This is a genomic window from Paenibacillus sp. RC67, assembly GCF_030020805.1.
GTDB lineage: Bacteria > Bacillota > Bacilli > Paenibacillales > NBRC-103111 > Paenibacillus_S.
Genome location: NZ_CP125098.1, coordinates 6,686,147 through 6,916,832, shown reverse-complemented (window position 1 = coordinate 6,916,832; position 230,686 = coordinate 6,686,147). Strand labels below are relative to the sequence as shown.

At 46.7% G+C, this 230,686-nt stretch carries 206 protein-coding genes, 4 pseudogenes and 1 riboswitch (1 of these 211 only partly in view); of the genes and pseudogenes, 174 read left to right on the top strand and 36 right to left on the bottom strand.

Going from position 1 to position 230,686, the window contains the following annotated elements; genetic code table 11:
• The first annotated feature begins 332 nt into the window (after window positions 1-332).
• From QMA13_RS31330 to QMA13_RS31300, 7 genes are all read left to right on the top strand, one after another.
• Entirely contained in the window at window positions 333-3,596 is a 3,264-nt protein-coding gene (locus tag QMA13_RS31330) for a hypothetical protein (RefSeq protein WP_282937551.1), read from the top strand.
• A gap of 209 nt (window positions 3,597-3,805) precedes the next feature.
• Window positions 3,806-4,609, top strand: a complete 804-nt coding sequence (locus QMA13_RS31325) for an alpha/beta fold hydrolase (RefSeq protein ID WP_282937550.1) — start codon at window positions 3,806-3,808, stop codon at window positions 4,607-4,609.
• Window positions 4,610-4,645: 36 nt separating this feature from the next.
• Window positions 4,646-5,626: a sensor domain-containing diguanylate cyclase gene (locus tag QMA13_RS31320; protein WP_282937549.1), complete on the top strand. Its 981-nt coding sequence runs from the start codon at window positions 4,646-4,648 to the stop codon at window positions 5,624-5,626.
• Window positions 5,627-5,784: 158 nt separating this feature from the next.
• A complete protein-coding gene (locus QMA13_RS31315; protein WP_282937548.1) occupies window positions 5,785-6,402 on the top strand; it encodes a hypothetical protein in 618 nt (205 codons plus the stop codon).
• A gap of 161 nt (window positions 6,403-6,563) precedes the next feature.
• Entirely contained in the window at window positions 6,564-8,414 is a 1,851-nt protein-coding gene (locus QMA13_RS31310) for a cyclic nucleotide-binding domain-containing protein (protein WP_282937547.1), read from the top strand.
• A 335-nt stretch (window positions 8,415-8,749) separates the two neighbouring features.
• Window positions 8,750-9,325, top strand: a complete 576-nt coding sequence (locus QMA13_RS31305; RefSeq protein WP_282937546.1) for a sigma-70 family RNA polymerase sigma factor — start codon at window positions 8,750-8,752, stop codon at window positions 9,323-9,325.
• A complete protein-coding gene (locus tag QMA13_RS31300) occupies window positions 9,315-10,370 on the top strand; it encodes a hypothetical protein (protein ID WP_282937545.1) in 1,056 nt (351 codons plus the stop codon). Before QMA13_RS31305 ends, QMA13_RS31300 begins: the two co-directional genes overlap by 11 nt.
• A gap of 30 nt (window positions 10,371-10,400) precedes the next feature.
• Here the strand turns inward: QMA13_RS31300 and QMA13_RS31295 are convergent, their stop codons facing one another.
• Window positions 10,401-10,511 (bottom strand): hypothetical protein, encoded by a 111-nt coding sequence (locus QMA13_RS31295; protein WP_282937544.1) that lies wholly within the window; start codon window positions 10,509-10,511, stop codon window positions 10,401-10,403.
• 194 nt (window positions 10,512-10,705) lie between these two features.
• On the opposite strand from QMA13_RS31295, the gene QMA13_RS31290 reads away from it, so the two are divergent.
• Together QMA13_RS31290 and QMA13_RS31285 are read left to right on the top strand one after the other, a co-directional pair.
• Window positions 10,706-11,029, top strand: a complete 324-nt coding sequence (locus QMA13_RS31290) for an ArsR/SmtB family transcription factor (RefSeq protein ID WP_282937543.1) — start codon at window positions 10,706-10,708, stop codon at window positions 11,027-11,029.
• A 96-nt stretch (window positions 11,030-11,125) separates the two neighbouring features.
• Window positions 11,126-12,127, top strand: a complete 1,002-nt coding sequence (locus QMA13_RS31285) for an NADP-dependent oxidoreductase (protein ID WP_282937542.1) — start codon at window positions 11,126-11,128, stop codon at window positions 12,125-12,127.
• A 363-nt stretch (window positions 12,128-12,490) separates the two neighbouring features.
• Here the strand turns inward: QMA13_RS31285 and QMA13_RS31280 are convergent, their stop codons facing one another.
• The 3 genes from QMA13_RS31280 to QMA13_RS31270 all read right to left on the bottom strand — a co-directional run bounded on the left by QMA13_RS31280 (window position 12,491) and on the right by QMA13_RS31270 (window position 15,319).
• Complete coding sequence (locus QMA13_RS31280) at window positions 12,491-13,459, bottom strand: Ldh family oxidoreductase (RefSeq protein ID WP_282937541.1); 969 nt, start codon at window positions 13,457-13,459, stop codon at window positions 12,491-12,493.
• A 146-nt stretch (window positions 13,460-13,605) separates the two neighbouring features.
• On the bottom strand, window positions 13,606-14,283 hold the full coding sequence (locus QMA13_RS31275) for an ABC transporter ATP-binding protein (RefSeq protein ID WP_282937540.1): 678 nt from the start codon (window positions 14,281-14,283) through the stop codon (window positions 13,606-13,608).
• Between the two features lies 1 nt (window position 14,284).
• On the bottom strand, window positions 14,285-15,319 hold the full coding sequence (locus QMA13_RS31270) for an ABC transporter permease (RefSeq protein ID WP_282937539.1): 1,035 nt from the start codon (window positions 15,317-15,319) through the stop codon (window positions 14,285-14,287).
• A gap of 225 nt (window positions 15,320-15,544) precedes the next feature.
• Here QMA13_RS31270 and QMA13_RS31265 point away from each other — a divergent pair, with 225 nt between their 5' ends.
• From QMA13_RS31265 to QMA13_RS31230, 9 genes and pseudogenes are all read left to right on the top strand, one after another.
• Window positions 15,545-15,787, top strand: coding sequence for a hypothetical protein (locus tag QMA13_RS31265; RefSeq protein ID WP_282937538.1), 243 nt, complete (start codon window positions 15,545-15,547; stop codon window positions 15,785-15,787).
• 104 nt (window positions 15,788-15,891) lie between these two features.
• Window positions 15,892-16,062, top strand: a complete 171-nt coding sequence (locus QMA13_RS31260) for a DUF2798 domain-containing protein (protein WP_349254242.1) — start codon at window positions 15,892-15,894, stop codon at window positions 16,060-16,062.
• A 248-nt stretch (window positions 16,063-16,310) separates the two neighbouring features.
• A pseudogene (locus tag QMA13_RS36755) lies at window positions 16,311-16,454 on the top strand (RCC1 repeat- and reductase domain-containing protein); the annotation flags it as partial.
• A 19-nt stretch (window positions 16,455-16,473) separates the two neighbouring features.
• Window positions 16,474-16,587: pseudogene (locus QMA13_RS36750) on the top strand (RCC1 repeat- and reductase domain-containing protein); the annotation flags it as partial.
• 21 nt (window positions 16,588-16,608) lie between these two features.
• On the top strand, window positions 16,609-16,926 hold the full coding sequence (locus QMA13_RS31250; protein WP_282937536.1) for an RCC1 domain-containing protein: 318 nt from the start codon (window positions 16,609-16,611) through the stop codon (window positions 16,924-16,926).
• Between the two features lie 354 nt (window positions 16,927-17,280).
• On the top strand, window positions 17,281-17,628 hold the full coding sequence (locus QMA13_RS31245; RefSeq protein ID WP_282937535.1) for a VOC family protein: 348 nt from the start codon (window positions 17,281-17,283) through the stop codon (window positions 17,626-17,628).
• 195 nt (window positions 17,629-17,823) lie between these two features.
• Entirely contained in the window at window positions 17,824-18,216 is a 393-nt protein-coding gene (locus QMA13_RS31240) for a hypothetical protein (RefSeq protein ID WP_282937534.1), read from the top strand.
• 612 nt (window positions 18,217-18,828) lie between these two features.
• Window positions 18,829-19,071: a hypothetical protein gene (locus QMA13_RS31235; RefSeq protein ID WP_282937533.1), complete on the top strand. Its 243-nt coding sequence runs from the start codon at window positions 18,829-18,831 to the stop codon at window positions 19,069-19,071.
• Window positions 19,072-19,334: 263 nt separating this feature from the next.
• A complete protein-coding gene (locus tag QMA13_RS31230; RefSeq protein ID WP_282937532.1) occupies window positions 19,335-20,225 on the top strand; it encodes a LysR family transcriptional regulator in 891 nt (296 codons plus the stop codon).
• Between the two features lie 8 nt (window positions 20,226-20,233).
• Here the strand turns inward: QMA13_RS31230 and QMA13_RS31225 are convergent, their stop codons facing one another.
• Window positions 20,234-21,223 (bottom strand): aldo/keto reductase family protein, encoded by a 990-nt coding sequence (locus QMA13_RS31225; protein ID WP_282937531.1) that lies wholly within the window; start codon window positions 21,221-21,223, stop codon window positions 20,234-20,236.
• 325 nt (window positions 21,224-21,548) lie between these two features.
• Here QMA13_RS31225 and QMA13_RS31220 point away from each other — a divergent pair, with 325 nt between their 5' ends.
• The 3 genes from QMA13_RS31220 to aspA all read left to right on the top strand — a co-directional run bounded on the left by QMA13_RS31220 (window position 21,549) and on the right by aspA (window position 25,278).
• Entirely contained in the window at window positions 21,549-22,091 is a 543-nt protein-coding gene (locus tag QMA13_RS31220) for a dihydrofolate reductase family protein (RefSeq protein WP_282937530.1), read from the top strand.
• A gap of 304 nt (window positions 22,092-22,395) precedes the next feature.
• On the top strand, window positions 22,396-23,700 hold the full coding sequence (locus QMA13_RS31215) for an amidohydrolase (RefSeq protein WP_282937529.1): 1,305 nt from the start codon (window positions 22,396-22,398) through the stop codon (window positions 23,698-23,700).
• A 168-nt stretch (window positions 23,701-23,868) separates the two neighbouring features.
• Window positions 23,869-25,278 (top strand): aspartate ammonia-lyase, encoded by a 1,410-nt coding sequence (aspA, locus tag QMA13_RS31210; RefSeq protein WP_481858258.1) that lies wholly within the window; start codon window positions 23,869-23,871, stop codon window positions 25,276-25,278.
• 37 nt (window positions 25,279-25,315) lie between these two features.
• Here the strand turns inward: aspA and QMA13_RS31205 are convergent, their stop codons facing one another.
• Window positions 25,316-26,626: a helix-turn-helix domain-containing protein gene (locus QMA13_RS31205; protein WP_282937528.1), complete on the bottom strand. Its 1,311-nt coding sequence runs from the start codon at window positions 26,624-26,626 to the stop codon at window positions 25,316-25,318.
• 185 nt (window positions 26,627-26,811) lie between these two features.
• Between QMA13_RS31205 and QMA13_RS31200 the strand changes: the two genes are divergently transcribed.
• The 7 genes from QMA13_RS31200 to QMA13_RS31170 all read left to right on the top strand — a co-directional run bounded on the left by QMA13_RS31200 (window position 26,812) and on the right by QMA13_RS31170 (window position 35,610).
• Complete coding sequence (locus tag QMA13_RS31200) at window positions 26,812-28,161, top strand: M20/M25/M40 family metallo-hydrolase (protein WP_282937527.1); 1,350 nt, start codon at window positions 26,812-26,814, stop codon at window positions 28,159-28,161.
• Window positions 28,162-28,191: 30 nt separating this feature from the next.
• The gene (locus QMA13_RS31195; protein ID WP_282937526.1) at window positions 28,192-29,730 is read left to right on the top strand and encodes an ABC transporter substrate-binding protein; all 1,539 of its coding nucleotides are present in this window, start codon (window positions 28,192-28,194) and stop codon (window positions 29,728-29,730) included.
• 146 nt (window positions 29,731-29,876) lie between these two features.
• Complete coding sequence (locus tag QMA13_RS31190) at window positions 29,877-30,794, top strand: ABC transporter permease (RefSeq protein ID WP_282937525.1); 918 nt, start codon at window positions 29,877-29,879, stop codon at window positions 30,792-30,794.
• 19 nt (window positions 30,795-30,813) lie between these two features.
• Window positions 30,814-31,740, top strand: a complete 927-nt coding sequence (locus QMA13_RS31185) for an ABC transporter permease (RefSeq protein WP_282937524.1) — start codon at window positions 30,814-30,816, stop codon at window positions 31,738-31,740.
• Between the two features lie 23 nt (window positions 31,741-31,763).
• The gene (locus tag QMA13_RS31180; RefSeq protein ID WP_481858060.1) at window positions 31,764-32,738 is read left to right on the top strand and encodes an ABC transporter ATP-binding protein; all 975 of its coding nucleotides are present in this window, start codon (window positions 31,764-31,766) and stop codon (window positions 32,736-32,738) included.
• A 6-nt stretch (window positions 32,739-32,744) separates the two neighbouring features.
• Window positions 32,745-33,722 carry an ABC transporter ATP-binding protein gene (locus QMA13_RS31175; protein WP_282937522.1) on the top strand — a complete coding sequence of 326 codons (978 nt, stop codon included), beginning with the start codon at window positions 32,745-32,747 and terminating at the stop codon, window positions 33,720-33,722.
• A 61-nt stretch (window positions 33,723-33,783) separates the two neighbouring features.
• Complete coding sequence (locus tag QMA13_RS31170) at window positions 33,784-35,610, top strand: S9 family peptidase (protein WP_282937521.1); 1,827 nt, start codon at window positions 33,784-33,786, stop codon at window positions 35,608-35,610.
• A 76-nt stretch (window positions 35,611-35,686) separates the two neighbouring features.
• On the opposite strand, the gene QMA13_RS31165 is transcribed toward QMA13_RS31170, so the two are convergent.
• The 4 genes from QMA13_RS31165 to QMA13_RS31150 form a co-directional block, all read right to left on the bottom strand.
• The gene (locus tag QMA13_RS31165; RefSeq protein ID WP_282937520.1) at window positions 35,687-36,637 is read right to left on the bottom strand and encodes an aldo/keto reductase; all 951 of its coding nucleotides are present in this window, start codon (window positions 36,635-36,637) and stop codon (window positions 35,687-35,689) included.
• A 24-nt stretch (window positions 36,638-36,661) separates the two neighbouring features.
• Window positions 36,662-37,777, bottom strand: a complete 1,116-nt coding sequence (locus QMA13_RS31160; protein ID WP_282937519.1) for a Gfo/Idh/MocA family protein — start codon at window positions 37,775-37,777, stop codon at window positions 36,662-36,664.
• A gap of 50 nt (window positions 37,778-37,827) precedes the next feature.
• On the bottom strand, window positions 37,828-38,148 hold the full coding sequence (locus tag QMA13_RS31155; RefSeq protein ID WP_481858059.1) for an NIPSNAP family protein: 321 nt from the start codon (window positions 38,146-38,148) through the stop codon (window positions 37,828-37,830).
• 391 nt (window positions 38,149-38,539) lie between these two features.
• A complete protein-coding gene (locus tag QMA13_RS31150) occupies window positions 38,540-39,802 on the bottom strand; it encodes an MFS transporter (RefSeq protein WP_282937517.1) in 1,263 nt (420 codons plus the stop codon).
• A 216-nt stretch (window positions 39,803-40,018) separates the two neighbouring features.
• Here QMA13_RS31150 and QMA13_RS31145 point away from each other — a divergent pair, with 216 nt between their 5' ends.
• Entirely contained in the window at window positions 40,019-40,921 is a 903-nt protein-coding gene (locus tag QMA13_RS31145; protein WP_282937516.1) for a LysR family transcriptional regulator, read from the top strand.
• Window positions 40,922-41,061: 140 nt separating this feature from the next.
• On the opposite strand, the gene QMA13_RS31140 is transcribed toward QMA13_RS31145, so the two are convergent.
• Window positions 41,062-41,901, bottom strand: coding sequence for an AraC family transcriptional regulator (locus QMA13_RS31140; RefSeq protein ID WP_282937515.1), 840 nt, complete (start codon window positions 41,899-41,901; stop codon window positions 41,062-41,064).
• 255 nt (window positions 41,902-42,156) lie between these two features.
• Between QMA13_RS31140 and QMA13_RS31135 the strand changes: the two genes are divergently transcribed.
• From QMA13_RS31135 to QMA13_RS30985, 31 genes are all read left to right on the top strand, one after another.
• A complete protein-coding gene (locus QMA13_RS31135; protein ID WP_282937514.1) occupies window positions 42,157-43,437 on the top strand; it encodes an ABC transporter substrate-binding protein in 1,281 nt (426 codons plus the stop codon).
• Between the two features lie 19 nt (window positions 43,438-43,456).
• Window positions 43,457-44,338, top strand: coding sequence for a sugar phosphate isomerase/epimerase family protein (locus QMA13_RS31130; protein ID WP_282937513.1), 882 nt, complete (start codon window positions 43,457-43,459; stop codon window positions 44,336-44,338).
• Entirely contained in the window at window positions 44,335-45,144 is an 810-nt protein-coding gene (locus QMA13_RS31125; protein ID WP_282937512.1) for an HAD family hydrolase, read from the top strand. Before QMA13_RS31130 ends, QMA13_RS31125 begins: the two co-directional genes overlap by 4 nt.
• A gap of 46 nt (window positions 45,145-45,190) precedes the next feature.
• Entirely contained in the window at window positions 45,191-47,008 is a 1,818-nt protein-coding gene (locus tag QMA13_RS31120; RefSeq protein WP_282937511.1) for a glycosyl hydrolase family 28-related protein, read from the top strand.
• Window positions 47,009-47,192: 184 nt separating this feature from the next.
• Window positions 47,193-47,720 carry a hypothetical protein gene (locus tag QMA13_RS31115; protein WP_282937510.1) on the top strand — a complete coding sequence of 176 codons (528 nt, stop codon included), beginning with the start codon at window positions 47,193-47,195 and terminating at the stop codon, window positions 47,718-47,720.
• Between the two features lie 39 nt (window positions 47,721-47,759).
• The gene (locus QMA13_RS31110; RefSeq protein WP_282937509.1) at window positions 47,760-48,266 is read left to right on the top strand and encodes a GNAT family N-acetyltransferase; all 507 of its coding nucleotides are present in this window, start codon (window positions 47,760-47,762) and stop codon (window positions 48,264-48,266) included.
• 99 nt (window positions 48,267-48,365) lie between these two features.
• Entirely contained in the window at window positions 48,366-48,494 is a 129-nt protein-coding gene (locus QMA13_RS31105; protein ID WP_282937508.1) for a hypothetical protein, read from the top strand.
• A gap of 588 nt (window positions 48,495-49,082) precedes the next feature.
• Entirely contained in the window at window positions 49,083-50,075 is a 993-nt protein-coding gene (locus QMA13_RS31100) for a beta-ketoacyl-ACP synthase III (protein ID WP_282937507.1), read from the top strand.
• Window positions 50,065-51,333 (top strand): ATP-grasp domain-containing protein, encoded by a 1,269-nt coding sequence (locus QMA13_RS31095; protein WP_282937506.1) that lies wholly within the window; start codon window positions 50,065-50,067, stop codon window positions 51,331-51,333. Before QMA13_RS31100 ends, QMA13_RS31095 begins: the two co-directional genes overlap by 11 nt.
• Window positions 51,330-52,322: an NAD-dependent epimerase/dehydratase family protein gene (locus QMA13_RS31090; RefSeq protein WP_282937505.1), complete on the top strand. Its 993-nt coding sequence runs from the start codon at window positions 51,330-51,332 to the stop codon at window positions 52,320-52,322. Before QMA13_RS31095 ends, QMA13_RS31090 begins: the two co-directional genes overlap by 4 nt.
• Window positions 52,315-53,166: an MBL fold metallo-hydrolase gene (locus QMA13_RS31085; RefSeq protein WP_282937504.1), complete on the top strand. Its 852-nt coding sequence runs from the start codon at window positions 52,315-52,317 to the stop codon at window positions 53,164-53,166. The genes QMA13_RS31090 and QMA13_RS31085 overlap by 8 nt, the downstream gene beginning before the upstream one ends.
• The gene (locus QMA13_RS31080) at window positions 53,163-54,548 is read left to right on the top strand and encodes a F390 synthetase-related protein (protein WP_349254186.1); all 1,386 of its coding nucleotides are present in this window, start codon (window positions 53,163-53,165) and stop codon (window positions 54,546-54,548) included. Before QMA13_RS31085 ends, QMA13_RS31080 begins: the two co-directional genes overlap by 4 nt.
• Window positions 54,511-55,395, top strand: a complete 885-nt coding sequence (locus QMA13_RS31075; protein ID WP_282937503.1) for an SDR family oxidoreductase — start codon at window positions 54,511-54,513, stop codon at window positions 55,393-55,395. The genes QMA13_RS31080 and QMA13_RS31075 overlap by 38 nt, the downstream gene beginning before the upstream one ends.
• A gap of 650 nt (window positions 55,396-56,045) precedes the next feature.
• Window positions 56,046-58,403, top strand: coding sequence for a helix-turn-helix domain-containing protein (locus tag QMA13_RS31070; RefSeq protein WP_282937502.1), 2,358 nt, complete (start codon window positions 56,046-56,048; stop codon window positions 58,401-58,403).
• A gap of 287 nt (window positions 58,404-58,690) precedes the next feature.
• The gene (locus QMA13_RS31065; RefSeq protein WP_282937501.1) at window positions 58,691-60,319 is read left to right on the top strand and encodes an extracellular solute-binding protein; all 1,629 of its coding nucleotides are present in this window, start codon (window positions 58,691-58,693) and stop codon (window positions 60,317-60,319) included.
• Between the two features lie 71 nt (window positions 60,320-60,390).
• Window positions 60,391-61,353, top strand: coding sequence for an ABC transporter permease (locus tag QMA13_RS31060; protein WP_481858058.1), 963 nt, complete (start codon window positions 60,391-60,393; stop codon window positions 61,351-61,353).
• A 69-nt stretch (window positions 61,354-61,422) separates the two neighbouring features.
• Entirely contained in the window at window positions 61,423-62,301 is an 879-nt protein-coding gene (locus QMA13_RS31055; protein ID WP_282937500.1) for a carbohydrate ABC transporter permease, read from the top strand.
• Window positions 62,302-63,207: 906 nt separating this feature from the next.
• Window positions 63,208-64,323 carry a slipin family protein gene (locus QMA13_RS31050; protein WP_282937499.1) on the top strand — a complete coding sequence of 372 codons (1,116 nt, stop codon included), beginning with the start codon at window positions 63,208-63,210 and terminating at the stop codon, window positions 64,321-64,323.
• Between the two features lie 4 nt (window positions 64,324-64,327).
• A complete protein-coding gene (locus QMA13_RS31045; RefSeq protein WP_282943710.1) occupies window positions 64,328-64,474 on the top strand; it encodes a hypothetical protein in 147 nt (48 codons plus the stop codon).
• A 247-nt stretch (window positions 64,475-64,721) separates the two neighbouring features.
• Window positions 64,722-65,888 (top strand): serine hydrolase domain-containing protein, encoded by a 1,167-nt coding sequence (locus tag QMA13_RS31040; protein ID WP_282937498.1) that lies wholly within the window; start codon window positions 64,722-64,724, stop codon window positions 65,886-65,888.
• 163 nt (window positions 65,889-66,051) lie between these two features.
• Window positions 66,052-66,408, top strand: a complete 357-nt coding sequence (locus QMA13_RS31035; protein WP_282937497.1) for a DUF3870 domain-containing protein — start codon at window positions 66,052-66,054, stop codon at window positions 66,406-66,408.
• A 123-nt stretch (window positions 66,409-66,531) separates the two neighbouring features.
• Window positions 66,532-67,356, top strand: a complete 825-nt coding sequence (locus QMA13_RS31030) for a M55 family metallopeptidase (RefSeq protein WP_282937496.1) — start codon at window positions 66,532-66,534, stop codon at window positions 67,354-67,356.
• Window positions 67,357-67,371: 15 nt separating this feature from the next.
• Window positions 67,372-68,304 (top strand): ABC transporter permease, encoded by a 933-nt coding sequence (locus QMA13_RS31025; RefSeq protein ID WP_282937495.1) that lies wholly within the window; start codon window positions 67,372-67,374, stop codon window positions 68,302-68,304.
• A 2-nt stretch (window positions 68,305-68,306) separates the two neighbouring features.
• Window positions 68,307-69,224: an ABC transporter permease gene (locus QMA13_RS31020; RefSeq protein WP_282937494.1), complete on the top strand. Its 918-nt coding sequence runs from the start codon at window positions 68,307-68,309 to the stop codon at window positions 69,222-69,224.
• A 5-nt stretch (window positions 69,225-69,229) separates the two neighbouring features.
• The gene (locus QMA13_RS31015; RefSeq protein WP_282937493.1) at window positions 69,230-70,267 is read left to right on the top strand and encodes an ABC transporter ATP-binding protein; all 1,038 of its coding nucleotides are present in this window, start codon (window positions 69,230-69,232) and stop codon (window positions 70,265-70,267) included.
• Between the two features lie 60 nt (window positions 70,268-70,327).
• Window positions 70,328-71,962: a peptide ABC transporter substrate-binding protein gene (locus tag QMA13_RS31010; RefSeq protein WP_282937492.1), complete on the top strand. Its 1,635-nt coding sequence runs from the start codon at window positions 70,328-70,330 to the stop codon at window positions 71,960-71,962.
• Window positions 71,963-72,264: 302 nt separating this feature from the next.
• Complete coding sequence (locus QMA13_RS31005; RefSeq protein ID WP_282937491.1) at window positions 72,265-73,194, top strand: S66 peptidase family protein; 930 nt, start codon at window positions 72,265-72,267, stop codon at window positions 73,192-73,194.
• A 13-nt stretch (window positions 73,195-73,207) separates the two neighbouring features.
• Window positions 73,208-74,311, top strand: a complete 1,104-nt coding sequence (locus QMA13_RS31000; RefSeq protein ID WP_282937490.1) for a dipeptide epimerase — start codon at window positions 73,208-73,210, stop codon at window positions 74,309-74,311.
• Window positions 74,308-75,234 (top strand): C40 family peptidase, encoded by a 927-nt coding sequence (locus QMA13_RS30995; protein WP_349254185.1) that lies wholly within the window; start codon window positions 74,308-74,310, stop codon window positions 75,232-75,234. Before QMA13_RS31000 ends, QMA13_RS30995 begins: the two co-directional genes overlap by 4 nt.
• A gap of 310 nt (window positions 75,235-75,544) precedes the next feature.
• Window positions 75,545-76,981, top strand: a complete 1,437-nt coding sequence (locus QMA13_RS30990) for a stalk domain-containing protein (protein WP_282937489.1) — start codon at window positions 75,545-75,547, stop codon at window positions 76,979-76,981.
• Window positions 76,982-77,103: 122 nt separating this feature from the next.
• A complete protein-coding gene (locus tag QMA13_RS30985) occupies window positions 77,104-77,397 on the top strand; it encodes a hypothetical protein (RefSeq protein ID WP_282937488.1) in 294 nt (97 codons plus the stop codon).
• A 99-nt stretch (window positions 77,398-77,496) separates the two neighbouring features.
• On the opposite strand, the gene QMA13_RS30980 is transcribed toward QMA13_RS30985, so the two are convergent.
• Window positions 77,497-79,257, bottom strand: a complete 1,761-nt coding sequence (locus QMA13_RS30980) for a sigma-54-dependent Fis family transcriptional regulator (protein ID WP_349254184.1) — start codon at window positions 79,255-79,257, stop codon at window positions 77,497-77,499.
• Between the two features lie 229 nt (window positions 79,258-79,486).
• On the opposite strand from QMA13_RS30980, the gene adh reads away from it, so the two are divergent.
• From adh to QMA13_RS30940, 8 genes are all read left to right on the top strand, one after another.
• Entirely contained in the window at window positions 79,487-81,007 is a 1,521-nt protein-coding gene (gene adh, locus QMA13_RS30975) for an aldehyde dehydrogenase (RefSeq protein ID WP_282937487.1), read from the top strand.
• A 12-nt stretch (window positions 81,008-81,019) separates the two neighbouring features.
• Window positions 81,020-81,388, top strand: coding sequence for a DUF779 domain-containing protein (locus QMA13_RS30970; RefSeq protein WP_282937486.1), 369 nt, complete (start codon window positions 81,020-81,022; stop codon window positions 81,386-81,388).
• Between the two features lie 209 nt (window positions 81,389-81,597).
• Window positions 81,598-82,554, top strand: coding sequence for a 3'-5' exoribonuclease YhaM family protein (locus QMA13_RS30965; RefSeq protein WP_282937485.1), 957 nt, complete (start codon window positions 81,598-81,600; stop codon window positions 82,552-82,554).
• A gap of 491 nt (window positions 82,555-83,045) precedes the next feature.
• Window positions 83,046-84,017: an ABC transporter permease gene (locus QMA13_RS30960; protein WP_282937484.1), complete on the top strand. Its 972-nt coding sequence runs from the start codon at window positions 83,046-83,048 to the stop codon at window positions 84,015-84,017.
• A gap of 6 nt (window positions 84,018-84,023) precedes the next feature.
• Window positions 84,024-84,902, top strand: a complete 879-nt coding sequence (locus QMA13_RS30955; protein WP_282937483.1) for a carbohydrate ABC transporter permease — start codon at window positions 84,024-84,026, stop codon at window positions 84,900-84,902.
• A gap of 27 nt (window positions 84,903-84,929) precedes the next feature.
• Window positions 84,930-86,471, top strand: coding sequence for an extracellular solute-binding protein (locus QMA13_RS30950; RefSeq protein ID WP_282937482.1), 1,542 nt, complete (start codon window positions 84,930-84,932; stop codon window positions 86,469-86,471).
• Between the two features lie 119 nt (window positions 86,472-86,590).
• Window positions 86,591-88,957, top strand: coding sequence for an AraC family transcriptional regulator (locus tag QMA13_RS30945; RefSeq protein ID WP_282937481.1), 2,367 nt, complete (start codon window positions 86,591-86,593; stop codon window positions 88,955-88,957).
• 246 nt (window positions 88,958-89,203) lie between these two features.
• Complete coding sequence (locus QMA13_RS30940; protein ID WP_282937480.1) at window positions 89,204-95,449, top strand: right-handed parallel beta-helix repeat-containing protein; 6,246 nt, start codon at window positions 89,204-89,206, stop codon at window positions 95,447-95,449.
• An 83-nt stretch (window positions 95,450-95,532) separates the two neighbouring features.
• On the opposite strand, the gene QMA13_RS30935 is transcribed toward QMA13_RS30940, so the two are convergent.
• The 4 genes from QMA13_RS30935 to QMA13_RS30920 all read right to left on the bottom strand — a co-directional run bounded on the left by QMA13_RS30935 (window position 95,533) and on the right by QMA13_RS30920 (window position 99,626).
• A complete protein-coding gene (locus tag QMA13_RS30935) occupies window positions 95,533-95,850 on the bottom strand; it encodes a hypothetical protein (RefSeq protein WP_282937479.1) in 318 nt (105 codons plus the stop codon).
• Window positions 95,851-95,990: 140 nt separating this feature from the next.
• Window positions 95,991-97,385: a hypothetical protein gene (locus QMA13_RS30930; RefSeq protein WP_282937478.1), complete on the bottom strand. Its 1,395-nt coding sequence runs from the start codon at window positions 97,383-97,385 to the stop codon at window positions 95,991-95,993.
• The gene (locus QMA13_RS30925; RefSeq protein ID WP_282937477.1) at window positions 97,369-98,748 is read right to left on the bottom strand and encodes a right-handed parallel beta-helix repeat-containing protein; all 1,380 of its coding nucleotides are present in this window, start codon (window positions 98,746-98,748) and stop codon (window positions 97,369-97,371) included. The genes QMA13_RS30930 and QMA13_RS30925 overlap by 17 nt, the downstream gene beginning before the upstream one ends.
• Before the next feature lie 41 nt (window positions 98,749-98,789).
• Window positions 98,790-99,626, bottom strand: a complete 837-nt coding sequence (locus QMA13_RS30920; protein WP_282937476.1) for a fibronectin type III domain-containing protein — start codon at window positions 99,624-99,626, stop codon at window positions 98,790-98,792.
• Between the two features lie 334 nt (window positions 99,627-99,960).
• Here QMA13_RS30920 and QMA13_RS30915 point away from each other — a divergent pair, with 334 nt between their 5' ends.
• The 35 genes and pseudogenes from QMA13_RS30915 to QMA13_RS36745 all read left to right on the top strand — a co-directional run bounded on the left by QMA13_RS30915 (window position 99,961) and on the right by QMA13_RS36745 (window position 136,968).
• Window positions 99,961-100,731: a YveK family protein gene (locus tag QMA13_RS30915; RefSeq protein WP_282937475.1), complete on the top strand. Its 771-nt coding sequence runs from the start codon at window positions 99,961-99,963 to the stop codon at window positions 100,729-100,731.
• Entirely contained in the window at window positions 100,712-101,380 is a 669-nt protein-coding gene (locus QMA13_RS30910) for a CpsD/CapB family tyrosine-protein kinase (RefSeq protein WP_282937474.1), read from the top strand. Before QMA13_RS30915 ends, QMA13_RS30910 begins: the two co-directional genes overlap by 20 nt.
• 48 nt (window positions 101,381-101,428) lie before the next feature.
• Window positions 101,429-102,721, top strand: coding sequence for an efflux RND transporter periplasmic adaptor subunit (locus tag QMA13_RS30905; RefSeq protein WP_282937473.1), 1,293 nt, complete (start codon window positions 101,429-101,431; stop codon window positions 102,719-102,721).
• A gap of 26 nt (window positions 102,722-102,747) precedes the next feature.
• Entirely contained in the window at window positions 102,748-104,460 is a 1,713-nt protein-coding gene (locus QMA13_RS30900) for a hypothetical protein (protein WP_282937472.1), read from the top strand.
• A 212-nt stretch (window positions 104,461-104,672) separates the two neighbouring features.
• Entirely contained in the window at window positions 104,673-106,613 is a 1,941-nt protein-coding gene (locus QMA13_RS30895) for an asparagine synthase-related protein (protein ID WP_282937471.1), read from the top strand.
• Window positions 106,614-106,628: 15 nt separating this feature from the next.
• On the top strand, window positions 106,629-106,784 hold the full coding sequence (locus QMA13_RS30890) for a paeninodin family lasso peptide (RefSeq protein ID WP_282937470.1): 156 nt from the start codon (window positions 106,629-106,631) through the stop codon (window positions 106,782-106,784).
• Window positions 106,785-106,919: 135 nt separating this feature from the next.
• Window positions 106,920-107,858, top strand: a complete 939-nt coding sequence (locus QMA13_RS30885; protein ID WP_282937469.1) for a phosphoenolpyruvate carboxykinase (ATP) — start codon at window positions 106,920-106,922, stop codon at window positions 107,856-107,858.
• Complete coding sequence (locus QMA13_RS30880) at window positions 107,855-108,154, top strand: lasso peptide biosynthesis PqqD family chaperone (protein ID WP_282937468.1); 300 nt, start codon at window positions 107,855-107,857, stop codon at window positions 108,152-108,154. The genes QMA13_RS30885 and QMA13_RS30880 overlap by 4 nt, the downstream gene beginning before the upstream one ends.
• Window positions 108,142-108,606 (top strand): lasso peptide biosynthesis B2 protein, encoded by a 465-nt coding sequence (locus QMA13_RS30875; protein ID WP_282937467.1) that lies wholly within the window; start codon window positions 108,142-108,144, stop codon window positions 108,604-108,606. The genes QMA13_RS30880 and QMA13_RS30875 overlap by 13 nt, the downstream gene beginning before the upstream one ends.
• A 10-nt stretch (window positions 108,607-108,616) precedes the next feature.
• The gene (locus QMA13_RS30870; RefSeq protein WP_282943654.1) at window positions 108,617-109,801 is read left to right on the top strand and encodes a nucleotidyltransferase domain-containing protein; all 1,185 of its coding nucleotides are present in this window, start codon (window positions 108,617-108,619) and stop codon (window positions 109,799-109,801) included.
• 11 nt (window positions 109,802-109,812) lie between these two features.
• The gene (locus tag QMA13_RS30865) at window positions 109,813-111,627 is read left to right on the top strand and encodes an ABC transporter ATP-binding protein (protein ID WP_282937466.1); all 1,815 of its coding nucleotides are present in this window, start codon (window positions 109,813-109,815) and stop codon (window positions 111,625-111,627) included.
• A gap of 166 nt (window positions 111,628-111,793) precedes the next feature.
• Entirely contained in the window at window positions 111,794-112,543 is a 750-nt protein-coding gene (locus QMA13_RS30860) for a glycosyltransferase family 32 protein (protein ID WP_282943653.1), read from the top strand.
• A gap of 9 nt (window positions 112,544-112,552) precedes the next feature.
• Window positions 112,553-113,746 carry a glycosyltransferase gene (locus QMA13_RS30855; protein ID WP_282937465.1) on the top strand — a complete coding sequence of 398 codons (1,194 nt, stop codon included), beginning with the start codon at window positions 112,553-112,555 and terminating at the stop codon, window positions 113,744-113,746.
• Between the two features lie 45 nt (window positions 113,747-113,791).
• Window positions 113,792-114,826, top strand: a complete 1,035-nt coding sequence (locus tag QMA13_RS30850; RefSeq protein WP_282937464.1) for a glycosyltransferase family 2 protein — start codon at window positions 113,792-113,794, stop codon at window positions 114,824-114,826.
• A 44-nt stretch (window positions 114,827-114,870) separates the two neighbouring features.
• Window positions 114,871-116,030 (top strand): annotated as a pseudogene (locus tag QMA13_RS30845) (polysaccharide pyruvyl transferase family protein).
• A gap of 17 nt (window positions 116,031-116,047) precedes the next feature.
• Entirely contained in the window at window positions 116,048-117,244 is a 1,197-nt protein-coding gene (locus QMA13_RS30840) for a glycosyltransferase (protein ID WP_282937463.1), read from the top strand.
• Window positions 117,245-117,272: 28 nt separating this feature from the next.
• A complete protein-coding gene (locus QMA13_RS30835; protein ID WP_282937462.1) occupies window positions 117,273-118,430 on the top strand; it encodes a glycosyltransferase in 1,158 nt (385 codons plus the stop codon).
• A gap of 18 nt (window positions 118,431-118,448) precedes the next feature.
• Window positions 118,449-119,636, top strand: a complete 1,188-nt coding sequence (locus QMA13_RS30830) for a glycoside hydrolase family 88 protein (RefSeq protein WP_282937461.1) — start codon at window positions 118,449-118,451, stop codon at window positions 119,634-119,636.
• Window positions 119,637-119,726: 90 nt separating this feature from the next.
• Window positions 119,727-121,289, top strand: coding sequence for a lipopolysaccharide biosynthesis protein (locus QMA13_RS30825; protein ID WP_282937460.1), 1,563 nt, complete (start codon window positions 119,727-119,729; stop codon window positions 121,287-121,289).
• 530 nt (window positions 121,290-121,819) lie between these two features.
• Window positions 121,820-123,649, top strand: a complete 1,830-nt coding sequence (locus tag QMA13_RS30820; RefSeq protein WP_282937459.1) for a polysaccharide biosynthesis protein — start codon at window positions 121,820-121,822, stop codon at window positions 123,647-123,649.
• Window positions 123,650-123,667: 18 nt separating this feature from the next.
• Entirely contained in the window at window positions 123,668-124,543 is an 876-nt protein-coding gene (gene galU, locus QMA13_RS30815) for a UTP--glucose-1-phosphate uridylyltransferase GalU (RefSeq protein WP_282937458.1), read from the top strand.
• A 38-nt stretch (window positions 124,544-124,581) separates the two neighbouring features.
• Window positions 124,582-125,718, top strand: a complete 1,137-nt coding sequence (locus tag QMA13_RS30810; protein ID WP_481858257.1) for a glycosyltransferase family 4 protein — start codon at window positions 124,582-124,584, stop codon at window positions 125,716-125,718.
• Window positions 125,681-126,748, top strand: a complete 1,068-nt coding sequence (locus QMA13_RS30805) for a glycosyltransferase (protein ID WP_282937456.1) — start codon at window positions 125,681-125,683, stop codon at window positions 126,746-126,748. The genes QMA13_RS30810 and QMA13_RS30805 overlap by 38 nt, the downstream gene beginning before the upstream one ends.
• A gap of 12 nt (window positions 126,749-126,760) precedes the next feature.
• A complete protein-coding gene (locus QMA13_RS30800) occupies window positions 126,761-127,882 on the top strand; it encodes a glycosyltransferase family 1 protein (protein ID WP_282937455.1) in 1,122 nt (373 codons plus the stop codon).
• 17 nt (window positions 127,883-127,899) lie between these two features.
• Window positions 127,900-128,799: a glycosyltransferase family A protein gene (locus QMA13_RS30795; RefSeq protein ID WP_282937454.1), complete on the top strand. Its 900-nt coding sequence runs from the start codon at window positions 127,900-127,902 to the stop codon at window positions 128,797-128,799.
• Window positions 128,800-128,837: 38 nt separating this feature from the next.
• Window positions 128,838-129,905, top strand: coding sequence for an EpsG family protein (locus QMA13_RS30790; RefSeq protein WP_282937453.1), 1,068 nt, complete (start codon window positions 128,838-128,840; stop codon window positions 129,903-129,905).
• 27 nt (window positions 129,906-129,932) lie between these two features.
• Window positions 129,933-131,069: a glycosyltransferase family 1 protein gene (locus QMA13_RS30785; RefSeq protein ID WP_282937452.1), complete on the top strand. Its 1,137-nt coding sequence runs from the start codon at window positions 129,933-129,935 to the stop codon at window positions 131,067-131,069.
• Window positions 131,070-131,092: 23 nt separating this feature from the next.
• A complete protein-coding gene (gene galE, locus QMA13_RS30780) occupies window positions 131,093-132,211 on the top strand; it encodes a UDP-glucose 4-epimerase GalE (RefSeq protein WP_282937451.1) in 1,119 nt (372 codons plus the stop codon).
• Between the two features lie 2 nt (window positions 132,212-132,213).
• Window positions 132,214-132,360 carry a YwzD family small protein gene (locus QMA13_RS30775; RefSeq protein ID WP_282937450.1) on the top strand — a complete coding sequence of 49 codons (147 nt, stop codon included), beginning with the start codon at window positions 132,214-132,216 and terminating at the stop codon, window positions 132,358-132,360.
• A 43-nt stretch (window positions 132,361-132,403) separates the two neighbouring features.
• Window positions 132,404-133,324 (top strand): glucosamine inositolphosphorylceramide transferase family protein, encoded by a 921-nt coding sequence (locus QMA13_RS30770; RefSeq protein WP_282937449.1) that lies wholly within the window; start codon window positions 132,404-132,406, stop codon window positions 133,322-133,324.
• 22 nt (window positions 133,325-133,346) lie between these two features.
• Window positions 133,347-133,943 (top strand): sugar transferase, encoded by a 597-nt coding sequence (locus QMA13_RS30765; protein WP_282937448.1) that lies wholly within the window; start codon window positions 133,347-133,349, stop codon window positions 133,941-133,943.
• A 17-nt stretch (window positions 133,944-133,960) separates the two neighbouring features.
• Entirely contained in the window at window positions 133,961-134,644 is a 684-nt protein-coding gene (locus QMA13_RS30760; RefSeq protein ID WP_282937447.1) for an acetyltransferase, read from the top strand.
• The gene (locus QMA13_RS30755) at window positions 134,631-135,821 is read left to right on the top strand and encodes a DegT/DnrJ/EryC1/StrS family aminotransferase (RefSeq protein WP_282937446.1); all 1,191 of its coding nucleotides are present in this window, start codon (window positions 134,631-134,633) and stop codon (window positions 135,819-135,821) included. Before QMA13_RS30760 ends, QMA13_RS30755 begins: the two co-directional genes overlap by 14 nt.
• Before the next feature lie 626 nt (window positions 135,822-136,447).
• Window positions 136,448-136,789, top strand: a complete 342-nt coding sequence (locus QMA13_RS30750; RefSeq protein WP_282937445.1) for a helix-turn-helix domain-containing protein — start codon at window positions 136,448-136,450, stop codon at window positions 136,787-136,789.
• 50 nt (window positions 136,790-136,839) lie between these two features.
• Complete coding sequence (locus QMA13_RS36745; RefSeq protein ID WP_481858056.1) at window positions 136,840-136,968, top strand: VanZ family protein; 129 nt, start codon at window positions 136,840-136,842, stop codon at window positions 136,966-136,968.
• Between the two features lie 125 nt (window positions 136,969-137,093).
• Here QMA13_RS36745 and QMA13_RS30745 read toward each other — a convergent pair whose 3' ends face one another.
• The 3 genes from QMA13_RS30745 to QMA13_RS30735 all read right to left on the bottom strand — a co-directional run bounded on the left by QMA13_RS30745 (window position 137,094) and on the right by QMA13_RS30735 (window position 139,060).
• A complete protein-coding gene (locus QMA13_RS30745) occupies window positions 137,094-137,300 on the bottom strand; it encodes an anti-repressor SinI family protein (RefSeq protein ID WP_282937444.1) in 207 nt (68 codons plus the stop codon).
• Between the two features lie 225 nt (window positions 137,301-137,525).
• On the bottom strand, window positions 137,526-138,368 hold the full coding sequence (locus tag QMA13_RS30740) for a 1,4-dihydroxy-6-naphtoate synthase (RefSeq protein WP_282937443.1): 843 nt from the start codon (window positions 138,366-138,368) through the stop codon (window positions 137,526-137,528).
• The gene (locus tag QMA13_RS30735; RefSeq protein WP_282937442.1) at window positions 138,365-139,060 is read right to left on the bottom strand and encodes a futalosine hydrolase; all 696 of its coding nucleotides are present in this window, start codon (window positions 139,058-139,060) and stop codon (window positions 138,365-138,367) included. The genes QMA13_RS30740 and QMA13_RS30735 overlap by 4 nt, the downstream gene beginning before the upstream one ends.
• Window positions 139,061-139,265: 205 nt before the next feature.
• Between QMA13_RS30735 and QMA13_RS30730 the strand changes: the two genes are divergently transcribed.
• A complete protein-coding gene (locus QMA13_RS30730) occupies window positions 139,266-140,015 on the top strand; it encodes an NAD-dependent protein deacylase (protein WP_282937441.1) in 750 nt (249 codons plus the stop codon).
• A gap of 1 nt (window position 140,016) precedes the next feature.
• Window positions 140,017-140,904, top strand: a complete 888-nt coding sequence (locus tag QMA13_RS36480) for an HD domain-containing protein (protein WP_349254183.1) — start codon at window positions 140,017-140,019, stop codon at window positions 140,902-140,904.
• A gap of 77 nt (window positions 140,905-140,981) precedes the next feature.
• On the opposite strand, the gene QMA13_RS30720 is transcribed toward QMA13_RS36480, so the two are convergent.
• Window positions 140,982-141,809, bottom strand: coding sequence for a WYL domain-containing protein (locus QMA13_RS30720; protein ID WP_282937440.1), 828 nt, complete (start codon window positions 141,807-141,809; stop codon window positions 140,982-140,984).
• Window positions 141,796-143,109 (bottom strand): helix-turn-helix transcriptional regulator, encoded by a 1,314-nt coding sequence (locus QMA13_RS30715; RefSeq protein WP_282937439.1) that lies wholly within the window; start codon window positions 143,107-143,109, stop codon window positions 141,796-141,798. Before QMA13_RS30715 ends, QMA13_RS30720 begins: the two co-directional genes overlap by 14 nt.
• Window positions 143,110-143,321: 212 nt before the next feature.
• Here QMA13_RS30715 and QMA13_RS30710 point away from each other — a divergent pair, with 212 nt between their 5' ends.
• The 7 genes from QMA13_RS30710 (at window position 143,322) to QMA13_RS30680 (ending at window position 150,440) form a co-directional block, all read left to right on the top strand.
• Window positions 143,322-144,119, top strand: coding sequence for a nucleotidyltransferase domain-containing protein (locus tag QMA13_RS30710; protein WP_282937438.1), 798 nt, complete (start codon window positions 143,322-143,324; stop codon window positions 144,117-144,119).
• Window positions 144,120-144,574: 455 nt separating this feature from the next.
• A complete protein-coding gene (locus tag QMA13_RS30705) occupies window positions 144,575-146,023 on the top strand; it encodes a polysaccharide lyase 6 family protein (RefSeq protein WP_282937437.1) in 1,449 nt (482 codons plus the stop codon).
• A gap of 319 nt (window positions 146,024-146,342) precedes the next feature.
• Window positions 146,343-146,915, top strand: coding sequence for an RNA 2'-phosphotransferase (locus tag QMA13_RS30700; protein ID WP_282937436.1), 573 nt, complete (start codon window positions 146,343-146,345; stop codon window positions 146,913-146,915).
• On the top strand, window positions 146,915-147,706 hold the full coding sequence (locus QMA13_RS30695) for a TatD family hydrolase (RefSeq protein ID WP_282937435.1): 792 nt from the start codon (window positions 146,915-146,917) through the stop codon (window positions 147,704-147,706). The genes QMA13_RS30700 and QMA13_RS30695 overlap by 1 nt, the downstream gene beginning before the upstream one ends.
• A 136-nt stretch (window positions 147,707-147,842) precedes the next feature.
• Window positions 147,843-149,075 (top strand): aminopeptidase, encoded by a 1,233-nt coding sequence (locus tag QMA13_RS30690; RefSeq protein ID WP_282937434.1) that lies wholly within the window; start codon window positions 147,843-147,845, stop codon window positions 149,073-149,075.
• Window positions 149,076-149,156: 81 nt separating this feature from the next.
• Entirely contained in the window at window positions 149,157-149,630 is a 474-nt protein-coding gene (ybaK, locus tag QMA13_RS30685) for a Cys-tRNA(Pro) deacylase (protein ID WP_282937433.1), read from the top strand.
• 249 nt (window positions 149,631-149,879) lie between these two features.
• Window positions 149,880-150,440 carry a pyridoxamine 5'-phosphate oxidase family protein gene (locus tag QMA13_RS30680; RefSeq protein ID WP_282937432.1) on the top strand — a complete coding sequence of 187 codons (561 nt, stop codon included), beginning with the start codon at window positions 149,880-149,882 and terminating at the stop codon, window positions 150,438-150,440.
• Window positions 150,441-150,837: 397 nt separating this feature from the next.
• On the opposite strand, the gene sda is transcribed toward QMA13_RS30680, so the two are convergent.
• Window positions 150,838-151,020: a sporulation histidine kinase inhibitor Sda gene (sda, locus tag QMA13_RS30675; protein WP_282937431.1), complete on the bottom strand. Its 183-nt coding sequence runs from the start codon at window positions 151,018-151,020 to the stop codon at window positions 150,838-150,840.
• A 35-nt stretch (window positions 151,021-151,055) separates the two neighbouring features.
• On the opposite strand from sda, the gene QMA13_RS30670 reads away from it, so the two are divergent.
• The 7 genes from QMA13_RS30670 to QMA13_RS30640 all read left to right on the top strand — a co-directional run bounded on the left by QMA13_RS30670 (window position 151,056) and on the right by QMA13_RS30640 (window position 158,819).
• The gene (locus QMA13_RS30670) at window positions 151,056-151,220 is read left to right on the top strand and encodes a hypothetical protein (RefSeq protein ID WP_282937430.1); all 165 of its coding nucleotides are present in this window, start codon (window positions 151,056-151,058) and stop codon (window positions 151,218-151,220) included.
• Window positions 151,221-151,583: 363 nt separating this feature from the next.
• Window positions 151,584-153,398 carry a sensor histidine kinase gene (locus QMA13_RS30665; protein WP_282937429.1) on the top strand — a complete coding sequence of 605 codons (1,815 nt, stop codon included), beginning with the start codon at window positions 151,584-151,586 and terminating at the stop codon, window positions 153,396-153,398.
• Window positions 153,395-154,045 carry a response regulator transcription factor gene (locus tag QMA13_RS30660; RefSeq protein ID WP_282937428.1) on the top strand — a complete coding sequence of 217 codons (651 nt, stop codon included), beginning with the start codon at window positions 153,395-153,397 and terminating at the stop codon, window positions 154,043-154,045. The genes QMA13_RS30665 and QMA13_RS30660 overlap by 4 nt, the downstream gene beginning before the upstream one ends.
• A 59-nt stretch (window positions 154,046-154,104) precedes the next feature.
• The gene (locus QMA13_RS30655) at window positions 154,105-154,986 is read left to right on the top strand and encodes a polyprenyl synthetase family protein (protein WP_282937427.1); all 882 of its coding nucleotides are present in this window, start codon (window positions 154,105-154,107) and stop codon (window positions 154,984-154,986) included.
• Between the two features lie 83 nt (window positions 154,987-155,069).
• A complete protein-coding gene (locus QMA13_RS30650) occupies window positions 155,070-155,903 on the top strand; it encodes a glycerophosphodiester phosphodiesterase (RefSeq protein WP_349254182.1) in 834 nt (277 codons plus the stop codon).
• Window positions 155,904-156,040: 137 nt separating this feature from the next.
• A complete protein-coding gene (locus tag QMA13_RS30645; RefSeq protein ID WP_282943651.1) occupies window positions 156,041-156,382 on the top strand; it encodes a DUF1904 family protein in 342 nt (113 codons plus the stop codon).
• A gap of 214 nt (window positions 156,383-156,596) precedes the next feature.
• Window positions 156,597-158,819, top strand: a complete 2,223-nt coding sequence (locus QMA13_RS30640; RefSeq protein ID WP_282937426.1) for an RCC1 domain-containing protein — start codon at window positions 156,597-156,599, stop codon at window positions 158,817-158,819.
• 75 nt (window positions 158,820-158,894) lie between these two features.
• Here the strand turns inward: QMA13_RS30640 and QMA13_RS30635 are convergent, their stop codons facing one another.
• Together QMA13_RS30635 and QMA13_RS30630 are read right to left on the bottom strand one after the other, a co-directional pair.
• Complete coding sequence (locus tag QMA13_RS30635) at window positions 158,895-160,052, bottom strand: HEAT repeat domain-containing protein (RefSeq protein WP_282937425.1); 1,158 nt, start codon at window positions 160,050-160,052, stop codon at window positions 158,895-158,897.
• A 204-nt stretch (window positions 160,053-160,256) separates the two neighbouring features.
• The gene (locus tag QMA13_RS30630; protein WP_282937424.1) at window positions 160,257-160,880 is read right to left on the bottom strand and encodes a DUF1796 family putative cysteine peptidase; all 624 of its coding nucleotides are present in this window, start codon (window positions 160,878-160,880) and stop codon (window positions 160,257-160,259) included.
• A gap of 341 nt (window positions 160,881-161,221) precedes the next feature.
• Between QMA13_RS30630 and QMA13_RS30625 the strand changes: the two genes are divergently transcribed.
• The 3 genes from QMA13_RS30625 to QMA13_RS30615 all read left to right on the top strand — a co-directional run bounded on the left by QMA13_RS30625 (window position 161,222) and on the right by QMA13_RS30615 (window position 162,378).
• Window positions 161,222-161,695 carry an MEKHLA domain-containing protein gene (locus tag QMA13_RS30625; RefSeq protein ID WP_282937423.1) on the top strand — a complete coding sequence of 158 codons (474 nt, stop codon included), beginning with the start codon at window positions 161,222-161,224 and terminating at the stop codon, window positions 161,693-161,695.
• 79 nt (window positions 161,696-161,774) lie between these two features.
• Window positions 161,775-161,918 (top strand): hypothetical protein, encoded by a 144-nt coding sequence (locus QMA13_RS30620; protein ID WP_282937422.1) that lies wholly within the window; start codon window positions 161,775-161,777, stop codon window positions 161,916-161,918.
• A gap of 67 nt (window positions 161,919-161,985) precedes the next feature.
• Window positions 161,986-162,378 (top strand): cytochrome-c oxidase, encoded by a 393-nt coding sequence (locus tag QMA13_RS30615; RefSeq protein WP_282937421.1) that lies wholly within the window; start codon window positions 161,986-161,988, stop codon window positions 162,376-162,378.
• A gap of 82 nt (window positions 162,379-162,460) precedes the next feature.
• Here the strand turns inward: QMA13_RS30615 and QMA13_RS30610 are convergent, their stop codons facing one another.
• A complete protein-coding gene (locus QMA13_RS30610; RefSeq protein ID WP_282937420.1) occupies window positions 162,461-162,832 on the bottom strand; it encodes a hypothetical protein in 372 nt (123 codons plus the stop codon).
• 224 nt (window positions 162,833-163,056) lie between these two features.
• Here QMA13_RS30610 and QMA13_RS30605 point away from each other — a divergent pair, with 224 nt between their 5' ends.
• The 12 genes and pseudogenes from QMA13_RS30605 (at window position 163,057) to QMA13_RS30550 (ending at window position 182,394) form a co-directional block, all read left to right on the top strand.
• Window positions 163,057-164,700: a response regulator transcription factor gene (locus QMA13_RS30605; RefSeq protein WP_282937419.1), complete on the top strand. Its 1,644-nt coding sequence runs from the start codon at window positions 163,057-163,059 to the stop codon at window positions 164,698-164,700.
• 17 nt (window positions 164,701-164,717) lie between these two features.
• Entirely contained in the window at window positions 164,718-166,502 is a 1,785-nt protein-coding gene (locus QMA13_RS30600) for a sensor histidine kinase (RefSeq protein ID WP_282937418.1), read from the top strand.
• 23 nt (window positions 166,503-166,525) lie between these two features.
• Complete coding sequence (locus QMA13_RS30595) at window positions 166,526-167,473, top strand: substrate-binding domain-containing protein (protein WP_282937417.1); 948 nt, start codon at window positions 166,526-166,528, stop codon at window positions 167,471-167,473.
• 154 nt (window positions 167,474-167,627) lie between these two features.
• Window positions 167,628-170,729 (top strand): efflux RND transporter permease subunit, encoded by a 3,102-nt coding sequence (locus tag QMA13_RS30590; RefSeq protein ID WP_282937416.1) that lies wholly within the window; start codon window positions 167,628-167,630, stop codon window positions 170,727-170,729.
• Between the two features lie 271 nt (window positions 170,730-171,000).
• Window positions 171,001-172,063: pseudogene (locus tag QMA13_RS30585) on the top strand (galactose ABC transporter substrate-binding protein).
• A gap of 131 nt (window positions 172,064-172,194) precedes the next feature.
• Complete coding sequence (locus tag QMA13_RS30580; RefSeq protein ID WP_282937415.1) at window positions 172,195-173,712, top strand: sugar ABC transporter ATP-binding protein; 1,518 nt, start codon at window positions 172,195-172,197, stop codon at window positions 173,710-173,712.
• Between the two features lie 51 nt (window positions 173,713-173,763).
• Window positions 173,764-174,774, top strand: a complete 1,011-nt coding sequence (gene mglC / locus QMA13_RS30575; RefSeq protein ID WP_282937414.1) for a galactose/methyl galactoside ABC transporter permease MglC — start codon at window positions 173,764-173,766, stop codon at window positions 174,772-174,774.
• 234 nt (window positions 174,775-175,008) lie between these two features.
• Entirely contained in the window at window positions 175,009-175,956 is a 948-nt protein-coding gene (locus QMA13_RS30570; RefSeq protein ID WP_282943650.1) for a TRM11 family SAM-dependent methyltransferase, read from the top strand.
• A gap of 278 nt (window positions 175,957-176,234) precedes the next feature.
• The gene (locus QMA13_RS30565; protein WP_282937413.1) at window positions 176,235-177,011 is read left to right on the top strand and encodes a TspO/MBR family protein; all 777 of its coding nucleotides are present in this window, start codon (window positions 176,235-176,237) and stop codon (window positions 177,009-177,011) included.
• A gap of 210 nt (window positions 177,012-177,221) precedes the next feature.
• On the top strand, window positions 177,222-179,177 hold the full coding sequence (locus QMA13_RS30560; RefSeq protein ID WP_282937412.1) for a dihydroorotate dehydrogenase: 1,956 nt from the start codon (window positions 177,222-177,224) through the stop codon (window positions 179,175-179,177).
• A gap of 398 nt (window positions 179,178-179,575) precedes the next feature.
• On the top strand, window positions 179,576-181,012 hold the full coding sequence (locus QMA13_RS30555; protein ID WP_282937411.1) for an RtcB family protein: 1,437 nt from the start codon (window positions 179,576-179,578) through the stop codon (window positions 181,010-181,012).
• A 2-nt stretch (window positions 181,013-181,014) separates the two neighbouring features.
• Window positions 181,015-182,394: an ATP-binding protein gene (locus QMA13_RS30550; RefSeq protein WP_282937410.1), complete on the top strand. Its 1,380-nt coding sequence runs from the start codon at window positions 181,015-181,017 to the stop codon at window positions 182,392-182,394.
• A gap of 163 nt (window positions 182,395-182,557) precedes the next feature.
• On the opposite strand, the gene nfsA is transcribed toward QMA13_RS30550, so the two are convergent.
• Window positions 182,558-183,292: an oxygen-insensitive NADPH nitroreductase gene (gene nfsA, locus QMA13_RS30545; protein WP_282937409.1), complete on the bottom strand. Its 735-nt coding sequence runs from the start codon at window positions 183,290-183,292 to the stop codon at window positions 182,558-182,560.
• A gap of 413 nt (window positions 183,293-183,705) precedes the next feature.
• On the opposite strand from nfsA, the gene QMA13_RS30540 reads away from it, so the two are divergent.
• The gene (locus QMA13_RS30540; RefSeq protein WP_282937408.1) at window positions 183,706-183,837 is read left to right on the top strand and encodes a hypothetical protein; all 132 of its coding nucleotides are present in this window, start codon (window positions 183,706-183,708) and stop codon (window positions 183,835-183,837) included.
• Window positions 183,838-183,903: 66 nt separating this feature from the next.
• Entirely contained in the window at window positions 183,904-184,215 is a 312-nt protein-coding gene (locus QMA13_RS30535) for a DUF2325 domain-containing protein (protein ID WP_282937407.1), read from the top strand.
• 91 nt (window positions 184,216-184,306) lie between these two features.
• Here the strand turns inward: QMA13_RS30535 and QMA13_RS30530 are convergent, their stop codons facing one another.
• Entirely contained in the window at window positions 184,307-185,644 is a 1,338-nt protein-coding gene (locus tag QMA13_RS30530) for an alginate lyase family protein (protein WP_282937406.1), read from the bottom strand.
• Between the two features lie 301 nt (window positions 185,645-185,945).
• On the opposite strand from QMA13_RS30530, the gene QMA13_RS30525 reads away from it, so the two are divergent.
• Window positions 185,946-187,103: an asparaginase gene (locus tag QMA13_RS30525; protein WP_282943649.1), complete on the top strand. Its 1,158-nt coding sequence runs from the start codon at window positions 185,946-185,948 to the stop codon at window positions 187,101-187,103.
• Between the two features lie 91 nt (window positions 187,104-187,194).
• Here QMA13_RS30525 and QMA13_RS30520 read toward each other — a convergent pair whose 3' ends face one another.
• Window positions 187,195-187,569 (bottom strand): helix-turn-helix domain-containing protein, encoded by a 375-nt coding sequence (locus QMA13_RS30520; RefSeq protein ID WP_282937405.1) that lies wholly within the window; start codon window positions 187,567-187,569, stop codon window positions 187,195-187,197.
• Window positions 187,570-187,853: 284 nt separating this feature from the next.
• Between QMA13_RS30520 and QMA13_RS30515 the strand changes: the two genes are divergently transcribed.
• Window positions 187,854-188,303 carry a hypothetical protein gene (locus tag QMA13_RS30515; protein ID WP_282937404.1) on the top strand — a complete coding sequence of 150 codons (450 nt, stop codon included), beginning with the start codon at window positions 187,854-187,856 and terminating at the stop codon, window positions 188,301-188,303.
• A gap of 138 nt (window positions 188,304-188,441) precedes the next feature.
• On the opposite strand, the gene QMA13_RS30510 is transcribed toward QMA13_RS30515, so the two are convergent.
• A complete protein-coding gene (locus tag QMA13_RS30510) occupies window positions 188,442-189,206 on the bottom strand; it encodes a metallophosphoesterase (RefSeq protein WP_282937403.1) in 765 nt (254 codons plus the stop codon).
• 278 nt (window positions 189,207-189,484) lie between these two features.
• On the opposite strand from QMA13_RS30510, the gene QMA13_RS30505 reads away from it, so the two are divergent.
• The 3 genes from QMA13_RS30505 to QMA13_RS30495 all read left to right on the top strand — a co-directional run bounded on the left by QMA13_RS30505 (window position 189,485) and on the right by QMA13_RS30495 (window position 191,488).
• Window positions 189,485-189,631 carry a hypothetical protein gene (locus tag QMA13_RS30505; protein ID WP_282937402.1) on the top strand — a complete coding sequence of 49 codons (147 nt, stop codon included), beginning with the start codon at window positions 189,485-189,487 and terminating at the stop codon, window positions 189,629-189,631.
• Between the two features lie 402 nt (window positions 189,632-190,033).
• Entirely contained in the window at window positions 190,034-191,062 is a 1,029-nt protein-coding gene (locus QMA13_RS30500) for an NAD-dependent epimerase/dehydratase family protein (protein WP_282937401.1), read from the top strand.
• A gap of 231 nt (window positions 191,063-191,293) precedes the next feature.
• On the top strand, window positions 191,294-191,488 hold the full coding sequence (locus QMA13_RS30495) for a hypothetical protein (RefSeq protein WP_282937400.1): 195 nt from the start codon (window positions 191,294-191,296) through the stop codon (window positions 191,486-191,488).
• A gap of 24 nt (window positions 191,489-191,512) precedes the next feature.
• Here QMA13_RS30495 and QMA13_RS30490 read toward each other — a convergent pair whose 3' ends face one another.
• Window positions 191,513-191,881, bottom strand: coding sequence for a helix-turn-helix domain-containing protein (locus tag QMA13_RS30490; RefSeq protein ID WP_282937399.1), 369 nt, complete (start codon window positions 191,879-191,881; stop codon window positions 191,513-191,515).
• 244 nt (window positions 191,882-192,125) lie between these two features.
• A riboswitch (cobalamin riboswitch) is annotated at window positions 192,126-192,350 on the top strand.
• A gap of 235 nt (window positions 192,351-192,585) precedes the next feature.
• Here QMA13_RS30490 and cobJ point away from each other — a divergent pair.
• The 21 genes from cobJ (at window position 192,586) to QMA13_RS30385 (ending at window position 212,405) form a co-directional block, all read left to right on the top strand.
• Window positions 192,586-194,376 (top strand): precorrin-3B C(17)-methyltransferase, encoded by a 1,791-nt coding sequence (cobJ, locus tag QMA13_RS30485; RefSeq protein WP_282937398.1) that lies wholly within the window; start codon window positions 192,586-192,588, stop codon window positions 194,374-194,376.
• 29 nt (window positions 194,377-194,405) lie between these two features.
• Window positions 194,406-195,470: a sirohydrochlorin chelatase gene (locus QMA13_RS30480; protein WP_282943648.1), complete on the top strand. Its 1,065-nt coding sequence runs from the start codon at window positions 194,406-194,408 to the stop codon at window positions 195,468-195,470.
• Window positions 195,471-195,506: 36 nt separating this feature from the next.
• On the top strand, window positions 195,507-196,280 hold the full coding sequence (cobK, locus tag QMA13_RS30475; protein WP_282937397.1) for a precorrin-6A reductase: 774 nt from the start codon (window positions 195,507-195,509) through the stop codon (window positions 196,278-196,280).
• A 5-nt stretch (window positions 196,281-196,285) separates the two neighbouring features.
• Window positions 196,286-196,936 (top strand): precorrin-8X methylmutase, encoded by a 651-nt coding sequence (locus QMA13_RS30470; RefSeq protein ID WP_282937396.1) that lies wholly within the window; start codon window positions 196,286-196,288, stop codon window positions 196,934-196,936.
• 13 nt (window positions 196,937-196,949) lie between these two features.
• The gene (locus QMA13_RS30465) at window positions 196,950-198,065 is read left to right on the top strand and encodes a cobalt-precorrin-5B (C(1))-methyltransferase (RefSeq protein WP_481858054.1); all 1,116 of its coding nucleotides are present in this window, start codon (window positions 196,950-196,952) and stop codon (window positions 198,063-198,065) included.
• A gap of 74 nt (window positions 198,066-198,139) precedes the next feature.
• On the top strand, window positions 198,140-199,414 hold the full coding sequence (gene cbiE, locus QMA13_RS30460) for a precorrin-6y C5,15-methyltransferase (decarboxylating) subunit CbiE (RefSeq protein ID WP_282937395.1): 1,275 nt from the start codon (window positions 198,140-198,142) through the stop codon (window positions 199,412-199,414).
• Window positions 199,407-200,117: a precorrin-2 C(20)-methyltransferase gene (gene cobI, locus QMA13_RS30455; RefSeq protein WP_282937394.1), complete on the top strand. Its 711-nt coding sequence runs from the start codon at window positions 199,407-199,409 to the stop codon at window positions 200,115-200,117. The genes cbiE and cobI overlap by 8 nt, the downstream gene beginning before the upstream one ends.
• On the top strand, window positions 200,117-200,893 hold the full coding sequence (gene cobM, locus QMA13_RS30450; protein ID WP_282937393.1) for a precorrin-4 C(11)-methyltransferase: 777 nt from the start codon (window positions 200,117-200,119) through the stop codon (window positions 200,891-200,893). Before cobI ends, cobM begins: the two co-directional genes overlap by 1 nt.
• Window positions 200,890-202,044, top strand: coding sequence for a cobalt-precorrin 5A hydrolase (locus QMA13_RS30445; RefSeq protein ID WP_282937392.1), 1,155 nt, complete (start codon window positions 200,890-200,892; stop codon window positions 202,042-202,044). The genes cobM and QMA13_RS30445 overlap by 4 nt, the downstream gene beginning before the upstream one ends.
• Window positions 202,034-203,440, top strand: coding sequence for a cobyrinic acid a,c-diamide synthase CobB (locus tag QMA13_RS30440; protein ID WP_282937391.1), 1,407 nt, complete (start codon window positions 202,034-202,036; stop codon window positions 203,438-203,440). Before QMA13_RS30445 ends, QMA13_RS30440 begins: the two co-directional genes overlap by 11 nt.
• A gap of 25 nt (window positions 203,441-203,465) precedes the next feature.
• Window positions 203,466-204,023 carry a nitroreductase family protein gene (locus tag QMA13_RS30435; protein ID WP_282937390.1) on the top strand — a complete coding sequence of 186 codons (558 nt, stop codon included), beginning with the start codon at window positions 203,466-203,468 and terminating at the stop codon, window positions 204,021-204,023.
• Window positions 204,024-204,120: 97 nt separating this feature from the next.
• On the top strand, window positions 204,121-204,369 hold the full coding sequence (locus QMA13_RS30430) for a hypothetical protein (RefSeq protein ID WP_282937389.1): 249 nt from the start codon (window positions 204,121-204,123) through the stop codon (window positions 204,367-204,369).
• 88 nt (window positions 204,370-204,457) lie between these two features.
• Window positions 204,458-205,294, top strand: a complete 837-nt coding sequence (locus QMA13_RS30425) for a sugar phosphate isomerase/epimerase family protein (RefSeq protein WP_282937388.1) — start codon at window positions 204,458-204,460, stop codon at window positions 205,292-205,294.
• An 82-nt stretch (window positions 205,295-205,376) separates the two neighbouring features.
• On the top strand, window positions 205,377-205,871 hold the full coding sequence (locus QMA13_RS30420) for a GNAT family N-acetyltransferase (protein WP_282937387.1): 495 nt from the start codon (window positions 205,377-205,379) through the stop codon (window positions 205,869-205,871).
• Window positions 205,872-206,141: 270 nt separating this feature from the next.
• Window positions 206,142-206,456, top strand: a complete 315-nt coding sequence (locus QMA13_RS30415) for a helix-turn-helix domain-containing protein (RefSeq protein WP_282937386.1) — start codon at window positions 206,142-206,144, stop codon at window positions 206,454-206,456.
• Between the two features lie 102 nt (window positions 206,457-206,558).
• Complete coding sequence (locus QMA13_RS30410) at window positions 206,559-207,362, top strand: rRNA adenine N-6-methyltransferase family protein (RefSeq protein WP_282937385.1); 804 nt, start codon at window positions 206,559-206,561, stop codon at window positions 207,360-207,362.
• Window positions 207,363-207,396: 34 nt separating this feature from the next.
• Entirely contained in the window at window positions 207,397-208,599 is a 1,203-nt protein-coding gene (locus QMA13_RS30405) for an MFS transporter (RefSeq protein ID WP_282943646.1), read from the top strand.
• 80 nt (window positions 208,600-208,679) lie between these two features.
• Window positions 208,680-209,822, top strand: a complete 1,143-nt coding sequence (locus QMA13_RS30400; RefSeq protein ID WP_282937384.1) for a winged helix DNA-binding domain-containing protein — start codon at window positions 208,680-208,682, stop codon at window positions 209,820-209,822.
• 84 nt (window positions 209,823-209,906) lie between these two features.
• Window positions 209,907-210,806, top strand: coding sequence for a 2-hydroxyacid dehydrogenase (locus tag QMA13_RS30395; RefSeq protein ID WP_282937383.1), 900 nt, complete (start codon window positions 209,907-209,909; stop codon window positions 210,804-210,806).
• 76 nt (window positions 210,807-210,882) lie between these two features.
• Window positions 210,883-211,866, top strand: a complete 984-nt coding sequence (locus QMA13_RS30390) for a ribose-phosphate diphosphokinase (RefSeq protein WP_282937382.1) — start codon at window positions 210,883-210,885, stop codon at window positions 211,864-211,866.
• Window positions 211,867-211,937: 71 nt separating this feature from the next.
• A complete protein-coding gene (locus tag QMA13_RS30385; protein WP_282937381.1) occupies window positions 211,938-212,405 on the top strand; it encodes a GNAT family N-acetyltransferase in 468 nt (155 codons plus the stop codon).
• Window positions 212,406-212,440: 35 nt separating this feature from the next.
• Here QMA13_RS30385 and QMA13_RS30380 read toward each other — a convergent pair whose 3' ends face one another.
• On the bottom strand, window positions 212,441-215,470 hold the full coding sequence (locus QMA13_RS30380; RefSeq protein ID WP_282937380.1) for an S-layer homology domain-containing protein: 3,030 nt from the start codon (window positions 215,468-215,470) through the stop codon (window positions 212,441-212,443).
• 546 nt (window positions 215,471-216,016) lie between these two features.
• Between QMA13_RS30380 and QMA13_RS30375 the strand changes: the two genes are divergently transcribed.
• Window positions 216,017-216,913, top strand: a complete 897-nt coding sequence (locus QMA13_RS30375; RefSeq protein ID WP_282937379.1) for a GNAT family N-acetyltransferase — start codon at window positions 216,017-216,019, stop codon at window positions 216,911-216,913.
• Between the two features lie 7 nt (window positions 216,914-216,920).
• Here the strand turns inward: QMA13_RS30375 and QMA13_RS30370 are convergent, their stop codons facing one another.
• Window positions 216,921-217,376, bottom strand: coding sequence for a GNAT family N-acetyltransferase (locus tag QMA13_RS30370; protein WP_282937378.1), 456 nt, complete (start codon window positions 217,374-217,376; stop codon window positions 216,921-216,923).
• A 214-nt stretch (window positions 217,377-217,590) separates the two neighbouring features.
• Here QMA13_RS30370 and QMA13_RS30365 point away from each other — a divergent pair, with 214 nt between their 5' ends.
• The gene (locus QMA13_RS30365; protein WP_282937377.1) at window positions 217,591-217,725 is read left to right on the top strand and encodes a hypothetical protein; all 135 of its coding nucleotides are present in this window, start codon (window positions 217,591-217,593) and stop codon (window positions 217,723-217,725) included.
• Window positions 217,726-218,034: 309 nt separating this feature from the next.
• Here QMA13_RS30365 and QMA13_RS30360 read toward each other — a convergent pair whose 3' ends face one another.
• Window positions 218,035-218,421, bottom strand: a complete 387-nt coding sequence (locus tag QMA13_RS30360) for an SET domain-containing protein (protein WP_282943645.1) — start codon at window positions 218,419-218,421, stop codon at window positions 218,035-218,037.
• Window positions 218,422-218,734: 313 nt separating this feature from the next.
• On the opposite strand from QMA13_RS30360, the gene QMA13_RS30355 reads away from it, so the two are divergent.
• Together QMA13_RS30355 and QMA13_RS30350 are read left to right on the top strand one after the other, a co-directional pair.
• Window positions 218,735-219,412: a type 1 glutamine amidotransferase gene (locus QMA13_RS30355; RefSeq protein WP_282937376.1), complete on the top strand. Its 678-nt coding sequence runs from the start codon at window positions 218,735-218,737 to the stop codon at window positions 219,410-219,412.
• Window positions 219,413-219,438: 26 nt separating this feature from the next.
• Window positions 219,439-220,725, top strand: coding sequence for an ammonium transporter (locus tag QMA13_RS30350; protein WP_282937375.1), 1,287 nt, complete (start codon window positions 219,439-219,441; stop codon window positions 220,723-220,725).
• Between the two features lie 295 nt (window positions 220,726-221,020).
• Here QMA13_RS30350 and QMA13_RS30345 read toward each other — a convergent pair whose 3' ends face one another.
• Both QMA13_RS30345 and QMA13_RS30340 read right to left on the bottom strand, forming a co-directional pair.
• Window positions 221,021-222,541, bottom strand: coding sequence for an MFS transporter (locus QMA13_RS30345; protein ID WP_282937374.1), 1,521 nt, complete (start codon window positions 222,539-222,541; stop codon window positions 221,021-221,023).
• Window positions 222,542-222,560: 19 nt separating this feature from the next.
• On the bottom strand, window positions 222,561-223,106 hold the full coding sequence (locus tag QMA13_RS30340) for a PadR family transcriptional regulator (protein WP_282937373.1): 546 nt from the start codon (window positions 223,104-223,106) through the stop codon (window positions 222,561-222,563).
• A 214-nt stretch (window positions 223,107-223,320) separates the two neighbouring features.
• Between QMA13_RS30340 and QMA13_RS30335 the strand changes: the two genes are divergently transcribed.
• From QMA13_RS30335 to QMA13_RS30305, 7 genes are all read left to right on the top strand, one after another.
• Complete coding sequence (locus QMA13_RS30335) at window positions 223,321-224,328, top strand: aldose 1-epimerase (RefSeq protein ID WP_282937372.1); 1,008 nt, start codon at window positions 223,321-223,323, stop codon at window positions 224,326-224,328.
• A gap of 53 nt (window positions 224,329-224,381) precedes the next feature.
• Complete coding sequence (locus tag QMA13_RS30330; protein WP_282937371.1) at window positions 224,382-225,353, top strand: Gfo/Idh/MocA family protein; 972 nt, start codon at window positions 224,382-224,384, stop codon at window positions 225,351-225,353.
• Between the two features lie 138 nt (window positions 225,354-225,491).
• A complete protein-coding gene (locus tag QMA13_RS30325; protein ID WP_282937370.1) occupies window positions 225,492-225,698 on the top strand; it encodes a DUF2197 domain-containing protein in 207 nt (68 codons plus the stop codon).
• 118 nt (window positions 225,699-225,816) lie between these two features.
• A complete protein-coding gene (locus QMA13_RS30320) occupies window positions 225,817-226,632 on the top strand; it encodes a PPK2 family polyphosphate kinase (protein WP_282937369.1) in 816 nt (271 codons plus the stop codon).
• 214 nt (window positions 226,633-226,846) lie between these two features.
• The gene (locus tag QMA13_RS30315) at window positions 226,847-227,503 is read left to right on the top strand and encodes a hypothetical protein (RefSeq protein WP_282937368.1); all 657 of its coding nucleotides are present in this window, start codon (window positions 226,847-226,849) and stop codon (window positions 227,501-227,503) included.
• Between the two features lie 225 nt (window positions 227,504-227,728).
• A complete protein-coding gene (locus QMA13_RS30310; RefSeq protein ID WP_282937367.1) occupies window positions 227,729-228,565 on the top strand; it encodes an aldo/keto reductase in 837 nt (278 codons plus the stop codon).
• A gap of 19 nt (window positions 228,566-228,584) precedes the next feature.
• Entirely contained in the window at window positions 228,585-229,589 is a 1,005-nt protein-coding gene (locus QMA13_RS30305) for a phosphotransferase (protein ID WP_282937366.1), read from the top strand.
• Here QMA13_RS30305 and QMA13_RS30300 read toward each other — a convergent pair.
• Window positions 229,586-229,978: a RidA family protein gene (locus QMA13_RS30300; RefSeq protein WP_282937365.1), complete on the bottom strand. Its 393-nt coding sequence runs from the start codon at window positions 229,976-229,978 to the stop codon at window positions 229,586-229,588. The genes QMA13_RS30305 and QMA13_RS30300 overlap by 4 nt on opposite strands.
• 81 nt (window positions 229,979-230,059) lie before the next feature.
• Here QMA13_RS30300 and QMA13_RS30295 point away from each other — a divergent pair, with 81 nt between their 5' ends.
• A protein-coding gene (locus QMA13_RS30295; RefSeq protein WP_349254240.1) for an immunoglobulin-like domain-containing protein crosses the window boundary here: on the top strand, window positions 230,060-230,686 show its 5' portion. The gene runs 204 nt beyond the window's last position; only the first 627 of its 831 coding nucleotides appear in the window; the start codon lies at window positions 230,060-230,062; its stop codon lies beyond the right edge, outside the window.

Genomic DNA, 230,686 nt, shown 5'->3' with positions numbered 1-230,686 from the left:
ATCCATTGCTCGCATCCGGGCGGCTGAGCAGTCCACCTATTGCGCCAATATAGCTTTGGCAGCGGCTTTAAAGCCTATTGAACAACGTGCGAAGGGTCCATTTGAATCTGGAAAAGCGTAAGCGTTCGCCTTTGAAATCGGATTCTCTCCATAATCAGGAGTAAAACAATCCAAAGAATCCGATTTCAACAGCGATTGGAAGATCAAATGGACACCGCACCGGACTTTTTCATCGGTTAGATTTCCGTCGAGCAGGCAGCTAAACTCAAAATAGTAAACGCTTACAAATAAGGGGATATCGGATTTTAGGCCAAGATAAGGGAGTGAATGTGATGTTCGTGAAAAAGTGGATGATCTGTTTAATGCTTGTATTGCTTTTGTCAGTCAGCGTTTTTGGGGAGATGGCGCCCCAGGCCCTCGCTGCCCAGCCGCAGGCCGTCGCAATCTTGAGTTCGCCTCCCGTTTACAGCGGTGTCATCAAGGCTTGGCCCGGTGACGCGGACAAAGATCCGGCGCATGCCGCGACGACCAAGAACGGCATGGCGTGCTGGACGACGTCACAAAATCCGCTAAACCCCTACGTCTATGTTGATGTTGCGAGCTCCGCGAAACCTGCGGGCGCGACGTATGCGATTGTGTCCGTCGATTACTTTGACGCAGCGGCGACGACCCTAGCTGTCGAGTACGACGGCCAGAGCAACGCCTTTCAAGCCACTCCATGGATGCCCACAAGCGGCAGTCAGACTTGGAAGAATCAGATCTTTGAACTGAGCGGAATCAAGTTCGCCAACGGCACGAATGGCGCAGATTTCCGTCTGCGCGTTCATAGCCTCAACGGCGTCATCCCAGGAATCTGTTTCGCACGAGTCCAGGTGACCTTTGCAACGACTCCAGCACTGTCACTAATGAACCCGAGCCTGCTCTTCACAACCAATTCCGCAAACCTGGATTTCGGCACGGTGGGTGACTCGGTTTCATACGACATTTCAGATGATCAGGGCGTGAGTCTCCGCACGGGATCTATCCCCGTAGGCTCTGACGGACATGCGCTGCTATCCGTGCAGGACCTCGGGCCGGGATTCTACAACCTGACTTTCTCAAGCCTGATTGATGGTCAAACACTAACACGCATCACAACGTTTGGCATAGTGACGCCCACCCCAGCGGGTGCCTTGAGTCCTGACTCCTTCTTCGGGATCGACTCTCATTTTGGTCACTACAAATCCCTCGAAGATGGACTCATGAACGCATTGGCGACAATCGGCTACGGCCACATTCGAAGCGACATTAACTGGTCGCTAATTGAAAAGCAGCCAGGCGTGTACAACTGGGCTGGGTATGCCTTTGAAGCCAAGTCACAACAGGCTCTTGACCTCGGCATGACTCCCCAAGGAGTCTTGGCATACAACAACGCCAATTATGACAACGGGAAAACACCGAGCTCCGCGGCTGGTCTGGCCGCATTTGGTCAGTTTGGGAAAGCTGCCGCCGAGCACTATAAAGGCAAGGTCCGCGATTTCAACATCTACAATGAGTTTAATGGCACCGGCTTCAATAACGGTGCTTGCGGTACTACCGCAGCCTGCTATCTGCAGATGCTTCAGGCCATGTACGGACCCATTCACGAAGGAAACCCGGACGCGAACGTCATGGGCCCGATTGCAACCACCTTTGACGATAACTGGTATAGTGCCTTTTTCGCTGCCGGCGGTATCAATTACATTGATACGTTTGCGACGAATGTCTACGGCTACGCTTTGGAGGGGGCAAACACCCCGCCCGAGCGCACACTGTTGGTATCGAAGCTTCCTGCGTTGGTGCAGCAGGTGAAGCAGGCGGCTGGAAATCGGCACGTCCCCGTGTGGATTACGGAGAACGGCTGGCCGACGTATGCCGCCGCCTCCACGGAGCCCCAGCAAGCGGACAACCTGGTGCGTGCTCAGGTGCTAGTGATGGCAGCTGGCGTGGACGTCTTTAACTGGTACTCGGCTATGGATGACGGTACGGACCCCAATAATAGGGAGCATCACTTTGGGTTGTTCAGGCAGCCCGTCGATGGCGTACTTGGCGTAGCCCCGAAACCGGGAGCTGTCGCCAACGCAGTGCTCATTCGCGCGGTGACCGGAAAGACGCTTGGTGATCGTGATGACCTTGGCTCCGCTACCGCCTACTCGTATCCTTATGCGGGAGGAGGCTCGACGACTCGGGTGATGTGGTCCACTGGCTCCGAGACCATTGCTTTGCACACAACCCAGCCTCTTATTATCACTAATGAGTATGGCTCAACGCAGACGGTGAATCCGACCGACGGCACGGTCGTTCTGACACTTACCGGCAGCCCGATCTACGTCACCGGCAACGTTGATACCTTAGGCGTGACGCAGTATGCGGTCACGATGAAAGTCGCCGACCAGTCGATCCAAGGAGATACGGTCCCTGTTATAGTGACTGCGGACCGATCGAACCGCAAGACGGACCTTCCCAATGAGTTGACAATCATGGCGAACGGGGCGCAGCCTGTGAAGCTTCGCACTTCCCCAGGCAAAGTTACGAGCGCCACCATCAGCGTTCCTGCAACCACGCTCCTTGGCCAGCGGACTGTGGCTGTCGATGTAACGAAAGTGAAGCCGGGGAACGGGGGCAATAACAATGACAAGCACAAGCCGAGTCTTGTAGCCGGCCTGAGGGCGACGACAACTGTCGTCAAGCCGTTCGAGATCAGCGTCCAGCCGACGATCACGTCGGACGCGGCGTCCAGAAGCTACTTTCTCGATATCGCACTGAAGAATAATCGGAGCAGCGTCCTCACGGCGACGCAAGTTACCTACCAAGTAGGGCCGGCATCAGGGACAGTGTCGGATAGGGTGTATGTCCCAGCAAGTGGAACCGCTTCGATGCGCGTTCCGGTCTCCGGCATTCCGTTATTCGACTCTTTGAGCTATAGCCTGGCCGTCGATAGCGCCGGCGGTTCGGAAGCTTCATCCGGCTCGATTTCCTACGCGCCCATCGAGCCTGCAGACCACCAAACCTTGCCCGCAATCGACCTGGCGACGCAAGCAACCTGGGTATCGATATTAGGGACGCGCAGCGGGAACAGCGACCTAAGCGGTCAGCTGCATATCAACTACAACAACAACGTGCTTGTGATCGACGCCACGATCACAGACGACAAACATTTCGGCGCACGTACACCAAACACCATGTGGCAGACCGATTCCATCCAGTTCAGCACCTACGACCGGGTACCGGGACAGGCCGGAGGCCAGCGCGTCGAAATCGGCGCAGCGCTTCTCGACAGCGGACCGTCGGTTTACACTTTCGCAGCGCCTGCTGGACAGCAGGCGGGACCCACCCCTGGCGCCCAAGCGAGCATCATTCAAAGCGGCAGCATCATACACTATGTCATCTCTGTGCCTTGGGCCTCGCTAGGGTTTAGTGGGCCACCGGCACAGACCATAGGAATGTCATTCCTGGTGAATGACGATGATCGGGGCTCCACGGGTGATTCCCGCGATGGTTTCTTGCAGTGGGGATCGGGAGTCGGAACGACACCGAAGGACCCCTCGCTGTTTCGCTACGCACAACTGGTGCAGTAAAGGACCCGTAGATCATCAGGACCGACCCGGGAAATGAAAAATCAACACAAAAGCTGGCCCCAAGAGCCAGCTTTTCATATTTTCTCTTAACTTTCCGATAAGTTACCATAGAAGATACGATTTATCCAAAATCTCACAATAATGAACTTGCTATTTATGATGGCTCCCTTCAAAATGAAGAGAATGAGATGATGAAGGAGTCATAGGAAATGAACAAGGTTGCAGTACGCAATAATGTGAAAGTCATTGGAGCAGGGGAACGAACCCTCCTTTTTGCCCATGGGTTTGGGTGCGATCAGAGCATGTGGAAATATATTGTACCTTCCTTTGAAAAAAAGTATCGCATTATTCTATTTGATTATGTGGGCTCAGGAAATTCGGACTTAAACGCTTATAGGGCGGATAAATATGATACGCTGCAAGGCTATGTGCAAGATGTGTTGGATATTATTGAAGCTTATGAGCTTAAAGATATTATTTTTATCGGTCATTCTATTAGTTCTATGATTGGGATGCTTACCTCTATTAAGCGCCCAGATTATTTTGATAGGCTGATCATGATTGGGCCTTCCTCGTGCTATTTGAATGAAGCGGGTGAGTATTTTGGAGGTTTTGAGAAAAGCGATATTACCGAGCTGCTGGACATGATGGAGATGAATTTTGCAGGATGGGCTAGCTTTATGGCGCCCCTTGCCATGAATAACCCGGAGCTTCCGATGCTAACCAAAGAACTGGAGCAAAGCTTTATATCCGCAGATCCTGTTATTGCAAGACAATTTGCGGAGGTTACCTTTTTCGCGGATCATAGGAGAGATTTGGCGGCAGCTACAGTGCCTACCCTCATTTTGCAATGCTCGGATGATAGTGTTGTACCGTTAGAAGCAGGGCAATATTTGCACCAGCATTTGAAGAACAGCACGTTCCGGCTGATGGAAGCCAAAGGGCATTACCCACATATCAGTCATCCAGAGGAAACCATCCGTTTGATTAATGAATATCTTGAAAGTCAATGAAGAGATCAACTTGTATTGAAAGGATTATAGACAACCATGGATAAGCGGTTACAATATGCACCATGTGGGTACATCTCCATTACACACGAGGGACTAATTACGGATGTGAATCAAACCTTTCTGGATAAAATGGGGTATACAAAGGCTGATTTGGTTCAAAAGCATTTAGAATCTATCATGTCTATGGCTAACAAACTTATCTTTCATTCGTACTTCTACCCTTTTATTAATCTGAATGGACAGGTGGAAGAGCTGTTTATAAGCTTGAAAGATAGCGGCGGGCAGTCGATTCCTTATCTATTGAACGGACGTAGGCTTGATAATGAAGGCACAGAGATTATTGATTGCATCTTGATGCAGATGGGCAAGCGCATTGATTATGAGAACGAGCTGCGGTCTGCCAAAAAGCAAATCGAAGAGGCGTACTTGGAAAAGGACCAAGCCTTGGTGAAGCTGAAACAACTTCATATGGAAATCGAACAGAAGCAAGCAGAGCTGATGGAGATGAATGCTCTGTTAGTGGAGTTGTCTACAACAGATAAGCTTACTGGACTAAAGAATCGAAGATTTTTTCAGGAAAAACTGGAAGAGCATATCGACTTGTACCGCAGGACTGGACAGCCTTTTTCTTTGCTTATTGTAGATATAGATCACTTCAAAAAGATCAACGATACCTACGGCCATCAGACGGGGGATCAGGTATTGGAGAAATTAGCGGGCATCCTGAAGGCTCATTCGCGCAAAGAGGATGTTGCGGCCAGATACGGCGGGGAAGAATTTGTCCTTATCTTGCCTAATATAGATGCACCGGAGTCCAAGATAATAGCAGAGAATTTACGGCATATCATCGCCCATTCAACTTGGGAAACGGGCAGCTTAACTGTGAGTATAGGCATTGCTACCATCACTGCGAACGATTCAGATGCGACGATCATTAAGTATGCCGATAAGGCGCTCTATGCCTCCAAGGAAAATGGGAGAAATCGTGTGACTCATAGTATGGAGCTGCTGCCTTAAGTTTGACATTAACGCTAGATAAGTCCAAGTCGAGCTATCCCGCTTTTTGCCCTGCGTGCAGCCTTCGCCTAATTTTGCGATATGTGGTGCACTTAACAGACTTAAGGAAAGCTTCAGTGATATAATCAAACCAATGAAGCTAGTAGGGGGAAGCAAGAGTGAATAAGAAAATGGCATTATCTATCGTAGGAACCTTCGTAATCGGGATAGTTGGCGGCGTAGGGTTAATGATGAACGACTCGGCATACAGCTCAGTAAAGGTAGCGCTCGGTGGTCAAGCGACTCAGAATGCTATCGGGTCTATCAATGCTCAAGGCTTGGTTACGACTCAAGTTTCCAATGTCGATTTGGAAACCGCATTAATGGCAGTTCAGTCGGAACGAGCCAAGCTATTGGATGAGCAGTTGAAAACGCAATTGGAAGCAGTGCAAAATAGAAATAACGAAATTGCCAAATTGAATGAGATCCTAAACAAACTAAAATCGAGCCGTCCACAAAAATCGGGTGATACCGTGACATTAGATGCAGATTTGCAGAAAAAATTAACGGAGAGCGGCATCGCGGTTCCGTCATCAAATAAATGGACGCAAGCCGACGTAGACCGCGCGTTGGAGTCCCTTCGCGGTAAAATCGATGCTTTAAGCAACAGTCAGCAAATGGATATGCTTCGTTTGCAAAGTTTGACGAACAAGAGAAACGAAGCCTTTGATACTATGACCAATTTCATCAAAAAAATGGCTGATCAACGCAGCAGCATTATCGGAAATATGAGATAATGAAGCAGCACGGGAACCTGTCCTCGGCAGGTTTCTTTTTTTACATGAGTTTATAAATTTCAGGGCTCCACGCGAAGTATCTGAATTAACGTGGAAACAGGGATCTACTTTGTGGGGTTATTTTATAACAGAGATCTTGGTGAGAAAGGCTGGAAATCGGAATGTCCTTCGATATCGTGGGCTTCTTAAGGAACCATACCCTGCTGCACGGCGTTCCGGAGACGGAGCTTGAGAATGCGGCATCCACCATGGAAACGGTACGCTTCCCTGCTGGGGAGTGGCTGATGCACGAAGCTGAGGAAGGCAACGACTGCTACTTGGTACTGGACGGAAAAGTACAGGTTCATACCCGCAGCCTGATTGGAAAACAAGTCGTGCTGGCGGAGCTCGGATATGGTGCCTTGATCGGTGAGATCGCATTGATCCGCAATGAGAAGCGGACGGCCGGCATTAAGGCTCTGGGCGATGTTACGGTGCTTCGATTGGATCGAACAGCCTTTCAGAAGCTTGCCGAAGCGAGTCCCTTCTTCCATGAGAGCTTAACGTATGCGGCAGAGCTTCGTATGAAGCATGGCTTGCTGCGCAAAGCCTCAATCTGGTCGTCTATCCCCGATTCCGAGCTACGCGGATTAGCTGAGATTACAGTCCGAAGGAATGTGGCGCAAGATGAGACTATTTTGCAGGAAGGTGCTCCTAAGGAGAGCTTTTATATGATAAGCGGCGGTCGGTTCGAGACAACCTCGACTGGCCAACACCGCGCGGTCATGGAGACGGGAGATTTTTTTGGCGAAGTGGCGCTGCTGGCGGAGCAACCTCAATCGGCGACTATCACCGCCATGGAGGACGGAGAGCTGTTGGTTATGGGCAGCGCCGAATTTCAGGCAATCTGGCAGCACTATGCACCAGTGAGACGGCAATTTGCAGAGGTGATGCGAATCCGGCGTCCCGATCTGGTGATTGCTCCTTCTTTTGGGGCGGCAGAGGGGGACGAGATGGCGCCGAGCGCAAAACACGACCTGTTGCCTGCGGAGAAAGCAGGCACTATCCGATCGACCAGGTGGATCGATCTGCTGTTTCTGCTTGGCGGCCTCTTCGCTGTCTGCACCGTTATGGCCGTCTGGCTGCATAACCAACTATGGCAAATGGCGGCATTGCTGGCCGGTGGGCTTGTCGGACCGGTAACTTACGTGGCCTATATTCGTGGCTCGCAGCAGCTTGGGTTTTCCTATGTGCGTCTGGCGTGGATATTCGTCTTGTCGGCGGCTGTCGCGGTTCCGCTTGCTTCGGTGGTGGAGCGCCAATGGCTCTTCGGTCTCGACAGGACTGCTGTCGGGTTTACGGAGCTGAGCGTGCCTCTATCGGTAGCCTTGATTGAAGAAGGCGCGAAGCTGATCGTATGTGCGATACTGCTCAGAGGAGGACGGATGCGGTTCCTGATGGATGCCGTCGTGTTCGGAGCAGCGGCGGGGATGGGCTTTGCAGCCGTGGAAAGCATGGTTTATGGCTGGTCGTATCTGGAACAGGGTTCGACCGGCGAGATGCTTGCGGTATTGTGGGTTAGAGCGCTGCTCTCGCCGCTTGGGCACGGAACTTGGACGGCCATCGCCGCCGCCGGGATCTGGTACGGACTGAACAGGCGCCATGCCGCACAGAGGACGTGGCTCGTGGGCCGACGGCAAGGGCTGGCTGCAGCGCTCCTGTTGGCTGCGGTAGCACTTCATCTGTTATGGGACTTCCATTTCGTAGAAGGCTTATGGAGAGTGCTATCGATGGTTGCCGTCGGAGCGGGTGGCTTGCTTCTGCTGTACGGACTCCTTCGTAAAGGTATGAAGGAGGAGATCTATGCCATTACAGCTCTGAATCCGCTTCAACAGAATGAAGTGCTGAGCGAGGCTGCAGCGGCGGATGCTCTGAAAGCCAAGCCCTTGGTCTGCGGGGGATGCAAGACGCAGTCACCTCCGGATGCTCGCTATTGTGCCCGCTGCGGGCAAGCATTAAGGAGAAAACCATAATTGAACGAAAGCGCCATAGTTTGTTGTCTGGAAATTCACTTTATAATCTAGTGATTGAAGATGAATATGACCCAAATAGGAACGCTTAGCCAATTTTAAATTTATTAGAGGAACAATTGTGGAGGAGCTTGCAGCAATGCAGCTCCTCTTTCTTATTGGGGGCGTGCCAACATTGTAACGAAAATATACGCTAATGACTGTTCAATTGTTAGCGCAACAAATGGTCCTGAGCTTTCTACCTTTCGAGAGGAGTAACAAAAAAATAAAGAACCGAACCTTTTTTTGATAGAGAGACAATATAGTGTGTAAGCTGCTTACTCAGGAGGGCCCTCTGAATGCAAAGTGAATATATGTACCAATTACTCACAAAAATGAAAGATGGTGATCAACAGGCGTTTCATACGATGTATGATGCCACCTATCAGGACGTCTACCGGACAGTCTCCTTTTTGGTGGATCATCAGCAGGATCGGGAAGATGTCATGAATGAGATTTATATGCAAATGTGGACCTCACTTGCTAGCTACGATACGAACCGACCTTTCCAATTCTGGCTGCACGGCTTGGTAATCCGTCAAGTGCAGAGATTTCGGGTCAAGAGCTGGCGGAGATTCCGAATTTTTGAACGCATCCGTGGATTCTTTAGAGAAGAGTCTCATTGGGATCAACCTACTGTGTTAATGGATGGGACGAACCAAATGATATCGCAGGCAATCCAAAAACTGACTGACAAACAGCGAACGGTGATTATCCTCCGCTTCTTTCACGACTATACTTTTGAGGAAATTGCGACATTGCTCGATATCCCACTGGGTACAGTCAAGTCCAGATATCACGCTGGCCTCCAGGCGCTTCGAAAAGACTTATGGAATCTCCCCCCAGAAAGGATGGAAAAGATCAATGACTATTGAGCGAAAAATCCGTGAATCTGTTCTTAAAGAGGCAGAAACTATGGAGTGCCCTGTGGCCATTTCAAAACGAATAGAACAATCCTATTCTCAATATTTGCAACGAAAAAGGAGCGAATTAACCATGAAAAAACGATTAATCGGTGGAATAGTTGCTGCTGCGATTTTGATTCCAACCGCTGCATATGCGGCCCCTACCCTGATTGAATTGCTTACTAGAACACCAATGACTGCTGAACAAGTCAAGGCGGATGAGGTTGGCAAAGCAACACTTGAGAAGCTGTATAGCGCATTTCCCGAAACAAAATCGTTTGAGATTATCGATGCGAGCAACGTTCAAGGTGTCCAAACAAGCATCATACTTCAGGAAAAAGGAGGAATCGGTAAAAAGATTACCCTTCATACGAACGTTATTACCGGTGCGATTGAACACGTGATTAAAGAGAATTGGGAGCCTAAGGAGAAGCCGCTCACTGCTTTAACCGATCAGGAAATCAAGTCGAAGGTAGATTATCTATTGGATAAAATGTATGGCAGCATCAAAGAGTATGAGTTTACTATGGAGCCAATGGAGAACCCGGATCAAAAAACGTTTATGTTGAATTACATCCAAAGGGGATCAATAACACCGTTCTACCAGGTATTTGTTCAGGGCAATACTATCAGTGTTTCTCTGATCGGAGGTGAGAGTACACCTTCAAACAGTAAAGTAGAAGGTTTCTTCTCTACAAAGGGTAAGCCTGATTATTTTGCTGATGCCTATTTAAATGATGCAAAACTGTTTTCTTTACTAAAAATGAGCCCAGCAGAATTAAAACAGGAATTAGCAAAAGGTAAATCGGTTGTGGAGATTGCAGCAGCTAAAAATGTCTCTAAACAACAAGTAATTGATGTCATTGCAACAACACAGGTTGATCTACAAGTTCAAGGTGAAAATAATGGTGATGTTCCTACAAGCAATCGTTCAAATGAACAACTGTTAAAAGCTATTGAACCAAAAGTATTACAAATTATTGAATACAAAGCTGAAACATCATCGAAGAAATAACAAATCAAGACGCATGAGGCTGGGGGGAAATTACTTGAGAAGCTGATGAATACCAGCAAAGGTCACAAGTTTCATTGCGTGATCAAGCCGATCGCTCTCCCCGGCTTCAGCTAAAATTGTTGCAGCAATCTTAGTTCCCATACCGGGGAACGATTGGATTAATCGTATCCATTTCATTCTTCAGCCAGGGCATCTATCAATTTATCAAGGGTTGCTAGATGTTCCTGGTATTGAAGAAGCAATTCGGAAACCTAAAGCTTGTGCTTGATTTTATTAAACAGATGGTTATAATTATGTTTAAATGATTAAACGAATGAACGGAAAGAGGGAAATGTATGAGCCAACAAACCGAGCATATTCTGCAACAATTTAAAGAGTGCATTCCTCTGCTGGAAGTGCTGACTGATGAGAATCGTCAAGCCATTATTATGCTGCTGGCCCAGCACAAATCAGGACTTAATGTCAATACGATATCGGAGCATATAAATTTGTCCAGGCCGGCTGTCTCCCATCATTTGAAGGTGTTGAAACAATCTGGCTTTGTTAATTCTGAAAAAAAAAGCGTAGAAAATTACTATGTGCTGACTGTTCGCCAACCTCTTGAACAACTCAAATTATTAATTGCGGCTGTTGAAGCTGAGTGTAACAGGTCTCAATGACAAATAAAAGATATAAGGAAATAGTGTAAATAGAAATTTTTTTTGCATAATACGTTTATCTGTTTAAACCAATAATCATAACAGGAGTGATTTGAAATGAAAGCCATGGTCATTGAAAAATATGGAAAAAATGTTCCGTTAATGATGACAGAACGGCCAACGCCTGACATCGGGGAACATGATGTGCTGGTGGAAATTCATGCAGCCAGCTTAAATCCTATCGACTTTAAAATTAAGGAAGGGAAAGTAAAACTCCTGTTGAATTACAAGTTTCCTCTAATTTTAGGAAATGATTTCTCCGGAGTTGTAGTCAAGGTTGGCGAACGAGTGAATAATTTTAAACCCGGAGATGAGGTTTACGGGAGACCCCGCAAAAGCCGGATCGGCACATTAGCCGAATATATTGCTGTACATGAGGAAGATATTTCGTTGAAGCCGCAGAATCTAAACTTTGAAGAAGCGGCATCCATACCGCTGGTTGGACTTACGACTTACCAAGCGTTTACAGATATTTTGAATCTTCAAAAGGGCCAAAAAATTATGATTCACGCAGGTGCAGGAGGCGTGGGTACCTTCGCCATCCAATTGGCCAAATTAATGGGAGCCTTTGTCGCCACAACAGCAAGCGATAAAGGTTATGAATTGGTCAAATCGCTGGGTGCCGATCTGATCATTAATTATAGAAAAGAGAATTTTGAAGAACTGCTTACAGGATATGACGCCGTTTATGATACTTTAGGAGGGGCTGTCTTGGAAAAATCCTTCCAGATACTGAAGCCAAACGGACAAATAGTATCGATCTCCGGCGTACCAAACGCAGCATTTGGAAAAGAAGAACAACTGGGATGGATGAAAACGGCGGTTTTATCCATCGTGAGCCGAAAGATCACAGCTCTCGAGAAGAAGAGCCAAACGAGATATCATTACCTTTTTATGAAACCGAACGGAGCGCAATTGAAGATTTTAAAAGAATTTATTGAAGTAGGTCACATTAGGCCGGTTATAGATAAGGTGTATAATTTGAAAGATGCCGGGCAAGCGCTTCATTACCTCGAAGGCGGAAGCGCCAAAGGAAAGGTAGTCATTAGAATAAAGTAATTCCAAGAAAAATGATCTTATAGAATCGGCATAAACCCTATGACGAACTATGATTAAAATTGCAAAGAAATGATGACACGATAGTTTAACAAACATACCATGACAAAGCTGCCGCGATTATCGGCAGCTTTGTTGCGCTAACTGGCATTTGAGTGTAACAATGGCTTGGTCATAGCCCATGGATCGAGTATGGTTTTAGAATAACCGTGAAGGTTTTGAACTATTCATTAGTTGGTTCCAGAACATTTCTGAGGAGCGAAGCTTTCAGGACATCATCGTTGGCATGAACCGACGGGACATGCCGCCGTGCTGCACACTTAGGCGGATTTTTCACCGATAGACCCGACGCTATGACAGCTATCGTTAATGCTTACAATACGCCTCAAGGGTCGCAACAAGTGAAGACGGAAGGTTGATTTCATCCACAATACAGCTGCCTCCAGGGACATGAATACCTTTGGAGGACAATCGTTCGATCTGAGACGCCATTCGAGCGGAAAAACCGGGAGCGAGCAGTTCGGGGTTTAGGGCAATGATGAACAGGCCTACACCAGGCGAGTGACTCCCTTCCTCAAAGGATGGAGCATCAAGTGACCAGTTCGCGCCTGTCATACCTGCGGCGAGTATTTCAACCATGAGTGCGATATTGGCACCACGCGCACCCCCGAAAGCAAGTAAAGCCCCCTTGATCGCTTCATGCGAATCCATTGTGGTTTGTCCCTTCTCATCGATGGCCCAGCCTTCGGGGATCATCTCCCCCCGCTCTGCCGCCTGCCGAATATTGACAAACGCCGTGGCGCTAGATGCCTGATCGATAACCAAGGGAGCCCTGTTGTCGACAGGTGCAGCGAATGCGAGAGGATTGGTGCCATAAACAGCCTCGCTACTTTGTCCTGCAGCCATTAAGGCAGATCCATTGGTCGTAGCCAGTGCTACCAATCCTTTACGGGCAAGTCGCCTTACGTAATAGCCTAACTCTCCAGCAGTATAGCTGTTCTTTAACGCAAATATGGTTACGCCATAGGTGATTGCTCGTGTTTGCAATTCCTCGAATGCACGATCAAAACCAAGTTGGGCGATACCTCCCTTAGCGTCGACCTGAATGAGAGTAGGGGTTGGAAAGACGAGAGCAGGTTCTTCAGTGCCAGTAATGCGACTACACAAAAAGCCTTCCAGATAGTCGGGGAGATGAGCAAACCCAACCGAGCTCCTACCGGAGCATTCTGCAGCGACAGTTGCTTCAGCAAGAGAGATTGACGCCGCTTTGCTCGCACCAGCGGCAACACACACGCGAATAGCCAGCTCTCTTGCGCTCTTAAGATCGTATCGCATTACATCACGCTCCCAACTGCATTTTCTTTCTTACATGAAAATACAAGTTTTCATAATTATATCATGTACATAAGCGTTTCAGCAGCGTTAGTCATTTCATACCACATAACCAAAAGAAGCACCCTCGGAATGAAGGTGCTTCTTCGTTATTTAATAATCAATCCATCTTTCATTGTGATGACATGGTCTGCATAAGAGAGCATTTCTTCATCATGCGTCACGAGTAAGGTTGTAATGTTTAATTCTTTCGTCAAATTACGGATGAGTGTCATGACATCCTTGGATCTTGTGGAGTCTAGACTTGCAGTGGGCTCATCAGCAAATAGCATTTTTGGCTTGTGGATGATGGCACGACCAATCGCAACCCGCTGTTTCTCCCCACCCGACAATGAGGCTGGATAGGCGTCTTTGCGATGATCCATTCCGACCAATTTGAGTATCTTCATGACTTCTTCTTTTTGCTCGGGTTTACTCAATTTGGTCTCTGACACATTAAGCATCAGCATGAGCTGATCTTCTACGGTAAGGAAGGGCACGAGATGAGATGATTGAAAAATAAATCCGAACTGACTGGCACGTATTTTGCGAATCTCTTCTTGCGTCATGTCGGTCATGTTCTTTCCCTCGAAAATGACTTGTCCACCAGATGCGCGCTGAAGACCTGCTGCGATCGTAAGAAGCGTGCTTTTGCCAGAACCTGAAGCGCCTACGAGCGCCGTTATTTCCCCTTGTTGTTGGGAAAGATTGATCCCGTTTAATACTTGTTCGTCGACTTCGCCATTCGTAAATGTTTTTCGGACGTCTTGTATTTTGAAGGTAGTCATATTAGATATCTCCTTGCTGTATGGCTTGTAGCGGCTCAACTTTTCGAATTTGAAGACCAGAAAGTGTTGCACCGATAAATCCAATGATTAAGAAAAGGATCGACAATTGAATGGTTGTCCCAATCGTGAGACTAAAAGGCATGCCTTGTGGTGCGATCATATTAAAGCCCTGACTGATTGCAATGGATAATATAAGTGCGATTGCGGTGATGAAGAACATTTGAGCCCACATCATACGGAATAATGTACTTGTTTTTACACCAATTGCTTTCAAGATCCCGTATAGTCCGATTTTCTGCACATTCATCATATAGAAGAAAATCGCAAACAACATACCGCTAATGGCGACTAAGAACCAAATAATCATATTAAGAGACATTTGTTCTGCACTATAACTCGCAATGGTGTTCAGAAACTGATTATTTGAAAATGATTGTATTCCGTCAATAGAAAGTGGTTGATCCTGCCCTGGGATGAAAAGCAATTGCATCGTATTCACACGATAAATTTCTTTATAGTTATTCATATTGATAAAAGCAACGGGTGCGTGGCTGTATTTCTTCTGGTCCGCAAATCCGATAACTTTAAATTCACCGCTGAACTGATTGTTCGTCAATACATCTCCTAATCGAATGCCCTCTTTCTCTAAGGAACGATCTAAGATAATTTCTCCTGGCTTCACGTTCTCGAACAATTTAGAGTTGGTTGAAGTCACAAAAGCAACTCCATGCTGCTTGTCCTCCGCATCGTTCACAAATCCCATCTGAATGGAAAGTGCAGCTGCATCCTTATTTTCCTGTAAGATGTTCTCTTGTACACTTGGATCTATTTTGGAAAGATTATAGGTTTCATTGGCTTGTTCACTCATATAGAAATGACCAGCGGGTAGATTCTTGATTAAAGCTGCATTATCTTGTGATAAACCATTGGCCAGTCCCGATATGATAAAGGTTAAAAAACTAACTAAAAAAATGATTGAGCCTAAAATAACAAACTTCGCTTTACTCTTCTTGATTTCTTTCCATGCCATATTCATTACTGTGCCCTCCCTTGTTGTACTATGAGTATGCAGTTGCAATATGAACGGAGGATGAACAGAGCATTACAAGCAAGCACTCGGATTCGCTGCATTAATTTTTCTCGTGGGTAACATGATGGCCAAATAGAAAAGTTCCCAAGTATATCAGGCATTGGCGTTTTATATATTTTGCAGTACACTCTTTTTGTTAACTGGTTAACTAAAATGAAGAGGGTGATTCAATTGTCACTTAGTCAAAGACAGAATACATTGAAGGCAATTGAGCTATTTGTTTTACTAAGAGAGAAAAAAATGAAGGAACGCTTCAACCTGACAAGTTTATTGGAAGGTGACTGGAATTTAACCCAGCTTCATATTGTTTCGCTTATAAAAGATAATCCATCTTCAACCAATAACGCTTTCTCTTGCAAACCAATTAAGCTTATCGAAGCCAGTAATTACAAAAGCAATGGACTCTTTGATTGAGAAGGGGATGGTTCTGGCCGGAAAAAAAGCGACAATCAAAAATCCGTGTACTACTCCTTAACGTATTCTGGTCAACGACTAGCACAAATTCATGAAAGTCTTGTATCATTTCTTTCTTTATGATGTTTATTAATCTCGGATTCAGTTCGATTCTTTTAGGAAAATGGCTGAGTGCATGGGCAATAGCTTTTGTGATCGCATTTCCAACAGCTTATTTTTTACCCAAAGGGATAAGGAAATTAATGAGAAATATTACTTTTGTAGAAAATAACTGATTTTGTTTACGATCCTCCGCCAAGAAGATTTTATCGCATTCTGTAAGAAAAGCGTTGAATGGGTACGTCAGGTCATTTATACGCTTGGTGGGACTAGCGGAACGACCCCTGGTGTCGTAAGCGGTCTTGATCATATCATTGCCATTTCGTCAGAGGGCGGAACGCAATCCTTAGCCTTAAAGAGTGATGGAACCGTCTGGGCATGGGATGCATATGGAGCACCGGCTCAGGTTGCCGGTCTGGATCATGTGATTGCGATACAAGGCAGATATGCTTCCGCTTATGCGTTAAAATCAGACGGCACTGTCTGGGCGTGGGGTCAGAACTCGAACGGGGAATTGGGCGATGGCACAACGACCGCTAGAACGGAGCCTGTTCAAGTAATCGGTCTGTCGCACATTGTCTATCCATATGGGCAACATGCACGGAATGGCATTAACAAATGCGGGTACGGTATATGCTTGGGGTTTCAACCAAATGGGTCAGATAGGAGACGGAACGAATACGAACCGACTGGTTTCCGTTCAAGTCCCAGGCTTATCCCATATGAAGATGATCAGCGCTGGGGATTATAACTCGTTTGCCCAAGACGCTAGCGGCAATATCTATGCATGGGGGTATAACGGCAATGGTCAGCTAGGTTTTGGCCATAATAGCAATACAAATCCACCTGCGGTCATCAACGGACTCACCGATGTTACAGCGATTACCGGAGGTGGAGGAAACATGACGATCGCCCTAAAGGTGGATGGTACGGTATGGACATGGGGCGATGGCAGCAACGGCATGCTTGGCGACGGCGGCAATGGGGGTCGCTCAACGCCTGGCATAGTAGCTGGTTTTAGCTTGATCCCACAGCACTAAGGGCAGCTTGAAGATCGTAGGGAAGGGAACCTTCCTATTGTAAATGAATCGCGGCAGTCAGGGATTTGGATTCAAGTCCCTAGCTGCCGTGTTCTGTTTTAGTAAAAGTCGGTCTTTGTTTTTATTTCAAAGACTGCTTCAATTTCAAACTTTCGTATCATAAAAAAATGGAGAAAGGCTGCTACCTTGATCGCGCGTCTTTCTCCATTTTTTATTTGATTGTATTCTTCGGTGATCGTTTGGTTATTCTCATTGTATAGAACTTGGGTCTTGGAGGCGAAGCATTCCTAAAGAGTTGGAGGGTGCAGAAGTAATTCAGCCTAAAAATTTGATGACAGACAGGAGTTAAATACGATGATAAAAGGTTTCGGAGGAATATTTTGGAGAACTAAGAATCTTGAAGTTATAAAAAAATGGTACAGTGAAGTGTTGAAGATTGACATAGAAGACTGGAATGGGACTGTGATAAAACCCCAATTAGGAAATGAGACTATCTTTTCTTTCTTTACCGAGAATGACAGTTATTTTCCAACGGAACAACAAGTGATGTTAAATTTCCAAGTACATAATCTGAACGAGACTATTAAACATCTTGAACATATTGGTGTACCTCTTGCAAAGAAAATAGAGATTAGTGAATTTGGAAAGTTTATTTGGATTGAAGATCCTGAAGGTCGACTGGTCGAGCTTTGGGAGAAATAACGAGTTGTAATTCATTTGCTATTGAGCTAACGAAGAACGCTAGCTTATAACTTAATAAACAACATGACGAGGCTGCCAGCATGAATCGGCGGCCTCGTTACGTTAACGAGCAGATTAAAGCAACATTTGAAATAATAATAGCGTCCGAATGAATAGGATATTACCCCCATCATTTTAATTGAAGGAGGGAAATGGGTGAGATTCATTGTATTCATTCTTTTATTAACATGTTTCATTACAACAGGGTGCACGAAAGAGGAAATATTAATGACTTCAGAACAGACTAAAACAATTGGAAATCCAACTGCACAAGAAGTTTTAAGCATGGATCCGAATGCTAATGTTTTTATGTGTAAAGACATGATTTACAATGCAGGAATTCCTTGGGTAGACGAGTTGAAACTAACCAAAGACATACAACTAACTGAAATAACTCATCAAAGCAATGATGGTAAAGCTTTTAAAAACGGAACAGCAAATAAACTAACTGTGGGAACAAAGATCTTTCGTGTCAAAGAGCGAAATGACATACTAATAGCTGAAACAGAAAGAGGAGACATTAGATTTTATCAATTAGTTGAAGGATAATATATTGATTCTCAATGTCGGGTGCAACTATGTGACACTATCATTAACCCTTCGGTTAATGGTAGTTGTTCTTCAATTCCATGGCTGATAGTAACACGAGTTTACTCGGTTCCTGTCGTGCATAAGTAGCGGTTTCAAGGTTACTGGTAACAACCTTGTGGAGCGAATCACAAAAAGTAACTTTAACCTGGGTAACGGCAGCAAGAACTCTTCTGGTAAGCTGTCGTTAAACTATCTTACGGTATCTACCCATCGGAGAACAATGCTGCCCAAGCAATTAATTTCCGAGGTATCACCTACGCTTAATCATGTTTTTCCAACGGCCATACTGTAAGATCAACGTGTAGAACGAATTTCCACTTCCATTCTTGTCTAGGTATCGACGTTCTCTAAAATTGAGCTGCCTCGTCATGTTGTGACATAGCTTTGCTAAAACAGGTACATTTTTAGGACCTTTTGAATAAATTGATCTAAGCTTTAGATTAGTGAAACAGAGAGCGTCGAATCCGCAACGAAAGGACTAGAATGGATGAGTAAGATATTTATAAAACAAACGCTCAGTTACTTAATGATGTAGCAGAACTGCGTAAAGATGTCGAGATAATATGGGATGTGATTACGTTGCGAATCAAGTTCCGAACCGAGCTTGAAGTAAATCTGAGAGCTATATTGAAAGATTGTCTTATAGTGGTTGCTGAGGATGAGCTTCTTTTTGAGATCAACAGCATTGTTATATTTTGGTCAGAACAAAGATTACATGAAGACGGGGCACCTATCCCCGTTAGTACGCAAGCTATAAGAGAGCATTTAATCGAGAACGGGTTGATCATTGAGTTTATGGACGAAAATGATTAGATTCATACCTACCATTACGATCGGATTGCTCCAGACCTTAGCTCTTACTCCTATTTTCTTTTTATTGATCGAAGATTACTTCGAGAGAAAAGCGGAAATGGAAATAGGGCTTTTTCTGTTTGTAATGAACTCTGTTACATAGGTTCACCAAATCAGTCTAACATTTAAAAGGAATGAAACCATTTGCATCAAGCAGCCCTTTCATTAATCTTTGGAACCCCCTATACTAACAGGAAAGATCATTGGGGAGAGGAGAGCTATGTATGGATATACGTAAATTACATTACTTTATTGCAGTAGCGGAAGAACTTAATTACAACCGTGCCGCGGAAAAATTGAATATGACACAGCCTCCTCTAAGCCAACAAATTCAAGCCCTTGAAAACGAACTGGGCGTAAAACTGTTGGACCGCAACAAGAGGTATGTTCGTTTAACGCCTGCAGGGTCTGTTTTTTTACAGGAAGCCAAAATGATTCTATCCCAATTAGAGCGGTCCATTAAAACAACACAGCTAGCTAGCCAAGGAATAAGCGGACATGTAATTATTGCTTTTGTAGATTCAGCAGCGGGCGGTTTAATGGTCGATATTCTAAAAGTATTTCGGGAACGATTCCCGCAAATACAGCTTACGTTGCGCGAGATGACCTCAGCCCAGCAGGGACAGGCTTTGCTTGATGGAACCATTCATGTTGGCTTCCTCCGTTCTATCGAGCCGGGTAAGCACATCGACTGTCGCGCTCTTGTAAGCGAATCACTTGTTGCGGCTTTACCCGAACAACATCCGTTAGCCAAGCTGCCTTCATTGTCTGTCAGCTCATTGGAAGAGGAACCGTTCATCTTGTTTCCGCGTCATTTGGGCTCTTCTTTTCATGATCTGATCATTGGCTTTTGCGCACAGCACAGCGTTTATCCTAATGTCGTTCAAGAGGCCATCCAGATGTATACCATTGTGAATTTGGTGGCTGCGAATCTGGGCGTTTCCATCGTACCTTCTTCAGTATCCGTTTTCCGGCGCAGTGGTGTCGTGTTCAGGCCCTTTAAAGAAGAAACGCCGCCGGTCCCCCTCTATGCCGCATGGAGAACCGACGTACATACCGCCGCCTTATCCGCTTTTCTTGAGATTGTGCAAGAAATGAGTTTAGCAGCCAGTTAAGCCGGGCTTCAACCGGTTTTTCCCGGATCACGCTCGGCTAGTCCAGCTATAACATGGTCGATTTGCTTCATCGTCTCAGAGCCAAGTCGAATACCTGCAGCCTTGACATTTTCTTGTACTTGCTCTGGTTTTGAGGCCCCGATAATGGCGGCTGATACTTGCGGATTTTGGAGCACCCATGCTATTGCAAGCTGCGGCAGCGTTAGCCCTGCTTCATGCGCGATGGAGGAGAGCTTGGAAACAGCGATCAGCACTTCCGTGCGCAGCCATTGGCCTGCCAATTGCTCGAAGAATGGAGCTCCCGCAGACGTCGAAGCACGGGATTCTTGCGGAACCGGCTTGTCCGGTAGATATTTCCCGGAAAGAATCCCTTGTGCTAGCGGTGACCAGACCACCTGCCCAATTCCTTCTCGCTCGCAAGCCGGAATGACTTCCGCTTCGATAACACGCCATAACATCGAATATTGGGGCTGACTGGCTACCAGCGGAACCCTCAACTCCCGCGCCAATGAAGCCCCCTTCGCAATCTGTTCTGCCGTCCATTCACTTACCCCGACATATAGAACTTTTCCCTGGCGAACCAGGTCCGAAAAGGCGAGAAAGGTTTCTTCGAGAGATACGGTCGAATCAAATCGATGGGCGTAATAGACATCGATGTAATCCGTCTGCAATCTGTTCAGTGAAGCGTGGCAGGCCTCCATAATATGTTTTCGGGAAAGACCTCTGTCGTTGGCCCCAGTACCTGTCGGATGGTAGACCTTAGTGCACAGCTCGAAGCTTTCTCGGCGCATTTCTTTCAAAGCTTCACCCAGCACCGTTTCCGCTCTCGTTTCCGCGTACACGTCCGCTGTGTCAAATGTAGTGATCCCCGCATCGATCGCAGCATGAACGCAAGCACGGGCCGTCTCATTATCCACTTGTGCACCGTGAGTGATCCAGTTTCCAAAAGCGATCTCACTTACGGATAAGCCGCTGGCACCCAATTTCCGATAGTTCATCCTACATACCTCCTTAAGATAATAGCTCGATTGTATCAGAGCGGTATTAATAGGTGAAATATGCTTTTATATGCATATTAATTCAAAAAAAATATTACTGTTTAGGGAAAGTTACTATATCGAGTTTATATCGATCGATGGTGCTATGTATTTATTGCTGTCATATAAGCTAGTGATAGTAAAATGCTGTTGATGGATTGAATATAGTGCAGGTGTTATTTTATTTCAGAACGATGTGAAAAATAGGATTACACTCCTTAAATGTTATACTGAATATAGAGGATTGTCAGCATGGCAAAAATCAAAGTCCAAAGGAGCTTGAAACATGAGAAAAGTTGTCATATCCGAGTTTATATCACTGGATGGTGTTATGGAGGCTCCGCAATGGACGTTCCAGTTCGGCAGCGAAGAACAGCAGAAATTTAAGTTCGACGAGCTACAAGCAAGCGATGCTCTTCTGCTTGGACGTGCTACTTACAACGAATTTGCGGCAGTATGGCCTAACATGATCGAGCAGACAGGGGAATACGGCCAAATGATGAACGGCTATCCCAAATATGTGGTGTCATCGACTTTGGATAAGCTGGAATGGAACAATTCAAGCCTGATCAAAGGCAATATTGCTGAGGAAATCAGCAAACTGAAACAGCAGCCGGGCAAGGATATTTTGGTATTCGGCAGCCGCGGTCTCGTTCAAACTCTGATGCAGCTTGATCTCATAGACGAATTGAGGCTTATGGTCTTCCCGGTTGTGCTGGGAAGCGGGCAAAGACTCTTTGGAGAGGGAATGGATAAGAAAGTATTCAAATGGGTTGAGACGAAGTCATTCAGTTCAGGTGTAATGGTTCTCACCTACCAGAAGAATTGAATGGCTCGAAAGGTCGTAACCCTAGATAGCCAAGACAAGCGGCGGGAGGACGGAACTTAGCTAGTTCCAGAAGCGGCAATATTAGCAACCCAATCATTAAGAAGAAAGCCATCACGGTGTATAACCGGATGGTTTTTTTGCGCATTATACATCGATCTGCACTAAATTAGGTTTCCGAATCGCACTTCATGTTGACAGAAAAGGGATTAGATTTTATATTTTAAATAGGGAACAATTAAGGAAAAATTCCTTTAATAAGAATTTCCTTTTCATTAAGGCTTTAACAGGAGAGGATCAAACGCAGATGGACATCAGTCGGGAAGTGCTAGGCATCAAAGGCAAACTCATTCAAAGAAGGCGGGATTTTCACATGTTCCCTGAATCGGGTTGGGTGGAATACCGTACGGCGGCGATTGTCGCGGAGGAATTGAGCCAATGGGGCTACAGCGTCTACGTGCGTGAGGAAGCGTGCAAATCGGCTTCGCGCATGGGGGTTCCTGAGCCCGAAGTGCTGCGATACCACGAGAACAGAGCGATTCAAGAAGGGGCAGATCCGATCTGGATAGAGCGGATGAAGGATGGACACACGGCGGTTGTAGGCGTTATTCGGACGGGGAAACCGGGGCCAGTCATTGCGCTGCGTTTTGATATGGATTCCAATGACTTGTCGGAATGCACAAGCGATGATCATCGCCCGGTACGGGAAGGATTCGCTTCCCGTCATCCAGACATGATGCATGCATGCGGGCATGACGGCCATGCGGCGATCGGGCTCGGTGTGGCGGAGCTTCTGGCCAAACAGAAGGATCGTCTTGTCGGGGAAATTCGCTTGCTGTTCCAGCCTGCGGAGGAAGGAAGCCGAGGAGCCAAAGCGATGGTCGATGCGGGATGGCTGGATGGTGTGGATTATTTTTTTGGCGGCCATATTGCCTTCAAGAGCAAAACGTTGGGCGAAATCGTGGCGACGGTCGGCGGATTTTTGGCTACGACCAAAATCGATGTCGTCTATACAGGCAAAGCGGCCCATGCAGGGGCAGCTCCGGAGGAGGGGCGAAATGCTCTGCTTGCGGCAGCATCCGCAGCTCTGCATTTGAATGGGATCAGCCGCCATGGCGGAGGAGCTACCCGGATTAACGTTGGCACTCTCAAAGCTGGGTCGGGGCGCAACGTCGTTGCTGACAAAGCGGTAATGGAGCTGGAAACGCGCGGAGAGACGACGGAATTGAACGAGTATATGAAAAGTGAAGCAATCCGTATTATCGAGCACGTCGCCCAATTGTATGATGTAGCCTGTCAATGGGAAGTTGTCGGTGAAGCACCGGGGGCGGAGAGCAGCTCCGGCTTAATCTCGATCGTTCGGCAGGAGGCGGAGCAGATGAGTCACGTGAACGCGGTCGTTCCGCGCATGGATTTGGGTGGCTCGGAGGACGTGGTCTACATGATGAACCGTGTCCAGGAGCAGGGTGGACAAGCAACATACCTGTTATTTGGCTCGCCGCTGAAGGACGGGCACCACCAGATTCGCTTTGATTTTGACGAAGAGGTGCTGCTTATCGGAACGGAGCTTCTGGTTAGACTGACATTGGCATGTCAAGACAGTACAGTCTAATCAAAAGGGATTCAGGGCTAATAACCATACCCTCGATTATTTGTACGGCAGGATGGAAGCAACTGAAAAGCTCTTTAAATGAATGCGGTTTCATTCATGCCGGGGAACAACCCCGATACCGAAGTGGCTAACGAAGAGAGGATGCGTGCCAGAATGGGCAACAATATCATGCGTGTGGAGAAAGACTTTCTCGGCGAAAAAGAAGTGCCGGCAGCTGCATACTATGGCATTCAAACTTTACGTGCTGTGGAAAATTTCCCGATTACCGGATACCGCATACACGGGGAATTGATTAAGGCCATGGCAGTCGTGAAAAAAGCGGCGGCATTGGCGAACATGGAGACGAATAAGCTGCAGCCGAGTATAGGCCAAGCGATTGTGCAGGCGGCTGATGAAATCATGGTTGGCAAGTGGCATGATCAGTTCATTGTAGACCCGATCCAAGGCGGAGCGGGGACATCGATCAACATGAATGCCAATGAAGTAATAGCGAACCGGGCCATCGAGATCTTAGGTGGTAAGAAGGGCAATTATTTCCCGATAAGCCCTAACACTCACGTCAACATGGCACAATCGACCAATGATGCGGTTCCGACGGCGGTTCATATTTCCGTTCTTACGTTAATCGAAAGTTTGCTGCATACGATGGAGGAGATGCGTGAGGCGTTCCAGACAAAGGCGGTGGAATTCGATTCGATTATCAAGATGGGACGAACCCATCTGCAAGACGGAGTTCCGATTCGCCTCGGGCAGGAGTTCGGTGCTTATGCTAAAGTGTTGGGCCGCGACATCAAACGGATCAAGCAAACCCGGGAGCATTTGTATGAGGTGAACATGGGGGCTACAGCGGTCGGAACAGGTCTGAACGCCCAGCCGGTCTATATTACCAGAGTGGTGGAGCTGCTGGCTAAGCTGAGCGGTTTGCCTTTGGTCAATGCAGAACATTTGGTAGATGCCACGCAAAATACGGATGCCTACACGGAAGTGTCGGCAGCTCTCAAAGTATGCATGATCAACATGTCGAAAGTAGCCAACGACCTTCGTCTAATGGCCTCGGGTCCGCGAACGGGACTTGGCGAGATTAATTTGCCGGCGAGGCAGCCGGGATCATCTATCATGCCGGGTAAGGTCAATCCGGTTATGTGTGAAGTCGTCAACCAGGTAGCGTTCCAGGTTATCGGCAACGATCACACGATCTGCCTTGCTTCCGAAGCGGGACAGCTGGAGCTGAACGTGATGGGACCTGTATTAGTATTCAACCTGATTCAGTCGCTTAGCATCATGAAGCAAGCGTTCACCGTATTCAAGGCGTACTGCCTGACGGAGATCGAAGCCAACGTTGCCCGATGTAAGGAATATGTAGAGAAGAGTGTAGGCATCATCACAGCATTGAATCCGCATCTTGGATACGAGACGGCGGCGCGAATCGCCCGAGAAGCGACGCTGACTGGACGATCTGTCCGCGAATTATGTTTATTGTACGATGTGCTGACCGAGGAAGAGATGGATCTTATATTGGATCCCTATGAAATGACCCATCCCGGGATAGCCGGAGCTGCCTTGTTAGACAAGAAATAACGGCTGCTTTCCGTTGGGATGGGTACGCAATTCTTGATTACAGAATCTCCTTGATCCGGTATATTTTACGAGGTCTGCCGCGATTGGTCGGCGCCTCTTCACCAATCAGCTCAGCGAGGCCGTGCTCTTCTAGATCGCCCAGGATGCGGCGCGCATTGCGCTTGGTCATGCCGAGCCATTCGGCAATGTCAGGGGCACTGATCGAGTTTTGTCCCAGGTTTTTTTGAACCGACAGCAATTTATTATAGCTCGTGATGGTCACGCCCGCTTTTTTCAGGAGCTCGCTCGTTTTGATATCTTCCGTACGATAGTTGAAATTGATGCTTCCTGTCTGCCGCAGAGGCCCCTCGACATCACCCATATCGTTAACCTGGATGGCACAAAGATTGCCTGTCTTTTTGGCGTGCTGAAGAGCGATCTGAGCGTTGCGCTCGGCTGCCAAAGCGGTAACACCAAAGCCGATGCCGATGTTCGTTTGAAGGTCGGTGATGAGAGCGATTTTTTCCAGCAGAACGGACGGATGGGCGCTAGCATCAGCCGTTTCGAACGCTCCTCGTGTGGTGAACACGAGATACTTGCCGTTGCCTATGGCGACGAAAGAACCGGACAGTGCCTCCACGTGGTCGAGAATCGCATCTTGAAGCTGCAAGTCGAGACGACGGACATCATATGAGCTTTTGTTTTGACCGATCAATTTGCTCGGTTCTTCCACATCGATGAGCATGACGGCAATTTGCGATTTTTTGAAATGCATGGTCTCGCCTGTGGTGCTGGCCAAATTCAACATCGAGCGAATGGTCATCCGGTTAGGCGTAATCCGGTACACGGGAATACCCTGTGCCTTCAGTTCCTCGTACACTCCACGCAAGCAAGTGGCGCAAGCATCGACTTTACCTTGGGCGAACCGTTCGGAGTGGAAGGCAACTAGCTCTTCGGTCGGTTTGTAACCGGTATACGATAGCAGCTGGATCGATTCGTAAGTCAGGTCAAGCTCCGTGCAGGTTTCATAAAAATGATGCGGCAAAATGGTATCGAAGCTAATTCGTCCCAGTTGCAGATGATCGCGGTATACGATTTCCAACAGCACCTTAGTTAAGCTGGAGCCGTTCAATTGTGGAAACATCGCCTTTTGCTTACTATTTTGCTCTTGAGCAATGGCATAAGGAGCTTGTCCTGAGAAAACCCAAATGTCTATATGGATATCATCGCGGAGGACGATATCCGACGTTTCGCTTACGTTGTTATATATAAAAGGGATGATGATCAACCGGTCTTGAAACTCTTTGCCGATCTCAGTAATCAGTTCGATGGAGTCCTTAGGACCGACGGCTCCGACTCTAGCAATCATAGGGTTCAGTTTCCTTTCAATTGTAAAATGCTGGACACATTCCAAATTCTAAGCCTATCCCGAAAATCCTTCTAAAAACGTGGGTTTAGCCTATATTTTTAGTTATTGACACTATCATATCACATGTTTTATAGTTTATTAAGGGAACATAAAGGGAATTTTTCCATTAAAGGGAGGGTTGATAGTTGAGGGAGATATTTGACTTTATCGAGCAGAATAGAGACGAGTATATCCGATGGCTGCAGCAGATTTGCCGACAACCCAGCGTTGCTGCACAAAATCGGGGCATGTCTGAGACGGCTGGCATGGTAGAAGCGTTGATTGGGCAGATTGGCGGAAAATCCATGCAGATTGAGACATCCGGCTTTCCGGTCGTTTATGGCGAGTTTTTAAACGGCAAAAAGAAAACGCTATCTTTTTATAATCATTATGACGTCCAGCCGGAAGACCCTGTGAATTTATGGGACTCCCCGCCTTTTGCCGCAGAAATTCGAGATGGACGCATGTTCGCCAGAGGGGTCGCCGACAACAAAGGGAACCTGATAGCTCGGTTGGCTGCAGTTCATGCCTATCAATCGGTTCGCGGGACGCTCCCGATTAATGTGAAATTAATTATTGAGGGTGAAGAAGAAATCGGCAGTCTTCATCTGCGTGAATTTGTCGATCAGCATCGGGATCTTGTACAAGCGGACGGCTGCATATGGGAGTTCGGATACAAAAATGCGGACGGCAGCTTGCAGGCCAGCTTCGGAGTCAAAGGCATGTGCTATGTCGAGCTCGTATGCCGAGGGGCTAATACGGAAATGCATTCCTCCAACGCAGCGGTCATCGAAAACCCGGCTTGGCGTTTAATATGGGCCTTGAATACGCTCAAGACGCCAGATGAACGGGTGCAGATCAAAGGCTTTTACGATAAGGTGGCCTCTTTGACGGAAGCTGATCTGGATGCGCTGGAGCAAATGGCATACGACGAGGAAAGCACATTGGAGAAGTTCGGTCTGAACTCGTTTCTACTCGGGCTTACTGGCTTGCCGTTGAAAGAAAAGCTGATCTACCAACCTACCTGTACGGTTTGCGGTTTTCAGACGGGCTATACCGGTCCGGGCAAAAAAACGGTGATGCCGTCGGAAGCGAGAGTGAAGCTCGATTTTCGTCTCGTACCGGATCAGGACCCGCATGAAATTCTCGAACTGGTGCAGCGTCATTTGAATGATCATGGTTTCTCAGACATCGAGGTCATTCCTTATACGATGACTTATCCCGCCCGCACGCCTTTGGATAACGCTTTGGCACAAACCGTTATTCGGACGACAAGAGAGGTATACGGGATGGAGCCGACTCTGAAGCCGATGTCGCCAGCGACCGGCCCGATGTACATATTATGCCAGCGCATAGGCATTCCTTCGGTTTCTGTAGGCGTAGGGAACTTTGCTTCAAACAATCACGCGCCTAACGAGAATATAGTTGTAGAGGATTTTATTCAGGGAATTAAGCACATGGCAGCCATTATCGAAGACTTTTCCAAGCAAGAGTAGCATTTTCAAGATATGAAGGGGGAAATAGGTATGAAGCGTATTGCACTCATTAGTTTGACACTCATTATTGCTTTATCGGCTGTACTTGCAGGCTGCAGTAAGCCCGATTCCAAGGGCACAGGCACGGCGAAGGGGAAAGAGAAGGACGATCAGAAAGTACTGACTATTGCCAGAAGCGGCGATATTCTCGGTTTTGATGTCCACAATCACGGGTTCACCAGTACGGAATCGGTTCATGTCAACATGTTCAATTATTTGGTCAAAAAAGACCGCGACGGCAAGTTTCAACCCGATTTGGCCGTCTCCTGGGAAAATGTGAATCCAACAACGTGGAGATTCAAGCTGCGCGAAGGCGTGAAGTTCCAGAACGGCGATCCGTTCACAGCAGCCGATGTCAAATATTCGCTTGAGCGTGTGGCCAAGGATGCCAAGCTGGTCGAGTATGGCAACTATAAGCAGATCAAAGAAGTGAAGATCGTCGATGATCATACGGTCGATGTCATTACAAACGAAGCGGAGCCGGTCTTGCTGTCGCGACTGTCCCGCCTCGGCTCCAGCATGCTGCCTTCCAAATACATTCAGGATAAGGGCTTTGACGAGTTTCTCAAAAATCCAGTAGGAACCGGCCCGTACAAATTTTCCGAATGGATTCGGGACGACCGTGTCACTCTGGTGAAAAACAATGATTATTTCGGCGATAAAGGCAAATGGGACAAGCTGGTTTTCCGAACGATACCGGAGGAAGCAACACGGGTATCCGAATTGCTGACAGGCGGAGTGGACATTGCGGTTCAAATTCCTCCCACGGATATGAAACGGATTAATAACGTTGACTCTACCCAAACGCTATCGGGCCCTACGACACGTGTCATGATGCTTGCCCTTCGTACGACAAGCGGTCCGACGGCCGATCCGAAGGTTCGTGAAGCCATTGATATGGCCATTAACAAAAAAGCGCTGATCAGCAGTCTCTTTGAAGGTGATGGCAAAGAAACCTTGACGCCGATTATCCCGGGTGTTTTTGGAGCCAAGCCGGATTTATTCGGAAAGTCGAACTACAATCCGGAACGGGCTAAGCAATTGTTGAAAGAAGCGGGTTACGAGAAAGGACTTACTATCAGCTTTACCGGATCGGTAGGTAAATCGTTGAAGGATAAGGAAACGTCGGAATTGATTGCTGCGATGCTGGAAGAAGTGGGTATTAAGGTAAAGATGGAAATTCTCGAGAGCAGTAAATTTAACGATAAACGCAATGCAGGCACTACCGGAGATATGTTCCTAGTCGCTTACGCCAATTCCATGTTCGATGCTGCCCTGCTATATAAACGTCTGAATCCGGATACGGGATACAACAATCCTGAGGTAACGAAGCTGTTAAGTGACGCGGAAAAAAATATGAATCCTGGAGAGAGGGAAAAGCAGTATCAGCAAGTGCAGGACATCTTGGCGAAAGATCGTCCTCAAATTTATTTGCTGCAATTGGGAGCTAATTATGGTATCAACAAACGCATTAACTTTACTCCTAGAATCGACGAAATTACATATGCGGATGACATTACTTTGAAGTAGGCCTAAATCTAATTTTGTACAAGGGGTCTCCATTGAGGGACCCTTTTCTCGGCACGTAGGAAGATATAAGTTCGCTAAAGCGATAAAGCATAGCGGGGAACGTTCCTATTGGCGCCTCATTTCATAGATGAACTGGGAGGTAGACCGTGAGGCAATACTTATTGAAATCGATTTTGCAGTTCATTCCCGTGTTGTTTTTAATCTCCCTCATTGTTTTCTTGCTTGTGCACGTTTCCGGGGATCCAGTAACGCTGATGCTTCCGGATACGGCAACAGCGGAGGACCGTGCGGCTTTGACCGCAGCTCTTGGCTTGGATCAACCGTTATATATTCAGTACTTCAAATTTATAGGTCAATTGGTGCAGGGTGATTTCGGCAAATCGTTTCGTTATAATGAACCCGCATTGCCCATCGTATTGGATCGTCTCCCGGCTACATTCGAATTGGCTGCTGCAGCCATGGTGGTTGCAACGATTATCGCGATTCCGCTAGGCATTATTTCGGCGACCAAACGAAATTCGTTCTGGGACGTGTTAGCTACTGGGGCAGCGGTGCTCGGCAAGGCGATGCCGCATTTCTGGCTAGGCATTATGTTTATTCTTTTGTTTTCCGTCAAATTAGGTATGTTTCCGGTTTCCGGTCGCGGTACACTGCTGCACTTAGTCTTGCCGGCGGTAACGCTTGGAACCGGTATAGCGGCCGAAATGACTCGGTTGATCCGCTCCAGCATGCTGGAGATTTTGGGACAAGATTACATTCGAACCGCAAGAAGTAAAGGATTGGCTGAAAAATTGGTTATTTACAAGCATGCATTCCGTAACTCATTAATTCCCGTTGTGACAATTATGGCCTTGCAAATCTCCACTCTAATCAGTGGGGCATTGATTACGGAGACAATCTACGCTTGGCCGGGCATGGGACAATTGATTATTCAAGCGGTCAATACCCGCGATATGGCGATCGTGCAAGCAGCTGTTTTTGTCATTGCGTTATTGGTTATTATAAGCAACATGTTGGCGGACCTCATTTATCGCATCCTGGATCCGCGCATTAAAATCAGTTAAACGCCGGAGGTGAGCGTAAATGAGCGTATCGATCGAAGCAAAGAGCGGACAGGTTCACACAGGACAAGTAACGAAGCGGGCAGGCAAGCTGCCGCGTATCGTCCGCTCACTGTTGAAGAGTAAGACGGGAACCATCGGATTCATTATAATCGTCGCCGTCGTGTTCATGGCGGTGTTTGCCGGAGCGATTGCTCCCCATGACCCTGCAAAAACTAATGCGGTCAAACGATTACTGCCCCCAATGTGGATGGACAAAGGGTCTGCGGATTACCCATTGGGTACGGATAATCTCGGTCGGGACGTACTTAGCCGTATCATTTACGGTTCGCAAGTATCCTTGCTCGTCGGTATTTGTGCTGTAGCCGTTGCCGGAACGATCGGCGTGATCATGGGGCTTGTTTCCGGTTATTACGGGGGATGGATCGATAGGGTTATTATGCGAACCGTTGATGCTTTCTTAGCGATTCCCAACATTTTATTCATGCTGGTCATCCTGGCGGTTCTAGGTCCTGGATTGTTTTCACTGATATTCGTTCTGGGGGTAACCAATTGGGTCAAGTATGCCCGTATTATTCGCGGGGAAGTGCTGAGCGTTAAAGAACGCGATTATGTGAAGGCCGCTCGTTCCGTGGGGTCGCGTGATGCTCGGATTATATTCAAACACATTCTGCCTAATGTAATCTCATCTTTCATTGTTGTATCCACTCTCAGTATTGCTACTACCATCATTTTAGAAGCATCTTTAAGCTTTTTGGGGCTGGGTATTCAACCGCCGACCGTTACGTGGGGCGGCATGCTGAGCGATGGCCGACAGTACCTTGCCACAAGCTGGTGGGTTGCCACGTTTCCCGGCGTCGCTATTACGATAACTGTATTGGGGATCATTTTCCTGGGTGACTGGCTGCGCGATATTTTGGACCCACGGATGAAAACGAAAGAATCTTGATTAGCGACAAGTAAAGAATAGAGGTGAAACAGGTGGCACCACTGCTGGAAGTTAAAAATTTGCAAACTCATTTTAAAACCGAAGGCGGCGTCGTCGCTTCCGTCAATGGAGTTTCGTTCGCTGTTTCCAAAGGGGAGACGTTAGCCATCGTCGGTGAATCCGGGTGCGGAAAAAGCGTCACCTCGCTCTCCATTATGAGGCTCGTCGCTTCCCCGGGAAAAGTAGTTGGCGGGGAAATTTTATTGGATGGCGAGAATTTGCTCAACAAGAGCGATAAAGAGATGCGCAAGCTGAGAGGTAATAAAATCTCGATGATTTTTCAAGAGCCCATGACCTCCTTGAACCCTGTGTTTACGATTGGGAACCAGCTGGGCGAGGTGTTTCTTAATCATCAGGATGTTGATAAGAAGCAGGCGAGGGCCCGAAGCATCGACATGCTGGACAGTGTCGGCATTCCACGGGCGGACAAGATCGTCGATTATTACCCTCACCAGCTTTCCGGCGGAATGCGGCAAAGAGTAATGATCGCCATGGCGCTGGCCTGCAATCCTTCGTTATTGATCGCGGATGAGCCGACGACCGCACTCGACGTAACCATTCAGGCGCAAATTCTCGAGCTGTTGAAAAGCTTGAGCAAGGAACGGGATACAGGAGTCGTGCTGATTACCCATGATCTAGGCGTCGTAGCGGAAATGGCGGACCGGGTTGTCGTCATGTATGCCGGAGAAGTTGTGGAAGAAGCCGATGTGTTCAATTTGTTCGCGAATCCGAGACATCCTTACACGAAAGGCTTGTTAGGCTCACTGCCTAAAATCGACGAACAATGTGAAGAACTTGACTCCATTTACGGTTCAGTACCGAATCCGCTCCAGATGCCGAGCGGTTGCACGTTCCATCCACGATGTCCCATTGCGACTGAGCAATGCAAGTCCAAGAAACCGTCGCTCGAACCGGTTACCGACCAGCATTGGGCACGTTGCTTTTATAGTAAGGAGTGATTCGATATGAGCCAAACGAGCCGACCGTTATTGGAGGTAAAAGGATTAAAGAAACATTTTCCGTACAAGCAGGGCTTGTTCTCCCGCCAAACGGGTTTTGTACGTGCAGTGGACGGCCTTGATTTTACCGTTAACCGTGGAGAGACACTTGGGATTGTAGGTGAGTCCGGCTGTGGGAAGTCAACCGCGGGACAGCTCATCTTGCAGTTGCTGGAGCCGACAGAGGGCGAGATTTGGTTTGAGGGAAGAAATCTGGCCTCCCTCGACAAAGAGGATGTGCGTAAAGTCCGTCGCAATCTGCAGATCATATTCCAGGATCCGTATTCATCCCTTAATCCAAGAATGAAAGTGGAAGACATTGTATCCGAGCCGCTCGAAGTTCATGGCTTGTACAAAGGCAGTGCATTGAAGAAGAGAGTCGTGGAATTGCTTCGGCTGGTCGGTTTGGACGAGCATCATATGTCGCGTCATCCCCATGAATTCAGTGGGGGGCAGAGACAGCGAATAGGAATTGCCAGAGCGCTTGCGTTGAATCCGAATCTGATCGTATGTGACGAGGCGGTATCGGCTTTGGATGTGTCCATTCAATCGCAAATTTTGAATTTGCTCAAGAAGCTGCAGAAGGAACTACAGCTGACCTATATTTTTATTGCGCACGGTTTACCGGCCGTGAAACATATTAGCGATCGCATCGCCGTCATGTATTTAGGCAAAATTGTCGAGCTGGCTGACCGCGACTCTTTATTTGCCAACCCAAGGCACCCATATACGCAAGCGCTGCTATCGGCCGTTCCGAACCCTGATCCGACTCAGCGGAAAGAGCGTATTATTTTGCAGGGCGATCTTCCTAATCCAGCTAATCCTCCACAGGGCTGCAGCTTTCACACGCGCTGTCCATATGTACAGGATCAATGTCGTAAGGAAGCACCTAAGCTCCAGCCGCAAGCCAATGGGCATTTGGCGGCATGCCATTTTCCGTTATAATTGAGCTAAGGATAATTATTCATCTGCTAGCCCGCATTTTCAATAAAGGAGTGACGAACTGATGGAACCCAAAGACATGACGACAGATGAGAATACTAAGCTTCAGGCGTACCTCACTGTCCTTACCGCTTACCAACCGCAAGTGATTCCAGGGCGCAGCCGGATCACATTTCTAACGAAAAAAACCGGCCTGCCTCAGCTCTGGAGCTGGGATGCAGAGACGATGCGCTCCGAGCAGGTCTTGGAGCTGCCGGATCGAGTGATGGACGTCAAGCATTCTCCGTGCGGTTCCCGAACTGTGATCGGTATGGACCATAAGGGGAATGAGAAGCAGCAGCTCTATGTGCTGAATAATGAAACATTAACCGTTCAGGAGCTCATGGTATCGCCGCAGCATTTTCACATTCTTGGAGGCTGGTCCCCGTGCGGGAAGAAAATCGCGTTTGCCAGCAACCGCCGGGGTCCCGGACTTTTCGATATTTATGTGCAGGATGTGGAGACGAAGCAAGCGGATGTGGTTTACCGGCATGAGGGAAGATGCGTTCCGCTGTGCTGGCTTCCCGATGGCAGCGGACTGCTGATTTTGACTGATGTGACCAATGTCGTGCAAGGCCTGTATGTACTGGATCTAAGTAATGGTGAAGTTCGCGAAATCGGTGTCGAGGGAGCGGGCGACTATGCTTCTGTGCAAGTTGCTAAGGACGGCACAGGGTATCTGGTGACCAATGCCGCAGAAAATACGATGGCCTTGTACCGCTTTGACACGGATCGAATGGATGCCGCTATGCTTGTTCATGTTCCAGAATGGGATATCGAAGAGGTGAAGCTGTCACCTGACGGCAAAAGGATCGCATATACCGTTAATGAAGGCGGTATTTCCGCATTAAAATTGTATGAAGTAGGGAACGGGACTTCCACAGCAGTGGAGCTGCCACGCGGTGTTATTCAATCGCTATCTTGGCTAAGCGACGGGGAGCTGATCTTCGCTCTCAAAAGTCCGGTGCTTCCAGGAGACATTTGGCGGTACAGCCTGAAGGATGCAGCATTCCAGCGGATTACCTCTTTCGGGGTGTCGGAGAGCATCGAGCATCTGTGGCAGGAGGCTGAACTGTACTCGTTCTCCTCATTTGACGGGGTTCAAGTACCCTACTTTTATTATCGGCCTCATCGTGCGGAGGGCAGTGGACTTGCGAAAGACCGTAAGGCACCTACGGTAGTCTACGTGCATGGCGGGCCAGAATCGCAAATACGATTCGATTTTCATCCGGTAATTCAATATTTGGTAGGCCAAGGCTTTAACGTAGTTACACCGAACGTTCGAGGCAGTATGGGATACGGTAAAACGTATTTGAATCTTGATAATGCGAGAAAGCGGATGGACGCGGTTGCCGATTTAGCTTGGATGGTGAAGGATCTGGAGCAGTTTGAGACCATCGATACCGACAAAATCGGCATTATGGGACGGAGCTACGGAGGATTTATGGTGCTGGCTTCATTAACGCATTATCCGGATTTATGGGCAGCCGGAGTCGACATTGTCGGTATTTCTCACTTCCGTACGTTCTTGGAAAACACAGGAGAATGGCGTCGGAAATTACGTGAATCGGAATACGGTACGTTGGCTGATGATTCGGACTTTTTCGAGGAAATCGCCCCTCTCAATCATTCACAGAATATTAAAGTTCCGCTGCTCATCTTCCACGGCCGCAATGATACGCGTGTTCCGGTCAGCGAGGCCGAGCAATTGTATGCCGATATGCGGGAGAGAGGCCAGGAAGCCGAACTAGTCATCTTCGAGGACGAAGGACATCAGACGGAGAAGATGGAGAACCATATCTCGATGAATACGAATATCGTCCACTTTTTCCGGAGAAATCTGGAACAATAATATGAGTAAAGCTGGCCACCTTGCGGAGCCAGCTTTTTATATTTTGCTATAACCTTTCGGCATGCTCTTAAAAATCTCACTCAGCTGCAATAGCGCGGATTTCTGCCAGCACAGCTTCATCGAGAGTGATATCGGCTGCTGGCAGCACGCCGAGAATATGGCTCGGCTTACGCACGCCAACGATAGCGCTAGTGAGCGCCGGATGGGCAAGCACATAAGCGATGGCAAACTGTGGCACGGTCAGATCGTATCGAGACGCGATAACTCTCAGCTTCTCTACCCGGTCGACGTTTTTTCTTAATCCTTCGCCGGTATGCGCAGCGTTGCGCGAACGCCAGTCATTGGACGGGAACGTCGTGTCATAGGTGTAATTGCCAGACAGCAATCCGGAGGTCAGCGGGCTGTAGGCGACGACGCCTATGCCGCGCTCCAAGCAGAACGGCAGCAGCTCTTTTTCTGCAGCAGGTCTCAGTATAGAGTAGGGAGGTTGGAGGGAATCCACATGCCGTACGGCTAGCGATTCCTCAAGTAAGGAGACATTGTAGTTGCTCACTCCGACATAACGGATCTTGCCGTCTTGAACCAGCTTGTCCATGGCCCGCATCGTTTCTTCTGCAGGGGCGTTAGCATCGGTATCCGGCCAATGCATTTGGTACAGATCGATATAATCGGTCCCTAGTCGGCGCAGCGAGGCCTCGGCTTCACGAATGACAGAATCGTAGGTTCCGTTCTTGGAGATCACATTATCTTCATTCCAGACTAACCCGCATTTCGTTGCCAGCACTACTTTATCGCGGCTGCCCTTCAGGGCTTTCCCCATAATCTCTTCAGAGTAGCCAAGCCCGTACACGGCGGCGGTATCATAAAAGGTGACTCCCGCATCAAGCGCTGCTCGTACGCTTTCGATGGACGATTGATCGTCCTGATCACCCCAGGCGCTGGCCCAACCGGCACCTCCTATAGCCCAAGAGCCGAAACCGATAACGGAGATTTCCGGTCCATTTTTTCCAAGCTTACGGTATTTCATCGATCAGTCACGCTCCTTGTTTAATTAGATATAGTCACTTTTCGTATCAAAGATCCGGTCGTCGAACTGCGGATTCCAATGCTTGAAGGTGGTAGTCAGGTTGTAGCGCTCGCCGCTTTCAGCTGATTGATACGCTCTGAACATAATTTCATGCACATGCAGTTGCAGCTGCGCAGATTGCTTGGGCTGCTGTTCAGTGCGCAGACAATGGACGAAGTGGCTCATAATATTGGCCTCCGAGCTTTCGGACGGCAGCAGCTTGGGGATATAACAGCCTTCGATGCCGCGCCATGTCGCATGCTCTGCATCCGGAATCGGAGCTCCTGGAGAATGAATGACGAGCGGGAAGCCGCTGTCGTTAATGGCAATCGTTCCTTTTCGCCCATAAATAACGGTGTTATTCATGGAGAAGGAGGTGCCCCACAGGGTCCGCACAATAGCCTGTTGACCTCCGGGGAATGTGACGATGACTGTGACATTGTCGTCAACGTCACTGTTAACTCTTTTGCCATCTTTGACAATCCGCTTCGGAATTAATGTGTTCACTTCCGCCACGACGCTTTGGGCAGGTCCCAATAAAGAAATCAGGCGGCTTACCGGATAAACCATACAATCGAGGATGGCACCCCCGTGGGAGATTTCCCGATTGTAATACCAGTTATCCCGGCCGGGTCCGGGGATGTTAAGCTGTACGTCGGCTCCGGTAATTTTACCTATTACGGACTCATTCAAGTAGTGCACCGCTGTCATAAAAGCCGGGTTCAGATCGTAGGGCAAGCTCATAAAAATGCGGTTTTTCGCCTCAGCGAGAGCGACCATCTGTTGACAGTCCTCGAAGCTGGTGGCCATCGGTTTTTCATTAAGGACATGGAGCCCTCGCTCCAGCGCAGCTAATACCACTTCCGCATGCACCGAGTGCGGTGTCGTCACAACAATGGCATCAAGCTCTTCCTGATCCATCATCGTTATGTAATCATCATACCAACGAGCAATATTATATTTGCGTGCTTTGGCTTCCGCATTGTCCATATGTCTGGCACATGTTGCCACGAAGGTAACTTGCTCGAGTCTAGCCGCCTGCTCGAAAAAGCGGTTGCTGATGTCTCCACTGCCAACCATGCCCAGCTTTAAAGGTTTCATAATGGCCTCCTTGATAGGACGGATATAGTGCTTTATTAGTGACGGTCTTGTTATTTCGGAAAATAAGGCGCGCGTTTCATATAGATGCTTTCGATTTTTTCTACAATAGGGGCGTCTTTCTCGCTTTCCTGCTTTACTTGCTGCCATTCAGGATCATTGCGGAAAGCTTCCCATTTCCGATTCCTCTCATCCATATCCGCGTATTCCATGACATAATAGAGGCGGTTATGCTCGTCATCCAGATCCTTCCAGAACTCAATCACCTGCATGCCGTGCTTAGCGAAAATACGCAGGGTGAAGTTAGCGAATCGGTCGTTAATAGCCTGCATTCTTCCAGAATGCATATGATAAATTCGTAGCTCATACAACAAAAGGATCATACCCCTTTCCATAAACTATCTTACATTATAAGCGACTTTATCTGTGTCGGAAATGACTGAATATTTTGAAACTTAGTTTCGTCAAGTTTACTATCTTACTCCAGGGTAATGAAATAGAGTAACCATTTACACACAAAGGCGGATGCTATGATATACCCAAAGTATCCGAGCTATCTACATGGCTGGCAGCAGATCATTATTTTGTTGATATAAGTTCACAAGCCTCTTATCGATTCTTTAAATCAATGAAGGAACGTTAAAAAAAGCTAGAGGTTCCCAGCCTGTGAAAAGCTGCCCTCTAGCTTCATACCCATGAGAAGAGGAACGGACGCACCCAATACTCCCCCTACCAGGCCATCAATCGTGATTCGTTACTTGAAGATTAAATTCTATTGGTGGTTTCTTCTGCCGAAGCAGCGATCGCTTCACTCTTTGCAGGTGAAACCCGATTCGAGCTGTATACCGCAAAGCCCAGCATCGTAGCCAGCAGAATGCCTCCGCCGGTATAGAAGGCTGCCGTGAGGCCAAACGCCTGACCCAACAGACCGAACATGGCTGGAGCCGTCATTTGAGATAGACGATTCGTCAAGAGGCGCAGTCCCAGCACTTTGCCGCGCTCAGTTTCCTTCGTTTCCTCTACCATAATCATAATCGTGACCGGCAAATTCATACCGATGGAGCTGCCTAGCAGAAAGGTAAGGATGGCGATCCCGATAAAGTGCAGGGAAGCGACAGGAATGAAGATCAGGCAGACGGAAGCGATGCAGCCGGCGAAGATAAGAATGGTTTCTAACGTCGCCAGCTTCATCAGCCGCCCGAGCAAAAAGCGTGATACAAACCCGGACAACCCCATCAGTGAGATTATCGAAGAGATGACGAAGGCGGAGTAGCCGTGACTGTTCAGGTAGAGCGGAATAAAGCTTCCGTATAGCGCTTGAATGAACATGATCAGAAACGTGCCGACTAAGCCAAACTGAACCCCACGGTGACGCGTCAGATGAATGCCGCTCACATAACTGTTCAGCATTTCTTTAGGTTGAAATAGTTCCTTTGTTTTGCCCCGCGTACCGGAATCGCTCGGGTTTCGGATTAGTAGAATCAGGATGTAACAAATGACGCATACCACAAGCGACGCCATAAAAGCGGACCGATAGCTCCACAAGGAGGAGCCGAAATAGCTTACTACTACTCCACCAAGCAGGGGGCCCACCATATTGCCGGCTGAGTTCCACATCGAGAAACGATTAATATTTTTGTTGCGCAGCGCTTTGTCCTGCTCCCCATCCGATGCCAGCACTTGAAGCGAAGAAGCCATAATAATCATACTAGTCCCAAGGAGTACTTGGGAGATCGCAAGAATGGGCAAGGTCGTGCTGAAGGATGTTAGCCCCAAGGAAACGATAAGCAGCAGACAGCCTATCTTCGTCATCTTCATTGGACCGAGCGTATCAATCATTTGACCGATCGGCATGGCGATAAACATAGGCACCAGCGCTCTAAGAGTGACAATCAAACCGATTAATGCCGTAGATGCGCCCAGCGCTTCCGCGTACAAGGTAAAAAACGGCTGCGCCACCGACATCACTCCGAAAAAAATACCGCCGCCATAAATCCCGACTGCCCGCACCGCTTTTTCCATATTCATAGCAAGTCACCTTTCTTTATCTTGTATCTATCTCTTGTATTGGTGAGCTTATAGGTATATCCTACAAAGGAAAATCCCCGTAGTTTATATACTATGAAGGATGAGAAGACAAGTAAATGATCGAAAATGAATGACCTTATTCATTTTTTGAATATCCTTTAGGCGGCTTCAGCTGCTAAATAGATGATCGGATTATTTCGGGAAAGGCGGCGTCACATGACATTCGATCAAATTCTAACCTTCGTGACCATATATCGTACAGGGAGCATATCGAAAGCAGCCGAGAAACTGTACCTGCCTCAGCCTACTGTTTCACATCGAATTAAGCAGCTGGAGAGAGAACTCGGCAAGCAGCTTCTTATACGAGTGAACGGAACGGTCCGGCTATCACAGGAAGGCAATGCTTTCCTGCCCCATGCCTTAAGTGCACTGACCTCGCTTGACCAAGGCCGTGAGGCCGTCGAACATCTGAAGCAGGGATTGACCGGTACGCTGTCTCTGGGCTGTAACAACTCCTTTGCAGGTACGATTCTGCCTCCTATTCTGGAGAGCTTCATGGCTGTACATCCGAGCATCGCGCTGAAGGTACATTGCTACTCTACAGAAGAGCAGATCAAAATGCTCAAGAGCAAGCATATTCAAATCGGCATTACCCGCTATACAGCCAATGACCCTGGCATTACCTTTAAGCTGCTCTACGCTCACTCGGCCTACGCCGTTATCTCAAAGGAACACTCTTATGCAGGACGGGATGCGCTCAGCTTGCAGGAGGTACTAAAAGAGAGGCTTATTCTCTATGAAGCCGAGAGCCTCTATCGGAAAAAAATCGACATGACCTTCAAGGATTTGAATATGCTGTACGACCCGCATTATGAAACGAATAATTTGCAGCTAATCAAATTTTGGATTAAAAGCACGATGGGTATTTTCCTGTCCTGTCCACTGTATATGCAGACGGAGATCGAGTCAGGAGAGATGGTCGCGATTCCGATCGAGCACAACCCGTTCCCGCTGAATCAAATCTTTCTCATGTACAGGGATGAGAATTTGAACAGCCTGGACCGCTTATTTATGCGTCATGTTGAGCGGCATATGGAGGATTTTCATTCGGTGGAGTAGCCTTTTCGTACAGTCTAGGTAGTACATAATTGTAATATAATGGTAATAGTGATAAAAGACGGGGGAGGGGTGATATGAATAATGGGGTTGTTTTTAACTATGAATAAATAGGAATCCTTCATCCGCATGGCCGATCCCACTCACCCCCTAACCCGGCTAGGCGAAACCCCGAACTGCCTCGTAAAAGCCCTCGTAAACGAAAAAAGATCAGGATACCCAACCGTCAGAGCGATCTCCGTAACCGATAGTGACGTCTGCTTCAGCAGTTGGGTCGCTTTGTCCAGTCGAACATTTTGCAAATATTTTACGGGCGGGACGCCGACGTGTTCCGTGAAGGTTTTGGAGAAATGCGTGCGATGGATGCTGACGTAGGCTGCGATATCGTTGACGGTGATTTGCTCGGCGTAGCAAGTGTGAATGAAGTCCAAGCTTTTTCTCAACCAGAAATCCGGTGTGCGAGGGGCTGCTGTAGGTACTTGCTCAGGAATGAACTTAGCGAAAATACGGTACATGAGGCTGTTCCAGAGTACCAATTGCTTCTTGGTCAGGTTCTTGGGCATTTGGGTCATTTGGTGGAAGATCGATTCCAAATCGGGATCGATGACTTTGCGTTGATAGGTGTTGTCCGGTGCGAATCCGGCCATCGTCATTAATTCCGGTACCTGGCTGCCGTTGAAGGCAAACCAGATCATCTTCAAGCGGGATTCGGAAGGAGCGACCCGATACGTATAGGACGTATGGGGGAACATGCAGAACATATCGCCTTTGCCTAGCTCCACCTCATTACCACCGTATATAAACTGGATACGTCCTTCCCTTACAAAATGTATAGTGTAATGCGCCTTCTGCCGAGGGCCATTGCTGTAATCCGGCTTAGCGATGTTATGTCCCATATGTAGAAGGAAGAGTCCGCTGCTCTTGTCGAAGGCATCGGTCTCATGAATCCATCTTTCGGCGTATTCGTGGGTGTATTCTTGCATCGAAACCACCTGCCGTTTCTTGAATAATCCGCACTGTAAGCGCTTTATATTCACATGATAACTTACTTTTCTTTTTTCTGGAAGTACTTAATCTAAACTACATAGTTCATCTGCTGCACGGGTCCACCTTTACAATTCTTTAATCGTTTCCCTACAAATTGCTAAAAAACAGCCTACCATTTGATATTCCTAACCGCCACGGATATGACGGATAATGAGGACAGTAATTCACTTCTGTATAGAGGAGCTTGGTCCATGAAAACAAAGCTCGCACTCGTTTGTGGAACCGTATTCACCCTGTTGGCGTTGGCGGCATGCGGAGGTCCGGAACCAAGCATGAAGGAAGGAGACAATAAGCCGAAGATCAAAGATCCTGATCCGGTGACGTTGAAGCTGTTTCCTTACAATCCGATGTCGGAGTCTGACTTTAACAAGCTGATCGCAGAGCCTGTGAAGAAGAAATACCCATACATCACGGTCGAAATGCTAGCCAAAAATGCGACGCAATTCGAAAGCACGATAGCCGCCAAAGAGGATATGGATCTGATTCTGATGTGGAACGGCAATATCAATGGGAACAAGCAGTACGGTATTTTCGAGGATATGACGCCCTACGCCCGCAAGGCCGGCTTCGACTTCGGTCGGTTCGACCCGAAAGCCATGGAAACGATCAAGGAGTTGTCTGACAAAGGCGAGATCTACGGGGTTCCTTACCAAATTCAGTTTTATGCGCTCTATTACAACAAGGACTTGTTCGACAAGTTCGGAGTACCTTACCCCAAAGATGGTATGACGTGGGAGGATACGGTCGAAATCACACGCAAGATGTCCCGTATGCAGGACGGGGTGCAGTATAGCGGCTTCGATATGGACTCCCTTTCCAGATTGACGTACCCGTTATCCCTGGTTCCCGTAGACGGCAAGACCAACAAGGTATTGGTGAATAGTGACGCCTACAAGAAAGCGTTCGACTTGGGGAAGCAGCTTTATTCGAGTCCGGATAATCCAGGCAAAATTAGCACTGGTCGCTTTACGAAAGAGAAGACGCTCGCCATGGTAGGGACGGTCAATATGTTCGACCAGCTGGAGAAAACCCCGGACCTGAACTGGGATTTGGTGCAGTACCCGAGCTACAAGGAATTGCCGAACACCTACGGGATGTACGACCTGAATGTGGTTATGCTAACCAGCACGAGCAAGCATAAGGAGGATGCGATGAAAGTCGTTGAGGTGTTCTTATCGGATGAGGTACAGAGTCTAAGCTCAAGCATGGGCAAGCTTTCCGCATTGTCCAATCCGGAGATTAGGAAAACGTTCGGTTCCGGTCTGCCTATGCTGAAAGGGAAAAACTTACAGGGCATTTTCAAAAGCAGCCCGGCTTACGCCCCGCCGTTCTCGATGTACCACTCCAAGGGAAATGAGATTTTGAAAAAGACGTTCCTCGACTACATCGCCGATAAAAAGGACGTTAACACGGCCTTACGGGAGGCGGAGGAAGAACTTACCCGATATATTCAGTCGCAGGGAACGAAATGATTCAGGAGGATAATCTACAATGAATATTTCCACATCGTTAAATGTGTTCGGAACCGATTACGAGCAAGCGATCCCCGTCTGCAAAGCAGCAGGCTTTGAAGCACTGGATTTCAATTACTGGGATCATCAGAAGGACGTTATGACCAAGACCTGGGAGGAAGAAGAGGCATGGGCGCATCGCATTCGCCAGGTAGCGGACGAGAACGGCCTGCGTTTTACTCAAATGCATGGGCCGGTGCATGGACGATTGTTCCAGCAAATGGTGCCAGGGCTTGATACGGATTCGTTCTTGACTCTTGCCAAAAGGTCGCTAAAAACAGCCTCCATTCTCGGGGTGCCATGGGTCGTCTTTCACTCCAGCGGTGTCTCGGTAGAGGGGGAGTCGAACCGTGAGGCGAAGGAGTTTAATGTGAAGTTTTTTCAGCAGCTGTTTCCTAGTATGGAACATACGGGAGTCGGCATTGCTTTGGAAAATTTTTATGACCGTCCGGCTCGGGCTCATGCGGTCCGTCGAACGTATTGCGCGTTGTTCGATGAGCTGATAGAGCTGATCGATGCGCTCGATCATCCGTTGATCGGTGGCTGTCTGGACACAGGCCACGCGCATGAACAAGGAATTCATCCGAACGAAATACGCAAATTCGGCAATAGGCTCAAAGCGACTCATATTAATGACAACGATGGAGTGCAGGATCAGCATTTGCTCCCTTTTCAAGGATCAATTCAATGGGCTTCGGTAATGTCGGCTCTTCACGATATAGATTACAAGGGAGATTTGACTTATGAGACACATCAATCGATTCGTGTTCTGCCGAATGCTCTGCGGGAAGAGGGATTGCGCTACGCTGTAGCGATTGGCCAATACTTGATCAGACTGAAAGGAGAGCTTACAGGAGCATGAAGCTGATAGCGGTGGATTTGGATGGAACGTTGCTTGGGGGGACGGTCGGCAGATATGGATTCAAATCATCTGGGGTGGAAGCCTTGCGTCAGGCGGCAGCTCGCCAAATGCATATTGCGATCGTAACAGGCAGGGATTTGCCGTTCATTATGGAGCTGCTTCATCGTGAAGGGATTGTTCCGGAAAAGGAGGGCTGGCCCCAAGTTATCGTATCCGAGGAGCGCTTGATTCACTTGCTGGATGATGAGGGCAAGTACAAGCCGGAGACGGAGTGGAATGAAGAGGTGGAACGCATCGAAAGATCACATTTCACTGACATTATGCCTGGCGTCTCCGCTTTACTGGAAGGCAAGCTGTCGCAGATCGATACTGCCTCTCGGCGGTGTGAAGAGGCGAAAGAAGCAGGCAGAGGTTTCGTGGAGGTGCTGTTCAGCAGCGCCGACACAGCCAGAGCAGGCGAGACGGTTATAGCCGACTGGCTGCTCCAAAGCAAGCTGCCGTACTATACGGTGCGCAATGTTGCGGGTGTGTGCGTTCGCCACTCGACAGTGGGCAAAGGCCCTGTGTTGGCTCAAGCGTGTCAAACGCTTGGAATTCCCACGGAGGAGGCACTCGTCATAGGAGACAGCTGCAATGATCTATCCATGCTGGACGGGGGCTTCGGGTTCAGGGCTGCCGCTCCCGGCAATGCCGAAGAGGAGGTGAAGGCCCGAATTCACCCCACACGCGGTTATTTAGCAGCAGGCACCTTTGGAGATGGTGTTGCGGAGGCTGTTTATCACGTCTTCAGAGAACTACAGAAGTAACTTGACTTGTTGAGATTACCTTTACTAAATCTTGGGAGGGATAGTAATGGATAAGAACAAAGATTCCGAAGAGAAGGACAAAAGGATGAGTCGTCGGGAAGTGCTGACGGCTATCGGGATGACAGGCGCTGCTGCCATGACCGGCGTATTGCTGAACAATGGCGTAGCCAACGCTTTGACTGGCAATCAGCCGTCTGTTACGGATTCGGTATACGGGTCAACCAACGCTCAGCTTCTTAGTACTGTAGATGCGGATGATGTTTCCTTCCTGCAAGCAGCAGGCTTGACCACCCGTACGGCTGGGGACAAGCTGCGCGAGTGGGTCAGCATCAAGGATTTCGGGGCCGTCGGCAACGGCACTACGGATGATTCAGCGGCTTTCCAGGCGGCGATTGCTTATGCGGAGAGCAAGGCGGTCACGAATCCTGCCCCAGGATCGACGGGAAGCAAGCTCGGCCGAGTCAGTCTGTTCCTGCCACCGGGTTCCTACCTTATCACACAGCCGGAATCCCTGCTGCGAAGCAGCTACACGACGAGTACGGTGGGATTGCATATCCAGGGTGCCGGATCAGGCATTACCCAAGTCATTTACAGCCCCTCTGCTACAGGAACGTATTTGGCCAACAACAATAACGCTTGGCAGTTTTGCTCCATCTCCGATATTGAATTCTACTCTACCAGCACAAGCAATCATTTTATGCGGTCCTACTCGACAGGTCAGCCGCAGAGCTGGACGTTCGAAAGGATTCGCTTTCGCGGAAGCTGGGGGTATACGTTCCATTTGGAAGGTACGGACACGAACAGCGAAATGAACTGGCGTGAAGTGGATTGGGCGGGAACCTGCACGAAAGGTGTCTACGTTCCCTCGGCTGGGGGCTCGGACCAGTTCTTGAACTACAACTTCTATTCCTGCAACTTTGAGGTGCAGGAAGGAGACTTTCTCCATTTCGAGAAAGGCGGCAATATTACCGTATGGGGCGGAAGCTACATTCACATAGGAGCAAATGCAGGCACATTTTTCAAATTGCTCGGTGCTACGCATTCCTATGGTGTGGAACGTTTTCTATGTATTGGTTCGAGAATGGAGCATCGCAACGCCAACAGCAAGCTGATCTATTGCGAGTGGAGCGCCGGCATCGTCTCGTTTGTTAATGTAGACACTTCGAGCTCGGTCCCCTTGCGTGCCGCCACGGAGCTGGTTGCAACGTTCTACAGCAACAATACCAAAATGCCCATCATCAAATTCGATAACTGCCGGCTGCTCGGCAAGCACGAATACATGTATAGGGTCAACAGCTTCCAATACCCTCACAATATCGTCTACGAAAACTGTGAAATCAACCAGCATACGAGTCCATCCGACTTTATCGTGTTTACGGCGGAAGGCGGGAATACGAATGCAGGCGGAACGCCGACGATTCATTTTACGAATACGCGGGGGCAGGGCGATCCTTCCCGCAAATCATGGGAATGCGATTACGGCTTCCAGAAAAGCTCCTTCGGCATCACCAAACGAACTGCCATTTCGGTGAAACGAGCCGACGGCAAATTCCCGTATTCAGCCTCGACGACGATAGGGTTCTATGTGCCGGTCAATGCCCGTATCGTTAACATCTTCTTGCAGTCGCCTGCAGGGGCTGTAACCTCTACAGGTGCGGCAACCTTTACGGTACAAACGACGGAAGCTACGCCTTCTGTGTTGGCTACGTTAACGGCAGCGAATCATTCCCAGGGGTTTCTTTTGAAGCAGGATCTCTATTTCCGCTGTGATACAGCTGAGAGATGCAGTCTTCAGCTCGTGGCGGGCTCGAATGTGACGCAGGCGAACCCGGAGGCAGAATGTATCGTAGAGTATATCGGATAGTCTAGCTCAAAGGTTCGTTTGCTGCTTAATAAAAGTATGATTTGGAGCACTTGCCCTTATAGGCAGGTGCTCTTTTGAGCTTAGGCTTCATGACCTATCGAATTGTGACGAAAGTAATGCAGTTATATAACAGATCATGGTATAATTCACCAAAAGTCATAGGAACGGAGGTCTGAGCAACGGTATGGGTTATTATTTTTCGGTTTGTGCCATGGAGAGATATCAGGAGATGTACCTGGAATTTTTGCTCCAGCATTACAGTAACCTGAAGCTCCCCTATTCATTCCCTGTATCGCTTAGCTTCATTGCAAGTCCGGTACTTATGAAGAAGGATGCTATTCTATGTTTTGATGAGGAAAGTAATGAAATCGTTGGGGCGCTGGGGTTCATTTTTGGCACAGGTCAGCAGCAGTATCAGGATACGCACATCGTTCAAATCCAAATTGCCTATATTGCTGAGGGGCATCGCCAAACGCGTCTGTTCCTGGAGGGGCTTCAGTATTTGACGCAATATTTAGCTCATCTGGATGAAGGAGTTACTGAGCTTCGTTTCTGGGCGCCTGCTGATGATGGGCTGCGTAGATTGTTTGGGAAGCTGGGTGAGCTGACAGCATCCCGCGACACTGCCTTCGGGACGATAGACGAATATTGTGCTGTATTGAAGGATTGGCAGTCTTATGCTGCGAAGTATCGTCATATACACTATTTTTAATGGTTGGACAAGGGATTAAGATAGGAGGGAGGCTAGACGATGCTTGCTCATTTCAGACAGTGTGAGAGCGATGAGGATTTGGCCCGGTTTACACTGTATTTCATTCAAAATCGGAAGGACTTCACAAGTGCATTTACTTTGTACGATACGGTAGATCATGTGCTGCAGTTTGTTCAGCAATCCCATATTATATTAATTGAGGATGACGACGGGACTCTAATTGGCTGGGGTCATTATCGCTATATGGATAAAGATCACGGGGCGAACCCCAATGGAGAGATTGCTTTCGTTGACTCTGTCATAGTGAAGGAGAGCTACCGCAGCAGCCGTATTTTTATTCAAGGCTTTCGTTATTTGGCGAACCAGATGGCCGAGGAGAATCCTGAAGTAAAGCTTTTCCAGTTTCATGCCCTCTCTGAGAATCTTTATTTGAACCGGCTCTATTCCAAATTTGCTCAGGTTATAGCCACGCATGAGGGATATCATGGGACTGAAAATATATATTCAACGGAATTTTCTCAGCTCTTGCACTACTTGAATCGATAATTTGGTGAAATATGACACTGAATTGCGATTTTCGTTTGACCGGCTCAATTTCGGGTGTTAATGTAGGATTATACCATTTAATTGTAAGGAGGCGTTAGCATGTTTCCACCGATTAGCTTAGGCAGTAAAGGTAATGGTAAAGGCAATGGATTTGGCAAGTTTGAAATCCTTCTTCAGCTCAATGAACAACTAAGAACTTCTACGACGGCTACAGCACCTGCAAAATAAACAAACATGACAGCCTGGCTGAATCATACATGCCACCGACAAGCCGATGACGATTGGATTCGTTGCGGCTTATTTATTTTGTGGAGATATCAGTACATTCGACCGCTCACAGCAACTTATAATCTAAATCAGGCATATGATTTGATGAGCCATCCTCCATTAGGCTCCCCTTCACTCTTCATATGGGTTCGAATCCACGCTCCAATTTCATCCGCTCGCTGGTGGTCCTTCATAGCGAATAACGCACCGAAACGATCTTTTCCTTTTATATTCTTTTGCCCGTTAGCCAGTACGTAGAAATCCAGATCATGAACAACTCGATGAGCCCGCAGGACAGTGATTCTCTTTGTGAATGCAAACTAAAAAAGGTAAAAAAATCCTATGTGGACTCTTATGCAGGATGAAAGGTTGCAAATCAAAATGAAAATCAGGAGAGTAATTTGAAGGTACTATATAAAAATAGTACTTTTAGCTTTTCAGGAATATATTACAATAGGTATAGCAAGTTTCGACAAGCAATCATGTATCGTGGCTCCTCTATTACGTTTAATAGTGGATAGAGATGCGTAAGCATGAGGAGGTTTAAGTATGCAGATTAGAAACATTAAAATTATAGGTACAGGTAAATATTTGCCTAAACGGATCGTAACTGCGGAAGAGATGGATCAGATTCTGGGGGTTCCCGCAGGATGGGTTGAAAAAAAATCGGACGTAAAGCGTCGGCATTTCGTTGAAGATGAAACGGCCTCCCAGATGGGGGCGTTTGCTGCACAGGAGGCATTGAAACAGGCTGGCTTAGAATTCAGCGACATCGATTGCCTTGTATGCGCGAGCGGCACGATGGAGCAGCCGATTCCAAGTACAGCTGCGCTTATTCAAAAAGCACTAGGGCAGGAGCATTCCGGAGTTCCCTCCTTCGACATCAATTCAACCTGCCTTAGCTTCTTGACCGGTCTCGATGTGATGTCTTATATGGTAACTTCCGGCAGATACCGCCGCATTCTGCTGGTCTCGACGGAGATTGCCTCCATCGGACTCAACTGGTCGCATAAAGAGAGCGCAGCGCTGTTCGGCGATGGGGCGGCTGCGGTCATCATCGAAGCGGCGGAGGAGCGGGAGGGCTCTCGTATTCTATGCTCCGCTATGAAGACGTATAGTCATGGAGCCCATCTATCACAAATTCGCGGTGGCGGTACGGGAGCGCATGCCCTGTCTGCGCAGGAGGAAGAGGCATTTCTGTTCGAGATGGACGGACAGGGGATTTATAAGCTGGCATCGCGTATCCTTCCTGGTTTTGTAACTTCTCTATTAAAAGAAGCAGGGTGTACGATGAAGGAAATCCAAGTAGTCGTGCCACACCAAGGAAGTGCGATGGCCATGCGGCTGATCAGCAGGAAGCTGAATATTTCCCAGGAGCAGCTTATGTTCATTACCCCAACGCATGGTAATACGATCGCTGCCTCAATTCCAATGGGGCTGCATGAAGCCATCCGGGAGAAGCGGATCACCCGTGGTTCGAGGGTCATGCTGCTTGGGACATCGGCCGGCTTGTCGGTCGGAGGGATGATCCTTGACTATTAATGGACAGCAAGCGTCGAGTGGCAAGCGTGTTCTGCTCACCGGAGGGCGTGCGCCGGCAACCTTGGATTTGGCTCGACAATTGGCAGCGAACGGTCATTGGATCTTCATGGCAGAAAGCTGCCCAGAGCATCTGTGTCGGCAATCGAGGGCAATTCAGCGCTGTTACCTAGTGCCGGAGCCTGCGGCAAATCCTAAAGCCTATGTGGGTGCTTTGAGGCAAATTATTAATGAAGAGCGGATCGAATGGCTGCTGCCCATGTGCGAGGAGTTATTCTACGTTGCAGGCGGACTGTCGGAGCTGAGTTCACTTTGCCGTGTCTTTGTGGAACCGCTGGATAGGCTGCGGCGGCTGCATAGCAAATGGGAGTTCATGCAGCGGGTACAGAAGATTGGATTTTCAATACCTAAGACACAACTGTTAACCTCGCAGCAGGACTGCCACACATTTATGGAATACGAGGCTGAGCAGGCGAGCCTCCGGCAGGCGACGGGTGAGGCCGCTGCTGTGAAGTGGGTGTTCAAACCGGTGTTTTCCCGGTTTTCTAGTAAGGTTATTATAGCGGAAGTGACACCCGACGGATGGCAGCCACGCTTACGAATTAATACATTGCCTATATCGGCGGATATGCCTTGGGTCGTGCAGCAGTATATAGAAGGCACTGCCTATTGCAGCTACAGCATCGTCCATCAAGGACAGATGACTGCGCACGCAGTATATCCCGTGGGATTTACAGCTGGGATTGGAGCTTGCATCAGCTTCGAAGCTATTTCCCACCCATGGATCGATCGGTGGGTCGAACGATTTGTACAGGAAGAAGGCTTCACTGGACAGATTGCCTTCGATTTCATCGAAGTGGGGGATGGTACGGTGTACCCGTTGGAGTGCAATCCGAGGGCGACTAGTGGCATTCATCTTTTCAGGGTGGAAGATCGGTTGGATGAGGCGCTGTTTATGCAGGAGGTGTATCCGCAGAAGCGGGTCACTCCCCGGCCAGAGCAGAGAGCCATGATTACTGTGGCCATGGCTAGCTATGGTCTTGCAGGTTTGTTATCGTCGGGCGGGTGGCGCCGATTCCCCGATTGGATTCGATTCCTTGTGAGCGCCAGAGACGTCGTGTTTCGGCCTAGCGATCCGCAGCCTTTCTGGCAGCAGTTCCGGCTGGTGTATTGGAATGGGCGCAGGGGAGCGAAGCAACGTATTCCGATCATGGAGGCATCTACACAGGATATTGAATGGAATGGCGGTGAGATGGTTTGAAAGTATTAGTCACGGGAGGAACCGGCTTTCTGGGCAAGAGCCTATCCATTGCTCTGCATAAGCTTGGACATGAGGTTACGGCAACGGGACGGAATGAACGAATAGGGGCAGAGCTTTCGGAACGGGGAATTACCTTCATTCCATCCCGCTTGGAGGATACTGTTCAAATGGTCCGAAATTGTGAGGGGCAAGAGATGGTGTTTCATTGCGGAGCGTTGTCCTCGTTATGGGGGAGCTATAATGATTTCTATGAGAGCAATGTGACAGGGACCCGCAATGTGATTAAAGGTTGTGTTGCTAACGGAGTGGAACGGCTTATTCATGTGTCTACACCAAGCATTTATTTTGATTTCGCCGACCGATACCATATCGCTGAATCGACTCCCTTACCGCGTAAAGCGGCCAACTGGTATGCGGAGACGAAACGGCTGGCTGAGCAGGAAATCGATCAAGCATATGAATCAGGTCTCCCGGTCATGACGATTCGCCCTCGAGCTATTTTCGGGCCAGGGGACCCAACGATCATTCCGAGGCTCATTGAAGCGAATCGCCAAGGGCGGCTTCCACTGATTCGAGGTGGACAGGCTGTCGTTGATCTGACCTATATCCATAATGTCGTGGATGCGCTGCTGTTATGTATGTCCGCTCCGTCTGAGGCCTTGGGCCGAAAGTATAACATAACGAACGACGAACCGATCCGATTCATTGATGCGCTGAATTATTTATTCGAACGGCTTGGAGAACCGGTTCGGGCGCGAAGGATTCCTTATCCCGCAGCCTACATGGCAGCGGGATGTATAGAAGGACTGGCGCGACTAACCGGGAGCAGCAAGGAGCCGCTGCTGACACGCTATACGGTCGGGTTGTTAAGCAAGAGCCAGACGCTCGACATATCGGCTGCCAGGGAGCAACTGGGGTACCGTCCCCGAGTGTCGGTCAAAGAAGGGATTGACGCCTATGCCGCTTGGTATAAGGAGAACCATGATTGAAGTAGATACAGAAATTACTCTGATGGCGGCAGGGTATTGTACTCATAAAGAGAGAGTGACCATTCGCGGGGGAAGCAGTCGAACTGTCCGTTTTCCGGCTTTGTTTGCACTTATTGAGCACCCTGAGAAAGGGCACATTCTTTTTGATACCGGCTATACGGAACGTTTTTTTGAAGAAACGAGCCGTTGGCCTTATTCGTTGTACGGTCGGATGACACCGGTCTATTACACACCGCAGGATAGCGCTGTGCACCAGCTGAGGCAGCGCGGAATTGAGCCAGCGGATATTCGTTACATTATTTTGTCTCATTTTCATGCAGACCATATCGCCGGGTTACGGGATTTTCCAAATGCGGAGTTTATTTATCTTCAAGAAGCATATGAGGCTGTTCGCTATCGCAAGGGCTGGAGCGCAGTGACCGCGGGGTATTTGCCTGGACTGCTTCCGAACGACTTTGAGGCTCGTTCCGTTCCCATCGATGAGAGCTGTTTAATAAAGCTCCCATCGGAGCTTCCGTTTAAGCGGGGAATGGATATTTTCCAGGATGGCAGCGTCATTGCCGTCGATGTGCCTGGTCACGCCGCAGGCCAGATTGGGATTATGGTATCCTCGAAGAGCCATGCCTACTTCTTGTGTGCTGATGCTGTATGGAGCAGCCGTGCTTACCGTGAGCAGCTTCTTCCTCATTGGATGGCGGGATTCATTATGGCGAATCGAGTTCAATATAGGGAAACTTTTCTTAAGATACATCAGGTTTATAAGCTATGCCCGGAGCTTCGGATTGTCCCATCGCACTGCACTGAGGTGTGGGAAATGCTGGTACAAGGTGGTGACATGAGATGATGGAGAAGCTGGTCATTGTGTGGTATTACCTTCTGACCAAATACCGGATGGGGCGAACCTCGCGTGAGCGGCTAGAGCAGTGGCAGGAGAGACGCATACAACGGCATATTCAGTTCGTAAGAAGCCGGTCCGCTTTCTATAAGGAGCTATGGGGAGAACTCCCTGATAGCGATTGGAGGCAATTTCCGATTATTGAGAAATCGGAAATGATGGAGCAATTCAACCGGTTGAACACGGTTGGAGTGGACAGGGAGGAGGCCTTCGCTCTGGCACTGCAGGCCGAGGCGAGCCGGGATTTCACCCCTATGATCGGATCGATCACGATCGGTATGTCCTCGGGCACCTCCGGCAGCCGGGGACTGTTCCTGGTTAGCACCAAGGAACGTATGGCATGGGCTGGCACGGTCCTCGCCAAAGTGCTGCCCCGCTCACTGTTTCACCATGAGCGGATCGCGTTCTTTCTGCGCGCCGACAGCAATCTGTACGGCAGCGTGGGCAGCCGAAGGCTGCAGTTCCGCTTTTACGACTTGCTCGATCCATTGACCGAGCAGGTGGACCGCTTAAATCGGCAGCAGCCTACTATAATTGCAGCGCCGCCATCGCTCTTACGCGCTCTGGCCGAGGCGGTGGAGAGCGGCAGGCTGGAGATTCGGCCGCACAAAATCCTATCGGTGGCCGAGGTGCTGGACCCGTTAGACTGTGAACGAATCGAGGCGGCATTCGGGCAGAAGGTACACCAAATTTATCAGTGTACGGAAGGGTTCCTTGCTGTTACGTGCGCACATGGAACGCTGCATATCAACGAAGATATCGTTGCGGTGGAGAAGCAATACTTGGACGAGAGCCTGAGTAAGTTCGTCCCGATTATAACGGATTTTTCCCGAACGACACAGCCGATAGTCCGTTATCGGCTGAACGATATATTGACGGAGCGGGCTGAGCCTTGTCCGTGTGGGTCGCCTCATATGGCATTGGAGAGGATAGAAGGGCGCTGCGACGATCTGTTTTATCTGGAAGGCTTATTGGAGGGGGAGCTTGTACCGGTATTTCCCGATTTTATCAGCCGGGCGATTATTTCAGCATCCGCAGAGGTCGAAGAATATAGGGCTGTCCAGCATGCTCTGGATTCGGTTGAGATCTCCATAAGGCTAAAGCAGGAGAGGCACGGTAGTACAGACCCAATCCAACACAGCATCTTGGAGTCACTGAATCGGTTATGGGCTAGCGTGAACTGCAACGCTCCATCTGTACAATTCACCGAGTTGAATAGGACACTGGGCATTCAGAAGCTTAGGCGGGTGGAGAGAAGATTCAGTCCACATGGCAGAAAGGGGGAAATACTGGTTGGAACCGCGTCAACATTTACCGGCAAAGAGAAATAACGGGGATAGACTCGTAGCGGTCGTTACAGGAGCATCCAGCGGCTTTGGAATGCTAACAACGCTGGAGCTCGCCCGGCAAGGCTATCTAGTCGTTGCCACGATGCGTGATACAGCCAACAATCGCATACTAATACAGCAGGTAGGGGAAGCAAGGCTGACTGAATTCATTGAATGTATGCCACTGGATGTGACGGATCATGGCGCAATAGGAGATACCGTCAACCGAATTATCTATAAGCACGGTCAAATTGATATCCTTGTCAATAATGCCGGAATGGCCATTGGAGGCTGCATTGAGGAGATTCCAATGGAGGATTGGGAGAAGCAGATGGACGTGAATTTCTTCGGTCTGGTCGCGATGACGCAAGCGGTACTGCCATTCATGCGCGAGCGGAGGCAGGGTAAGGTGATCCAGATTAGCAGCATTAGCGGCAGACTCGGCTTCCCTGGCTATGGGCCTTATGCGGCCTCGAAGTTCGCGGTAGAGGGCTTCAGTGAAGCGCTTCGGCTCGAAATGCTTCCCTTTGGCGTACATGTGGTGCTGGTTGAACCTGGTGCCTTTAAGACGAGCATATGGAATAAAGGCTTTGATCATATGGCGGCAAGGGTTCCTGCTGATTCCCCCTATAGCCGGTATTTTAATGCCATTCTAAGATATTCGAAGAACACGGCAGATCATGCAGATGACCCTCAAGAGGTTGCGTATGCCGTTGCCAGGATTGCTCGTTCCCGGTACCCCCGACTGCGTTATACGCTAGGAAAAGGAGCGCGAATGTCCATTTTGGGCAAAGCGCTGCTGCCCTGGAAGTGGTTCGAGCGGATACTGATCAGGGAGCTGGAGAAGTGAGACGGATCAAGCATGAGCACATTCCATTTACTATCGCTACTTCCTGACGTATCTGGACGTAAGCTGAAGGAGTCCATGAACAAGTAGCTCAGGCAGCACATCGTGAATGCGTGGGGAAACCATCATCCATAAGACGATCGAGCAATGGGAAGCTTGGGCGGGTTGACGATCGATGATTATAGAATGCATTATCTCAAAAAATGATCCTTGAAGAGCTGGAGCAGCCTTGAGTTATTGGCATGTAAATAAAAAACACCCACAAAGGGTGTTGAATCTGTCGAAGAACCTGATTCCTCGAGAAATATGCGATATAAGTAAGTGGGGTATGCCTCGGAAGAGTTTACGTCCGCCTTTGAAATCCGTGAAAATACCTTAATTCTAATTCAGTTCACGGTTTCAACAGCGGCTGGAGGGGTATACCTCACTGGAGTATACTAGCAATATTTCAAGTCTTTCAGGTTTCTCGACAACGCTGAACACCCCACAAAGGGTGTTTTTTATTTTGCCATATAAAAATAGCTGCTAGAATATTCACGCCGTTAACAAAAAGACATTTACTAATCCATGAGAATTATGTAAAAATGGAGATTAATTCTGATACATCCTTGTCAGAAGAACGGAGGAACCTTTTCGCTTGGAGGAGAACGGCTTTGAACTTGAGAAAATTATGGTGGAAGCGAAAAAGCGTTGTTTTTACATGGATCATTTCTTACAGTACGGTCTTGTTTGTTCCGATTCTGATGAGTCTTATTGTGTACTGGCAGTCGAGCGAGGCTCTAAAGAGCGAGATTCATAGAGCTAACGATACACTTCTCAAGCAAGTGCGCGATACTATCGATACCCAGCTTGATCATATGCAGCGGTTGAATATGGAGGTTTCGTGGAATACGAAGCTGCAGGATTTAATGTATTCCAACCGTCCTTTTAGTGAGGCCCAATATACCGCATATCAGGTTGTCCAGGATTACCGAATGTATCAGAGCTCCTACGCCTCCATCGATGAGTTTTATGTGACTTGGGATAAGGAGGAGTCCGTGCTGCGGCCGGGAAGCGTCAGAGACTTCTTGACTGCCTTCGACACGATTCATAATACGGGCCGTATAGGGTACGAACAGTGGCTTAATACCATACGAAAAGGCAACGATTTCGTCTTACTGCCCAGAGTGGATGCCGCAGAACCCAGACAGTCTCTTGCTTATATCACGCATTTGCCGCTCGGAGCGGGAGCCAAGCCGTCAGGAACCGTTGTCATTATGGCGGATACGTCCCGATTTCTCAAAGCTATTGAGAACATCCAATGGTTCAGCTCGGGTCAGGTTTTTGTTCTGAATGAGAACAATGAGGTGCTGATCTCGAATACATCTGAAGGACTCGCTCCTTCTGCTCTTCATCAGCTCGGGAACGGGGAGAGTGGGATGTTTTATGATAAGAAGCAGAGCGGAGAAGACGAAATCTTTTATATTAAATCGGGAGTTTCTAAGCTAAAATATGTGTCCGTTATTCCTAGTCGGCTGTATTGGGAAAAGGCGGAATACGTACGGCGCTTTACCTATATTAGTATTCTCATAAGTATCGTTGGAGCGGGGCTCTTGACTTGGTTCTTCCTCCGACGCAATTATTCCCCGATTCATAGGCTTGTCCAGACTTTATCAGGCAATGGAGCTTCGATGCAGGAGCGGACGGATTGGAACGAGCTGAATTTTATTCATCGTGCTGTATCCAATACGCTGAGTGAGAAGGAGAGCATCCAACTGCAGCTGCAGAAGCAGAACCATATGCTGCGCTCGAATATGCTCACCAGACTGCTCAAAGGCAAGCTGGACAGCCATATTCCGCTGAATGAAGCGCTTAAGACGTTCCAGGTCAAGCTGCAATCGGATCGCTTTGCCGTCATTATGTTTTATATCGAGGATCATGAAGCGTTTTATTCCAGCTTTCCTGGGATGGATATGACGGAGAAACGACGTCTCCTCCAATTCATTCTCACCAACGTGGTGGAGGAGCTTGTCGGACAAAGGCATCACTACGGCTATGTAGCGGAAGCGGATGATATGCTGACCTGCATTATCAATTTTGCAGAAGAGAATGCGCAGCAGACCAAAGAGGATCTGAGCTGGATTGCTCTGGAGGCTCAGCAATTTTTGATACAGCGGTACAAAGTGGAGATGACGTTATCTATAAGCGGTATCCATCATACATTGGCTGGTGTCGCCCAGGCTTACCAGGAAGCGCTGGATGCGATGGAGTACAAGATGGTGCTCGGGAAACAAGAAATCATCTCTTATGACGAAATCCAGAAGGATATGTTGAATGAGAATCAATTGGGTTACTTTTATCCGCTTCAGGTGGAGCAGCAGCTTATTAATTTTATAAAGATCGGCGATTTCGATAAAGCCCAAGTCGTGCTTCAAGAAGTCACCGAGCGAAATTTCGGCAAGCCTCTCCTTTCTCTGACTCTTGCCCGCTGCCTCATGTTTAACTTAATCAGTACGATGATCAAGACGATTAATGAGCTTGGCGGAATGGAGGACAGCTTTCTGGCCAGCAATCCGAACTGGATGCAGAAGATTATTGCCAGCGATACGATTAAGGAGATGCAAGAGGAGCTCGTTAACCTGCTCAATGAGGTGTGCTCTTATGCTGCCGCCAAGCTGGAGACCAAAGTGTCCAAAGAGAAGACGCAGTCGCTGCGCGAGCTGGCTGACGATGTAATTCGGTTCATCGAGGGGCATTATGCGGATGTCAATCTGAATGTGAGCATGATCGGCAACGAGTTCGATATGAAGTCGAGCTATTTATCCAAATTGTTCAAAGAACAAACCGGCGAGGGGCTGCTCGATTACATCAATAAGTACCGAATTGATCAAGCCAAAAGGCTGATTCGGGAGAATCAGGTTCCGGTTTCCGATACGGCGAAGCAGGTAGGTTTCAACGAAGCAGCCACCTTCATTCGCGTTTTCAAAAGATACGAGGGGATCACACCGGGCAAATATAAGGAAATGGAATGATGGGGGGACGTTTACGCCCTCCTTTTTTGTGGCTTAATAAGACAGCGTATTCGTAATCGGAATGGCAGAGAACAGGCTCTAACATGGTGATATTCGGCCTTTTTGGACAAAATGTCAATGCGATTGGCGATATCGTCAATCTCTGGTCTCATTTTATCAATGCGTTTGGAGCTTTACGCTATAGGCATAACAGAGCAGCCGAAGGATAATAAAACGTGTTGAGAGGCAGTACCCGCTGCCGACAGCTAGATAAGAAATACATCATATATAGGAGGCACGAAGAAAAGATGAAACAAACCAAAATGCTCGTTAGCTTTGCCGCGTTGACGATGATGGGCAGTTTAATTGCCGGCTGTTCCTCATCAGGGGGCTCCGCTGCACAAACCGGCAAGGATTCCGGAACGGGGACAGCCAAGTTCGAAGGATACCCGATCCAGACGAATAAGACATTAACCTACTGGTCCGAAATGAATGCGAATATACAGAGCGTCAAGCCTACGTTTGCTGAGGTTCCTTTTTTTCAAGAGTGGCAAAAACGGACGGGTGTTAAGCTGAAATTTACGCAGCCTCCAGCCAATCAAGCTAAGGAAGCGCTCAATGTGCTGCTGGCTTCAGGCGAGCTCCCGGATATGATGGAATATTCTTGGGGTAAGGATTTCCCGGGTGGTCCCGAGAAAGCGATCAATGACGGTTACATTCTCAAATTAAACGATGCCATCGATAAATATGCGCCTAATTTGAAGCAATATTTGAAGGATCACCCTGAAGTAGACAAGCAGATCAAGACCGATAACGGCAGCTATTATGTGTTTCCTTTTATTCGTGGCGATGATTTGCTTAAGACGTACCAAGGGCCGATCATTCGTAAAGACTGGCTGGACGAGCTAGGTCTTCCGGTTCCTGTCACCATGGATGATTGGTACACGACATTGAAGGCCTTCAAAGAGAAGAAAGGCATTGCCGCACCGCTTACGTTCCTGGGAGTGCCGTCGGCATTATTCGGTTTGGATGGCGGAGGATTTATCGGCTCGTACGGGGTCATCAAGGGCTACTATCTGGATAACGGAAAAGTAAAATACGGTCCGATGGAGCCAGGGTACAAGGAATTCCTGACGACCTTCCGCAAGTGGTACCAAGAAGGGCTGATCGACAAGAACGTGGCGACCGTAGATACCAAAACGATGGATTCCAACATGACCTCCGGACGCAGCGGGGCAAGCATCTTTAACTCCGGTGCAGGGATCGGAAAATGGCAGCCACTGCTGAAGGAGAAGGACCCTAAAGCGCAGCTGGTGCCTGCTCCTTACCCAGTAGTGAATAAGGGAGATAAAGCGAAATTTGGACAAAAAGACTTTGCCTATGTCACCGTTGGTGGCGTAGCTATCTCGGCTCAATCCAAAAATATCGAGGAAGCGGTTCGCATGCTGGATTATGCCTATGGCAAGGAAGGTAATCTGTTCTTTAACTTTGGTATCGAGGGTACCAGCTACAAAATGGAAGGCGATTACCCTAAATATACCGATCTCATCATGAACAATCCGGACAAGCTGGCTCCGGCTCAAGCTCTGGCTCTGTATGCTCGTGGCGGCTATAACGGCCCGTTCGTACAGGATAAGCGCTACATTGAGCAGTACCTGACGATGCCGGAGCAGAAGGAAGCTATCAAGATATGGTCCAATACGGATGCAGAGAAATACACCATGCCTCCAATCTCCACATCACCTGAAGAGAGTGCGGAGTTCGCGTCGATTATGAACGATATTCAGACGTTGGTGGATGAAATGTCCTTGAAAATCATCCTTGGTGCTGAGCCGGTTGAGTCCTTCGATAAATATATTGCCAAGATGAAATCGCTCAAAATCGATCGTGCCCTTGAGATTCAAAAAGGGGCTTTGGATCGTTATAACAAACGCTAACATGCTGCTGTGGGGAGTGAGCTAAAGTTGGTCTTTCTCCCCGCACCATTTTTAGACAGGAGGGCTTACCCATGAACAAGGAGATCCAGGTAAGCGCGATAAGGAAGCCTTCAGCAGCCCCGACGCTGCGATCGGTCATTGTGAAGGATTATAGGCAGAATAAATATTTGTACTTTATGGTACTGCCTGTTCTCGCGTTTTATCTCTTGTTTCATTATGCACCGATGTACGGAGCCATTATTGCATTCAAGAACTATACCCCGATGAAAGGCATTCTGGGGAGCGAGTGGGTGGGCTTAGCCCATTTTCAGAACTTTTTCAGCAGCTATTATTTTTGGAGGATTTTTAAAAACACGCTTCTCATCAGTCTGTATTCGCTTTGCTTCGAATTTCCGATGCCGATACTGCTTGCTTTATTGCTTAATGAAGTAAAGAACAAGACGTTCAAGAAGACGGCTCAGTCGATTGCCTATATGCCTTATTTCATCTCTATGATTGTCATTTGCGGGATGATCAAGGATTTCACGAACAGCGGCGGGTTTCTTAATACGCTCGCTATGACCTATTTCGGCGGAGACGGCCAAGCGATGCTGCAAAAGCCGGAGCTGTTCCGGACGATCTACGTTCTGTCGGAAATATGGCAGCGGATCGGATGGGAATCCATCATCTATATGGCGGCGCTGACAGGCATCGATCAGGAACAGTATGAGGCGGCCCGTATAGACGGAGCTTCACGGCTTCAGCAGATTTGGCGCATTACGCTTCCTGGCATTTTGCCAGTCATTGTCATCATGTTTATCCTGCGGATGGGTAATTTGCTTAACGTAGGCTTCGAGAAAATCATTCTGCTGTACAATTCGGTTACCTATGAGACGGCTGACGTGATTTCTTCCTTCGTATATCGAAAAGGTTTACTTGAGTTCAACTGGAGCTACAGCTCGGCTGTCGGATTGTTCAATTCGGTATTGAATTTGGTGCTACTTATTGTGGCCAACCGAATCAGTAAAAAGGTGACGGAAAACAGCTTGTGGTAATTCTTTATATCATCGGTCCTTCTCACACATAAATACTACTAAACTCATCGAATAAGGAGGTATTAATGGATGAAAATCAAGCGGAGCCCGGGTGAGTTGGTATTCGATACTGCGGTTTATATCATTCTATCCGCTCTCATTATAGTAACAATCTATCCGCTGCTGCATGTCACATTCGCTTCATTCAGCGATGCGAATCAAATTGTTGCCCATCAAGGTTTACTGCTAAAGCCTTTAGGCTTTAATTTGGAAGCTTATAAGCTGGTATTTGCCAATGCTTCGATTCTCGTCGGATATGGAAATACACTGTTTATCGTTATTGTAGGTGTAGCTTTTAATCTTATCCTAACGGCGCTGGGCGCTTTCGTGCTCTCCCGTAAAAATCTGTTCTGGGGTAAGACGATCATGTTCATGGTTCTGTTAACCATGTTTTTTAACGGTGGACTGATCCCGTTGTATTTGATAGTTAAAGGCATAGGCCTGCTGGATTCCTTATGGGCCGTCATTATTCCTTTTTCAATTAATACGTTTAATTTGATCATTATGAGAACCTCGTTCCAATCGATACCGGAAGCGTTGGAGGAATCGGCCAAGATCGATGGCGCCAACCATTTCGTGCTGCTGTTCAAAATTATTATCCCGCTGTCTCTGCCGGTTATGGCCGTTATTGCGCTCTATTATGCGGTGGATAAATGGAACGGCTGGTTTTATGCTTCGATTTTCTTGAGGGACCGGGAGCTGTTCCCGCTGCAAATCATTCTTCGTGAAATTCTGATCTCCAACTCTACTGACAGCATGTCGTCCGGTGCTGGGGGCGATCAGTTTCAGATCGGAGAAACAATCAAATATGCGACGATTATGGTCGCCACTTTGCCTATCCTGTGCGTGTATCCGTTTCTGCAGCGCTTTTTCGTCAAAGGGGTTATGGTGGGTGCGGTTAAGGGTTAATTTATGATCTGAAAAATAGATTCGTTCAGAACTCTTACCAGTAAAGGAAGGGAATCCAACGGATTGCTGCTGCATGCCGATGTATAGCAAGCCTCACGGCTTGGGCGTCGACGAGTGCAATCTGTGGGGAGATTACTTCTACGTAGAAGCATTGGCGCGCTGTTTGAAGGAGTGGGGGCTTTATTGGTAATAAAAGAGCGTGAGCTTGCGCTAAATGAGCTTCGGACTGTAATGAATGCTGTCCGATAGCTCCTTTTTTTGCTGATCGGCTATTTTCAGCGTCAGAACCAATGGTTATATCGATCTATATATCACAATGCATTAACTCCAGGTATTTCCTCCTCCGGATTCTCAAAACTAATCCCTTTTTTCTCCTCGTCGTAATACTTTCGCCATGTTCGAATGGATTCAAATAAGAGACAATAGGTACGGGTTGACGCACGGTGGGCTTTCCTAGGCTCGGACATCGCAGAAGTCCGGCAGTGCAGGCGTATCCTATATGCTTGTATGCTGTTTGACCCATTCGGCTCAATTCCTCACAGGGGTTCGATTCCCCATATCGCATGGGACGATATTGCCCGAGGTAGGGCACTCGACTTTCACTCGAGCTGAAACAAATTAGTTAGGGATGACCGGAAAGGGAAACCTCAGTGGCTTCCTACGCATACTGCAGCAGGGCTTAGCAATCCGTGGATACCGGCGTGTGGCGTTCGCGCTCAACGGCTGACGCTGAGGTAAGATGAGGCAGGTTGCACCTGGACCAATCTTCATCTTGCTAAGGCAGAAGCACAATGGCTCGCACAGCACAAGTCTTAAACGAGATTCCGTCTTACGCTGCAGGAGGACTTCCCTTCCAGAGTCATCAATCAAAGGCAGGCTTAAGTTCCTGCTTAAGGAGGAAATACTATGTTTAAAAAAGTCAATATTCAAACCGACGAGCGCGGGCTGCTGTTCCGTAAAGGAAGCTATGCCAAACTATTGCAGCCAGGCACTTACCGATTCTCATCGTTTTCAGAGGATACGGTTCAGGTTCTTAATATAACGAAACCTTTTCATGTACAGGGGAAGGATTTGCAGCTGTTTATGCAGGATGAGATGCTCTTGCAGGAGCTAGATGTCGTCCAGGTCCAGGATCACGAATATGTCCTGCATTACGAGAACGGCCAGTTTATCTCTCTTTTGACCGCAGGGAGCTATGCGTTCTGGAATGTTCTTAAGAAGCATACCTATATCCGGATCGATATTCGCAACGCTGAAATACCGGCTGAGGTCGATATGGCATTATTACCGAAGCTCGTCGGTTATGTTCAGACGTTCGAGGTGGCTAATCACGAATCCGGCGTATTGTTCTACAACCATGTGATGCAGAAGGAGCTCCAGCCAGGGAAATATTTCTTCTGGAAGGGGCCAGTCTCCGTAGCGGTCAAAACGGTAGATTTGCGCCAGCAGCAGCTGGATATGACCGGACAAGAAATGATGACGGAGGACAAGGTAACGCTGCGATTGAACTTCGTATGCCAATACAGAACCATACACCCTCTGCGAGTGCTTGCGATCAAGTCCTTCGAAGAACAGCTGTATATTCAATTGCAGCTTATTTTGCGGGAATATGTAGGGACCTTAAAGCTCGATGACCTGTTGAAAATGAAGCAGGAGATCGCGGCCTTCGTTCTGTCGAGGCTGAATGAGAAGAGTGATGAATATGGCGTCCAATTTTTGTCCGCAGGGGTCAAGGATATTATTTTACCAGGAGATATCAAGGAAATCATGAACACAGTATTGCTTGCCGAGAAAAAGGCTCAGGCCAACATCATCACCCGGCGCGAGGAGACGGCATCCACGAGAAGCCTGCTGAATACTGCTAAGCTGATGGATGAGAACATGACGCTGTATCGGTTGAAGGAGCTGGAGTTCCTGGAGAAGATTTGTGAGAAGATCGGCACGATTTCGTTGACCGGCGGGGGCAATCTGCTGGAGCAGCTGAATTCGCTGCTGGGAGATAAGGGGGCTGGGAAAGCGTAGGTTGTTGCATACGAAAGAACATCGGCTAGGTCAAGCTCTGCTGGCGATCAAGTTCGATGACATTGCTCCGGATCACGAGCCGTATAAGGAAATCGCGGCGAGTCTGCTGTTCGAGGTAGCGAAGGAAAAAGAGATGGACCCTAGGTTGTAAGTTCAATGGTCGGACAGGATAAGCTCCTGTCCGGCTTTTTTTATAGAGAGTGTTGGATAAGGCTTGCTTCTATTGATATTAGAGGGCGAAATATGGATAAACATTGGAATTCCAGATCATGGATTAAGCTTATTTTCGATAAAATATTTACCGATGGTACATTATTCGGTATTATTATATAGAGTAGCTTGAAAGGGTTTACAACGGTGGCGGGTTTAGATTATAAAGCACGTGAGGTGAGCTGCCTTTGAATGAGTGGGATGCAGCAATTCGGCAGCTGATGGAAAAGCACCGGATCGCAGGCTTGGCGGCTTCGGTCATTCGCGATGGACAAATGGTTTGGAGCGGCGGTTACGGATGGGCCAACTTGGATCGCAGGATTCCGGTGACGAACCGCACGATATTCCGCATCGCTTCTATCTCGAAGACGGTTGTGGCGACAGCCTTCATGCAGCTTGTGGAGCGCGGCTTATGCAGTATCGATCAGGATGTTGGAGACATCCTCGGTATTCAGGTGCGAAATCCAAACCATCCTGAGCTACCGCTAACGTTTCGTCATCTGATGACCCATACCTCCGGATTGCAGGATGAATATGCTCGCTTCGTCATCGATTCTCGTAATGAGAATCCTCCGACCCTAACGCTAGCGGATCTTGTGCTGGAAGGCGGAGCTTATTACACTGATCGATTATGGGGAAATGGAAAGCCCGGGGATACGGATGGCTTCGAATACTCTAATCTGGGAGCTGTTTTAATGGCTGCTGCGGTTGAGAAATTATCGAACGGACGATTCGATTTGTACTGCCGCAAGCATCTATTCGAGCCCCTTCAAATGAATGACACAAGCTTTCACCTTGGCGATTTTGCACAAAAGATGGACGACATAGCCGTCCTCTATGAATATTTAAAGGAAGATGACCGTTATCAAGTCGGTATGGATGATTTCATGGGCAAACAACCGATTCTTACCGATTACAGCAGCTATGTTCCGGGTACTAACGGATCGCTGTTCAGCCCGCAGGGCGGACTTCGTACAACCGTAGATGATCTGACCCGTTTTATGCAGGCACATGCGGGTGATGGCTGCCTTGAAGGAGCGAGAATTTTACGGTCGGAGACAGCAAAGCTCATGCATTCTGCACATTGGACAGGGTATCGGCATGAAGGCTTTTTCAAGCATAGTGGACTTCAGTTTCATAGAACTAACGAGCTGATACCGGGACAATGGCTTGTCGGGCATGCAGGTGACGCTTACGGGCTGCTTAGCGATATGTATTTTCATGAGGAGCAGCGCTGGGGCTTTATCCTAATTATGAACGGCGTGTGCCGCGGCGATAAGGGCGATGGGGCCTATTTCCGACCAGAGGAAGAATTGGCGGGGCTGCTGTATGAGACCTTCTTGAAAGCTTTATAAAGTAGTCTGACCTTTACCAGAGGTTAGATATTTACAAACGTGTTAATGTGATGTTAGACTATATTACATCATTAGTGTTTCGGCCTCCGGCGGTCGTAGGAAGCGCCCCTTCCTTACATCCCGTACGGAAATCGGACGGAAGGCTAATAAGGAGATGGTCTTAATGCAGTACGACAAAGATACAATCTATATTATCGGCGATGCCCAGGTGTCGGTGAACAATCCGATTACGCAGCAGTTCAACGCTTTTTTTATAGGGCTGGTCGTGGATACGACAAATCATAAAATTATCGATGCCGGATGCTCTTCAACCATTCCGTTAACCTCGGAGTTTGTACGGACCATCTTTATCGGTCATGACATGCTGCAATTTGATTCGGTAGCTGATGAGATACGACGGCGATATCATGGATCCTCTCAGAAGGCGCTGATCGTAGCCTATAAAGACGCGCAAAAAAAATATAAATTAGCACTTAACGGCCGGGAAGAGTCAGGATACCTGCCTTCCGGTACAGTGTAGGCTGCTTTATTTATCCGTATGGCAACATACCCGTAAATAAAACCCAGCAGACGGATATCAGAAATTTGTTTCTGATGCTGTTTGCTGGGTTTTTTTCATACTCAATTATTGGAGGGCAATCGGATGAAAATGTACATTTCCATCGATATGGAAGGCATAACCGGGCTGGTGGACGCTACTTTTGTAGATTCCAAGCAGTATAACTACACCCGCGGGCAGCATAGGATGACGGAAGAGGCTAATCATGTCATTGGGGCTGCTTTCGATCAGGGTTGCAAGGAAGTCATTGTCAACGATAGCCATTCGAAAATGAACAATTTGCTTATCGAGAAATTGCATCCTGAAGCACAGCTGATCATGGGCGATGTAAAACCTTTTTCCATGGTGCAGGGCTTGGATTCCTCCTTCGCAGGTGCCGCGTTCCTGGGCTACCACTCAAGAGCCGGCATGCCGGGGGTGCTCAGCCATACGATGATCTTCGGCGTGCGTAATTTGTTCCTCAATGGAATGGAAGTCGGAGAGATGGGACTGAATGCATTCGTTGCTGGCTATTACGGAGTTCCAGTTCTGCTAGTCGCTGGGGATGATGAGACGGCTGTGGAAGCTGAGGAGCTTATACCGGGTGTTACGACCGCGATCGTGAAGAAGCGGATTTCGCGGACAGCGGCAGTCTGTCTAACGCCGGAGAAAAGCGGTCAGCTGCTGAGAGAGAAGACGAAAGATGCGCTGGATAACCGTGACAGGGTTAAGCCGCTTCAGCCGCCGGACCAGCCGGTGCTTTCTATAGAGTTTGCAAATTATGGTCAAGCAGAGTGGGCGCATTTGATGCCGGGAACTACGATAGATACGAATAGTCCTGTGGTTACCTTTCAAGCGAAAAACATGCTGGAGGCTTATCAGGCCATGATTGTGATGACGGAGCTAGCGATGAAAACTACATTCTGTTAAAAAGCGGGTGATAGCATGGCGCAATATATGGTTCGCCGATTTTTTTCCATGATTGTCACACTGTGGCTTATCATTACGGTTACTTTTTTTCTAATGCATACCATTCCCGGTTCTCCTTTTGAGAAGGAAGGGAGAAATTCGAATCCGACGGCCGTGCAAAATTTAATGGAATTTTACAATTTAGACAAGCCCGTATCTGTTCAGTACCTGATGTATTTAAAATCGCTTCTGACCTTGGATCTCGGACCGTCGATAGGACATTTTCCTGACTCGGTTAATTCGATGATTGACAGAGGATTTCCCGTATCGCTCCAGCTCGGGCTGGTATCAATTCTCTTCGCCATTATATGCGGCGTAGCTTTAGGAACAGTAGCTGCGCTGCGGCACAACGGAATGATCGATTACTTGGCGATGATCTTCGCGGTCATCGGTATCGCGGTGCCTAACTTTATCGTAGCTACAATGCTGATCAAATATGTGGCGGTGGAATGGAAGCTGCTGCCGGTTGCCACATGGGGAAGCTGGAAGCATGTCATCCTGCCTGCGCTTGCGCTCTCTACTGGCCCGCTGGCGATTATTGCTAGGCTGACACGAGCCAACATGCTGGAGGTGCTCACAGCAGATTATATCGAAACGGCAAGGGCGAAGGGGCTCTCCCCTGCAACGATTGTTATTAAGCATGCGCTGCGCAATGCGATTCTGCCGGTTGTTACGCTGCTCGGTGCTTTGGTGGCAAACGTGCTGACAGGAAGCTTCGTTATTGAGAAAATTTTTGCCATTCCGGGTATGGGAAAGTATTTCGTCGATGGCATTAATAATCGCGATTATTCGTTGATTATGGGCACAACGGTCTTCTATAGTGCTCTGCTCGTGTTCATGATGTTCCTGGTGGATATCGCCTACGGATTGATCGATCCCCGCATCAAGCTGCACAGGAAGGAGGGATAACGATGAGCGTACCCGATTCATTATTTGTCCCTAAGACACAAAAGTTAGGTGCGGCAGAAGCCATTGTGAGACCCCGGCTATCGTTCTGGCAGGAGGCTTGGCTTCGATTGCTCCGCAATAAGCTGGCAATGCTTGGACTCATTATCATTGTAATGGTAGCTTTACTTGCTATATTCGGTCCGCTGCTAACGGATCACAATTATTCCAAGCAGTCGCTGTTGGATGCCAACCAGAAGCCAACGGCCGAGCATTGGTTCGGAACCGATGAGCTTGGGCGGGATGTGTACGCCAGAATTTTGTATGGTGCTCGAATCTCCCTATTTATCGGGCTGATGGCCGCACTAATCGATCTCATCATCGGTATGGTGTACGGCGGCATCGCCGGTTACCTGGGAGGCCGAGTTGATAATGTGATGATGCGATTCGTCGATCTACTGTATGGGGTTCCGTACCTGCTGATTGTCATTCTGCTCATGGTTGTGATGGGACCGGGTCTGCTAACGATCATCGTTGCCTTGAGTGCAACTGGGTGGACCGGCATGGCGCGAATCGTACGCGGACAGGTGCTTACGCTAAAAACCTCGGAGTACGTTCTGGCGGCCAGAACGCTTGGAGGAAGTGCCAGTTATATTATCCGCAAGCATTTACTGCCGAATGCGATTGGCGTCATTATCGTACAGGTCACTTTCTCCGTTCCGTCGGCTATCTTCGCGGAAGCTTTCTTGAGCTTCCTGGGACTAGGTATTCAGCCGCCATTGGCAAGCTGGGGCGTTATGGCGAATGATGCGCTGCCGACGATTTTGTCCGGCCATTGGTGGAGGTTGTTTTATCCGGCATTCTTTATTTCGATAACGATGCTCGCCTTTAACCTGGTAGGCGATGGCCTACAGGATGCAATGAATCCGAAGCAGAGGAGGTAAGGCAAATGCCCACAAAGGACAGTTCAACGATGCGATTGGAAGTGGAAAATTTGCACGTATCCTTCACTACTCACGGAGGCGAGGTGAAGGCGGTCCGCGGCGTCAGCTTTAAGCTCGGCCAAGGCGAGACTCTTGCTATTGTTGGCGAGTCCGGCTGCGGCAAGAGCGTTACGGCCCGCAGTGTCATGCGGCTGCTTCCTGAGCGAACGTCCAAGATTACGCAGGGCAGCATTCGCTTTGAGGGTAAGGAGCTGACACGGCTTACGGAGAAGCAGCTGCGCGAGCTTAGGGGCTCCGAGATCGCGATGATATTCCAAGACGCCATGACTGCTCTGAACCCTACGATTACGATAGGTGAGCAGATCATGGAGGGGGTTATCCGCCATCAGAAAATACCCCGTTCGGAAGCGCGTAAGCTAGCCGTGGAGATGCTGGGACTTGTCGGGATCTCAAACCCGGAAATGAGGATGAAGCAGTATTTGCATGAATTCAGCGGCGGCATGAGACAACGGATGATGATTGCTATCGCAGCGGTGTGCAACCCCTCTATCCTTATTGCTGATGAGCCAACCACAGCGCTCGACGTCACGATTCAGGCACAAATTATCGAGCTGTTTCAAATGCTTCAGAAGAAAACCGGGGTTTCTATCATTATTATCACGCATGACCTCGGTGTTGTAGCCAAAATTGCCGATCGTGTGGCAGTAATGTACGCTGGGCAAATCGTGGAAAGCGGGACTGTGCAAGAGCTGTTCCACGATCCGCAGCATCCGTATACGAAGGGGCTGCTGGCTTCGATGCCGCGTTTGGACACGGACCGTACGCAGCCGCTGACGCCGATTCCGGGGACGCCTCCGGATTTGTTCGCTCCACCTCGCGGCTGTGCGTTCACCGCTCGCTGCCCTTATGCCATGGAAGTATGCGAGCTGCATCAGCCGGAGCAAACGAAGGTCTCAAGCGGCCACACGGTAGTCTGCTGGCTGCAGGATCCTCGGGCTCAAAAGCTGTTTAAGTCCACAGAAAGCATCCCAACGGCTCTATAAGTCCGGCTATGCCGGCTTTTAGAATAAATAATCAAATGAAATAGAAGAGGAGAAGTGCTTATGAAAAAAGTATCCGCATTGCTGGTCAGCTGCGCCCTATTATTCGGCACGGCCCTCGCCGGCTGCACCAAAGACGAAGGTTCCGGGGTCAAAACGGAAAGCGGGAAAGAAACAAAGGCCAAAATTCTTACTTACAACAACCTGAAGGAGCCGACTTCCCTTGATCCGCCGATTGGCTTCGACCAAGCGTCCTACGACATCGTCAACAACGCATTCGAAGGATTGACGCGCCTCGGCAAAAACCAATCGCCGGAGCCTGCTATGGCGAAGGAATGGAAGGTTAGTCCAGATGGCAAGAAGTATACGTTCATCCTTAGAGACGGCATCAAATGGACCAACGGAGAGCCGGTCAAAGCAGCGGATTTTGAATACGCTTGGAAGCGTCTGCTCGATCCGAAGACCGCCTCCGATGCTGCTTTCCTCGCCTATCCTATAGAGGGGGCAGAAGCTTTTAACTCCGGCAAAGGAACAGTAGACGGCGTTAAGATTAAAGCCACAGACGATAAAACGCTTGAGGTCAATCTTGCCCAGCCTGCTTCATGGCTTTTGGGAATGGTAGCAAGTCCTGCGTTTTTCCCTGTCAACAAGGGCGCCGTGGATAAAAGCGCCAAATGGGCGGGAGAAGCGACGACCCTTGTAAGCAATGGACCGTTTAAGGTTGCCGAATGGAAGCATGACAGCGAGCTGAAGCTGGTGAAAAATGATCAATATTGGGACGCAGCCAACGTCAAGCTGGACGGCGTCACCTACAAAATGATTAACGATTCCAACACGGCTTATCAGCTCTTCACAACAGGTGAGATTCTTGTCTCCAACACGACGGGAGCAATTCCAGCGGATCTAAGCGATAAATTGTTCTCCGAGAATAAGGTTAAGGTTGAGGACGGAGCAGGGCAGGCATTTTACCGCTTCAATACGAAAATGGCGCCGTTTAACAACGTGAACATTCGTAAAGCGTTCGTTGCGGCGGTAGACAGACAGAAGCTGGTTGATCTTGTCTTGAAGCAAAAACAGAAGCCAGCAGACGCCTATGTTTCTCCAGGTCTTAAGGACCCTGCCGGCGGAGATTTCCGCAAAGTCGGCGGCAGCCTGATCAAGTTCGATGCTGCAGAAGCGAAGAAGCTGCTGGAAAAAGGAATGCAGGAAGCAGGATTAAAGACGCTGCCAGAAGTAACGCTTACTTATAACACCAACGACATTAGCCAAAGAATCGCTCAAGCGCTGCAAGCGATGTTCAAAGACAATCTGGGCGTTGACATCAAGCTGGCCAACAAAGAAGGCAAAGTACTAACGGATGAGCAGAAGAAGCTTCAGCTTCAATTCTCCCGTTCCTCGTTCCTTCCGGATTTTGCAGACCCGATCAACTTCCTAGACGGTTTCCAATCGACCAATGCATTCAGCCGGACCGGCTGGGTTAACGCTTCTTATGATAAATTGATCAAGGACGCATATAATGAACCGGATGAAGCAAAACGTTTCAAAATGATGCATGACGCGGAGAAAATTCTGATGGATGAAGCTCCTATTTTGCCGCTTTATTTCTATAACAACGCCTACTTGCAGAGCGACAAGGTGGATGGAGTCGTAAGGCACGCCTTCGGATTTATCGACTTTAAATGGGCGGATTTGAAATAGTCGCCTAATTCATGAGGAGTAAGCGCCTATCTTAGGCGCTTGGGTATGTCGAGACACCCGTTCGAGAAATTTGCTATATCGGTAGGTGGGGTATGTCTCGGAGGAGCTTTAGCGTCCGCCTTTGTTATCAGGAAATACCCGCTGTAAAGCTATTAATTTGAAATTTCCTGATAACAACAGCGGCCGGAGGGGCATACCCCACCAGAGTATACTAGCAATATTTCAAGTTTTCTGGGTTTCATGACAACCTGTACCGCCTATCGAAGGCGCTCCTCCCTATGTTCAAGCAGGAGGGCAGCACAATGAATGAGCTTATAAAACCACGCCGTTTAAATCCCGGCGATACGGTAGGCATTACGGCACCGGCAAGCTGGGTCGACAGGGAGCAGATTAAAGCGGCATCCACCTGCCTGGAGCAGCTCGGGCTTCGAGTTAGACTTGGAGACACGCTGTCAGGGCAGCATGGCTACCTTGCGGGAACGGATGAAGAGAGGGCCCGGGAATTAAACGGAATGTTCGCCGATCCGGAGATCAAGGCCATCATTTGTGCTCGAGGAGGATACGGCACAGGTAGAATAGCTGATCAACTCGACTATGATCTCATTCGGGCGAATCCGAAAATATTTTGGGGCTACAGCGACATTACTTTTTTACATGCGGCGATCCTCAAGAAGGCGGGACTGGTTACGTTTCATGGTCCCATGATGATTGATTTGGAAAAAGACGAAGACCCGCTTACCGTACAAAATTATGAGACGCTGCTCCATCCTTCCACACTTCGCTATACGGAGGAAATATCTCCGTTGCAGGTGTTAGTAGATGGAGACGCCCAAGGACAGCTGGTTGGAGGGAACCTGACCCTTTTGACAAGTACGCTCGGTACGCCTTATGAGCTGGATACGAAGGGACGGCTTCTGTTTATTGAGGATATTGATGAAGAGCCGTACCGATTAGACCGGATGCTAAACCAACTAAGGCTTGCTGGCAAATTCGCCGATGCAGCCGGCATCTTGATCTGTGATTTTAATAACTGTGTTCCGAACAAGCGCAAGCAGTCCCTTACGTTGGAGCAGGTTATCGAGGATCATATTGTATCTTCAGGCAAGCCTACGCTGGCGGGATTTAAGATCGGTCATTGTTCCCCGAATATTGCTGTTCCCTATGGCATAGAAGCTAGAATGAGCACACAGGATAAGGTGCTTGAATGTATGGAACCCGGTGTAGAGACATAAGGAGGCAGTTAGTATGAACATAAAAAATATTGAAGTGATGCGGCAGTCGACACCACTAAAAAAACCGTTTAAGACCGCCTTGCGCACCGTATATAATGCAGAATCGATTCTTGTGCGGATTCAAACCGATGACGGTAGAACCGGATGGGGCGAGGCACCAGCGACTATTGTGATTACGGGAGACAGCTTGGACAGTATTCATTCTGCTATCGCTCATACGTTCACCCCGCTCTTGGTTGGGCGCAATCTGCTGGCGTATGAGCAAATTCTTCAAACCATTCATCATTCGATGGTTGGCAGCAGCAGCGCCAAGGCTGCAATTGATATGGCGGTGTACGATTTAGTCTCGCAATACTGCGGTCTTCCTCTGTATCAGTTTCTCGGAGGTTATAAAGATCAGCTGGAGACGGATTTCACGGTTAGCGTCAATTCGCCCAAAGAAATGGGAGAGGATGCCGTCAGCTACGTGAAGGAAGGCTTCAATGTGCTGAAGATTAAAGTAGGCAAGGATGATATCCAGCAGGATATCGAGCGTATCAAGGAAATTCGCAGCTGCGTCGGCAGCGAGATCCGCATTCGTATTGACGCGAATCAGGGCTGGCAGGTGAAGGATGCCGTCCGTTCGATTCGCCGTATGGAAGATATGGGGCTGGATATTGAATTGGTGGAGCAGCCTGTCAAAGCACATGATATTGATGGACTCAAAGCCGTTACGGATGCGGTGGAAACACCGATTATGGCGGACGAGAGCGTATTTTCTCCTGCACAGGCTTTCGAGGTGTTGAAGCGCCGTGCTGCTGATATGATCAATATTAAGCTGATGAAATCCGGTGGAATATACAAAGCCCAGCTTATTAACCAAATTGCCGAGGAATTCGGGGTCGAGTGTATGGTCGGCAGTATGATTGAATCACGTGTGGCGGTGACAGCGGCGGCCCATTTGGCGGCAAGCAAGAAAAATATTACCCGATTCGATTTTGACTCTCCACTGATGATGTTGAATGACATTGTGGACGGAGGCGTCCAGTATGACGGCAGAAGGATGACGTTTCCTAAAGAATCGGGTCTTGGCATCCGTGATGTAGCCTATACGCAAAGCGTTGGGGTGGGATCATGAGCATGAAGCGAATGGTTGTCGCGGTGTCCGTCGCTACGGTATGGACAAATCCGCAATCTCCCCGGCCCATGGATGCGCCTGCTTTGCAGCAACCGTCAGCAATAAGATCATGGCTAGAAACCATGACGTTAGACGATCGTTTGGATTTATACAGAGGAAACCGAGTTCAGACGCAGGCTGTATACGGTACTCCCGTTCTTGTTGTGGAAGAGCAGGAGGATTGGGTTAAAGTACTGATCCCACAGCAGGGAACCCGAAGGGACGCTGGTGGATATCCGGGATGGATTCCACGTTGTCAGCTGGTTTCCGAAACGCCTGAACTAGCGAGTCAAAGAAGAGCCGAAGTCATTATGAGTACGACTTGGTTATACCTGACTCCATCCGAGCCGCTCATTGAATTAAGCTTCTTGTCCTCACTTCCTGTAATAGAAGTCGCCGATTCGTGGGTAATGGTGCACATACCGGGAGCGGATGGGATTGGTTATTTGAAGGCGGAAGATGTGCGTTTGATCAACGGCTCCATGGCTCCTTTGCCAACAGAAGGTCACATTGGGCAAATGATTTTGGATAGGGCCATGCAGTTTGTAGATTTGCCTTATTTATGGGGCGGCGTTTCGGCTTTTGGTTATGATTGCTCCGGTTTCGCTCATTCGATGCACCGCTATGCTGGTATATCGATTCCACGTGACGCGTCGGATCAAGTCAACTATGGGACTTCGATTGAAAAAGAGGAGCTTGAGCCAGGGGATTTACTCTTCTTTGCTTACGAGGAAGGCAAGGGTGCCGTTCATCATGTCGGGATCTATGCAGGAGACGGACGGATGATCCATTCCCCTGAGACGATCAAGAGTATAGAAGTGGTCGAGCTGAGCAGCTATAAGCTGATCAAGGAACATTGCATGTCTAGGCGTTATTGGGAATAGCAGCACTCCTAACGTATATTTTCAAGTTGATTAAGGAACCTGAAGCGAAGATGCCTCAGGTTCTTTTGCTTGTAAATGTCCCCATACAGATTTTTTACGAGTAGGCCTAGGGGAAACTACAACAAAACGATGCAGGATCGGTTTTTGCAATGGACATCTGAGCAATCCGCGCAATTTTACAAATTTCTACAGGATTTTTATGTTTTATCTCGAATTTAACAAAATGTGGTTTTAATGAAACTAATGCTATACACGAATCGAATTGAACGAGGATTCATAACACTATTAGAGATGCAGCGGAGGTACAGACATGCAAAGAAGTTTAACCCGAATAACGCTATGCTTAACGCTTTTATTCACCTGCGGCGTAGGAATAGCCCAAGCGGAGACACAAGGGATTGTTCATGAGCAGCGTAAAGTCAATTATAATGGAAGCAATTATACACTGGATCTAGTTCGGGTAGATCTGAAAGATCCCACCATTCAAGTCAAGGCGGCTGCTGCCAACCATGAGGTGGGGAAGGTACAGGATTTTACCGATATCATGTCGGATAATGATGCGGTGGTCGGAATTAATGGCACCTTTTTCGATGCATTTACAGAGGATATTGAGTACAGAACACCATACGGTATTGTGATGAACAACAATGATCTTTTTTACGGCGGGGATAAAGAAACCTCGATTACTGTTTCAACAGATAAAGAAGCCTCGGTGCAGAGATTGGCCATTGGCAGCAGTGTACAGGCAGGGAGATTCGGGGCGCATCTTAATGGTGTCGATGTCTATTATGGAGATCAAGCTCACAGCGCTTGGGTATTTACCAAAGATTATGGAGATGTGGCGGATGAGCCGGGAATAAAGATTGTCGTAGGACAGGATCAGAAGGTAATATCCGTTTCGGAAGAGGCTGTGTTGATCCCAGCGGGTGGCAAAGTGCTTCTGCTTTCTACTGATTATAGCTTGGAACAAGTGACCAAGCAGGTCAAAGCGGGAGAAAAATTCAGCATGAGCCAGACAGTGACGAATCTTGATACAAAGCAGACCTCGCCTTTGGAGTATTATCAGATGGCCATAGGTGCTGGGCCAAAGCTGCTTACGGGCGGGAATGTGGATATCGATTTTGAACGGGACCGTTTTAATGATCCGTTGGTGACTTCCCAGGCGAATGTTCGAAGTTTTGCAGGCGTCGATGAGGATGGCAAATTGGTCTTAGGGACGATCTCGTACAGCACTATTGAGCAGATGGCTAATGTCCTGGTCCAAGTGGGAATGACCGATGCTATTAATCTGGACGGCGGAGCGAGCTCGGCGCTTTATTATAAGGGCAAGGTGCTGCGTAAGCCGGGACGTTTGCTCAGCAATGTGCTGATTGTGCAGCAAGCGGATAAATCGCTCGTACAGCTTAGTGTGAACGGTCATTTGGCCGAAAATAAAACCGGTTATATCCAAGATGGGATTACGATGGTGCCATTTCGTGTGCTGCTGAATCGGATGAACGCGGAATATACTTGGAACTCCGATGATTCCAGTCTGCAAATCACTCGCGGGACTCTGAAGGTGAATTTGAAGTTAGGCAATGATTGGGCTGAAGTGAACGGAAAAGCTGTGACCATGGATACGGTGCCGCAAATTGTGAATGGCCGGATGTATGTGCCACTTCGTTTTGTAGCGGAAGCTTTGGGTGCACAGGTGAAATGGGATGACTCACTTTATAGAGCTAGTGTGACGTTGGTTGAGGGGAAATAGACAATTTGCCCTACATCAAAAACTAATTGAAACATTTTAAATAGCTGCAGCGTCTATGAACTATATTACATAATAACCAATATAAGGTTATATATGGAATGTAGATTGGACGGTCGAGAAGGATGATCCCTTTAAAAGAAAGTAAAAAAATAAATGAAGTAAAACATTTACATTCGGAATTGTGGGACAAGCTCCAGGAGATGGATGAGGGTTGTGCCGAGGAATTTCTTAAAGAATGTATAGAAGATTTGGATTACAATCGAAATAATCGAAATAAGAGACCAGAGAAGAAGCTTACTGCGAGAATAGTAGATTTATTGAAAGAACGTGGATTTTGGATTGCAATAGGTATAGGCATCCTATGCCCTGTGGTCGTTACTTTTCTTATACTGTGGGCCGCTTTAATAGTTGAATGAGTATTGGTCCGCCAGCACACGGTTGTTTTCCATATATGTGACAAAAAAGCCTGAAGATAGCTTCTTGCGAAGCTGATTCTAAAGGCTTTTTGGTTTTTATTAAAATGGAGTAATACCATATTCTTCTATTTTTCTATACAAGGTCGTCCGTCCAATTTGCAGCAAAGTGGCAGCCTTGCTTAAATTTCCTCCTGTTTGCCGCAGCGCTTTTTTGATGGCCTGGATCTCGGCTTCTTTCAGTGATAGAACTGCTTCCGGTTGTGAGGGCTCATCCAATGCAGGTGCATCCTCCCCGAGCTGTAGGTGACAACCATCGATAGGGCCTCCTTCTGCGAGGAAGCTAGCCTGCAGCAGAGCGCTGTTCAGCTCACGAACATTGCCAGGCCAACCATAGCGCTGAAGCTTCATCTGTGCTTGCTCGGTCAGAAAGGAAGCGGGATAGCCGTTACTGTGGAGCAAATGGTTGGCCAAGTGAACGAGATCGCTTCGTTGTCTCAAGGAAGGCAAGGTAATTTCAATCCCTTTGAGGCGGTAGTATAAGTCTGCTCGAAAACGGCCCGCTCGCACTTCTTCGGGCAAGTTGCGGTGGGTGGCAGCGATGATCCGAATGTCGATCCGCTTGCTCTTCGTGCTGCCGACGGGCGTGATGGTACTCTCTTGGAGCACCCTGAGCAGCGCGGATTGCGCCCGAAGCGACATATCTCCGATTTCATCTAAAAAAATCGTACCTTTATGCGCAGCTTCGAACTTGCCGATGCTGCCTTCTTTGTTAGCTCCAGTAAAAGCTCCGCGTTCGTAGCCGAACAGTTCGCTTTCGACAAGACTATCCGGAATGGCACTGCAGTTGACAGCAATAAACGGATGGGTACTGCGAAAGCTAGCCGTATGAATGGATTGGGCGAACAGTTCTTTGCCAGTACCGCTTTCTCCCAGCAGCACGATAGAATAATCGGTCAGAGCCGCCTTCTTGGCAATATCTTTGGTATGAAGAAGCTTCGCGCATGTTCCTATAATATCCTCGAACTCATATAAGCGAGGCTCGCCTTGCGGCTTCCTCTGAATGGCGACGGATCGCCAGACCTTGTGCCGGTCATCGCGAATTGTTTCCATAGCGAAGCCTTTGGCCCCGCTGAATTCCTTGCCTAAGGCATCGCGGCCGACAATGCGCAGTGCGGCTTGATTGGCACGGACAATCCGATTGTCGCGGTCCAGAGAGAGAAGCGGCAACGGAACATTTTGTGCCGTGTAGTCGAGCTCTTTTAACGTAATGAGGTGCTCCTCACGTGTTTCCTCCCAAATCAGCTTATTCTGCAAAGAATCTGCCGCCAAACAAGCGAGGGTTAGTGTATAGTCGTGATAGCTTTCTTTTTTGCCGCTGATGTTAATGACGCCGATTAATTGACCGTCAGGGCTAAAGATAGGGGATGAAGCGCAGGTTAAGAAGCGGTTGGACGCATAATAATGTTCTTCAGCGTGGACTCGTACGGCAGTTTGCTCGGTTAAAGCCATGCCGATGGCGTTCGTTCCTTTGCGCCGTTCCTCCCAATTGGCTCCTATCTGAAGCTGTACCCTTTCGGCACGGTTGGAGAAATCGGGGTCACCGACAGCATGCAGGATAGTCCCCTGCGCATCGATAAGAAGGGCCATTTGTCCTGATTGTTTAATGAGACGATTCATTTTTGTGAAAATATGCTCCGTGTGCGTGATGAGCTGCTCGTGCTGTCGTGTAATTTCCCGTATACGATTTCCGGTTATGATGTCGTCATATACAGGATCAGACGGCTTCAATCCATAATGCTGACAGCGCTTCCAAGAATTCTCCATCATTTGTGACAGGTCGGTTACTTCCAGAGATGACAAAGTGAACACCTCCATCGTTCGTACGGGCTTCTGCTTTCATGATACCATAAAATGCTCGTTAGTTTCTATTTACAAGAAATGTTGTATCAAAATGGAACAGACCAACTGTATCACAAAGGAACAATAGGAATAAAGCGCTTCCATATTATTGTGATTCGACGGGTAAAACAAGGTTGGCACGATTTTTGCTTATATATTAGTGAAACTATATTGGAGGAGGCTGTTCACAATGATTTATGCTCAACCCGGACAACAGGATTCGAAGGTAACGTTTAAGAAGCGCTATGAAAACTTTATTGGAGGCGAGTGGGTTGCACCCGTCCAAGGCCAATATTTTGAGAATGTTTCGCCGGTGAACAACCGCCCTTTCTGCGAGATTCCACGCTCGACATCGGAAGATATTGAACGGGCACTTGATGCGGCTCATGCGGCGAAGGACAGCTGGGGACGTACATCGGTAGCGGAACGTGCACTCATTCTTAATAAAATTGCTGATCGTATAGAAGCTAATTTGGAAATGCTGGCAGTGGCCGAAACTTGGGATAATGGTAAACCGGTTCGTGAGACGTTGGCTGCCGACCTGCCGCTTGCGGTGGATCACTTCCGTTACTTTGCAGGCTGCATACGTGCCCAAGAAGGAGCCTTGAGCCAGATAGACAATGACACAGTAGCTTATCATTTCCATGAACCGCTTGGTGTCGTTGGGCAAATCATTCCATGGAACTTCCCGCTGCTGATGGCGACCTGGAAGCTAGCCCCGGCATTGGCTACAGGAAACTGCGTCGTGCTGAAACCAGCAGAACAGACGCCCGCTTCGATTCTGGTGCTGGCCGAGCTGATTCAAGATTTGCTGCCCCCGGGGGTGCTGAATATTGTCAACGGCTTCGGTCTTGAAGCAGGTAAGCCGCTTGCTTCCAGCAGCCGTATTGCTAAGATTGCTTTCACAGGAGAGACGACAACCGGACGCTTAATTATGCAGTATGCTTCCCAAAATATCATTCCAGTTACGTTAGAGCTCGGAGGTAAATCGCCCAACCTGTTCTTCGAGGACATTATGGCCAAGGACGATGCATTCTTTAACAAAGCAATAGAAGGCTTCGTATTATTTGCCTTAAATCAAGGGGAAGTGTGTACGTGCCCGTCCCGTGCCATTATTCAAGAATCGATCTATGATGCTTTTATGGAAAGAGCGTTGAAACGTGTTGCGGCTATTAAGCAGGGCAATCCTTTGGATACGGAAACAATGATTGGAGCTCAAGCTTCGACGGAGCAGGTTGAGAAAATTATGAGCTATATCAACATTGGGCAGCAGGAAGGGGCAGAATGCCTGATCGGCGGGGGCAGAGCCACATTGGAGGGCGACCTCTCGGACGGGTATTATATTCAGCCTACGGTACTCAAAGGCAATAATAAAATGAGAATTTTCCAAGAGGAAATCTTCGGTCCGGTCGTATCCGTTACTACCTTTAAAGATCAGGAGGATGCGCTGGCCATTGCTAATGATACGCTGTACGGCTTGGGTGCGGGGCTGTGGACACGCGACATTAACGTTGCCTACCGGATGGGGCGGCAGATCGAGGCTGGACGCGTATGGACGAATTGCTACCATGCCTATCCTGCTCATGCGGCCTTCGGCGGCTACAAGACATCAGGCATTGGCCGTGAAAATCATAAAATGATGCTCTCGCATTATCAACAAACGAAAAACCTCTTGGTCAGCTACAGCCAAGATGCGTTGGGCTTTTTCTAAGAGGCACCGGAGATGGCGGAGGATGTCCGGAAGGTTCTAGCTACCGATGCTGCGTTGGAGTTAATTGAATTGCTGAAAACCAAGCACGGACCTGTCATGTTTCACCAGTCGGGAGGGTGCTGCGACGGCAGCTCGCCTATGTGCTATCCTCTGGGTGATTTTATTATCGGGGAAAATGATGTACTGCTGGGAGAGATCGGTGGAGCTCCTTTCTATATGAGCAAAGCTCAGTATGAATACTGGAGATACACGCAGCTTATCATTGATGTCGTTCCCGGCAGGGGAGGCATGTTCTCATTGGAAAATCCAGAGGGAAGGCGTTTTTTGACCCGATCACGCGTATTTACTGATGAGGAACGCCGCAGTTTGAATCTTTTATAAATGCAATGAAACCCTTTTTCCGGCCTCTGTGCCGTCGAAGAAGGGTTTTTTTATGCAATGTGGACCAATATTGTCGCTTATACGTAGGGAATTGTCTTTGGGTGTCGAAATAGTAATGCATGCCGTTGCAACGGTTATATCGAGTTCATCGATCTCAGTTGTCAACTATGGAAGAAAACCGAGTATGGATTATTGTTGGAGGAACGGTCATGACGTTAATAAAAACTTTGGTAAGTCAGGATGAATTTGTAGGCTTTTATTTGCTCAAGGAGCTGGAAGTAAAACAGACAAATGGAACACCTGCTAAAGACTATTTTGATATTGTTTTAAGTGATACCAGCGGCCAGCTACCAGCTAAATTCTGGGATGTGACACCAACGGATAAAGAAACGTTTTTCCCAATGGGGCTTGTGAAGGTGCATGGTGTTGTACAGACGTACCGTGAGAAGCTGCAGGCCAAAATTGTTCGCATCCGAAAAGCAACCGAGAGCGACGGTATTTCGCTAACTGATTTTATTCGATCAGCACCGATTCGTCCTATTGATCTCGTCTATACGGTTAAACAGGTTCTAGGCACAATCGAGGATGAAGAGATCCGGACGATTGCCGCATTTTGCGTTGCCAAGGTAGAAGAGAAATTAATGCATTATCCGGCTGCCAAATCTCACCATCATGCTTATTGTGCCGGGTTAGCTTATCATATGGTACGAATGCTTGAAATCGGCGATTTCTTGTGCAAGCAGAGACCATTCTTGAATTCCGACCTCATTAAGGCGGGCATCATTCTGCACGATATTGCCAAGCCGGAGGAGATGATCGCCCAACTGGGCATTGTGTCCGATTACAGTGTCCAAGGCAAGCTGCTAGGCCATATCTCCATGGCTTCGAACTGGATTACGGAAGCGGCGATCTTAAGCGGTATTGACTTGCAGTCCGACCGAGTGCTCGCTTTACAGCATTTGGTTCTGTCTCATCATAACCTTGGTGAGTGGGGCAGCCCGGTTCAGCCTCAGATGGCGGAAGCAGTGGCTCTGCACCATATTGATGCGCTTGATGCCAAGCTTCAGATGGTGGAGGATGCGCTGGATACGACTCCGGAAACCGAGAACTGGACTCCTCTGATCCGCGGCTTGGAGAATAAGCCGATCTACCGAACGAAGTTTTGAAAAGATGTTGTTGCAGCTAACCCTTGTTTAAGGGTTGGCTTTTTTTGTTGTACAACTGGATAGCTAAGTCATTGATTTTGGGTTAGGGAATGGTTGTACAAAAGGTAGCAGGTAATCAAAAAGTAGCACCGAGAGGGAAGGGGTGTGGGGTGGAGGAGCGACAGCGTTCGCCTTTGAAGCTCGTGTTCCAACCTCTTTTGAAAATTCAAGGAACACGACTTCAACAGCGACCGGATCCCCACACCCCTTCCCTCCCACGCAGACGAGGGGGTTTTGTTATAAGTTTTTACACTATCATCCCTCTGAACAGCCCGCTGCAAAAAAAGACAATGGCAGGAAATTCCGCATAAACTCTATGTTTTTCCGAAGTACAACCTGCTACAAAAATGAGTGATTGCCGGAAACGAGCGGGCGTTGTAGATTGAAATCAGCGTAATCAAAACCACAGCATGACCACCAAATGTTTGCATACTCGAACGGAGGAAGGATGTATGGCTTCAACATTGGAACCGATTACAAAAGCAACGTCTCAAAGCAAAGGAGTATGGAGCACTCGTCTAAAGCAGATAGGTTCCGGAATCATCCGGGATAAATTCCTTTATTTATTGGCGCTTCCGGGGCTGCTGTACTTTCTTATTTTTCGATACGTGCCGATGTGGGGCATTATCATCTCGTTTCAGAATTATTCTCCTTATCAAGGTGTGATGGGAAGCGCGTGGGTTGGCTTGGAGCACTTTCAACGATTTTTTTCCAATCCCGATTTTTTCGTTCTGTTCCGCAATACCCTGGCGATTAACGCGCTCTCGCTTATTTTCTTCTTCCCGCTGCCCATTCTGTTATCCTTGATGCTTAATGAAGTGAGACAGCAGGCTTACAAGAAGATCGTTCAATCTATCGTCTATTTGCCGCATTTTTTATCCTGGGTCATCATTGTCGGGATTACCTTCATTTTGTTTTCGACTGGCGATGGGGCGATCAATCAAATTCTGGTTAAATTAGGCTTTGCCAAAATCGATTTCTTAACGAATAAAAACTATTTCTGGGGGATGCTCACAGCGCAGTCAATCTGGAAAGATGCAGGATGGGGAACAATCATCTTCCTTGCTTCCATGGCAAGTATCGATCCGCAGCTGTATGAGGCGGCCAAAATGGATGGTGCCGGGAGGTTCCGCCAAATGTGGCATGTCACGCTGCCAGGTATCCGTTCGGTTGTTATCATTTTGTTGATCCTGCGCATCGGTCATATTATGGACGTCGGCTTCGAGCAGGTGTTCTTGATGATGAACGGCGCCGTCTCGGAAGTAGCGGATGTATTCGATACGTATGTATACCGTCTGGGCGTGAAGCAAGGGCAGTTCAGCTACAGTACAGCGGTTGGTGTGTTTAAATCCGTTGTCGGTCTGCTGCTCGTCATCGGTGCTAACAAGCTGGCCAAGAAGTTCGGCGAGGAAGGGGTGTACTAAACGTAGATGAACCATCACAGACGCGATCGCACGTTTCAAACCGTAAATGCAATTCTTCTCGGAATCATTGGAATCATCACATTTTTCCCTTTGTACTATGTGTTTATCGTCTCGTTTACGGAGCCTTCCGAGTATTTGTCCAATGAAATTCAGTTGTTTCCTAAACACTGGAGTCTGGATTCTTATAAATATTTAATGTCCACCAACGCTTTTTTAAACGCGATATGGAACAGTGTGTTCCTAGCGGTTGTCGGCACTGCGTTAAGCCTGCTGGTGACGTCCTGCTTGTCCTATGCGATTTCGCGCAGAAGGCTGCAGGGTCGCAGAACCATCATGCTGCTTATATTGCTCACTACTTTATTCAATCCCGGCATCATTCCGCCGTATCTGCTGGTGCGGGATCTTCATCTGATCAACAGTACCTGGTCACTTATTCTGCCAGTGTTGACCAGCGGCTGGTATGTACTGTTGATGAAGGGCTTCTTCGATAGCATACCGGCCAGTCTGGAGGAGGCGGCGAGAATTGACGGCTGCAACGATGTTAGCGTATGGTATCGCGTCATTTTGCCTTTATCGCTGCCATCACTTGCCGCATTTGGGTTGTTTTACGCCGTAGCTTACTGGAATACGTTTTTTACGGCGCTATTATATATCAATGATTTTACAAAGCATCCGCTACAGGTTTTGCTCCAAAATATGCTGATTGACGCATCGACGGCTGCTGGCGGTTCTGCTGCGGCCGAAATGATGTCAGAGCAGCGGATTCCGCCGGAAACGCTGAAGATGGCGGCGGTTGTTATCGCTACCGTTCCGATCCTCTTGGTCTATCCTTTTTTGCAAAAGCATTTCGCCAAGGGAGCTATGGTTGGTTCGGTCAAAGAATAAATATTATTTATGGGAGGTCAAAGCATTATGAACAAAAAAGCTTCAGTGGTTGTTGCTTCCACCCTATTAGTATCTTCTCTGCTCTCCGCCTGTTCGGGCGGTGATAAGCCGGCTCCTGCCGCTACAGGAGGCTCTGGGTCAGGAGCGACACCAGCCCCAAGCAAACCGTTGGACATCAGCATTATGACGATGTATTACACACCAGAGCCTCCAGGTCCTGACAACGTTATCGTTAAGGAAGTTGAGAAACGGACCAATACGAAGCTGAAGATCACTTGGGTTTCTCCGAATAACTATGCGGACAAGATCAATGTTACTTTGGCCTCAGGAGATATTCCGGATTTGATTTTGCTAGATGATCCGTTCAGTGCACAGGTTCGCGGCATGGTGGCTCAAGGGGCCTTCTGGGATATGACACCGCTTCTCAAAGATTATCCAAATTTGATGCAGTATCCAAAAGAATCGTGGGAAAATACGAAGCAGGCAGACGGTAAAAATTACGGTATACCTCGTCCGCGTCCAACGGATGGCGGAGGCTTCCCTTATTTGCGCAAGGATTGGTTAGATACGTTGAAGTTGGACGTTCCGAAGACGACCGATGAGCTGTACAATGTGCTCAAAGCGTTTGTTGAGAAAGACCCTGACGGCAATGGGAAAAACGACACGATTGGTTATATTGGCTTCGTCGATCAGAACGGAATGGCTTATTTTAACCAATTGCAAAACACGTTTACCAAAGTGAATGGAGATTGGAAGCTGGTGGACGGCAAGCTGGTTAACGTCAACGTGCTGCCTGAAGTAAAAGACAGCTTGGTATGGCTGAACCGGGCCTATAAAGAAAAGCTGATTCCAGAGGATGTTGCCGTGTTGAAAAATACGCAGGCCAAGGATTTGCTGAAAGCGAACCGTGGCGGCGGGTTCCAGGATACGGTAGAGGCAGCATGGGAGCCTACAGAGGAGCTTCGTAAGACCATTCCGAAAGCAGACTTCCTGCCATTGGTGTCGCTAAACGGTTATTCGAACAAAGATAGTGGATTCTTCGGAATGTATGCGATACCGAAATCGGTTCCTGAAGCCAAGATGAAGCAGCTGATGAAGTTCATGGATTACGGTGCGAGCCAAGAAGGTAGCGATTTGGCCAGCTACGGCTTGAAGGATGTGCACTACACCGAGAAGGACGGAATCAAGACAGCAACGCCACAGGCCCAAAAAGATATCGTGGCTCAACAAGCATTTGGGCAAATCTTCCTGAAATATGATCCTTACCTTCGTGCTTACAGAACCGGCATGCCGGCAGATGTGTTGGAGCGTAACAAAAAAATTATCGATGAAAAAACCAAGATCAGCATCGGGGACCCATCGATAGGGTTGAACTCGGATACGAACACCAAGGTCGGAACCGAGCTTCGCAAAAAAATTCAAGATATGAAAACCAAGGTCATCATGGGTAAAGAACCAATCAGCGCTTGGGATGATTATGTGACGAAGCTGAAGGCTGATCCAGACTTGGTCAAAATTACAGCGGAGATGAATGACGCATACCAGAAAAAAGCGAGCGCAAAAAAATAACATAGCCTACCCCCGATTGCAAAAAAAATATTGCAGTCGGGGGATTTTTCCCGTTTCAATATACAATTGTCGGGTCATTTCAGTATAATAATGGGTACTACAGGAAGAGGTGAATCCTTATGTGGTTGCGTTGGAGGCAGCTGTGGTATTGGTGGACCCAAAAGTCTAGTAAAAGCAATTTTTACCGAAAAAGCTTGCTGTTGGTTCTTTGTATAACCAGCTTGCCGACAGTCATCATCGGGATTACATCCTATGTTACAGGGCGTGCGCATATTGAAAACGAGATTACGCAAAATCACGATGCGTTGTTAAAGAAAACAATAGATCGGATGAATGAAAATTTGGCTCAGCTAGAGCTGGCAGCTACGCAGTGGTCTTTGGACAGCCGATTGGACGCAAGGCTCGGCGACATTGACTTGATCGATGATTATAACGCAACGCAAAATTTATATCGTTTTTTGGGCGTCATGAAGGGGGCTTATCCTCTTATTGATCAAGTTCATCTGTTTTTGAACAAACAGAAGCCGGTTATCGTGTCGGATATCGAGGGGATCGTGCCGGTTACGAACGAGCAGGATCAGAAGCAATTTCGTTCCTTGCTGGAGAAGGGTAGAGGGGAGTTTTGGAACGACTCGCTTACGAAGGTCAATGCCAAAGGCTCAACGAGCTATGTCGCTCTCGTACATAAACTGCCAAGCATAGGTCAACCTTATGGAGCACTCATCTTTTATTTGGATAAAACCAAGCTGGTGCAAATGGTGGAGGAAATGTCGACCGATAATGAAGGCGCTTCCTTTCTGATGGGCAAGGACGGTCATATTATCGTGTCTCCGGCAGCTTCCGACAAGGATCGCTATGCACTGGAATCGTCGATTAAAGCTAGTGTTATGCAGCGCGAAGAGGAGACTGGCTCTTACTTGTTCGATTGGAAGGGGGAGTCTTATTCCGTCTCCTACGGTGAGTTTTCCCGTTTAGGTGTTCCTTGGAGATATGTAACTACAACGTCACTATCACAGCTGACGGCACCGGTCGTTATTATGTCGAGAATAATGCTGGGCATCGGGTTGTTTGGGCTGCTGATGGCTATTCTTTTATCGTGGATGGCATCCAATAGATTGTACCGACCGATTGGTCGATTGTTTAGCCTGGTTAAGAACCAGAAGACGGTATCGGACAAGGACGGACAAAAGGATGATGGAGACGAGTTAGAGTTTATTGCGAGCCAGTGGAATCATTTGAGTGAAGAGCGCAAGGTGCTGGAAACGAAGCTGGAGCAAGCCTATCCTTCGCTTCGAGCCGCTTTTTTAATGCAGCTGGTGCAGGGCCATTTCTATTCCCTAAAGGAGCCCGAGGTGCGAGCACGGATGGAAAGCTTCGGATGGCAGTCGGAATCTCAGTGGTTTGTTTTGCTTCTCGCGCAAATGACCGGTTTCGCTAAGGAAGACGGCAAATTTTTGGAAAGCGAAGAGCATCTGGTAACGTTCGCGGCTGCCAATATAGCCCAAGAGATCGTACGCAGTCGAAGCTATCAGGCGGAGATCATCAACTTTCAAGATTTGACCGTCGGGATGCTGCTCTCATATCCCATCGACAGAACGAAGCCGCAGGTCAAAGAGGAGCTGTATTTGCTGGCGGACGATTTGGTGCGTACGATTAGCTCGCTGCTCAAAATGCAAACGACCATTTGCGTAGGACGTTTAACCTCTCAAGTGAGAGATATTCCACAAATGCTGCCATTTCTCCGAAATGCAATCCGGTATAGAGATTTGAAGGAACAGCACCAGGTGCTGGATCTGGAAGAAATGCTCCCAAGCGCTAATCAGGAGGTTCATTATCCCTTTGCTTTGGAAAAAGATCTTATGCAGGCGATACGGATGGGACAGAGCGAACAGGCGATGCGGCTTATCGACACTTTTGTAATGAATCTCGTAAGACAGTCGGGCAAAGAAAAGCTGCTGCAGGAAGGTGTCATGCAGGTACTTGGAAGTATAATGCATACGATGCTGGAAACCGGCTACCATCCTCATCATTTGTACGGGGGCGACAATTTGTATGAGCAGCTGAATCAGCTGCGGGAGCCTGAACAGATGGTGCGCTTTTTTCAGCAGAAGGTTATTCTTCCTTATGCTCAAAAGCTGAGCCAGCATCAGGATATTCATGTGAAGCCTTTGGTGGAGCAGGTAACGAATATGCTGAAGGAACGGTTTGCCGGCGATATTTCCCTGGAGGAGTGTGCCCACGCGTTCAACACAACACCGTATGCGCTTAGCAAAGTGTTCAAGCAGGTGACTGGAATGAATTTCATTGATTATCTGACTGCGCTGCGAATCGATAAAGCGAAGGAGCTGCTCGGAGACTCGGATATGAAGGTCAATGAGATTGCAGAAAGCATCGGGTTTCAGCCTTCTTATTTTATTAGGCTTTTTAAAAAGTTTGAGAACATGACGCCGGGGCAATATCGTGAGAAGATAATTCAACTTAAATAATAGTGATTTTTTTCGACAAAAGGCTACATGTCATCAGCTAAAAACAACTTTCTTATGCAGAAGGTTGTTTTTTTATGCCTGTACTATGTCTATGCCCAAATTAGCTTCCATCTTTTTCAAGATCAAATGAAGTTAAAAAGAGCATATTGAGTGTTCTTAGCGGCTGCAATACACTACAACTACTGCTTGTGGTCTCTGGTGAAGGTCCGTGAGTACAATAAAAACAACACGAGGGGGAAATACGGTTTGCGAAAACAACAACGATGGTTCGCGTTGGTTATGTCATTGCTTTTATTGCTATCTTTGATGCCTGGGGCGGCTTTGGGGGCTACCGGTATGATTAACATTACAAGTGATTGGAAAGGGAAGGTTTTTGGTGATGTTGGTGGAGTAAGCAATATTACAGCTACCAACTTTGAAATTACAGAAAACGAGGATGGCACTGTAAAACTTCGAAGTTCTAATGATAAGGGTAAGATTTCTGGTTCTTCTAGTACGACTGGTTCCGAAGGTATTGCGTATTATTTTAAAGATGTTGCAGCAGATTCTAATTTCGAGTTAACTGCAAAAGCTACTGTTGGGACTTGGACAGCTAATAGTCAGGTTTCCTTTGGAATTATGCTGAGAAGTAACGTGCTTGATAACGAGAATCAAAGCGCGTTTACAGGTGACTATGCAGCAGTAGGTGCACTTGACCAAAAGATGGAGGCCTTTTATAAGCTTCAAGCCGATAAAATGCCAACTAAAATGGAATATTCAACAGCGCCTCTGCCAGCAGCAGGAAAAGTATATGACATAAGTATTAAAAAAACAGGTAATGTTTATAGAACAAAAGTTGGAAATGAGACTAAAATCATTGATGATTTTTCTGGAAGTATTCATTATGCAGGACTTTACACTGCAAGAAATACATCAGTCACATTCAGTAATGTACAGCTAAAAATGGATTCCAGAGTCCCTACCAGCCTACAAGTTGATACCGCTTCCATGAAAACGAATTACTTTGTAGGCGATAGTCTTGATTTAACGGGTTTAAAAGTGAAAGCGCTGTACGGAAGCAACGAGGAGAATTTGACTCCTAACGATTATATCGTTACAGGATTCGATAGCAGCAAAGCTGGTGAAAATTCTATTGCAATAAATTTCAATGGAAAACAGCAGATAATTAAACTCAATATCATCGCGTTAACGGTGGACACTTTGGATATTAAGTATTTCCCAGCTAAAACTACGTACTATAAGGGCGATGAATTTGATCCAGCGGGTCTTATTGTTACAGCAACCTATAATACTGGGGGAAAAGCCGATATTGACAGTGATCAATATACGATCTCTATTCCAGGGGCAACCTTGAATGGGTCAACCTATGTGTTTGATACTTCAGGCACTAAGACAGTCAACGTAACTTCGAAGCAGACTCCGGCAACCTCCACTGCGTTTGATGTTATTGTTAAAAATGCAGATATCACCGGATTGGAAATCAAGCAGCAGCCTCAAAAAACATCCTATTTCTTAGATGAAACATTAGATTTGGACGGGCTCGTCGTATATGCTAAATATAGTGACAACTCGTCGGTCCGCTTGCTGAGCAATGAGTACACTGTAGGTACTTTGGATACAAGTACTCCTGGCACTAAGCAGATCACGATTACTCATAAAGGAAAAACGGTGAGTGTAACCGTTACCGTCAAACAAAAGCAGGTCGTGGGCATTGGAGTTACCAAATATCCGAAAACGACTTATGTATTAAATGAGTCTTTTGATAAAACTGGATTGGAAATTTCTAAGCTTTACGATAACTCAGATAAAGAATTACTGGCAGCAAGCGGCTATTCTGTAAATAGTTCTTCCGTCGACACTACGAAAGTAGGAACTTACGATGTAGTAGTTACTCCAGTGGATACGACACTTGCACCGATCGTCTTAAAAGTTACGGTAAGACAACCGGTTGATTATCAATGGAAATCCCTCCGATTTGGTCAATCGACTTCGGCTTCGAACAAAGTTACGGTTAATGCAGATAACAGTGTGAAGCTGGAGGCCCCATCTGGCAGTGGTAAAGTTACAGGTGACCATGACGGTATTTCCTACTATTACACCGAGCTGGATGCCACACAAGATAACTTTGTTTTATCAGCAGATATTACAGTTCTAGAATACGCCAAAGATCCGTATGACGGCCAAGAAGCATTCGGGATTATGGCAAGAGATGCTATCGGTCCAGCTAATGATTCAAGCGTGTTTGCATCCAATATTGCAGCAATTGGAGGATACAGCGGTGGAACGACCAAACCTAATGGAACTCAGTTGTTTGTAAGAACCGGCGTTCAGACGAAGGAAGGAACAGGCAGCAAGGGCATTCAAAATATTATGTTGAAAAATGTGAAGCCGTCTTCTTCCAATACACCTTATAAACTGACTTTGTCTAAAACGAACAGCGGTTTTACAGGAAAAATAAATAACGAGCAGGAAACTATTATTTTCGAGCCGGACATTTTAAATGTTCAAGATTCCAAAATGTATGTAGGATTTTTTACAGCTCGACTTGCAACGATCGAAGTTCGCAATATTCAACTTAGCGTATCAGCAACTCAATCCGATGCACCGAAGGTAGAAGCTCCGAAGAATCCGGTAACACCGGATTTCCAAGTCCTTTCACTGGATAAAACCTCCGCTACGGACTATGATCTGCTGGTTAAATCCAATGTGAGCGGTACGGTAACGGTTAAACAAGGACAAACAATTATTGCCCAAGACAAGACAGTGGAAGCAGGTAAAAATGTAGCCATCCGTGCTGCACTTAATGCCAACAGCAGTACAAATTTTAGCTTAACTTTCTTGCCGGATGATACGCAGGAGTTAACCTCCTATGATAAGATTATTCGTAACTTTACGGTAATCAATAAATCGTATGTGCCAAACGGAGATATTTACGTTTCTCCAACGGGATCTGCCAACGGTACAGGTACAGAGAATAGTCCGTTGGATTTGGATACGGCCATTGCCTTTGTGAAAGCTGGGCAAAAAATTGTTATGCTGGATGGCACCTATGTACGCAGCTCGAAGCTTGAAATCAAAAAGTATAATGACGGTACACAGCAAGCCATGAAATATTTGGTGGCTGCACCGGGAGCTAAGCCTGTTATTGACTTTAACAAGCAGTCCGAGGGTGTTGTATTAAGCGGTAATTACTGGCATGTGAAAGGCATTGATTTTGCTCGATCCGCTGATAACACAAAAGGCTTTACGGTAGGTGGGAACTACAATATTGTGGAAGCCAGCCGCTTCTATGAAAATGGGGATACAGGGCTGCAAATCAGCCGTACGGACGACTCGGAAGATAAAGCTCAATGGCCGTCCTACAACCTGATTTTGAACAGTGAATCGTTCGATAACCGTGATCCATCCGATAACAATGCCGATGGCTTCGCTGCCAAGTTGACAGTCGGAGAAGGCAATATTTTCAGAGGATGTATTTCCCATAACAACATCGATGATGGTTGGGATTTATACACGAAAGCAGGTTCAGGTGCAATTGGTGCCGTTCTTATTGAGGACAGCATTGCTTACAACAACGGTACGCTAACTAACGGTAAAGTAGGTCAAGGGGATAAAAACGGATTTAAGCTTGGTGGCGAAGGCATTCACGTACCTCATATCATCCGGAACAGTATTGCTTTTGGCAATGGAGCATATGGATTTACAAGCAACAGTAACCCGGGTGTGAGAGCGGAGAATAATGTCTCGTACAACAATGCGAGAGCGAACTTAAGCTTTACAACCTATACAGGCATTCCTACGGATTTCAAAATTGACGGATTTGTTTCTTACCAAAAAGATTATACAGGCAGCGGAGTAAAAGATAATTATCCATCCAATTTGAATTCAGATACTAACTATTTATTTAACGGTTCAATTTCCGCTAATAAATCTGGAGTAAAGCTGACAGATGCGAATTTTGTAAGCTTACAGCCAGTGGTTCCGTATCAAAGGAACGCAGACGGTAGCATTATTTGGGGAGATTTCCTTAAATTTATCACACCAACACCAGGAACAGCCCCAGCAGCACCAGCTGGCCTGTTGGCAAGCGCAGGAGATGCGCAAGCAGCACTAACATGGAAAACAGTAACAGATGCAACTTACTACAATGTATATCGCGGAGCTTCCGAAAACGGCACGTTCACGAAGATAGCATCGAATGTGCAGACAACAAGCTATACAAGCACAGGCTTGACGAACGGCACAACCTATTACTACAAAGTCACAGCAGGCAATGCGAACGGAGAGAGTGGCTATTCCAACGTAGTTAACGTTACACCACAAGCTGTGGTGCAACCGCCACAAGTGCCAGCAGCACCAACTAGCCTGTCGGCAAGTTCAGGCGATGCGCAAGCTGCATTAACATGGAAAACAGTAACAGACGCAACTTATTACAATGTATATCGCGGAGCTTCCGAGAACGGTACGTTCGCGAAGATAGCATCGAATATGCAGACAACAAGCTATACAAGCACAGGCTTGACGAACGGCACAACCTATTACTATAAAGTCACAGCAGGCAATGCGAACGGAGAAAGTGGCTATTCTAACGTAGTTAAAGTTACACCACAAGCTGTGGTGCAACCGCCACAAGTGCCAGCAGCACCAACTAGCCTGTCGGCAAGTGCAGGCGATGCGCAAGCTGCATTAACATGGAATACAGTAACAGATGCAACTTACTACAATGTATATCGCGGAGCTTCCGAGAACGGTACGTTCGCGAAGGTAGCATCGAATATGCAGGCAACAAGCTACATGAGCACAGGCTTGACGAACGGCACAACCTATTACTACAAAGTCACGGCTGGTAACGCAAACGGAGAGAGCGGCTATTCGAACGTAGCTAATGTAACCCCGCAAGCCGTGGTACAACCACCGCAAGTACCAGCAGCACCGACTGGCTTGACAGCTGAAGGCGGATATTACTCTGTGACCTTGAAATGGACACAAGCTGCAGGAGCATCTAGCTATACAATTTATCAAAGTACAATCAACAACGGTCCTTATACGAAGGTAGCATCTAACGTAACAAACGCAACGTATTCGTTCAACGGATTGGTTCCTTTTGCCGATTACTACTATGTAGTTACGGCATCGAATGCGCAAGGAGAAAGCTCCTATTCGGCGCAAGCCAGCGCAAGAACTTATGGCAACAGCAGCCCAAGCAGAGGCGGCGGCAGTTCAGCAGGATCTTCGTCTACGGGCAATGGCAGCACTAGCACAAGTCAAGATGGTACTCGTTTGACGGGTGAAGCGGTAGTAACAACAAGCGATGGCAAGAAAATCGCCACATGGACAATTGCAGCAGATGCGTTGACCAAAGCGTTTGAGGCTTTGAAGAGCAAAAACGATCAAAAAATCACTTTAGAAGTGAAGAGCACAGAAGCCATCGTGAAAGTGGAAATACCAGCAAGTGTACTTACAACTGGAGCACAAACGGCTCCTAACGCGGTGCTTTCCATTAAAACAGATGCCGCGACCTATGATTTGCCAATTAAAGTACTACGTATTACAGATTTGGCAAAATCATTAGGAACTACAGCTGACAAGGTAACCATCAGCTTGACGATCGAGAGAGTATCCGGAACGACGGCAGCTCAGATCACGGCCAAAATGAAGGATTCTGGAATGACCTTGCTGTCAGGTCCAATTGATTTCGTTGTTACGGCTGAAGGTAACGGCAAGTCCGTCACCGTGAGTGACTTCGGCGGAACGTATGTAACGAGAACCATCCCTGTTACACAAACCGCTCCGTTCGCTCAACTAACAGCAGTCATGTACAATCCGGCAACAGGAGAACTTAGCTTTGTACCGGCTATATTTAGAACTGTTGACGGCAAAACAGAAGCAGCCGTTAAGCGTTCGGGCAACAGCATTTATGCCATCGTGAAAGCATCCAAAACATTTGATGATTTGCAAGGGCATTGGGCGAAGAACGAGGCGGAATTGCTGGCATCCAAGGGAGTGGTGAACGGTACCTCCGAGACTACCTTTGCACCAAATACATCAATTACACGCGCTGAATTCTCAGCACTGCTGGTCAGAGCCGCAGGACTGACTACAGAATCTACAACCAAATTCTCAGACATTAAATCCGAATGGTATGCGGGTTATGTGGGAGCAGCCTCTAAGGCAGGCCTTGTAGATGGATTTGAGGATGGAACGTTCCAGCCGAACGCTACTATTACTCGTGAGCAGATGGCAACCATGATTGCCCGGGCAATCAAGCTCATGGGCAAAAATAGCGATGCCAATGCTAACAAGCTTGCGGCATTTGCAGATAGCAAGGACATTTCCAACTGGGCTAAGGATGCCGTAGCTGGCGCGGTTAACGCAGGCATTATCAACGGAGTTACAGACCAAACCTTTGCTCCAGGCAGCAAGGCTACACGCGCGGAAGCTGCTGTTATGCTCAAGCGTTTGCTGCAATTTGCAGATTTCATTAACGAATAGTACACAATACAGCTAAGGGGTTATCCTTATAAGTCAGAAGACTTATGGAGGATAACCCCTTTTTCATCGAAGGAGGCTAGCTATTAATAACAAAACCACTTTTTCCAAATATCGCCCGATTCGCCGTCTGGGCAATCGTTTTTATGCTTGTCATACCAGTCCTTAAAGTCTTTATTTTTGTCATATACCTGCTTCCAAGCGTCGTCCTGATTCCCTTTTTTTCCAGAGAATAGGGATGAGAAAAGTTGGTCCCAGCTCTGGTAGCTGTTGTTCTTTTGATTGTTTTGATTACTTTGGTTGTTTTGGGTGTTTGAATAACCGCTGGAGGCGAAAGCTGTGGTAGGGAGTATAATAGCAATGAGGAGTAGGATAACACAAATAAACCTTTTTAGGTGCAGCATACTGCTAATCCTCCTTCTATAAATAAATTGTAAAGAATTGTTCGCTATTAAGAATCATACATCAAATAGACAGGTTTGAGAACTGCCTTTTTTATAAAGATTCCAAAATAAAAGGCCGCCGTTTACCGGTAGCCTTGAATCTATGATGAGCTGATAGGCCCAAAAGTATTGAATATGGCTAACGGGCCAATTTCCTTCCAGACGATAGTATTGTCCGTTACCGTTCCCCCGCTTGTTGGAGGAAAAACGGGAGCCACGGTTCCTGTCATGCCTGCAGTAGCCACCTCGTAAACATGCCCTCCCGATTGAATTCGATATCCTTGCGAGAGATTCTTGGAAGCAGTCCACACTTGATTGCTCGCATAGCCTTCGGAAGTACAGATCCAACCGACATAGCTGCCTGGTTTGGGTACAGAATTGTATATGATTTGTCCGAGGATGTACATGCCGCTGACAGGTGCCGTACTCAAGCGATTATCGGACAATCCGGTATTCATATCGTAATTATCAATGAATTTTACTGCGGCACTCGCATCTATCGTCACGTTATTGAAAAGACACTTGGTAATGGTCATCGAGTTTTGCGTGGTAAGCCAGTGCAGAGACAAAGAGGTATTTTCCAGATAACTATTTGTTATAACTGATCTGCTAGGATCATCCTGCTTATAAATCATTGCATTGACAAACGTACCGTTGTTCAGATAGGCTTCCCCAAAATTGACTTGAACTCCTTGAAACAGCCCGCTGTCGATATTGACTCTGGAATAGGGTGTTATGAAGCCGAAGCTCAAATCTCCACCCAGCATTCTCGACCGTACCTTCATCACCTTCAGATTGCTGATATCGCTCGATTGAAGATTGATGGTTTTATTCTCAAACAAAGTAAGGCCATCTATCACATTTGGTCTACCTACATAGTTATCAGGGGCTTTAATAGAGACCATACAGTTTTTAACTGTAATATGGTTAAGGACAGCGCCTGCTAGCAAAGGAGTGAATCCAATGTTACCGGTCGTATCATTCCAGTCTGTTTCAACCGTCACATTGGAAACATAGCATCGTCCGTAATTGTATCTTGAAATATTGAAGCCTGTCACACCTGAATCCGTTATGACGACAGGGCTTCCGCCCTTTGTCTCCGACACCTGAAAGCTCGTAGAAGTAATATTGACTGTGTAGTAAATTTTATCAATACTAATCCCTGTCGGTACCTTGCCGAACCATTGCTCAAAACAGATTTGGGCGCCGTTACCCATTCCATGAGGAGATTTATACGTAAAAGTGCCCGTTGCAGCATCAATACCGGACGGAGTTCCAAAATAGCCGTAAATGCTAGAACCGTAAAACAACCCGTCTTTGATCTGGCAATTATCAATGAGCGCACCTTGAACATCCATTAAATTCAAGTTGGATTTATTGAAAACACCGCCGTTAACGATATTATTTCCTTTTACAACTAGCGAGCATTGGATGAACGTATTGTTAAGATATTTGATGTACCATTGATTCGGATAGGAGCTAACCCCCCCCGACATTATAGGCTTCGAACGTATTGTTCTGCAGTGTGATATGAGTTCCGTCTGCGTTAACAAAGTGACCTCTGGAGTTATGATGAATATAGTTATTGTAAATGTAGATGCGATAGTTGGTTTCTAGACCGTCTTGATTCAGATAAATACTTTTGTAAGGGATATTGCTTTCACCGACCATCGATTCCACATCAATCCCGAACATTGGAGCGGTTCCATTTCGAAAGTCAGAGGTGACTCCGTCATCCGCAAAACCAATATGGTGAATCGTATTGTTAGCAACAAATACATCGTTGGGGCCGCATAGTGAAATACCTTGTCTTCGGCAATGATGAATATGGCAGTCAAGGATATAAATATGCTGACCCATTAGTTCCTGCGTGTATTGCGATGGATCGTCATAATGGACGCCTATCCCGGTTAGGATGCCGTCTCCGGTGCAGTTCGATATTTCGATACCCTGAACTTCAATGTAATTGGAGCTTAGGATGCCAATACCGTAACCGCCTTCATGTGTGTAATACGAATTATCGACCTTGGCACTGATTTGTGAAATTTGGTCGTCTGTAAGCGGGGAGGAGGTAATATCTATGAGAAATACCATCTTGTTATCTTTATCAATTGTATCGAACCAGCCTCTGCCTGTAGGAGCCGCTGGAGCAAATTCTCCGTTATCGCGGAAATTGACGAAGGAGTCTTTAGATACCGTATCTTTGTATTGATAAAAGCTGTACTTGGTTGCCGTAATGCCAGGTATCGACCAGAGTCTGAAATTGGCTAGGAGGCCAGGGTTGGCATACCGATCGATCACTTCACTTCTTATAAAGTTAGGATTGTCATTCAATGAGCCGTCAGCATTGACCCCGCCTCTTACAAATTTGACGTACATTTCGTATTGGTGGGTGGCCTTATCTCCGACGATGGTTCCGCCTGAAATCTTGGCATGCTTGATTTGTTGAAAATCAATAACACGGTAGTTAGGGGATGAATTTCCTTCAAGCTGCAGGATACACTCACTCATCATTTCAAAATGCAAGCCGCTTTGCATGTGAATGGCTACACCATTCGGATCGATTTTAAGCGCATAGGTTCCGTTAGGCAGCAGAACGTGGTTGTACGCTTTAGACAGAGCCCACGATAGGGCATCATTGATTCCTTTGGTTGTAGCGGCGGATTCCGTACCATCGTTTTTGATATTCCATTGGTCCAGCTCAATGATATAAGAATTGGGAACCCCGATTTTGTTATCCAGCTCGGAAAGCTTTGTTTTCAGGCTAGTTTCGGGATCGACATATACCGCATCGGAGACGGTTATCGGGTACATGTATTCATTGTTCTGGTCTTTTAATTTTTTCAACTTCCCTAACATCTTGCTTGCACCTCCTGTTGAGTCATCTGGGAAGGATGAAACTAATTGGATATCCAGGTTCCGCCTTTAAGCTGCGCGGTGTTATTATTTCCGCTTTTATCGGGCACATTGGTTCCGTCGAATCGTTGGCTGAAATCGTATAAAGCAGTGACATTCCCGTTATAGGTAAAGCTGACACGATATAATATGCCTTTCATTGGAATGCTTCCAAGCTGATTGGCAAAAATGACAATAACCGATTTTGCAGCTGTTTTTAAAACGACCTGCACCTGCGTACGCTGGTTAACAGGCACAATAGCGGAAGAGCCGGCTAAGCTTGTTTTATCTATGCCGTCAACAATCACTGCCTTCCAAGCCGTCTGTAAAAAATCGCGGCCAGCGCTGTCCCTTCCAAATGTGGATTGTCCAATATTCTTGGAAGCATCTAGATAAGCGCTATAAGTACCGCTATTAGGTGTTGCTATCATGTCCAATATCACGGTATCGAACTGAATGGTAGGCACTTGAATATAGTCGGATACTCCGTTCATAGATAAGGCATAGACCAATGCTGCCGTCATGACCGATAGGTTTATCCCATTGGATACGAGGCCGTCTTGGCTTCTCGATTTGACAGTGAAAGTGTAGCTTGTTGAAGGTGATAAGCCCGTCACCTCATAGACGGTATTGGCAACTGTCGTCAGATAGGAGGCTCCATTGTATATATCGTAACCCGTTACGTTCGTTGACGAGCTCTGCACCCAAGATAATTGCACTACGGTAGCTTGTACTTTGGAAGCAGTGAGGCCGGTCACCTCAGCAGGAGGAACCGTATTGATGACATCTACCGTCTCCGCTCCTGTCCAATCTTCATAATAAACAAAGTTTTGCTCTGCCATGTATTTCACCCCCTCAGTGGGTACCTTCGTCCCATGGTTCTTAATATCGTATGTTTTTATGGACAAAAAGGTGAATTATGGATTGGGCGTCATTGGTATTCTAAAGAGAACAAAATGATAGCGGAACGGGTTCTTGCCCCTTTGTTTCAGATTGTCGATTCAAATTCATTCGAATTTTGTGAAATATGATACAAAACGGATCATATTGCGGAAAATCCGTTGTTGACACGATACAAAAAGTGTCATAAAGTATTGACTATAGGCAATGATACAAAAAGTATCAAGGACATTTGACTGGAAATACGAAGTCACTACTTTTCGCTGGGGGAGAATTATGGAAATTAATCTAAGAGAATATTTCATGCTCATAAAGAAGCGTTTATGGATTGTTTTTACTATTGTTTTTGTATGTACAGCCCTCACAGCCGTCTACAGCAATATGAACTATCAGCCGGTCTACATGGCAGCAACCAAGCTGATTGTTAATAAAACCAGCGAAAAGGATCAGCTCGGCAGAGAGCAAATAGACTTTGGGGCGATAGGCGTAAATATAGGGCTGATCAACACCTATAAGGAAATTATTAAGACCCCCGCTATTATGGATAAAGTCGTTCAACGCTATCCCGATCTTAACCTCACCGCAGAACAGCTCATCGCCATGACCAATGTAGCCGGCTTGCATGATACCCAGGTTATGACGATCGTCGTCACTCACTACTCCTATGAAAAAGCCGTCCAAATCGTAAACGCCGTCTCCGAAGTGTTCCAAACCGAAATTCCAAAGATCATGAAGATCGATAACATTACGATATTGAATAAAGCCAAAATGCAGAATTATCCCGTACCCGTAAATAAGAAATCGAACCAGTACATCGTACTAAGCTTTGCAGCCTCCTTAGTTATTGCAATTGGTCTTGTTCTGCTGCTGGAAGCTTTAGATGATACGCTGAAAACAGAAGAGGATGTGCGTCAAATATTTGCCGTATCTACACTAGCTTATGTTCCCAAAATCAGAAGTAAAGAGCTGGAGTCAACGAACAGCAGCAAGAGCAGGAAGTCGAGAAGAAAAGTAGGAGAGGTGCAGCATGTCAACACTATCCAATAGAGCGGATATTTTGATGGAAACGAGCCCTGCCTCTTTGGCGTCGGAATCGTACAGGGCTTTAAGATTCAATATGGAGTCATTTGTCCTAGCCCAAGGCATCCGAACGGTGTCAGTAACTTCGGCGGGTCGGGGAGAAGGCAAAACGACCACGGTACTGAATTTGGCTACGGCCTATGCGCAGATTGAAAAGAAGGTATTGCTCATCGATGCCGATTTGCGTAATCCCTCCATTCACCACACCTTCGGTGCAGCTCAGAGCAAAGGGTTAAGCCATTACCTTATGAATCAGGCCACTTTGAATGAAATCATCGTGCAGACCCCTGTTCATAACCTGTCCGTTATTCAAGCGGGCGCAGTTCCTTCCAATCCGGCTGAGCTATTGGCCTCATCAGCGATGCGGCAGCTTTTGGAGGAGCTTAAGCAGCGTTACGATATGATCTTTATCGATAGCTCCTGCGTGCTTTCTTTGACTGACGGCAAAATGGTGGCTGCTCAATGCGACGGAGTGCTTTTGGTGGTGGAGCACGGAAAGCTAAAGCGCCAGGTAGCCAAAAAGGTAAATGAAGAGCTGGAGCTAGCGAAGGTGAAGCTGTTGGGTGTTGTTTACAATAAGATCAGTGCTAAGCACGCTGAATTGTTTCTATATTAAGTTTCCGTGGCATATGAAATGTTGTGAGGAGAGAGGGTAAGAAGGCTAATGAGAAGAAAACGGGTTGGGCTGCATCGCAGAAGGGTAAGAACGATCTGCATTTTGGCATTAAGCTTTGTCATTATTGCGGGATGCTCGGAAACGATACCTATCAGTTCCGACGGTAGTGCTAGTAACGGTGCCGGTGCTGTTCAGGCGCAGGGGTTAAAAAGCGTCAAAGTCAGCAAAGCTACCAGGCAGAAAATTGGAGAACCTTTGGTTCATGCCGCTGATGTGCAGTCTTCCCTTTCATTCGATATCTTGGCTAAGGCAGCAGGAGATGTTGAGGCCATATTGAAAGCACGCGGAGATGTAGTCAAAGAAGGCGATGTCATCGTTAGGCTGAACTCTAGCGAAGCTAAGTTTGAAAAGGAAAAGGCCGCTTTTGCCGTCCAAACGATACAGGATTCTATCGCCAAAGCGAAGGAAAGAGCCAAGAAGGACATAGACAATCAGAAGCGGGATCTCAATGATTCCATCAAGAAGCAGGAACAGGCATTGAATGATTTGACCCGGAACTATAACAAAACTAAGAACGATTATGAAGTGGGACTGGCAACCAAGGTACAGGTCTATCAAATGGAGGTCCAACTAAGAAACAGCCGGACCGATCTGGAGCAGCTCAAAGATAAATTGGCAAGATTAGAACCGGTAGATGCGACATCGGAGATGCAGGTCCAGCTGAAAACTGCACAGATGGCACAGCTGCAGGTCGAGCAGTCCTTGACCTATTTGGAAGTAAAAGCACCAGTTAGCGGAATATTGACGGAGCTCCCATTTGAAGTTGGCATGAGCATTCAGTCTGGAACCAAGCTGGGGCTGATTCAAAAGCTGGATCCGATTAAGCTTAAGGCACAACTCTCTGAGGAAGAATCCAGATATGCTAGCCGTAAAACGGAAATGTCCTATTATATGCAGGATCCTGCACAGAAGTCCAAGGCGAAAATCAGCTTCCTGTCCAAAGTCATTAATCCGGAAACCAAAGCCTACGAAATCAATCTGGATGTGCCAAATAAAGAGATGACTTTAAAGCCGGGAATGAAGGTGTGGCTTCAAATAACCGATGATCAGGATCAAACGGCATTAGTCGTCCCTACATACAGTGTTGTCAAAGAAGGGCAAGATTCCTTTGTCTACGTGCTTAACGGTAATACCGTTGAAAAACGGACTGTGCAGCTTGGCCGGTTAAATGATTCCAGCCAGGAAATTCTCTCCGGTGTTCAAGAAGGGGAGCAAGTCATTGTCTCTAACCCAGGTCAGTTGAAAGATAAAGAGCAGGTGCAGCGTGCGGCTGCGGAATAGCAAAAACAAAATTGGAGTGAACCGTATTGAGAACGAAATGGAAACAAACCTTGGTAATGTTCGTTTTGATCTTCTCCTTGCTTATTCCATCAGCATCCTACTTGGCCATTGCGGAAGAAGGTCTGCCTGTCACTAAGGAGTATTCTTTGAATCCATCGGTCAAGGCGGCGGTGAAGAGCATACTGAATGAGCAGGTGGCGGAAGGTACAAGAATTGGGGCTGTCGTACGATTAACGAACGATGGAGCCCGGCTGACACGGGTGCCGGATTATGAAGTCAGAGTGAAAGCGGAGGACGGGGTTCTCTATACGCTGCGCCCTAGTGCTTCCAATGTCATAGCCATTCAGCCCAAAGAAACGGTAGAGCTTAGCTACATGATCGTAATCGACCGTGAAGATCTGTTCTCCCTGTCTGAGATTTCTTGGGTGGATGTAGATGAATTCGTCTCCCCAAGATTGGAGAAAACGATCATTTCTATTCCTATCTCTTCTATTGAATGGAGAGGGGATAGCGCTATTTTCTCCGACAAGCTTGCCAAGCAGTCCTGGAGTGAAATTTTCACGATTCCGCTGTTATCTACCTCTATGGAATACAAACCAGTCAGCATCAGTGAGCAAAATACGCCTCAAGGGCCAAGAACGATCGTTGGACTCCTGGCGACGAACAAAAGTGACAAAAAGAAAGCAATCCCTGACTTTCGCGTAAACGGAAGATCGGATAAAAAGGTGTATACCGGTAAAAGACTGGAGCAGGACCCTATTGTGCTTGGTCCAGGGGAGCAGAAGTACATTCACTACGCGATTCCTGCCGGTAAAAAAGATGAGCTTAGGGGATTGACGGTTCTAGCTCCAGAAAGCTTCGCCACAGATGATAAAACCAAGATCGAGTATTTGATTGGTCAGCTCAATATTTCTCTGCCGCAGGATGGTGCTGAGGTGAGCGAGGCCAATCAACCAAAAATGTACGTATGGAACAGCCCGATTCAGTTCGATCCATTGAACAGTGTTATTCAGCCGGAGATCAGTGTCTCTATGGTTGGCTTGCAAATGCATGAAAGCGTCGGGGGTGGGTTTAAAGCGGCAGTTGCCAAATTTAAGCTGACCAATCGAAGCGACCGCCCTATGCCTGTTCCTAAATTTCAAGCTCAATTAATGGGGATTGACAGCACTAAATACACGGGAACCCGGCAAACTACCGTAGTGGAGACGCTCACTCCTAATGTCAGCTATATTATGTATTATTCCTTTGTGCTCCCAAGCAACGAAAAGGGGGACCAGTTGACTATGGAAATACTGGATAGCGAGACGGTGGCTCCCTATAACATCCCTATTGCTACATTTAAAACGATGATAAAAGCAGAAAAGTCGGAGGATTCAGTCCTCTCCTTTTATCCATTCAAGGTTAAAATCAATAGCTGGAAAAGCGAAGTATTCTTCGGTTCTGCCAGAGAAAGCTTCCCTTATTCGTATAAGCTAAGCATTGATCTAGATGTCAGCCTTCAAGATGAGGTCGTCGTGGATCAGAACTTCCCTAAATTGAAGGTAGAGATGGTCAGTGACAAAGGGAAGGTCATAGGCTCTAAGACGATTCCATTTATCGGGGAAAACCGGGTGGCTACGGGAACCCAAACGATCAATATGGATTCTGTACTGTACGAGTTCTCTAATTCGCTTCGCATTTACGAAACCATTGATACGCCTTACGGACAGGCTGATCGACTGATCACGACATTGCAATAAATACGCAATATAAATTACAATAATTGGTTGACACCATGGGTTGTAGGTGCTATCCTGAAAATGTTCTTAATAAAGAACAAAGTATGGTCGTTATAGATAACAATTCAACGAATGTTTGGTTATATTAATCAACTCTAAAAATTTTTTAAAAATAGAATTCGTTATTAAGAATTTAATATTCCCTTTTAACCTTGATCATCGCGGAGGAACACATGAGCGCTATAACCGGAATCTATCATTTTGGCCAGGAACCGATACTAGCAGAGCATGGACATCTATTGATGTCCGGCCTGCAGCATTTTCCTTCAGACGCTATCGATACCTGGAGAAATGAACATGTATTCTTAGGCTGCCACGCTCAATATATTACGCCGGAATCGTTAGGAGAACAATTACCCTATTACGATGCGACAAGACAGCTGGTTATTACGGCGGATGCTATCATCGATAATCGAGAATCCTTATTTCAACTGCTGCAAATCGAATACAGTCGAAGACATGCTTTGACGGATAGTGAGCTGATTTTGCTTGCATATGATAAATGGGGAGAAGACGCTCTACGGTATCTAGTAGGTGATTTTGCCTTTATGATCTGGGATGCGAAAAGGCATCGATTATTCGGGGCAAGGGACTTTTCCGGTAGCCGCACTTTATATTACTATCATGATCATCAGCGGTTCGCATTCTGTACCATCATCCAGCCCCTTCTATCTCTGCCTTATACGAAAACGCTACTCAATGAGCAATGGCTCGCAGAATTTTTGGCTATCGTAGGCATGATTGATGTGGTGGATGCGTCAACCACGGTGTACAAGGATATTGCTCAGGTACCGCCTTCACATAGTATTTCTATTGAAGGGAACAAAGTGACGCTGAAGCGATACTGTACATTAACTGGTGGAGAGCGATTGAAGCTTAAGTCTAATGATGAATATGTTGAGGCCTTTCAGGAAGTTTACCAGAAAGCCGTCACAGCGCGGCTGCGTACGAATCGTCAGGTGGGTGCACAGTTGAGTGGAGGGCTGGATTCGGGTTCCATTGTCAGCTTTGCGGTCAAAGCACTGAGCGAGAGCGGCAAGCCAGTTCATTCCTTCAGCTATGTTCCTCCGAGTGACTTTGAAGATTTTACCCCTCCTTACATACTGACGGATGAACGACCGTTTATCCAATCGATCGTACAGCATGTCGGTGGAATTAAAGATAATTACGTTGATTTCGCTGGCAGAGACCCGTACACCGAAATAGATAGTTTCCTCAGCACGATGGAGATGCCCTATAAATTTTTTGAGAACTCCTTCTGGCTGAAAGGGATGTTCGAGAAAGCCCAAGAAGCTAATGTAGGCGTGTTGTTGAACGGCGGAAGAGGCAATTTGAGTATTTCCTGGGGCTCAGCTATCGATTATTACGCTATCCTGTTTAAACGACTCCAATGGATACGGTTGGCCCAGGAGCTGCACCATTACAGCAAAAATGTAGGAGGGGCACGCTTACGCAGGCTGCCCGCGGTAGCTAGAGTTGCTTTTCCAATAATGGATCGTTTGTTTCCGGTATCGGAGTCCTACGTATATCCCACGCTAATTAATACAGACTTTGCCCAAAGGACGGATGTATTCAACAAGCTAAAGCAGCATGGCATGGATCAATCCGGGTGGTTCTCCTCCCCCGACATATTTGAGCAAAGAAAAAGTCACTTTGAGGAAGTATTTCACTGGAATGCAAGCAATACATTAGCAGCTAAGCTGTCTTTGAACTATTCCTTATGGAAGAGGGACCCCACAAACGATCTCAGAGTTATACGCTTCTGTCTCTCTCTACCGGAAGATCAATATGTACAAAATGGATTAGATCGTGCACTTATTCGAAGGGCTACGAAGTCAATGCTGCCGGATAATGTTCGGTTAAACCAATCCATTCGAGGTGTCCAAGGTGCCGACTGGGTTCACCGGATGATTCCGCATCAGCCTGAATTGCTAAAAGAACTGGATGAAATGAGTGCGGACCCAACCATATTTGAGCTTTTGAACGGCCCTACGATAAAGCAAGGCATAGCTAAGGTTCGGTCGGGATTGAGGCCGGAGGATGCCACCGATCCGGAACTCAAGGTATTGATGCGGGGCTTGATCGTGTACCGATTTCTTAAACGGTTCACTTGAAAGGAGGTGAGCAATATGAAAAAAGTATGGCAAAAGCCTGTACTTGAAGTGCTTGATGTAAATCAAACTATGGCTTCTACAGTTGTAGGAAGCTTCACTGACGAAGCCTACGTGCCAGGTAAACCTGCTGATCCTAACAACCCTAACACCTGGAAACGTTTCAACAGCTAAGATCAATCATAATGAGCGTATAAATGATTCTATGCTTTAAATGGTATTGTCGGTATTACATATGTTAAAAGCCTTTATACAAACCAACGTATAAAGGCTTTTAATGCAAAAACGGTAGGTAATGGAGTGGAAGTCATGATTCAGACGGAAAAAAAGATCGTTTACTCGGCCTTTGGCTTGCGAATTTCAAGTGAAATTCCCTTACCGGAAGTTCCGCATAGCAGCGAACCCACGACAGAGCTGGATGTTGAGATTCGTATAGGAGACATAGGCAGGCTTGCCGATCAATTATTTGCTGCTCCTTTCAAGCATGTTGTTGAAGAGGGTGCCGTATTCTTCTATGTTCCTGATACTGCATATTATTCCATATGGAATGGCCGGCTAATAACGGTTTCGCCTGTCCAAGGGGCAGATGAAGATTTAATCCGTCTTTACGTTCTGGGGACCTGTATGGGAGCATTGTTAATGCAGCGGGGCATTCTTCCGCTCCATGGAAGCGCAGTTGCCATTCATGGAAAGGCCTATGCTTTCGTCGGTGATTCGGGGGCAGGCAAATCAACCTTAGCGTCCGCTTTTCTTAGTGAAGGCTACCCGCTTGTCAGCGATGACCTGATTGCTGTAACGCTGTCCAAGGAAGATCAAACGCCAGTGGTGACACCATCCTACCCGCAGCAAAAGCTGTGGCAGGACAGTTTGAAACATCTGGGCATGTCCTCCGGTGAATACCGATCCATTTATGGAAGAGAGGATAAGTATTGTATTCCGGTCGCTTCTAACTATGTATCGTCTCCTTTGCCGCTGGCAGGCGTCATTGAACTTGTCAAAACAGAGAACGAGCTGCAAATTGCCAAAATTGCGAAGCTGGAGTGTCTGCAGACGTTACTTTATCATACGTTCCGTCCTTTTCTCATTCCGCGCTTGGGACTCATGGATTGGCATTTTCAAGCGAGCTCCGTTATTGCAGGTCAGATATCCATGTATCGACTGCACAGACCGGAGACACGGTTCACGGCTCCGCAATTAGTTAACATAATCTTGGAAACATTATCGATGGAGGTAGGGCATAGCGTATGATTCAAAACCAAAAAATCGGCTTGCAGGATTGCTTCTCCGAAGTAAAAGGAAATATCGTTAGCGATATGGGCGGGGAGAAGGTCATGCTGAGCATAGCTAACAGCAAATATTACAACTTAGGCGAGGTTGGCGGAGACATCTGGAATTGCTTGACTTCATCTCCATCTGTATCTGTAGAACGTATTGTCTTGGCATTAATGTCCCAATATGAAGTAGAGCAAGCGGAATGCGAGCAGCAGGTCGTCTCTTTTCTGGAGCATTTGCTGGAGGAAGGATTAATCCAGTGGGCTTCGTAGGCAAATTAAGGAAGTTTCTTCAACTGGATATGGCCGCCATGCTGCTCGTTGCAGAAACATTGCTGTTTTTGGGTTGGGCCAGGGTGCTTGTAGCGGTCCCATTTGCCAAGGTGGCTCCTTCTTTAGGAATCCATATGGAAGAAACCTCAACCTCCGAGTTACAGCGTGATATCCCGGCTTTAATCCAAGTGTACGATATTATTCGTGTGATGAGTCGGCATACGTTCTGGGACAGCAAGTGTTTGGTCAAGGCTATTGCAGCGATGAAAATGCTGGAGCGGCGTGGCGTGGAAAGCACACTCTATCTTGGAACGGCAAGAGATGAGCAGAGGAACATGATAGCTCATGCCTGGCTTCGCAGCGGACCGTACTACATTACGGGTGCCGAGGAAATGAACCGGTTTCAGATTGTCGGTACTTTTGCCAAGAGGATTGGCCATAAAGGAAATTGAAGGTGAGTTAATGGAAGCAGGGTATTCAATGGATGTGTCGCTATTCCCTAAAGAGCTGGAGCTTATGTTATTTTTCATGAATGAGGAAGCTGATGGTGACGAGCTAAGCTATAACAAAGGGCTTGCCGATATCAACTGGCCGCTCTTCAAAGAATTAGCCATTCATCATCGTGTCTTCCCCACTCTGTACACGAAGCTAAAAGCAGTGAAGGAGGCAGGCATTCCCCCTTATGTCATAGAAGCATTGCGGGTTGATTATCAGCTCAATACGTATCAGATGCTTCATTTAAGTGCAGAAATGGATAGGATATGCAAATTATTCTCCGATTCTAAGATTGATACCCTCGTATTAAAGGGGCCGGTGCTTGCAGCAGAGCTCTATGGCGACATATCCCAACGAACGTCTGGAGATCTGGATATTCTAATCCCTATTGAAAAGCTGGATCAGGCTGAGCGGCTGCTCGCAGCGCAGGGCTATAAGAAGGATGAATATATCCAAACGGTATTGAACGATTGGAAGTGGAGGCATCATCATATTACCTTCTTTCATCATACGAATGGGATCAAGATTGAGGTTCATTGGAGATTAGGGCCTGGTCCTGGTAAAGAGCCCAGCTTTCAAGAGCTATGGGCTAGAAGGAAGATAAGCTCCATAACCCGTCATCCTGTCTATTATTTAGGGAGAGAGGATTTATTTTTATTTCTTGTTTCTCACGGTGCCCGGCATGGCTGGTCTCGACTCCGCTGGTTAGTGGATATTGACCGTATCGTCAGACAAGATCTTGATGTGCCACAGCTTAGACGATTGCTTAAGCAGTATGAGCAACTCCATATAGGGGCACAAGCTTTAATATTGGCCTCACAGCTGCTTTGCACTCCATTATCTGAGGATTTAAAGACGTTAGCACAAGGACAGCGCGCAAGAAATCTTGCTCAGGATGCGTTATTTTATATCCGGCAGAGAATTAACCTGCATGACGAACCTATCCCATATGCGGTGTCCGAGTATCACAAAAGACATTTATTTTCACTTATGTCTAATACACGTAAGCTGCTGTTTATTTTGAACTTTTTTTATCCATACCCAGAGGATGCAAATACACTAGCGCTGCCTAAATATCTCCACTTCCTTTATTTTCCGCTACGTCCCTTCTTATGGGTTTGGAGAAAAACGAAAAAGATTGCCCTACCTTGAGGAGGAACGGAATGGAGCATGTCTTGTATTACACCCGAAAATTGCATGCCTACGGGGGGAAGGTACTATATATGAATCTTCTGGGCATGACGTTGATTGGTTTTTTGGATGGAATGGGTGTTTTTTTATTACTTCCCTTGCTGAGCATCAGCGGTATTATCAATATCCAAACATCTGCACTTCCATTCATGGGGCTGCTGGATTTTCTCAAAGAGATTTCTAGGCCAGTCGGGCTGATCCTGATCTTGGGATTCTATCTCTTATTAGTTATCGGTCAAGGCATTGTTCAACGCAGTCTTAATATGAGGGATATTCAAATTCACGCAGGTTTTGTCAATCATATCCGAATGGAAACGTATCAGGCTTTATTGCAGGCCAATTGGAGCTTCTTTATTAAAAAAAGAAAATCGGATCTGATTAATGCAATGACGAATGAGCTCGGGAGAGTAACAAATGGAACCTTTGTCTTTATGCAGCTATTGGCTTCGCTTGTATTTATGGTCATTCAAATTGGCATTGCCTTCTGGCTATCAGCGAAGATGACACTGTTTGTTATGGCCTGCGGCCTCGTAATGGCTTTGTTCTCACGTACTTTCATTAGAAGATCCCGCAAGCTTGGTGCCCAAACATCGGATGTAGCACGAAGCTATATTGGGGCCATTACCGATCATTTTAACGGCATTAAAGATATAAAAAGCAATATGCTGGAGCCTTCTCGACACCGCTGGCTTCAAAACTGGAACGTTATGGTAGCCCAAGAGCGTTACGAGCACGCCAAGCTGGGCTCGCAATCCCAGTTATACTACAAGACCGCTTCCACGTTGATCATTGCCGCGTTTATTTTTTTCTCCGTTATTTTGTTTCAGACCCAAGGGGAACAGCTGCTGCTGATCATCATGATATTTTCAAGGCTATGGCCCAGATTTACCGGAATTCAATCCAGTTTGGAGCAGATTGCCGCTGCAATCCCCGCTTTTTCCTATTTATCCGAGCTTAAGAAGGAATGCGTGGAAACCAGAGAGGTCAGTATCAGCACTCTGGATTACAGTCAAGTGAAGCCACTCCGCATACAAGAAGGTATCGAATGCCGCGATATTTATTTCAGATATGACAAGAACTCTCCGATCTATGCACTAGAACGTATTCATCTGCATATTGTAGCGAATCAAATGACAGCCATCATTGGCCGATCGGGTGCAGGCAAAAGTACATTGATCGATATCGTGATGGGGATGCTGCAGCCGGATCATGGACAGATTCTCATCGATGGTATTCCTTTGACAAAGGATAACCTGCTCAGATTTAGAAAAGCGATTAGCTATGTGCCTCAAGAGCCGTTCTTGTTTAATGGAACGATTAGAGACAATTTACTGCTGATGAATCCCAATTCTAGCGAAGAGGAGTTATGGGAGGCGCTGCGATTTGCTGCGGGGGAATTTGTTAACCGTCTTCCTAATGGCTTGGATACGCTTATAGGTGATAGAGGTGTCCGATTATCTGGTGGAGAACGACAACGGTTGGTATTGGCTAGAGCAATATTAAGAAAGCCTTCGATTCTTGTACTGGATGAAGCCACCAGCGCATTGGATACGGAGAATGAGGCCAAAATTCAAGAAGCATTGGAACGGCTAAAGGGAACGATGACCATCATAGTAATCGCTCATCGTTTATCGACAATTCGTAACGCAGATCAGGTTATTGTATTGGATGAAGGAACCATTGTGCAGCGGGGCGGCTTCCATCAATTAGCCAATGAAAAAGGAAGAGTATTTTCCCACTTGCTAGGAAATCAGTTTCAGGATTCGACAATGATGTCACAAAAGTAAAATTTTGTATTGACACGTTCGTTATAAAGAATTACCATAAAGTAAGAAGCGGAATAGCAGTGGTTCGGGACAATAATGGTGGTGACACCTTCATTTTTTTGTTTGGTTGTTCTTTATAGAGAATTAATTCGTCTGAATATAAAGACAAAAGGAGGGACACAAAGTGATCGCAAATCACCATCCAACCCGTCAAATCCCGAGAGTCATTCACTATTGCTGGTTTGGCGGTAAAGAGAAGCCTGAAATGGTTCGACGATGCCTACAGACCTGGCAGAGCCACCTGCAAGGCTACGAAATTTTTGAATGGAATGAAGAAACCTTTGATATCAACAGCAATCTATACATAAAGCAGGCTTATGATGCAGGTAAATTCGCTTTTGTCAGCGATTATGTAAGGGTCCATGCATTGTATCATTTTGGCGGTATTTATCTGGACACGGATGTGGAGGTTTTCAAGCCCTTCGATGATCTGCTGCATCATGCATCGTTCTGGGGATTCGAGCAGGAGAATTACATCGCGACAAGCACGATAGGCGCAGCCAAAGGAAATAAGCTCGTTCAACGCTTCCTTGAATCTTACGATGGCAAGACCTTTATTAAAGAGGATGGCACCCAAGATGATTTGACTAATGTCGCCATCGTAACGAGAATGCTGGAGGAGCTTGGACTGAAGCCCAATGGAGAGTATCAGGAGATGGAAGGAATAGGTGTCTTTTATCCCCAAACGTATTTTTCACCTTACGACTATATTAATTGCCGCAAATTTATAACGGAAAATACATATGCAATGCATCTATTTCATAAAAGCTGGTTATCTCCCAAGGCGAGACTTAAAAGCAAGGTGAAAACGATAGCAGCCCAATGGATTGGCGGGGACAATATTGCAAGGCTGAGGAAACTGGTCTCAAAAATGTAGGGGGTCACAATGAAGAACATACTTATTGCCTCCTACGATATGGAGGTCGGAGGAGTAGAACGAAGCCTTGCCAGCATGCTGGAGCATTTCGATTATGAGCATTATTCGGTGGATCTAATGCTTTATAGGCATAAGGGCGATTTTATGAATTTAATTTCTTCTAGCGCCAACCTCATTGAAGAAATCCCGGAGTATGCGACGTTTCGCAAATCGATCGCGGAGATCCTCAAAGATAGGCAGTATCGAATCGGCTTGTCACGAATTGCTTCTAAGCTGAACGCGGAGCTTCTGGGGAAGATTCGCAAATTTACCGAGCCGGGCTATTATCAAATGCAGCTGATGTGGAAGTATGCGCTGCCGTATTTGCCCAAGCTGGAAAAGCAATATGATGTGGCGATCAGCTATTTGTGGCCTCATTATTTTGTAGCTGAGAAAATTCATGCCCGACAAAAAATAGCCTGGATCCATACCGACTATTCCAATGTAGAAACAGATGTACCGCTGGATCTTCGGATGTGGAATCAGTTCGACCGCATTATCGCGGTTTCCGAGGCTTGCAAAGCTTCATTTCTGGGGAAATACCCCTCACTAGTTTCAAAGGTCATAGTTATAGAGAACATTACATCACCGGAATTTATAAAAACGATGGCTGTCCAGGAAACTGCAGAGCCTATTGAAAGCGATAGCCGGTTTAAAATTATGACGGTTGCCCGATTATCCCATGCCAAAGGGATCGATAATGCGGTTAGAGCTTTGAAGCTTCTAAAGGATAAAGGCTATGATCGGATGGCTTGGTACGTGGTCGGATATGGTGGAGATGAGGAAATGATCCAGCAATTAATCAAGGAGTATCAGCTGGAAGATCAATTCATATTGTTAGGCAAAAAAACGAACCCCTATCCCTATATGAAAGCAGCTGATCTATATGTACAGCCGTCACGCTACGAAGGAAAGGCGGTTACGGTAACAGAGGCTCAAATTTTAGGGAAACCGGTTCTTATCACCAATTACCCAACAGCTGGCAGCCAGGTAGAGAATGAGGTCGACGGATTGATATGCGATTTGAATGTGGAGGGAATAGCCGAGGGCATTGAAAGATTGTATAAGAAGCAGGATATCAGGTCCCAGCTCATTGACAACCTCAAAGATAAGGATTATGGCAATGCCAATGAATTAGATAAGCTGTACCAGCTTATTGGATAAGGCGGTACAGCATAGAGAGATTTTAGTTGCGGAGTGATCAGAGACATGAGTATCAAAGTAAGTGTGATTGTGCCGGTATATAACGCTGAGCAGTATGTAGCTCACTGTGTCGAATCTTTGCAAAACCAGACATTGCAAGAATGCGAGTTTATATTTGTGAATGACGGATCCAAGGATCGAAGCGGGGAAGTTATTGAGGCGTATCGGCAATCGGACCCGAGAATCAAGCTGATCCATCAATCCAATCAAGGGGTTAGCGCAGCCAGGAATGCAGGGTTACAAGAAGCAGTCGGGGAATATATTGGATTTGTCGATGCCGATGATTATGTAGACAAGGATATGTATGAAGTCCTCTACAATACAGCCAAGCAGAGCGACTACGACGTCGTCATCTCCAATTTTGAAAGTGAAATTGAGGGTCATAAAATCATAACGACCTATCCCTTCCCGTTGGATACGGTTCTGAAAAAAGATTATATCGAGCAAGAAATTTTGACTTATTTCCTCAAATCGGATCAATTGAATACGGTCTGCAGCAAATTGTATAAAAACAAACGGATACAGGACTATCAAGTCAAATTTCCCGAAAAAGTAGCTCTAGGGGAAGATGGATTGTTTAATATGCAGTTCTTCCGGCATGCCGACCATATCCAGTACATCAATTATACCGGATATCATTATCGTGAGGTCGTGGGCAGTGCGACAAGAAATATTTTGGAAAAGGACTACTTCAAGCGGGCTTTGGAAGTATACTCCCTGGACATTCCGGATATCTACTTGACTACCCTAGATAAGATGAGAATTCAGCAGCTGCGCTCCATCAAGCTTATCAACAGTGTCATGTCCTATATCTATGTTTATTTCAAATCTTCGAATGAGATCAGTCTTTTTCAAAGATTGAAGTATGTAAATAACATGATCAACGATCCGTGTGTTAGGGAGGCATTGCCCTATTTCTATAGCGAAATGTATACCTCCTTGGGGACTTATGAGAAATTTATTGCCGATATGATTCGAAAAAGATTCACTCTGGGACTATTTGTCGCAGCTACTTACAGCAGAATAAGAAATAAAACCTAGCTGTAATTATTATAACGGAGAGCGTTAGAGGAGGAGCTTAGGAAATGAAGATTATGATGTTTGCCCACGATGGGAGCCTGAACCGGGGATGTGAAGCCATCGTCCGTTCATCCACCCATATTATTAAGGAGAAAATTCAAGGGGCCAAGGTGTACCTGGCGTCGGGAAAGCCGGAGACAGACAAAGTTATCACGAAGTTGGACGGCATATATGACGGGTCTGCCCGCGGAATAAAGAAATATTCCTATGATTGGTTTTTGTCGGCAGTCAAGGTGAAGCTGTTCCAAGATGAAACCTATGCGCTAGGCAAAATCCATAACAATATTGTTAAGCATATTCCTAGCATGGATGTCTGCTTGTCGATAGGCGGAGACAACTATTGCTATGGGGAGCAGCCGGGCTGGTATGAGATAAACCGCAGGGTCAAAGCATCAGGCAAGAAACTCGTGTTATGGGGCTGTTCTATAGGAGAAGAAGACATGTCTGACAGGAAGCTGGAGGATCTTCGTTTGTTTGATCTGATTCTCGCCCGCGAGACGTTGACTTACGATATGCTGGTTGCCAAAGGACTGACGAACGTCAAACTATGTGCCGATTCTGCGTTTACAATGGAGAAGGAGGAGCTGGATCTGCCTGAAGGCTGGCAGGAAGGCAATACAGTAGGGCTTAATTTCAGTCCGCTTGTATGGCAGAAAAACAAGGAATCGCGAGCAGCTGTGAGAGACCTTATTACTCATATTTTGGATACGACAGATATGACCGTTGCGTTAACACCACATGTAATGGAAGGGGGAATAATGATTACGAAGTGCTTCATCAATACTATGAGGAATTCAAGGACAATCAACGAGTTATCCTGCTGCCTAATCATTTGACGGCTATTCAATATAAGGGCTATATCTCCAGAATGAGATTTTTTATCGGGGCGAGGACACATGCTACGATAGCCGCTTATTCCAATTATGTTCCGACAATGGTGCTTGGCTATAGCGTCAAGTCTAAAGGCATATCCAAAGATATTTTCGGGGAAGAAAAATTGGTGCTAAGTATTGATCAAATCTCCAACAGCTCCATGTTAAAGGCAAAGTTCGACGAAATGGTAAATGAAGAGCGGCTCATCCGACAAAAGCTTCAAGCATCGATACCGCGAATAAAGAAAATGTCCTACAAGGCTGTCGAGTATTTAGATAAGCTAGTCCAATAAAAAAAGAGGGGTATAGGATGAAAAAGAACTTACTTTTTGTTATGCCTAGCCTGACAGCAGGTGGCGGAGAGAAAAGTTTGGTCACATTGCTGAGTAAAATCGATTTTAAATACTATAACGTAGATTTGCTGTTGATGGATCACAATGGTCTGTTTATGGAATTTATTCCTAAAGAGGTGCGGCTCCTTTCTTTAACAGGAACCTATCGTGTGTTTACTTTACCACTGTTCCAATCTCTAACTAAATTCATGCTAAAAGGTAACGGAAGGTTATTCTTTAACCGGTTGATGTACTCTCTGAAAAACCGAATCGGAAAAAATGTCTCTCAAAAAGAGCAGTATACATGGAAATACTTAGCGAGGTCGATAGAGCATCTGCCTCATCAATATGATGCAGCGATTGGATTTATGGAAAAAACATCGACTTACTTTTGTGTTGATAAAGTTAATGCGGTCAAAAAACTCGGCTGGGTGCATATCGATTACGACCAACTGGGTATGGACCCGCATTTCGATACGAGGTACTTCAAGCAGTTGGATTATATTGTGACAGTGTCGGAGGAATGTGCGAATATTCTCCGAAATCGATTTCCCGATCAGCAGCACAAGGTGGGAGTTATCTACAACATCGTATCACCGACTATGATTCAACAAATGGCAAACAAGCCGATTCCAGGTGCACTTCGTAAGCGAGGGGATGAAATTGCTATTCTTTCTGTGGGCAGGCTTCATCCTCAGAAAGGATTTGAGATGGCGGTCATGTCATGTAAAAAGCTTATCGATCTCGGGTACAATATCACGTGGAATATTATCGGGGAGGGTGATGAGAGAGGGAAACTGATGGAACTGATAGAGCAAAATCAATTAACGAACCATTTTAATTTACTGGGCTTGAAATCAAACCCATACCCATATATGAAGCAGGCAGATATTTACGCACAAACCTCGAGATTTGAAGGCAAATCCATAGCTATTGATGAAGCCAAAATATTAAATAAGCCGATCCTCGTGACCAATTTTAGTACAGCAAAGGATCAAATTCATGATGGAAAAGACGGCCTCATAGTAGAGATGAACGTAGATGCTATTGTGGAGGGAATAGAGAAGCTGATTATCGATAATGGCTTGAGGAGAAATCTGGAATCCAACTTATCAAAGTTGAAATTAGGTACGGAAGAAGAAATAATTAAGTTCTACGGATTAGTGAGCGGGTGATGGTCATGAAAAAAAGGTTCTCTTTATAATGAACAATATGCGCTGCGGCGGGGCTGAGAAAGCATTGATCTCGCTTTTGGAGACGATAGATTATTCAGCATACGAAGTCGATTTGTTTTTATTCAAGCATGATGGGATATTTATGAACCAAATTCCAAAGTCTGTTCATTTATTGGAGGAGCCTGGGGAATATAAGTACTACGATATGTCTATAAAAACTGCGATCCTTGACTGCTTGCGGAAGGGGAGACCGCATATTGCCTTAATGAGAAGCCTTGCTGGCGTGATTTTTAAAAGCGAAAAAAACAGAGTTCGATGTGAACAGAGAGTATGGAAGTATATATCGAAATCGTTGAAAAACATAGATAAACCTTATGATATTGCCGTAGGATACCTTGAGAAAAGTCCAATTTATTTTTGTATAGACAAAGTCAAAGCACATAAAAAAATCGGATTTATCCATAATGACTACGATAAATTGGGTATGGACCCGGAGCTGGATCGGACTTATTTTGAGAAGCTCGACCATCTGGTTACGGTATCCGAGGAATGTGGCCATATATTGAAGCGCAGGTTTCCGATGTATGAGCACAAAGTAGACGTCATGTACAACATTGTCTCCCCTGCCGCCATATATAAATTAGCGTTGGAGCGGGCTGAATGGAATGAGGCTCCCACAAGGCTGGTTTCGGTTGGGCGATTGAATTATCAGAAGGGCTTCGAGCTGGCTATAGAAACCTGTAAGGAACTGGTGCAAAATGGCTATCCAATCAAATGGTACATCATTGGTGAAGGAGAAGACCGGGGGAAGCTGGAACAGCTGATAGTGGATAACCGACTGGAGGATGCCTTTGTTTTGATGGGTTTGAAAGAAAACCCGTATCCATATATCAAAGATGCAGATATTTATGTGCAGCCGTCGCGCTTTGAGGGGAAATCTATTGCGATAGATGAAGCGAAGATTCTTCATAAGCCCATTGTGGTAACGAATTTCAGTACTGCTAAGGATCAAATTAACGATAAAGAGAATGGTTTAATTGTAGATATGGACTCTACCTCATTATTTTCTGCCATTAGATCCTTGATAGACGATGAAAAGCTGAGAAATACACTTTCGAGCAATTTATCGAGGGAGAAGCTAGGAACCGAATCTGAAATCAATAAATTATACGAGTTATTCGCGTAAAAGGAAAGGACCGATTTCATGCTGATTCAAATAGTAAGTATGTTATTGCTACTTCTCATCGCTGTTGTCATCCTTATCGATATTGTCCCTATCGGAAGGGATTGGGTCAGCAGAATCCATATTGGACGCTACCAGGATAAACAAGTATGGAATAGGTCCATTACAACTAGAGGCATTCGTTGGTTGAATAACACCCCTAAGATTAAAGTAACGGACAATACCCGATTTGTAGCTATAGATATGCTCAGAGGAAATTACACGAAAAGTGCGATTCAACATTGGCAAGAGGCTGCTCTAGTTATGGGACTAGCTGAATATGTGAAGCAAAACAACGATTCAGAAGTAAAGCAGGAAATCACGAAGTTTCTGAGTTCAAAGTTGGATAACCAAGGCCAATGGATCGATAAGCCGAAGCAGGTGGATGGAGCCATCTTAGCTTATTCGATTATGAAGCTTGAATTCATTGATACAGATCGTTACAAGGCAGCATTTGATTATGTTTGGGAGATGATTCAAGATCATAAGGGGCAGGACGGTACAGTAGCTTATCGTAAGTTTATGCAAAGCTACCGGTACGTCGATACGATAGGTTTTATTTGTCCGTTTCTGGTTTCGTACGGTGTCCGCTACGAAAAAGAAGAATGTATTGAATTGGCCGTCAAGCAGATTAAGGCCTATGAAGAAAATGGGATGCTCGAGCATCATTTTATTCCGAGTCACGCATATCAAATTGACAATAAACTGCCTCTTGGGCTGTATGGCTGGGGTAGAGGGCTTGGTTGGTTCTCCATCGGACTTATTGATGCATGGAACGAGCTTCCGGAAGGTCATCCCTATAAAGCGGATCTGGAGGCTAGCATAAAGAAATTCGCCATTGCTGCCAAATCCTTTCAACAGCCATCCGGCAATTGGAGCTGGACGGTAACACGGGGAGAATGCAGGCCGGACTCCTCCACGACGGCTACATTGGGGTGGTTTATGCTCCAGGCATCGAAGATAGAGGAGATTTCACAGATGTGTATGGACAGTGCAGATCAAGCAGTTCGTTATTTGATGCAGGCAACTCGAAGAAACGGTGCGGTCGATTTTTCCCAGGGGGATACGAAGGATATCGGAGTCTACTCCATGCTATTTAATGTGCTTCCGTTTACGCAAGGATTTTGCATCCGATTGATGAATTCCAATACCTTTTCTAAGGTTGGGTGAAATGATGATAAAAATAATGACAAAATACCAAAACGATCTAATGGTTAAAGAATTATATGATTGCTATCCAACTAATAGTTGGGGAAAACCATGAGAACAAAAAATTCGATTATCAATATTTCCGTAGGTTTAGGAAATCAACTTATTATTACTTTGCTTAGTTTCTTTTCACGAACCATATTCATACATACGCTTGGCTTAGAGTACTTAGGGGTCAACGGGCTATTTACTAATATATTAGCCATGCTCTCTTTGGCAGAAGCGGGTATAGGATCCAGTATCGTTTACAACTTATATAAACCTGTGGCAGAAAATGATAAAGAAAAAATTAGAATGTTAATGAAACTGTATAAAAAAGCTTATCTGTACATAGCTTTATTTGTATCAGTTTTAGGGCTAGCCGTAATGCCGTTCCTTTCACTGTTCGTCAAAGATGCTAATGTGGATAATATTCATCTTATCTACCTTGTGTTCTTAATTAATACGGTAGCGCCATACTTGTATTTATATAAAAATTCGTTTTTGAACGTAACCCAAAAAGGCTACATTATTACCGGTATCTATTCGATTTCCTCCATATTGTCTACGTGTCTTAAGATCGTCATATTATATTTCACGCAAAACTACATTTTATATTTATTTATCGATAGCTTCATCACCATAAGTAACAGTATGATCCTTTCCAGAATAGTTGATAAAATGTATCCTTATTTAAAAGAAAAGGTAACCACCAAACTCGATGCCATAACCAAAAACAACATCATCAAAAATGTCAAAGCCATCATTTTGCAAAATGTCGGGAATTATTTCATATTCGGAACCAGCAATATTATGATTTCAACCTTTGTTAGCATTGCAGCGGTAGGATTGTATTCCAACTATAATATGCTGATTGAAATATGCAGAACGTTCATAAATCAAATATTCAACAATATTTATCATAGTGTCGGTAATTTGGTAGCTAAAGAGAGCAAAGAAAAAATTTATAGCGTGTATAAAGTGACCATGTTTCTCAATTTCTGGCTTTATTCCTTCTGTGCTATATTCATGTACGTTATTATTGAGCCATTTATTACCTTATGGATTGGAAAACAATTTATAATGGAAAAGATGGTCTTGATTGTATTAATGGTCACTTTTTATGAACGAGGAATGAGAAATTCGGTTAGTACGGTCAAAACAACAGCTGGTATTTTTCATGAGGATCGTTATGCACCTTTAGTTCAGGCTGTGATCAATCTGGGATTTTCGATTTGGCTTGTTCAAGTCATGGGACTATCGGGTGTATTCATAGGTGCATTGATCAGTGCCGTGCTGGTACCCTTCTGGACGACGCCCTACTTTGTGTATAAAAAAATATTTCAGAAGCCGCTTTGGCATTACTACGGAACCTATGCTTATTATACAGCTATAGGGGTTGGAACTTGTCTGGCGACAAGCTTACTATGCCAATGGTTCTCTGCGGATACGGTCATGATGCTTGTGGTAAAGGTTATCCTCTGTCTAATGGTTCCTAATGTCATATACCTTGCTCTTTTTTACAAAACAGAAGAATTTAAGTATTTATTTGGAATCGTGGAGGGACTCATCAAAAACGTATTAAGAAAAGTAAAGCGTGTTCCAAGTCCGGATATATCCTCCGGTAGCTCGTAAAATGAATGATTATGAGGGAACTGGTAAAATACACACAAACGCTATTGACAAATTCTTTATAAAGAACTAGAATGAGGGTATTAAGCATCATTCAAGCGAACAATCGCTCATTTTTTTTGTTCTAAATGTTCTTTATAAAGAATATTAACAGAAAACCCCTCTTAAAAACGCACAAAACTCTGTTATTTTTCTACTTTTTCCCCTTAAGACCTACTACACGAGAACTATAAACATTCCGACAAAACGAGACAACAATTGCGATCACTAAGAGAGCATCCTATAGAAATTTCTTTTTTTTTTTGCCTCGATGTTCTTTATAAAGAACATGCAAGCCTGTTCCGGTGATATCTCCTAACCGTTATCAAAGGAGGTACTCGACCATGCTGTGGGTTGTTCTAACCTTAGACGCCAGTCGTCAAGGGTGTGGTGAGAGGAGGGGTTAGATGCCCTGCATAACATTAAAGGGTTTAATTATAGGGTCTTTCATGAAGGCCTTATACTTAAGTACTTTATTGAGAGGGTGAACATTTTTGTCATACCATCAAAGGTTGTCGTTATTAATTTTGGTCGATTCTGCCATCGTATTGACATCCATTTTCTTCAGCAGATTCCTATTAGAAGCCGATCTTCATGTCATTACATTACCGTTGGTTGTCAGCTCTATCACGTTGCTGCTCAGTCACCATGTGTTCTCCATGATTTATAAGCTGTACAAAAAAGCTTGGGAATACGCCAGCATTGGAGAGTTAGTCTGTATTTTCAAAGCCATTACACTTTCTGTTGTTTCGGCAGCCTTTATTCAGGAAATTATCGTTCAGGATATTTATGTTAGGCTGCTTGCGGTAACGTGGATGCTTCACATCCTGCTGATTGGAGGCTCGCGTTTCTGCTGGAGGATTGTAAGGGATATTTACATTAAAAAAGATGTCAATAAAAAACGCACTTTAATCGTAGGCGCCGGTTCCGCAGGCATGATGGTTGTTAGACAATTAATTAAAAGTCATGACGCAGAGCTTCTGCCTGTTGCCTTTATCGATGACAACACCAATATTCAGCATCTGGATATTCTGGGTGTGCCTGTCGTTGGCGGCATTGATCAGATTGAAAAAGCTGTAGCGGATCTGCACATCGATAACATTGTTATTGCCATACCATCGCTTGGAAAAAAAGAACTTAACAACATATTCAGGGAATGCGCGAAGACTTCGGCCAAAACGCAAATACTGCCTATGCTGGAGGACATCGTGACCGGCAAGCTGTCGGTGAACCAGTTCCGTGACGTTCAGGTGGAGGATTTGCTTGGCAGAGAACCAATTGAACTCGATATAGACAGCATTTCCGAATACATAACGCAAAAAAGAGTATTGGTAACTGGAGCAGGCGGATCCATCGGCTCAGAGATTTGCCGGCAAATTACTCGTTTTAATCCAAGTCAATTAATCCTGCTCGGTCATGGAGAAAACAGCATTTATTCCATCGAGATGGAGCTTCGGGATAGATGCGGGTTGACGGACATTAAATTTATGACAGAAATTGCTGATATTCAGGATTCGGTAAAAATGATGTCTATTATGAACAAATACCGTCCTCATGTGGTCTATCATGCCGCTGCTCATAAGCATGTTCCGTTAATGGAACGAAATCCGGAGGAAGCGGTCAAGAACAATGTTATCGGAACGATGAATGTAGCCAAAGCGGCGAGCAAGTTCGGAGTAGGCACTTTCGTTATGATCTCAACCGATAAAGCAGTCAATCCGACCAGTGTTATGGGAGCCACCAAGCGGTTAGCTGAGATGATTATTCAGCATATGGATAAGAGCAGCGAGACCAAGTTCGTCGCCGTTCGATTCGGCAATGTGCTCGGAAGCCGTGGCAGTGTCATACCCCGTTTCAAGCAGCAAATTGAAAAGGGAGGACCGGTTTCTGTAACGCATCCGGATATGATTCGTTACTTTATGACGATACCAGAGGCTTCACGTTTGGTTATCCAAGCTGGAGCATTGGCTAGAGGCGGTGAAGTCTTCGTTCTCGACATGGGGGATCCGGTCAAGATCGTCGATCTGGCAAAAAACTTGATCAAGCTCTCGGGTAATTCTGTAGATGATATCGAAATCGTATTTACAGGTGTAAGGCCTGGCGAGAAGCTATTTGAAGAGTTGCTACAAGTCAATGAAATTGAGGAGCAGCAAGTATATCCGAAAATTTATATTGGCAAATCGGCAGATTTGTACATAGAAGAAATCCGTAAAATGATTAACAATTATTCGACCTTGGATGGAGTCATTTTGCGAGAACAGCTGCTTAATTTAGCTAACGGAAACATGATTACAACTTCTAAGAAGTTGATTTCGATTGGTTGATAAGGAGTGGATAAAGAGATGAAAGTAAGAAAAGCGATTATTCCAGCTGCAGGGCTAGGGACCCGATTTCTTCCTGCAACGAAGGCTATGCCCAAAGAAATGCTGCCTATAGTAGATAAACCCACCATTCAATACATTGTGGAAGAAGCGATAGAGTCCGGTATTGAGGACATTATTATCGTGACGGGTAAAGGAAAGCGAGCCATTGAGGACCATTTTGACAGCTCCTTCGAGCTGGAACAAAATTTGCTGGAGAAACAAAAGTTCGACTTGTTGAATGAAGTGCAGAAGTCAGCGAATGTGGACATTCATTATATTCGTCAGAAGGAGCCTAAGGGCTTAGGGCATGCCATATGGTGCGCACGTAAGTTTATCGGTGATGAGCCGTTTGCCGTTCTTCTCGGCGACGATATTGTCCGGGCGGAGAAGCCGTGCTTGCAGCAAATGATGGAGCTTTATGAGCATTATCGAGCTTCGATTATCGGGGTTAAGCATGTGTCGGACGATGAAGTATCACGGTATGGTATCGTGGACGGCAATCCTATGGATGAACGTTTCTATAAGGTGCGGCATTTGGTGGAAAAGCCGAAGAAAGAGTTTGCCCCTTCGAATCTCGCTATTATGGGACGTTATATTTTAAGCCCTCGTATATTTGATATTTTAAACAACCAGGAACCGGGAGCAGGATCGGAAATTCAGCTTACGGACGGTATTGCGGAGTTGAACCGTAAAGAAGCAGTTTATGCGTACGAGTTCCACGGAACACGTCATGATGTCGGCGAGAAAATGGGCTTTATCCAGACGACAATTGAATTTGCGCTTCAGAGAGACGATTTGCGTTACGATCTGCTCAGCTATTTGTCACGAGTTTTGGAAAAAGAATTGATTAAATAGGTGATCCCGTGACTAACAAGATCCTATTTTGCGCAACGATGGACTATCACTTTAAAGCCTTTCATTTGCCGTATATGAGCTGGTTTAAGGAGCAAGGCTGGGAAGTTCATGTGGCTGCCAACGGTCAAATGGAGCTGCCCTATGTAGATAAGAAGTTCGACATTCCTATCCAAAGATCACCTTTCAAGCTGCAAAATCTGGAAGTCTATTATCGGCTCAAAACGATTATTGATGACAATCAATATGATATGATTCATTGCCATACCCCTATGGGGGGCGTATTAGCCCGTCTCGCAGCAAGAAAGGCGCGTAAACGAGGGACAAAGGTGCTGTATACCGCCCATGGCTTTCATTTTTGCCAAGGTGCTTCTTATATCAACTGGCTTATGTATTATCCAATTGAAAAAATGCTGTCCCGTTATACAGATTGTCTAATAACCATAAACAATGAGGATTATAACTTGGCTGTTAACCATCGGTTCGGAGCCGATCGAATAGATCTTGTTCACGGAGTCGGGGTGAGTACCGAACGGTTTAAACCTGTTGGGGAACAAGAAAGAATTTTATCTAGGAAGCGGTTAGGATACACTCCAGATGAATTTTTAATGTTTTATGCCGCAGAATTTAACAAGAACAAAAACCAACAGTTACTTATTCATGCATTAGCCCTAATACAAGATCAAGTACCTCATGCAAGGCTTTTGCTGGCAGGAGAAGGTACACTCCAAGAAAAATGCCGTGAACTTGCTGCGGAGCTTGGAGTAGCAGAAAAAGTTGAATTCCTAGGTTATCGTAAGGATATCTCTTTGCTGCTTCCTCTGTGTGATGTAGCAGTAGCATCAAGTCTCCGAGAAGGTCTACCTGTCAATATTATGGAGGCGATGGCATGTGGACTACCGGTAATAGCAAGCGCCAACAGGGGACATTCCGAGCTGATAGAGGATGCGGTGAACGGGTATATTGTCAATGGACAGAATCGCGGGGAGTTTGCTGCCAGAATGGTTGAATTAAGTAAATCACGAGATCTGTGTGCCAAGATGGGAATGGAAAGTATGAACCGGATGCGCCAGTATTCGATCACTCAAGTAGGATTGGAGCTAGCCGGTATTTATTCGCATTACTTTTCGGGGGATGGAAATGAAACCAAAAGTAAGTATAGTGGTGCCTATATTTAATGTCGAGGCTTATTTGGGACGATGCCTGGATAGCCTGCTGTCGCAGACCCTAGGCGAGATAGAAATTATTGCTGTAAATGATGGTTCTACCGATGCATCCTTACACATTCTTCAACAGTTTGCGGACAAAGACCAGCGGATTGTCATCATTGATAAAGAAAACGGCGGTGTGTCCTCGGCGCGTAATGAAGGCATTAATATAGCCCAAGGTGAATATATCGGGTTTGTTGACCCGGATGACTGGGTAGATCAGGAAATGTATGAAGTGATGTACGTCGAGGCAATTGCTGAAAATGCGGATATCGTGATGTGCACCTATTTCCGCGAATTTGGCACCCATTCGAAGGAAAAGGTATTTCCAATGCCCGAGAAAGTCTGCTATCAGCAGCATGAAGTGCAGGATATAATGCTTAGACGTCTAATCGGTCCCTTAAATGAAGAAATCGCAAACCCGGAATTTTTGGACGCATGGGGGACGGTATGGTCCAAACTGTACCGTACGGAGTCGATCCGGCAAAATGGATTGCGCTTCATAGATCTGCAAGTGGTTGGAACGAATGAAGATTCATTATTTAATATTCATGCTTTTTATCACATTCGCAAGTTCGTCTTTATTAATAAGCCTTATTATCATTATTGGCGGGTTAATAATACATCAGTCACCTCTGGATATAAACCGGATTTAAAGGAAAAATGGTTCAGCCTTTACAATTTTATTGAAAGTTTTATTGCTGATAAGCAGCTGCCGAACGAATATTCATTGGCCCTGAATAACCGGATTTGTCTAAACACGTTGGGATTAGGATTAAATACGATCAGTATCAGTAATCAAGCTCCAGCGATCATGAAGATCAGAAAGATGGGCACCATTCTTAATGATCGACGCATTAAACGTTCTTTTGAGCAATTTGATACGGCGTATTGTTCTTTAGTTTGGAGAGTCTTTTATTCATGTGCGAAATTCAGATTCACGATCGGTTTTTATTTCATGCTGCTAACGATTGAACGACTTAGAAAAATGGTCAGATAGGAGTGAGGTTCAGTGGAACCTATCCGTGTACTTCAAGTTGTTACAATAATGAACCGCGGTGGTCTCGAAACGATGCTAATGAATTATTACCGGCAAATAGATCGAAGCCAAATTCAATTCGATTTTATGGTACATAGGGACGAAAAGGGACATTATGATGATGAGATTTTAAGTCTCGGAGGAAATATTCACCGTATGCCGCAGATTCGCCCAGGAAACTACCGCGACTATTTTAAAAAGCTGGATGAGTTTTTTGCACAGCATTCCGAGTACCAGGTCGTTCATTCGCACATCAACGAAAATAGCAGCTTTGTTCTTCGAGCAGCCAAAAGTGCTGGGGTGCCTTGCCGAATTGCCCACAGCCATTTAAGCGATTTGGGAATCGATTTAAAGCTGCCCTTCCGTATTTATGCGAGGCTCTCCATGAAGAATAATCCTAACCAATACTTTGCTTGCTCCAAAAATGCTGGGCAGTGGCTGTTCGGTAAGGATATATCCGCTTCGGGAGACTTGAAGGTTCTGAATAACGCAGTAAACGTGAACCAGTATAAATACGATGACGAAGTTAGAAATCGAATGAGGGAACAATTAAAGGCCGAAAATAAGCTGGTCTTGGGGCACATCGGAAGATTCAATAAGCAAAAAAATCATCATTTTCTTATCGATATTTTTAAAGCCGTACATGACAAACGCCCGGATTCTTTGCTCGTCCTAGCTGGAGATGGCTATTTACGGCCAACTATCGAAAAAAAGGTGGCTCAGCTGGGATTATCCTCCTGCGTAATGTTTCTTGGGGTCAGGAGCGATATACCAGATCTTATGCAAGCGATGGACCTGTTTTTATTCCCATCTTTATTTGAGGGCTTACCTGTCGTCATGGTCGAAGCCCAGGCTGCTGGATTGCGCTGTTTTGTATCCGATGCTATTACGAAAGAAGCGGATATAACCGGGCGGGTCCAATTTTTAAGTTTAAAGGAATCCGCTGAAGCTTGGGCTGGTCGAATCCTCAGTTCTTCTTACGAGCATGAGGATACATCGGCATTATTACAAGACCACGGTTACGACACGAATTCTATGGCTAAATGGCTATCGGATTACTATTTGGAACAGGGCCTGTACACTAGGCAAGCATAGATTGCGGAGGTTTTAGCATGGTTCCGACATTAACGATTTTTACACCGACATTCAATCGGGCTTATACGCTTCATTTATGTTACGAAAGCTTAAAGAGACAAACCTCCAAAGATTTCGTTTGGCTTATTATTGACGATGGCTCAACGGATCAGACGGAGCAGTTGGTGCAAAGCTGGATCTCAGAAGGCTGTGTTCCGATTCGCTATCACTATCAAGAAAATCAAGGGATGCACGGGGCTCATAACTCGGCTTACGAATTAATCGATACGGAGCTTAATGTTTGTATTGATTCCGATGACTTTATGGCCGACGATGCGGTTGAGAGAATCGTAACATTCTGGGGAATATTCGGAAGCGCCCGCTATGCGGGAATTGTCGGGCTGGACGCAGCCCCCAATGGCGATATTATCGGAACCAAGATGCCTGATGATATTCCAACTTCAACCTTATCGGATTTATATGGCAAGCACAGGGTCAAAGGGGACAAGAAGCTTGTTTACAGATCAGACTTAACTAGAAAATCGCCACCTTATCCTATTTTTCCCGATGAAAAGTACTGTCCTCTCAGCTATAAATACATATTTATTGATCAGGAGCATCCGCTGCTTATAATGAATGAAATCCTTTGTTATGTTGAGTATTTGGATGACGGCTCAAGTATGAACATTATAAAGCAATATCGAAAGAACCCTAGAGGGTTTTTATTTTTTAGAAAGGTCGCTATGAAATATGCTCCAACCTTTAAAGAAAAATTCCGGGAATCCATGCATTATGTATCCAGTAATCTGATGATCCGCAATCACAGGTTTTTAATAGAATCACCTTGTAAATGGACCACCATGCTAGCTGCACCTTTTGGATTATTGCTCTACTTATACATTAGTAATACAAGTAAGGCTACGGTTTTAAAAAGATAAGTTTCCAACCTTATTAAATCAGGTGAGAGGAATAAAATATGTTCGTATTATGGATGACTCTTTCCTCAGCGTATGTTTGCTCTCTTTTATCAAGATATTTAGCTAGACCTACAGCTATCGGTCCCATATATATTCAACCAAACAAATTTCTAGTATTTGTGGTTGGGGCCATCATCGTGCTTGTTGCTGGATTAAGAAATAATATCGGTGATACTTTTTTTTATATGCATTCATACGCTTTGACTCCATTGAAGTTGGAAGATATCGGATTTAAGGCTGAATTTGGCTTTAATCTCATTCAAATGTTTTTGCAGCAAATAACGAATAATCCACAGTTTTTAATTTTTATAGTTGCATTAATAACTAACGTACTTATTATCCGTGTACTGTACAAATACGCAATGATGTTTGAGTTAAGTGTTTATGTTTATATTACAAGCGGACTTTTTTTAATGTCTATGAATGGAATTAGGCAATTTATGGCTGCGGCTATTGTCTTTGCAGCCACAAAGTATTTATTAGACGGCAGTTGGAAAAAGTATATGGTCATCATCCTTATTGCATCAACGATTCATCAATCTGCGCTTATTTTGATTCCAATTTATTTCATTGTAAGAAGGAGAGCCTGGACCCATCAAACGTTTATTTTGGTCTCATTTGCTATCATTTTTGTAGCAGGCTTTGCCCAGCTATCCGAAGTGTTGTTTACAGTCATTAAAGATACCAAATACAGCGAATATCAAGATCTTGAAAAAAATGGCGCTAATTTTTTACGAGTTGTTGTTAATGCGGTTCCTGTTGTCATTGCATATATCGGCAGGGAAAAGCTTAGACAGCTATTTCCTAAAAGCGATTATGTTGTCAATATGTGTTTAATCAATCTCATCTTTATGTTTATCGCAACTCAACAATGGATATTTGCTCGGTTTAGCTTCTATTTCGGTTTATACAACCTAATACTCATTCCTTGGGTAATCAAGCTGTTTGTTCCACAAGAACGTAAATTTATCTATTATGCCATCCTAGTTTGTTACTTTATTTATTTTTATTATGAGAATGTAATTAGTTTAAATATTATTTATAAGAGTGATTTTATAAGATTTTGACCATTACAAGGAACAAAGGATGAGTGCATGAAGATGAAGCAAAGCGGAAAGCTTAGTGTCTTACATGTATTAGGCGGATTATGGTGCGGAGGTACAGAGGCTTTTGTGATGAATATGTTCCGTTCTATTGACCGAGAGAAGGTTCAATTTGATTTTTTAATCCACGAGAAGTCAAAAGCCCATTATGACGATGAGGTATTATCGTTAGGCGGGAATATATATAGGATACCCGACCGAACGGAAGTAGGGACTGTTAAGTATATACTGACCCTTGTGCGTATACTCCTCCAAATCAAGCCGGATGTTATTCACGCCCATGCCATGTTTAATGCAGGAGTTATTATGCTGGCTTCGTGGTTAGCACGCATTAAAACACGGGTATGTCATGCTCACAGCTCCGACGATCAGAACCGTTTAAGCTTATCACGAAAAATGTTCAGATCCATTATGCGTATGTGCATTTATGTATTCGCTACACACTACGCAGCTTGCAGTGAGAAAGCGGCCGAGTATCTTTTTGGGGAAGGCATTGTAAAGAAAGGGAAAGTGAATTTGATCAATAACGGTATAGACGTGAATAAATATATTTCCGTTACTAGGGATCAGACAAATCAAATACGCAAAGAACTGGGAGTATCGGATAAACATTATGTTATTGGTCTCGTCTCCAGATTGGTTGAAGTGAAAAATCCGCTTTACATCATTAAAATATTTGAACAAATTCGTGAAATCAATCAAGATGCACTCATTGTCATTGTTGGTGAGGGACCACTTAAATGGGAAATAGAAAAAGAGCTGAAGAAACGAAATTTAACTGAACATGTCCGATTGACCGGAAATCGAAGTGACGTCCCCATTATAATGAGTGCATTTGACATTTTTGTCTTACCCTCTATTTTTGAAGGCTTAGGGATTGTTGCGATCGAAGCGCAAGCTAGAGGGCTACCATGTATTTTATCGGACGGTGTGTCGTTAAAGGCGGATTTGGGTTTAGGATTGATTAAATATATATCGCTTAATGATGAGAACGAATGGATCAGAGCGATCACTTCACGACCTAAAAAGCTAATGGATTCCCATAAAATCATAGATGCATTTAAAGATGAGGGATATGACGTCAAAAGTGCATCCAATAAGCTGCTGCAGGTTTACGGACTAAGCTGAAAACTGTATTTGGAGGCGGGAGAATGGCGGTTCTTATTACGGGTGGCTCCGGCTATATCGGAAGTCATACATGTGTGGAGTTATTGAATGCAGGGTATGACATTATTGTGGTTGATAATTTGGCAAACAGCCACCTCGAATCACTTCGGCGAGTGAGAGAGATTACGGGAAAAGATTTCAAATTCTATCAAATCGACCTGATGGACCAAGAGCGGCTTGATAAGCTCGTATTCGCACAAAATGAGATCGAGGCCGTTATTCACTTTGCTGGACTTAAGGCAGTAGGCGAATCGGTTCAGATGCCTCTCCGTTACTACGACAACAATATCACAGGGACATTGGCGCTTTGTAAAGTCATGGAGAAGTACGGAGTGAAAAAGCTAGTGTTCAGCTCCTCCGCTACTGTATACGGGCTGCAGGAGCTCGTGCCTATCACTGAGGAGCTGCCGCTTAGCGCAACGAATCCTTACGGAAGAACGAAGTTGATGATAGAGGAGATATTACGGGATTTACATAAGTCGGATTCCAAATGGAGCATTGCGTTATTACGCTATTTTAATCCGGTTGGAGCTCACATAAGCGGGAGGATCGGAGAAGATCCGAACGGCATTCCGAATAATCTTATGCCTTACATTACACAAGTGGCGGTTGGCCGACTCAAAAAGCTTCAGGTTTATGGAAATGATTATCCTACTCCAGACGGTACGGGAGTAAGGGATTATATCCATGCGGTGGATCTAGCTCAAGGCCATTTAAAGGCACTGGATAAAGTGAACGCTGCTACCGGAGTAGAGGCATACAATCTTGGCACGGGTCGAGGGTACAGTGTATTGGAGATGGTAGCTGCTTTTGAGAGCGTAACAGGTAAGACCATTCCGTATCAGATTGTAGGACGAAGGCCGGGCGATATTGGAGTGTGTTATGCCGATCCTAGTAAAGCGGAGCGTGAATTAGGATGGGTTGCTAATAAAAGTTTGACGGATATGTGCCAGGATGCCTGGCGTTGGCAGCTCAATAACCCTAATGGATATAAGGAATATGAATCTATGCTTGCGGGGATAGGCATGAATGGCGAGCCTCAGATGTTTCAACGAAGCGGAAGGGATTTTTCAATAGAGCATCTTGTAAATGAGGTTTTATAAATATGAAGCTATCGGAGCTGACCCAGCAGCAGATGAAGGAAATTATGTTAACAGCTTACCACAGGGGCAATGAGGCGGAAAATATGGGAGTTAAAGATTTAATCGAGGAAATTAAAGAACAAATTCTCTCCGCCGTAAGGGGGAAATAGCTTGCCCCTTCTTAAGAAATATGTGCAGATGATGTGCACAGTAATGAATTTACTGCGAAAGGGGATGATGGCTCCGATATGGTCCATCATGGTATTTAGTGCTGAAGATATGATCGCGACTCCAATTGAAGACAGGCTGCTGGGACAACCTACGCTGCAGGCCTCCGATATCCATGATGTACAAGCGGAATTCGTTGCGGATCCGTTTATCGTAGAGCATAACTCGCAGGTTTATATGTTTTTTGAAGTGCTGAATAAGGCTTCAGGACGCGGAGAAATCGGAGTAGCAATCAGCGTGGACGGGAGCAAGTGGAGCTACGATCGAATCGTGCTTCGCGAGCCCTTTCATCTTTCTTATCCCCAAGTGTTTAAAGATCAAGATGAATGGTTCATGATTCCCGAAACGATAGGAGCCAATCGGGTTCTATTGTACAAAGCGGTTGAGTTTCCATCGCAATGGACCATTGCCGCAGAGATGATGACGGGACGGTACCTGGACCCTACTTTAGTGAAGCACAATGACAAATGGTGGTTGTTTGCCGGATCGGAAGGGAAGAATCTGCATCTCTTTTGTTCGGATCACCTGGAGGGTCCATGGAAGGAGCATCCTCGCAGCCCCATAGTTACTAATGATATTAGTGCTGGAAGGCCGGGAGGGCGTATTATCTCCGTAGGAGATTATCTTTATCGGTACAGTCAGGACGGCACGGATTATTATGGAAGATCTTTGAAGGGCTATAAAATCAATAAGCTATCCGAGCTGGAATATGAGGATGAGGAAATGCCTGTCATTCTAAAAGGAACCGATCAGGAAAACGATTGGAGAAGAGACGGCATGCATCATATGGACCAGCTTCGAATGAATAATAATCAATGGCTAGTGGCAGTAGACGGCCATCGGTTCGTCAAGTGGAATTATATTGCTTGGAAGATGGATCGAATAAAGGCCAAATATTTTAGTTGAACTTGTAGGAGCCTGATAAACCATGAAACGACTGTTTGACTTACTGGTTTCGATTTCACTGCTGCTGCTATTATCTCCAGTCATTGGAGTCGTAGCGGTTCTGGTGAAGAGGAAACTAGGATCGCCGGTTGTCTTTGCGCAGCTGCGCCCGGGATTGCATGGCAAACCGTTCTATTTATATAAGTTTCGGACCATGACGGATGCAACCGATAGTGAAGGGAATTTGCTGTCCGATGCTGTAAGGTTGACTCCTTTTGGTCAATTTCTGAGAAGATACAGCTTGGATGAAATGCTGCAATTGGTCAACGTGGTCAAGGGAGATCTAAGCTTGGTTGGCCCTCGCCCGCTGCTGATGGACTATTTGCCTTTGTATACCGAAGAGCAAGCCAAAAGGCATAACGTTCGGCCAGGTATTACAGGATGGGCGCAGGTTAATGGCCGCAATGCCATTTCGTGGGAAGAGAAGTTCAGGCTTGATGTTTGGTATCTGGAGCATCGCAGCTTTTTTCTTGACCTCAAAATACTAGGCATGACGCTAAAAAAGGTGCTGAAGCCTGAAGGGATCAGCCATGGAAGCCATGTAACGATGGAACGGTTTACAGGCTCTAAATTTTCATGAAACGCGGGGGTTGAACGATGGAGCTTGGCGTCATTGGTGAGGGTGGACATAGTAAAGTCATTATGGATATCGTTCGATGTCAAAATGATGAGGTAAAAGCCATCCTGGATGATAAATATGAGGAGCTTGTATGCTACGATGACGGCATTTACAGAGGACCTGTTGCTTCCGCTCCTCAATTGCTAGAGGAAAATGAGCATCTGAAGTTTATTGTTGCCATTGGAAATAATAGCGTAAGAAAAACAATCGTCACTTCACTTGACTTCACGAATGAAAGCTTTGTGTCGCTGATTCATCCCTCTGCGATCATCAGTCCAAGTGCAAAGATAGGACGGGGTACGGTCGTTATGGCTCAATGTACGATAAATGCGGATGCCGTTATCGGCAATCACACGATCATCAATACAGGGGCGATAGTCGAGCACGACAGCAAGGTGTCGGATTATGCCCATGTAGCACCACATGCAACCCTTACAGGAGCCGTGACAGTCCACGAAGGGACGATGATCGGTGCGGGGGCTGCCGTTATTCCAGGCAAAAGAATCGGTGAGTGGTCCGTTATAGGCGCGGGCTCAACGGTTGTCAGTAATATTCCATCGTTCAGTACGGCAGTGGGAAGCCCTGCAAGAGTGACTCATTGTAATAATATAACCGAGATAACCCCAAGAAAGGACGTGATCATGAGCTATGAGCATGGATAAACCTAGAATTTACTTGTCCGCTCCGCATATGAGTGAGAACGAATTAAAATATATTCAGGACGCCTTTGATACAAATTGGATCGCTCCGCTAGGACCACATGTCGATGCATTCGAGAAGGAGCTTGCCGCCTATGTGGGAGTCAGAGACGCCGCTGCGGTCATTTCCGGAACGGCTGCCATTCATTTGGCTCTCCGATTGATAGGAATCAAAGAGGGAGATACTGTATTTTGCTCCAGTCTCACATTTGTAGCCAGTGCGAATCCTATTGTGTACATGGGTGCTGTTCCTGTGTTTATCGATTCAGAGCCGGAAACGTGGAATATGTCTCCACAGGCATTGGAACGGGCACTGGCCGATGCTTCCAAAGAAGGCAGCTTGCCCAAAGCGGTCATTGTCGTTAATTTATACGGGCAAAGTGCAAAAATGGACGAGATTGTGGCACTCTGCAATCGCTATAACATCCCGGTCATTGAGGATGCGGCTGAATCTCTGGGATCAACCTATAAGGGAAGAGCCAGCGGAACGTTCGGCAAGTATGGCGTCTATTCGTTTAACGGCAATAAAATTATTACTACCTCCGGTGGAGGAATGCTTGTTTCCAACGATATTGAAGGGCTGCAGAATGCCCGCTTTTTAGCGACACAGGCAAGAGATCAAGCTTCTCATTATCAGCACAGCCAGATGGGCTATAACTATCGGATGAGCAATGTGCTGGCGGGTATCGGAAGAGCCCAGCTGGAAGTATTGCAGGATAGAGTGGAGGCAAGAAGGGCAATCTTTGAGCGCTATTACTTAGAGCTGTCACATATCCCCGGTTTTCATTTTATGTCTGAAATGAAAGATACTCGTTCCAACCGCTGGCTCACCGTGTTAACGATAGATTCGAGCGAGGCTGTCATTACGGTTGGAGAGCTGCTGGCCGCTTTGACGGAGGAAAATATTGAAGCACGGCCTGTATGGAAGCCGCTTCATTTGCAGCCCTTGTTTGAAGGAGCCAAATATTATAAGCATGCTGAGAACGAAAGCGTTTCCGATCAATTATTCTCAACAGGTATTTGCCTCCCATCTGGCTCCAAGATGACACCGGATGAGCAATATAGAGTTATCGAATGCATCAAGAACACCGTAAGCAATCAACTAAATCGTATCGGAATGCAGCAAGCTACGAGTTTTTGATTAATCAGACGACTTTATTTTGAGCTCATGATGCCTCGCCATCCGGTAAAAATGCTCTTTCATTTGCATATCAAGGCAATCCTTGTAGAGAGTGCAATGGTAAGCATGCATCACTTGATGGTAAACATATTGTGCCCTCTTCCATGTTCCCGTTAGAAGCGAATACATAACGCATGACCCCCTTTTGTAAAATTTATGTGAGTTTATGCCGATGTATTCAGCGTATAACGGGATTGGCATGAGGGACTAGGGGCTTTTTTACTACATAGTAAGTTTAAGTTCATTAAAGCATTAATCAAAGGAGGTGGTGGCCTGAGCCTATGATAAACAGGGGCACATCATTACGTACCGAGACATCCCGAGAAGGAAATGGTAAGCGCTTTAATAAGGGAATGGATAATCAACGAATAGTTTACTGGAAATTCAAAGGATGGAACCAGTCTAATAGTCAAGCAGAAGACTCCTGTAATCGCTCTTGTATGAACTTTACTCGGTTTAAAGGGACTATTTGGAGTAAGGAGCGGGAGGTCATGACACGGGGGGTTAATGTTCGATGAGGGGTATTGAGGGTGTGATGCGGAAAAACCGTGAATGCCGGCCTGAAGAGTTATGGAGTGATGATAATCATGATCGGTAATAATATTTCCTCCATTCGGAAACAAAGAGGGTTTACTCTTTCCGAGCTTTCGGAGCGGACCGGTATTTCCAAATCGTATTTGAGCAATATTGAACGTAATTTGAAGCAAAATCCATCCATCCATGTTATGGAGAAAATCGCGTCCGTATTAAAGGTGGATCTTAAAATGCTCCTTAAAATAGCGACCGATCCGGATATAAAGCAGCATCCCGATAAAGAATGGCTTGATTTCATTAGTGATTTGAAAAATTCAGGCATCGAAAAAGAACGTATACATGAGTATAAAATCGTGATTGAATTTATGAAATGGCATAATGATAAGGTTAAGTAGGACAAACTGGCTTGGATGGAAAGGGCTCGCCGCAGTAATGGCTGGCTGCAATGGATGAGTGGCATCCGTCTTTGGTTCCAGGAAGGTCGCCCTTATTTCAAGATGTTATTCTTGATTCAACGGTGGCATTCTTGGTTCTGTGGACGACCGCTTGGTTAAAAAGGATTAAGATAAGATAAAATGATGAAAAGCCCCTGAGGGGGCTTTTTCGATTTAGCATCATCTGTGAAAAAACCTCGGTGGAGGCTTTTTTCATATACAACTTGTATCTATTGGATCATTGCTTTAGTGTTAGATGATTTATTTATTTCAATTCAAGATACCCTTGGGCTGCATTTGGATTGTAGCCATTAGCGGGTAGGCTCACAGGATATGCAAGATGACTCGGGTTTCTTAAAAAGGCGCGTATTTCATTGGCGCTGATTCCCTGTGTGCGAGCCGTCCTGATCAGATCGGTCCACTCACTATCCAGTTCTTCCATTTTCATCAGGTTTGCGATACTCCCATTCACAGGTAACCCCTCCATCGCTAGTTTGATACAATATGTATCCATGGATGTATTATTGCATGTTTCTTTGCTTAAATCAATCCCTTGGAGATAAAAAATATACAAATCGTATCATGGGAGGTGAACGCTACGAGGGGTTAAGCTTGTCGAGAAACCCGTGGTTTCTCGACATCTCAACGCTTTGAGGCGCTATTGGAAAGAACAACTATGGAAAGCTCCAAGCGATTTTTATAAACGCAGGGAGCCGAGATCTATCTCAGGAACAAGTCCTTCTTGAGCAGCACGGCTGAGCAGAGCATCGACGGCTCCATATCCGTCTTCACCTAAATTGGCCGTAAATTCATTCACATACAAATCGATATGCGCTTGAGCTACAGCCGGATCCATTTCTTGGGCATGGTTTAGGATATATGCCTTGGAAACTTCCGGATGTGCCCATGCATACTCCACGGAAGCACGCGTCCAATTCGTGATGGATGTCAAATCCAGCGAGCGGCGGGCGATGATAGCACCAAGCGGAATGGGAAGCTGAGTATCCGACTCCCACCAGCTGCCCAAGTCGGTCAGAAGGCTTAGTCCGTAGGAAGGATAAGTGAATCTTGCTTCATGAATGACGAGACCTGCATAAATATGGCCATCTCGTACCGCAGGCATAATTTCATGGAACGGCATGACTACTATTTCACCGACGCCGCCTGGGACGTTTTGCGCAGCCCACAGCCGGAACAGCAGGTAGGCCGTTGAACGCTCGCTTGGAACGGCGACTTTTTTACCGGACAATACGGATGGGTCTTGGGTAGAGGTTGCATTATTTCGGGTCAGCACTAAGGGGCCGCAGCCTCTTCCAAGGGCACCGCCGCATGGCAGTAAAGCGTATTCGGACATGACCCATGGTAGGGCCGCATAAGAGACTTTGAGTACCTCCGGACCTTTGCCGCTAGCTGCGAGACCGTTAGTAATATCGATGTCCGCATACGTAACATCAAGCTTAGGTGTACCTGGTATGAGTCCATGAACCCAGGCGTGGAATACAAACGTGTCATTAGGACAAGGTGAAAATGCGATTTTCATTTTAATACCTCCATTAAGACTGTGCTTGCTGCTTCTAATGATTTGAGTGCCTCTCCGATTCTCCATGCCGCCTTATCGCGAGGGCCTACGGAATTGGAGATGGAGCGAATTTCAAGTACGGGTACGCCAAATTTGCGCGCGGCGGCTGCAATGCCAAAGCCTTCCATGCCTTCCGCAGCAGCGCCTGGAACGCGCAAAGCCAGTTCTGTAGCAGCTTCCGCTGTACCTGTTACGGTGGATAGGGTAAGTACCGGCCCGGAGCGTGCTTGCAGTCCAGCGTTGCGCAGAGCTTCCGTGACGTGGCCCGCGAGTTCGGTGGCGACAGCTATGCGGGCTGTCCCAAAGCCTAGCTCGTCTAGACTGAGGAAGCCGTCAGGCGTCTCGGCGCCGAGGTCTGCAGCGACAATTTCACTAGCGACGACCAGGGAGCCAATGTCGGCTTGTCCTTTAAAGCCGCCTGCGATTCCCGCACATACTACCAAGTCGTAGGTGTGCTTGGCCCCAGCTAATATGGCTGCTGTCGTAACTGCTGCTTCAACAGGACCGACTCCCGCAGATAGCACTTCAAATCGGGAGTCCCCCTGAAGCCCTCTTTGTACAGCGTCTCTTTCTGCATCAACTGCCGTCATCACAAGTACCCGTTTTATGCCTAAGAGGGGCTCGATGGTCTCCTTGTTGTATTCAGTATTCATACTGTGAATCTCCTTTATTACTTTATCCATTGAAGCTTATTTAATCATTATAGTACTCTTTGCATAGATAACCAACTGTTTGGTCCGATACAGGATGAATCCAAAGCTCCACGAATCCAAAGCACGTCTATTGCGTATACAAAAGGAAATGCTGGAATAAAAAGCGAATGTAATAACATGCAATAGGTGAAAGGAGAGGGATGCGATGAATCTTCACCAGCTAAAAAACATCGTAGCGGAAAGCAGCAACATTGTATTTTTTGGCGGAGCCGGCGTCTCGACGGAGAGCAGCATTCCTGATTTTCGTTCGTCCTCCGGACTATACCAGACGAAGAACCGTTTTTCCGTACCTCCGGAAACTATTTTGAGCCGCAGTTTTTTTATGGAGCATACCGCGGATTTTTATGATTTCTACCTGTCACAGATGATTTATAAAGATGCGGTACCGAATGCGGCGCATAAAGCTTTGGCTCGACTTGAGCGAGAAGGAAAGCTTCAAGCGGTTATTACTCAAAATATCGACGGACTTCATCAAGCCGCAGGGAGTCAAAAAGTACTGGAGCTGCACGGGTCCGTTCATCGAAATTATTGTATGGAATGCGGCACATTTTTTAATTTGCAACATATGGTTAGTTGTGGCGATTCCGTGCCTAAGTGTGACTCATGCGGAGGGACAGTGAAGCCCGATGTTGTGCTCTACGAGGAGCCTCTGGATTACGAGGTCATGCAGCAGGCAGCCGATTTTATAGCCAAAGCGGATATGCTTATCGTCGGCGGTACGTCGTTGACGGTCAATCCTGCCGCCGGGTTGATCCGGTATTATGGCGGGAATCAACTAGTATTAATTAATCAGTCGGCAACGTCTTATGATAGCCATGCGGATTATTTGATTCATGATAGCATTGGAAAAGTACTGACTGAGCTCGTTGGAGCGGAGAGAGAGGGGGGAGATTAAGATGGCTGCAATCATAGACAGAGCACTGGAATACGCGGCAAAAGCCCATCAAGGTCAAGTTCGGAAAGGGACGGACATCCCGTACATATCCCATCCTTATGCGGTCGGTCTCATTTTACAGGAAGCCCGTTGTAAGCCCGAGGTTGTAGCGGCAGGCATCCTGCACGATACTTTGGAGGATACGCCGGCTACATACGATGAGCTGGTACGGTTATTTGGACTGCTGGTGGCAGATATCGTTCAAGGCTGCTCGGAACCGGATAAGTCATTGTCCTGGGAAGAGCGGAAGGAGCATACGATTCAATATTTGAAAACGGCGCCCAAAACAGTTCGAATGGTCGCTTGTGCAGATAAGCTGCACAATGTCCGCAGTACATTGAGAGCTATGGAAACTGAAGGGGATCAGGTCTGGAAACGATTCAAACGGGGAAAAGAGCAGCAGACCTGGTACTACCTTCAATTGATAGAAAGTCTCGGCTACCAGTCTGGCTTTCCGCTTCTTACGATATTGGAGAAGGAGATCGAGACTTTGTTTGGAAGCAATCGCAGCGAAGGGGCGATACGAGCCGACATTGACAATAAGAGCATTGACGCGTTATTTTGCAGTGTTTACCGTCCTGCCGGAGAGCTATCTGAACAAGCTAAGGAGCAGCATATTCAATCTCTGCTGGATGAGGTATTAATGCTTCGAGATCAAATTCGCAATCAGGAGCAGCCATTTCAAGCTATGGCCGAATATCTTGTTGAAAAAGGCGTTAAGTTCGAGCAATCCGAAGGCTCCGAGCTGCTAATCGCTTTCTGTGCGGCGCTTAAGCAACGACTTGGATTGTACAATTACGAGGTGTACGAGCATTTTCAGCGAAATTTCCGGAAGGGCAGCTTTCGTTGAAGCGCCTTTCCGAATCTCAATACTAAATTTCGTCCCGTTAACTCTAATAGCGCTGTTATTTCTCCTGCGAACCGCATTCATAACGGAGCCTCAGCATCCGGCTTCTCCAGCTGCTGATAACGCTCCAACGCCTTCGTCGCTGTTTCGAGCATACGCCGCTGCAGCTTGCCGCTTTCGATCACGCGAACCCTTTTGCCGAGAAAACGGATTTTGGATAAAATCGTCTCACTCTCATCCCCAAGGAATGTAAGCGCAATACGGTATGTATCGGTGTCCGCATCGTAAGAAACTTCCTTATCAAAGCAGGAAAAGGCATATAAAATCCGCGACAGCTCCTTGTTATAAGCCTGTACGACTTCGATTAGCGCGGTGTCTTTCCTGGTCTCCAAAATGCTGGCTATCCTTTCGGTCAAACGGGTCGCCTCGTCAGCAGGGAACGGTTCTTCGGTTATGGACACAATATTCTGGAGCTTGGTGGACATGAAAGCTCGTTTTCCTAAATGATGCCACAGCAAATACCATTCTCGTTTGACCATCGAATATTCCAGCTTAAAAGGAAAACCCCTCTGTTCGCTGAAGGAGCGGCCGTCTTTGACCTGAAACGTTATTGTAAGTGCATTCCGGTTCATGATGACCCGTCGCAGCAAGCGGAGCAGCGGATGGTATACTTGCTTCTCGACATTTCGGGCTTTCTCAATAAATGCATTGGCAAAATCATATCCTGTTTCGTGCTCCAGCATAGCCCGCAGCTTTTCCATAGTGGAAGGTGCGAAGGCATCGGGAGCAGACGGATGCTCCAGCATTTTTTTTAGCCATACTCGCTCGTGCGCAGTAACGGTGAACGTACCGGAATCCTCTAAACGGGATATGATCTGGTAATTAAACATTTTCTCAAAAAGATTCATAGTAGGTCAGGATCTCCTTCCATTCCTCGATCATTTCCTTACGAAAGTGCGACGGCTCCAATACTTCACAGCTGGACCCGAAGCTGCGCAGCCACGGCTTGATTTCCGTCGTCCCGTTCACCTCGATTTCGTATACGAACGAATTGTCGTCCTCCTCCGTAATGCGTCCCCACTGACCTTGGAGAAGAACACGCTCCTTAACAAAATTGCTCTTAGAGTTTTCCGGATGATAGAATCGGGCCCGCACCATTACACGGCGCCCCGTATCGATAAGCCAGCTGTATTGGATTTGTTCCTCCAATGCCTTCTGCTTAGTGGCAAAAAGCTCCTCGGACACGGCTTCGCCTTCCTCAATCTGCGTGATCCCTTCCATCCGGTATTTCTTCACTCCGAACTGCGCGGTGGAGCCGAGCAAGTACCATCTTCCGTACTGATGATCGTAGACGACCTTGACAGGCAGCAGCAGTTGTTGCTTTCCTGAGGTTTCCCGCTCGAATAGCGGATTTGTATTTTTGGAGGCATAGCTTTTGTGGGTCTTAGGTGAAAAGTACAGGAAGCTAACCAGACGGCGCTGCCGTATTGCTTGAAGCAGTGTATGGAAATGAGCTTCGTCAAGAATACGCGAAGGATAATGATACTTATATAAAAACGGCGTGATAAAAGCGGACTCTGTTTCGGATTGCATCAACGCTTTTTTCAACATGTCCCGCAGTAAATAGCCCTGCACGGAAGGAACCTGGGTGTTGGACATAACATCGGCAAAGTCATACAGATCGATGAGCTCATCGTACGACAGCTCCTGCAGCAAATCGTCCTGCAACCTGTAACGATATGGGCGTCCTCCAGCTTCTCTGCGTATGACCCCGACTTCCTCTAAATATTTGAGGTCGGACCGAAGCGTTTTTTCATCCGGAAGGGGCAAATCTGCCGGCATTTGTTCATTGCACCTGTCGAGCAATGCCATGGCGGTCATAGGTTCTTGCTGCATCGCTGTAAGAAGCAGGGAAAGCCTGTAGGTTTCGGAGTCCTTAAGTGATTTTGCTCTGTATAGAAACAGCAGCATCGGATCCGCGGATTCGTAATAATTAAAACGCAGCGTTTCGGCGAATTCTTTGCTCTGCTCCTGTGGAAGCTGCTGATACACCGTATGAACAATCTCTTTGAGACGCCGTATCGTTTTATCATAGGTATGAACGGAAATGCCAAGACGCTCAGCGAACTGCTGCCTGCTGTAAGCTCCGCTCGTCAGCACAAGCATGCGCAAAAACTGGATTTCTTTATCAAAGCTTTCTCTGGCCATGATCATCCTCCGTCATCAAGCTGTTCTTATCATTGTAACAGGGGAGCGTTAGGGTGAAAATGGAAAAAAATCATATCGTCATACTTTCGCCATGTTCGCAAACCTCAGAATAGGCGATGATAGGACTTGTAAAGCGTAAGCCTTAAGAGGCATTCGAAGGGGCATACTGGAAACGAATCCTAATAGCTATATCGGACAGGAGGGGGAAAAGGTTGATCGATTCCCATTTTAGACAGCTAATCAATAAAGAGCTTCAGCTCATAGAACAAAAAGAGCAGGTGCGTATTTTATTCGCCTGTGAATCCGGGAGTCGAGCATGGGGGTTCCCGTCCAAAGACAGCGACTATGATGTTCGTTTTATTTATATCCGTCCTATCGATTGGTATTTATCGATATTTGACAAAAGAGATGTCATCGAGCGGCCGATCAGCAGTACTCTCGACATTAACGGATGGGATTTGAAGAAGGCGTTGAACCTGTTCCGCAAATCGAACCCGCCGCTGCTCGAATGGCTGCAATCGCCTATCATCTATTACGAGAAGTATTCGATAGCCGATCAAATCCGCGGGTTATCCCCGCTTTCTTTTTCGCCAAAATCTTGTATGTATCACTATCTTCATATGGCCAAACGCAACTATCGCGACTACCTTCAGGGAGAACGGGTCAAGATCAAAAAGTATTTTTACGTGCTGCGGCCGATTTTGGCCTGTCTGTGGATTGAGAAGGTTGGAACGATGCCGCCGATGGAGTTCGATATTTTGGTTAAAGCGCTTATTCCAGAAGGTACGGATCTGGAGCTGGCTATTCAGTCGCTGCTGATACGTAAAAAATCCGGAGAAGAGCTTGACCTTGAACCGAGAATCGAACCCATCAACGTATTCCTTGAGCAGCAGATCGAATATTTCGAGCAGTCCGCTGGACGAATGAGTGACACCGCGACAAATCGGGATGAACAGCTCGATGAGCTGTTCAGATCGGCTTTGACGGAGGTATGGGAGAGTCCTTCCTAGGAAGGACTAAGCTTGCCGAGAAACCTGTGAAACTTGAAATAGTGCAATATACTCTGATGGGGTATGCCCCTCCAGCCGCTGTTGAAATCCGTGAATTTGATCAGAATTATTGGTATTTTCACGGATTTCAAAGGCGGACGTAAACTCTTCCGAGGCATACTCCACCTCCCTATATAGCAATTTCTCGTGGAGACATTTTCTCGACAATCTGGGCCTTCTCGGAAAGGCCTCTTTCTATATGGATATAATAAGTGAACATTTTACATAAATAAGTGGGTTTCGAGTATTGCAATTGAAAACGCATCCAAATATAGTGAGAAGGTGCAGGAAAAATCTAGCATTATCTCGGTCTGCATAGTCTTGCCAATGAAGGGATGGATATAGTGATATCTCGTAAAAAGACGTTTGTTTTGCAATGCATATGCACTTGCATGCTGGTTTTTCCTTCTGTAGGAATGGCAGTACCAGCTCAGGTAGCTCCTATCCAGGCTTCAAATGGTAACAGCACCAACCTTGACGTTGTTCAAGCTATTTATGTTTCTACTCCGGCAGAGCTCAATGCAGCTATCTCCGGGGCCGTAGAAGGAACCATGATTGTGCTAGCTGACGGAACGTACGCAGATACTGCTTTTCCTATTGTCAGCAAGAATGGTAGCGAGACTAATCCTATCGTGATCAAGGCTGCTAATCAAGGGAAGGCTGTTATTGCAGGCAGCAGCTATTTAAATGTGGACAAATCTTCTTTTGTGACGATTCAAGGTTTGAAATTTATCCAAAACGCCACGACGATTCCTGCGGCAGTTAGGATGATTAACTCCAATCATGTTCGTCTGACCGGCAACACATTCGCCTTGACTCAGCCGTATAATCAAAGTGGATATAAATGGGTATCGCTCGAAGGAGCGACCAGTCATCACAACCGCATTGATCATAATGAATTCGGACCTCGGGCCGATTTGGGACAAATGATTGCTTTTCAGGGCAATGTGATGTCAAAGTATGATGTTATTGAATACAATTACTTTCACGATTCGCTCGCTCAGCCCGTTAACGGAGGAGAAACGATTCGTGCAGGCTTGTCCGGATCATCTATGACCGAGGGATTTGCTACGATACAATACAACTTGTTTGACAATCTCGATAGCGACGACGAAATTGTTTCGGTCAAAAGCTCGAGCAATACGGTTCGCTACAATACGTTCCTTAACAACAAGGGACAGGTCACCTCGCGCCACGGAATGAACAACAGCTTTTACGGTAATTACTTCCTTGGGGATGGGGTCAAAGCAGGGGTAGGTGGCTTCCGTATTTATGGTAATGATCACAAGGTATACAACAACTACATGCAAAATTTGACGCATTTTCCTTTAGATATTGATTCCGGCGACTTCGATGGGGGATCAGACGGAACGAACTACACGAGCGGAGATCTGGCCAAGCATTGGCGGGTGTACCGTGCGTTGGTAGTCAACAATACGATTGTCGATAGTGCGAACGGAATTACCATTGGAAGAAAATACGATAAGGACAAGCCTCCTGTCGACAGCCGGGTTGCCAATAATATTGTGAGAAATTCGAAGGGGACGCTGTACAACGAAAGAATACAATCCAATACGGTGTTTGAAGGCAATATAGGGTATGGAAGCACTGTGAGCAACGAACCGCACTCATCCTCTGAGATTCTGAATGTCGATCCGGGATTCACGCTAGTAGATGGACTGCAAAAGCTGTCTGCTGCTAGCCCAGCTATAGGAGCGGCCGTAGGCAGCTATCCTTTCGTGACGGAAGACTTTGATGGGCAGCCGCGTGATGCTTATGATGTGGGAGCGGATGAATATTCTGCAGCACCGATTGTGCGCAAAATATTGACCCCCGCTGATGTAGGTCCAAATGCATTAGACTAATGAAGTGACGGGTAATAAAACGAACTAATGGAGTAAAAATGGCTGTTAAATGTGCTGGGAGCTGACCTAACCCATCTTGGACCGTGTTAAGAAGGTGCTGTCCGAAATGGGAAGTCTATGTGTGGAACGCTCTAAGTTATGTACCTAATGCTGCGAGAGGGAGAAATCCTTCTCGCAGCTTTTTTCATACATGTAAAGGCTAAAACCGTGGTTTTGAAAATAGGAACGGAGTTTATACTTAAATTTTACCAATTATTTTCCTTGTAAATCGGTATAATGAAAATAATTCAATTTGTTAAAGCAATAGGAAGTGATTATTATGCATAACCGCAAATCGGAAATAAGTCTTAGTAAGCTGATGAGCAGGCTGCTTCGGCATACGCCGGAGGAGTTCGGACTTAGGCTAGATCCAGAGGATGGATCTTGTCCACTTCAACAATTGATCCGAGTCATTCAATCGCAGCCGGGATGGAGTTGGGTAACCGCTGAGGATATAGAGCAAGTAGTTGCCAATTCGGATAAGCAGCGTTTCGAAATCCGCGAGGACCGGATAAGAGCAAGATACGGTCACAGCCACGACAAGGTCCAATACTCCCCAGGTAACCCGCCGCAAGTGTTATATCATGGTACCAATACTCAGGCGCTGTCTCCCATCCTGCAAGAGGGACTGCGTTCAATGAATCGCCAGTATGTTCATTTGTCCGAAGGAACTCATTTTGCAAGCATGGCGGGAAGCCGCAGAGGGGAGCTAGTCATACTGTCAGTCGACACAAGAAAAGCAGAGCAAGCAGGAGTCGTATTCTACTATGCGGGTAATGAGGTATGGCTGGCGGATTCCGTCCCAGCGTCTTGTTGTGCCGTTCATTTCAACCTAGATCCGGAGGAAATCTGATGAATTCACAAACTATTGATATTGGTGTAAATTTGCTGCACCGTTCGTTTCAGGAGGATCGGGAGCAAGTCGTCGCCCGCGCAGCGAAGGTTGGAGTATCACCGATCATCATAACGGGAACGAGCCTTCGCAGCAGTCTGGAGGCCGCACGATATGCCGGTCGATTCCCGGGCCAGCTGTATGCAACAGCAGGAGTCCATCCTCACGATGCCAAAAGCTGCAATGATACAACCTTAAAGGATTTGAAAAAGCTGGCTGCGCTGCCTCATGTCGTTGCTATTGGGGAATGCGGCTTGGACTATAACCGGGATTTCTCCCCGCGTGAAGTGCAGAAAAAGTGGTTCGAGGAGCAGATCGCACTTGCTTCAGAGCTCAGAATGCCTTTATTTCTGCATGAAAGGGAGGCTCATCACGATTTCGTTGCTCTTCTTAAGAAGCATCAGGACCAGATGGGTAAAGCAGTCGTTCACTGTTTTACGGGCAATCTATACGAGCTTCGCACGTATTTGAATATGGGCTTCTACATCGGTATTACCGGATGGATTTGTGATGAACGACGGGGGAAGCATCTGCGCGAGCTGGTCAAATTCATTCCTCTCGACCGATTGATGCTGGAAACGGACGCTCCTTTTCTGACTCCGAGAGACATGGATGTGAAGCCTACAAACGGACGCAATGAACCGGCGTTTCTACCTCATGTTGTGAAGGCTGTGTCGAACTGCTTGGGAAGACGTCCAGAAGAGGTAGCGGAGGCGACGACCTTGACGGCTAGACAGTTTTTTGAAATATAGTGGACAGACCGCTTTGATCCATCATCATGCTTTAGTTAACTTAAACTTTCCTATGTGGTAAGATAAAACTTGATGTTTTTTCTTAAAAGTCGGATAATTAACCAATGGATAAAAATGATCAAAGGGGCACTGTCGCATGAATTCGTTGGATATCAATTTAGAAAAGTACGCTGATCTTCTTGTCAAAATCGGGGTTAACATTCAGCCCGGCCAAGTGTTGTTTATTGAATCACCGATTGAAGTCGCACCGTTAACCCGTTACATTGTGAAAAAGGCCTATCAAGCGGGAGCCAAATACGTTCAGGTTGCTTGGGACGACGAGGCGGTTACACGTACCCGCTTTGAGTATGCCCAGGATGAATCTTTCGGATTCTATCCGGAATGGACGGCAAGAATGATGGAGCAGCTGGCTGAAGGCGGTGGAGCGCTCTTGAATATCAAGGTGCCGAATCCGGATTTGTACAACGGCATCGATTCGCATAAAGTATCAACAGCTACTAGAGCTGCTTCTGTAGCGCGCCAAAAGTTCCAAGGCTATGTTCGCAACAAAGCCTTCAGCTGGTGCTTGGTCAAAGCTCCTACGAAAGCATGGGCGTCGAAGGTGTTTGCTGACCTTCCGGAAGACGAGCAGGTTGCTGCTATGTGGGAAACTTTATTCAAAATCAACCGAGTGGATCAGGAAGACCCTGTAGCTGCTTGGCAAGAGCATATTGAAACGCTTAAAAGAATGAGAGAGCGTCTGAACAATAAGAAATACAAACGACTGCACTATAAAGCGCCTGGTACCGATCTATCGGTAGAGCTGCCTGAAGGCCACTTGTGGTTCGGCGGCGAAAGCCTCAACGATCAAGGAATCGCTTTTGTAGCCAACATGCCAACGGAGGAAGTGTACACGCTGCCGAAGCGCGATGGTGTGAACGGCACAGTAAAGAGCACGAAACCGTTGAATTTGAACGGAAGATTGGTAGACCGTTTTTCATTCCGTTTTGAGAATGGTAAAGTCGTAGATTATACAGCGGAAGTCGGCTTGGAATATCTTAAGGATTTGCTGGAGACTGATGAAGGCGCCAAGTACCTTGGGGAAGTCGCGCTGGTTCCTTTTGACTCGCCGATCTCCAATCTGAACCGTATCTTCTACAACACGGGTGTGGATGAGAATGCCTCCTGCCATTTTGCGGTAGGCAGCGCCTATCCGTTTACATTGGAAAATGGGACGAAGATGTCTAAAGAAGAGCTTCTTCAGCGCGGAGCTAACGTAAGCATGACCCATGTTGACTTCATGATCGGTTCTGCTGAATTGGAAATTGATGGTGAGCTGGCCGACGGAACGATTGAGCCTGTGTTCAGAAAAGGCAACTGGGCGTTCTAAAAAATAGGAGTATCCCGCAGGAACCCTTGTTCAGCAAGGGTTTTTGTGCTATTTTAATGTTGAAATGAGGTGGATCGTGCAATGGCTGCCAAAACGAATGCGAGTCGGATATTGGATAAGCTGAGTGTATCCTACACGCTGCATGAATATGAATGGGATGAGGAAGATCTAGCCGTCTCTACGGTCGCGCAAAAAGTAGGTTTGCCGGTTGAGCAGCTGTACAAAACCTTGGTGCTGCGCGGAGACAAGACAGGCGTCATAATGGCTTGCATCCCTGGAGATAAGGAGCTGGATTTGAAAGCTTTGGCCTCCATAAGCGGAAATAAGAAGGTAGAAATGGTGCCTGTGAAGGAGATTATGACATTAACCGGATACATTCGCGGTGGTGTTTCGCCCTTGGGCGTTAAAAAGAAATACCCTCTTTATATGAACCGCTCCGTGCTGGAGAGAGAGCTAGTAAGTATCAGTGCAGGCCGTCGCGGACTGCAAATTTTTGTTAAAGGAACCGATTTGGTCACTGCCTGTGAAGGCATTTTATCGGAAATTACCCTATAGGTCACATTCCATAAACGAAAGAATAAAGGGACTACTGAGTACTAATGATAACCCGTAAGCAGGAGACCTTGAAAGAAGTCTTTCTCATTCAGGCTATCGTTCAACAGACTCGCTGGTCCCTTTTATATATCACGGTCTAAGCTATAGACCATTCCTATGAAGCAAATCGTTAATTCCTATTTTACATTTTTTAGGGGTTAGGCTCATAATGGTAAGGAATAACTCCATTCTGGGAAAGAGGCGATTCATATGGGGACCATGTATTCATCCATACTTCCTGAGCATGAGGAATTTATAAGTAAGCAGCATATTTTCTTTGTTGGATCGGCGCCGCTAAGTGAAGATGGGCACGTCAATATATCTCCCAAAGGGCATGATGTGCTGCGTATCCTATCACCGACGGAGGTTGCTTATTTGGATTTGACAGGCAGCGGCAATGAAACGAGCGCGCACCTGCTGGATAACGGGAGAATTACTTTCATGTTCGTTGCATTCCAAGGAGCCCCGATGATCCTCCGTCTGTATGGAAAGGGCCGTACTCTTTTGCCAGATACGCCGGAATGGGAAGCGCTGGAAGGCCGTTTTGATCTGTTACCGGGAGCACGCCAAATGATTCATGCACACATTCATGCTGTGAAAACCTCCTGCGGCTTCAGTGTACCGTTCTTTGACTATACAGGGGAACGCGTAACGTTGAAGAAGTGGGCTGAGCAAAAAGGAGAGCAAGGACTGCATGCTTACCGCCAACAAAAAAACGCCACCAGTATGGACGGTATACTTACCTCGTTGGGTCACAGCTTTAAGAAATAAACATAGCTGTTAGGGACGATTAGCTTAATACCAGTTGGACGTGGAACGTCAGCTGTCCCAAAATCTAGCAGGTCTAACAGGGATACCGTTGAGGAGTCGTATCCTTCTTCGTGAATCCCTTTCTCTTTTTCTTGAAGTTCTCCATAAACACCACAGCTTGCCGTTTTTCCCTCAATCTGTTGCAGTCAGACAGCCGCTAGAAATAGTCGAGACATTATCCCCAATGCTGTCTCTACCTAGAGATACCTTAGTCCCCCCTGTTATAGGAAGAGGCTTGTTGAAAAAAGAGAGCTTCGGATCGCTTATTAGGAGTCAATGAATGGGGTACAGTATTCGAACAAAAATACGGAGGTAGAAGAGTACAGGAAAAAAGAGGATAGGACGGGTTAAGCCGCCCTTAAGTATGGACGATTTGCTGCTGCTGACGAATGTAAAGCATTTCTGAAGAGTCAGGTGAAATCGGTAAATCCCTGTTTTCAATCTCAGTGCGCAGCAGGGTAAGAAACTCTTCATCGAGCTTGAACCGGATGGCTTCCAAATAACAAAAAACTAACTCCTTGTCTCTAAGCGTTGGATACATTGCATTGCTTCTCCTTTTACATCATAGGCCTGCAAATGAATTTCACTGGAAACGGATTCGGCAATATGTTTAAATTTGTGAGCTCTACGTACAATCTCTTTGGACATTTCTTGAAGGAAATGTTCATTAGACAGGGAGTCCAGGATAGATTGGATCTGTTCCTTGTTATTGAACAGTACAGTCTGGATGGCAAGGGTTAAGCATTCTTCGTCTGTGAAAGCCGCATGGGTAGCAGGCTGGTGAGCTCTAAAAAAATTATTCATGAATTCCCCACAATTACCATTTTTATACTTTTAATTATAGTATAATAAGGTTATCAGATCAGTGCAAAATGTTTGCATATCTGTACATTATTTTTTGCATTTTCGTCAAAAAAAACGTTATTTAAATGAAAAGAGACTGCATATTGGGAGGTGCCCATAATATACAATCCCTTAATGATTTGTTAAAATAATGAAAAATAGCAGAAATCAAATCCAAGGACCATAAGCACCGATTTTTCTTATGTAATCGCTAGCTGGTTGAGTAAATATTTTCATTACGGCTTGTCGGGGAAATTATCCATGAGTATGTTCATGATGCTGCTTCCCGTCGTTTTTCTACATTTTTTGATCGTGTTTATAAAGGAAAAAGGAGAAATTCAGTTTCCATTCCGATTTTTGCGGTATTTGTATAGTACTGTCGCAATCTTGTTCCTGCCTGTATTGAGCTTCAGCACACCGAAGGCATTCTTTTTCTATCAATATAGTATTCAGTTTGTTATCTCGTTCTTTTTGTTCGGTCTGCTGCTTAACTTCTTCTTTCTTGCCTATGTGTCTATGAAATTTCGCAACGAGGTCTCCTACTTATCTACGATTATTAAAACGATTTGGTGGGCGTTAGCCGTTTCCTTTTTCCCGTTTGCCTTCTTGTCGTTTGTCCCACAGTTTATGGGTGAAGACGGGATTAGTTTTTTATATACCTCATGGTTCGTCTTGTTCTTTCCAATAACCTTCACTTACTTGATTTTGTCCAAACAATTGTATGATATCGACTTGGTCCTGCGTCGGTTCGTATTTACGACCGTCATTTCTATCCTTCCTGCCTGCGTAATTGTAATCCTGATAGCCGTCATCGTCATATTTCAACAGGCAGCGACGATACATCATTTGCTGCTCAGCTTCATCTTTATTTTAATGCTGCTTTCCTTCGTTATGTATTCACTAGAATATTTTACGACGAAGCTGGAAGCGGTGATGTTCCCAAGAAAATACCATTTGCAAAATGCATTGAAAAAGATCGCCGTCAATCTGCAATCCATCTCAAGCTTCCGTGAGCTGAAAGATATTATTCTCGTAGATATCGTAAATACGCTGCAGGTGTTTGGAGCGGCTATCATATTTAAATATAAAGATAGGATGGAGACCGTTTTGGAAGGGGACATCGAGACCGCGGAAGTAGAGCGGCTGATATCGTCGGACTCCGCAGAGCATTCGTCCTTACGGCGTTTTGAAATAAATCGGCATGAAGAATACACAAGCTATTTGATCATTGCCAGAAAACGGAACAACACGTTTCTTGGGATGGAGGAGGTTCAATGGTTGAACCTGATTATATCGTATCTCGCTGTTAGTCTGGAAAACATGCATTTGATCAGTAAGCTGCACATGAAGCTTCAGCGGTTGGTCGCTCAAATTCCTAACGAGGATGCTTCGCAAGATTTTATCTGGTTCCGCAAATTAATGTTCGAGCTTCAGGAGGCTGAGCGCAGGCGCATTGCAACCGATCTGCATGATACGACTATGCAGGATTTATTTTTCCTCAAGAAAAGATTCAGCTCGATTGTGGACAAGCTTGCATTTCCAAAGGAAGACATGGAACGGATGAGGAGCATCATTGATTACGTGGAAATTATTAATACGAACCTTCGTCAAAGCTGTTTCGAGCTGCATCCGCATCTGCTGTATGAAATCGGATTGATTCGAACGATTAATAAGATCATTGAAACCGAGAGCTCGTTCTGTCCGTTTCAGTTGGAATTTAATGCCAGGGGTACAGAGCGGATAGAATCATGGGATATGGACTCAAAACGCCATTTTTTTCGCATCATTCAGGAGCTGATTAACAATGCGAAGAAGCATTCGCAGGCAACTAAGGTCAGTATGACGATGATCCAAGAGAACGATCACATTATGCTGATCTATGAAGATGACGGGATTGGCTTTAATGCATACAAAGTGAGTGAAGAGGAGCTGGAGATCGGAGCATCGGGTACGGGAATGGAGCAAATGAAGAGCCGTGTTCTGTATTTGGATGGTCAGATGGATTTCCGGACAAGCAGAGGGAAAGGGCTTCAAATTTGGATTACCGTACCATTAAAGGAGGTGCTGACCGCATGAATGGCTCAATGAGAGTGCTTGTCGTTGACGATCATCCGGTAATGGCGAAGGCAACTAAAGGGATTCTGGAGCAAATAACCGGGATTGAAGTTATAGGAATGGTCGGAAGCGGAGCCACATGCCTCGATTTTGTAGAAACCCATCACCCGGAGATTGTGTTTCTCGACTACCATTTGCCCGACCAGTTCGGCAGCAGTATAGCCAAGGAGATCAAGGCCCGTTATCCAGACACGCATGTCGTTATTTTTACGGGGATTGACGTAGCAGAAATGTATAATCATTTGCTTGATATCGGGGTTAGCGGCATTATTTCCAAAGAATCCAGCGAGAGCGTCGTGCAGCATATGGTGCGGTGCGTTATGGATAATTGTACGGTGCTGCCGTTGTCGCTGTACCACAATATGAGGCTGGTGACGGGACTGCCTGCACAGGAATTTGTACTGACGGAGGATGAGGTGCAAATTATGTCCATGCTGGTCAAAGGGGCTACGCACGAACAGATTGCCAATGAAATCTATGTGAGCAAACGGTCGGTAGACAATTATTTAAAAAAAATTTACGGCAAGATGGGTGTCAAATCCAAGGTGCAGGCATTGGAGCAGTTTGTGCAAAGCCCATATTATACCGATTCGAACCGGGGGGAGTAGCTTGAACCGAGACGTGTTGAACGAGATGGATGCAATCGTCGATCGTTGTGCCCAGACGGATGAAATCTTTCATAGCAGCAAGAGCGGAGGGAGACAGCGTCTGGGCCGAGCTAACGGAAAGCAGCCATAGGATGCTTGGGGGGCAGTCGCGTCATATTACCAGAGCTGCTGCAGTGACGGAGCTCATTATGCTGACGCTTGATATTGTAGACGATTTGCAGGATCGGGACAAAGCGTATAGGATATGGATGCAATGCCCGGAATCGTTCACCTTGAATGCGGTGCTTGCGTTCCTCATGGCATTTATGAATGAGGTAGGGCAGCTTCAGCTGCATATAAGCCATACAGCTCCGCTGCTCACTACTGAGGTCAGCCAATTGGTCCTATTCGCTGTTAACGGTCAGCAGAAAGACTTGAATCCCCTCGTTAATATTTCTGATGAAGAGGATTATTTCAGCATGGTGCAGCAAAAATCGGGATCGCTTATTCGATTGGCGTGTTATTTAGGTTACTCATTGACAGAATCTTCATCTGAGATCACAGAGAGAATAGATGACCTCGCTTATTACTTGGGAGTCATAGCACAAATCGACAATGACGTGAACAATTTGATGCAGTTCAATATGGGAAACGATTTGCTGCAGAGGAAGAGGACGCTGCCTATTTTATGTATGCTTGCTCAAGCACGAGACAGCTTCCCAGAGCTGATTCAATATTATGAAGGGGAGCAGGACCCGGAAGCCTTTATACAGCAGCACAAGCAGGCTTCTCTCATAACGATTGCCGATTCCGGCTGTCTGGAATATGCGCGAATCATTCAATCTCTTTACTATGATAAGGCGGAGCGGCTGTTCGAATCCATTCCTGGAGAACCTCTTTGGAGGGAGCGTTTTAGGAGAGCTACGATAGGCCGCTTCGGAGCTAGCCATGTTGGGAAATAACGGTTGACATTTCATAAGGTTAGAAGTAGTATAGTGACGACAAGTTGATAATTGTGTAGGAGACATGGAGAGATACACATGGATTGTTTAATCAATGGATTAAGCAGTTTATGTGTTTTTTTGCGTTCTCAGAAGCCAATTCTTACGTCTATGATGACGGGAAAGGAATCAATCTTATGCAAAACGACAAACCGATTATTATTGCTCATCGCGGGGCCAAGGGGCTAGCACCCGAAAATACACTGGGTGCTTTCCAGTTAGGAGTAGAGCAGGGCTGTCAAGCTATTGAACTCGATGTTCACTTGTCTGCAGACGGAGAAATCATTGTATGTCACGATGAAACACTCAACCGTACGACGGACGGGCAAGGCAAAATTATCAACAAGACCCTGGCGGAGATCAAAACTTTGGACGCCGGTTCTTGGCATTCTGAGGCGTATCGGGGGGAGAAGGTTCCAACGTTAGGCGAAGTATTCGATCTTGTTCCCGATTCCATTATGATTAACGTAGAAGTCAAGAATACTTACGATGGGAAGATGGATCGGAAGCTCGTGGAGTTTCTTCGAGAACGCAACTTGTTCGATCAGGTCGTGGTTTCTTCCTTTGACCACAAATGCTTGTGCGAAATCAAGCGTTTGGAGCCTAAGGTCAAAATCGGTCTGCTGTATCAGCTGAAATTGGCTGACCCTGTAGCTTATGCAAAAACGCTGGGGGTCGATGTATATTCCCTTCATCCTGATTACCGTATATTGGATAAAGAAGATATGGTGAAGGCTGATCAAGCTGGCATTCAAGTATATCCATATACAGCCAATGACGAGAAGGATTTGCAAGCGCTCATTGATTTAGGGGTATCCGGTATTATTACCGATTTCCCTGGGCGATTGAAAGAGATCCGTTTGCGGGGTCAAGTTTAATACGAAGCGAGACTGAAGATTCACTTCAACGAGAAGGAACGACACATTCAGCTGCCTTGAGGGATATGGAGGCCTGAAGCCACTTGCTTCATGGTTTGGGACGCGGTACACTACAACTAAAACAAGGGAGCTTCACTATGCCGCAGCTTATCGTTAGAGGAATCACAGCCGAACAAATGTGTAAAATCAGTACATCTTTGGTTGAGGAACTAGCATCCATTTGTGAATGCGGGACGGATAACTTCGTTATCGATTGCCTGCAAACAACATCTGTTTTTAACGGGAGCGTAGTGGATACGTACCCTTTTATTGAGGTAACTTGGTTCGAACGAGGGATTGAGGTTCGAGACCGCTTTGCCAAGTCCGTTGCCGATCATGTGAAAGCTATTGGCATTCCGGAAGTCGAAATTGCTTTTACGACCTACCGGGAGGACAGCTATTATTTGAATGGGGAACGCTGCTTCGATAAGTCGGAATGAGCGCTTTTTGCTGTCAATCGGATGGATTACATTGAATAATGGAATGATTGAATGCTATAAAGGTTAAATGACAAGGTGCCGACGCGACAAGCGTTTGGCGCCTTGTTATTTTTTGGAGTGAGAATAAAAGGTTCATCTGATCCATCCTAAGCGCAACATTTTGGATCCTCCTTGCGTATGAGTAATTATCCAGTAATTACCATGAGGTGATTCTATGTTTCGCGAGGCTTTTAAATTTATTACGCGTTATAAATATGCGGCTGCTTTTATCGTATTGATTGGGCTGCTCGCCATAGCTGGCTTGGGACTACTGAGGATCGTTGCGGACCCCCACGGGCATTTTGCAGTCTCCCGTACGTCATTGCAGCCAGTTCCGATACAAACAGCTTCAGCAATTCTTTCAACTGTTCCGGCGCCTCAAGATACCGGAAAACAGCTTGAATCCCTTCCTCTCCCGACCTCCAAGTCGCTTCCATTTCAGTACACAGCTTGTCCTCCGGAGATGAAATGGTTTCCCGATATTGAAATGCCCTCAGGCTATACTCCTGTCGAACAGCCTGTACGCCAAAGGCTTGGAGAGATCAAGCAAATATCGGTCGGCTACGTTTTCGACGGGGCAGGCTATGGCAGTGAATACGGCTCCTCTTATGCGTTGAAGGAGGACGGGACGGTGTATCGATGGGGCGTAACCGAATGGGGCAATAAAAGCAGGCCCAACGGCTTCCCACAGAAGGTGAGCGGCCTAACGGAACCCGCTGTTCAATTAGAGGGCCGCTTTGCATTATTGAAGAGCGGAGAGATCTATGACATGAATGCAGAGAAGGGGCCTCGAAAAATAGATGGGCTCCCCATAGCGTCTTCTTTAGCGCAAGCAGTGGATTCATCCGTCTATGTGATAGGGCGGGACGGAAGCCTTTGGCTATATTCCTTATTCGGATCGGATAGCATTCCAACCATTACGAAAATAGACGGACTTAATAATATAAGCAGTATTAAGGCGAGCCCATTTATCACACTGGCTTTAGATAAGGAAGGCAGGCTCAGACTGGCTAAGAGTCCCTTCGATAATTTGTTAACGAACGAGACCTTAACACTCGCTTTGCCCGAGGGTGTTAAAGCAAGGCAGATTGAAACGACCATGTCGAACGATTTCCCCGCCTTTGTATTATCGGAAAGGGGGGATTGGTTCCTTATCAACGGTGAGAGGCAGATAGAGCCTATGAACGTCCAGCAAGCTTTCCTGCAAATGACGGCTTCCCAGAATACAGTAATAGCGCTAAGAGTGGACGGTACGGTGTGGGCTTGGGGGGAGAGCTCGAATCTATTGCAAACAGAAGGTCAACGGATAGAGCCGAACCATGCGAGGCAGATCGACGGATTGACCGATATTAAGGCTATCGCAGCAGGCACGGATCACCTTCTGGCGCTGACGAACGACGGCTATGTGCTAACCATGGGTTCCAATATGTACGGTCAGCTCGGTCGTCTGCCCATATATGCCGCGGACCCACAGCCGTTCGGAACGTGGCCGGACGTAGACGCTATGTTCCTTTTTGAAGACCGATTATTGGCGGTCACCCATGGCGATTTATGGGCATTGTCCTATGAGGGAGCGGCCAAACCTGTCGTTCTGGATCAAAACATAACTAAAGCGTTCGGAGCGCTGGGACATTTTGCAGCTTTGACGGCTGACGGAAGGCTGCTTGTCGCGGACTCTGAGGATTCCAAGCCGTGCAGGGTGCTGAAAGCTGATGCACCTATCGTTGATGCATCATCGGTCACGGGCGGGGTCTTGATTGCTATGTCCGACGGTCGTGTGTTCCTTGGAGAGGGGAACATGCATGAGCTGCATCAGGCAAAGGAGCTCAACTTCGAGCTGATGCCGGAAGGGAAGGCAGCCCGAGTGTTCGGAAGTCCCATCCCGTTCGTTCTAACGGATAAAGGGGAGCTGTATTACAACCAGCGAACCGAGAACGGTGCTATCATCATGGAAAAGGTGGAGATACCGGCCGCAGTCAAACAGTGGTCCCCCATCCACTATGTTTTCTTTGACGGTATCGGTTATATCGGTAAAGTGCTTGACGAGGACAATCAGGTGTATGACTTGGAGCTAAAGTTGAGTCACCAAGCTGACGAGATAGGTCCAACGGCATCCATCAAGCTCAGTCCTACAGGACGGCACGCTTCAAGCCTAACCGGAGGAGCCGAGGTGGATAAGGAGGGGCACATCTATGAGCAGGGGAGTAGTGTACCGATAGATACTCATCTGCCTCCCAGCATTCGTCTTCGTGATGCGTCCAGCTTGTATCACTATTTCATTGAAGGTAGAACCTACTTCTATCATTTCTTAGCTGCGGAGGACGGAACCTTGTACTGGCTCGGAGATTGGCCGCATTCAGGTCCTCAGAAGGAACCTGGTTTTGCTTCCTTGCCTTAGTGTTGAGATACAGCCTATAGGGGGAAATCAAAGGGGACAGCCGATCGGCTGTCCCCTTCATTACCATGAGGTAAATTAAATTTTCATTGTATCCACATAATTCGGGCTGCCGCTCAGGAGCCAGTTACGATGGCGGATAGCTGTTTCATCTTGCTCCGGTTCGCCGTAGGGCCATTTCTCCTCTGTGCTTTCAACATACTCCTTGATGAGCATGAGGAGAGCTGCGCTCCATTGACGGGTTCCTTTAATTCCTGGTACAAGAGGGTAGTATTTGTCATAGGCTGCACGGATTAGTGCATGAGCGACTTCTTGAAGGACGCTTGGCACATCGGCTTTTTCCAGCTTGGCAGCCAACAATTCAGGTACCTCCAAGTCATCATTTGAAGCATGGCTTTCGTATTCGAACTCGGTAATGACTCCTTGCTCCTTAGCCATCCACAGCTTCATCCGATCCAGTGCGGGCTTGAACGCCGCAGGTACGGAAACCGTTAATTCCGGTTCCGGGTTGTCCAAATTAATGACGAACGATTCGTCAAATTTATTTATTTTTGCATTGCCGCGGACTCCTAGCCAGCGAAGTGCGAGCAGGGCATGAGTTCTGACTTTGCCGTCTATTTCTTCATTGCGGCATACTCTGCGGAGCAATTTCTCACTTCGCGGATCAGGGAGCATACAGAGCAGCCTTACACCAGTCAGCACAGCTTCAGGGTCTTCCAGCCACTTCTTGATGTGTTCGTAGATCGAATCGATCGATTCTTCAAGCAGCCAATCGAGCTCAATGCGGCGCGCAGCGTACTCCCCAAGGTTTAAAAGTCCTTGCTCTTGAAGCGTTTCAAGGCCGTGTTGGCTAACAAGCTCTTCATGCGCGTTCTTCAAATCTTCACCCATTTGGGTGAACAGCTCTTTATCCGAAGCGCTGACCCCTTTCATTTGGGAGATCAACACAATCCACTCGCCTAATGCGCCTGGGTTTTGCTGCCAGAGCATCATGGAGAACGTAATTAAATCGCGATCGAACTCAAGAATTTCATGATGAAGCGCATAACGCGCCAACATCGTTTGTGCATCATGTTCTTTTCGCATGAGGCTCAGAGCCAGAATCAGACCGTTCCACGCATTGCTGTTAGCCCGATCCTCTAGAATGGCACGGTAAAAACAAAACGCGGCGGCGCCGTATGATTCCGCTTGCAAGTAATGACGGCCCAATCCGCCGATATTTTCTTGTTGACTCATTTCTTCTACCCCCATGACAAAATTGGCTATAGTGGAAGTATACCTTATATGGCGGATTGTTTAAAATTATTTTTATCGACAGGGACGAAATTACATTTTGATCAAGTCAAAAGGAGGAGTTCCACATGTTAATGCTGACTTTTCGAGACCAATTTGCAACCGTCATAATTCACTCATAGCGAACACGAGATGGCTCGAATTCATTCAGGGTCGTAGCTTGAATCCTCGCATGATTTGGTCCCATGCCTGGTTGGATCCTCTCCAATCTGCCCCACTGGGCACAGATACGGAGCAAACCCCCTGTATCCCCCAATCCTCGTATTTTACCTCATGTAAATCATTCCTATTATTCACTATTAAAAGTCGAAATTTACCCGCCATGACCTTATTTAGGGCTGCAAGAAGCTGCTCCGCTTCCGGTTTAGTCGTTTGGGTTCTGATCAAGCAGATTGGCTTGCTCTTTGCTGCTGAGAAAAATGCTTTTATCCGCCGATCGATCTTTTGTTTAAAATCGGGATAAGCATCTGTCCAGCGGAATGCTGGCAGGCTGCGTGGGAAATCGTGATAAGAAACGATATCATACTTGTCATCTCTAACGATGTAACAATCCATATCCGTACCGAGAAGCTGGAGCTGGTCCAATTCCATAAATCCGTTAAAGCGATTTCGGATCAGAGGAGCTACATTGTCGACCGTTCCCGAAACAAACCAATCTAAAGGGCCGGCAAATTTCCGCAAACCGAGTCTTCTTAGCTGATATGCGGTTTGACAAGTTGCTCCCATGCTAATGTATGCCTTGTAGTAACCTGTACAGTCATTCCATTTCATTTGGCTCACTCCTATGTCTTTTACCTAAATGGACTCTACTCAGTAAAAGAGCCGACATCTTTCTCAGTATTATATAAAGATCAATCTCGGTATGGCAGGGCGGAGGATGCGGAAACCAAACGGATCCATGGATTTCAATATTTCCGTTTGTAACGCCAATTTCACTTTCCTTAATTAAAATTGCAGCAGCTCTTGCAATAAAACCTAATTTGTTCGATGCTAATAATCAGTAGTCCAGAATACAGACCGCAGGGAAGCATAAAGGTGGGAATGTATTGGATAAAGCAAAAACCTTCAAGAGCCAATGAACTCAATACCCTTTATATCAGGAGGCAGTACATATGAATAACATCCAAAGGCCAACTCACGGAATCGGAGCGGGTGAGGACCATGCGGCACTAATCCTTAACAGCTATCGGCAATTGCTGGGAAAGGACTTATTTGAAATACATGAAGGAGTGGGCTTGGCGGAGCAGCTGTTCAATTCGGATATAGTGGTTCTATCCCACGGAACGGAGTCGGATCCGATATTGAATTTCGGCAATCGTGCGGCTTTAATGCTGTGGGAGATGGACTGGGATACGTTTAGCCGGACACCGTCGAGATATACGGCGGAAGCGATGGAACGGTCGGAGCGCGACCGCTTTTTGAAGGCGGTTGCCGAGAAGGGCTATGTGGACAACTATACCGGTATCCGCATTTCGAGCACGGGAAGAAGATTTTATATAAAAGAGGCCATTGTGTGGAATTTACGCGACGCTTCCGGGCGGTATGCAGGCCAAGCAGCTGCGTTTAAGCAGTACGAAAATTGCTGATAAAGCGGCAGCTGCGGAAGCCGATCTCGTTGTTTGTCCATAACATAATAGGACGAATACAACGAAAGGGTGCATGTCTGTGAATCATACGTTTAAAGAGGGACTGAAATTTATGATGGAGAACAAGAAGATCCAGAAGATGTTCAAGGACCTTGAGAAGGCACAGAAGGAAATCGATTCGGTTATGAAAACTGCCGAAAAGATTAAGAAGAAAAAGAAATGATAGGCAGGCATAAACCTTCTCCCTCTTAATAAGATAAAGTATCCGATGAAGGAGAGGGGAATTGAGCGTGGGAGCAAAGCTCATTAAGATCGCTTCAATTTATTTTGTCGTGGGGATTTGTTTGGGGATGTTCATGTCCATATCTCACAAGTTTGATTTTGCATCCGTGCATGCTCACATTAATTTGCTTGGTTGGGTCTCACTTGCTTTATCTGGTTTTGTGTACCATGTATTTCCAAAAAGCGCGGAATCCGTCCTAGGCAAAATTCATTTTTGGCTTCATAACATTGGCCTCCCGATTATGATGATCGGACTTTTTATCCTTGTGAGCGGTATAGCCAACACAGAGCCTGTCATCGCTATTGGAGGCACCCTGACCTCAATCGGAATCGTTGTTTTCATGATTAACGTGTTGAAAAATGTAAGCGCAGCTAAAGATCCATCCAGCTCAGGTCGCTGATGGTAAGGTAAGGATAGAACGGGATGCGATTAGGAGCGTGGCTCCTGCCGCACCCGTTTTTTGCTGCATATTAACCGTAATTCTATTCGCTCCATAAGAGTCGAACATCATCGGAAGAGCTCCCCTGCAAATAGACGTTTCGGATAGTGGCTTCCTTGGTAGGCATATCGATGGCGAAATCTCCAGATGAGCTTAGCAGACTGTAGCGCAGTCTGATATACAGCTTTCCGTCCTCTATCGTGTAGGAGTAACCGCTGTAACCTGCCGCACTGCTGCTTGTCGTACCGCTAAGCTGCAGCCTTCCTTGGTCCAAGCTGATCTGCCGAATCATCAACGTCTCAGGACTTGCAGGGGTACCGTGCAGCAGGTAGACATATCCCGCCAACGCCACAAAGATAACCCCTATGAGCAGGACAATAACGGTACGCAAGCTTTTGGCTGTTAGGACCATCAATTAAACGAAGCTCCTCTCTGACATTGGACAACATTTGATATTACATATTACCATCATAGGTCTGCCCGATCCAGAAGTGCAAGCTTCTTAAACAGGCTTGGACTGAATAGGCTAACCGAAATACTTTCAAAGGAAATCAAACTCTGATACAGTATTATCACCAAGTTATTACGGAAATGAAAAATATTTGTATATGATCCATCTGGAGGCGAGAAAAAGCGAATATGTACAAGCTTATACTGGCAGAGGATGAACAGGAAGTAAGGGAAAGCGTTGTTCGAGAGATTGATTGGGCTCACTATGGCTTTGAAGTAGTGGATACGGCTGAGAACGGCAAAGAAGCGATGGAGCAAATCGAGAGATGGATGCCCGATGTTGTCGTTACCGATATCCGGATGCCTTTCATGGACGGCATGCAGCTATCGGAATGGATACGCAGCAAATATCCGACGACAAAAATTATTATTTTGACGGGCTATGATGAATTCGAATATGCGCAAAAGGCGATCAAAATGCATATCGACGAGTATGTACTCAAGCCCTTTTCCGCGCAAGAGCTTATTCAAGCTCTGATCAAGATCAAGCAGCTCATTGACGAGGAAATTGCCCGTAAGGAAAACGTGTATACACTGCAGGAGCATTATAGGCAAAGCCTACCGGTGCTGCGGGAAGTTTTCTTGGGCTCGCTCATTCACCGCAAGCTCCCAAAAGGGGAAATTGAAGAGAAAGCGCTCAATTATAACGTGGATCTGAAAGGGGAAGTATTCCTGGTCTCTGTGCTTAGTATGGACAACCCGGAAATGCAGGGCGAGGAAGCAGGCATGGCTCCCCAATCGTTGAAATACTCCAAGGACAATGAACTGAAATTGTTCGCGATATTAAATATTTCCGAGGAAATTGTGCAGAAGCATCAAGCAGGCATTGTCTTCCTGCATAACGGGAATCTTGTGCTGCTGACCGCCACTGAGGAACAGGACCCGAGCGTCGTGATGAAACGATCATTATCTGCTCTTGAGGAAATACGCCAAAGCATAGAGAAGTATTTGAAGCTGTCCGTCACTATCGGAGTCGGGACGGTCGTATCCGATATCACCGTGATAAGCTACTCTTACAGTGACGCCATTCTTGCGCTGGATTACCGGCCGCTGCTCGGCAATAACCGGATCATCTGCATTGATGATGTAGAGACCCGCCAAGTGGAGAAGCTGCGATTCGATGAACTGAAGGAGCACGCGCTTATCCGATGCATGAAGGTCGGAACGAATCAAGAAATGAAGGAGCTGCTAGATGAATTGTTTCACGGCATAGCCGACACGCCGGTCTCGTTCCAGGATTATCAGATTTACCTGCTGGAAATGCTGACGGCGATTTTGAAGGCGGCCAAAGATTCGAACGCCGATCTGGACTCGATCCTTGGTAACGCTTTCAATCCTTTTGCCGATATTCATAAATTTACGAATGCCCATGAAGCGAAGCAGTGGATTCTGGGACTATGCGGGAGAATCATGACCAGCATTGTCAGCGAGCGCCAATCCTCTTACAAGTCTTTGGTCGATAAGGCCAAGGAGTATACGCAGGCTCATTACCAGGATAGCGACATCTCGATCAATAAGGTGTGCAGTCATCTGCATATTAGCACAGGCTATTTTAGCGGCATTTTTAAAAAAGAAACGAAGATGACCTTCGTCAATTACCTGATGTATATTCGGATGGAAGCGGCCAAAGAGCTGCTGCGCACAACCGATTTGAAAACGTTTGAAATTGCCGAAAAAGTAGGCTATGCCGAGCCCAACTACTTCAGCTTCTCTTTTCGGAAGCATGTTGGTGTTTCGCCTAAAGAGTACAAAAGCAGCTCCAGAGAGATGTAGATGGGAGGCATCCCTTGATGAGGCCGATTCGAAAGCGCAATCGCGCATTGGCGGATATGTGGAGGACAAGGAGTATTCAATTTATTATTACGGCCTCCTTTACGCTAATTACTATCACGGTAATGGTTATCGTCAGTGTGCTCGTATACAACAAATTTGCGCATACGGCAGAGCAAAATACGTTTCTCAGCAATCAGCAAATCGTCGAGCAGATCAATTATAATCTGGATGTCTATCTAAAAGGAATGACCGAAGTATTCGAGCTGGTCGACCAGAAAATCCGGACAAGCAAAACGATTCCGAATGACCAATTGACCGAGCAGCTGACTACCATATTCGAAACTCGTGAGGATATCGTATCTATGGCTTTATTCACGGAGTCGGGGGAGCCGATTACCGGACTGCCGATGGCGGAGATGCGGAAAAACACGAAGCTGACCGAGCAAAGCTGGTTCTTGTCCGCGATGGAAAGTCCGAACCACTTGTCGTTTTCGCTGCCGCACATCCAGAACTTGTATAAAGGCCAATACAAATGGGTCGTTTCTATGAGCAAGGGGATCACAATAACTCGGAACAACGAGACGATTAACGCGGTGCTGCTGATCGATGTCAATTTCAAGACGATGGATGAATTGTTCCGCAGAGTGAACCTCGGTAAGAAGGGGTATGTCTACATCATCGACGAGTCGGCGGGAAATATCATTTATCACCCGCAGCAGCAGCTTATTTTTATCGGTTTGAAATATGAGAATGTCGAGCAGGCGCTGAAATATACCTACGGCAGCTATTTGGACGAATCGACCGGAGAGAAGCGGCTCATCACAATCAAAACGGTGAACAATATCGGCTGGAAAATTATCGGCGTATCCTATATGGATGAGATCGTTGCAACGAAAAAAGAGATTGGCACCTTTATTGGCTGGCTGCTGCTCTTTGTTATCCTGTTCGTGTTGCTCATCTCCGCATTCATGTCAGCCAAAATCTCTCAGCCGATCAAACGGCTGGACAAGTCGATGCGCAAGGTAGAGCAGGGGGACTTCAATATCCATATCCCGACCACCGGCAACGATGAGGTTGGGCGGCTGTCCCGAAGATTCAACATGATGGTGACGCAAATTCGCCAACTGATGGATCAGAACATTCGCGAGCAGGAATCCAAGCGCAAGAGCGAGCTAGAGGTACTGCAGTCGCAAATTAACCCGCACTTCTTGTATAATACGCTGAATTCGGTCGTACGGATGGCCGGAAGCGGCAAAAGTGAAGATGTCATTACGATGATTACTTCGCTTTCCAAGTTTTTTCGTATCAGTCTAAGCCGGGGCAAAACAATCATTACGGTCCAGGAAGAGCTGGAGCATATCCGGAACTACTTAATTATTCAAAAGATCCGCTATAAAAATAAATTTGATTTCGAGATCACAGCTGAAGAGCAGACGCTGTCTTGCCAAACCTTAAAGCTGCTGCTGCAGCCCTTGGTCGAGAATGCCATCTATCACGGGATTGAATATATGGTGGACGAAGGGCACATTCATATATCGGCCTCCATCAGGGACGGAAAGCTGCTGTTCGAGGTCCTAGACAACGGGCTGGGTATTCCGCCTGAGAAGCTAGAGCAGTTGTCAACCGGTCAGGTTCGATCCGAAGAGGGCTCTGGAGTAGGGGTACGCAATGTGCAGCAGAGAATTAAGCTTAGTTTCGGAGATGAATATGGTCTTCATGTGGAGAGCTTGCAGGAGGAAGGCACGACCGTACAGGTCTGGCTTCCGCTGCTGCGTCAAGAAGGAGGCGAGGAGGAGCTGTGATCCGATTCAGCTTAACATATTGTATGGTTCTACTGCTTTTGCTGCCAGTGCTTAGCTCTTGCTCACGAACTGCAGAAACAGGAACTCCGGAACAGACCAAGAACGTGACCCTGATTATGAAAAAGAAATCCGGAGATTACTGGAACACGGTCAGAATGGGGGCAGAGGCCGCAGCCAAGGAATTCAGCGTGAATCTGAGGGTTGCGGGAACCGATTACGAGGGGGATGTGAACGGGCAGATCGAGCTTATCGATCAAGCGGTTAAGGATGGCATGGATGCGTTGGTGCTGGCAGCCAATGACTATAACGCCTTAGGCGAAGCCGTAGATCGTGTAGCCGTCGCGCGAATCCCCGTTATCTCAATAGATTCTGAGGTTAATTCCTCCAAGGTTCGAAGCTTCATCGGTATTAATAATTACGATGCCGGTCAACAGGCGGGCCAGAAGCTGATTCAATTGACAGGAGAGAGCGGGCGCATTGCCGTCATCAGCTTCGGACAAGGCGGCAGGAACGCTGTACAGCGTGAACAAGGCCTTCTGGCAGCCGTTGCCAAGTACCCGGATATCAAGGTGAACAAGACAGAGGATTGTTCTATGGAGGTTAAGCGATGCGATGAAATGACCGCTCGCCTGCTAAGCGAGCCGAACTCTATTGATGGCATTGTTGCGCTGGACACAGCCGCTTCCGTCCGTGTGGCAGCGGAGACGGATACAATGGGGCTTGCCGGCAAAGTAAAGATAGTGACCTTCGATAATACACCTGAGGATATCGAATATTTGCAAGAGGGGGTCATTCAGGCTACGATCATTCAAAACCCTTTCAGCATGGGTTATCTCGGCGTCAAATACGCTGTGGATGTGATGGAAGGCAAAAAAATCACGGAATTTAAAGATACGGGAACGAAGGTTATCGATCAGGAAAATATGTTCTGGTCTGATAATCAGAAGCTCTTGTTTCCTTTTGTGAAATGAATTCATTTTGGTATGACAAAGGGGGGGCCAGAGAAGGTTCCTTTTTTTGTCTTGTTTTCAACTTTATTTTTTTACAATAAATCCCACGCGATTTGAAGGTGCGGCTGCGAAGATTTCGTCTAAGCCAGTAATTATGGTTTGGAGGAGTAGAGAGATGAACCTATTAACCCGATTTTCTATGAAGAATATATCGGCCGTCATCATCATTATCGTGCTGCTATTTGGCGGGGGAACTTATGCCGCCACTCAATTAAAGGCAGAGCTTTATCCGGAGGTTAGTATTCCCTACGTGTTTATTCAGACACAGTATCAGGCTCCTCCCAAGGATATCGTGGAGCAAATCACGAAGCCGCTCGAAAAGGCAGTCGCAGGACTGAACGGAATTAAGAGCCTGCAGTCCAGCTCCAGCGACAACTTCTCATCCATTGAAATTGAATTGGAGCACGGGCAGGATACGGATAAAGCCAAAGTAGATGTCGAAGCTCTGATTGCGAACGTCAAGCTCCCTCAGGGAGCGGAGAAGCCGAAAGTGATGACCTACGGTATGGCTTCCATACCAGAATACTCATTGGCGGTATATGGAGAGGGCAATATGAACCAGCAGGAGCTGGATAAATTATACAAGGATGTGTTCCTGCCTGGTTTTAATACGATCAAAGGAGTCGATCATATTGACTCTATTGGTAATCAAGAGGCTGTGTTGAAGCTGAAACTAGACGGCAACGCGATCCTGAGCTACGGACTCCTGCCTTCCGACGTCGCTCAAAGTATTCAATCGGCCCTTCGCACGAGCCCTATAGGGGAAATCGATATGGACGGCAACAATCAGATGGTTCGTGTAAAAAGCGATATTAATTCCATCTATAACCTGGAAAATATAAAGATCAACACCGCTGGGGGACAGACGCTGCTCCTTAAGCAATTAGCCAAGGTAGAAGCGATTACGGAGTCCAAGTTCTTCTCGCGGCTGAACGATCAACCGGCTATTGGTGTGATTCTTTACAAGACGAATGGAATCAATTCAGTGGAATTTTCGGATCATGCCGATGCCTTGATTGCTAAGTGGAAGAAGGAGTATCCGAGCGTTGCCTTCAAGTCGATTGAAAAAAACGCGGATATCGTAAAGGAATCGATCCATGGGATGGTGAAAGAAGGAGCGCTTGGTGCGATTCTAGCCTCCATCATGATTCTTATTTTCTTGAGAAACTTCCGAATGACGTTGATTGTTCTAGTTTCGATTCCTTTATCCATACTGGTCACTCTGCTTATTATGGCTCCTCTTAACATAACGCTCAATATTATGACCCTAGGCGGAATGGCGATTGCTGTCGGACGTGTTGTCGATGATAGCATCGTTGTTATAGAGAATATTTACAGTGAACTGGTAAAAATTCAGGAGCGTGAGGAATCGGTTATCAAAAAGGCGACGGCGCAGGTGGCTTCCGCTATCACGTCTTCCACTCTCACCACGGTGGGGGTGTTTGCTCCGATTTCTTTTGTCGGCGGGCAGCTTGGAGACTTGTTCCGTCCATTCGCCATTACGCTCTCTGCGGCACTGCTGTCTTCCTTGATAGTGGCTGTTACGGTCATCCCGATGCTGGCAAAATTGATGGTGCTGCGTTCCCGGCGTATTAAACACCATGATGAGCATCAAACCGGTAAAGTATCTGCCACCTATTTGTCGGTGTTGAAATGGGCGCTGAATAACCGCAAGAAAAGCATGCTGCTTGCCTTCCTTGCTTTTGCTGTAGCTATAGCAGGGACGGTTCCTTTTCTGGCTTTTGAGTTCATGCCGAGCAGCAACTCAGATAAGCAGATCTCTTTATCGATCAAGATGCCCCGGGATACCTCTATGGACTCCAACAATCTAATAGTAAAGCAAATCGAATCCATGATGCACGATACCAGGAATGCTTCCGGTGAGCCTGCCTTCGACTACGTGCAATCGTTTGTTGGGTTCGGAGGGGGCAGTGAGCGAGTGGACTATAGAAGCAAATTTAGTGCAGCGGCAACGGAAGGAACCGATGCCAAAGAACTGGTTAAGGAAATGAAGGAGAAAATCTTGGTAATGCTGCCCAAAGGTTCTGAAGTGAGAGGCAGCGTTGTCAGTATAGGAGGAGGGGGAGGAGGCAGCGGGATTGATTTCTCCTATGTGCTTAGAGGGGATGATGTGGATTCCCTAATCAAGGCCGCCGGGCTAGTGAAAGCCAAGATGAATGAAATTCCTGAATTCCGTGATGTGGAAGACAGCTTGAGCGAGACGAAGAAAGAAGTAGAGATTGCCGTAGATCAGAGTAAGGCTCGTCTATATGGCCTGTCTTCCGCACAAATGATCGAGTCTTTGCATCCCTGGGTAGCTGAGCAAAAAATCGGCGACTTGAAATTCGATAATATGATATTTGCTACCAAAATCATGGTCGATACAAGCTTTAAAAACTCGATTGATAAAATCGGAAGCTTCCTGATCAAAACCCCGACCGGTCAGACGGTTAAGCTAAACGAGGTAGCTAAGATCCGCCAGGTCGAAGGACCAGCCTCGATTCCGCGCGATATGCAGGAACAATTTGTAAGAGTGAACGCCAAGATTGATTCCAAAGATAAGCGCGGAGTTAGTGCCAGAGCGGCAGAAGAGCTGAAATCCATTCAGCTGCCGGATGGGGTTCATACCGAAGTGAATGGAGCGGCCCAAGATATTGATAAAGAATTCAGCAATATGTTTGTTGCCATGGGGGCCTCCGTCTTCATCGTTTATCTGGTCATGGTGCTTGCTTTTGGTAATGCCAGTGCACCGTTCGCGATCCTTTTCTCCCTTCCGCTTGCGGCTATTGGAGGCTTGCTCGGCTTGCTGGTGACAGGGGAATCCTTAAATCTTACTTCCTTAATCGGTTTTATGATGCTGATTGGTGTTGTCGTTACCAATGCGATAGTTCTCATTGACCGAGTGCAGCAGCTCAGAGAGTCCGGTTACACGGTCCGTGATGCTCTGCTAGAGGCAGGACAGACTCGGCTTCGCCCGATTATTATGACAGCGGGAGCCACAATCATTGCATTAATGCCCTTGGCTCTGGGACTGTCCAAGGGGACGATCATTTCCAAGGGACTCGCCGTCGTCGTGATTGGAGGCTTGACCACTTCGACGCTGCTTACCCTGCTCGTTGTACCGATCGTGTATGAAATGATTGAGAATACGAAGCTTAGAATGGGCAAAGCATTCCAATCGAAAAAAGCTATCATTCCTCCAATGACCCAATCATAAGACGATTTCTGCTGCCTGTGGTTACTAGCTGAGAAAGCAAACTTAGGTCGTATTTAACTAACAGCAGAGAATCAGAAGCAATAGGCCAAGTCAGCTAGCCGCAGCAGCGGCTTGACTTGGCTTATTTCATGTTTCAGAAACAATAGCCATCGAGAAATACATGAGAATTTTAATAGAACAGATGAGAATTTTGCATGTGAATTTGATTAAACATAAACGATAATGAGAAAGCAAGAGAGAATAAATCATTAAATAGACGGAGGTCATTGATATGAAAAAGGTTATGTCCGCGCTGCTTGCAGCGGCATTAATGACTACAGCAGCCGGCTGCGCGAGCGGCGGCGGGGGGAATACAGCAGCACCAAGCGGTGGTGCAAAAACAGATGCAGGCAGTGCAGCCAAAAAACCAGTCATCGGTGTTGCGATTTATAAGTTTGACGATACGTTCATGACCGGCGTTCGCAACGCGATCTCCGCTGCTGCAGAGGGCAAAGCGCAAGCGGACATCGTCGACAGTCAAAACTCACAGCCAACCCAAAACGATAAAGTGGACTTATTTATTACTAAGAAGGTTAACGCGTTGGCTATCAACCCGGTAGACCGGACAGGGGCAGGCGTTATTATCGATAAAGCAAAGGCGGCTAACACACCTGTCGTATTCTTCAATCGTGAGCCTTTGGCGGACGATATGAAGAAATGGGATAAAGTATACTACGTCGGCGCCAAAGCAGAGCAATCCGGTACAATGGAAGGCCAACTAATCGTAGATTACTTCAAAGCTCATCCTGAAGCGGATAAAAATAAAGACGGGGTACTGCAGTATGTCATGCTAAAAGGCGAGCCAGGCCACCAGGACGCAGAACTGCGTACCAAGTTCTCTATCAAAGCTGTTGAAGACGCTGGGATCAAGGTAGAGAAGCTGGCAGAAGATACAGCCATGTGGGACCGTGTTAAAGGCCAAGAAAAAATGGCTGCATTCCTCGCTTCCCACGGCGATAAAATCGAAGCCGTATTTGCTAACAACGATGACATGGCACTGGGGGCCATCGAGGCTTTGAAAGCAAAAGGCTATTTCAAGGACAATAAGTTTATTCCTGTAGTGGGTGTTGATGCAACAGCTCCAGCATTGAAAGCGCTTGAAGACGGCACCCTTCTTGGAACTGTCTTGAACGACGCCAAAAACCAAGGTAAAGCTACGCTTAAATCTGGCGAACGTGCTGGCGCAAGGCCAAACGCCAAATAAAGAAAATTCCGGTTATGAAATTACGGACGGCAAATATGTATGGGTTCCATACAAAAAAATTACAAAAGAAAACATGAATGACGCGAAGTAATCCGTTAAGAAGCTTTCGATTCTATTGATAATTGCGATTTTGGCAAGGAGTATTTGCGCTGCACAGGGCAAGGGGCAATGGTTGTTTTCGTTGTACCCTTGCTTTCTCTTTTTTTCAAAGGGGGCATTACCATGACGGAACATGAATTTTTGCTTGAAATGAATGGTATTTCTAAGGAATTTCCCGGCGTTAAGGCGCTGGACAATGTAACGCTAAAAGTAAGACCAGGCACGGTTCATGCCTTAATGGGAGAGAACGGCGCTGGTAAATCGACGTTGATGAAGTGTTTATTTGGCATATATAAGCCCGACGGGGGCGAGATCTACTTGAACGGCAATAAGGTGGAACTGAAAAACTCCAAAGATGCGCTGGATCATGGCGTATCGATGATTCATCAGGAGCTTCACCCTATTCCGCAGCGAAACGTGATGGAGAATATATGGCTCGGACGTTTTCCAGAAAAAGGTCTGGGGCCTTTCCGAATTGTGGATCATAAAAGGATGTACAAGGATACACTTCAGTTGTTTAAGGATTTGGAGATGGATATTAACCCGTATGCATTGGCGGGCTCTATGTCCGTATCGAAGCTTCAATCGCTTGAAATCGCCAAAGCCGTATCGTTTCGGTCAAAAGTCATTATTATGGATGAGCCTACTTCTTCTTTAACGGGGAACGAAGTGGAAGCTTTGTTCAGAATTATTGACCAATTAAAAAGCCGAGGCGTCGCTATTATTTACATCTCGCACAAGATGGAGGAAATTCTTCGCATCTCCGATGAGGTTACGATCATGCGCGATGGCAAGCTCATTGGCACGTGGGGAGCGGCCGAACTGACGACGGACCTGATCATCACGAAGATGGTAGGCCGTGATCTAAGCCAGCGCTTTCCAGAGAGGACGAGTGTGCCGGGCGATGTGCTGCTGAAGGTAGAAGGGCTGACTTCACCTGTGAAAAAGTCGTTCCATAGCGTCTCCTTCGAGCTGCGCAAAGGGGAAGTATTGGGTCTTGGCGGTCTTGTAGGCGCTCAGCGAACCGAGCTTATGGAGGCTTTGTTTGGACTTAGAGCCGTGTCCTCAGGGACGATCGCGCTGTACGGCAAGCCGGTTAAGTTTAAAGCACCGATCGATGCTAAAAAGCACAAAATTGCCCTTTTGACGGAAGAACGGCGGGTTACCGGTATTTTTCCGGTGCTCTCGATTCAGGAGAACACGGCGATTGCGAATCTGGATCGATACATTAACCCCTTCTTTCTGTTAAATGAGCGAAAGATCAGGGACGAGGTAGGAAAAAGCGTAGAGCAGCTTCGCGTGAAAACGCCTTCAATTAAAACCTTGATAAAAAACTTATCCGGCGGAAATCAGCAGAAGGTGCTGTTGGCCCGATGGCTCTTGACCGAGCCGGATATTTTATTGCTGGATGAACCGACCCGAGGCATTGACGTCGGAGCAAAGTTTGAGATTTATTCCATTATCGCTGACCTGGCCAAACAGGGTAAAAGCATCATTATGATCTCTTCCGAGATGCCTGAGCTGCTCGGCATGTCCGACCGCATCATGGTGATGTGCGAAGGCAGACTCTCCGGTATCGTCGAGGGCAAGGATGCTACGGAAGAAGAAATTATGCGCTTGGCTACTAAATATATGGTGTAGCTGCTTACGAAGAAAGTTTTGCCTTCGGCAAAACTCTTAGGAGGATCAACAATGAACACAAAAAATGTAGGCAACTTTGTAACGCAGAACGCCATCTACATGGTATTGATCGTTCTGGTTATCGGGATTGCGATATCGGACCCGAGGTTTCTGTCCATAGATATATTGCGAGATATTTTGCTGCAAAACTCCACTAGAGCGATTATCGCGCTGGGCATGGCGTTTATTCTTATCACCGGTGGCACCGACTTGTCGGCAGGCCGTGTTGTCGGTCTAACTGCGGTGCTATCGGCTTCGATGCTGCAAATGTCGGACTACCCGCGGCGGTTTTTTCCCGATATGCCAGACTTGCCGCTATGGACGCCGATCGTTATCGGCATTCTCGCGGGTCTTGTTGTAGGGCTGCTCAACGGCTGGATTGTCTCAAGGCTTAGCGTGCCACCGTTTATTGCTACTTTGGGAATGATGGTTATCGTGTATGGAGCGAACTCCATTTATTTTGACTTAAAGCCGAATGAATCGCAGCCGATTGCCGGACTGCGCAAAGATTTTACGAACATTGGCACAGGCTATATTGGTTCAGGAGGCTCTTATTCGATTCCTTATATCGTCTTGATAGCGATTGCTGTTGCCCTGATTGTTTGGCTCGTTTTCAACAAGACCAGGCTCGGCAAAAATATGTATGCGATCGGCGGCAACATTCAGGCTGCTACCGTTTCGGGTATCAACGTGAAGCGGAACTTATTGTACATTTATGCATTTGCAGGCGCTTTATATGGTTTGGGCGGAGTGCTGGAAGCAGCCAGAACCGGCGGTGCGACGAATAATTACGGGAACATGTACGAGTTGGACGCGATTGCAGCATGCGTCGTCGGCGGGGTTTCCACAGCGGGTGGAATCGGAACGGTACCGGGGGTACTGGTCGGCGTACTGATTTTTGGGGTTATCAACTACGGACTCACCTTCATCGGCGTCAGCCCTTATTGGCAGTTGATTATTAAAGGATTGATTATCGTAGCGGCGGTAGCCTTTGATATCCGCAAATATTTGGCCAAAAAATAAACGAATAAAGCCGTATAGCCCACTTGGGTCTATGCGGTTTTTCATGTGGGAAAAATCGGGTGGAATGCAGATTAGGAGAGGAATCAACTGAGGTCAGTCGATATGAAGATGGGATAGAGCTGCCTTGATGTCATCATGGTTGTCATGCTGGAGTAATCCAAGAGCATTGGACAACAGGAGATGTGCGTGAGACAATCAATGTACTTCAAAAAACAAGGACGGGACTATATACTCATGGATCATCATGCTGACAAGCCATCATCATCATACTTATACACCTACGTTTGTCATGAGGACGAGGTGCCTCTATGCTTGCTTGAGCTGCGTTCATTATTCGAAGTTGACCCAGGTCACAAAGGTTTTTTGGAAAGCGTACGCAGCATTGATGTTAGCCGAAGCCCTTTTATCAAGCAGCGTCTGGAAATCCTCATCGAAGGCGGAAGCTTGGATGAGGTCGCAAGAGAAGCCGAATCGCTCCAACGGAACGGGGAGACGTTCAAGGTTATCTTTGTTGAAGCGGGTGATTCCCTAGATTATGCCGCTAGGCGATCCGTTGAAAGACAGATTGGCTCCCATATCCGAGGACAAGCCGAAATGCGCAAGCCTGACCGGATGTACGGGATTGCTTACACAGGCGAACGATGGGTATTGGGCCCCTGTACCAAGAACGAAGCTTTATGGCTGCGTCACAATCAAAAGCCGCAAAATTACTCAACGGCCTTAAGCACTCGCGTAGCGCGTGCTGTCGCCAATATTGCTATCCCTCAACCGGCAGGGAAGAAGGCTATCGACCCGTGCTGCGGAATCGGAACGGTGCTGATTGAGGCGCTGTCCATGGGAGTGGACATTATCGGACGCGATATCAACCCGCTAGCTGTAAGAGGAGCGCGGGCCAATCTGACTCATTTCGGCTTCCCGGATGTAGTGGCCATAGGCGATATCCGAACCCACCCCGGCCACTACGATGCGGCTATCATCGATCTTCCTTATAATCTGTGCTCCGTTCTTCCAGCAGAGGAGCAGCTTGAAATGCTGCAAAGCGCCCGCCGATTGGCGGCCAAAGTGGTCGTTATTGCTACGGAAGTTATCGATGAGGCAATAACGCTTGCTGGCTTCACCATAGTCGACAGGTGCGTTGTAAAAAAAGGAACCTTCGTGCGTCATGTGATCGTAGGTATTTGATGTTATCCATGCAAGCCCCTTGCGAGAAGAGCCATTTCTTCATCGTGAGGGGCTTTTCATATATCAATTATAAGTTTCGTTGCTCCCCGTAAAGTACCTGAATCTACCTCGAAGCTAAAGGCTCCCCACTTTGTGGAGTTATTTTTATGCATATAGGACTAGCCTTTGGCATGTAACCGAAGGAAGACTCATACATATGTAACAGGTAGTCCAATAAGACGAGATTCGCTGTCGGTTCCCGGTGGTCATCTTTTTAAGATAAAAGGAGGGTGTATTCGATGTTCGAGACCTTGCTTCGCTGGTATAACGTTGTGGCTCTAGTCGTAGTACTACTAGTGAACCGCTTTGCTGAAACCCAGCCTGTCAAAGGGCTGACGACAGGGGAAATATCGGCGATGTTTCCTGTGAAAATAACGCCGGCACCGTACGCTTTTGCAATCTGGGGGGTTATTTATGCGCTGCTGCTTGGTTTTGTAGTCGTTCAATTTTTACCATCGAAGCGGGTACATGACGAAATACGATCGATTGGACCGTGGTTCGGTGTAAGCTGCTTTTTTAACATTAGCTGGATTTTGGTTTGGCAGAGCTTGAATATTACATCTTCGTTATTTGCCATGCTAGGGCTTTTGGTATCGTTGGCTGTCATTTACCTAAATACCCGACAGAACGGCTGGTCGTCAGATAATGCTATCCGTTGGTGGGTACAAGTTCCCTTTAGTATTTACTTAGGCTGGGTTTCCGTTGCTACCCTAGTGAACTTCTCCGTTGTTTTATACGCTAATGGATGGAACGGCTTCGGACTCTCCGAAACGTTCTGGACGGTATTGCTGATTTTGGTCGCCTCTCTGCTCAGTCTTCTGGTCGGATTTCGCTACAAAGATGCGTTCTATATGCTTGTAACGGTATGGGCTCTTGTTGCAATAGGTATTGCTAATCCAGGTAATATGACTTTGGGGTATATGGCATGGGGAGCGGCCGGGCTGCTTTTGGCTTATGCGCTCTTGTTGTTAAATGCCAACGGCTGGGTGCGGCGTACAAAGATGGTGGAGGGCTGAGAACGAATAGGTTGAATGCTAGGTCATTGCTCGATATCCTAATATCCGTTGTTAAAAGTCTTCAGCTAGCTCTAGAAGCAATTCGTTGCTGAGGGGTTAGCTTATTTTTATCCTAAGATGAGGAATGGGCAATAGAGGAAACCTGTGTTAAATTGTGGAATATGTAGCTGACTATCTATACATAACGATGTTGGTTTGGAGTGTTTACTTATGCCGGATTGGTCTTATCAAACCTTGTTTCGCCCTGTGCTGTTCCGGTTGCCTTCAAGGATAGCCAGGGATTTCACTTTAAAAGCTATGGGAACTTTGAGCCGATTGCCCGGTGGAAGTCTGGTCATACGTACGCTTGGGCATATGGAGTCTTCACCTATACTGGAAAGCCATTTGGCGGGAATACGGCTGCTTTATCCTGTTGGTTTGTCAGGAAGCTTGGATCCGGACGGTACTGCGCACGGGGCAATCGCTCAATTCGGTATTGGCTTTATTGAGATCGGACCTGTCACGATGCAGCCGACCGCAAGCGATCAGTCTATCCAACGTGATGATGAGCAGGAAGCGATCTTCTATCCTCTGGATGATCTATTTGTGGGCGTTGCGGATACTGTTCTTAAGCTACAGCGTAAGCAGGGACATTCGCTTCCGTTGATGATAAGGACGAGCAGTCGTCGAGGGTGGATGCCAGATGAAGCACTGCAGGAGCAGAAGCAGCTTATGGAAGCATTGCGGCCTTATGCGGCCGCTTTTTATATAGACTCGTTGAATGAGCAGTGGTCAGCGGAAGAGACAGTAGACCATCTCGAAAGGATTGTTCGAGCGGGAAAAGAGGGGGCGCGGGAAGTTGGCAATGAAGCCAAGCCGATGCTATTGTATGTTCCGCTTGATTATCCTCATGAGCTGCTATCTAAAGTATTGATGCAAATGCGCATCGAGCATTGGGACGGTATTGTAATCGGAGAGACGTTTAAGACGGAGGAAGCAGCCGTCGTTGGAAAAGCAGGCAAACAGCCCAGCCTGGATAAAATAGCTCTATTAAGGCAGTTGTGTGGTGCCGAAATACCGATAATTGCAACGGGAGGCGTTCATGAACCACAGGATGCTTTGGAATTAATGAGAGCAGGAGCTGATTACATTCAGCTTCACAGTGGCTTGGTGTATGCAGGTCCTGGGCTGCCCAAACGGATCAATGAAGCTGTCATCCACGAGCGGATTACAGATGAGAATAGATGTGATGAAGCAGAATGTGCCGAAAAGCCATCTTTTTGGTCCAATTGGGGCTGGATGTGCTTGTTGGGTACAGGGATGGTGCTTGGTGGCATACTGGCATGGCTGATAGCGGCGAGCACGGTCATGCTGCCTTATGACATATTGTTTCTCGGGATGGACCCTCCGACTCTCATGCAGGTGAACCCGCTGCTGCTGCGTTTCATGTCTCATGATAGAGTTACTTTAGCCGGAACGATGATATCCATTGGCATCCTTTATTTTCAGTTTGCTTATTACGGTTTGCGTCAAGGATCTCATTGGGCGAAGACGGCGCTCATGACATCAGGTGTCATCGGGTTCAGCAGCTTCTTTCTCTATTTAGGCTACGGTTACTTCGACCCGCTGCATGCTCTGGTGGCGGCACTGCTGCTGCCGATGTTTATTCTCTCTATGAGAGGGCGAGCGGAGAAGCCTTCTCTTGAGCCTCCCAATTTGTATAACGACCGAATTTGGAGGAGAGCCCAGTGGGGGCAGCTGATGATGGTAGTGCTAGGCTTTTCTCTTGCGATAGGAGGTCTTGTTATTTCCTTGGTAGGGATAACTCGAGTGTTTGTCCCCGAGGACTTGAAGTATTTATGTGCTACTCCTGAGATGCTGTCGGAGATAAATGACCGGCTGATTCCCTTGATTGCGCATGATCGAGCGGGATTTGGGGGAGCGTTATTTTCTAATGCGATCGCACTGCTTGGCGCAGCACTGTGGGGAGTAAGTCAGGGGCGTCGCTGGTTATGGTGGACGTTTTTGATTGGTGGATTACCTGGCTTTTTGGCTGGCTTTAGCGTCCATTGGACGATTGGGTATACTGACTTCATCCATTTGCTTCCTGCTTATTTTGCGTTTGCATTGTATGTTTTGGGTCTCATACTGCTGTATCCTTATTTGACGCATCGAAAGAAGGTTTAATAATCAATAGAAAGTTTTAATATAACCAATAAATATTTTTTATTTATGTGTTGACAAAGTTTACCTATGGCGTATATCATAACCATATCTTGAATGTGAAAGGAGGCCAATGATCATGATCCGACTGAACAGACTGAGAACACAACTGAATAAACCTATCGATTCCATTATTGGCCTCTACGGGCCTGATGCAAGCTGATTTAACTGATGAATCCTGGCACGCGTGGCGTGACTGGCATGATTCGGCTATAAGTACAGTCATATATGCATTTGAACTAAACCGTGGGCTTCTGTGGAGCACCACGGTTTTTTGTCGTTTGGAAAAAGAGGGAGGAAGAGCCCGAACCATGCTACATTTTCATTTTCAAGAATGCAAACGAAGAGAGGATAAATAAACAATGGAAACAAGTAATAACCAAATTAACAGCTTTTACAGGCAGGTGCAGCTCCCAGCTGGAAATCTGCATGTCTATGCCGGGGAGCAGCTGTTCGCCGGACTGGATTATAAAGTGTTCGACATGGCCAACAACAACCTGCAAATTCCGAACACGATGTATATGAGCTACACGCCAGACGTGCATGTAGGCGTCGGCACTTGCATTGGAACTACAGCCATATGGGATACGGAGAACGGGTATGTATCCCCGTCGATTGTTGGCAGCGATATCGGCTGCGGGATGCGGCTGCATTTGACCAACTTGCATCGCGATGAGCTTCGCGACGTCAAGCTTCGACGCAAGCTGGTTAAGGCGATTGAGCGGCATTTGCCGGTGGAGGAGCAAACGCGAGGGCATTTCTCCGATATCCGGCTGGAGCATGTCATCCGCAAAGGCTTGTACGGCCTTCCGAAAAAGTATGTACCGGATGGCTATACGCCGCGTAAGGCAACTTCGCTGGAGCGGGTTGAGTGCGGCAAATTCGGCTTCGACGAAGCTTATTTGGAACGGCTGCCGGACATGGTATGGCATCGGTCTCACCGTCAGCTTGGTACCCTCGGCAATGGTAATCATTTTGCCGAGATCCAGGCACTGGAAATCGACAAGGAGCATCGCGATATTGCCGAGCAGTGGGGACTCAGCGACGGACAGGTGGTCATCATGATCCACTCTGGATCGCGTGCCTGGGGCGGGGCTGTGAATCAGTTCTGCAGCAGCGAAATGCTCAAAACGATGCGCCGCAGCGGGCTCGGCACATCAGATCCGAAGCTGATGTTCGCTCCTCTGGAAAGCGAAAGCGCACAAGCTTACGTAAATCTGATGTACTCCGCATTGAATTATGCGGTAGTGAACCGGCATTTGATCGCATACGGTATACGCGAGGCAGGGAAGGAAGTGTTCGGACCCAAGTTTGAAATGAGCACATTGTATGATTTGATGCATAACTACGCCTGGGAGGAGCAGCATGACGGCAAGTCGCTGTTCGTACACCGCAAAGGGGCAACCCGTGCGCTTCCGCCGCAGCATCCCGACAATCCCATTCCTTATCGTGAGACGGGGCACCCTGCGCTCATTCCGGGGTCCATGGGCACGGCTTCCTACATTATGGTCGGCAGATCTGAAGGCAAGCGCAATTATTACTCCATCTGTCACGGAGCAGGTCGCATTAGGTCATGCAGTGCGACGAAACGGCTCGTTACGCTGGACCAGTTCGAGTCCTCGCTGCGTGTAGGCCAGGAAGATGAGATTGTCGTAAATCAGCGGATGCTCGAATCCCTCATCGATGAGTCGCCTCAAGCCTACAAAGATGTAGACCAAATTATTGACAGCGTCGTGGGAGCTGGATTAGCTTCCGTTGTGGCGAAATGCAAGCCACTAGCCGCTGTGAAAGGGGTGTAAGCATGATCGATTGGACTAACGGCTACAAGCCGGGAGATGAAGCCGCACTTAGTAAAAGACCCAATGGAGATGTATGCAATAGTAATCATCCCATCCATAATCACGAGCGCTTTATCATCAGCATGAAAGCAAGCTCGCGTCAGGAGCTTCCTAAATATTTTGACACAGCTGTTGCTATTGATCGCATTCAGCAGGAGCTGGAAACCCAGTATGGAACACCGTTTCAAATGTATGTGAAGGATGATTACGGCAACGAAATCTGGGATATGCTCGATGAGGACGTCCGCTCGGGAAGCAGTGAGATTGACCATGTGGCGGTCATTTATGACCGAGTGGAATCCAAGGCTTTCTCCTATCAAGGAGAACAGCAAGGGATTTCAGGGTATCGCATCTTTCCAGCTGCACGCAACAATGTATTCGCCTATCGGTCCTATGGCGTTGCATTGGCTCGAATCCCCGTATTCCGCCAGAATGGAATTTTTTGCGAGGAATATTTGTTTGCTGTGGACGATTTCAGCTTAGGACGATTTCTCTCTTACATGCGGCAGCGGCAAAGAGAGAACGACCGCCGGCATGTGACGGTTTTTACCGATAACCGGAACGGACTTGACCAACACCGGGAGCCTATCACACGGACCGTAAGCCGGGAAGAGGTCATTATGAGCGAGTCGCTGAAGCAGGATATTTATCGGTCGATTGATCAGTTTTTTTCGCGTGATCGGCAGTTTTTCCAAACGTACCGTATTCCGTATAAGAGGGGAATCTTGTTGTACGGCAAGCCTGGGAACGGGAAGACGACACTGGTCAAGTCGATTGCGGGCAGTGTTGAAGCTCCTGTAGCTTATTGGCAAATTACGGAGCATACATGCAGCTATACGATTCAAGAAGCGTTCGAATCCGCTGTGAAAATGGCGCCGATGGTTCTCGTCATTGAGGATATCGATTCGATGCCGGAGCAGGTGCGTTCTTTTTTCTTGAATACTTTGGATGGAGCAACTTCAAAGGAAGGCATATTTCTCATCGGCACGACCAACTATCCCGAGCATATAGATCCGGCCTTGATGAATCGCGCAGGTCGCTTCGATAGAGCCTATGAAATCAAGCTGCCGGACGAGGCGCTGAGACGGCGTTACTTGACGCTGAAGCAGCTATCCGAGATTATCGGGCCAGAAGAAGCGGAGAGGGCGGCCCAGCTAACGGACGGTTTTACCTTCGCACAGCTCAACGAGCTGCATGTATCGGCAGCATTGCAGAAGCACTATGAGCCTGAAGTGAATATTCAGAAGCTGATCGGTGATATGAAGGCCGAGCTGAATAAGGAAAAAACACAGCAATGGCATACCCCGCAATCGGAAGCGCGTATGGGGTTTGTAGCTGGTTAATTCAGCTCTCTATAGATTAGGGGGCGAATGTGAAGCTAGGCACGAAACGCGTACGAGTTCACAAGTAGTGTAATGTTCAATCCATCTGAACCAAAAAGAGCAAGAGTCTTGAGGATACGATTATCCCGACTCTTGCTCTTTTTTACCTATCCTTAGGGTTCGTTTATTTGAGCTGGAAGCCTCTTGCTTCAAGAAACGGCAGAATATGAGCCCGTCCCGGTTTCGCATATTTATCCGCTATGCCTTTGGACCATGTCGTCAGCGTTTTGCCGCCAGTGCGTTCCTTATAATATTCATACATCGCTTCGTCATATTGCTGCACGCCTTCAGCTACTTTGTCGGCTTGATAAGTGTTCGAGTGATAGACAGCTTGCAAAGGAAGCCGCGGACGATAGGAAGGCTCCTGATCAGGAACGCCTACGCACATGCCGAATACAGGGTAGACCAGCTCCGGTAAAGCAAGCACCTCGCAAACCTCCTGGGGTTTGTTGCGAATACCCCCGATGTAACAAATGCCATACCCGAGCGATTCAGCGGCAATGGCGGCATTTTGCGCTGCCAGAGCAGCATCAACGGTGCCAACGATAAAGCTCTCTGTGTTTTGATGAAACGTTTGCTCATGATGCTCAGTTGCTTCCTTGAGCTTGTGCAGGTCAGCGCAAATTACGAGGAACAGTCCGCACTGTTCAATATAGGCTTGGTTGCCGGAAAGCTGCGCAAGCTCCCTTTTTAGCTCAGGGTCGGTAACACCGATTATGCTGTAGGCTTGTACATTGCTGGAGGTGGAAGCCATTTGCGCAGAGGTGATGATCGCTTCGATGTGTTCCTCTGACAGGGCCACCTCTTTATATTTCCGGATAGAGCGGTGATTACGGAGAAGATCGATAGTTGGATTCATGTAGAAACAGCCCTTTCTCTCGATAGATATAAAAAGTCCCCTTGCCATTACAAGGGGTCTCCGATGGTTCGGTTGATACCCTTTATTTTACCACAGAGAATGGAATTTCACTACATGGAGGCAAGAGTAGAGCTGAAGGGAGGCGCATCATAAATCCCTGATTTTGTATCGTTGAGAAATTTCCTCCTGAATATGTTGACAATGATAATGAGAACCATTATCATTAAGTCATAAGTAATGAGAACAATTATCATCTATGTGCAATAAGACTCCAGCACACCGGAAACACCGGTTTAGCTGAACCCTACTTAAGAAGTCCATTACGAAGAACATAATCCTTACAATTCCTGATTGTTCATTCGATAGTAATGTTACGCTAATCTTTCCAGTGGAGATAAGGAGGAGAATCCATCGTGCAAATTATCATTTGCCTGCTGTTGCCTGCGGTGCTCGTATCTTTGGTGCTTGTCGGTTTCTACTGTTGGGGGATGCGAGAAGAGTATACGTATACCGGTTTGCAATCAGGAAAGCGCAAGGGCGTCTAGCTATAGTTTCACACATATATAAGTGAATGAACGTACTATACAAAAAAGTGAAAAGGAGGCAAGCCAATGGCGTCCATATTAGTGGTAGGTGCCGATCATTTGGGGAACATGCCGGAGCAGCTTGCCAATATCGGTTTTGATGATGTCATGCATATGTCAGGTCGCAAGTGCCAGATGGTTCGTAAAGGAATTCCGGATAAAGTCGATGCAGTGCTTGTGCTCACTGATTATATTAACCATAATCTGACCAAGGTCATTAAGCAGCAAGCTAAAGACCAGGAGCTTCCCATCTATTATGCCAAAAGATCCTGGTGCTCCGTACAGAAGGCGTTGTGCTCCTGCGAGTATGTGTGCGAGATGATGAAGACTAAGCAATAGGTAGGCGATTCAACGTACTTTCATGCAAAAAGCCCAAGCAGGCCCTATTCAGGCTTCTACTTGGACATGTTGTTAAAACGAAATGTGGATCTTATTGCAAGTTTGGCTTAGGAGCAATAAGGTTCGTGCGCGAGCTGGTTTTGGCGGCTCCAAGCGTCTTATCCGCGGCTTCCGCATAGGATTTATCCTTGTAAACAACAGCCGCTTCACGCAAGTAAGAAGCAAATTCAGATTCATTCTCCGCTTTAATTTGTTCATGCTCCCATGTTTTTCCGTTAAAATAAGGCACCAAGAATTGATAGGCTTGATGAATGCTCTTACCGTCCGTTGTCGTATAATTCCAAGCATCGAACCCGACTTTACTCCCGTAAATGGCAAGCATTGAGAAAGCTTCCAGGTTAAATACAGGGTAGTGAAAGGAACGGGTTCTACTCATTTCGAGCGGCATGCTTCCGTCCGGCTGAATTTGTGCGGCCACTCGTTTGGGCACCGTTTCACGCAAATACGCTGCCGCGGCATCTTTATCTCCGCTGAAAATCATAAGCCCTGTATAAATGGCGTCATACCACGTGCCATGATTATTTTTGGCCGCCTTTTCCTCCAAGGCCAGCTTGTTTACCTTCAGCCATCCTACATATTCTTTGACCCAATTTCGATAAGCTTCCGTATCTTTCTCCGACCAATTGGGGGAGCCTGCCAGAAGCGCGACCGCATCGGAGGTCGTCAAAAAATGCCTGGAATCGAGCACACCTTCCTTGCGTCCATCGGTCCGTCCGGGGACACTTTGTCCAAAATTCATGTTGGGGTTCATCTTGGTATCCGCATCCAGAAACCAGGTGCGAAGCAGTTTGGCTGCCCGCTCTCCGTAAGGCTCGTTTCCCGTTATGTAATAGGCCAGCGCCAACGTTTCTACCGAAGATGCCATATTCCCAAAGCTCGTAGCGTCGTATTTGTTCGTTCCCCGTTCAGGATTCGTTTGGCCATCCTTTTGGATGTAAGGCTTGCCGTCCGGTTTGCTGGGATCAGGCCACCAATAAGGCGCCATACTCATATAGTCGTGCTTGTCGCCGCTCGGAGGATTGCTTTGTTTATTAACAACGGAAAAAGGCCCTGCCTTCATGGCTGTATCCGCTTCCTTGCGCAATTGGGTAATGGCTGCTTGCAAATCACCCGCCTGATTCGCTTTAACTTTACCTCGGATATCCTTTAATACGGAAGCATTCATAATGAGAGTGTCCAGCTCCGTTTCCTCCTTATGTGGTGTCGTCTCCACTTTATTTGTCGCAGGTGAAGGGGTGGGGGTACTGCTTGGGACAGAAGCAGCCGGTTTGGATTGCGAGCTTGCCTCAGGTTGAGTTGAGCATCCTGGAAGCGCGGCTGCGGCCAGAGTCACTCCGGACAAAAGGGCAATCATTAATTTGCGGCTCATCAGGCACGCTCCCCTCATCGAATTTTATACTATTCCATTATACGGGAACCTACTGGAAACAACATGGCGCAGATACACTTTTATTTGCGGTAATTTCAGTTTTATATTCGAAAATGCAAAAAAGAGCATGGCGATGAAATCATCCTATCTTAGCTTCTAAAAGGGTTATGTATGCGATTTATCGGTCATGTTCAGTATTTGTAATTATAACTAACATTGATTTATGATTACTCTCACAAACGTCACATATATGTAATGTAACTTTACATATGAAATAACCTGTGGGAGGAATTTACTTATGATGCTTAAAACCAAAACTACAATGTTAAAGGTATGTTTAACCTCGGGGCTGCTGATATCCTCACTGCTATCTCCTGTTTCCGTTGTTCCCTTTACCTCTAAAGTGCTAGCGGCGGAAAATGTGCAAGCCCCCGTCGCTGCTCTTCCAAAAGTGAAAGTTATAGGAACTGGAGGGACTATATCAGGAAAGTCACAAGACGAAACGAGCTTCCAAAATTACAAGGCAGGCTCGCTGCTTATTCAGGATATGGTGAATGCTCTTCCTAATAAAGATAAAATAGCGGAGGTCACGACTTCCCAGTTCGGTAACTCGGGATCATCAGCGTATTCCATGCAGGATTTGTATGACTTATCCTTGCAGGTCGATCAAGCGCTCAAGGAGCAGGACGGAGTCGTTGTGACTACAGGAACAGATACGATGGAGGAGATAGCCTATTTCCTTGATCTGACGGTCCAAAGTCCTAAACCGGTTGTCGTAACTGGCTCCATGAGACCGTGGACAGTCATAGGAAGTGATGCCCAGGCTAACTTGTACAACGCGATTAAGCTCGCAGGCAGCGGCAAAACAAAATACTTCGGAACCGTACTTATGCTGAATGACACCATTCATGCAGCGAGGGAAGTGACCAAAACGAATGACTACCGCACCGATACGTTCGAATCGCCTCAGCTAGGCATGTTCGGCTATATCGATGAGAACAATATTCGTATTTACCGCGCTCCGGCGAGGAGCTTTAAGGCGGCAGAGGAGTGGGCAACTCCATTTGATTTGACGAGAATTAAGAAGGAAGATTTGCCTAAGGTCGAGATTGCCCTATCTTACCAAGGGGCTGGTGGCGAAGCTATTCAAGGCTTTGTGACCGGTGGAGCGGAAGGTATCGTAACGGCAGGTACAGGAGCGGGTGGTATCTCTAAGGCAATGAGCGAAGCTAGGCAAAAGGCGATTGACGAGAAGGGAGTCATCTTCGTGACGACAACCCGTACTGGATCCGGAAGCATCTATTCTGGAAGCAAGGGAGTTATTGCGGGAGACAACCTGAATCCTCAACATGCACGCATCATGCTGCTGGTTAGCCTGGCATTCTCCAAGGATTTTGATACGGTGAAAGGCTGGTTCGACAAGTATGGCGCGCCTCAAGTGGATCTGACCCATAAGTAAGCGGAAAAAAGATCACCCCGTCGCCTAAGGCGGGGTGATCTTTATGATATATGGCCTTTTACAACGCATTCCGTGGAGGATGGTGTTAACCTCATCCGTTATTAATAGACCTCTCGGCTCTTACGAATGCAATGAACCGTCGGGCTTCCTCTGGTGTGAGCTTTTCTCCATCTATGGTCAGCGCAAACTTTTCCATGATTTTTTCATTGGATAGCTCCAGGGCATCGACGAATTCGCGAACGTCTTCATCGAGGACTCGATGAGGATCATCGGTCCTTCCTATTAAATAATCAATAGAAACATTGAATAGATTGGCGATGCTTACGATGGTGTCGTAATCAGGCTCTCTTCGGTTATTCTCATAGTGTGACAGAGAAGCCCTCGTTATGCCGAGCTTGGTAGAAAGCCCTTCTTGGGTCAGGGAATGTTTTTCTCGAAGTGATGCGATCCGCTCCCCGTATTTCATATCATATACCTCCAGTTAATACGACCATAGTTGATGGATTCGGTATTTTTATTTCTATAGATCAAGTACGCTGTCAGAAGGCCAGCGAAAGGCACCTGGTCCTATTGACATTGATACAAAATGTATCGTATGTTAATGATAATATATTCCATTTACTAGAATTAACAAGACCAGGCATGAGCTCGAACAGGCCATGGTCAAACCCTTTTTGTGCGTTCTAAAGTACAAAATGTATCGCAATACGTTTATTTTACCCAAAAAAACGAAGGTTGGGAAGATGCCATGTGAACGAAAAACAAAACGAGAGCAAGCAAAATGGTTTACGGAATATGCTAGGTTCCATGGAATGCCGATTGAGTATCAGTAAATTGGATAACAAACCGGTCCAAACGAACTATGCGCTTGTACATGTAACCCATCTGGATTCACGGGAAATTCATTTCACTTCTCCGCTGCTGCTACCCGTAATGAGGAAATTGACCTTATCATTCAAGCTGGTGCTTGCCGATACGGTTATTTATTTTAATGGAAGCCGTATCAAACGAAAATATATAGGGTCCGATTACCACTATGAAGTTGAACATGAAATGGAAGGGGTAGAGCGGGCGTTATTTATTTCGACCATTAACCACATCATGGGGGAGGCTCATTTCGCAACGAATAGAGCCTTGGCCAGCTACTCTTCTTTTTACTCCTACGACCATTGTATCCCTAACAATTATTTTCAAACCTAGAGCGTTTTTTCCTGGAGAATGACTTTAATTGTTTATCTTGCAAACTGGTACGTATTTGCTTTATACCTGTCGCTAAATGTTCTGTATGATAGCAATGATACGATTGGTATCATTGTACTATTATAGTATTGCAGACGGTTACAAATGATGTATGGTCACCTCGCTTCTCACAAGAAATCGAATGTTAATGCCGGTTTGGCCTATTCCTTTTGAAATATAGTAAGTGCCATAAGGGTGCTGATGGAGCCCTTTGTAAATTCCTTTTGCAGGAAGCTCACCCATAGGACGCAGCTTGTAGAAGTAAGGGATGCCAAATTGCTTACCATGCAGGTGACCGGCCATTAAGTAATCGTAGCTGTCGCGAATTTTGAGGACTACGTTAGGATCATGCGTAATGATGACTCGTGGAGCTTGCGAATCGGTCATACGGAACGACTGAAGGACATTACTTCTTCCGGTGTGATGATCGTCAATGCCGATCAGCTGAAATCCGGGTAAGCGAACCGATTCATTGCGGAGTAATATAATGCCCCGATATCGGAGGAGTCTAATGAGACGTGTGACTTTGCGCTGCTGGTAATCGTGGTTGCCAAGAACGGCGTACGTAGGAATACGATGCTTTTCGAGCATTTGCAGATAGCTGTCCAAGCGAAGCAGGCAGGACTCCTGTTTGGTGAAATCGCCCGTAATGAAAATATAGTCGGGTTTTTGCCGAGTGATTAGTCTCGATAATACCGATGGGGAAATGCGCAATCGCTCCACATGCAGGTCGCTGACTTGAAGTATGGTTCGATTAATGCCGATGGGATGCCGTATTCGCTCCACTTTTAGCCATTGGGTCGGTAAAATGAACAGAGCGTAAACGAGTCCGACAAAAAGGATGAAGGCAGCAGCGTATAGCAAAACGTTTCCCCCCCCTTGAACCCGATATGGATCATCGTACAACAAAACTCAATAAAAGTGTATGTCCAAATTAAGATGTACATGCTATAGGACCCGATTTCTTAGCGAAGTATAGTAAAGTCATACAAAAATTTAATAAAGTAAACATTTTTTTATTGAATTCGACACAATCTCCTTTGACAAGATACATTACGTATCATACAGTGGATAAAGAAGCCACTAACTGTCATATAGAGAATGATAAAGAACTATACGGAGTAGAGAAGGAGTGCAATATAATGAGCAGCAGCAACAAGCAGCAGGAGAAGAAGAACGTGGATGTACTAAGAATCTTGGCGCAGTTGAACATTGATGCGAGCAAGCTTGCATCATGGGGGACTCATGGTCCCGATACGCTGCCCCCAACTCCAGGTTCTTCCTGCTAAAAGCCCCTTATATTATTAATAAATACCTCTCTGGTTTACATAAAACTTCTAACGACCCTCTTCCTACTTATCAAGAAACTCCCAAGTTTCACAACAGCCCAAAGCGCTCCTTTCCTGGCCGAGCATTGCTCATTCCCCTTAAGCACCAGGATGCGAGCTCTTTCTTATGTGAAGCAGGCGTCACAGAAATACGGAGCGTATCCTACTACTAAAGTCGCTGATGACATTTTTTTGATCAACTTTACTAGGACCTCTTGACTGGAGGCCTTTTTTTGTTTATATTGATACAAAATGTATCAATATTCGACCGACTCTGTGCATATAGACGGACACTGATATAGGACTTCAGGAAAATCGCCTTAAGGTACGCATAACAAATAACCATTTTTTGGAGGGATAAGGATGAAAGTACTAATTACAGGTGGAGCCGGGTTTATTGGGTCCCATACGGTGGATTGCGCTATTGAAGCAGGTTTGGAAGTAATTGTTGTCGATAATTTGAGTACAGGGCGGGAAACCAATCTGCATCCGGGCTGCAAGCTGTATCGAATGGACGTAGCCAGTACGGAACTCAGGAACATTTTTGAGTTGGAAAAGCCGGATTACTGCATTCATTTGGCTGAGAAAACCGATTTGAATGAAACGATGGTCGTTCGGGGGTTAAGTCCTAACTTGCGTGGATTGATTTATTTACTGGACCTCTGTAAGGAGTTTGCAATAAAAAAGCTGATTTACGGATCGTCTGCTGAAGTATATGGAACGTCCGAGCCTGTGCCGGTCGATGAGACGGCCCCTTGCGCACCCGTGTCTTGCACCGGAATGTCCAAGCTGGCACCTGAAGAATACATCAAGCTGTACGGCGCGCTATATGGACTCAACTATACCATACTAAGATATGCAAATGTATACGGTTGCCGACAAAAGCGATATGGCAGCGGTGGCGTCATCTCGGCTTTCCTGGAAACATACGTTAGCGGAGAAAGACCTGTCATCCACAACAAAGGACTTCAGAGTCGAGATTTCGTCTATGTGTCGGATGTAGCTGCCGCCAATGTCGATACACTGAGCCTGGAAACCAGCGATACCTATAATATAGGAACGGGAACAGCGACATCTATTATGGACTTGTTCGAAACTATGAATGAGATGACGAATCAAAGATTGAAGCCTGTCTTCGTAACGGCTCGCCCGGAGGATCACCTGCACGTCTGTGTCTCTTACCAAAAAGCTGAACAGGATTGGGGCTGGAAACCGAAAATTCATTTGCGCGAGGGATTGACTCAGCTCATAGGGGATTTTATATATCAACGGTTTATGGATAAGCTCAGCGGGGTTAAAGAAGTCGCTCCGGAACCGATATCGACCAGTATGCTGATTCGCCGAATGGCTGTGAAGAAGGCGGCGCGTCGGCTGCAAACCTCTTCCTTTTAAGGCCTTTTGCCTATGAGCAAGCAGCAGCGGGAACGAAGTGGGACAAAAGCAAGGGAAGTCCTATTTAACGGAAATGGACTTGGATAAAGATTTATTTATAATAGCTCATTCGACAAAATGATCGCTGTTTTTAACGAAAAAACTCCCAGTAAGCGACACCTTTTTTTTAACATCTCCTATATAATACTAGACATTGAAAGTCTATGAGACGAGATGGAGTGTGGGTTGCAAATGGAAGAAACGAAGAAAAGTGTGGATATCGCTACTATCCTGAATCAACTCGATATCCCGAAGGAAAAGTATGATCAATGGCTAGCTCATCAAACGGCGGTTAGTGAATCGATCAAACCGCAATACATGGATACCGGCAAATCGTTGTATTCTTATTTATATAGGGAAATAGGCATGATGGAGTACAGCAAATAGCTGTACCTCATCATCGTTTGCCTTTTAGGTAGGGAGGGAACGCTCGGAACGAATGAAGGCGATAAAGCTTTGGGATTCTTCGTGTGTTAATTCTCTTCCGTCAATGGTTAATATGAATTTGTCCATAATAGCTTCGTCCGAAAGCTCCAGATAATTAATAAATTCATCTGTGGAGTCCATGAGAGTGCCTGGATGGTCCGTGCGACCCATTAAGTAATCTATCGATACTCCGAAAATATCGGCAATTTTTTGGATCGTTTCGTAATCCGGTTCTCTTCTATTATTCTCATAATGGGAAAGAGCGGAACGGGTAATCCCTACCTTATATGCAAGTTCTTCCTGGGTCAAGTACCCTTTGCTCCGCAGTTGTGCTATTCGCTGCCCGTATCTCATAGAGCTTCCTTCCACCTTCGCTGTTCAAAATCGGATCTCCTATAAATCTTCCTGCTCATCATACTGAAATATTTGGCTATATTGTTCGTAAGTGCCGGTTTTTTTTGAAAGGGTATACGTGAAAAAATGAGAACATTGACCCATAGCTTGCCAAGGCTGTATGGACTGCTTTAGATTGCCTGCTTGAGGATGCGGAGTTATAGACAAAGCTTCGCTTTGGGTGATATGATGGCACTGGACAATCAAATACGGAACTGAATTGGGTGCTGGATGAAGCAGAGCTTCATTTGGCTTAAAAGGGAAGCTGGTGCAAAACCGGCACGGTCCCGCCACTGTAAAGAGTGCCTTTCTATAAAGAAAGGCTTGTTAAGCCGATGGAATCACCACTGGGACAATGTAGTGCGTTCTGGGAAGGGGATCGGATAACGAAGCTCGAAGTCAGGAGACCTGCCTAATTCCAAAACACTGTTGACCTACGCGGATTTAGGGAGGTGTTAGAGATCGGCTTACTTATTGAATGGAAAATGACAGCTCGACTAAGATGTCATTGGAAATCGTTGAGAGCGCGGGCTGTAAGAGCATTTCTAACACTTTCTGTAGGAATGCTCTTTTTGTGTTGCCTGGAAATCATGAATCAATAATGAATCAAGCATGGGTATCGAAAATAACCATTATTTATATAGGAAGGAAAGGATGTGTGGCAAATGGCGGGCAAACTGTTGATCATCGGCTTCGGACCAGGAAGCTTCGAGCATATTACGAAACGGGCACGGGAAGCCATTGAAGAAAGTGAAGTCATTATCGGCTATAACACCTATGTGGATCTCATCCGGGGACTGTTGACCGATCAGGAAATCGTGCGGACGGGAATGACGGAGGAAGTAAGCCGTGCTCAGGAGGCTGTGCGTCAAGCGGAGGCTGGGAAAAAGGTAGCGGTTATTTCAAGTGGCGACGCAGGTGTATACGGGATGGCAGGACTTGTGTACGAGGTTCTGATGGAGAAAGGCTGGCGCCGTAACGGGGGCGTGGAAGTTGAGATTATTCCCGGTATTTCGGCGATTAACTCTTCAGCTTCGCTGTTAGGTGCTCCTGTCATGCATGATGCGTGCACGATCAGCTTAAGCGACCATCTCACGCCGTGGGAGCTGATTGCCAAGCGGGTAGAGGCGGCTGCGCAGGCCGATTTTGTGATTGCGCTGTACAATCCACGGAGTGGAAGACGAACCCGGCAAATCGTGGAGACTCAGCGCATATTGTTAAAGTACCGTTCGCCGGAAACGCCGGTCGGTATCGTGAAAAGCGCTTATCGTGACCGTCAGCACGTGGTTCTGACGAACTTGCGCGATATGCTGGATCATGAGATCGGCATGCTGACAACCGTCATTATCGGCAATGCGTCGACAACGATCTACGACGGCCTGATGATTACACCGAGAGGATATCAGCGCAAGTATACGCTGGGCGCTGACGTACAACCGCTTAAGCCGCATCAACGGCTGCAGGAAGCGGCAGAGCCTTGGGCGCTGCAGCAGTGGGACCAGGAAGCGGAAGGGGATACGGACGACGAGGACTGGGCTTGGGAAGACGATGACCTCTCGGATGCGAAGAGGGGATCGATGCAGGCGGCAGGCATGCAGCTTGAGTCAGTGCCTTTGGGTGGGGGCACGAGTGGAACGGCTCAGGCCGTCAGTGCCGTAAGTGTGGCGGAACGCGATGAGAGGAGCAGCAGTGCTGGTGCAGAATCGTCGTTTATGCTGGCAATGGAGGCATTGAAGCTGTCCGATCTTAGCCGAGGTGTGGTCACGGAGTCGAGCGGAGCGCCAGTAACGGCAGGGCTGTTTCGGCAGCAGGCGATCTTTGAGCTGGCTGTGAGTCCGGGTGTTGCGGAGAAGCGTTTTACAGCCAAGCAGATGCTAACATTAGCCGAGGTAGTAGGCGATAAAGGGTCGATGGAGTATACGCCCCACCACCAAATGATTGTACGGGTTCCGACGTCCAATCCGGATGAAATTACATCGAAGCTGCGGCAGGAAGGCTTCCTGCTGGCACCGATCGGCGATGTGGCGCAGTTAAAAGCATGTGACTTTTGCAATGCGGAGAAAGCGGACGCGATTCCGCATGCGGAAGAGCTTCAGAAGCGAATCGGCGGAATCAATGTGCCGAAGGAGCTGCGCATCGGCTTGAACGGCTGCGGAATGGCTTGCTACGGGGCTGTGCATGAGGATATCGGCATCGTATACCGCAAGGAGAAGTTTGATTTATTCCTAGGCGGCAAGACGGTAGGACGTAATGCTCATCCTGGGCAGCCGGTTGCGGAAGGCATTGAACCGGATCAACTAGTGGAAACGATAGAACGGATAGTGCAGCGGTATATTTCGGAAGGACATCCGAATGAGCGCTTTCATAAATTTTTTAAGCGCGTAAAAGAAATTGAAGGATATAAGCACCAAGAGCTGCCTGTTTTCAAAATTGAGGATGCGGTTTGCGGAGATTAAGCTTAAAAGAAGATAGGGAGGGTACAATGATGAATGCTGTTTTGTTTGTCGGCCACGGCAGTAAGGATGCGGAAGGCAATGAGGAGGTACGGGAATTCGTCCGTTCCATTGCTTCAAAGATGGACCAGCCGATAGTGGAAACCTGTTTTTTGGAATTCGAACGCCCTACCATTGCACAAGGCATTGAGCAGTGCGTACAGCAGGGGGCTACACAGATTGCGGTAGTGCCTATCACTTTATTCTCGGCGGGTCATGCCAAAATTCATATCCCTGCTGCGATCGACGAAGCGAGGCTTCGTTATCCATCCGTTCGTTTCAACTATGGACGACCGATTGGAGTGCATGAGCAGGTATTGGATATTCTTGCGTCCAGACTGGAAGCGGCTGGTACGGGTAGCGGAACGGCTGCAGAAGCAGAACTGGAGCAAACGGCGGTGCTTGTCGTAGGACGAGGCAGCAGCGATGCGGATGCTAACAGCGATTTGTTCAAAATATCCCGGCTGTTCTGGGAAAAGCTGAAGGTGAAATGGGTCGAAACGGCCTTTATCGGGGTTACGGCTCCCTTGGTTGATGAAGGCATAGAACGCTGTATCAAGCTCGGAGCACGCAAAGTCGTTATCCTGCCTTATTTCTTATTTACAGGCGTATTGATGAAGAGAATGGAGCAGATGCTTCTTCAGTTCTCGGAGAAATATCCTGAGCAGCAGTTTATATTGGCAGATTATTTCGGATTCCATCCGAATTTGCAGCTTATTTTACGGGAGCGGGCATTGGAGGCTGTACAGGGCGAGACCAAGATGAACTGCGACATGTGCCAATACCGATTGGCGGCTATGGAGCATATCGACCATCACCATCATCATCATGATGATGATCACCACCACCATGGGCATGATCATCACCATGACAACGATCATCACCATGACAACGATCATCAGCATGTACATAATCACGATCATGACCACGATCATGGGCATGACCATCACCACGACCATGATCACAAACATGATCATGACCACGAGCACCATCACCATGATCACGAAGACAAGCAGGTTGTGAAGAGCGGAAAAGTATCCCGTTCCATCGGAGATTAAGCTAACGATCATCCCATATAGAAGGAGGCGTAAATCATGATATTGGTTATGGCAGGGACGAGTGATGCGCGAGAGCTTGCAGTAAATATTCGGGATTCGGGCTATTCGTTATTGACGACCGTCGTCACGGACAGTGCGGCCAAGTCAATGGAGGATGCTGGCCTCCCCGTATTGACCGGAAGGCTTACGGCTGAGGCACTGGTTGCCTTGATACGGGAACGCGGTATTCGTACTATTGTCGATGCCACGCATCCGTTCGCGGAGGAGGCGTCGAAGAACGCTATCGCGGCTTCGCAGGAAGCCGGCGTGCCCTATATCCGCTATGAACGGGGGCGGATCGCAATCGATCAGAACCCGTTTATCACATTCGCGGATGACTACGAACAGGCGGCGGAGCTGGCTGCAGAGCGACAGGGTGTCATCATGCTGACGACAGGCAGCAAGACGCTGCACATCTTTGCCAAGCGTCTGCTTGGCCTTCCTAATACAACCTTGGTTGCTCGTATGCTGCCTCGCAGAGATAATATGGAAAAATGTGAGGAGCTAGGGCTGGAGCAAAAAAATATTGTTGCGATGCAGGGTCCTTTTTCCAAGGAACTGAACAAAGCTTTATATACGCACTATAATGTCACGCTGATAATTACTAAGGAAAGCGGCAAGGTCGGAGCAGTGGATGAGAAGCTGGAATCCGCGCTGGAGCTTGGAATTGAGACGATTGTCATCGGTCGTCCTATGGTCGACTACGGTACTTATTTTAGCGAGTTTGACGGAGTCATCAATAAACTAAATGAACTGCTGCAGGAGGCGTGATTGAGATGGATTTTAAAACGGAGTTTAAGCCGTTGACGGTACAACCGCAAGAAATTGAAGAGCGAAGCTTCCAAATGATTACCGAAGAGCTGGGAGAGCATCCTTTCACAGACGAACAATATTCGGTCGTGCAGCGGGTTATTCATGCATCGGCAGATTTCGAGCTGGGGCGCAGCATGCTGTTCCATAAAGATGCCGTCCAGGCAGGGATTCAGGCAATCCGTGCAGGCAAGACGATCGTGGCTGATGTGCAAATGGTGCAGGTAGGCATCAGTAAGCCTCGTATCGCCAAATTCGGAGGCGACGTGAAGGTATACATATCCGATCCGGACGTAATGGAAGAGGCGAAACGCCTCAACACGACCCGGGCGATCATTTCGATCCGCAAGGCGATTCAAGAAGCGGACGGAGGCATCTATGCCATTGGTAATGCGCCTACGGCGTTATTGGAGTTAATCCGCCTTGTGAAGGAAGGCGTAGCAAAGCCAGGTCTGGTTATAGGCGTGCCGGTAGGCTTCGTGTCGGCGGCAGAATCCAAGGAAGAGCTCGCGAAGCTGGATATTCCGTTCATTACGAATATCGGACGTAAAGGCGGAAGCCCGGTAGCCGTAGCAGCAGTGAACGCCATTTCCTTAATGGCGGAACGTCTCGGTTAAGGGGATCTAAACGATGGCTATGGATAAAGGCGCAGATACGAAGGATTCCAAGCCGCTTAGACATGGTTATACGACAGGCTCCTGCGCTGCGGCAACAGCCAAAGCGGCAGTGACAGCCTTGATTGAGCAGCAGCTTCAAACGGAATCAACGATAAGATTGCCTATCGGGCAGGATGTGACGTTTACGATGGTGCGCTGCGAATTTTCGGCGGAGCGTGCGGAAGCCGAAACGATCAAGGATGGAGGCGATGATCCTGATGCTACTCATAATGCGAGGATTATTGCTGAAGTTCAGTGGCGGGGCGAAGAAGGAATCGAGCTGGATGGCGGCATCGGCGTGGGTCGGGTAACTAAACCCGGCCTTCCTGTCCCTGTTGGAGAAGCGGCGATAAATCCAGTTCCGCGCAAGATGATTCGCGAATCGGTTGCCTCCGTCTTAAACGAATACGACATCCATCGCGGGGTTAGAGTCGTCATCTCTGTACCTGATGGCGAAGAAATTGCCAAGAAGACACTGAACGGGCGGCTTGGCATCGTTGGCGGCATCTCGATTCTCGGCACACGGGGCATTGTGGTGCCTTTTTCCACGGCTGCATACAAAGCAAGTGTGGCACAGGCGATACGAGTAGCGGTTAAATGCGGATGCAAACATATCGTCCTTTCAACAGGCGGTCGTACGGAGAAGTACGGCATTGATATGTACCCAGATTTGCCGGAGGAAGCCTTTGTTGAGATGGGGGACTTTATCGGCTTTGCTCTGACGCAGTGCAAGAGACAGGGCATCGAGAAAGTGACGCTGGTTGGGATGATGGGTAAATTTTCCAAAGTTGCGCAAGGCGTCATGATGGTCCATTCCAAAAGCGCTCCGGTAGATTTCGGCTTCCTCGCTCAAGTAGCGGAAGAAGCAGGGGCGACCCAGGTGCAGGCAGCCACTATTTTGGATGCGAATACGGCGGCTCTTGTTGGAGACTTGATGATGGAATGGGGCCATCTCGGCTTTTTTGAGAGGCTGTGCACCTATTGCTGTGAAGCCGGACTGAAGGAAGTGCAGGGCGGCATGGAGATAGAAACTGTCATCATCTCGATGAAGGCGAATCTCTTAGGCCATGCCAGTAAGATAGGGGACTAGCTGCTGCAATACCAAGGCTTGCGGGAGTTAGTCTAAACTTTTATAATCAGCAATCGGTATCGGGGGAGTGCAGGTTGAAGCAGATCAATCAACTGGCAGCGCTGAAAGTGATCGGCATCGGTGATGACGGTCAGGGAAGCTTGCTGCCTCAGTATATACAATGGATAGCGGAGAGCGAAGTGCTGGTCGGGGGAGAGCGGCAGCTGCAGTTTTTTCCAGATTACAGCGGAGAAACCATAGCCATTAAAGGTGGCTTGTCCGAACTGGTAAACCGTTTGAAATCGGAAGTGGAGCAGGGGCGTAAGGTCGTCGTGCTGGCATCGGGAGATCCGTTGTTTTACGGTATCGGAGGCTATTTATCTTCTAAGCTGAACGTGGAAATTTACCCTAATATAAGCTCATTACAGCTAGCCTTTGCACGGATGGGCCAGAGCTGGCAGGACGCTTACGTGACCAGTGTTCACGGACGAAGTATGAAGGGGCTGGCTCAGCGGATTGACGGGAAGACGAAGGTAGCGCTGCTGACCGATGAGACGAATAGTCCCAAGGCAATCGCCAAGTATTTGCTGTCTTTTGGCATGACGGAGTATCGGGCATTTGTAGCGGAGAATTTGGGCGGCACCGACGAACGGACGGGCTGGTATGAGCTGCAGGAGCTTGAAGAGCATGAGTTCTCGCCATTGAACGTGATGATTTTGACCGCCTCGAAAGATGCATTGGCAGGTAAACGTTGGCCTATGGGTATCGATGATGAGATGTTTATTCAGCGCAAGCCGGATAAAGGACTTATCACGAAAAAAGAAATCCGTGTCATGAGCTTGGCTCAGCTGGCGCTTCAGCCGGACAGCATCGTCTGGGACATTGGTACCTGCACCGGTTCTGTCGCTATTGAAGCGGCACGGATTGCAAGGTACGGCGAAGTGTATGCGATCGAAAAGAATGAACCGGATTTGCAAAATTGCTTCGACAACATGCATCGTTTTCGGACGGATATAACGGCTATTCAAGGACGGGCGCCTCAAGGCTTGGAGCAGTTTCCAGACCCAGATGCCGTGTTCATAGGCGGCAGCGGAGGCGAGATGGAGGAGCTTCTCCATGTATGCTGCAGTCGTCTTCGTCCAGGAGGACGCATTGTGCTGAATGCCGTGACGATCGAGAATTTGTATGAAGCGAACAAAGCATTCAAGGAAGAAGGGTTCGCAACAAGTATAACGCTGGCGCAAATTGCGCGAAGCAAGCCAATTTTGAATTTGACTCGATTCGAGGGTCTAAATCCGATTTATATTATTACGGCAAAGCATCAGGAATCCGGCGAAGCGGAGGAAAAGGAGGGGGCAGCAAGTGAGTAAGTTGGGTGTTTTATACGGATTGGGTGTTGGACCTGGAGACCCGGAGCTGATCACAGTCAAGGCGTTCAGGATATTGAAGGAATCACCGGTCATTGCTTATCCACGCAAAAAGATGGGGGCCAAAAGCTACGCCCTTACGATAACTGAGCTTTATGTGAATACGGAAGAAAAGACGATGATAGGGCTGACTTTCCCGATGACGAGGGATCGCGAGGCGTTGGAAATGCAGTGGAGTAAGACGGTCAGCACGGTGTGGGAGCACCTGGAGCAGGGGAAAGACGTGGCATTCGTGACCGAGGGCGACCCGATGATTTACAGCACATTCATTCATTTGATGCGTCTTATGAAGGAGCGTCATCCTGAAGTGGAGGTTCGTTCCATTCCAGGTATTTCGTCCATTAATGCTTCGGCGTCCCGACTAGGCATTCCTCTTGCTGATGGGGATGAGCAGATAGCCATTGTGCCTGCAACAGAGGATTATGACAAGATGCGCACGGCCATCGAGAATCACGATTGTGTCGTATTCATTAAAGTCGCAAAAGTGATCGATCTGATGATCCATGTGTTGGGCGATCTCGGATTGACGGACAAAGCGGCTGTATTGACCAAGGTCACTTCTTCGGAGGAGATGATCTGGCGCGACATTCGCGAGCTTCAAGGCAAAGGTTTGGAATATTTAACGTTAATGGTGGTGAGAAAATAATGAAAATTTATATCATCGGAGCAGGCCCGGGCGATCCGGATTTGATTACGGTAAAAGGACTTCGCATCTTGCAGGAGGCCGATGTTGTGCTTTATACGGATTCGCTGGTCAATGAGGAGCTGATAGCTAAAGCGAAGCCGGAAGCAGAGGTTCTGAAAAGCGCAGGGATGGATCTGGACGAAATGGTCGCTATTATGGCGGATCGTGTTAAACAGGGCAAAATGGTCGCTCGCGTTCATACAGGAGACCCAGCCGTGTTCGGAGCGATTATGGAGCAGATTGCGCTGTTGAAAAAAGAAGGCATCGGCTACGAGATCATTCCTGGCGTAAGCTCGGTATTCGCTTCTGCTGCAGCTATCGGCGCAGAGCTCACGATTCCGGAGCTAACCCAGACTCTCATTCTTACTCGTGCTGAAGGAAGAACGCCGGTACCGGAGCTGGAGAAGCTAAAGGATCTGGCGGCTCACCACTGCACGATTGCTTTATTCCTTAGCGCCACTTTGACGAAGAAAGTGGTTGAAGAGCTGAAAAGCGCCGGGTGGAGCGAGGACACACCGGTTGCTGTTGTACAGCGGGCTACATGGCCTGATCAGCTCATCGTTCGATCCACGCTTGCTAATCTTGAACAAGATATGCGCAGCAACGGTATTCGCTCTCATGCGATGATCCTTGCAGGCTGGGCGCTTGATCCGGATATTCACAACAAGGATGAATATCGCTCGAAGCTGTACGATAAAGAGTTCACGCACCGGTTCCGCAGAGGGGTGAAACCATGATCACACTGCGCGAGGGCGAAATTCCTTCGATCGAGCAGCAAGGTGATTATGCTATTGTAGCCATCACGAAGCACGGTGTAGAGATGGCACGCAAGCTGCACGGAGCCTTCAGCCATTCGGATTTGTACTACATGTCCAAATTCGAGCGCGGGGATGAGGCGGCACGAGGAATTCAATTGTTTGAAGGCAGTGTTAGAATGCTGTTTCCGGCATTATTTCCTGCTTATAAAGGACTCATAATCATTATTTCGTTAGGCGCTGTGATTCGGATGATCGCACCACTGCTGGTAGATAAAAAGACAGATCCCGGCATCGTCGTTATCGATGACAAAGGGGAGAATGTGATTAGCGTGCTGTCGGGCCATTTGGGCGGCGCGAACGAGCTGACTCGCGAAGTAGCAGCAGCAATGGGAGCGAGGCCGATCATTACGACAGCTTCGGACGTGCAGGGAACGATAGCCGTCGATTTATTCGGCCGTCGCTATGGCTGGGAATGGGAGTCAGCGGATAAGCTGACGCCTGTGAGCGCCTCTGTCGTGAACGAAGAGCAGGTTGCGGTCGTGCAGGAGTCGGGCGAGCTTGGCTGGTGGCTGTATGACACGCCGCTCCCAGCGAACATTCGTACTTACGGCAATGTTGCTGATGCATTAGCAGTGAGGCCTCAGGCGGCACTAGTTGTTTCACACCGCGTACTCAGCGCGGATGAAGCGGCGATTCTCTCCAACGGAGTGCTGTATCGGCCGAAGGTGATCGCGCTTGGCATTGGATGCAACCGAGGCACGTCAGCCGATGAGATCGAATCCGTGATCTCGGAGACGCTGTCCGAGCTGCAGTTCTCGATGCGCAGCGTGAAAGCTGTCTGCACCATTGATTTGAAGAAGGACGAGGAGGGGCTCCTTGCCGTCGTACAAAAGCACGGCTGGGAGTTCGTCACCTACGCGCCCGAGGAGCTGAACACAGTGAAGATGGAAGCTCCATCGGACACTGTGTTCCAGTTCACCGGCGCCTACGGCGTGAGCGAGCCGGCGGCGAAGCTGTACTCCGGCGCCTCGGAGCTGGCGCTGGTGAAGAAGAAATCGGGCAATGTCACGATTTCCGTAGCCGTTATCCCGTTCCCGCAGGAAGGGAGCGGGGCAGCTGATGGACGTTAGTCGCAAGATCGTTATTGCCGGAACAGGCAGCGGCGTTGGTAAAACAACGATGACGATCGGCCTGATGGCCGCTTTGCAGCGTTTCGGACGCAAAGTGCAGGGCTTCAAGTGCGGACCAGACTATATTGATCCGACGTATCATACGGCGGTAACCGGCCGCGTTTCCCGCAATCTCGACAGCTATATGCTGTCGCATGACACAGTCAAAGATATTTATACCCGCGCGAGCCGCGATGCGGATATTTCCGTCATCGAAGGCGTGATGGGCTTCTACGATGGCAAGAACCCGAAGACGAACGAAGGCAGCACGGCGGAGATCAGCCTCCTGCTGGAGGCTCCCGTGCTGCTCGTGGTGAACTGCCAGAGCATGGCCCGCAGCGCTGCTGCGATTGTTCGCGGCTTCCAGGTGTTGGAGCCCAACGTCAACATTGTAGGCGTCATTGCGAACAAGGTAGGCAGCGAAGGCCACTACAAGCTCGTACGCGAAGCCATCGAGCAGGAATGCAATATTCCCGTTGTCGGCTATATGAAGCGGGAAGATCATATAGAGATGCCTGAGAGGCATCTCGGCTTGGTGCCGTCCATCGAGCGGGGCGAGCTTCAGCCTTTCTTCGATAAGCTAGCGGATCTTACCTCCGCTACAGTGGATGTAGAGCGTATATGGGAGCTTGCACAGTCGCCCGCTGTTACTTTGACTTCGAATGCCGAAGCAAATTCTGTGTTCCGCAGCCGAGCTAGCCGACCTGAAGCGCCCGTAAGGGTCGCTGTAGCCAAGGATGCAGCGTTTAACTTTTACTATCAGGAAAACTTCGAGCTGTTGGAGGCTTGCGGAGCAGAGTGCGTGTTCTTCTCGCCTCTGGCTGGAGAAACGCTGCCTGAAGGCGTTCAAGGCCTTTATCTCGGGGGTGGCTTCCCTGAGGAATTTGCCGAAGTATTGTCGGCTAATGAGACGGTTAAGCAATCGATACGTCAGGCCATTGAGCAGGGACTGCCAACGCTTGCCGAATGCGGAGGCTTCATGTATTTAACGGAGTCAATCGAGCATACGGATGGGCGGAAGCATGCGATGCTGGGGCTTATTCCGGGCAGCGTAAAAATGCAGAAGAAGCTTGCGGCGTTAGGTTATAGGGACATTACCGGAATGGAGGGCAACTTCCTGCTCGGTTCGTCGGATCGTGCCAAAGGTCACGAGTTTCACTATTCGACCTTCCAGCCGAACCAGGATGCAGTGATCCAAAGTGCCTATGAAACCAAAGGGATGCGCGGAATGAAGCAGGAAGGCTATATCAATGAGAACGCATCGCTAGTTGCGGGATATACTCATATCCATTTTGCATCAGCGCCTGAATTGGTGGAACGATGGGTTGAACAATGTGTTAGCTTTCAAAAGAAATAAATAAAGCTAGGAAGGAGAAACCTGCATGTCTATTATGGAATTGCTGCAGCAAAGAAGAGCGGTACGCAATGTTCAGCCTGTGGAAGTGGAGGATGAAAAGATTCATGCTCTGCTCGATGCGGCTACTCTTGCTCCAAACGATAGGCTCCGTGAGCCATGGCATTTCTATGTAATCCGTGGAGAAGCGAAGCAGCGTTACGAGGCGGAGGCGCTTCAATATTTAGAGGAACGGTTTCCGACCAAGCCGAATTTGGTGAAGGAATCGTTAAAAGTATTGACCGCTACACCGCTTGTCATTGTCGTTACAGCGGATGTCATTCCCGATGATCCTGCTTCCTCAAAGGATAATGAATATGCAGCTGCCTGCGCTATTCATTCGATGTGGCTTGCGGCCACGGAGATGGGGTTGGGCTTCGTATGGCGTACGCGTGGAATTGGACTGGTCCATGACGATCGGATGCATAAGTTTATCGGCTCGCCAGAAAATAAGAAAGTGATCGGAACAATTTTCATTGGCTATCCGGTTGATGCTCCTGCACCAACTTCAAGAACGCCTCACAGCGATAAAACCACTTGGCTGTAAAACAAAACATTGGGAACTATTAATAAGAAAGCAACTGAGACCCTTTTTCCACTTATGGATGAAGGGTTTTTTTATATAATGGAGTGGGAGGAGTATTATGCTTTATTACATAGGATGGATTTGGATTTTCCTGTTCGTATTGTTGAGTAGGGTAATCGATTCGGGAAATATGTTCAGTTCTAAAGCGTATTTTATAATAACCGTTTTGCAGGTGTTGGCATTAGGCTTATTTCAGGCCTATTTTAAAGGATTGAGAATAAAAGATTGGGTACTTACGGGGATTTTATTGGCAGGTTTGTATGTGGAAATGAAGTGGGTTTTTGAGCATGTGAAAGCTATGTTTTAGCCTATTAAATAGCTTTTTAGAGCGTAGTGCTCATAGATTTATATATTATGGTAATATAAGGTTTATTTGGAATGTGGAGGTGATTGGAGTGACTGCTCCTAAATATGGCGTTTCAGGAAGTACCATTTTATCCGATCCTGAGTTTTTTGAGGAGTTATTTTGGCAGGATATAGATCAAATTGAAATAGGAGAATTTCCTGACGATACGGCCTTCCGACGGTTTCTGGAAATAACTAGATCGAAGCAAATTCCCTATGGTGTCCATTCGCCCTTGCTTCGCAGTGGCAGTAAATATGACTTAATTCAAAACGTTTATATGGAGACGGAAGAGGCGTGGGAACGTCTTGAGAATGAAGTCAGACAATTATCACTTCTTGGCGCTGAATACGTTCTAGTTCATTTTCCATATTTTAAAGAGAAAGTAACTGAGGACGAAAATGTACATGCACTAATTGAAAATGGATTACGAAGATTACATTTGCTGCAAGAGAAATATTCGATTCCTTTTGTGTGTGAGCCTAAGCTTGGACTCCATCGTTCTCCTGTAGGGATAGAGTATTTGCACCAATTTCCTGTCGAGGTATGGGATAAGTATGGGATTAAACTGTGTATCGATATTGGGGATTATTTAATGGCGACAGGAGACCAAATCCTGAGCTATTTAACCAAATGGGAGAAATACATCAAGATGGTTCATCTGCATAACGTGGAGTTACAACCCAATAATTATATATGGATACCCGTTCACCCGACTCATGAATTTAATGGAATTCAATATAAAATCCGGGATCTCATTCATTTCTTAGCTAAATGTGACGACGTTGTTTTTATTTTTGAACATACACCGCACAGCAATCCGAGTAAAGAATTTATCCAAAGCGGTTATGAATGGATTCGAGAACTTGTGGAAGGTAAACGAGTATGAAGCTATGGAACCAGCAGCAAAGTATTTGGTCATAGATCAGATGCTTTTTTCTTTACAATTAGGGTTTAGAGGGGGAGAGTGCATGGAATTGGTGGTCAAACAAATTTCGGAGGATGAATTGGAAGATTTCGTATCCATACTTAGAGAAGCGGCATTATGGATCAAGAATGGAGGGGTGGAGATGTGGAGCGAAGGCCAATTGTCCATTGAAAAGCTGTTGAAAAATCAATCTATACAAGAGATGTACATAGGATATATAAACAATGAAGCGGCAGCAACGATGATTCTTCAGGAAAAGGATACAATTTTATGGCCGGAGCTGGAGGAGAATGACTCTTTATTTCTACATAAACTGGCTGTTCGCAGAAAATACGCCAAACTAGGCTTGTCTGGAGAAATGGTGGATTGGGCAAAAGTGCAGGCGAAGAGCCTTGGCAAAACGTATGTAAGATTGGATTGTGCTGCCGATAGGCCTAAGCTATGCCTTTTTTATGAGAATCAAGGGTTTAAAAGAGTAAGTGAGAGGGTTATGTTTGGTAAATATCTCACGGCGTTTTATGAATTTACTATTGCATAGGTTCACTTCATTCATAAATAAATGACGAGGAGTTAAGGTGAATATTTACAAAATGTTGAATAGGTATAAGCAGATGAGCGGTTAGATCAAAATTTCAAAATAAAGGTTGTGATACGGATGACGATGAAAATTGTAGCTACTATAGCACTAGCCGGGGCACCAGCATTTTATTATTTAAAATATCGTTTATGGAAAAAACGGGTTTAGCTCTCGTGCCTTTACAAATAAATCATTCCATATATATACAAATGCAACAAAGAGGATTAATATGTGATTATTCGGACATTATTGGTGGTGATCCAAATCATTGAGCTTCTGACCGTTGAGAAAATAGCACAAATGCTTGAGATGCATCCTAGAACCATCAGGCGTTATATTCGTGAAAAACAACTTAAAGCAACACCGGAAACAGTTAAAATACCCCAAATTATCATGTGGCATATGAATGAAACGAACCCAAACCGGGGAAAAGCAATGTTTCAATACTTTTATGATGAAGTAGAGAAGAAGGGCCGTTACATTATATGGGGCAATCCGAAGTTCGTGGGGAAGGTTCTTACTGCGGTTAGTGAGGTCACAGCATAACTTTGGTCACAATAAATAGTATGGTTCTAAAGCGGTTGCTCGACAGCCGCTTTTTATATTCTGGCATTCTTTTTCTAAAATTGTCCTTAAACTCCAAGCGAGGTGATCGGTCTGAAAAGAAATGAATCCTTCAACACGGACGCGAAATTATATGACGAAGTAAGGCCTGCCTACGATATATCGGTGATTGACTGGATCATCAACAAGACCGAAGTGACGGTTGGCGACCAACTGCTCGAAATAGGGCCGGGCACGGGACAGGCAACATTGCCATTTGCGCAGCGGGGGCTTAACATTCATTGTATCGAGCTAGGGGAGAAGCTTGCCCTCATCTTAAAGCAACATTGTGCGGACTATCCCAATGTTACTATCGATGTAAGCCCGTTCGAAACATGGGAGTCGGATACGATCGGTCAAGCTAAGCTGATTTATTCGGCCGCGGCCTTCCATTGGATAGATAAGAATGTGAAGTACAAGAAATGCTATGACCTGCTTGCAGACAATGGCTTTCTTGCCCTGATGTGGCACGAGCATACCGATGAGACGCCGGAGGTCATAACAAGGTCCTATGAGCTGCTGGAACGGTATTCGGATAAACAGTTTCATTTTCAATCCAGACAAGATAGAGGAAAAAAACGAATTAGCGAAATAAATCATAGCGGTTATTTCACCTTCCTTGAAGCATTCGAACATCAGTGGCTGACGGAACAAACGCCGGACGAATTTTTGAAAGCGTTTAAGTCCCAATCCTCCTACTTATCGCTTGATGATTCACGCAAACAGCTGCTTTCAGAGGATTTATCCCAACTACTCAATAACTACAATCAACCGATATGCAAAGAATACGTGACAGCTGTTTATTTAGCACAGAAAAAGGGTTCATCGTGTGAAGGAAAAGAGGCATAACGTTTTGGAGAATCACAGTCGTTCTAATTACATTATGCTGCTATTTGTAGTGTTCGGAGGCTTCTTGATCTTCGGATTTTCGGAAAATATTAAAGGTCCGGCCATTCCCAGAATGCAAGCTGACTTTAGCTTGAATGAAGCGCAGCTTGGGTTACTGCTGGCCTTGAATTCGCTCGGCTACCTGGTAGCCTGCTCTTATACCTCCATTCTATCGAGCAAAATAGGGATTAAATGGACCGGTGTGATTGCCTTTGTATCCATGGCTATCTCAGGCGTGCTGATGTATCTCTCGACGTCGTATTCTTATCTGTCCATCGCTTATTTTATTATGTATCTCGGGAATGGCATGCTTGAGATTGGCCTTGCTATTATGGCGGCCCGCATTTTCACCAAAAATACAGGAACGATGATGAATTTGTCTCATTTCTTTTATGGTCTCAGCTCGACGGTTGCGCCTATTATTGCCGCTTCGATGATGGGGTGGAATGTGATGGGCGGGGAGTTAGGATGGCGTGGGATGTATCTGGTGATGCTTTCACTATCGCTGCTGCCTGTTATCCCTTCCTTGCTGGGACGGTTTCCTAAGGAGAATCGGGAGACGGGGGAACGCAGTTCTTTCCGCAGCCTTGTATCGGATCCTGTCGCTTGGCTTATCGTTGCCGTTCTGTCGTTCGGGGTCGTATCGGAGCTTGCCGTAGGAAGCTGGCTGGTTTATTTCTTGGAAAAAGCTTACGCTTGGTCGATTGATGAGGCGTCGCGTATGTTGTCTATCTTCTTTCTTTTCTTTATGCTCTCACGTTTATTTCTCGGACCGATTACCGATAAAATAGGGTATACATTGTCGATCATGATTTTTTCCGCATTCTCGGGCGTATGCAGCTTGGCGGCTATTATAATGGGTGAAAAGGGTGCCATTCTTTTTGCGATCGCAGGAATTGGCATTGCGCCCATCTATCCTACGGTTATGGCCTTGCTTGCCAAGCGATATGCAAAAGGGGTGGATACGGCCATCACGTTTACCGTCACACTCATGGGGATTGCGAGCGTTATCGGCAATCTTTTGATCGGCTATATCATCGATTGGGTCCGGAGCATTTTCTCTACGCGTAACGCCGTGGACAGCCAGCTCATCGGGCTGCAGGCAGGATATGGGTTTATTGCTGCTTTGGCGCTATTCTGCTCGGTCACCTGCGTATTTTTGTACATGCAGCTTCGAAAAAGAAATGAGATCGTCTAACCTATCTTTCTTTAAGGATAGTTGACATGTGAGATCGCAGCTCCGTTTAATGTGATAATGAAGAAGCGGGTGAAGGTTACATGAAGTCAAACCGTAATAGGAATCAAGAAATTGAGGGACGTGACAGTGTACTGGGGCCTCGTGCTCTCAATCGTGCGCTTTTAGCCCGTCAATTTCTTAATAAGCGCACAAATCTTCCCGTCAAAGACGTACTTGAACATCTTATCGGCTTGCAGTCACAGGCTCCCAATCCCCCTTATTTTGGGCTTTGGTCACGGATGGAGGATTTCGATCCTGACTCTTTATCCCAGTTGTTGTTCACCCACGAGGTTGTACGTATTGCACTCATGCGCTCCACGATTTTTCTAGTAACGAGAAGTGATTGTCTGGAGCTTCGTCCTTTAGTGCAACCCGTATTGGACAGGGGGTTGAAAGGCAATTATGGACGGCATTTACCGGGTATGGATCTCCATGCAGTTGGAGCGCTTGGCAGACGCTTGGTTGAAGAGAAGCCGCTCACATTCCAGGAGATAGGGCAGCAGCTGCAAAAGGAATGGCCGGGTTGCGATCCAACTGTGCTCTCAGCCGTAGTCCGCACGTTGGTGCCACTGGTACAAACTCCTCCTCGCGGAATATGGGGCTCAAGCGGTAAGGCTGTTCATACATCAGCCGAGAGCTGGCTCGGCAGTCCACTTGATAGCGAAGGTTCATTGGAAACTTTAATCTTACGCTACCTGAGAGCTTTTGGCCCGGCATCGGTCTCTGATATGCAGATATGGTCCGGACTGACAGGACTTCGTGCTGTGACGGAGCGGCTTCGGCCTCAGCTTCTTACATTTGTTGATGCAAATGGCATTGAATTGTTCGATGTTCCCGACGCGGATCGACCTGATGCCGATACCACAGTCCCTGTGCGTTATTTAGCCGAGTTCGATAACATGCTTCTTTCGTATAAGGATCGATCCCGAATTATAGCAGAGGAATATCGCGGGCAGGTCTTTACCATCAATGGCATTATCAAAGCGACAATTCTCATCGATGGCTTTGTCCAAGGGCTATGGCGGATTGAACGTCAGGGAAGTGCTGCGACGTTAATTATTGAGCCATTTCAACCCTTGCTGCCGCCTATTAGGGATGAGCTTCTTGAAGAAGGCTATAAATTGCTGATGTTTGCTGCGGCGGATGCTGATATTCGAGACATTCAAATAGTAAGCCCTAAATGACTTAACAGAGGAAAGAGGGGCTTATCCTCGTTACAGTCTACTTGGAAATGGAGTCTTCCAGATCTAAATGAAGAGGAGTGCAAAATGAAAATAAAACCTTTGTGTGCCGTTGATACGACGATCATTTTATCAGCTGAGGAAAGAACAGAGCTGGAGCAGCATATGGATATCGCTCCTCTTGATTTGTCCAATCCTATCCCCCTTGACGTATTGGATTCCAAGCTGCTGCTTGTACATTCCAAAATGCCTAACGAGGTCTTGACCCAATTCAAACAATGCCAATATATCGGAGTACGAGCGCACAACACGGATTATGTTGATAGGTTCTTGGCAGAAAAACTAGGCATTACCATTCAAGGTATTCCTCAGGTTGGAGGAAACGCCGTTGCCGAGCACACGTTTTCACTTATTATGGCATTAACGAAACAGCTTGTACTGTCGGATCAAAATGTAAGAACAGGTCGTTGGAGAGAGAACTTATCCCCAAACTATGAATTGTCCGGTAAGAAATTAGGGATTATCGGCTATGGGACAATTGGCCAAAAGGTCGCTAATATCGGATCAGCTCTAGGTATGAGGATATTGGTCGCTTCTAAAAGTCAAAAAGCTGAGATCGACCGACTTCCTCTGGAAGAAGTATTAAGGCAGTCCGATATCATTACGTTACATGCTTCTTCCAAACCGGACAATGAGCAGCTTATGAATAAAGAACGAATCGCCATGATGAAGCATGGAGCTATAATCATTAATACCGCGAGGGGCGCGCTGCTGGATTATGAAGCCTTAGAGGCGGCACTGCTGCGGGGGGAATTGTTTGGAGCGGGGCTCGATGTGTTTCCGGAAGAGCCGGTTAGATCCAGCAGCTTATGCTATTTGCCGAATGTTATCTGTACACCGCATCTTGCTTATTACACTGACGGTACATTGAGCTTAATGAATGAACACTTGATTGATAACGTGATACAGCACATTCAGAGTTCATGATATTGTTACTCCATGATATGGTTTTTTATGAAATAATTAATTGTGAAAACAGTTACATCCAAATAAGGAGGGCCACATGAACATTGGTGAGATCAAAATATTTGCAGGAAGCTCCTCAAAAGCTTTTGCGGACAAGATGTGCCGGTATTTGGGAGTCGAAGTCGGACAGTCGGAAACGCTTACCTTCTCCGAAGGCAACACGTTCGTAAGGATTGGGGAGACCGTTCGCGACAAAGACGTTTATCTTGTACAAACGATCGGATTAAAACCCAATGATGAGTTTGTGGAAATATTATTTTGGGTAGATGCCTTTAAAAGGGCTAGCGCCAACACTGTAACTGTTATTATGCCTTACTTCAGTTACGCCAAAGGGGATAAGAAAGACGAACCTAGAGTATCTATTAGAGCTAGAGTATGTGCGGAATCTATCGAATTAGCCGGCGCAGATCGCGTAGTAGCTATGGACCTGCACAGTCATCAAATTCAAGGCTTTTTTAAAAAGCCGGTGGATCATCTCTTTGCCCTTCCTGTGCTGTGTGAAACTATAGCTCGCATGCAATTATCTGATCTGGTTGTCGTTTCTCCGGATGCAGGGTTCGCGAAGCAAGCCCGCAAATATGCAGACTATTTGGGTGCGCCACTTGCTATCGGAGATAAAACTAGAAAAGATCACAGCGAACGAGCTGAAATATTGGAGTTAATCGGCCATGTCGAGGGGAAAACAGCTTTAATCATTGATGATTTCTCCATTTCGGGAGGAACCCTGATTGAATTGTCTAAGCTGCTTGTACAAAGAGGTGCGACAAAAGTGATGGCTTGCCTATCCCACTTGGTACTCAATGAGGAAGCTGTACGCAAAATAGAAGACAGTCCTATCGAGCTGATTATTAGCACTGATTCCGTGGACAACCCTCACCTTGTACATTCCAATAAATACAAGCTGGTTTCCGTTGCACCACTATTTGGTGAGGCTATCAGCCGAATTCACAATAGAGAATCGGTTAGTCCGTTGTTTGAGAAGGTTCCGGATAAGATTATTGCCTATTCCAACGAAAATTGATCGTATATCAAAATGAGGTTGCCTTGTGGCAGACTCTTTTTGTCATGATTAGAAGAGGAGTGAAGGGAAAGGTGGAAATTGTAATCCAAAAGATCGATCAGCTGGATACTTTGCAGTTGTCTTCGTTGGTTGAAGAGAGCATCAAGGAAGGATTTCGCCATCTCCAACGACTGATTAACGATTATGAGAGTGGCGTTAATACATTTGATAAGCAGGGTGAAGCGCTTTTCCTCGCTTATGATAAGGAGAATCTCGTTGGTGTTTGTGGTTTGAATCAGGACCCCTATGCGAATGACAAGAAGGTGGGCCGCGTTCGTCGCATGTATGTTTCATCTGGAAGCCGCAGGAAGGGAGTTGGCAGGTTATTGATGCAAGCTGTGATTACAGAAGCAAGGCGTCATAGCAGTATGCTTGTCCTTAGGACGGATAATCCTAAATCTGACTTATTCTACCAATCTTTGGGGTTCATAGCCGATGCAAAGTCCAATCATTATAGTCATGTCCTTCAATTAGATCGTCATGATTCAAAGAAACACTAAAAAGAGGGGAGCGAATGATTACGCCCCCCACTGCATTACTTCAACGAATTTAGTAAATCTTTGATCTCAGGATTCAACTCAAGAGCCCGCAAAATAATCGTCAGCGCCTCTGCTTTGGTCGATGTTGCGTCCGGAGCAAACGTAGTGGATGTACGGCCTTCTACGATGCCTGCTTGGGATGCCGCCTTGATTTGGTCGGCGTTCCACGAACCGTTCACATCTGTGAACGTAATCGAGTTGCCCTTGCTTGCACTGCTCAAATCGACAAGTCTGCTGATGATCGCGATCATTTCTGCGCGGGTAATCGTTTGATCAGGCTTGAATGTGCCGTCCTCATAACCGTTTATTATGCCTTGGGAACCCAATGCTTGGATAGCTTGCTTCGCCCAGTGATTGTTTACATCCTTAAGGCTGGGTGCACCTGAAGCGGACTGCATATTGAATACTTTGGCGATGATGCTGGCGAATTCTGCACGAGTAATATTCGCATCAGGTCGGAAACTGCCATCTTCATAGCCGCTCACTACGCCAAGCTTCACAAACAGGTTTACTGTGTTTGTGCTCCAATGGTTAGATATATCTGAAAATGGAACAGGTTTCGCGCTGGACTGTGCCTGCGCGATGGCGGCTTTCAGGAATGAAATTACCTGTGCAAGATTCCCCTTTTCCGTTGGTACAGCAGGTAGCGATGTTGAGGGTGTTTCTGGTGCTGTTGTTTCTGGCGTAGTCGGTGTTGTAACAGCGGCTCCACCACCTCTTTTAGAGGACGAATGTCCAAAAGCTGTTACTGTCAATTGCGCCGTTTGGTTTCCATAAGTTGCTGTAGCGACTGTAGTCCCTACATTCGTTGCGGTGACTACTCCATTATTAATGGACACAACTCCCGAGTTGCTGAACGTCCATGCCAGATCGGTTGTCACATTACGTGTGCTGCTATCGGAATAGTTGGCTGTTGCAGTTGTTACTGCCGTCGAGCCTACTTGCAGTGATAGCGTTGACGGATTGAGAGTCAACCCGGTTAAGCTTGAGACATGCTCAGGTACCGTTACTGTGACATTTAACTGCGCCGTCTGGTTACCGTAGACCGCAGTAGCGACTGTAGTCCCAGCATTCAAAGCACTTACTGCGCCATTACTGATGGAAGCTACTCCCGCAGTACTGAACGTCCATGTCAGATCGTTTGTCACATTAAGCGTGCTGTTATCGGAATAATTAGCTGTTGCAGTTGTAACTGCCGTCGAGCCTGCTTGCAGTGATAGCGTTGATGGATTGAGAGTCAATCCGGTTAGGCTTGGGACATGGACGGGTGCCGTTACTGTGATATTTAACTGCGCCGTTTGGTTTCCGTAAGTTGCTGTAGCGACTGTAGTCCCAGCATTCAAAGCACTTACTGCTCCGTTGCTGATGGAAGCTACTCCCGCAGTACTGAACGTCCATGTCAGATCGTTCGTTACATTATGTGTGCTGTTATCGGAATAGTTGGCTGTTGCAGTTGTAACTGCCGTCGAGCCTGCTTGCAGAGATAGTGTCGACGGATTGAGGGTCAACCCGGTTAAGCTTGGGACATGCACGGGTGCCGTTACTGTAATATTTAACTGCGCCGTTTGGTTACCGTAGACCGCAGTAGCCACTGTATTCCCTGCATTCAAAGCACTTACTGCGCCATTGCTGATGGAAGCTACTCCCGCAGTACTGAACGTCCAAGCCAGATCGTTTGTTACATTACGTGTGCTGTTATCAGAATAGTTGGCTGTTGCAGTTGTTACTGCCGTCGAGCCTGCTTGCAGTGATAGCGTCGACGGATTGAGAGTCAATCCGGTTAAGCTTGGGATCACAATCGGAGCATGAGGGGTTCCTGTTGCTTCTGCTGAATAAGCACTATCCCCTGCTGCATTGCTTGCTTTTACTGCAAAATAATAAGACGTTCCATTGATTAGCCCAGTTACGTTATACGAAGTACCGTTACTTACGTTTGCAACAGGTACTGCATCGTAAATCCCAGTTGTTGTACCTTTAAAAATCTTATAGCTTGTTGCATCGGCTACACCATTCCAGTTCAAGGATACCTGTGCATCCCCCGTCAATGCTTGAAGTCCTGTTGGAGGTGGAGGAGCCAATAAAGCCTTTTCTTTCACAATCAGGTTGAAAGCCTTATTTAAAAAGAGGGCATTGTTATAAACCGATGCCGTTACCGACACATTCGCATCTCCGCTGCCGAAGCTCGGTTGCTGCACTTCTCCTGAAGAAGAAACAATCTCAGGATGGCTGCTCGTCCACACGATGCTGGTACCATTCGCTCCGGATGTCGGTAGCGTTATATTTTTACTTATATGAGTCGATGAATCCCCAGTAGCATAACCGATGGCTAATGACTTAATGTCCGGGGTAATCTTAGAGTCGTAAATTAGCTTCGAACCTGAGTACAAGGTGAGAGGTTTGGATGAAATCGTATTAAGATCTGCCTGAATCACAAACGTGACAAGTCCATTAACCGTGTAAGAGGAGAAGCCTTGATTTGCTGTAGATGATGGGTTGTTAACATCCGCAGGGTCAGTGTTATAAAAAACGACACTTGCATCGGTGGAATGCGCGAATACTTCCGTTTTGCCGTTCACAACTGTACCGTTGGTTCCATAAACGGCAAATGTCACGCCAACAAAACCTGGATGATTCGGATCTAGATTGGGCTGCCCCACTTGAACAACATGATCTACTGGAAACGCAGGTTTTACTGCTGCAATCTCATTTACGTTTACAATCCCCGACGAGAATGGGTAGCTATAATTGGGAACCCAGCTTACATTTCCATCGCTTACATAACCTCCAATAAGGGTCTTAGTACTTTCAGTGTTAGAAATGATTACGGATGCCGCATTGGATTGATCAATGGGATTGGTTACAACCGTCCCATCTGAATATCTTAAATATACCTTCTCCCCCACAGATAATTTATCTGTTTGAAAATTAATAGTTACCGAACTGCCACCTTGAACTACACATCCGCTTAGCAAAAATATCATCAAAGCTGCAACAATAATCACGCGGTATGCTAATAAGTGCTTCATTTTATAAAACCACCTTTCATTTATTAAAGTCAAAAGAAAGGAACGAATGATCCGCTCCTGTTCTCAGGATTCAACTCAAGAGCCCGCCAAATAATCGTCAGCGCCTCTGCTTTGGTCGATGTTGCGTCCGTAGAACCGGTAGAAACTAGTTCTTTTGCTCATTCTATCTTTTATAATCTCCCTTCCAAATATAGAATCTATGACATCCTACTAAAGTGCTACACAGAAATCCTTAGACATTATATCGTTTCGCTGTCTAGGAAAATAGTGACGGTTGTCATTGGTTTGTCATATGACAAACTTTTTCTTTAAATGATAAATTCTTTACGAAGTGCGAGTTTCACCCTTGTGGTAACCGTTGAATTAATAAAAAAGAGGAGTCCAGAGTCAATTCACATCCTATGTGTGAATTGACTCTGGACTCCCAAAAGGTAACCCTAGTTTTTAAATTGAAATCTTTATTATATTAAAAAACTACCCATGAAGCTTCGCCCCCCTCTGGTACAATGAAAGGAACTATATTTCTACAAAGGGAGGGGAGTAGACATGAAAGAACTGCAATGGGTCAAAGATTATTTGGATGATGAGCCGCGGCGAAATCATCTGTTTGCACTGGCTGGGCAAATTTTCGGGCTGAGATTTGAGACTTGGTACCAATTAGGGGCTTCCAACAAAAGTTACATTCCTTTTTCCTATTTTGATGAGGACAAAGCGGTAGCTAATGTGTCGGTGAACCTGCTGGATATGATTATAGACGGTAAGGTTAAAAAAGCGATTCAAATTGGCACGGTCATGACACACCCTAAATATAGAAACCGAGGTCTCGCCACCAGCTTAATGAATCAAGTTTTGGAGCAGTATGAAGGAAAATATGACGTTATGTACCTTTTTGCCAATCGCAGCGTCTTGAATTTTTACCCCAAATTTGGTTTTGAGCCGGTAAACGAGCAGCTATTTTCGTTGGAATGGTCGTTTGGTCAACAGTCACTGAAAGGGGAGGGGATTCGTTCATTAGAAGGTAACAACAAGGAAGACATTCAGTTTATAGCTCGTTTTGCTGCTGACAGAAAACCGGTCTCTCAACGGTTTGGCACCGCTAATGATCAGGGGATCTTAATGTATTATTGTCTTAATGTGTTCAGCAGTAATATTTATTATTTGGAGCAAGAAGAAGTCATTGTGATTTATAAGCAGGACGAAACCATGCTGTCGCGCCTGGATATTTTCGATATCATCAGCCGTAAAGAATTCAATATTGAAACGGTGTTATCCCGAATAGCTGGGCCGGATATCAAACAAATTGTGTTCCACTACACCCCGGATTATAAAGGGATTCAACTACAACCCAGCATCTTTAAAGGCAGCGATGTGCTATTTGTCAAAACAAATGGAGCGTTTTCATTGCCCACTCAAATAAAGCATCCGATAACCGCTCAAGCCTAGGTGAAGGCTAGGGCTGCGTGGAGAAGTTATATTTCATTATTTTAAATCGAATCCCATGCGGCTCATACAGCTTATGATCTACCCATGGCGATTCTTCTTTGAATCCGAGGCTGCTCCAAAAATCGAACGCTATGTTTCTGGAATGCAGCTCGACCGTTGAAATCTTCGTGTGCTTGGTGATGTACGTTACTATTTCTTCCCATAGCCGGCGTCCGATCCCTTTCTTCCGAACATGTGAGGCGACTGCGGCGAATCGTATTTCCGCTGTTGTACCGTTAACTATCAATACCATGGCTCCAACGACGTCCTCACCCTCCAGACATGCGAAGCTTACTTCTTCTCCGGACATGGCGAGCGCTTGTCTCATTTCTCTACCCAATCCGTAAGGCTTCCACATCTCGGTATACAGCAAATCCTCCATTTTTTCTTTGAGAGCCTCATTCTCTACAATAACGACATGCATGCCTGATCTGCTCCTTTCATAAAGCTTACCATCTTCATGTTCATACGTATGTTCTAACTCAACTGCGCAGTACATGGGGACATGAAGCCTTCTTTTTCGCAATTATGCCTGCTGGATGTTTTGAAAACGTAGAAAAATGTTAATAGGTTGTATAGAAACGAAAGATTGTGAGAATACTAGATTACTAGAGAAGGAAAGAAAGGAGGTAACACAGATGAAGGTAGGTCAAACCAATCTCACAGCACACAGCAATCGTTATTATTTCTTAATGTACATAAAAACAGGTGATAAGAAACATCTTATGCACATCACTCCGCTTGAGCTGGATAAGAAAGTATCCCTTGCTTAGATGGAAGCATGTGTCATAAATTGCTGAAGGATTGCGATGCAAACGGTACTATCTTTAATAGGAAAAGTAAAGACTTTCAGCCTGCGGCAGGGTGAAGGTCTTTTTTTGGCGTTGTTGATTTTAATGCAAGAGGAGGAGCTGTACATATGTACACATTGAAAAGGAAGGGAATGGAGGATAGTATAAATCTGTATGAGGATATAAGCTGTGCATGTATGATTTATAGAAAGCGAAATAACCGTGACATGTCGCAGCTTTTTTTTTGTATGCTGGTCTGCCGCGGTTATTTTAATTTGCTAGTCTGAGGAATTACTCGGCTTTCTTATCGTCGAACCAAAGCGGATCGTCGCAATCGACTTCGCCATTATAGTTAATCAGTAGTTCTTCTCCAGCCTTAATATCGGTATAGGCATAGAAATCAACCGTATGGTTATCGAAGTTCAACTCGTAAAAGGCATTTGGTGTGTAGGAGTGATTAAACAACATGCCGTATCCCAGAAGGAGTGCGGTATGATGAGCCCCGTATTCAAACACGTAATCAGCAAGAAATGTCTTTTCTATATGGACATGCTCCTCATTAGGATAAGGAATGACCGGTGCCTCGTGGAATAGTACGCCTTTAGCAATATCGCATGTAGCGAATACCCCTCTATTAAATTCTCCATCGCTGAGTTTGGAAGCTTTGATCTCAATCATTTTAGTCACCTGCGCGATCTTTAGTTTATGAAATCTCATGGAGATTTGATATTAAGCATGAAAGAAACCATTGTAACCTACATCCGCTAATATGACAACATGATACCAAAAACTTGCAATCAAAGCCAAATGTGAAAATAATGTTACATTAGTGTTATATTTTTAATATAAATGAAAGAATATGACTTAATTATCGTTAATTAAGATTGTGTATTTATATATTGTGTTAACTTTGTTGACAAATAAGACGTTATTCCGTTAAAATACGTTCATGACCTTTATGGTATATAGATAAAAAGGGAGGTTTTATTACATGAGAGTGCTGCTGCTGAAGCATTTTGACTTCGATGATCCGTCCTTTTTTATTTCGTGGGCCGGACAGCATGAGGCTGAACTGACAGTGCTGTTTCCTCCTAACGGATTTCATGCTCCTTCCTTTGATTCGTTTGATCTGCTAATCATACTGGGAGGACCAATGAGCGCCTATCAAGATAGCGAGTATCCCTGGCTGCAGAGCGAAAAGATGTTCATCCGGGAAGCCGTCGATCGGGGCAAGAAGGTGTTAGGGATATGTCTTGGAGCTCAAATGCTGGCAGACGTACTAGGGGGAAAGGTTTACCGTAACCAATATAAAGAGATAGGTTGGCATCAGGTAATGCGAAATAGTACAAATCATCCTTTACTAGAGGGAGTTCCGGACGAATTTTATTCCTTTCATTGGCACGGGGATTGCTTCGATATCCCGGAAGGGACGGTGTCACTGGCTTCTTCGAAAGCGTGCAAGCAGCAAGCATTCGCTTATGGCGAGCATGTTCTCGGACTTCAGTTTCATCTGGAAACTACGGAAGGCTGTATGACAACGATGCTGGAACGATGGCAGCATGAGCTTGTGGTAGCTCCGTGGATTCAGAAGGCAGGAGACATACTCGAGCAAAAAGATCGAACAAGAGATTCCAAGGCGATCTTGAATCAAATCCTTAGCAACTACTAATCTTACTAGCGAGCGAGGTTGACGATATGGAAATAGGCGTAAACGGTATATGGACAATGTTGGGTGCAATCTTGGTGCTTTTCATGCAATGCGGATTTATTATGCTGGAGGCTGGCTCCACACGAATGAAAAATGCCGGTCATATTGCTGGCAAAACCGTGTTTACAGTAGGGATCGTTTCTTTGGTTTTCTGGGCGGTAGGTTATGCTTTTATCTTCGGTTCGCAAGGCGGTGCTCTCATCGGTTGGGGTGATTATTTCGGCTTCAACATGATGGAAGTGCCGGATGGTAGCAATGTTGCACCTACAGTCATGTTTGTATTCCAGCTCTCGTTTGCTGCCATATCGATGTCGGTAGCATGGGGCGGATTTGCAGAGAGGGCGAAGCTGTCAGCTTACTTGATTTTTGCAGTGCTGTTCTCAGCGGTCGTCTATCCCGTTATTGCACACTGGATTTGGGGTGGGGGCTGGTTGGCTCAGCATGGTAAGCAGGATTTCGCAGGTTCCACTGTCGTTCATCTTACAGGTGCTATGGCTGCGCTGGCAGCAACCTTGCTGCTGAAACCGCGTATCGGTAAATATAACAAAAATGGTACTCCAAACGAAATTCCAGGCCACAACCAAGTGTTCACCACTTTAGGTGTTATGTTATTGTGGATCGGTTGGTTTGGATTCAATGCGGGAAGCACGATTACGGCTGGTGACGGCAGCTTCTTCGGTTATATCGCGATCAATACCCAATTGGGTGCGGCGGCAGGAGCTGTAGCTGCGTTGATCATCTCCTGGATGTTTACAGGAAAAAGTGACATCAGCACAATGCTGAACGGTGCGCTCGCAGGGCTTGTTGCTATTACCGCATCCTGCGCATTCGTTGAGCCATGGGCAGCGATTGTTATTGGATTGGTTGCAGGTATCGTCGTATTTGCAAGCATGAGGCTGTTCGAGAAGCTGCGCATCGATGACCCGATTTACGCGCTTTCCGCACACGGAACGGCTGGGGTATGGGGGACTTTATCCAACGGATTCTTCGCTACTCCAGAATTGGCGGAGAAAGTAGGCGTAGGGAAAGCTGGATTGCTATATGGCGGAGGCTTTGAGCAATTGGGTGTACAAGTACTAGGTATTGTCGCATGCGGCGCATTTGCTTTCATTGTTTCTTATGTGATCCTGTACGCAATGAAAGCTACTATCGGCATTCGTGTAACGGAAGAGGAAGAAATGATGGGTCTCGACTTGAGCGAGCATGGCACCTACGGGTACCCTGAGCAAATGAAGGAAGCCAAACCAGTATCCGGTGTATTAGTTAAGAGTTAAAAAAACGGCTCTCCCGTCAATGGATGGGGGAGCCGTCAGAGTAAGGAGAAACCTAAAAATATGAAATATGCTAGTATACAACGGTGGGGTATGCCCCTCCGGCCGCTGTTGAAATCTATGAATTTGATTAATTTAGCGGTATATTCACAGATTTCAAAGGCGGTCGTAAACTCCTCCGAGGCATACCCCACCTACCTGTATAGCAAATTTCCCAGAAACCAGGTTTCTCAACAATAAGAAGGCTCTCCCATTAAAAACGGAAGAGCCTTTTTTTGTGTGGAAGTATGAGTAATTACTAAGCCGATTTGGCTGCTTCTGGCTGTGCAGCTTGGGGTTTGGTCAGCTTGCCGGGGCCAACGGATAATCCGGCTATGATGCCTAGGACTGCAAGACATAGAGCCAGAATGAAGCCGTGATTGATGGAAGTTGCCAGCGACTCGCGCAAGAAATCTTTTATTTCCTGGGGAATCGTAGCGCCCGCTCTCATCAGCAGCTCGGGGTTAGCCAGCGTATCCAGCTTATCTGCTGGAATCTGGTGTGCCTGTGCTCCGTCCTGGATGATATGTGATAGGTTATTGTTGACGATAGATGCCATAATCGTAGCGCCTAATACGCCTCCAATGTTTCGCCAGAAGCCAACGATCGAGGAACTGATCCCGATGTATTGTTTATCTACGCTGAACGCTACGGCGCTCTGCGCTATGCTCATCAAGGGGCCAATGGCTCCGAAGCCGAGCAGCACCATAAGCAAAATCATGTACCCATTGGAAGCATTGTTGGGTACGGTCATCAATAAATAGGCGGCAACGACACCGAATAGCATTGATGTGATGATAAGCGTACGGAACGATAATACGGTTTGGAACGAAGCAAAAGCGATGGAGCCGACAATTAAGGAGAACATCATAGGAGTCAAAATGCCGTTTGAGTTTTGTTGGCCAAGTACGGCTACCGAAAACATAGGCAGGTAGGTAATCGCGGAGAACATGATAGCTCCTTGGCAAATGCAGGCTATGCTGGTTCCTGTGATCATACGGTTGCGGAACAGCTTCAATGGCAGCACTGGTTCTTCTGCACGAAGCTCGGTCCGGACAAAGAAAATACCTCCGACAACCGCAACTGCAAACAATGAAAGGATAGGCCATGATGTCCATCCATAGTCTTTGCCGCCCCATTCAAGTGCCAGCATTAACGATATGGTGGAGATGATCAACAGGAAAGTACCCAGGTAATCGATCTTAGGCTGACGTTCGGAGCGGGATTCCTTCAAGGCGAACAGAAGGGTGATGAAAGACAGGGCACCAAGCGGAACATTGACGTAAAAGCACCAGCGCCAGCCCCAGGCTTCGGAGAGTAGTGTACCGATTTGTGGACCGGCGACAGACGACAGACCGAAGATTGCGGCGAACACGCCGGACAGCTTAGCGGCTTGCTTCGGATCAGCAAACAGTGTATAGATGATCGTAAAGCTGATGGGCATTAATGCCCCAGAGCCGATGCCTTGGATAGCGCGAAACCAGATCAACTGCGTCATATTTTGCGAGATACCGCATAATGCAGAACCGATCAGAAAGAAAGTGATGCCGATCAAGTAAAACCGTTTTCGCCCGAACAGATCGGACATTTTGCCGAATACAAGCATGGTGCTGGTAGCCGCGAGCATGTAAGCAGTGAATACCCAGCTCATCTTCTCAAAGCCACCGATATCTTTGATGATATGGCTGACTGCGGCCGATGTGATCGTATTATCGAGCGCTGACATTAGCAATCCCAGTGCCATTGCCAGCAAAATCAATCCATTATGCTGCCTGCTCATGAATCATTCCTCCTCATTATTAGTTCGGGGTAGGCTGATTGCCTTGCTCCGCTTGCTTTATTCTAGTCAATCCGTCTCTGACGATTTTCAAATTGCCTTCCGAGCTGGCGATGCCGATTTGAATACAGATTTCCTGTGTCGGGGTCATATACTTGCCATAGCGTTCGTAGTCATTATTCAAACGGTCGAGGTGGGCTTCCTCCCTAGCTATAGCTTCTTCCATCCAGCTTTGGATCAGCGCAGGCTCGGCGAACTCGCCGAAAAACATCCGAACCATGAAATCGGAGCGAAGCACGTTATTTTGCAGCTTGCTGTCCAAATAGTGTTGGAATTGCTCTTTACCTTTCTCAGTGATCGTATACATGTTTTTGTTCGGCTTTCCTTGCTGTTCAATGCTTTCCTTGGTGATGAGCCCTTCCTTCTCCATCTTGCTCAGGGTAGGGTAGATCGTTCCGAAGCTTGCGTCGAAAAAGTACGAAAGCAGTTCTTCAAATTGTTGTTTAATGTCATACCCGGACATGCTGCTTCCCATCAGCAAACCTAAAATTGCGTCTTGACCTGTCATGTAAGTCACTCCTATATCGAACTGATATATTGATTATGAGGTAATATTAACATCCGATATATATCGTGTCAATATATGAAATAGAAATAAATAACATATATTTTTCTTGAATCTGTAAAATCTCTTTTGCGCTTCCTTCTCTTTTAATGGATAATGAAGTCAGGATGTTTGTCTCTACATCAACTACTACATATTGTTCCAGGAGGGCTTCTTCATGAGCCAAGCTTCGATTCATCATGTTCATTTTGACGATGTGCCTGCGATTCAATTAAATGCGGGAGGATACCAAGCTGTTATTGCGCACAGCGTTGGCAGCAATATGGTTGAGCTCAGCCGACCTGCCGACAGCCTTAGCTTTCTTCGCACGCCGGATAACGGAGAAACGCTGAGACAAAAAAGCCAGCGGTACGGGCTTCCGCCTTTATTTCCGCCTAACCGTATTATTGACGGGAAATTCTCGACGCCATACCGGGATTATGTTTTGCCGCTGAACAGCTCGGATGGGGAGCATTTCATGCATGGTATTTTGCACAAGCGGCCTTGGCGAATCCAATCGGAGAAAGTGCTTGAGAATGGCGCAGCTGAGCTTGTGCTTGTCATGGAAATGGGTAAGGACGGCGAGATGTACCCTTATTTCCCTCATGAATTTACATACGAGCTAACGTATACGTTATCCGAACAAGGACTGCACCAGCAGGTGCGAATCACGAATCATAGCAGTGAACCGATGCCGCTTGGAGTCGGGTTTCATACTGCGCTGCGTGTTCCGTTTCATAAGGATGGACGGGAGGAGGACTACCGCCTCGCCATTTCCGTTGGGGAAGAGTGGGACCTGACTCCATTGTTCGTTTCGACCGGCAAGCTGCTTCCTTTGGACGAATCGGATAAGGCACTGCGGGGGAAAGGAATTGCTCCTACGGGGAAACCCTATGCGAAGCATTTTACAAGTAAAGCCATAGAGCGGAACGGAAAGCCGTTCTACGGGGCCGTACTGACGGACAGCGCACGGAGCCTGAGTTTGATCTATGAGGTTGATCCGCAATACGGACATTGGACGGTTTGGAACGATGATGGCAAGAGCGGATTTACTTGTCCCGAGCCGCAAACTTGGACGAACAATGCTCCTAATGTGCCTCTGCCGGGGGAATTAACTGGATTTCAGCTGCTAGAGCCGGGTGCGATTTGGTCGGCTTGGACCAGGTTGGCTGCTGAGCTCGTTTAGTTCTAACAAATAATTTAATAGAATGCGCTTACCACTATGGGGAGGGTTAATCGATGACACTGCAAATCGGATTTGTCGGAACCGGGGGCTTTACGAAATTTCACTGTAACTTGTTAGCTAAAATGGATGGAGTGCAAGTTCGGGCCTTCTGTGCGACGAGCCAGGAGAAGGCGGATCGGTTAGCCGCAGAGTGGGATGGAGCTACAGGTTATGATAGCATTCATAGAATGCTGGATGAAACGTCTTTGGACGCTGTTTACATCTGCGTACCTCCGATGGCTCATGGAGAAGTAGAGCGCGCTCTGATCGAGCGGGGCATTCCCTTTTTCGTTGAGAAGCCAGTAGGGCTAGATTTGGAGCTGCCAACGTCCATCCTTCAAGCGGTTCAGGAGAAAAAGCTCATTACGTCCGTCGGGTATCATTTCCGCTATATGGAATCAACACAGAGAGCACTGGCGGCGCTGGCAGACCGTACGATCGGGATGGGGCTGGGCTATTGGATGGGCGGTATGCCTCGTGTCGCTTGGTGGCGCAAGCAGGACGGCTCCGGCGGACAGTTCATCGAGCAGACTACGCATATCGTCGATCTGATGCGCTATGTGATGGGCGAGGCCATCGAAGTATACGCGGCTTACGGGAGCCGCTTGATGCACACGATGGAAGAGGGTGTAACGACTCCGGATGTCGGGACAGTCACGATCAAGCTGGCTAGCGGAGCGGTAGCTACAATCTCAAATACGTGCATGCTGCCTGTAGGAGGTCCGACAGGTCTGCATCTGTATACGGATCAAGGCATTATGGAGCTGACGAGCGGAGGCCTCAAAGATACAGGAAAGACGACGGTGTGTGAATACAAAAATCAAAACAATCCTTATGTTCGTGCACATGAAGCGTTTCTTCATGCCGTAAGGACTGGCGATACTAGCGGTATATTGTCCTCCTATGAGGACGCGGTCAAATCACAGGCGATTGCTGTAGCCGCACTTCAATCCGCTGAGCAGGGAATACCTGTACGTCTAGGCTAGCTAATGTGTAACGGAGCTGTTCCAACGAGGGACGCTCCGGTTTACTGTTTTATGGACAATTCAATAATTAGTCACACTAATCGTTGGAATAATATGGGATAATAAGAGAGTGCCGTAATTGACGAAGGAGGTATTTCTATGTCCCTGGAGGTTCAATGCTTTAATTGCAACGGTAAATTCACTTTGGAGCATAGCGACCCGCAGTACGCCAAGATTAAAACCAAGCAAACGAAATATTACGTATGCAAATCCTGCAATTCATCTATTAAAGGCGAGGCAATCAAGCAAACCGGCTTTGATCCCAAGCTTCTTGATCCGAAGGGCTACGACAAATTAGTGCCGTAAACCGTTTTCGTATATACATCCGTGAGGGTAAAAGTCATCATAGTGATTAGCTGCAACATAGGTTTGAGATATGCTATAGAATCCAATATAACCCAGGACACTTCAGGAGGCTGATCTTATGCTGAAAAACTATGTATGGCCCAGCGGAAAGAAGAAAAAGTTAAGTCAATTCGATCCCGAGGATACCGGCTCTTTCTCTGGTAAAGAAGAGGTTGCCGAAGCGGTGGAGAAGCTGAAGGAGGAGCTGCAGCAGCTGCAGGATATTTTATTCGCTCAGAAGAAATATTCGGTGCTTATAATCTTCCAGGGAATGGATTGCAGCGGTAAGGACGGTGTCATCAAAAAGGTGCTGTCCGGTGTGAATCCGCAAGGCTTTAAGGCGACCTCCTTCAAAAAGCCGACCATGGATGAAGCGGCTCATGATTTTCTGTGGAGAACCCACAAGGAAGTGCCTGCCCGCGGCTATATAACGGCCTTTAATCGTTCTTACTACGAGGAGGTGCTTATCACCCGCGTTCACGAACAGGTCGAAGATGAAGAGGCTGAACAGCGCTTTAAACACATTAAGCATTTTGAAAAGCTGCTGACCGATCATGACACCATAGTCATTAAACTATTTCTTCATATATCCAAATCCTTTCAGATCTCCAAAATCGAACAAAGATTGAAGGACCCTTCTAAAACCTGGAAGTTCGATCCCGATGATCTGCTAGAGCGCAAGTTCTGGGAGTCCTACGAAAAGGCTTATGAGGATGTGTTCCAGAATTGCAGCTTCAAGAATGCTCCGTGGCATATTATACCTTCTAACCATCGCTGGTATCGGGATTATCTGGTATTGAGCATCATTGTCGAAGAGTTGAAAAAGCTTCCGCTGCAATATCCAGAGCCCGACTCTCAAGTGAAGGAAAGAATCCTGCTGCTTCCGGAAAGTTGACGATACCCGAATAGAGCGACTAAGCGTTTGGTGGCTCTTTTTTTGTTGTTGTGGCTTCTATGTGGAACCTTGCTCTAGGGGAGTTTGCCTATAATAAAAAATAAACTTGCCTCCCTTCTGGATTAATTTGTAAAATGATTATAGAACTATATAGCAGCAAGGAGCACCTTCAATGATTCCTGTAGGAAGAAAAAGAGGAAACGAGGTACGGCAAATGAACAACGTCGCATTGGTCTGCCCTACTCATGATCCCAATGGGGATAATCTTGATCTTATTCGTAAGCATGGAGGACAAATCCAAACGATATACAAGGACATTTTCATTACGATAAGTGATGAAAGCGATACCAGGATTGCTCAGGAGCTGGAAGCATGGGGGATCCATACGAGGATCATTCCTAAAAAAGGATCTGCACATGCAAGAAGAGAGGTTGTAAGATTCGGCTTGGAGGGCGATAACGACTTCTTTCATTACTGTGATTGGGATCGATTATTAACTTGGATAGACAGCTATAGAGATGAATTGAGCAGAGTGGTTAACGGGGAGCTTCCGAACCACGATTATCTTATTTTGGGCAGAACGGAGAAAGCATTCCACACCCATCCGGTTGGATGGATCATGACGGAAAATATAACGAACACTCTGTTTTCGTTAGAGCTTGGGAAGGAAGCGGATGTTACCGCAGGTTCTTGCGGATTTTCGAGGCGAAGCGCCGAGCTTATTTTGCAGCATTCCAAAGACATGATGACCGATGTGGAATGGCCCATGATTATTCATCGGATCGGGAAAATGAATGTGGATTATGCAGCGGTCGACGGCCTTGAGTATAGAGAAGAGATCAATGCGGATACCAAGCAAGCATACAAATGAGACGGAGAAGTTATTCGCACGAGTTAAGTACTGCTACATTGCTTGTGAATCGGCTATCCGAACGGGTAGGGAGATCTCGAATGGCGACAAGCTTGAGTTAAACATTCAGGTTTAATAAAGCAGTAGCTTTCGGTTCTTTGGCATAGATACATATAGTTGCAAACGTACAGAGGGGTAATAAATCACTGAAAGGAATGAGGCTAGATGTTCTACCGCAGATTAGGCATGACAAATGTGCAAATTCCCGTGATCGGTCAAGGAACCTGGAAGTTTGGAGAAGACAGAAGCCATGCCGACAGAGAAATTGAAGCTTTACGGCTTGGTTTGGAAAATGGGATGTCCCTGATTGATACGGCAGAGGAATATGCCAAAGGCGGCTCTGAGCGTATTGTAGGAGAGGCTATTAAGGACGTACGCAAGGATGTATTTCTTGTTACGAAGGTATCTTCCAAGCATTGTTCATACGAGGGGGTTTTACAAGCGGCGGAGTCCAGCCTCGAGCGACTGCAAACCTCCTATATTGATCTTTATTTACAGCATTGGCCAAGCCCACAGTTTGAGGTCGCAGAGACGATGAGCGCGATGGCTGAATTGGTCGAGAGAGGCTGGGTCAAGCATGTAGGGGTTAGTAATTTTAGTCCGGAGCTTATGAAGGAAGCCCAGAATGCTTTGGGCAAGCATCCGTTAGTATGCAATCAGGTAGGCTATCACTTGAACGATAGAGCGATAGAGAACGATGTGCTTCCATATTGCCGAAGTAATGGAATTACCGTCATGGGGTATTCTCCGTTCGGTTATGCTCCCGAAGTATTTGGCAAACGAGGGTTTCCCCCTGTCGGAACAGAGGAGAGAGCACTTCTGGAGGAGATCGGAGCTAAGCACGGAAAGACGGCGCATCAAGTTGCTTTAAACTGGATCCTTCGCCAAGAGGGCGTTGTGACAATCCCCAAGGCTGCGAATATTCAGCATATCCGGGATAATTTGAATGCAATAGGCTGGGCATTAGATGAGAAAGATCAGGAGCGGATCTACAGCTCCTTTCCCATTACAACTGGAGACTAAGTAAACGGAGTTGAACAAGGTGGATAAGCTCCATACTGTAGAGGTGGAAATCAGAAACGCTTATTTTAAAGAGCGTCAGGACGTATCGACAAAGCCGGTCTCCTTTGGCGTTAACAACACCACTTGTTATGTGTTCGCAGGAGAAGATCGTTACGTGTTCCGGATATATGATAACCGTCGTGATGAACAGCCGATTCTATTTGAGCTAGCGGTGCTGAATGCATTGAAGCAGCAGGATTTATCCTTTGAAATCCCGGTTCCTGTACATAATCAAGACGGACAACTGCTTACACGATTGGGCAATGGACAGATCGGCGTACTATTTCATTGCATTCCAGGAGAACGCCCTCAAGCTGAGGAGGCTTACTTGTTCGGACGGGCAGCAGGAGAGCTTTCACTTGCCCTTAGCACAGTACAGGTTTCCGAAAAGCCGCCGTATCGTGGCTCCTATCATCTGCATGAGGTTCATCCACTCGTGTCTAAGGAAATGCTTCATGATATTTTAACTCAGCCTTGGGAAACGAAGGATGTTGAGGCAGCCAACTTTATGCTCAAAGAGCTTATAGCTATGGAGGAGCTGAAGCCGGCATTCTCCCGACTGCCTCATCAACTGGTGCATGGTGATCTTGCATTAAGTAACCTACTATGGAACGACGGACGCATCTCAGGGGTATTGGACTTTGAATTTTGCTCTCCGGATGTAAGAGCGATGGAACTCGCGGTCGGATTAATGTCGTATGCCCATGAGGAGAGCTCATTCTCTAACTATGCAGAAAGCTTTATTTCTGGATATAGTGAGCACGCTTCGTTAACCAACGATGAGATATGCATGATTCCTGACCTTATTAAATTAAGGTATATGGGTTCCTTTATCCATCACTTGGGCCGTTATACCGCCAAAGTTGGCTCACTTGAAGCTGCTCAGAAAAGGCTGCATCAATTTCAACAGCTCTCAGAAAAGCTAAATCGAATGGAGGATACTTTGCTGAAGCTTTGTTCCATTCATTTGTTGAATCGTTCTTAATCCAATGATTCCAGGACAGCCTCGACCTCTATTTCTATCATTAACTGCGGGTCTATGAGAGCCTTGACCTCTACCATCGTAGCTACAGGCTGAATATCTCTGAAAAACTCGCCATGCGCTTTTCCGATTTCCTCCCACCGGGATATGTCTGTAACGAACATTCTTGTTCTCACTACGTGGGTCAAATCCGCGCCTAATTCTGCTAGGGCCATCTCGATCGTTTGCAATATAAACTTGGTTTGTTCATAAGGATTCCCGACTCCTATAACTTCTCCATCTTTCATGGCGGTGGTTCCTGCCACTTCAATTCGATTGCCTACACGAATGGCACGGCAATAACCGACAACGGGTTCCCAAGGGGAGCCTGTAAAAACTTGTTTTCTGCTCAAAATGATCTCCTCCTATTCTTCTATTTATTATACTATTTCGAAAGCGAAATCAAACCAAAGGAGGCGTTTGAATTGCAAGCCATGTTAGTTCTCTTAGTATGTGCTGCATTGGCATCTACAGATGTGTCCTTCTTAAAACAATACCCCAATTTTGAAAATAATCCTCCGTTTATTTTACCTGTTAATTTTGGTGAGGATTTAGATAAAAAAACGGGTTATGGGTCACCATCAGGACAATGGTTTCGTAGTGCGAAAGGAGGACATATTGGTTATTCCATGTCAGGGGGAGTTATGAGGCCCGGAGACCCTGTCTATGTGCTACTGAATGATAATCCAGCAAACCAAAAAGTCCGGTTCCGGTTATCCAAATTAAACAAAGAATACAAAACACTCTCAATCATAGATGAACAATCGACGAGTAGTGACGTTTCAAAGCAGATTCGTTATTCAACGAAATTACCTGAGGAGCAGGATGCATTATATTTGCTTAGTATTGAAGTTCTAAGTCCAAATTATGGAATTGAAGACAATTATGAAATTGAAGATACATTATTGGCGCCTATCCACGTTCCGAAACAAGAAATTAAGTCGTCTATAACCTTGAATAAGCATAGCTACACCAATCAGGATCAACTAAAGCTAAAAATAACGAATCAGGGTCCTACCGTCCTTCTTACAGGCTTGCCCTACAAATTGCAAAAATACAAT

Coding starts and splice junctions, on each gene's coding strand:
- QMA13_RS30340 (WP_282937373.1), bottom strand. CDS start 223,106: ATGACAGGTCAAGACGCAATTTTAGGTTTGCTGATGGGAAGCAGCATG.
- QMA13_RS30490 (WP_282937399.1), bottom strand. CDS start 191,881: ATGAGATACGGGCAGCGAATAGCACAACTGCGGAGCAAAGGGTACTTG.
- QMA13_RS31140 (WP_282937515.1), bottom strand. CDS start 41,901: ATGCAAGAATACACCCACGAATACGCCGAAAGATGGATTCATGAGACC.
- QMA13_RS31010 (WP_282937492.1), top strand. CDS start 70,328: ATGAAAAAAGTATCCGCATTGCTGGTCAGCTGCGCCCTATTATTCGGC.
- QMA13_RS30910 (WP_282937474.1), top strand. CDS start 100,712: ATGTCAACACTATCCAATAGAGCGGATATTTTGATGGAAACGAGCCCT.
- QMA13_RS31220 (WP_282937530.1), top strand. CDS start 21,549: ATGAGAAAAGTTGTCATATCCGAGTTTATATCACTGGATGGTGTTATG.
- QMA13_RS30990 (WP_282937489.1), top strand. CDS start 75,545: ATGCAAAGAAGTTTAACCCGAATAACGCTATGCTTAACGCTTTTATTC.
- QMA13_RS31245 (WP_282937535.1), top strand. CDS start 17,281: ATGATAAAAGGTTTCGGAGGAATATTTTGGAGAACTAAGAATCTTGAA.
- QMA13_RS30580 (WP_282937415.1), top strand. CDS start 172,195: ATGACGGAACATGAATTTTTGCTTGAAATGAATGGTATTTCTAAGGAA.
- QMA13_RS31135 (WP_282937514.1), top strand. CDS start 42,157: ATGAAAACAAAGCTCGCACTCGTTTGTGGAACCGTATTCACCCTGTTG.
- QMA13_RS30950 (WP_282937482.1), top strand. CDS start 84,930: ATGAACAAAAAAGCTTCAGTGGTTGTTGCTTCCACCCTATTAGTATCT.
- aspA (WP_481858258.1), top strand. CDS start 23,869: ATGCGTGTGGAGAAAGACTTTCTCGGCGAAAAAGAAGTGCCGGCAGCT.
- QMA13_RS30440 (WP_282937391.1), top strand. CDS start 202,034: ATGGACGTTAGTCGCAAGATCGTTATTGCCGGAACAGGCAGCGGCGTT.
- QMA13_RS30805 (WP_282937456.1), top strand. CDS start 125,681: ATGAAACCAAAAGTAAGTATAGTGGTGCCTATATTTAATGTCGAGGCT.
- QMA13_RS30790 (WP_282937453.1), top strand. CDS start 128,838: ATGTTCGTATTATGGATGACTCTTTCCTCAGCGTATGTTTGCTCTCTT.
- QMA13_RS31150 (WP_282937517.1), bottom strand. CDS start 39,802: ATGAATATGGAAAAAGCGGTGCGGGCAGTCGGGATTTATGGCGGCGGT.
- QMA13_RS30345 (WP_282937374.1), bottom strand. CDS start 222,541: ATGAGCAGGCAGCATAATGGATTGATTTTGCTGGCAATGGCACTGGGA.
- QMA13_RS30765 (WP_282937448.1), top strand. CDS start 133,347: ATGAAACGACTGTTTGACTTACTGGTTTCGATTTCACTGCTGCTGCTA.
- QMA13_RS31065 (WP_282937501.1), top strand. CDS start 58,691: ATGAAACAAACCAAAATGCTCGTTAGCTTTGCCGCGTTGACGATGATG.
- QMA13_RS30715 (WP_282937439.1), bottom strand. CDS start 143,109: ATGGCCAGAGAAAGCTTTGATAAAGAAATCCAGTTTTTGCGCATGCTT.
- QMA13_RS30895 (WP_282937471.1), top strand. CDS start 104,673: ATGAGCGCTATAACCGGAATCTATCATTTTGGCCAGGAACCGATACTA.
- QMA13_RS31230 (WP_282937532.1), top strand. CDS start 19,335: ATGGATATACGTAAATTACATTACTTTATTGCAGTAGCGGAAGAACTT.
- QMA13_RS30680 (WP_282937432.1), top strand. CDS start 149,880: ATGGGGACCATGTATTCATCCATACTTCCTGAGCATGAGGAATTTATA.
- QMA13_RS30335 (WP_282937372.1), top strand. CDS start 223,321: ATGAGCCAAGCTTCGATTCATCATGTTCATTTTGACGATGTGCCTGCG.
- QMA13_RS30795 (WP_282937454.1), top strand. CDS start 127,900: ATGGTTCCGACATTAACGATTTTTACACCGACATTCAATCGGGCTTAT.
- QMA13_RS31000 (WP_282937490.1), top strand. CDS start 73,208: ATGAACATAAAAAATATTGAAGTGATGCGGCAGTCGACACCACTAAAA.
- QMA13_RS30920 (WP_282937476.1), bottom strand. CDS start 99,626: ATGGCAGAGCAAAACTTTGTTTATTATGAAGATTGGACAGGAGCGGAG.
- QMA13_RS30720 (WP_282937440.1), bottom strand. CDS start 141,809: ATGAATCTTTTTGAGAAAATGTTTAATTACCAGATCATATCCCGTTTA.
- QMA13_RS30730 (WP_282937441.1), top strand. CDS start 139,266: ATGAATCTTCACCAGCTAAAAAACATCGTAGCGGAAAGCAGCAACATT.
- QMA13_RS30430 (WP_282937389.1), top strand. CDS start 204,121: ATGCTTTATTACATAGGATGGATTTGGATTTTCCTGTTCGTATTGTTG.
- QMA13_RS31020 (WP_282937494.1), top strand. CDS start 68,307: ATGAGCGTACCCGATTCATTATTTGTCCCTAAGACACAAAAGTTAGGT.
- QMA13_RS30310 (WP_282937367.1), top strand. CDS start 227,729: ATGACAAATGTGCAAATTCCCGTGATCGGTCAAGGAACCTGGAAGTTT.
- QMA13_RS30965 (WP_282937485.1), top strand. CDS start 81,598: ATGACGTTAATAAAAACTTTGGTAAGTCAGGATGAATTTGTAGGCTTT.
- QMA13_RS30810 (WP_481858257.1), top strand. CDS start 124,582: ATGGACTATCACTTTAAAGCCTTTCATTTGCCGTATATGAGCTGGTTT.
- QMA13_RS30865 (WP_282937466.1), top strand. CDS start 109,813: ATGGAGCATGTCTTGTATTACACCCGAAAATTGCATGCCTACGGGGGG.
- QMA13_RS30445 (WP_282937392.1), top strand. CDS start 200,890: ATGATCACACTGCGCGAGGGCGAAATTCCTTCGATCGAGCAGCAAGGT.
- nfsA (WP_282937409.1), bottom strand. CDS start 183,292: ATGAATCCAACTATCGATCTTCTCCGTAATCACCGCTCTATCCGGAAA.
- QMA13_RS31015 (WP_282937493.1), top strand. CDS start 69,230: ATGCCCACAAAGGACAGTTCAACGATGCGATTGGAAGTGGAAAATTTG.
- QMA13_RS30735 (WP_282937442.1), bottom strand. CDS start 139,060: ATGAATACTGAATACAACAAGGAGACCATCGAGCCCCTCTTAGGCATA.
- QMA13_RS30565 (WP_282937413.1), top strand. CDS start 176,235: ATGTTCGAGACCTTGCTTCGCTGGTATAACGTTGTGGCTCTAGTCGTA.
- QMA13_RS30890 (WP_282937470.1), top strand. CDS start 106,629: ATGAAAAAAGTATGGCAAAAGCCTGTACTTGAAGTGCTTGATGTAAAT.
- QMA13_RS30355 (WP_282937376.1), top strand. CDS start 218,735: ATGAGAGTGCTGCTGCTGAAGCATTTTGACTTCGATGATCCGTCCTTT.
- QMA13_RS30880 (WP_282937468.1), top strand. CDS start 107,855: ATGATTCAAAACCAAAAAATCGGCTTGCAGGATTGCTTCTCCGAAGTA.
- QMA13_RS30955 (WP_282937483.1), top strand. CDS start 84,024: ATGAACCATCACAGACGCGATCGCACGTTTCAAACCGTAAATGCAATT.
- QMA13_RS30700 (WP_282937436.1), top strand. CDS start 146,343: ATGCATAACCGCAAATCGGAAATAAGTCTTAGTAAGCTGATGAGCAGG.
- QMA13_RS30500 (WP_282937401.1), top strand. CDS start 190,034: ATGAAAGTACTAATTACAGGTGGAGCCGGGTTTATTGGGTCCCATACG.
- QMA13_RS30740 (WP_282937443.1), bottom strand. CDS start 138,368: ATGAAAATCGCATTTTCACCTTGTCCTAATGACACGTTTGTATTCCAC.
- QMA13_RS30870 (WP_282943654.1), top strand. CDS start 108,617: ATGGAAGCAGGGTATTCAATGGATGTGTCGCTATTCCCTAAAGAGCTG.
- QMA13_RS30465 (WP_481858054.1), top strand. CDS start 196,950: ATGGCTATGGATAAAGGCGCAGATACGAAGGATTCCAAGCCGCTTAGA.
- QMA13_RS30840 (WP_282937463.1), top strand. CDS start 116,048: ATGAAAAAGAACTTACTTTTTGTTATGCCTAGCCTGACAGCAGGTGGC.
- QMA13_RS31285 (WP_282937542.1), top strand. CDS start 11,126: ATGAAAGCCATGGTCATTGAAAAATATGGAAAAAATGTTCCGTTAATG.
- QMA13_RS30480 (WP_282943648.1), top strand. CDS start 194,406: ATGAATGCTGTTTTGTTTGTCGGCCACGGCAGTAAGGATGCGGAAGGC.
- QMA13_RS30530 (WP_282937406.1), bottom strand. CDS start 185,644: ATGAGCCGCAAATTAATGATTGCCCTTTTGTCCGGAGTGACTCTGGCC.
- QMA13_RS31145 (WP_282937516.1), top strand. CDS start 40,019: ATGACATTCGATCAAATTCTAACCTTCGTGACCATATATCGTACAGGG.
- QMA13_RS31300 (WP_282937545.1), top strand. CDS start 9,315: ATGACTATTGAGCGAAAAATCCGTGAATCTGTTCTTAAAGAGGCAGAA.
- QMA13_RS30325 (WP_282937370.1), top strand. CDS start 225,492: ATGTCCCTGGAGGTTCAATGCTTTAATTGCAACGGTAAATTCACTTTG.
- QMA13_RS30380 (WP_282937380.1), bottom strand. CDS start 215,470: ATGAAGCACTTATTAGCATACCGCGTGATTATTGTTGCAGCTTTGATG.
- QMA13_RS31290 (WP_282937543.1), top strand. CDS start 10,706: ATGAGCCAACAAACCGAGCATATTCTGCAACAATTTAAAGAGTGCATT.
- QMA13_RS30350 (WP_282937375.1), top strand. CDS start 219,439: ATGGAAATAGGCGTAAACGGTATATGGACAATGTTGGGTGCAATCTTG.
- QMA13_RS30600 (WP_282937418.1), top strand. CDS start 164,718: ATGAGGCCGATTCGAAAGCGCAATCGCGCATTGGCGGATATGTGGAGG.
- QMA13_RS30995 (WP_349254185.1), top strand. CDS start 74,308: ATGAGCATGAAGCGAATGGTTGTCGCGGTGTCCGTCGCTACGGTATGG.
- QMA13_RS30400 (WP_282937384.1), top strand. CDS start 208,680: ATGAAGTCAAACCGTAATAGGAATCAAGAAATTGAGGGACGTGACAGT.
- QMA13_RS30520 (WP_282937405.1), bottom strand. CDS start 187,569: ATGAAATACGGGGAGCGGATCGCATCACTTCGAGAAAAACATTCCCTG.
- QMA13_RS31080 (WP_349254186.1), top strand. CDS start 53,163: ATGATGGAGAAGCTGGTCATTGTGTGGTATTACCTTCTGACCAAATAC.
- QMA13_RS31130 (WP_282937513.1), top strand. CDS start 43,457: ATGAATATTTCCACATCGTTAAATGTGTTCGGAACCGATTACGAGCAA.
- QMA13_RS30360 (WP_282943645.1), bottom strand. CDS start 218,421: ATGATTGAGATCAAAGCTTCCAAACTCAGCGATGGAGAATTTAATAGA.
- QMA13_RS30930 (WP_282937478.1), bottom strand. CDS start 97,385: ATGTCGGGGGGGGTTAGCTCCTATCCGAATCAATGGTACATCAAATAT.
- QMA13_RS31050 (WP_282937499.1), top strand. CDS start 63,208: ATGTTTAAAAAAGTCAATATTCAAACCGACGAGCGCGGGCTGCTGTTC.
- QMA13_RS31160 (WP_282937519.1), bottom strand. CDS start 37,777: ATGAAACCTTTAAAGCTGGGCATGGTTGGCAGTGGAGACATCAGCAAC.
- QMA13_RS30365 (WP_282937377.1), top strand. CDS start 217,591: ATGAAGGTAGGTCAAACCAATCTCACAGCACACAGCAATCGTTATTAT.
- QMA13_RS31115 (WP_282937510.1), top strand. CDS start 47,193: ATGGGTTATTATTTTTCGGTTTGTGCCATGGAGAGATATCAGGAGATG.
- sda (WP_282937431.1), bottom strand. CDS start 151,020: ATGTATCCAACGCTTAGAGACAAGGAGTTAGTTTTTTGTTATTTGGAA.
- adh (WP_282937487.1), top strand. CDS start 79,487: ATGATTTATGCTCAACCCGGACAACAGGATTCGAAGGTAACGTTTAAG.
- QMA13_RS30750 (WP_282937445.1), top strand. CDS start 136,448: ATGATCGGTAATAATATTTCCTCCATTCGGAAACAAAGAGGGTTTACT.
- ybaK (WP_282937433.1), top strand. CDS start 149,157: ATGGCTGCCAAAACGAATGCGAGTCGGATATTGGATAAGCTGAGTGTA.
- QMA13_RS30405 (WP_282943646.1), top strand. CDS start 207,397: ATGCTGCTATTTGTAGTGTTCGGAGGCTTCTTGATCTTCGGATTTTCG.
- QMA13_RS30525 (WP_282943649.1), top strand. CDS start 185,946: ATGCTTAAAACCAAAACTACAATGTTAAAGGTATGTTTAACCTCGGGG.
- QMA13_RS30495 (WP_282937400.1), top strand. CDS start 191,294: ATGGAAGAAACGAAGAAAAGTGTGGATATCGCTACTATCCTGAATCAA.
- QMA13_RS31195 (WP_282937526.1), top strand. CDS start 28,192: ATGAAGCGTATTGCACTCATTAGTTTGACACTCATTATTGCTTTATCG.
- QMA13_RS30420 (WP_282937387.1), top strand. CDS start 205,377: ATGGAATTGGTGGTCAAACAAATTTCGGAGGATGAATTGGAAGATTTC.
- QMA13_RS30770 (WP_282937449.1), top strand. CDS start 132,404: ATGAATTTACTGCGAAAGGGGATGATGGCTCCGATATGGTCCATCATG.
- QMA13_RS30315 (WP_282937368.1), top strand. CDS start 226,847: ATGAACAACGTCGCATTGGTCTGCCCTACTCATGATCCCAATGGGGAT.
- galU (WP_282937458.1), top strand. CDS start 123,668: ATGAAAGTAAGAAAAGCGATTATTCCAGCTGCAGGGCTAGGGACCCGA.
- QMA13_RS31030 (WP_282937496.1), top strand. CDS start 66,532: ATGAAAATGTACATTTCCATCGATATGGAAGGCATAACCGGGCTGGTG.
- QMA13_RS31270 (WP_282937539.1), bottom strand. CDS start 15,319: ATGAATATGGCATGGAAAGAAATCAAGAAGAGTAAAGCGAAGTTTGTT.
- QMA13_RS30595 (WP_282937417.1), top strand. CDS start 166,526: ATGGTTCTACTGCTTTTGCTGCCAGTGCTTAGCTCTTGCTCACGAACT.
- cobK (WP_282937397.1), top strand. CDS start 195,507: ATGATATTGGTTATGGCAGGGACGAGTGATGCGCGAGAGCTTGCAGTA.
- cobJ (WP_282937398.1), top strand. CDS start 192,586: ATGGCGGGCAAACTGTTGATCATCGGCTTCGGACCAGGAAGCTTCGAG.
- QMA13_RS30625 (WP_282937423.1), top strand. CDS start 161,222: ATGAATAACATCCAAAGGCCAACTCACGGAATCGGAGCGGGTGAGGAC.
- QMA13_RS31185 (WP_282937524.1), top strand. CDS start 30,814: ATGAGCGTATCGATCGAAGCAAAGAGCGGACAGGTTCACACAGGACAA.
- QMA13_RS30825 (WP_282937460.1), top strand. CDS start 119,727: ATGAGAACAAAAAATTCGATTATCAATATTTCCGTAGGTTTAGGAAAT.
- QMA13_RS30970 (WP_282937486.1), top strand. CDS start 81,020: ATGGCGGAGGATGTCCGGAAGGTTCTAGCTACCGATGCTGCGTTGGAG.
- QMA13_RS31305 (WP_282937546.1), top strand. CDS start 8,750: ATGCAAAGTGAATATATGTACCAATTACTCACAAAAATGAAAGATGGT.
- QMA13_RS30690 (WP_282937434.1), top strand. CDS start 147,843: ATGAATTCGTTGGATATCAATTTAGAAAAGTACGCTGATCTTCTTGTC.
- QMA13_RS30550 (WP_282937410.1), top strand. CDS start 181,015: ATGATCGATTGGACTAACGGCTACAAGCCGGGAGATGAAGCCGCACTT.
- QMA13_RS31165 (WP_282937520.1), bottom strand. CDS start 36,637: ATGAAATACCGTAAGCTTGGAAAAAATGGACCGGAAATCTCCGTTATC.
- QMA13_RS31175 (WP_282937522.1), top strand. CDS start 32,745: ATGAGCCAAACGAGCCGACCGTTATTGGAGGTAAAAGGATTAAAGAAA.
- QMA13_RS30945 (WP_282937481.1), top strand. CDS start 86,591: ATGTGGTTGCGTTGGAGGCAGCTGTGGTATTGGTGGACCCAAAAGTCT.
- QMA13_RS31280 (WP_282937541.1), bottom strand. CDS start 13,459: ATGCGATACGATCTTAAGAGCGCAAGAGAGCTGGCTATTCGCGTGTGT.
- QMA13_RS30330 (WP_282937371.1), top strand. CDS start 224,382: ATGACACTGCAAATCGGATTTGTCGGAACCGGGGGCTTTACGAAATTT.
- QMA13_RS31055 (WP_282937500.1), top strand. CDS start 61,423: ATGAAAATCAAGCGGAGCCCGGGTGAGTTGGTATTCGATACTGCGGTT.
- QMA13_RS31225 (WP_282937531.1), bottom strand. CDS start 21,223: ATGAACTATCGGAAATTGGGTGCCAGCGGCTTATCCGTAAGTGAGATC.
- QMA13_RS30390 (WP_282937382.1), top strand. CDS start 210,883: ATGAACATTGGTGAGATCAAAATATTTGCAGGAAGCTCCTCAAAAGCT.
- QMA13_RS30775 (WP_282937450.1), top strand. CDS start 132,214: ATGAAGCTATCGGAGCTGACCCAGCAGCAGATGAAGGAAATTATGTTA.
- QMA13_RS30505 (WP_282937402.1), top strand. CDS start 189,485: ATGAGCAGCAGCAACAAGCAGCAGGAGAAGAAGAACGTGGATGTACTA.
- QMA13_RS30645 (WP_282943651.1), top strand. CDS start 156,041: ATGCCGCAGCTTATCGTTAGAGGAATCACAGCCGAACAAATGTGTAAA.
- QMA13_RS31250 (WP_282937536.1), top strand. CDS start 16,609: ATGAAGATGATCAGCGCTGGGGATTATAACTCGTTTGCCCAAGACGCT.
- QMA13_RS31025 (WP_282937495.1), top strand. CDS start 67,372: ATGGCGCAATATATGGTTCGCCGATTTTTTTCCATGATTGTCACACTG.
- QMA13_RS31205 (WP_282937528.1), bottom strand. CDS start 26,626: ATGATTGCTAGAGTCGGAGCCGTCGGTCCTAAGGACTCCATCGAACTG.
- QMA13_RS30370 (WP_282937378.1), bottom strand. CDS start 217,376: ATGCATGTCGTTATTGTAGAGAATGAGGCTCTCAAAGAAAAAATGGAG.
- QMA13_RS31215 (WP_282937529.1), top strand. CDS start 22,396: ATGGACATCAGTCGGGAAGTGCTAGGCATCAAAGGCAAACTCATTCAA.
- QMA13_RS31100 (WP_282937507.1), top strand. CDS start 49,083: ATGCAGATTAGAAACATTAAAATTATAGGTACAGGTAAATATTTGCCT.
- QMA13_RS30960 (WP_282937484.1), top strand. CDS start 83,046: ATGGCTTCAACATTGGAACCGATTACAAAAGCAACGTCTCAAAGCAAA.
- QMA13_RS30755 (WP_282937446.1), top strand. CDS start 134,631: ATGAGCATGGATAAACCTAGAATTTACTTGTCCGCTCCGCATATGAGT.
- QMA13_RS36480 (WP_349254183.1), top strand. CDS start 140,017: ATGGCTGCAATCATAGACAGAGCACTGGAATACGCGGCAAAAGCCCAT.
- QMA13_RS30665 (WP_282937429.1), top strand. CDS start 151,584: ATGAGTATGTTCATGATGCTGCTTCCCGTCGTTTTTCTACATTTTTTG.
- galE (WP_282937451.1), top strand. CDS start 131,093: ATGGCGGTTCTTATTACGGGTGGCTCCGGCTATATCGGAAGTCATACA.
- QMA13_RS30635 (WP_282937425.1), bottom strand. CDS start 160,052: ATGAGTCAACAAGAAAATATCGGCGGATTGGGCCGTCATTACTTGCAA.
- QMA13_RS30640 (WP_282937426.1), top strand. CDS start 156,597: ATGTTTCGCGAGGCTTTTAAATTTATTACGCGTTATAAATATGCGGCT.
- QMA13_RS30760 (WP_282937447.1), top strand. CDS start 133,961: ATGGAGCTTGGCGTCATTGGTGAGGGTGGACATAGTAAAGTCATTATG.
- QMA13_RS30935 (WP_282937479.1), bottom strand. CDS start 95,850: ATGCTGCACCTAAAAAGGTTTATTTGTGTTATCCTACTCCTCATTGCT.
- QMA13_RS30855 (WP_282937465.1), top strand. CDS start 112,553: ATGAAGAACATACTTATTGCCTCCTACGATATGGAGGTCGGAGGAGTA.
- QMA13_RS30570 (WP_282943650.1), top strand. CDS start 175,009: ATGGATCATCATGCTGACAAGCCATCATCATCATACTTATACACCTAC.
- QMA13_RS31085 (WP_282937504.1), top strand. CDS start 52,315: ATGATTGAAGTAGATACAGAAATTACTCTGATGGCGGCAGGGTATTGT.
- QMA13_RS30395 (WP_282937383.1), top strand. CDS start 209,907: ATGAAAATAAAACCTTTGTGTGCCGTTGATACGACGATCATTTTATCA.
- QMA13_RS31325 (WP_282937550.1), top strand. CDS start 3,806: ATGAACAAGGTTGCAGTACGCAATAATGTGAAAGTCATTGGAGCAGGG.
- QMA13_RS30670 (WP_282937430.1), top strand. CDS start 151,056: ATGAATTTCACTGGAAACGGATTCGGCAATATGTTTAAATTTGTGAGC.
- QMA13_RS36745 (WP_481858056.1), top strand. CDS start 136,840: ATGGATGAGTGGCATCCGTCTTTGGTTCCAGGAAGGTCGCCCTTATTT.
- QMA13_RS30660 (WP_282937428.1), top strand. CDS start 153,395: ATGAATGGCTCAATGAGAGTGCTTGTCGTTGACGATCATCCGGTAATG.
- QMA13_RS31105 (WP_282937508.1), top strand. CDS start 48,366: ATGTTTCCACCGATTAGCTTAGGCAGTAAAGGTAATGGTAAAGGCAAT.
- QMA13_RS31110 (WP_282937509.1), top strand. CDS start 47,760: ATGCTTGCTCATTTCAGACAGTGTGAGAGCGATGAGGATTTGGCCCGG.
- QMA13_RS30835 (WP_282937462.1), top strand. CDS start 117,273: ATGAACAATATGCGCTGCGGCGGGGCTGAGAAAGCATTGATCTCGCTT.
- QMA13_RS30605 (WP_282937419.1), top strand. CDS start 163,057: ATGTACAAGCTTATACTGGCAGAGGATGAACAGGAAGTAAGGGAAAGC.
- QMA13_RS30905 (WP_282937473.1), top strand. CDS start 101,429: ATGAGAAGAAAACGGGTTGGGCTGCATCGCAGAAGGGTAAGAACGATC.
- QMA13_RS30590 (WP_282937416.1), top strand. CDS start 167,628: ATGAACCTATTAACCCGATTTTCTATGAAGAATATATCGGCCGTCATC.
- QMA13_RS30830 (WP_282937461.1), top strand. CDS start 118,449: ATGCTGATTCAAATAGTAAGTATGTTATTGCTACTTCTCATCGCTGTT.
- QMA13_RS30560 (WP_282937412.1), top strand. CDS start 177,222: ATGCCGGATTGGTCTTATCAAACCTTGTTTCGCCCTGTGCTGTTCCGG.
- QMA13_RS30555 (WP_282937411.1), top strand. CDS start 179,576: ATGGAAACAAGTAATAACCAAATTAACAGCTTTTACAGGCAGGTGCAG.
- QMA13_RS30705 (WP_282937437.1), top strand. CDS start 144,575: ATGGCAGTACCAGCTCAGGTAGCTCCTATCCAGGCTTCAAATGGTAAC.
- QMA13_RS30885 (WP_282937469.1), top strand. CDS start 106,920: ATGATTCAGACGGAAAAAAAGATCGTTTACTCGGCCTTTGGCTTGCGA.
- QMA13_RS31005 (WP_282937491.1), top strand. CDS start 72,265: ATGAATGAGCTTATAAAACCACGCCGTTTAAATCCCGGCGATACGGTA.
- QMA13_RS30785 (WP_282937452.1), top strand. CDS start 129,933: ATGAAGATGAAGCAAAGCGGAAAGCTTAGTGTCTTACATGTATTAGGC.
- QMA13_RS30535 (WP_282937407.1), top strand. CDS start 183,904: ATGGCGTCCATATTAGTGGTAGGTGCCGATCATTTGGGGAACATGCCG.
- QMA13_RS30985 (WP_282937488.1), top strand. CDS start 77,104: ATGATCCCTTTAAAAGAAAGTAAAAAAATAAATGAAGTAAAACATTTA.
- QMA13_RS31295 (WP_282937544.1), bottom strand. CDS start 10,511: ATGGGAACTAAGATTGCTGCAACAATTTTAGCTGAAGCCGGGGAGAGC.
- QMA13_RS31125 (WP_282937512.1), top strand. CDS start 44,335: ATGAAGCTGATAGCGGTGGATTTGGATGGAACGTTGCTTGGGGGGACG.
- mglC (WP_282937414.1), top strand. CDS start 173,764: ATGAACACAAAAAATGTAGGCAACTTTGTAACGCAGAACGCCATCTAC.
- QMA13_RS30470 (WP_282937396.1), top strand. CDS start 196,286: ATGGATTTTAAAACGGAGTTTAAGCCGTTGACGGTACAACCGCAAGAA.
- QMA13_RS31035 (WP_282937497.1), top strand. CDS start 66,052: ATGCAGTACGACAAAGATACAATCTATATTATCGGCGATGCCCAGGTG.
- QMA13_RS31275 (WP_282937540.1), bottom strand. CDS start 14,283: ATGACTACCTTCAAAATACAAGACGTCCGAAAAACATTTACGAATGGC.
- QMA13_RS30925 (WP_282937477.1), bottom strand. CDS start 98,748: ATGTTAGGGAAGTTGAAAAAATTAAAAGACCAGAACAATGAATACATG.
- QMA13_RS30320 (WP_282937369.1), top strand. CDS start 225,817: ATGCTGAAAAACTATGTATGGCCCAGCGGAAAGAAGAAAAAGTTAAGT.
- QMA13_RS31310 (WP_282937547.1), top strand. CDS start 6,564: ATGTCCTTCGATATCGTGGGCTTCTTAAGGAACCATACCCTGCTGCAC.
- QMA13_RS30850 (WP_282937464.1), top strand. CDS start 113,792: ATGAGTATCAAAGTAAGTGTGATTGTGCCGGTATATAACGCTGAGCAG.
- QMA13_RS31330 (WP_282937551.1), top strand. CDS start 333: ATGTTCGTGAAAAAGTGGATGATCTGTTTAATGCTTGTATTGCTTTTG.
- QMA13_RS30655 (WP_282937427.1), top strand. CDS start 154,105: ATGAAATCTTTCATAGCAGCAAGAGCGGAGGGAGACAGCGTCTGGGCC.
- cobM (WP_282937393.1), top strand. CDS start 200,117: ATGAAAATTTATATCATCGGAGCAGGCCCGGGCGATCCGGATTTGATT.
- QMA13_RS31060 (WP_481858058.1), top strand. CDS start 60,391: ATGAACAAGGAGATCCAGGTAAGCGCGATAAGGAAGCCTTCAGCAGCC.
- QMA13_RS30435 (WP_282937390.1), top strand. CDS start 203,466: ATGTCTATTATGGAATTGCTGCAGCAAAGAAGAGCGGTACGCAATGTT.
- QMA13_RS31120 (WP_282937511.1), top strand. CDS start 45,191: ATGGATAAGAACAAAGATTCCGAAGAGAAGGACAAAAGGATGAGTCGT.
- QMA13_RS30630 (WP_282937424.1), bottom strand. CDS start 160,880: ATGAAATGGAATGACTGTACAGGTTACTACAAGGCATACATTAGCATG.
- QMA13_RS31170 (WP_282937521.1), top strand. CDS start 33,784: ATGGAACCCAAAGACATGACGACAGATGAGAATACTAAGCTTCAGGCG.
- QMA13_RS30375 (WP_282937379.1), top strand. CDS start 216,017: ATGAAAGAACTGCAATGGGTCAAAGATTATTTGGATGATGAGCCGCGG.
- QMA13_RS30915 (WP_282937475.1), top strand. CDS start 99,961: ATGGAAATTAATCTAAGAGAATATTTCATGCTCATAAAGAAGCGTTTA.
- QMA13_RS30695 (WP_282937435.1), top strand. CDS start 146,915: ATGAATTCACAAACTATTGATATTGGTGTAAATTTGCTGCACCGTTCG.
- QMA13_RS31320 (WP_282937549.1), top strand. CDS start 4,646: ATGGATAAGCGGTTACAATATGCACCATGTGGGTACATCTCCATTACA.